Source organism: Vibrio alginolyticus NBRC 15630 = ATCC 17749 (assembly GCF_000354175.2).
Taxonomy (GTDB): Bacteria; Pseudomonadota; Gammaproteobacteria; order Enterobacterales; family Vibrionaceae; genus Vibrio; species Vibrio alginolyticus.
Window position 1 is genome coordinate 2,249,189 of sequence record NC_022349.1, and the last position, 230,686, is coordinate 2,479,874.

Annotated in this window: 198 protein-coding genes, 14 tRNA genes, 9 rRNA genes and 1 riboswitch (2 of these 222 cut by a window edge); of the genes, 105 read left to right on the top strand and 116 right to left on the bottom strand. The window is 46.4% G+C overall.

Going from position 1 to position 230,686, the window contains the following annotated elements; translation table 11 throughout:
* The 6 genes from yigB to lptM form a co-directional block, all read right to left on the bottom strand.
* Positions 1 to 238 carry the 5' end (the start) of a 5-amino-6-(5-phospho-D-ribitylamino)uracil phosphatase YigB gene (gene yigB / locus N646_RS10315; protein ID WP_020480916.1) on the bottom strand. 479 nt of this gene lie to the left of the window's left edge, so 238 of the gene's 717 nt are visible here — the first part of the coding sequence; the start codon lies at positions 236 to 238; its stop codon lies beyond the left edge, outside the window.
* Positions 239 to 246: 8 nt separating this feature from the next.
* Positions 247 to 1,179: a tyrosine recombinase XerC gene (gene xerC / locus N646_RS10320; protein ID WP_005378742.1), complete on the bottom strand. Its 933-nt coding sequence runs from the start codon at positions 1,177 to 1,179 to the stop codon at positions 247 to 249.
* Positions 1,145 to 1,876: a DUF484 family protein gene (locus N646_RS10325; protein WP_005378743.1), complete on the bottom strand. Its 732-nt coding sequence runs from the start codon at positions 1,874 to 1,876 to the stop codon at positions 1,145 to 1,147. Before N646_RS10325 ends, xerC begins: the two co-directional genes overlap by 35 nt.
* The gene (gene dapF, locus N646_RS10330) at positions 1,870 to 2,700 is read right to left on the bottom strand and encodes a diaminopimelate epimerase (RefSeq protein ID WP_005378744.1); all 831 of its coding nucleotides are present in this window, start codon (positions 2,698 to 2,700) and stop codon (positions 1,870 to 1,872) included. The genes N646_RS10325 and dapF overlap by 7 nt, the downstream gene beginning before the upstream one ends.
* 10 nt (positions 2,701 to 2,710) lie before the next feature.
* The gene (gene lysA, locus N646_RS10335) at positions 2,711 to 3,964 is read right to left on the bottom strand and encodes a diaminopimelate decarboxylase (RefSeq protein WP_005378745.1); all 1,254 of its coding nucleotides are present in this window, start codon (positions 3,962 to 3,964) and stop codon (positions 2,711 to 2,713) included.
* A gap of 61 nt (positions 3,965 to 4,025) precedes the next feature.
* On the bottom strand, positions 4,026 to 4,142 hold the full coding sequence (gene lptM / locus N646_RS25150; RefSeq protein ID WP_005378746.1) for an LPS translocon maturation chaperone LptM: 117 nt from the start codon (positions 4,140 to 4,142) through the stop codon (positions 4,026 to 4,028).
* Between the two features lie 74 nt (positions 4,143 to 4,216).
* Between lptM and cyaY the strand changes: the two genes are divergently transcribed.
* The gene (gene cyaY, locus N646_RS10345; protein ID WP_005378747.1) at positions 4,217 to 4,531 is read left to right on the top strand and encodes an iron donor protein CyaY; all 315 of its coding nucleotides are present in this window, start codon (positions 4,217 to 4,219) and stop codon (positions 4,529 to 4,531) included.
* Between the two features lie 68 nt (positions 4,532 to 4,599).
* On the opposite strand, the gene N646_RS10350 is transcribed toward cyaY, so the two are convergent.
* Positions 4,600 to 7,128 carry a class I adenylate cyclase gene (locus N646_RS10350; RefSeq protein WP_005378748.1) on the bottom strand — a complete coding sequence of 843 codons (2,529 nt, stop codon included), beginning with the start codon at positions 7,126 to 7,128 and terminating at the stop codon, positions 4,600 to 4,602.
* A gap of 346 nt (positions 7,129 to 7,474) precedes the next feature.
* On the opposite strand from N646_RS10350, the gene hemC reads away from it, so the two are divergent.
* From hemC to N646_RS10370, 4 genes are read left to right on the top strand one after another with little or no spacing between them, the layout of a single operon-like run.
* A complete protein-coding gene (hemC, locus tag N646_RS10355; RefSeq protein ID WP_005378749.1) occupies positions 7,475 to 8,413 on the top strand; it encodes a hydroxymethylbilane synthase in 939 nt (312 codons plus the stop codon).
* A gap of 2 nt (positions 8,414 to 8,415) precedes the next feature.
* Entirely contained in the window at positions 8,416 to 9,144 is a 729-nt protein-coding gene (locus tag N646_RS10360) for a uroporphyrinogen-III synthase (RefSeq protein WP_005383386.1), read from the top strand.
* Positions 9,145 to 9,161: 17 nt separating this feature from the next.
* Complete coding sequence (locus N646_RS10365) at positions 9,162 to 10,373, top strand: uroporphyrinogen-III C-methyltransferase (protein ID WP_005378751.1); 1,212 nt, start codon at positions 9,162 to 9,164, stop codon at positions 10,371 to 10,373.
* Entirely contained in the window at positions 10,373 to 11,554 is a 1,182-nt protein-coding gene (locus N646_RS10370) for a heme biosynthesis protein HemY (protein ID WP_005378752.1), read from the top strand. Before N646_RS10365 ends, N646_RS10370 begins: the two co-directional genes overlap by 1 nt.
* Positions 11,555 to 12,230: 676 nt before the next feature.
* Here N646_RS10370 and N646_RS10375 read toward each other — a convergent pair.
* The 12 genes from N646_RS10375 to trxA form a co-directional block, all read right to left on the bottom strand.
* A tRNA-Ser gene (locus tag N646_RS10375) sits at positions 12,231 to 12,321 on the bottom strand.
* Between the two features lie 99 nt (positions 12,322 to 12,420).
* Positions 12,421 to 12,537: ribosomal RNA gene (rrf, locus tag N646_RS10380) — 5S ribosomal RNA — on the bottom strand.
* Positions 12,538 to 12,630: 93 nt separating this feature from the next.
* Positions 12,631 to 15,520, bottom strand: a 23S ribosomal RNA gene (locus N646_RS10385).
* Between the two features lie 290 nt (positions 15,521 to 15,810).
* Positions 15,811 to 15,886, bottom strand: a tRNA-Ala gene (locus N646_RS10395).
* Between the two features lie 42 nt (positions 15,887 to 15,928).
* Positions 15,929 to 16,005, bottom strand: a tRNA-Ile gene (locus tag N646_RS10400).
* A 66-nt stretch (positions 16,006 to 16,071) separates the two neighbouring features.
* A 16S ribosomal RNA gene (locus N646_RS10405) occupies positions 16,072 to 17,624 on the bottom strand.
* Positions 17,625 to 18,096: 472 nt separating this feature from the next.
* Positions 18,097 to 18,810 (bottom strand): NAD(P)H-flavin reductase, encoded by a 714-nt coding sequence (gene fre / locus N646_RS10410; protein ID WP_005382872.1) that lies wholly within the window; start codon positions 18,808 to 18,810, stop codon positions 18,097 to 18,099.
* A 14-nt stretch (positions 18,811 to 18,824) separates the two neighbouring features.
* On the bottom strand, positions 18,825 to 19,094 hold the full coding sequence (locus N646_RS10415; RefSeq protein ID WP_009696789.1) for a 2Fe-2S iron-sulfur cluster-binding protein: 270 nt from the start codon (positions 19,092 to 19,094) through the stop codon (positions 18,825 to 18,827).
* Positions 19,091 to 20,944 carry a 4-hydroxy-3-polyprenylbenzoate decarboxylase gene (ubiD, locus tag N646_RS10420; protein ID WP_017821791.1) on the bottom strand — a complete coding sequence of 618 codons (1,854 nt, stop codon included), beginning with the start codon at positions 20,942 to 20,944 and terminating at the stop codon, positions 19,091 to 19,093. The genes N646_RS10415 and ubiD overlap by 4 nt, the downstream gene beginning before the upstream one ends.
* Positions 20,945 to 21,035: 91 nt before the next feature.
* Complete coding sequence (locus tag N646_RS10425) at positions 21,036 to 22,028, bottom strand: hypothetical protein (RefSeq protein WP_017821790.1); 993 nt, start codon at positions 22,026 to 22,028, stop codon at positions 21,036 to 21,038.
* Between the two features lie 106 nt (positions 22,029 to 22,134).
* A complete protein-coding gene (gene rho / locus N646_RS10430) occupies positions 22,135 to 23,394 on the bottom strand; it encodes a transcription termination factor Rho (RefSeq protein WP_005378757.1) in 1,260 nt (419 codons plus the stop codon).
* 196 nt (positions 23,395 to 23,590) lie between these two features.
* Positions 23,591 to 23,917, bottom strand: a complete 327-nt coding sequence (gene trxA, locus N646_RS10435) for a thioredoxin TrxA (protein WP_004745500.1) — start codon at positions 23,915 to 23,917, stop codon at positions 23,591 to 23,593.
* Between the two features lie 111 nt (positions 23,918 to 24,028).
* Between trxA and rhlB the strand changes: the two genes are divergently transcribed.
* The 3 genes from rhlB to N646_RS10450 all read left to right on the top strand — a co-directional run bounded on the left by rhlB (position 24,029) and on the right by N646_RS10450 (position 28,672).
* Complete coding sequence (gene rhlB, locus N646_RS10440) at positions 24,029 to 25,342, top strand: ATP-dependent RNA helicase RhlB (RefSeq protein WP_017821789.1); 1,314 nt, start codon at positions 24,029 to 24,031, stop codon at positions 25,340 to 25,342.
* Positions 25,343 to 25,362: 20 nt separating this feature from the next.
* Entirely contained in the window at positions 25,363 to 26,856 is a 1,494-nt protein-coding gene (gppA, locus tag N646_RS10445; RefSeq protein ID WP_017821788.1) for a guanosine-5'-triphosphate,3'-diphosphate diphosphatase, read from the top strand.
* Between the two features lie 172 nt (positions 26,857 to 27,028).
* Positions 27,029 to 28,672: a sugar nucleotide-binding protein gene (locus N646_RS10450; protein ID WP_017821787.1), complete on the top strand. Its 1,644-nt coding sequence runs from the start codon at positions 27,029 to 27,031 to the stop codon at positions 28,670 to 28,672.
* A 222-nt stretch (positions 28,673 to 28,894) separates the two neighbouring features.
* Here the strand turns inward: N646_RS10450 and N646_RS10455 are convergent, their stop codons facing one another.
* From N646_RS10455 to recQ, 3 genes are all read right to left on the bottom strand, one after another.
* The gene (locus N646_RS10455) at positions 28,895 to 29,569 is read right to left on the bottom strand and encodes a 7-cyano-7-deazaguanine/7-aminomethyl-7-deazaguanine transporter (RefSeq protein ID WP_005378770.1); all 675 of its coding nucleotides are present in this window, start codon (positions 29,567 to 29,569) and stop codon (positions 28,895 to 28,897) included.
* A 234-nt stretch (positions 29,570 to 29,803) separates the two neighbouring features.
* Complete coding sequence (locus tag N646_RS10460) at positions 29,804 to 30,109, bottom strand: DUF3630 family protein (protein WP_005378772.1); 306 nt, start codon at positions 30,107 to 30,109, stop codon at positions 29,804 to 29,806.
* Positions 30,110 to 30,118: 9 nt separating this feature from the next.
* Positions 30,119 to 31,954 (bottom strand): ATP-dependent DNA helicase RecQ, encoded by a 1,836-nt coding sequence (gene recQ / locus N646_RS10465; protein WP_005451195.1) that lies wholly within the window; start codon positions 31,952 to 31,954, stop codon positions 30,119 to 30,121.
* 178 nt (positions 31,955 to 32,132) lie between these two features.
* On the opposite strand from recQ, the gene rarD reads away from it, so the two are divergent.
* The 4 genes from rarD (at position 32,133) to ggt (ending at position 36,548) form a co-directional block, all read left to right on the top strand.
* On the top strand, positions 32,133 to 33,050 hold the full coding sequence (gene rarD / locus N646_RS10470; RefSeq protein ID WP_005378774.1) for an EamA family transporter RarD: 918 nt from the start codon (positions 32,133 to 32,135) through the stop codon (positions 33,048 to 33,050).
* 71 nt (positions 33,051 to 33,121) lie between these two features.
* Complete coding sequence (locus tag N646_RS10475; protein WP_031777287.1) at positions 33,122 to 33,919, top strand: AraC family transcriptional regulator; 798 nt, start codon at positions 33,122 to 33,124, stop codon at positions 33,917 to 33,919.
* Between the two features lie 91 nt (positions 33,920 to 34,010).
* Positions 34,011 to 34,670 carry a LysE family translocator gene (locus N646_RS10480; protein ID WP_017633799.1) on the top strand — a complete coding sequence of 220 codons (660 nt, stop codon included), beginning with the start codon at positions 34,011 to 34,013 and terminating at the stop codon, positions 34,668 to 34,670.
* Between the two features lie 111 nt (positions 34,671 to 34,781).
* Positions 34,782 to 36,548: a gamma-glutamyltransferase gene (gene ggt / locus N646_RS10485; RefSeq protein ID WP_017821785.1), complete on the top strand. Its 1,767-nt coding sequence runs from the start codon at positions 34,782 to 34,784 to the stop codon at positions 36,546 to 36,548.
* Positions 36,549 to 37,467: 919 nt separating this feature from the next.
* Here the strand turns inward: ggt and uvrD are convergent.
* Positions 37,468 to 39,642: a DNA helicase II gene (gene uvrD, locus N646_RS10490; protein ID WP_005378778.1), complete on the bottom strand. Its 2,175-nt coding sequence runs from the start codon at positions 39,640 to 39,642 to the stop codon at positions 37,468 to 37,470.
* Between the two features lie 281 nt (positions 39,643 to 39,923).
* Between uvrD and N646_RS10495 the strand changes: the two genes are divergently transcribed.
* From N646_RS10495 to N646_RS10510, 4 genes are all read left to right on the top strand, one after another.
* Positions 39,924 to 40,184 (top strand): BufA1 family periplasmic bufferin-type metallophore, encoded by a 261-nt coding sequence (locus N646_RS10495; RefSeq protein WP_005378779.1) that lies wholly within the window; start codon positions 39,924 to 39,926, stop codon positions 40,182 to 40,184.
* Between the two features lie 99 nt (positions 40,185 to 40,283).
* Positions 40,284 to 41,156: an MNIO family bufferin maturase gene (gene bufB, locus N646_RS10500; RefSeq protein ID WP_017821784.1), complete on the top strand. Its 873-nt coding sequence runs from the start codon at positions 40,284 to 40,286 to the stop codon at positions 41,154 to 41,156.
* Complete coding sequence (locus N646_RS10505; RefSeq protein WP_017821783.1) at positions 41,153 to 41,911, top strand: HvfC/BufC N-terminal domain-containing protein; 759 nt, start codon at positions 41,153 to 41,155, stop codon at positions 41,909 to 41,911. Before bufB ends, N646_RS10505 begins: the two co-directional genes overlap by 4 nt.
* A 10-nt stretch (positions 41,912 to 41,921) precedes the next feature.
* Positions 41,922 to 42,377, top strand: coding sequence for a DoxX family protein (locus N646_RS10510; protein WP_017821782.1), 456 nt, complete (start codon positions 41,922 to 41,924; stop codon positions 42,375 to 42,377).
* 30 nt (positions 42,378 to 42,407) lie between these two features.
* Here N646_RS10510 and tsrA read toward each other — a convergent pair whose 3' ends face one another.
* Positions 42,408 to 42,689 (bottom strand): H-NS-like global regulator TsrA, encoded by a 282-nt coding sequence (gene tsrA, locus N646_RS10515; protein ID WP_005378786.1) that lies wholly within the window; start codon positions 42,687 to 42,689, stop codon positions 42,408 to 42,410.
* Positions 42,690 to 42,780: 91 nt separating this feature from the next.
* The gene (locus N646_RS10520) at positions 42,781 to 43,974 is read right to left on the bottom strand and encodes a multidrug effflux MFS transporter (protein WP_005382927.1); all 1,194 of its coding nucleotides are present in this window, start codon (positions 43,972 to 43,974) and stop codon (positions 42,781 to 42,783) included.
* A gap of 107 nt (positions 43,975 to 44,081) precedes the next feature.
* Between N646_RS10520 and N646_RS10525 the strand changes: the two genes are divergently transcribed.
* Together N646_RS10525 and N646_RS10530 are read left to right on the top strand one after the other, a co-directional pair.
* Positions 44,082 to 45,023 (top strand): LysR family transcriptional regulator, encoded by a 942-nt coding sequence (locus N646_RS10525; protein WP_005378791.1) that lies wholly within the window; start codon positions 44,082 to 44,084, stop codon positions 45,021 to 45,023.
* Positions 45,024 to 45,226: 203 nt separating this feature from the next.
* Positions 45,227 to 47,017, top strand: a complete 1,791-nt coding sequence (locus tag N646_RS10530) for an aminopeptidase P family protein (protein ID WP_017821781.1) — start codon at positions 45,227 to 45,229, stop codon at positions 47,015 to 47,017.
* A 127-nt stretch (positions 47,018 to 47,144) separates the two neighbouring features.
* Here N646_RS10530 and thiH read toward each other — a convergent pair whose 3' ends face one another.
* The 15 genes from thiH to N646_RS10610 all read right to left on the bottom strand — a co-directional run bounded on the left by thiH (position 47,145) and on the right by N646_RS10610 (position 61,433).
* Entirely contained in the window at positions 47,145 to 48,257 is a 1,113-nt protein-coding gene (gene thiH, locus N646_RS10535) for a 2-iminoacetate synthase ThiH (protein WP_017821780.1), read from the bottom strand.
* A gap of 34 nt (positions 48,258 to 48,291) precedes the next feature.
* Positions 48,292 to 49,059 (bottom strand): thiazole synthase, encoded by a 768-nt coding sequence (locus N646_RS10540; RefSeq protein ID WP_017821779.1) that lies wholly within the window; start codon positions 49,057 to 49,059, stop codon positions 48,292 to 48,294.
* Positions 49,060 to 49,064: 5 nt separating this feature from the next.
* Complete coding sequence (gene thiS, locus N646_RS10545) at positions 49,065 to 49,319, bottom strand: sulfur carrier protein ThiS (protein ID WP_017821778.1); 255 nt, start codon at positions 49,317 to 49,319, stop codon at positions 49,065 to 49,067.
* Between the two features lie 46 nt (positions 49,320 to 49,365).
* Positions 49,366 to 50,139: a HesA/MoeB/ThiF family protein gene (locus N646_RS10550; protein WP_017821777.1), complete on the bottom strand. Its 774-nt coding sequence runs from the start codon at positions 50,137 to 50,139 to the stop codon at positions 49,366 to 49,368.
* On the bottom strand, positions 50,126 to 51,541 hold the full coding sequence (locus tag N646_RS10555) for a thiamine phosphate synthase (RefSeq protein WP_017821776.1): 1,416 nt from the start codon (positions 51,539 to 51,541) through the stop codon (positions 50,126 to 50,128). Before N646_RS10555 ends, N646_RS10550 begins: the two co-directional genes overlap by 14 nt.
* Positions 51,541 to 53,481 (bottom strand): phosphomethylpyrimidine synthase ThiC, encoded by a 1,941-nt coding sequence (thiC, locus tag N646_RS10560; RefSeq protein ID WP_017821775.1) that lies wholly within the window; start codon positions 53,479 to 53,481, stop codon positions 51,541 to 51,543. Before thiC ends, N646_RS10555 begins: the two co-directional genes overlap by 1 nt.
* A 163-nt stretch (positions 53,482 to 53,644) precedes the next feature.
* A riboswitch (TPP riboswitch) is annotated at positions 53,645 to 53,743 on the bottom strand.
* A 60-nt stretch (positions 53,744 to 53,803) separates the two neighbouring features.
* Positions 53,804 to 54,187 carry a fluoride efflux transporter CrcB gene (crcB, locus tag N646_RS10565; protein ID WP_005378811.1) on the bottom strand — a complete coding sequence of 128 codons (384 nt, stop codon included), beginning with the start codon at positions 54,185 to 54,187 and terminating at the stop codon, positions 53,804 to 53,806.
* Between the two features lie 123 nt (positions 54,188 to 54,310).
* On the bottom strand, positions 54,311 to 55,693 hold the full coding sequence (locus N646_RS10570) for a multicopper oxidase family protein (protein ID WP_017821774.1): 1,383 nt from the start codon (positions 55,691 to 55,693) through the stop codon (positions 54,311 to 54,313).
* Between the two features lie 244 nt (positions 55,694 to 55,937).
* Positions 55,938 to 56,014: transfer RNA gene (locus N646_RS10575), tRNA-Trp, on the bottom strand.
* 61 nt (positions 56,015 to 56,075) lie between these two features.
* Positions 56,076 to 56,152 (bottom strand) — tRNA-Asp (locus tag N646_RS10580).
* Positions 56,153 to 56,229: 77 nt separating this feature from the next.
* Positions 56,230 to 56,346: ribosomal RNA gene (gene rrf, locus N646_RS10585) — 5S ribosomal RNA — on the bottom strand.
* Between the two features lie 93 nt (positions 56,347 to 56,439).
* Positions 56,440 to 59,329 (bottom strand): 23S ribosomal RNA (locus N646_RS10590).
* 290 nt (positions 59,330 to 59,619) lie between these two features.
* A tRNA-Ala gene (locus tag N646_RS10600) sits at positions 59,620 to 59,695 on the bottom strand.
* Between the two features lie 42 nt (positions 59,696 to 59,737).
* A tRNA-Ile gene (locus tag N646_RS10605) sits at positions 59,738 to 59,814 on the bottom strand.
* A 66-nt stretch (positions 59,815 to 59,880) separates the two neighbouring features.
* A 16S ribosomal RNA gene (locus N646_RS10610) occupies positions 59,881 to 61,433 on the bottom strand.
* Positions 61,434 to 61,956: 523 nt separating this feature from the next.
* Here N646_RS10610 and N646_RS10615 point away from each other — a divergent pair.
* Positions 61,957 to 62,505, top strand: a complete 549-nt coding sequence (locus N646_RS10615; protein ID WP_005379096.1) for a gamma carbonic anhydrase family protein — start codon at positions 61,957 to 61,959, stop codon at positions 62,503 to 62,505.
* 7 nt (positions 62,506 to 62,512) lie between these two features.
* On the opposite strand, the gene N646_RS10620 is transcribed toward N646_RS10615, so the two are convergent.
* The 4 genes from N646_RS10620 to N646_RS10635 all read right to left on the bottom strand — a co-directional run bounded on the left by N646_RS10620 (position 62,513) and on the right by N646_RS10635 (position 65,237).
* The gene (locus N646_RS10620) at positions 62,513 to 62,776 is read right to left on the bottom strand and encodes a DUF1488 family protein (protein ID WP_005379090.1); all 264 of its coding nucleotides are present in this window, start codon (positions 62,774 to 62,776) and stop codon (positions 62,513 to 62,515) included.
* A gap of 3 nt (positions 62,777 to 62,779) precedes the next feature.
* Positions 62,780 to 63,613 carry a shikimate dehydrogenase gene (gene aroE / locus N646_RS10625; protein WP_017821584.1) on the bottom strand — a complete coding sequence of 278 codons (834 nt, stop codon included), beginning with the start codon at positions 63,611 to 63,613 and terminating at the stop codon, positions 62,780 to 62,782.
* A 101-nt stretch (positions 63,614 to 63,714) separates the two neighbouring features.
* Positions 63,715 to 64,632 (bottom strand): oxygen-dependent coproporphyrinogen oxidase, encoded by a 918-nt coding sequence (gene hemF, locus N646_RS10630; RefSeq protein WP_017821583.1) that lies wholly within the window; start codon positions 64,630 to 64,632, stop codon positions 63,715 to 63,717.
* 47 nt (positions 64,633 to 64,679) lie between these two features.
* Entirely contained in the window at positions 64,680 to 65,237 is a 558-nt protein-coding gene (locus tag N646_RS10635) for an L-threonylcarbamoyladenylate synthase (protein WP_005379084.1), read from the bottom strand.
* A gap of 199 nt (positions 65,238 to 65,436) precedes the next feature.
* Between N646_RS10635 and purE the strand changes: the two genes are divergently transcribed.
* Complete coding sequence (gene purE / locus N646_RS10640) at positions 65,437 to 65,922, top strand: 5-(carboxyamino)imidazole ribonucleotide mutase (RefSeq protein WP_017821582.1); 486 nt, start codon at positions 65,437 to 65,439, stop codon at positions 65,920 to 65,922.
* Positions 65,923 to 65,926: 4 nt separating this feature from the next.
* Positions 65,927 to 67,060 carry a 5-(carboxyamino)imidazole ribonucleotide synthase gene (locus N646_RS10645; protein WP_017821581.1) on the top strand — a complete coding sequence of 378 codons (1,134 nt, stop codon included), beginning with the start codon at positions 65,927 to 65,929 and terminating at the stop codon, positions 67,058 to 67,060.
* Between the two features lie 66 nt (positions 67,061 to 67,126).
* Here N646_RS10645 and N646_RS10650 read toward each other — a convergent pair whose 3' ends face one another.
* From N646_RS10650 to N646_RS10665, 4 genes are all read right to left on the bottom strand, one after another.
* Complete coding sequence (locus tag N646_RS10650; RefSeq protein ID WP_017821580.1) at positions 67,127 to 67,696, bottom strand: DNA topoisomerase family protein; 570 nt, start codon at positions 67,694 to 67,696, stop codon at positions 67,127 to 67,129.
* A 76-nt stretch (positions 67,697 to 67,772) separates the two neighbouring features.
* Positions 67,773 to 68,252, bottom strand: coding sequence for a DUF494 family protein (locus tag N646_RS10655; RefSeq protein WP_005379074.1), 480 nt, complete (start codon positions 68,250 to 68,252; stop codon positions 67,773 to 67,775).
* Positions 68,253 to 68,254: 2 nt separating this feature from the next.
* On the bottom strand, positions 68,255 to 69,364 hold the full coding sequence (gene dprA, locus N646_RS10660; RefSeq protein WP_017821579.1) for a DNA-processing protein DprA: 1,110 nt from the start codon (positions 69,362 to 69,364) through the stop codon (positions 68,255 to 68,257).
* Positions 69,348 to 70,442, bottom strand: coding sequence for a LysM peptidoglycan-binding domain-containing protein (locus tag N646_RS10665; protein ID WP_017821578.1), 1,095 nt, complete (start codon positions 70,440 to 70,442; stop codon positions 69,348 to 69,350). Before N646_RS10665 ends, dprA begins: the two co-directional genes overlap by 17 nt.
* A 138-nt stretch (positions 70,443 to 70,580) precedes the next feature.
* On the opposite strand from N646_RS10665, the gene def reads away from it, so the two are divergent.
* From def to N646_RS10695, 6 genes are all read left to right on the top strand, one after another.
* Positions 70,581 to 71,099, top strand: a complete 519-nt coding sequence (gene def, locus N646_RS10670; protein WP_005379068.1) for a peptide deformylase — start codon at positions 70,581 to 70,583, stop codon at positions 71,097 to 71,099.
* A gap of 33 nt (positions 71,100 to 71,132) precedes the next feature.
* A complete protein-coding gene (gene fmt, locus N646_RS10675) occupies positions 71,133 to 72,080 on the top strand; it encodes a methionyl-tRNA formyltransferase (protein ID WP_017821577.1) in 948 nt (315 codons plus the stop codon).
* Between the two features lie 80 nt (positions 72,081 to 72,160).
* The gene (rsmB, locus tag N646_RS10680) at positions 72,161 to 73,444 is read left to right on the top strand and encodes a 16S rRNA (cytosine(967)-C(5))-methyltransferase RsmB (RefSeq protein ID WP_017821576.1); all 1,284 of its coding nucleotides are present in this window, start codon (positions 72,161 to 72,163) and stop codon (positions 73,442 to 73,444) included.
* Positions 73,445 to 73,507: 63 nt separating this feature from the next.
* Positions 73,508 to 74,884: a Trk system potassium transporter TrkA gene (gene trkA / locus N646_RS10685; RefSeq protein ID WP_005379062.1), complete on the top strand. Its 1,377-nt coding sequence runs from the start codon at positions 73,508 to 73,510 to the stop codon at positions 74,882 to 74,884.
* Between the two features lie 9 nt (positions 74,885 to 74,893).
* Positions 74,894 to 76,339: a TrkH family potassium uptake protein gene (locus N646_RS10690; protein WP_017821575.1), complete on the top strand. Its 1,446-nt coding sequence runs from the start codon at positions 74,894 to 74,896 to the stop codon at positions 76,337 to 76,339.
* 26 nt (positions 76,340 to 76,365) lie between these two features.
* A complete protein-coding gene (locus N646_RS10695; RefSeq protein WP_017821574.1) occupies positions 76,366 to 76,950 on the top strand; it encodes a DUF3157 family protein in 585 nt (194 codons plus the stop codon).
* 33 nt (positions 76,951 to 76,983) lie between these two features.
* Here the strand turns inward: N646_RS10695 and trhA are convergent, their stop codons facing one another.
* Positions 76,984 to 77,637, bottom strand: a complete 654-nt coding sequence (trhA, locus tag N646_RS10700; RefSeq protein ID WP_005379047.1) for a PAQR family membrane homeostasis protein TrhA — start codon at positions 77,635 to 77,637, stop codon at positions 76,984 to 76,986.
* A 70-nt stretch (positions 77,638 to 77,707) separates the two neighbouring features.
* Positions 77,708 to 78,514, bottom strand: coding sequence for a sporulation protein (locus N646_RS10705; RefSeq protein WP_017821573.1), 807 nt, complete (start codon positions 78,512 to 78,514; stop codon positions 77,708 to 77,710).
* A gap of 296 nt (positions 78,515 to 78,810) precedes the next feature.
* On the opposite strand from N646_RS10705, the gene N646_RS24790 reads away from it, so the two are divergent.
* The 5 genes from N646_RS24790 to N646_RS10725 all read left to right on the top strand — a co-directional run bounded on the left by N646_RS24790 (position 78,811) and on the right by N646_RS10725 (position 82,818).
* A complete protein-coding gene (locus N646_RS24790) occupies positions 78,811 to 78,978 on the top strand; it encodes a hypothetical protein (RefSeq protein ID WP_005379043.1) in 168 nt (55 codons plus the stop codon).
* 166 nt (positions 78,979 to 79,144) lie between these two features.
* The gene (locus N646_RS10710) at positions 79,145 to 79,411 is read left to right on the top strand and encodes a YihD family protein (RefSeq protein WP_017821571.1); all 267 of its coding nucleotides are present in this window, start codon (positions 79,145 to 79,147) and stop codon (positions 79,409 to 79,411) included.
* A gap of 308 nt (positions 79,412 to 79,719) precedes the next feature.
* Entirely contained in the window at positions 79,720 to 81,141 is a 1,422-nt protein-coding gene (ccoG, locus tag N646_RS10715; RefSeq protein WP_017821570.1) for a cytochrome c oxidase accessory protein CcoG, read from the top strand.
* 53 nt (positions 81,142 to 81,194) lie between these two features.
* A complete protein-coding gene (locus N646_RS10720; RefSeq protein ID WP_031777274.1) occupies positions 81,195 to 82,181 on the top strand; it encodes a serine/threonine protein kinase in 987 nt (328 codons plus the stop codon).
* 34 nt (positions 82,182 to 82,215) lie between these two features.
* Positions 82,216 to 82,818 carry a thiol:disulfide interchange protein DsbA/DsbL gene (locus tag N646_RS10725; protein ID WP_005379036.1) on the top strand — a complete coding sequence of 201 codons (603 nt, stop codon included), beginning with the start codon at positions 82,216 to 82,218 and terminating at the stop codon, positions 82,816 to 82,818.
* A 46-nt stretch (positions 82,819 to 82,864) separates the two neighbouring features.
* On the opposite strand, the gene N646_RS10730 is transcribed toward N646_RS10725, so the two are convergent.
* Complete coding sequence (locus tag N646_RS10730; protein WP_017821568.1) at positions 82,865 to 83,743, bottom strand: acyltransferase; 879 nt, start codon at positions 83,741 to 83,743, stop codon at positions 82,865 to 82,867.
* A gap of 149 nt (positions 83,744 to 83,892) precedes the next feature.
* Between N646_RS10730 and N646_RS10735 the strand changes: the two genes are divergently transcribed.
* Complete coding sequence (locus N646_RS10735) at positions 83,893 to 84,849, top strand: DUF2860 domain-containing protein (RefSeq protein WP_005379034.1); 957 nt, start codon at positions 83,893 to 83,895, stop codon at positions 84,847 to 84,849.
* A gap of 58 nt (positions 84,850 to 84,907) precedes the next feature.
* On the opposite strand, the gene N646_RS10740 is transcribed toward N646_RS10735, so the two are convergent.
* The gene (locus N646_RS10740; protein ID WP_005383862.1) at positions 84,908 to 86,431 is read right to left on the bottom strand and encodes a YifB family Mg chelatase-like AAA ATPase; all 1,524 of its coding nucleotides are present in this window, start codon (positions 86,429 to 86,431) and stop codon (positions 84,908 to 84,910) included.
* Positions 86,432 to 86,897: 466 nt separating this feature from the next.
* Between N646_RS10740 and ilvG the strand changes: the two genes are divergently transcribed.
* The 5 genes from ilvG to ilvA are packed head-to-tail and all read left to right on the top strand — an operon-like array spanning position 86,898 to position 93,196.
* Positions 86,898 to 88,544, top strand: coding sequence for an acetolactate synthase 2 catalytic subunit (ilvG, locus tag N646_RS10745; protein ID WP_017821567.1), 1,647 nt, complete (start codon positions 86,898 to 86,900; stop codon positions 88,542 to 88,544).
* Positions 88,545 to 88,555: 11 nt separating this feature from the next.
* On the top strand, positions 88,556 to 88,840 hold the full coding sequence (gene ilvM, locus N646_RS10750; protein WP_005378958.1) for an acetolactate synthase 2 small subunit: 285 nt from the start codon (positions 88,556 to 88,558) through the stop codon (positions 88,838 to 88,840).
* 12 nt (positions 88,841 to 88,852) lie between these two features.
* On the top strand, positions 88,853 to 89,791 hold the full coding sequence (ilvE, locus tag N646_RS10755) for a branched-chain-amino-acid transaminase (RefSeq protein ID WP_017821566.1): 939 nt from the start codon (positions 88,853 to 88,855) through the stop codon (positions 89,789 to 89,791).
* Between the two features lie 13 nt (positions 89,792 to 89,804).
* The gene (ilvD, locus tag N646_RS10760) at positions 89,805 to 91,646 is read left to right on the top strand and encodes a dihydroxy-acid dehydratase (protein WP_005383859.1); all 1,842 of its coding nucleotides are present in this window, start codon (positions 89,805 to 89,807) and stop codon (positions 91,644 to 91,646) included.
* A gap of 2 nt (positions 91,647 to 91,648) precedes the next feature.
* On the top strand, positions 91,649 to 93,196 hold the full coding sequence (ilvA, locus tag N646_RS10765) for a threonine ammonia-lyase, biosynthetic (RefSeq protein ID WP_017635600.1): 1,548 nt from the start codon (positions 91,649 to 91,651) through the stop codon (positions 93,194 to 93,196).
* 54 nt (positions 93,197 to 93,250) lie between these two features.
* Here ilvA and punR read toward each other — a convergent pair whose 3' ends face one another.
* Positions 93,251 to 94,153, bottom strand: coding sequence for a DNA-binding transcriptional activator PunR (gene punR / locus N646_RS10770; protein WP_017821565.1), 903 nt, complete (start codon positions 94,151 to 94,153; stop codon positions 93,251 to 93,253).
* 152 nt (positions 94,154 to 94,305) lie between these two features.
* On the opposite strand from punR, the gene punC reads away from it, so the two are divergent.
* Positions 94,306 to 95,511 carry a purine nucleoside transporter PunC gene (gene punC / locus N646_RS10775; RefSeq protein WP_005378946.1) on the top strand — a complete coding sequence of 402 codons (1,206 nt, stop codon included), beginning with the start codon at positions 94,306 to 94,308 and terminating at the stop codon, positions 95,509 to 95,511.
* 44 nt (positions 95,512 to 95,555) lie between these two features.
* Here the strand turns inward: punC and N646_RS10780 are convergent, their stop codons facing one another.
* A complete protein-coding gene (locus N646_RS10780) occupies positions 95,556 to 96,332 on the bottom strand; it encodes a transporter substrate-binding domain-containing protein (RefSeq protein ID WP_017821564.1) in 777 nt (258 codons plus the stop codon).
* A gap of 115 nt (positions 96,333 to 96,447) precedes the next feature.
* On the opposite strand from N646_RS10780, the gene N646_RS10785 reads away from it, so the two are divergent.
* Positions 96,448 to 97,188 (top strand): amino acid ABC transporter permease, encoded by a 741-nt coding sequence (locus N646_RS10785; protein WP_021034076.1) that lies wholly within the window; start codon positions 96,448 to 96,450, stop codon positions 97,186 to 97,188.
* 84 nt (positions 97,189 to 97,272) lie between these two features.
* Here N646_RS10785 and glmU read toward each other — a convergent pair whose 3' ends face one another.
* From glmU to N646_RS10895, 23 genes are all read right to left on the bottom strand, one after another.
* Positions 97,273 to 98,634 (bottom strand): bifunctional UDP-N-acetylglucosamine diphosphorylase/glucosamine-1-phosphate N-acetyltransferase GlmU, encoded by a 1,362-nt coding sequence (gene glmU, locus N646_RS10790; RefSeq protein ID WP_017821563.1) that lies wholly within the window; start codon positions 98,632 to 98,634, stop codon positions 97,273 to 97,275.
* 149 nt (positions 98,635 to 98,783) lie between these two features.
* The gene (locus N646_RS10795) at positions 98,784 to 99,206 is read right to left on the bottom strand and encodes a F0F1 ATP synthase subunit epsilon (RefSeq protein ID WP_005378937.1); all 423 of its coding nucleotides are present in this window, start codon (positions 99,204 to 99,206) and stop codon (positions 98,784 to 98,786) included.
* Positions 99,207 to 99,224: 18 nt separating this feature from the next.
* Complete coding sequence (gene atpD, locus N646_RS10800; protein WP_005378933.1) at positions 99,225 to 100,628, bottom strand: F0F1 ATP synthase subunit beta; 1,404 nt, start codon at positions 100,626 to 100,628, stop codon at positions 99,225 to 99,227.
* Between the two features lie 35 nt (positions 100,629 to 100,663).
* Positions 100,664 to 101,530, bottom strand: coding sequence for a F0F1 ATP synthase subunit gamma (gene atpG / locus N646_RS10805; RefSeq protein ID WP_005378932.1), 867 nt, complete (start codon positions 101,528 to 101,530; stop codon positions 100,664 to 100,666).
* 44 nt (positions 101,531 to 101,574) lie between these two features.
* A complete protein-coding gene (gene atpA / locus N646_RS10810) occupies positions 101,575 to 103,116 on the bottom strand; it encodes a F0F1 ATP synthase subunit alpha (RefSeq protein ID WP_005378931.1) in 1,542 nt (513 codons plus the stop codon).
* A gap of 13 nt (positions 103,117 to 103,129) precedes the next feature.
* Complete coding sequence (atpH, locus tag N646_RS10815) at positions 103,130 to 103,663, bottom strand: F0F1 ATP synthase subunit delta (protein WP_017635596.1); 534 nt, start codon at positions 103,661 to 103,663, stop codon at positions 103,130 to 103,132.
* 14 nt (positions 103,664 to 103,677) lie between these two features.
* Positions 103,678 to 104,148 carry a F0F1 ATP synthase subunit B gene (gene atpF / locus N646_RS10820; RefSeq protein ID WP_005378929.1) on the bottom strand — a complete coding sequence of 157 codons (471 nt, stop codon included), beginning with the start codon at positions 104,146 to 104,148 and terminating at the stop codon, positions 103,678 to 103,680.
* A 74-nt stretch (positions 104,149 to 104,222) separates the two neighbouring features.
* Complete coding sequence (gene atpE / locus N646_RS10825) at positions 104,223 to 104,477, bottom strand: F0F1 ATP synthase subunit C (protein WP_002540812.1); 255 nt, start codon at positions 104,475 to 104,477, stop codon at positions 104,223 to 104,225.
* 57 nt (positions 104,478 to 104,534) lie between these two features.
* Positions 104,535 to 105,347: a F0F1 ATP synthase subunit A gene (atpB, locus tag N646_RS10830; protein ID WP_005378922.1), complete on the bottom strand. Its 813-nt coding sequence runs from the start codon at positions 105,345 to 105,347 to the stop codon at positions 104,535 to 104,537.
* Between the two features lie 8 nt (positions 105,348 to 105,355).
* Entirely contained in the window at positions 105,356 to 105,745 is a 390-nt protein-coding gene (locus N646_RS10835; RefSeq protein ID WP_005378921.1) for a F0F1 ATP synthase subunit I, read from the bottom strand.
* A 189-nt stretch (positions 105,746 to 105,934) separates the two neighbouring features.
* Positions 105,935 to 106,816: a ParB/RepB/Spo0J family partition protein gene (locus tag N646_RS10840; protein WP_017821562.1), complete on the bottom strand. Its 882-nt coding sequence runs from the start codon at positions 106,814 to 106,816 to the stop codon at positions 105,935 to 105,937.
* Positions 106,817 to 106,840: 24 nt separating this feature from the next.
* Positions 106,841 to 107,614, bottom strand: a complete 774-nt coding sequence (locus tag N646_RS10845) for a ParA family protein (RefSeq protein WP_005383838.1) — start codon at positions 107,612 to 107,614, stop codon at positions 106,841 to 106,843.
* A 10-nt stretch (positions 107,615 to 107,624) separates the two neighbouring features.
* A complete protein-coding gene (gene rsmG / locus N646_RS10850; RefSeq protein ID WP_017821561.1) occupies positions 107,625 to 108,260 on the bottom strand; it encodes a 16S rRNA (guanine(527)-N(7))-methyltransferase RsmG in 636 nt (211 codons plus the stop codon).
* Complete coding sequence (mnmG, locus tag N646_RS10855; protein ID WP_017821560.1) at positions 108,260 to 110,155, bottom strand: tRNA uridine-5-carboxymethylaminomethyl(34) synthesis enzyme MnmG; 1,896 nt, start codon at positions 110,153 to 110,155, stop codon at positions 108,260 to 108,262. Before mnmG ends, rsmG begins: the two co-directional genes overlap by 1 nt.
* A 479-nt stretch (positions 110,156 to 110,634) precedes the next feature.
* Entirely contained in the window at positions 110,635 to 111,069 is a 435-nt protein-coding gene (gene mioC, locus N646_RS10860) for an FMN-binding protein MioC (protein ID WP_005378900.1), read from the bottom strand.
* A 100-nt stretch (positions 111,070 to 111,169) separates the two neighbouring features.
* Positions 111,170 to 112,531, bottom strand: a complete 1,362-nt coding sequence (mnmE, locus tag N646_RS10865; RefSeq protein ID WP_005383836.1) for a tRNA uridine-5-carboxymethylaminomethyl(34) synthesis GTPase MnmE — start codon at positions 112,529 to 112,531, stop codon at positions 111,170 to 111,172.
* Positions 112,532 to 112,661: 130 nt separating this feature from the next.
* A complete protein-coding gene (yidC, locus tag N646_RS10870; protein ID WP_005383834.1) occupies positions 112,662 to 114,284 on the bottom strand; it encodes a membrane protein insertase YidC in 1,623 nt (540 codons plus the stop codon).
* 2 nt (positions 114,285 to 114,286) lie between these two features.
* Positions 114,287 to 114,544 (bottom strand): membrane protein insertion efficiency factor YidD, encoded by a 258-nt coding sequence (gene yidD, locus N646_RS23740; protein WP_005378822.1) that lies wholly within the window; start codon positions 114,542 to 114,544, stop codon positions 114,287 to 114,289.
* Positions 114,511 to 114,834, bottom strand: coding sequence for a ribonuclease P protein component (rnpA, locus tag N646_RS10875; RefSeq protein ID WP_005394102.1), 324 nt, complete (start codon positions 114,832 to 114,834; stop codon positions 114,511 to 114,513). The genes yidD and rnpA overlap by 34 nt, the downstream gene beginning before the upstream one ends.
* 46 nt (positions 114,835 to 114,880) lie before the next feature.
* The gene (gene rpmH, locus N646_RS10880) at positions 114,881 to 115,015 is read right to left on the bottom strand and encodes a 50S ribosomal protein L34 (protein WP_005378825.1); all 135 of its coding nucleotides are present in this window, start codon (positions 115,013 to 115,015) and stop codon (positions 114,881 to 114,883) included.
* 242 nt (positions 115,016 to 115,257) lie between these two features.
* Complete coding sequence (locus N646_RS10885) at positions 115,258 to 115,995, bottom strand: amino acid ABC transporter ATP-binding protein (RefSeq protein ID WP_005378827.1); 738 nt, start codon at positions 115,993 to 115,995, stop codon at positions 115,258 to 115,260.
* Entirely contained in the window at positions 115,992 to 116,663 is a 672-nt protein-coding gene (locus tag N646_RS10890) for an amino acid ABC transporter permease (RefSeq protein WP_005378829.1), read from the bottom strand. Before N646_RS10890 ends, N646_RS10885 begins: the two co-directional genes overlap by 4 nt.
* Positions 116,664 to 116,777: 114 nt before the next feature.
* Positions 116,778 to 117,524: an amino acid ABC transporter substrate-binding protein gene (locus N646_RS10895; RefSeq protein ID WP_005378831.1), complete on the bottom strand. Its 747-nt coding sequence runs from the start codon at positions 117,522 to 117,524 to the stop codon at positions 116,778 to 116,780.
* 412 nt (positions 117,525 to 117,936) lie between these two features.
* Between N646_RS10895 and dnaA the strand changes: the two genes are divergently transcribed.
* From dnaA to N646_RS10935, 8 genes are all read left to right on the top strand, one after another.
* Complete coding sequence (gene dnaA / locus N646_RS10900; RefSeq protein WP_005378835.1) at positions 117,937 to 119,343, top strand: chromosomal replication initiator protein DnaA; 1,407 nt, start codon at positions 117,937 to 117,939, stop codon at positions 119,341 to 119,343.
* Positions 119,344 to 119,406: 63 nt separating this feature from the next.
* Positions 119,407 to 120,507, top strand: a complete 1,101-nt coding sequence (gene dnaN / locus N646_RS10905) for a DNA polymerase III subunit beta (RefSeq protein WP_005378837.1) — start codon at positions 119,407 to 119,409, stop codon at positions 120,505 to 120,507.
* 9 nt (positions 120,508 to 120,516) lie between these two features.
* Positions 120,517 to 121,596 carry a DNA replication/repair protein RecF gene (gene recF / locus N646_RS10910; protein ID WP_005378839.1) on the top strand — a complete coding sequence of 360 codons (1,080 nt, stop codon included), beginning with the start codon at positions 120,517 to 120,519 and terminating at the stop codon, positions 121,594 to 121,596.
* Positions 121,597 to 121,609: 13 nt separating this feature from the next.
* Positions 121,610 to 124,027 carry a DNA topoisomerase (ATP-hydrolyzing) subunit B gene (gyrB, locus tag N646_RS10915; protein ID WP_017821558.1) on the top strand — a complete coding sequence of 806 codons (2,418 nt, stop codon included), beginning with the start codon at positions 121,610 to 121,612 and terminating at the stop codon, positions 124,025 to 124,027.
* Positions 124,028 to 124,196: 169 nt separating this feature from the next.
* Complete coding sequence (tnpA, locus tag N646_RS10920) at positions 124,197 to 124,631, top strand: IS200/IS605 family transposase (RefSeq protein WP_017633711.1); 435 nt, start codon at positions 124,197 to 124,199, stop codon at positions 124,629 to 124,631.
* A gap of 353 nt (positions 124,632 to 124,984) precedes the next feature.
* Entirely contained in the window at positions 124,985 to 125,401 is a 417-nt protein-coding gene (locus tag N646_RS10930; protein WP_017821918.1) for a GreA/GreB family elongation factor, read from the top strand.
* Between the two features lie 14 nt (positions 125,402 to 125,415).
* Positions 125,416 to 125,544: a hypothetical protein gene (locus N646_RS25065; protein WP_017821919.1), complete on the top strand. Its 129-nt coding sequence runs from the start codon at positions 125,416 to 125,418 to the stop codon at positions 125,542 to 125,544.
* A 389-nt stretch (positions 125,545 to 125,933) separates the two neighbouring features.
* Complete coding sequence (locus tag N646_RS10935) at positions 125,934 to 126,371, top strand: Hsp20 family protein (RefSeq protein ID WP_017821920.1); 438 nt, start codon at positions 125,934 to 125,936, stop codon at positions 126,369 to 126,371.
* A 126-nt stretch (positions 126,372 to 126,497) separates the two neighbouring features.
* Here the strand turns inward: N646_RS10935 and N646_RS10940 are convergent, their stop codons facing one another.
* From N646_RS10940 to glyQ, 4 genes are all read right to left on the bottom strand, one after another.
* Positions 126,498 to 127,751, bottom strand: coding sequence for a valine--pyruvate transaminase (locus N646_RS10940; protein ID WP_017635592.1), 1,254 nt, complete (start codon positions 127,749 to 127,751; stop codon positions 126,498 to 126,500).
* 229 nt (positions 127,752 to 127,980) lie between these two features.
* Positions 127,981 to 130,065, bottom strand: a complete 2,085-nt coding sequence (locus N646_RS10945; protein WP_017821921.1) for an alpha-amylase — start codon at positions 130,063 to 130,065, stop codon at positions 127,981 to 127,983.
* Positions 130,066 to 130,282: 217 nt separating this feature from the next.
* Positions 130,283 to 132,349: a glycine--tRNA ligase subunit beta gene (glyS, locus tag N646_RS10950; protein WP_005378875.1), complete on the bottom strand. Its 2,067-nt coding sequence runs from the start codon at positions 132,347 to 132,349 to the stop codon at positions 130,283 to 130,285.
* 13 nt (positions 132,350 to 132,362) lie between these two features.
* Positions 132,363 to 133,280 carry a glycine--tRNA ligase subunit alpha gene (gene glyQ / locus N646_RS10955; protein WP_005383818.1) on the bottom strand — a complete coding sequence of 306 codons (918 nt, stop codon included), beginning with the start codon at positions 133,278 to 133,280 and terminating at the stop codon, positions 132,363 to 132,365.
* A 484-nt stretch (positions 133,281 to 133,764) separates the two neighbouring features.
* On the opposite strand from glyQ, the gene N646_RS10960 reads away from it, so the two are divergent.
* Positions 133,765 to 134,319 carry a TMEM165/GDT1 family protein gene (locus tag N646_RS10960; RefSeq protein WP_017821922.1) on the top strand — a complete coding sequence of 185 codons (555 nt, stop codon included), beginning with the start codon at positions 133,765 to 133,767 and terminating at the stop codon, positions 134,317 to 134,319.
* A 160-nt stretch (positions 134,320 to 134,479) separates the two neighbouring features.
* Positions 134,480 to 134,740, top strand: coding sequence for a hypothetical protein (locus N646_RS10965; protein WP_005378878.1), 261 nt, complete (start codon positions 134,480 to 134,482; stop codon positions 134,738 to 134,740).
* 44 nt (positions 134,741 to 134,784) lie between these two features.
* On the opposite strand, the gene tusA is transcribed toward N646_RS10965, so the two are convergent.
* Entirely contained in the window at positions 134,785 to 135,033 is a 249-nt protein-coding gene (gene tusA, locus N646_RS10970) for a sulfurtransferase TusA (protein ID WP_005378879.1), read from the bottom strand.
* A 133-nt stretch (positions 135,034 to 135,166) separates the two neighbouring features.
* Between tusA and N646_RS10975 the strand changes: the two genes are divergently transcribed.
* Both N646_RS10975 and N646_RS10980 read left to right on the top strand, forming a co-directional pair.
* Positions 135,167 to 135,349 (top strand): hypothetical protein, encoded by a 183-nt coding sequence (locus N646_RS10975; RefSeq protein WP_005378880.1) that lies wholly within the window; start codon positions 135,167 to 135,169, stop codon positions 135,347 to 135,349.
* A gap of 167 nt (positions 135,350 to 135,516) precedes the next feature.
* Positions 135,517 to 136,461: a LysR family transcriptional regulator gene (locus tag N646_RS10980; protein ID WP_017821924.1), complete on the top strand. Its 945-nt coding sequence runs from the start codon at positions 135,517 to 135,519 to the stop codon at positions 136,459 to 136,461.
* A gap of 52 nt (positions 136,462 to 136,513) precedes the next feature.
* On the opposite strand, the gene acuI is transcribed toward N646_RS10980, so the two are convergent.
* The 3 genes from acuI to fadB form a co-directional block, all read right to left on the bottom strand.
* A complete protein-coding gene (gene acuI / locus N646_RS10985) occupies positions 136,514 to 137,494 on the bottom strand; it encodes an acrylyl-CoA reductase (NADPH) (RefSeq protein ID WP_017821925.1) in 981 nt (326 codons plus the stop codon).
* A 250-nt stretch (positions 137,495 to 137,744) separates the two neighbouring features.
* A complete protein-coding gene (gene fadA / locus N646_RS10990; RefSeq protein ID WP_006743176.1) occupies positions 137,745 to 138,920 on the bottom strand; it encodes an acetyl-CoA C-acyltransferase FadA in 1,176 nt (391 codons plus the stop codon).
* Between the two features lie 14 nt (positions 138,921 to 138,934).
* Positions 138,935 to 141,106, bottom strand: a complete 2,172-nt coding sequence (gene fadB / locus N646_RS10995) for a fatty acid oxidation complex subunit alpha FadB (protein WP_017821926.1) — start codon at positions 141,104 to 141,106, stop codon at positions 138,935 to 138,937.
* A 260-nt stretch (positions 141,107 to 141,366) separates the two neighbouring features.
* On the opposite strand from fadB, the gene N646_RS11000 reads away from it, so the two are divergent.
* The 8 genes from N646_RS11000 to rrf (N646_RS11035) all read left to right on the top strand — a co-directional run bounded on the left by N646_RS11000 (position 141,367) and on the right by rrf (N646_RS11035) (position 149,700).
* On the top strand, positions 141,367 to 141,990 hold the full coding sequence (locus tag N646_RS11000) for a YigZ family protein (RefSeq protein ID WP_005378891.1): 624 nt from the start codon (positions 141,367 to 141,369) through the stop codon (positions 141,988 to 141,990).
* Positions 141,991 to 142,036: 46 nt separating this feature from the next.
* The gene (locus tag N646_RS11005; RefSeq protein WP_005378893.1) at positions 142,037 to 143,494 is read left to right on the top strand and encodes a TrkH family potassium uptake protein; all 1,458 of its coding nucleotides are present in this window, start codon (positions 142,037 to 142,039) and stop codon (positions 143,492 to 143,494) included.
* 9 nt (positions 143,495 to 143,503) lie between these two features.
* Entirely contained in the window at positions 143,504 to 144,031 is a 528-nt protein-coding gene (gene hemG / locus N646_RS11010) for a menaquinone-dependent protoporphyrinogen IX dehydrogenase (RefSeq protein ID WP_005378894.1), read from the top strand.
* A gap of 465 nt (positions 144,032 to 144,496) precedes the next feature.
* Positions 144,497 to 146,049 (top strand): 16S ribosomal RNA (locus N646_RS11015).
* Positions 146,050 to 146,115: 66 nt separating this feature from the next.
* Positions 146,116 to 146,192, top strand: a tRNA-Ile gene (locus tag N646_RS11020).
* Positions 146,193 to 146,234: 42 nt separating this feature from the next.
* Positions 146,235 to 146,310: transfer RNA gene (locus tag N646_RS11025), tRNA-Ala, on the top strand.
* 290 nt (positions 146,311 to 146,600) lie between these two features.
* Positions 146,601 to 149,490 (top strand): 23S ribosomal RNA (locus N646_RS11030).
* Between the two features lie 93 nt (positions 149,491 to 149,583).
* Positions 149,584 to 149,700, top strand: a 5S ribosomal RNA gene (gene rrf / locus N646_RS11035).
* A gap of 91 nt (positions 149,701 to 149,791) precedes the next feature.
* Here the strand turns inward: rrf (N646_RS11035) and ilvY are convergent.
* Positions 149,792 to 150,682, bottom strand: coding sequence for an HTH-type transcriptional activator IlvY (ilvY, locus tag N646_RS11040; RefSeq protein ID WP_005379097.1), 891 nt, complete (start codon positions 150,680 to 150,682; stop codon positions 149,792 to 149,794).
* A 143-nt stretch (positions 150,683 to 150,825) separates the two neighbouring features.
* Between ilvY and ilvC the strand changes: the two genes are divergently transcribed.
* Positions 150,826 to 152,310, top strand: a complete 1,485-nt coding sequence (gene ilvC, locus N646_RS11045; protein ID WP_005379098.1) for a ketol-acid reductoisomerase — start codon at positions 150,826 to 150,828, stop codon at positions 152,308 to 152,310.
* A gap of 266 nt (positions 152,311 to 152,576) precedes the next feature.
* Here the strand turns inward: ilvC and ubiK are convergent, their stop codons facing one another.
* From ubiK to N646_RS11065, 4 genes are all read right to left on the bottom strand, one after another.
* A complete protein-coding gene (ubiK, locus tag N646_RS11050; protein WP_005379099.1) occupies positions 152,577 to 152,828 on the bottom strand; it encodes a ubiquinone biosynthesis accessory factor UbiK in 252 nt (83 codons plus the stop codon).
* Positions 152,829 to 152,959: 131 nt separating this feature from the next.
* Positions 152,960 to 156,082, bottom strand: a complete 3,123-nt coding sequence (vmeD, locus tag N646_RS11055; protein WP_017821137.1) for a multidrug efflux RND transporter permease subunit VmeD — start codon at positions 156,080 to 156,082, stop codon at positions 152,960 to 152,962.
* A 12-nt stretch (positions 156,083 to 156,094) separates the two neighbouring features.
* Complete coding sequence (locus N646_RS11060) at positions 156,095 to 157,198, bottom strand: efflux RND transporter periplasmic adaptor subunit (protein ID WP_017821136.1); 1,104 nt, start codon at positions 157,196 to 157,198, stop codon at positions 156,095 to 156,097.
* Between the two features lie 18 nt (positions 157,199 to 157,216).
* Positions 157,217 to 157,798, bottom strand: a complete 582-nt coding sequence (locus N646_RS11065) for a TetR/AcrR family transcriptional regulator (RefSeq protein ID WP_005384254.1) — start codon at positions 157,796 to 157,798, stop codon at positions 157,217 to 157,219.
* A gap of 170 nt (positions 157,799 to 157,968) precedes the next feature.
* Here N646_RS11065 and rep point away from each other — a divergent pair, with 170 nt between their 5' ends.
* Positions 157,969 to 159,984 (top strand): DNA helicase Rep, encoded by a 2,016-nt coding sequence (rep, locus tag N646_RS11070; protein ID WP_005379104.1) that lies wholly within the window; start codon positions 157,969 to 157,971, stop codon positions 159,982 to 159,984.
* Positions 159,985 to 160,058: 74 nt separating this feature from the next.
* On the opposite strand, the gene N646_RS11075 is transcribed toward rep, so the two are convergent.
* Positions 160,059 to 160,472 carry a c-type cytochrome gene (locus N646_RS11075; protein WP_005384252.1) on the bottom strand — a complete coding sequence of 138 codons (414 nt, stop codon included), beginning with the start codon at positions 160,470 to 160,472 and terminating at the stop codon, positions 160,059 to 160,061.
* Positions 160,473 to 160,806: 334 nt separating this feature from the next.
* Here N646_RS11075 and N646_RS11080 point away from each other — a divergent pair.
* The 5 genes from N646_RS11080 (at position 160,807) to N646_RS11100 (ending at position 161,402) form a co-directional block, all read left to right on the top strand.
* Positions 160,807 to 160,883, top strand: a tRNA-Arg gene (locus tag N646_RS11080).
* Between the two features lie 33 nt (positions 160,884 to 160,916).
* Positions 160,917 to 160,992: transfer RNA gene (locus N646_RS11085), tRNA-His, on the top strand.
* 69 nt (positions 160,993 to 161,061) lie between these two features.
* Positions 161,062 to 161,138, top strand: a tRNA-Pro gene (locus N646_RS11090).
* A 47-nt stretch (positions 161,139 to 161,185) separates the two neighbouring features.
* Positions 161,186 to 161,261, top strand: a tRNA-His gene (locus tag N646_RS11095).
* 64 nt (positions 161,262 to 161,325) lie between these two features.
* Positions 161,326 to 161,402, top strand: a tRNA-Pro gene (locus tag N646_RS11100).
* 338 nt (positions 161,403 to 161,740) lie between these two features.
* On the opposite strand, the gene N646_RS11105 is transcribed toward N646_RS11100, so the two are convergent.
* On the bottom strand, positions 161,741 to 162,466 hold the full coding sequence (locus N646_RS11105) for an HAD family hydrolase (protein ID WP_005379107.1): 726 nt from the start codon (positions 162,464 to 162,466) through the stop codon (positions 161,741 to 161,743).
* A 661-nt stretch (positions 162,467 to 163,127) separates the two neighbouring features.
* Between N646_RS11105 and N646_RS11110 the strand changes: the two genes are divergently transcribed.
* The 5 genes from N646_RS11110 to N646_RS11130 all read left to right on the top strand — a co-directional run bounded on the left by N646_RS11110 (position 163,128) and on the right by N646_RS11130 (position 169,744).
* Positions 163,128 to 164,843 carry a dipeptide ABC transporter ATP-binding protein gene (locus N646_RS11110; RefSeq protein WP_005379108.1) on the top strand — a complete coding sequence of 572 codons (1,716 nt, stop codon included), beginning with the start codon at positions 163,128 to 163,130 and terminating at the stop codon, positions 164,841 to 164,843.
* Between the two features lie 92 nt (positions 164,844 to 164,935).
* On the top strand, positions 164,936 to 166,489 hold the full coding sequence (locus tag N646_RS11115; RefSeq protein WP_017821134.1) for an ABC transporter substrate-binding protein: 1,554 nt from the start codon (positions 164,936 to 164,938) through the stop codon (positions 166,487 to 166,489).
* Between the two features lie 147 nt (positions 166,490 to 166,636).
* The gene (locus tag N646_RS11120) at positions 166,637 to 167,614 is read left to right on the top strand and encodes an ABC transporter permease (protein ID WP_005379110.1); all 978 of its coding nucleotides are present in this window, start codon (positions 166,637 to 166,639) and stop codon (positions 167,612 to 167,614) included.
* Between the two features lie 2 nt (positions 167,615 to 167,616).
* Complete coding sequence (locus N646_RS11125) at positions 167,617 to 168,567, top strand: ABC transporter permease (RefSeq protein WP_005384239.1); 951 nt, start codon at positions 167,617 to 167,619, stop codon at positions 168,565 to 168,567.
* A 157-nt stretch (positions 168,568 to 168,724) separates the two neighbouring features.
* The gene (locus tag N646_RS11130; RefSeq protein ID WP_017821133.1) at positions 168,725 to 169,744 is read left to right on the top strand and encodes an SPOR domain-containing protein; all 1,020 of its coding nucleotides are present in this window, start codon (positions 168,725 to 168,727) and stop codon (positions 169,742 to 169,744) included.
* 75 nt (positions 169,745 to 169,819) lie between these two features.
* Here the strand turns inward: N646_RS11130 and N646_RS24685 are convergent, their stop codons facing one another.
* The 6 genes from N646_RS24685 to N646_RS11155 form a co-directional block, all read right to left on the bottom strand.
* Positions 169,820 to 169,963: a hypothetical protein gene (locus tag N646_RS24685; RefSeq protein ID WP_012841245.1), complete on the bottom strand. Its 144-nt coding sequence runs from the start codon at positions 169,961 to 169,963 to the stop codon at positions 169,820 to 169,822.
* Entirely contained in the window at positions 169,953 to 172,274 is a 2,322-nt protein-coding gene (locus N646_RS11135) for a hypothetical protein (RefSeq protein WP_017821132.1), read from the bottom strand. Before N646_RS11135 ends, N646_RS24685 begins: the two co-directional genes overlap by 11 nt.
* 262 nt (positions 172,275 to 172,536) lie before the next feature.
* On the bottom strand, positions 172,537 to 174,096 hold the full coding sequence (locus tag N646_RS11140; protein ID WP_017821131.1) for a hypothetical protein: 1,560 nt from the start codon (positions 174,094 to 174,096) through the stop codon (positions 172,537 to 172,539).
* Between the two features lie 2 nt (positions 174,097 to 174,098).
* Positions 174,099 to 174,671 carry a sigma-70 family RNA polymerase sigma factor gene (locus tag N646_RS11145; RefSeq protein ID WP_005379118.1) on the bottom strand — a complete coding sequence of 191 codons (573 nt, stop codon included), beginning with the start codon at positions 174,669 to 174,671 and terminating at the stop codon, positions 174,099 to 174,101.
* Positions 174,672 to 174,673: 2 nt separating this feature from the next.
* Positions 174,674 to 176,146, bottom strand: coding sequence for a hypothetical protein (locus tag N646_RS11150; protein ID WP_017821130.1), 1,473 nt, complete (start codon positions 176,144 to 176,146; stop codon positions 174,674 to 174,676).
* Between the two features lie 13 nt (positions 176,147 to 176,159).
* Positions 176,160 to 177,512, bottom strand: a complete 1,353-nt coding sequence (locus tag N646_RS11155) for a serine/threonine-protein kinase (RefSeq protein WP_017821129.1) — start codon at positions 177,510 to 177,512, stop codon at positions 176,160 to 176,162.
* A gap of 219 nt (positions 177,513 to 177,731) precedes the next feature.
* Between N646_RS11155 and N646_RS11160 the strand changes: the two genes are divergently transcribed.
* From N646_RS11160 to N646_RS11175, 4 genes are all read left to right on the top strand, one after another.
* Entirely contained in the window at positions 177,732 to 178,739 is a 1,008-nt protein-coding gene (locus N646_RS11160) for a substrate-binding domain-containing protein (RefSeq protein ID WP_005379123.1), read from the top strand.
* Positions 178,740 to 178,794: 55 nt separating this feature from the next.
* The gene (locus N646_RS11165; protein WP_005379132.1) at positions 178,795 to 179,730 is read left to right on the top strand and encodes a LysR family transcriptional regulator; all 936 of its coding nucleotides are present in this window, start codon (positions 178,795 to 178,797) and stop codon (positions 179,728 to 179,730) included.
* Positions 179,731 to 179,999: 269 nt separating this feature from the next.
* Positions 180,000 to 180,404 (top strand): SMR family transporter, encoded by a 405-nt coding sequence (locus N646_RS11170; protein WP_017821127.1) that lies wholly within the window; start codon positions 180,000 to 180,002, stop codon positions 180,402 to 180,404.
* Entirely contained in the window at positions 180,401 to 180,730 is a 330-nt protein-coding gene (locus tag N646_RS11175; RefSeq protein WP_005478614.1) for an SMR family transporter, read from the top strand. The genes N646_RS11170 and N646_RS11175 overlap by 4 nt, the downstream gene beginning before the upstream one ends.
* 710 nt (positions 180,731 to 181,440) lie before the next feature.
* On the opposite strand, the gene edd is transcribed toward N646_RS11175, so the two are convergent.
* Together edd and N646_RS11185 are read right to left on the bottom strand one after the other, a co-directional pair.
* A complete protein-coding gene (gene edd, locus N646_RS11180; protein WP_017821126.1) occupies positions 181,441 to 183,237 on the bottom strand; it encodes a phosphogluconate dehydratase in 1,797 nt (598 codons plus the stop codon).
* On the bottom strand, positions 183,237 to 183,761 hold the full coding sequence (locus N646_RS11185; RefSeq protein WP_005379140.1) for a gluconokinase: 525 nt from the start codon (positions 183,759 to 183,761) through the stop codon (positions 183,237 to 183,239). Before N646_RS11185 ends, edd begins: the two co-directional genes overlap by 1 nt.
* 153 nt (positions 183,762 to 183,914) lie before the next feature.
* Between N646_RS11185 and N646_RS11190 the strand changes: the two genes are divergently transcribed.
* Entirely contained in the window at positions 183,915 to 185,291 is a 1,377-nt protein-coding gene (locus N646_RS11190) for a GntP family permease (protein WP_012841240.1), read from the top strand.
* Positions 185,292 to 185,300: 9 nt separating this feature from the next.
* Complete coding sequence (locus N646_RS11195) at positions 185,301 to 185,912, top strand: bifunctional 4-hydroxy-2-oxoglutarate aldolase/2-dehydro-3-deoxy-phosphogluconate aldolase (RefSeq protein WP_005394384.1); 612 nt, start codon at positions 185,301 to 185,303, stop codon at positions 185,910 to 185,912.
* 105 nt (positions 185,913 to 186,017) lie between these two features.
* Here the strand turns inward: N646_RS11195 and xapA are convergent, their stop codons facing one another.
* Positions 186,018 to 186,842, bottom strand: coding sequence for a xanthosine phosphorylase (gene xapA, locus N646_RS11200; RefSeq protein WP_017821125.1), 825 nt, complete (start codon positions 186,840 to 186,842; stop codon positions 186,018 to 186,020).
* A gap of 121 nt (positions 186,843 to 186,963) precedes the next feature.
* On the opposite strand from xapA, the gene N646_RS11205 reads away from it, so the two are divergent.
* From N646_RS11205 to N646_RS11220, 4 genes are all read left to right on the top strand, one after another.
* Entirely contained in the window at positions 186,964 to 187,869 is a 906-nt protein-coding gene (locus tag N646_RS11205) for a LysR family transcriptional regulator (protein ID WP_005379156.1), read from the top strand.
* A 385-nt stretch (positions 187,870 to 188,254) separates the two neighbouring features.
* Positions 188,255 to 189,040: a TIGR04255 family protein gene (locus tag N646_RS11210; RefSeq protein ID WP_017821124.1), complete on the top strand. Its 786-nt coding sequence runs from the start codon at positions 188,255 to 188,257 to the stop codon at positions 189,038 to 189,040.
* Positions 189,031 to 189,624 carry a helix-turn-helix domain-containing protein gene (locus tag N646_RS11215; protein ID WP_017821123.1) on the top strand — a complete coding sequence of 198 codons (594 nt, stop codon included), beginning with the start codon at positions 189,031 to 189,033 and terminating at the stop codon, positions 189,622 to 189,624. Before N646_RS11210 ends, N646_RS11215 begins: the two co-directional genes overlap by 10 nt.
* Before the next feature lie 9 nt (positions 189,625 to 189,633).
* Positions 189,634 to 190,470: a hypothetical protein gene (locus tag N646_RS11220; protein WP_017821122.1), complete on the top strand. Its 837-nt coding sequence runs from the start codon at positions 189,634 to 189,636 to the stop codon at positions 190,468 to 190,470.
* A 75-nt stretch (positions 190,471 to 190,545) separates the two neighbouring features.
* Here the strand turns inward: N646_RS11220 and N646_RS11225 are convergent, their stop codons facing one another.
* The 6 genes from N646_RS11225 to N646_RS11250 form a co-directional block, all read right to left on the bottom strand.
* Positions 190,546 to 191,004: a hypothetical protein gene (locus N646_RS11225; protein WP_017821121.1), complete on the bottom strand. Its 459-nt coding sequence runs from the start codon at positions 191,002 to 191,004 to the stop codon at positions 190,546 to 190,548.
* Positions 191,001 to 193,046 (bottom strand): site-specific integrase, encoded by a 2,046-nt coding sequence (locus N646_RS11230; RefSeq protein WP_017821120.1) that lies wholly within the window; start codon positions 193,044 to 193,046, stop codon positions 191,001 to 191,003. The genes N646_RS11225 and N646_RS11230 overlap by 4 nt, the downstream gene beginning before the upstream one ends.
* Positions 193,046 to 194,791: a hypothetical protein gene (locus N646_RS11235; RefSeq protein ID WP_017821119.1), complete on the bottom strand. Its 1,746-nt coding sequence runs from the start codon at positions 194,789 to 194,791 to the stop codon at positions 193,046 to 193,048. The genes N646_RS11230 and N646_RS11235 overlap by 1 nt, the downstream gene beginning before the upstream one ends.
* Positions 194,784 to 196,109, bottom strand: a complete 1,326-nt coding sequence (locus tag N646_RS11240; protein ID WP_017821118.1) for a tyrosine-type recombinase/integrase — start codon at positions 196,107 to 196,109, stop codon at positions 194,784 to 194,786. Before N646_RS11240 ends, N646_RS11235 begins: the two co-directional genes overlap by 8 nt.
* A 96-nt stretch (positions 196,110 to 196,205) precedes the next feature.
* Complete coding sequence (gene gorA / locus N646_RS11245) at positions 196,206 to 197,564, bottom strand: glutathione-disulfide reductase (RefSeq protein ID WP_017821117.1); 1,359 nt, start codon at positions 197,562 to 197,564, stop codon at positions 196,206 to 196,208.
* A 259-nt stretch (positions 197,565 to 197,823) separates the two neighbouring features.
* A complete protein-coding gene (locus tag N646_RS11250; RefSeq protein ID WP_005379158.1) occupies positions 197,824 to 198,663 on the bottom strand; it encodes a 23S rRNA (adenine(2030)-N(6))-methyltransferase RlmJ in 840 nt (279 codons plus the stop codon).
* A gap of 399 nt (positions 198,664 to 199,062) precedes the next feature.
* Between N646_RS11250 and prlC the strand changes: the two genes are divergently transcribed.
* Positions 199,063 to 201,105, top strand: coding sequence for an oligopeptidase A (gene prlC / locus N646_RS11255; RefSeq protein WP_017821116.1), 2,043 nt, complete (start codon positions 199,063 to 199,065; stop codon positions 201,103 to 201,105).
* A gap of 66 nt (positions 201,106 to 201,171) precedes the next feature.
* On the opposite strand, the gene asnC is transcribed toward prlC, so the two are convergent.
* Positions 201,172 to 201,636, bottom strand: coding sequence for a transcriptional regulator AsnC (asnC, locus tag N646_RS11260; protein ID WP_005389595.1), 465 nt, complete (start codon positions 201,634 to 201,636; stop codon positions 201,172 to 201,174).
* Between the two features lie 113 nt (positions 201,637 to 201,749).
* On the opposite strand from asnC, the gene N646_RS11265 reads away from it, so the two are divergent.
* The 3 genes from N646_RS11265 to N646_RS11275 all read left to right on the top strand — a co-directional run bounded on the left by N646_RS11265 (position 201,750) and on the right by N646_RS11275 (position 206,503).
* Positions 201,750 to 204,875 carry an EAL domain-containing protein gene (locus N646_RS11265; RefSeq protein WP_017821115.1) on the top strand — a complete coding sequence of 1,042 codons (3,126 nt, stop codon included), beginning with the start codon at positions 201,750 to 201,752 and terminating at the stop codon, positions 204,873 to 204,875.
* 89 nt (positions 204,876 to 204,964) lie between these two features.
* The gene (locus N646_RS11270) at positions 204,965 to 205,744 is read left to right on the top strand and encodes a class I SAM-dependent methyltransferase (protein ID WP_017821114.1); all 780 of its coding nucleotides are present in this window, start codon (positions 204,965 to 204,967) and stop codon (positions 205,742 to 205,744) included.
* A 186-nt stretch (positions 205,745 to 205,930) separates the two neighbouring features.
* A complete protein-coding gene (locus N646_RS11275; RefSeq protein WP_017821113.1) occupies positions 205,931 to 206,503 on the top strand; it encodes a hypothetical protein in 573 nt (190 codons plus the stop codon).
* Positions 206,504 to 206,573: 70 nt separating this feature from the next.
* Here N646_RS11275 and N646_RS11280 read toward each other — a convergent pair whose 3' ends face one another.
* Together N646_RS11280 and uspA are read right to left on the bottom strand one after the other, a co-directional pair.
* Entirely contained in the window at positions 206,574 to 207,452 is an 879-nt protein-coding gene (locus N646_RS11280) for a carboxylate/amino acid/amine transporter (protein WP_017821112.1), read from the bottom strand.
* Positions 207,453 to 207,516: 64 nt separating this feature from the next.
* Complete coding sequence (uspA, locus tag N646_RS11285; protein WP_005379165.1) at positions 207,517 to 207,942, bottom strand: universal stress protein UspA; 426 nt, start codon at positions 207,940 to 207,942, stop codon at positions 207,517 to 207,519.
* Positions 207,943 to 208,223: 281 nt separating this feature from the next.
* Here uspA and ftnA point away from each other — a divergent pair, with 281 nt between their 5' ends.
* The 3 genes from ftnA to N646_RS11300 all read left to right on the top strand — a co-directional run bounded on the left by ftnA (position 208,224) and on the right by N646_RS11300 (position 210,540).
* A complete protein-coding gene (ftnA, locus tag N646_RS11290) occupies positions 208,224 to 208,751 on the top strand; it encodes a non-heme ferritin (RefSeq protein ID WP_005379167.1) in 528 nt (175 codons plus the stop codon).
* A 91-nt stretch (positions 208,752 to 208,842) separates the two neighbouring features.
* Positions 208,843 to 209,166, top strand: coding sequence for a universal stress protein UspB (gene uspB / locus N646_RS11295; protein WP_005379169.1), 324 nt, complete (start codon positions 208,843 to 208,845; stop codon positions 209,164 to 209,166).
* 180 nt (positions 209,167 to 209,346) lie between these two features.
* Complete coding sequence (locus tag N646_RS11300) at positions 209,347 to 210,540, top strand: BaiN/RdsA family NAD(P)/FAD-dependent oxidoreductase (protein WP_017821111.1); 1,194 nt, start codon at positions 209,347 to 209,349, stop codon at positions 210,538 to 210,540.
* Positions 210,541 to 210,633: 93 nt separating this feature from the next.
* Here the strand turns inward: N646_RS11300 and N646_RS11305 are convergent, their stop codons facing one another.
* On the bottom strand, positions 210,634 to 211,977 hold the full coding sequence (locus N646_RS11305; RefSeq protein ID WP_017821110.1) for a sigma-54 interaction domain-containing protein: 1,344 nt from the start codon (positions 211,975 to 211,977) through the stop codon (positions 210,634 to 210,636).
* Positions 211,978 to 212,413: 436 nt separating this feature from the next.
* Here N646_RS11305 and N646_RS11310 point away from each other — a divergent pair, with 436 nt between their 5' ends.
* The 5 genes from N646_RS11310 to N646_RS11330 all read left to right on the top strand — a co-directional run bounded on the left by N646_RS11310 (position 212,414) and on the right by N646_RS11330 (position 215,750).
* A complete protein-coding gene (locus tag N646_RS11310) occupies positions 212,414 to 212,965 on the top strand; it encodes a BON domain-containing protein (protein WP_017821109.1) in 552 nt (183 codons plus the stop codon).
* 45 nt (positions 212,966 to 213,010) lie between these two features.
* On the top strand, positions 213,011 to 213,187 hold the full coding sequence (locus N646_RS23750) for a DUF1328 family protein (RefSeq protein ID WP_005379177.1): 177 nt from the start codon (positions 213,011 to 213,013) through the stop codon (positions 213,185 to 213,187).
* Positions 213,188 to 213,195: 8 nt separating this feature from the next.
* A complete protein-coding gene (locus N646_RS11320) occupies positions 213,196 to 213,393 on the top strand; it encodes a hypothetical protein (protein WP_017821108.1) in 198 nt (65 codons plus the stop codon).
* A gap of 104 nt (positions 213,394 to 213,497) precedes the next feature.
* Complete coding sequence (locus tag N646_RS11325; protein ID WP_017821107.1) at positions 213,498 to 213,929, top strand: hemerythrin domain-containing protein; 432 nt, start codon at positions 213,498 to 213,500, stop codon at positions 213,927 to 213,929.
* A 144-nt stretch (positions 213,930 to 214,073) separates the two neighbouring features.
* A complete protein-coding gene (locus N646_RS11330; RefSeq protein WP_017821106.1) occupies positions 214,074 to 215,750 on the top strand; it encodes a diacylglycerol kinase family protein in 1,677 nt (558 codons plus the stop codon).
* 203 nt (positions 215,751 to 215,953) lie between these two features.
* Here the strand turns inward: N646_RS11330 and N646_RS11335 are convergent, their stop codons facing one another.
* Together N646_RS11335 and N646_RS11340 are read right to left on the bottom strand one after the other, a co-directional pair.
* Positions 215,954 to 216,352 (bottom strand): hypothetical protein, encoded by a 399-nt coding sequence (locus tag N646_RS11335; protein ID WP_017821105.1) that lies wholly within the window; start codon positions 216,350 to 216,352, stop codon positions 215,954 to 215,956.
* A gap of 148 nt (positions 216,353 to 216,500) precedes the next feature.
* A complete protein-coding gene (locus N646_RS11340) occupies positions 216,501 to 216,938 on the bottom strand; it encodes a DUF2383 domain-containing protein (RefSeq protein ID WP_005379194.1) in 438 nt (145 codons plus the stop codon).
* 360 nt (positions 216,939 to 217,298) lie between these two features.
* On the opposite strand from N646_RS11340, the gene N646_RS11345 reads away from it, so the two are divergent.
* The 4 genes from N646_RS11345 to N646_RS11360 are packed head-to-tail and all read left to right on the top strand — an operon-like array spanning position 217,299 to position 219,540.
* The gene (locus N646_RS11345) at positions 217,299 to 217,547 is read left to right on the top strand and encodes a hypothetical protein (protein WP_005379196.1); all 249 of its coding nucleotides are present in this window, start codon (positions 217,299 to 217,301) and stop codon (positions 217,545 to 217,547) included.
* 48 nt (positions 217,548 to 217,595) lie between these two features.
* Positions 217,596 to 218,108: a phage holin family protein gene (locus tag N646_RS11350; protein WP_005379198.1), complete on the top strand. Its 513-nt coding sequence runs from the start codon at positions 217,596 to 217,598 to the stop codon at positions 218,106 to 218,108.
* Positions 218,098 to 218,424, top strand: coding sequence for a hypothetical protein (locus tag N646_RS11355; protein ID WP_017821104.1), 327 nt, complete (start codon positions 218,098 to 218,100; stop codon positions 218,422 to 218,424). The genes N646_RS11350 and N646_RS11355 overlap by 11 nt, the downstream gene beginning before the upstream one ends.
* Positions 218,425 to 218,469: 45 nt before the next feature.
* On the top strand, positions 218,470 to 219,540 hold the full coding sequence (locus tag N646_RS11360) for an AI-2E family transporter (RefSeq protein WP_005379202.1): 1,071 nt from the start codon (positions 218,470 to 218,472) through the stop codon (positions 219,538 to 219,540).
* Positions 219,541 to 219,558: 18 nt separating this feature from the next.
* Here N646_RS11360 and N646_RS11365 read toward each other — a convergent pair whose 3' ends face one another.
* Together N646_RS11365 and N646_RS11370 are read right to left on the bottom strand one after the other, a co-directional pair.
* A complete protein-coding gene (locus N646_RS11365; protein ID WP_017821103.1) occupies positions 219,559 to 222,006 on the bottom strand; it encodes an EAL domain-containing protein in 2,448 nt (815 codons plus the stop codon).
* Positions 222,007 to 222,200: 194 nt separating this feature from the next.
* Positions 222,201 to 223,106, bottom strand: a complete 906-nt coding sequence (locus N646_RS11370; RefSeq protein WP_017635023.1) for a DMT family transporter — start codon at positions 223,104 to 223,106, stop codon at positions 222,201 to 222,203.
* 168 nt (positions 223,107 to 223,274) lie between these two features.
* Here N646_RS11370 and rmuC point away from each other — a divergent pair, with 168 nt between their 5' ends.
* The 7 genes from rmuC to tatC all read left to right on the top strand — a co-directional run bounded on the left by rmuC (position 223,275) and on the right by tatC (position 229,463).
* The gene (rmuC, locus tag N646_RS11375; RefSeq protein WP_005379209.1) at positions 223,275 to 224,807 is read left to right on the top strand and encodes a DNA recombination protein RmuC; all 1,533 of its coding nucleotides are present in this window, start codon (positions 223,275 to 223,277) and stop codon (positions 224,805 to 224,807) included.
* A gap of 77 nt (positions 224,808 to 224,884) precedes the next feature.
* On the top strand, positions 224,885 to 225,664 hold the full coding sequence (gene ubiE / locus N646_RS11380; protein WP_017635022.1) for a bifunctional demethylmenaquinone methyltransferase/2-methoxy-6-polyprenyl-1,4-benzoquinol methylase UbiE: 780 nt from the start codon (positions 224,885 to 224,887) through the stop codon (positions 225,662 to 225,664).
* A gap of 11 nt (positions 225,665 to 225,675) precedes the next feature.
* Positions 225,676 to 226,311: a ubiquinone biosynthesis accessory factor UbiJ gene (locus tag N646_RS11385; RefSeq protein WP_005379213.1), complete on the top strand. Its 636-nt coding sequence runs from the start codon at positions 225,676 to 225,678 to the stop codon at positions 226,309 to 226,311.
* The gene (gene ubiB / locus N646_RS11390; RefSeq protein ID WP_005379226.1) at positions 226,308 to 227,942 is read left to right on the top strand and encodes a ubiquinone biosynthesis regulatory protein kinase UbiB; all 1,635 of its coding nucleotides are present in this window, start codon (positions 226,308 to 226,310) and stop codon (positions 227,940 to 227,942) included. Before N646_RS11385 ends, ubiB begins: the two co-directional genes overlap by 4 nt.
* A gap of 52 nt (positions 227,943 to 227,994) precedes the next feature.
* On the top strand, positions 227,995 to 228,240 hold the full coding sequence (tatA, locus tag N646_RS11395) for a Sec-independent protein translocase subunit TatA (RefSeq protein ID WP_005382958.1): 246 nt from the start codon (positions 227,995 to 227,997) through the stop codon (positions 228,238 to 228,240).
* 3 nt (positions 228,241 to 228,243) lie between these two features.
* Positions 228,244 to 228,642: a Sec-independent protein translocase protein TatB gene (tatB, locus tag N646_RS11400; RefSeq protein ID WP_005382959.1), complete on the top strand. Its 399-nt coding sequence runs from the start codon at positions 228,244 to 228,246 to the stop codon at positions 228,640 to 228,642.
* A 68-nt stretch (positions 228,643 to 228,710) separates the two neighbouring features.
* Positions 228,711 to 229,463 carry a twin-arginine translocase subunit TatC gene (tatC, locus tag N646_RS11405; RefSeq protein WP_005379234.1) on the top strand — a complete coding sequence of 251 codons (753 nt, stop codon included), beginning with the start codon at positions 228,711 to 228,713 and terminating at the stop codon, positions 229,461 to 229,463.
* A gap of 44 nt (positions 229,464 to 229,507) precedes the next feature.
* Here tatC and N646_RS11410 read toward each other — a convergent pair.
* Positions 229,508 to 230,686 (bottom strand): IS3 family transposase gene (locus N646_RS11410; RefSeq protein WP_102949714.1). Its coding sequence is split into 2 segments (ribosomal slippage): positions 229,508 to 230,361 and positions 230,361 to 230,686, totalling 1,206 coding nucleotides; it runs 26 nt beyond the window's last position; the frame shifts between segments, so codons are not numbered across the junction.

Here is a 230,686-nt window from a genome sequence, read left to right on the forward strand (position 1 = left end):
GTTGCACTAAACGCCATAAAGTGACATCGCTCTTCAGCTCGGGTTGTTGCTGCACAACTCGCTGTTTGAGAGCAAACCAATCCGCTTTGTTCATATGAGCAACCGCTGGATGATGGTGCTTGAGCCAAGATAGCAACTCACGCTCCATGCGAACGATCACAGGATAGTTGTCATAGAGGGTATCATCTAGGTCAAAGGTCATTGCCTTAATAGGCTCGATACGGCGATAAAATTTCATACTTCGGCTCACTCCCCGTTCTTTTTGCGTGCGCGTGGGTGGGCTTGGTCGTAGGCTTGCGCCAAATGTTGGAAATCCAAGTGCGTGTAGATTTGGGTCGTCGAAATGTTCTCGTGCCCTAAAAGCTCCTGCACCGCACGTAAGTTATTGCTTGATTCGAGCATATGTGTCGCAAATGAGTGACGCAATTTATGCGGACTAATATGGCTTGCGACAGACTGTTTCTGCCCCCATTCAGCCATGCGCTTTTGCACGCTACGATGCGAAATACGCGTTCCGAGCTTAGATACAAACAAGGCGGGCTCACCTGGAGCGGCTAAATCACCACGAACGCGTAACCACTTCCCGACCCACTCGGTTGCCATCCCAGAGAACGGCACTTTACGTTCTTTATCGCCTTTACCAATAACACGAAGCTCACCACTACGCAGTTGTACATCACGTACATCCACACCCACCAACTCAGCCAAACGTAAACCGGCGCCGTACATCAGCTCCATCATGGCACGATCGCGCACAGCCAACGGGTCGTCCTCGTTGACTTCAAGTAATTGGCTCACTTCGTCAACATCGAGGTTTTTGGGCAACGGGCGTTTTTTGCGAGGTGCTGAAACCCCTTTGGCTGGGTTAGCCGACATCTCGCCACGCAGAATAAGGAAATCGAAAAAGCTACGCAGCGATGAGAGTCGCGTTGCCAAACTGCTGGCTTTCATGCCTTCTCGCATGCCCTTACCTGCTAATTGGCGCACCCAACCAGCATCCACTTGAGACCAATCTTTGAGTCCCATTTCAGCTAAGTGCTGCGCCATTGTTTCTAGCTGCTGTTTGTAATTGCGCTGAGTATGTAGGCTAAGCCCCTTTTCGCTTCGTAAGAATTCATAGAAGCGCTCAAGAGGCTTTTGCAGACTATTTGGCAGAGGAGTGTTGGGAGTTGTCGTCATCGTAACTTTGCCATACCAGTGTTTGAGCGAGATGTGCCACTACTAATGATAGGTGACGCAAAAACAAGGTATCCATATCTGGCTGAAAATGGCCGCCATCTTCACTAGAAAAAGCAAGCACGCCCAGTGTTTGCTGTTTCACGAGCGGCAGTACCACATAGGACCCCATTTCCGGCACTTCCATGTTGCCAAACAAAGCTTCACGATCTACTTTGCGAAGACGTCCTAAGTACGCATCTTTGCCATTTAAGTGAGTGGTCGCAAAGCGTTGATAACTTTCCTTACTCAATTGAATCGATGCGTCGCATTGACTAAACAATCGAACAAACGCACGTAAGCCCAGCGCCTTGGCTTTCGCTTCGATAGAATGAATGACTTGTTTAAAGTCACCACACTTTAGAATCTGCCCCTGCAAATCCATAAATTCGTAAAAGGTCCGATCATTGTTCGCCGCAAGCGACATTAGTGTAGTGATCTCTTCCTCTAACTCTTCAATGCGCTGACGTTGGCGATTCATTTGGATGTGCACCAAAGATACCGCGCCTAAGTCTGAGTGTGGGAAAGATAAGCGATCCACAAGCTCCGGACGTTGCACAAAAAAGTCTGGATGATCTTTGAGGTACTCGGCCACTACTTCAGCCGTTAAGGCATCTGCTTCTACTTGAGACAAACCGTTTCCTTTTTCTTCAACTAGCAAGATAATTGACCATCAAATACATGCGTTGTAGGTCCGGTCATAAACAACGGCTTGCCAGGACCTTGCCATGCAATTCGCAATTCACCACCAGGTAGAGAAACCTTAACGTTTTCATCCAACAAGCCCTGCAGAATCCCAACCGCGACTGCCGCGCATGCACCACTACCACAAGCTTGTGTCTCTCCTGCGCCTCGCTCGTAAACTCGAAGACGAATATGGTCACGACTCATCACCTGCATAAAGCCAGCGTTGACGCGCTCTGGGAAACGCTCATGCGACTCAAGCAGCGGACCGAGAGTTTCCACTTCTGCCGTATCCACATCGTCGACCACGGTCACTACGTGCGGGTTACCCATGCTCACAGCACCACAAAACAAGGTATTGTCGCCTGCTCGCATGATGTAAGTTTTCTCTTTTTGCTTCGCTTTGAAAGGAATTTTGTTCGGTTCAAACTCTGGCACGCCCATGTTGACCGTCACTTCCCCATCATCTTCGATGTTGAGAATCATCTTTCCTTTCTTGGTGCTCACGCTGATGCTGTATTTATTGGTCAGCCCCTTCAAGCGAACAAAGCGGGCAAAACAGCGTGCACCGTTACCACACTGTTCAACTTCACTACCATCGGCATTAAAAATCCGATAATGGAAGTCGGTTTCAGGGTCGTAAGGGGCCTCTACCACAAGCAATTGGTCAAAACCAACGCCAGTATGACGATCCGCCAAGCGGCGGATCAGGTCTTGCGAGAAAAACACGTTCTGGGTAATACAGTCGACGACCATGAAGTCGTTGCCCAAACCGTGCATTTTGGAAAAGTGGAAATGCATTTGTCGTGTGTTACTCCGGTAGAATCTGTTCCAGCTGCCACAAACTGGTCAGCTCCTCACGCTGGCGAACTAAGTGGCTTTGTTTACCGTCCACCATCACTTCTGCTGCTCGGGTACGAGTATTGTAGTTCGAAGACATCACAAAACCATAGGCACCTGCTGAACGAACCGCGAGTAGATCACCTTCTTGCAAAACGAGTGCGCGATCTTTACCCAAGAAGTCGCCGGTTTCACAAATAGGACCAACCAAGTCGTAAGTCTGAGCTTCACCCTTTCGCGGTGAAACTGGCACAATATCTTGCCATGCTTGGTATAGCGCAGGACGCATCAAGTCGTTCATTGCAGCGTCGATAATCGCAAAGTTTTTATGCTCAGTATGTTTTAAAAACTCAACACGCGTTAGCAATATACCTGCGTTCGCAGCAATTGCACGGCCTGGCTCAAAGATCAGCTCCAAGTCTTGGTGATTTTCAAGACGGCCTAGTAACGCTTTGGCGTAATCAGAAGGCTGAGGTGGTAATTCATCACGATAGACCACACCCAAACCACCGCCGACGTCAAGGTGACGAATGTTAATGCCTTGCGCTTTTAAATCATCAATCAGGGCTAATAAACGGTCTGTCGCGTCGATAAATGGGTCTATATTGGTCAGCTGAGAACCAATGTGGCAGTCGATACCTTGCACATTCAAGTTCGGCAGGCTTTGCGCGAATTTATAAACATCTGGCGCACGATCAAACGCAATGCCGAATTTATTGTCGCGAAGACCAGTCGAAATGTAAGGGTGTGTTTTCGCGTCGACATCTGGATTGATACGCAGAGAAATTGGCGCAATCACACCAAGCTCACCCGCAACCTTGTTCAAACGTTCTAGCTCTGGCTCAGATTCAACGTTGAAACATTTGATACCTAGCTCAAGAGCGCGCTTCATCTCTGCCGGTGTTTTACCAACACCAGAGAAAACGACTTTTTTCGGATCACCGCCTGCGGCAATCACACGCTCAAGTTCACCACCCGACACGATGTCAAAACCCGATCCCAAACGCGCTAGCGTGTTCAATACGCCTAAGTTTGAGTTGGCTTTCACCGCGTAGCAAACCAGGTGAGGATGCTGACCCACAGCACTATCAAACGCCTTCCAATGGCGCTCTAGCGTGGCTCGAGAATATACATAAAGAGGAGTGCCATATTGCTCTGCAAGAGCTTGAAGTGGGACGTCTTCGGCCCAAAGCTGGCCATCATCCTGATAGTTGAAGTAATCCAAAATTCGCTTCCCTTATTTTATTCGACTGCTGAACCCTAATTTCACCCTAAGGTGCGGTTATTTATTGTGATTGCTCATTCTGTTGAGTGTCATCTGGAATGTATAGTGAGCCAGACTGACCACACCCCGCTAAGGTCGCGGCAACCATCACAAACAACACAGTAACTAATTTTTTCATTTCGCATATCGTGATTATTGAATCAATGCCCCCTATAATCGCACCACACTCAGGAAAAGCAATAGGATAGACGGATGAACGATACTGAATTTCATCAACTGGTGGATGCGCAGATGCAAATCATCGAAGAATCCATCGATGATTCAGGCGCAGACATTGATTACGAAGTCACTGGCAACGTAATGACATTGGAATTTGAAGACCGCAGCCAAATCATCATTAATCGCCAAGAGCCGATGCATGAGATCTGGCTAGCGTCCAAATCTGGTGGTTTCCACTTCAAGCTTATTGAAGGTAAATGGACCTGCTCAAAAACGGGTATGGAGCTATTTGAAATGGTGAAGAAAGAGTGTGAAAAGCACGCAGGCGAAGCCATTGATTGGGCATAATTCTGGTCAATCGTCACCAAAACAAAAGAGCACCGAAGTGCTCTTTTTGTTTATTGATACGGGTTTAATTACGCGTTCACAGTTTTGGTCGGGCGACTCGGTGAACAACCGTCATTACGGTAAGGAATGATATACGCATTCCCCTCTTCAGGGTGAATAATTTGATAGTACTGAGGCAGGTTAAAGTTAATAAACTTCGACGCGACGCGACTATCGTCTTTTACCGACGTGTAGAAGCTGTTTACAGACGAAATCATTTCATCTTTGGAGCCACTAAATTGGTGATACACTTCCACTTGATTTGACTCATCCAAAACATAAATATTGAAGCCATCTTCGTTATCTTCAAAGAAGAACTGCACCAGACCTTCACTGGCAAACCCATCCACCGCCTCCGGCATTTGATATTCTTGCTCACGATCGAGCATTAACAGCGGCGAGCCTTTGAGTTTGTTAGTAGAAATGCTGCGGTAGAAATCGATGGAATTTTCTAGCTTCTGCACCGACACACCACGACGTTCAAAGAACAACCCATAAGTCTGGTTACCAAGACGCATCGCTTTAAAGCGGCGGCGTTTCTCTTGCTCTACTGGTTTCAAGCGTAAGTCGATACATTCAGCTAAAAGCTGGTAAACCATATTACGCATCACACCACGCATGTTCTTCGCATAGCAGAACACATCCACTGATTCTGGTGGCAACGCATCTTGGTGCATTTTGCCCAAAATGGTTTTCAGTGCATCCAGCATCGCCGTTTCCCCTTTGAAATGCAGCGTACGCACTTCATGCCAAGAGTTACGGTAAACAAGGTCAACACTGCCGACTAAATTTTTATGTTCTGGACCAAAGCTAAAAATATCGGTGTTCTTAACATCCACTTTCAACGAACGACCAGAAAGTTCAGACGTCGGATCATTTTCGAAGTTGATGAACATCGCAAGCTGGCTTATTTCACAAGGACTCGCTAGCGCCTGCATAGATGGACGACGCTTACGCAACGCAAAAGTATTTCGTAAGTCACTCACCATTTGGTAAAACTTATCAATATCTAGCTGCGCTTCACGTACCACGGCATGTAAACGAGTCGATTCAGTGATCAAGCCATTGAAGAATGCCCAAGCAACCAACTTACTCAAGTATTCATGATGCTCTAGATATGGTTGCCCCAAAATGCGGTGCGCAATAAGCGGTTGTTTATAGAGGTACCAACCAGACTTGTTTACCCCCCCTTTTTTCACTTCGATAAAGCTCAAGTCAGGCTCGTGCAGATCAGGTGAAATCTGTGGGTTTAGTAACGTTACTTTGCCCGGCAATACTTCAAAAGCCGCGTAGAGTTTACGGGCCAAAATACTGATGTCTTGCGGACTGATAGCAGAAGTGATGTCGTTACGACGCGCAAATTGAATCAAGTTACGGTAGCTTTGCATCAACGCATCCAGCAATGCATGATGTACCACCTTTACTTGTTCAACCTTCCAATTACGGCGGTCATCGAGCTCTGCAACGACACTGGCATCCCAATTCCATTTTGCAATCATATCGCTCAGTGCTTCACGACGCCAAGCTACTGAGCCAATATTCGGCTCACGAGATAGTTTTTCATGGGTTTTGAGATAGAAACAGCGACGCACCAAATCCAAACGTGTATCGTCTTGAATTCGCTCTAGGTAACGGGTTACTTTTTCCAACATTAAGTAGTACGCATCCATGCCATAGAGGTCAGGCTCATGGGCAAAGAAACGACGCTTAGTGTCGATACTTAACAATTGAGTATGCGGGTATTCCCACGAGTAAGCTTCTAGCAAGATGGCTTTTAATACCGATTTGTAGGGAGAGTCGATGCTTTTGTATAACTGCCACAAGTTCGAGCCGAAGTATTCTTCAGCAGGAATGCAGTTCAATTTACCAAAGTCGATCCATTCACTACAGTCGATGTAACCATCACTGCACAGTTGAGAAACGTACTCGTCGTAACACTCTTCCATTTCTGGCGGCACGATTTGCCATAACAAACGCTGTCCGGCAATACGCACCGCACTACGATAGAATTCATCTAGCAAAAGTAAGTGCTGAGATGAACCACAGTTATCACCTGTCATCTCCTCAGAATGATTGCTTCTAAAGCGCTCTTTATCCATTAAGAAAAAGTTCGCTTCCACGCCTTTGCTTTGTGCCCAATCCGTGATGAGTAGGCATTTATTGGTCAATAACTCGCGTTCGTCACAATCCATCTCTGGAGAGATACACACCCAAATATCCAAATCACTGGAAGTACTTTGACCAATCGAGGAGGTACTGCCCATGGTGTACAAACCCAATATAGCGGGCTTTTCTACCGTCTTGAGCGGCTGACCAATGGCAAGTTGAATATCATCTATGAATTGTTGCTGAATACTATTTAGTTCAAGCCCATGCACACCAAACGGGACATCGGCATCATAATAGCCAGGAATTACAGGATGGTTGTAGTTCAACAAGGCAGGAATCAAATGGAAGACTTGCTGGCTTTGCGAATCCATAAGCGCCAGCGCGCGATCAACTCGCTGCTGATTCAAATTATCTAGTCGCTGGATGATTTTTTGGGTGTAAGCCTGCAAGGGGAATTCCTTGGTTGAACAATCACGAAAATCTGCTGACGTTTTAAACCAAAATGGCTTAAAAACGTGATCAATTTAACACTTTTATTGGTGCGGGTAAAGCTTCACGCCCGCGTATCACTCTGGATACAAAACCATACTTTAGTCACAAAATTAATCGCGCGGTAGTGTCGCTCTTATTACCTATTACTAATAATAGTCCTTAGTCTAATTGAGAATCCAGTCACACTATTTTCATAACGTCATGTAATTCCATTCATAGCCTTCAGAGATAACGAACTAACAGTAAGCATTTCTTGATGAGAATGGTAGGATAAACCCAAATCCAAACAGCATTGAGAAGATCATGACACAATCCACACCGATTCGCATTGCAACTCGAAAAAGCCCTCTTGCTTTATGGCAAGCTTACTTTGTTAAAGACGCCCTTCAAGCCGCTCACCCTAGCTTGGAAGTCGAGTTAGTAACCATGGTGACCAAAGGTGACGTGATTTTAGATACACCACTAGCAAAAGTTGGCGGCAAAGGCTTGTTCGTAAAAGAGCTTGAAATCGCGATGCTAGAAGGACGTGCAGACCTCGCCGTTCACTCAATGAAAGACGTACCCGTCGATTTCCCAGAAGGCCTTGGCCTCGTGACCATTTGTGAGCGTGAAGATCCTCGTGATGCCTTCGTCTCTAATACCTATAGCCACATTGATGAGCTCCCTCAAGGTGCCGTGGTTGGTACTTGCAGTTTGCGTCGTCAATGCCAACTGAAAGAATATCGTCCGGACATCATCATCAAAGAGCTTCGCGGTAATGTGGGCACTCGCCTTGGTAAGTTAGATGCGGGTGAGTATGATGCAATCATTCTTGCTGCGGCTGGCCTTAAACGATTGAAGCTTGAAGAGCGCATTCGTAGCTTTATCGAACCAGAGCAATCACTACCAGCGGTAGGCCAAGGTGCTGTCGGTATTGAGTGCCGCCTTGACGATGAAAGACTGCTTAAGCTGCTTGAGCCACTTAACCACCAAGACACCGTAGACCGCGTTTTGTGTGAGCGCGCAATGAACCTGACGCTAGAAGGCGGCTGTCAGGTACCGATCGGCAGCTATGCCCTACTAGACGGCGACAACATTTGGTTACGCGCATTAGTTGGCGAACCAGATGGCAGCGAAATTGTTCGTGGTGAAATTCGTGGCCATCGTAAAGATGGCGAAGCATTAGGAGTGCAGCTAGCCAATGAGCTGCTAGATAACGGCGCTCGTGAAATCCTAACTAAGCTGTACGCAGATCACGAATAACCATGGCAGTGTTGGTCACTCGGCCGGGAGAGCAAGGCAACGCGCTTTGCTCTCTGCTCGAAAGGCATGGCATTTCCGCATATCACCATCCCCTGATCGACATTGTCGCCGATCTCACGGACACGCACCTCTCTAAACATCTACATCAAGCTCAAATTGTTATCGCTGTTAGTCGACATGCAGTGCAATGCGCACAGCAAATCTTAGCCAGCAACGGGATGTCATGGCCGAAACAAGCTATTTACCTTGCCGTTGGTCAAAAAACAGCACACTATTTAAGCAAATGTACCCAACAGAAAGTACACTATCCCCAAGTCAGTGATAGTGAACACTTATTGCGACTGCCAGAGCTCAACAATGTGGCACAACAACAAGTTCTTATCCTTCGTGGTAACGGCGGAAGAGAGCTGATCAAAGATGCATTGGTGAGGCGTGGCGCAAAAGTTCACTATAGTGAGACTTACAAGAGAGAATTCATCCCATTCGATCCAGTAAGCTGTATCTCACTATGGAAAAACCTACAAATTAACCAGATTATTGTCACCAGTGGTGAACAACTGGATTATTTGTGCAGCCAATTGACGTCGGAGCAATTGACTTGGCTTAATCAACAAGAGTTGTATATCCCCAGTCAGCGTATCGCTGACATCGCAATTCAAAGGGGGTTCACTCGCGTGAGATGCACGGGAAGCGCATCCAACCAAGAATTACTGGCGGCTCTCCAGCCCTAGCTACACAGGATATAGGCATGACAAGTAAAAATAACGACCAAAAAAATAACGATAAAAACCTTTCCGAAGAAACCTCATCGGCACCGCTAGTCGAAAAAACCACATCGCAGCAGGATGCGGACCTTAAAAAAGAGCAACCACAAGCGGCCGAGCCCCCAAAAACAGCAGAGCCAACCAAAGTCGAGTTTGAAGAAAAACAAGGTAAACGCGGTGTCAAACTAGGCACGGTCGCTATCATCTTATCGATTATTTTTGGCGGTGGCCTCGCGTACAAGCTGCATCAACAGCAAGCCGATTACCAAGCGCAGATCGCCCAACTAAAAAGTCAGCTAGAAAGCACTCAAGCTTCCATGAAGCAAGAACTCAGCCGGGTACAAGAAGAAACCATCGAGAAAGCAACAACCGTGACACACAAAGCGGAAGTGGTACTTGGACAGCAACAGAAGAGCATTGAAAGCTTACAGCTCGCCGTTGCCGATGTGAAAGGTCGTCGACCAAACGACTGGCTATTAGCGGAAGCCGATTACCTTGTCAAATTAGCTGGTCGTAAATTGTTCTTAGAGCACGATGTAGAAAGCGCGACTCAACTGATGGAAAGTGCAGACCAACGCATTGCAGCACTGAATGACCCTAGCCTCGTCAAACTACGTAAAGCAATGGCGAACGATATCACCAAACTTCGCACTATCCCGCTAATTGACCGTGATGGATTGGTACTACGCTTAACTGCCCTACAACAGCAAGTAGACAAGCTCCCTCTCGCCAATGCACTGCTACCTGAAGCTGAAGCCGTAGAAAACACTGAAGTGTCTGAAGATATCGCAAACTGGCAAGATAACTTAATGACCTCTTTGAAGGACTTTTCAGAAAACTTCATTACCTTCCGCACGCGCGATGGTAACGTCATTCCACTGCTTTCTCCTGAGCAACACTTTTACCTGAAAGAAAACATCAAAGCCAAATTGGAAACGGCAATAAAAGCGGTGTACCAAGAACAAGGTGAAATTTACACCACATCTCTAAAAACAGCCGACAAATGGGCATTAGCTTTCTTCAACCAAGACGATAATTCTGTTAAAGAGTTCAACAAAACGGTTAACCTACTAAGTCAGCAAAATATTCAAGTGGAATACCCAACAAAACTGCAAAGTCAGTCTCAACTATCAGATGTCATCCGTGAACGCCTACGTCGTGAAGTCACAACGATGACAGGCATGGAGGATAAGTAATGTTTCGTCTTATTTTCCTATTTGTTGTACTAGGCGCAGGACTATTTGTTGGCACCCAGTTTTCTGGTCAGCAAGGCTATGTACTCATCTCCATTGCCGAGAAAACGATCGAGATGAGCGTAACGACATTAGTGGTTTTCGTTATCGCTGCACTCGCAGGTCTTTTTCTGCTTGAGTACCTGATTAAGAAGTTAGTTTATGCTAGTTCTACAACATGGAACTACTTCAGTGTTCGCAAAATGCGCCATTCCCGCCGATACACCAATGAAGGCATTATTAAACTTCTAGAAGGTGACTGGAAAGGTGCTGAGAAGAAAGTAACTCGCTGGGCAAATCATCACGATATGCCGCTGCTTTGCTACTTGGTTGCGTCTGAAGCCGCACAAGGCCAAGGTGATAAAGCAAAACGAGATCACTATCTAGAGCTAGCGAGCCAACAAGAGAACGCCCATCTCGCAGTAGAACTGACTCGAGCGAAACAATTTATCCGCGACAACGAGTTCGAGTCCGCTTTCGATACCTTGCAATCGTTAAAAAGTCAGTATGCGAGTAACTCTATTGTATTGAACTTGCTGAAAACAACGTACATGCAGCTAAAGTTGTGGCAACCTCTTATTGACCTCTTGCCACAACTAACCAAAGCAAAACTCATCACGGAAGAAGAACATGCAGAGCTGATTCAAAAGGCGCAGTGCGGCTTACTCCATGAAGTAGCGCAACAACAAGGTAGCGAAGGGCTAATCTCCCATTGGAATAGTCTCTCACGTAAAGTGAAACAAGACACAAACCTCGTTGCCTGTTTTGCTCGAGAACTCATCACACGAAAAGCTGATGCAGAAGCCTTTACCGTGCTAAAAGAAGCATTAAAAAAACAACCTGCCCCAGAGCTTTATCAACTTCTGCCAGATCTAAACCTGCCAGATACCCACCCTGTCGTGGTCTTCTTAGAGGGAGTAGTGAAGAAAGAACCGGATAACGCCGCTGCCCATAGCGCATTAGCGCACTTCTATTTCCGTCAAGAGAGGTGGCAAGAAGCCCAGGATCACTTTGAGATCGCCTTAAAGCTTCGCTCTGACGTCTCTGACTATGCATTCCTAGCAGACACACTAGAGAAGCAAAATCTAACCAAAGCTGCTCACGAAGTCTCTCGTAAAGCTCTCACGCTCGTACAGAATGACTAACTTAAGATGACCTAACCAAGCCGACAGCTTACCTGTCGGCTTTTTTATTGCCTGCTATTAACCCTTCAGTCCTTAGTCATCAATATGTTTATCCAATTCATTGGCTCCCAAGTAGTTCTCAACTTCCTAGCAACTCACTATCGTTTCACTTTCCTCTTCTCTTTTGACTACTCTGATCCTGTCATTCCAGCAGAATCCAAAACAATTTTAAAAGATGCAGGAATACGTAACTTTAGCCTGTTGATGTATGGTTTTAAGACGTAGCTAGATTTAGGCAATAGAGCACACGCGTCGCTAGACTGAGTAAAACAAAAAGATACATCAGTGAAACAGTGGCTATTTGAGTATGCTTATTTGTTCGGTCTATCCGGTAAAAGGGGCTAGAGAAGCAATGGTAGTGCTTTAAGAGAACGATAAGACAATAGATGGTTCAACACCTTAACAAAGCATCTCCAACAACCTTATCGGGACAGCATGCAGTGATGAGGATGAACAGCTTTAGAAGCAACTGCACTTCTTAGCAAAAATCAAAATGTCACAACCAATACCGATACCAATATTACTTTGTCGAAAAGTAGATCGCATATGGAATTGATTTTTGGCAAGCACAGATAGAGTAATAAAGATGTACGGAAATGAAAAAAGCCTCGCTATTTCTAGCAAGGCTTCTTAATAGTGGCGGAGAGATAGGGATTTGAACCCTAGATACGCTATTAACGTATGCCGGTTTTCAAGACCGGTGCTTTCAACCACTCAGCCATCTCTCCACAAATTGTCACTAAAACTTAGTCTTATACTATTGATGCTAATTTTTAGTTTTGCCTTCAGTTATCTCAATTAAAGAGAACTTGAAAGCGATGTTTAAAGCCTGGCGATGTCCTACTCTCACATGGGGAAGCCCCACACTACCATCGGCGCTATTTCGTTTCACTTCTGAGTTCGGCATGGAAATCAGGTGGGTCCAAAACGCTATGGTCGCCAAGCAAATTCTTTAATTCGGAAAGCTGTTTTTTAATTCTCGTTCTTACACATTCAATGTTCTTTCATTGAGTCCATCAAAACCCCTTGGGTGTTGTATGGTTAAGCCTCACGGGCAATTAGTACAGGTTAGCTCAACGCCTCACAACGCTTACACACCCTGCCTATCAACGTCGTAGTCTACGACAACCCTTTAGGATACTTAAAGTATCAGGGAGAACTCATCTCAAGGCTCGCTTCCCGCTTAGATGCTTTCAGCGGTTATCGATCCCGAACTTAGCTACCGGGCAATGCGTCTGGCGACACAACCCGAACACCAGAGGTTCGTCCACTCCGGTCCTCTCGTACTAGGAGCAGCCCCTTTCAATTCTCCAACGCCCACGGCAGATAGGGACCGAACTGTCTCACGACGTTCTAAACCCAGCTCGCGTACCACTTTAAATGGCGAACAGCCATACCCTTGGGACCGACTTCAGCCCCAGGATGTGATGAGCCGACATCGAGGTGCCAAACACCGCCGTCGATATGAACTCTTGGGCGGTATCAGCCTGTTATCCCCGGAGTACCTTTTATCCGTTGAGCGATGGCCCTTCCATTCAGAACCACCGGATCACTATGACCTGCTTTCGCACCTGCTCGAATTGTCATTCTCGCAGTCAAGCGGGCTTATGCCATTGCACTAACCTCACGATGTCCAACCGTGATTAGCCCACCTTCGTGCTCCTCCGTTACGCTTTGGGAGGAGACCGCCCCAGTCAAACTACCCACCAGGCACTGTCCGCAACCCCGATAAGGGGTCGACGTTAGAACATCAACACTACAAGGGTGGTATTTCAAGGACGGCTCCACGCAATCTAGCGACTGCGCTTCAAAGCCTCCCACCTATCCTACACATGTAGGGTCAATGTTCAGTGCCAAGCTGTAGTAAAGGTTCACGGGGTCTTTCCGTCTAGCCGCGGGTACACTGCATCTTCACAGCGATTTCAATTTCACTGAGTCTCGGGTGGAGACAGCGTGGCCATCATTACGCCATTCGTGCAGGTCGGAACTTACCCGACAAGGAATTTCGCTACCTTAGGACCGTTATAGTTACGGCCGCCGTTTACCGGGGCTTCGATCAAGAGCTTCGACCGAAGTCTAACCCCATCAATTAACCTTCCGGCACCGGGCAGGCGTCACACCGTATACGTCATCTTGCGATTTTGCACAGTGCTGTGTTTTTAATAAACAGTTGCAGCCACCTGGTATCTGCGACTCTCAATAGCTCCATCCGCGAGGGACTTCACCGTCGAGAGCGTACCTTCTCCCGAAGTTACGGTACCATTTTGCCTAGTTCCTTCACCCGAGTTCTCTCAAGCGCCTTGGTATTCTCTACCCGACCACCTGTGTCGGTTTGGGGTACGATTCCTTACAATCTGAAGCTTAGAGGCTTTTCCTGGAAGCATGGCATCAATGACTTCACTACCGTAGTAGCTCGACGTCGTGTCTCAGCCTTAGAAAGAGCCGGATTTACCTAACTCTTCAGCCTACGCACTTGAACCTGGACAACCGTCGCCAGGCCCACCTAGCCTTCTCCGTCCCCCCATCGCAATTGTAAGAAGTACGGGAATATTAACCCGTTTCCCATCGACTACGCCTTTCGGCCTCGCCTTAGGGGTCGACTTACCCTGCCCCGATTAACGTTGGACAGGAACCCTTGGTCTTCCGGCGAGGAGGTTTTTCACCCCCTTTATCGTTACTCATGTCAGCATTCGCACTTCTGATACGTCCAGCATGCGTTACCACACACCTTCAACCGCTTACAGAACGCTCCCCTACCCAATGCACTAAAGTACATTGCCGCAGCTTCGGTTTACTACTTAGCCCCGTTACATCTTCCGCGCAGGCCGACTCGACCAGTGAGCTATTACGCTTTCTTTAAATGATGGCTGCTTCTAAGCCAACATCCTGGCTGTCTGAGCCTTCCCACATCGTTTCCCACTTAGTAGTAATTTGGGACCTTAGCTGGCGGTCTGGGTTGTTTCCCTCTCCACGACGGACGTTAGCACCCGCCGTGTGTCTCCCGGATAGTACTTACTGGTATTCGGAGTTTGCAAAGGGTTGGTAAGTCGGGATGACCCCCTAGCCTTAACAGTGCTCTACCCCCAGTAGTATTCGTCCGAGGCGCTACCTAAATAGCTTTCGGGGAGAACCAGCTATCTCCAGGTTTGATTGGCCTTTCACCCCTAGCCACAAGTCATCCGCTAATTTTTCAACATTAGTCGGTTCGGTCCTCCAGTTGATGTTACTCAACCTTCAACCTGCCCATGGCTAGATCACCTGGTTTCGGGTCTATATCCAGAGACTGAACGCCCAGTTAAGACTCGGTTTCCCTACGGCTCCCCTAGATGGTTAACCTTGCCACTGAATATAAGTCGCTGACCCATTATACAAAAGGTACGCAGTCACAGGACAAGCCTGCTCCTACTGCTTGTACGTACACGGTTTCAGGTTCTATTTCACTCCCCTCACAGGGGTTCTTTTCGCCTTTCCCTCACGGTACTGGTTCACTATCGGTCAGTCAGTAGTATTTAGCCTTGGAGGATGGTCCCCCCATATTCAGACAGGATATCACGTGTCCCGCCCTACTCGATTTCACTGAACACACGTCGTCAACTACGGGACTATCACCCTGTATCGTCGGCCTTTCCAGGCTGTTCGTCTAACGCGTGTAAAGCTTAAGGGCTAGTCCAATTTCGCTCGCCGCTACTTTCGGAATCTCGGTTGATTTCTTTTCCTCGGGGTACTTAGATGTTTCAGTTCCCCCGGTTCGCCTCGTTATGCTATGTATTCACATAACGATACTTACTTATGTAAGTGGGTTTCCCCATTCGGAAATCCCAGACTCAAATGGTTTTTACTACCTAATCTGGGCTTATCGCAAGTTAATACGTCCTTCATCGCCTCTGACTGCCAAGGCATCCACCGTGTACGCTTAGTCACTTAACCATACAACCCGAAGGAGTTTCGAGTTGATGTTCAAATCACCAAAGTTGTCTCTCATTATTTGAATGAGCGAGAGACATTTCGATTTTGCCGGACTCAATTTCGAATAATCACTTAAAAGTGATATTCCCAAGAACACTTGAATGTGTTTTTTGGTGTTTGTCATAAAGACAAACATTGAGAACTTTACAAACAATCTTAAAGATTGTTTTGTCAGCTTTCCAAATTGTTAAAGAGCTAGATTTTCTGATGAAAACCATTTTTAAAGATTCTTTTTCAAGAACACTTAAAGATGGTGGAGCTATGCGGGATCGAACCGCAGACCTCCTGCGTGCAAGGCAGGCGCTCTCCCAGCTGAGCTATAGCCCCATCAAGGTGTCGATACTGTCGCCAATTCCTTGGAAAAGAAATTGGTGGGTCTGAGTGGACTCGAACCACCGACCTCTCGCTTATCAGGCGAACGCTCTAACCACCTGAGCTACAGACCCAGTATCGTCTCTTTACTTTATAAACCGTATCAATCTGTGTGAACACTCATCGCAATAATCATCGTTTAAGGAGGTGATCCAGCGCCAGGTTCCCCTAGCGCTACCTTGTTACGACTTCACCCCAGTCATGAACCACAAAGTGGTAAGCGTCCCCCCGAAGGTTAAACTACCTACTTCTTTTGCAGCCCACTCCCATGGTGTGACGGGCGGTGTGTACAAGGCCCGGGAACGTATTCACCGTGGCATTCTGATCCACGATTACTAGCGATTCCGACTTCATGGAGTCGAGTTGCAGACTCCAATCCGGACTACGACGCACTTTTTGGGATTCGCTCACTTTCGCAAGTTGGCCGCCCTCTGTATGCGCCATTGTAGCACGTGTGTAGCCCTACTCGTAAGGGCCATGATGACTTGACGTCGTCCCCACCTTCCTCCGGTTTATCACCGGCAGTCTCCCTGGAGTTCCCGACATTACTCGCTGGCAAACAAGGATAAGGGTTGCGCTCGTTGCGGGACTTAACCCAACATTTCACAACACGAGCTGACGACAGCCATGCAGCACCTGTCTCAGAGTTCCCGAAGGCACCAATCCATCTCTGGAAAGTTCTCTGGATGTCAAGAGTAGGTAAGGTTCTTCGCGTTGCATCGAATTAAACCACATGCTCCACCGCTTGTGCGGGCCCCCGTCAATTCATTTGAGTTTTAATCTTGCGACCGTACTCCCCAGGCGGTCTACTTAACGCGTTAGCTCCGAAAGCCACGGCTCAAGGCCACAACCTCCAAGTAGACATCGTTTACGGCGTGGACTACCAGGGTATCTAATCCTGTTTGCTCCCCACGCTTTCGCATCTGAGTGTCAGTATCTGTCCAGGGGGCCGCCTTCGCCACCGGTATTCCTTCAGATCTCTACGCATTTCACCGCTACACCTGAAATTCTACCCCCCTCTACAGTACTCTAGTCTGCCAGTTTCAAATGCTATTCCGAGGTTGAGCCCCGGGCTTTCACATCTGACTTAACAAACCACCTGCATGCGCTTTACGCCCAGTAATTCCGATTAACGCTCGCACCCTCCGTATTACCGCGGCTGCTGGCACGGAGTTAGCCGGTGCTTCTTCTGTCGCTAACGTCAAATAATGCAGCTATTAACTACACTACCTTCCTCACGACTGAAAGTGCTTTACAACCCGAAGGCCTTCTTCACACACGCGGCATGGCTGCATCAGGCTTGCGCCCATTGTGCAATATTCCCCACTGCTGCCTCCCGTAGGAGTCTGGACCGTGTCTCAGTTCCAGTGTGGCTGATCATCCTCTCAGACCAGCTAGGGATCGTCGCCTTGGTGAGCCCTTACCTCACCAACTAGCTAATCCCACCTAGGCATATCCTGACGCGAGAGGCCCGAAGGTCCCCCTCTTTGGCCCGTAGGCATCATGCGGTATTAGCCATCGTTTCCAATGGTTATCCCCCACATCAGGGCAATTTCCTAGGCATTACTCACCCGTCCGCCGCTCGACGCCGTTATCGTTCCCCGAAGGTTCAGATAACTCGTTTCCGCTCGACTTGCATGTGTTAGGCCTGCCGCCAGCGTTCAATCTGAGCCATGATCAAACTCTTCAATTTAAGATTTTGTTCGGCTCAATGAATACTGAACATTACATAACGTAATGTTTGAATTGACTGTGCTGAATCTTTCGATTCAATGGTCACTTCGTATCATTGAAACCTAAATTGTTTCCGAAGAAACTATTTGGATCATCATCAACGAGTGCCCACACAGATTGATAGGTCTATATTGTTAAAGAGCTTGCTTTGCGAGAAGTTTTTCTCTCAAAGCGGAGGTGCATTCTAGCGATTTAATTGACAGTGTCAAACACTTTTTCAATTTTATTTTTCGTAGAAGCTTTCACCTCTCCGACCCTGCTGAAGCCTTATCGCGTCTGCCGTGTCGGTGGATGCGCATTATAGGGAACTCAGATCCGTTCGCAACCCTTTTTTGAAAAAAAATGGAAAAAACTGACTGTTCGATGACTATTTCATCAAAAAAGCACAAAAGAGGGTAAAAAACCCTCTTTTTCTGTATCAAAAGCCGTATTTAAATGAATGCGTACGCGTCTGCGAACATACGTTCGCTCTTCGCTTTCTTGTTCTGAGTGAACTGTTCACGTGCTGCGCCAGCCATTTCAAAACGACCTGCAATATAGATATCGTAGTTTTCTAAGCTTTCGAAATCTTCGGCTACTGCTTGTAGCACGTTACCAACTTTACCTTGCCAGTCTGCAGGTGCTTCTTCTACTACTGGCACAAAGTGAACGTTAGCAAACTTATCGGCGATCTCGACCAGTTCGTCTTTAGCATAAAGCTGGCAGTTATCGCGCGCCCCCCAATATAAATAGATAGGATTGGTTTTATTCTGCGCTACGCAGTGATCCAGAATCGAGCGAACGTAACTGAAGCCTGTACCACCAGCAATTAATAATAATGGGCGTTCGCTTTCTTCTTGAACCCAAGCATCGCCATGTGGCGCATCAATTTCAATCTGACCATCAGTTTCAAGCGCCGCTTGCATTGCTTCGACAACTTCTTGTGCATAAGCGTTGTGTTCCGCCGCACCGATGTGCAGTTCAAGTTCACCTTCATGACGACAAGGGCTGCTTGCGATAGAGAAAGGACGTTTGTCTTTTTCACCCATCACCACCATTAGGTACTGACCCGCTTTAAAAGGCACTGGTGATTCTGGATGAAGAAGGATTTGGTAAGTATTACAAGCTAACGGCTGAATAGACTTTACTTTACATTGGATGGTCATGGTGTTCCTCTCGCTTACTCGTCAAAAGTAAGCACTAAATTACTTTCTGTATAGGCTTGGCAAGGGAATATCCAACCTTGCTGTTGCTCTTTTTCGGTTAGCATAGGTTCGAGGTGATAGCTCACCTCGCCCGTTAGCTTTTTACACATACACATGGCGCAAGCGCCAACTTGGCAACGGTGTGGGAAGCGAATATTGTTGTTGAGCGCAGCTTCTAACACCGTCTCCCCTTCTTTTACTTGGAATGTAACGTCCATTGGTAGAAGGTGGACTTGATGACTCATAGAATACCTAACTGGTCCCAAATCTCATCGACTTTAGCCACAAGTTTAGGATCTTTTTGGATAGGCGTACCCCACTCGCGCGTGACTTCAGATTCGAACTTGTTGGTCGCATCCAGTCCTAATTTGGATGAACTCTCAGTCTTACCAAGCACTTGAATCGTGTCTCTATCTGGGTCCATTCGAGTTGTCACCGCCCAAATGATGTCATTCCAATCTCGTGCATTAACGTCATCGTCGCACAAAATGATGAATTTGTTATCCGTGTACTGAGCAAAGAAGCCCCATAGATGTTCCATCAATTCTTGGGATTGACCAGCTTGGTCTTTCTTCATAGTCACGACAGCAAATTGGTTGTTTGCTGTAACTGGAAGATAGACGTCAACAATCTCAGGGCGTTGCTGTTTCAACTCATTTAGTTCTGCTTCGGTAATCGCTTTGCTGTCTCGCTCAGTGACCTCGGTTCGCGTCGCCAGCTCGGCATCCCATTTAATGGTCGCATCCAAGCCCATTTTGGAGCCAAGCCCAACCACTGGTGAAGCAAAGTCGAGCGAGTCGATTGGCGTGTTATCTATCATCAAGGTATCACGTACAGGATCCATATGCTCTGACATGGCTTTCACGACATCATTCCAATCTCGTGCGTTTACCGATTCATCGCACACAATAACAAACTTGGTATACATGAATTGACGTAAGAAAGACCACACGCCCATCATTACGCGCTTGGCATGTCCTGGGTACTGCTTCTTCATGGTGACGACGGCCATTCGGTACGAACAACCTTCTGGCGGAAGATAGAAGTCTTCAATCTCTGGGAATTGCTTTTGCAGAATAGGCACAAACACTTCGTTTAATGCCACACCCAATACAGCTGGTTCATCTGGCGGACGACCTGTGTAGGTGCTGTGATAAATAGGGTCTTTACGCATAGTAATGTGCGTAATAGTAAATACGTGGTGCTTTTCTTTTTCGTTATAGTAGCCAGTGTGGTCACCGTAAGGACCTTCATCAGCAAACTCGTTCGGGTCGATATAGCCTTCCATCACGATTTCCGCGCTCGCTGGCACTTCCAAATCGTTGCTGACTGACTTCACGACTTCCGTTTTGCTTCCACGTAGCAAACCTGCAAATGCGTATTCCGATAGCGTATCTGGCACTGGTGTTACTGCACCAAGAATGGTTGCTGGGTCTGCACCAAACGCGACCGAAACTGGGAAAGGTTTACCTGGGTTGGTTTCCATCCAATCGCGCAGATCAAGCGCACCACCACGATGGGCTAACCAACGCATGATGATTTTGTTCTTGGCAATTTTCTGCTGACGGTAAATGCCTAGGTTCTGACGTTTCTTATTTGGACCTTTGGTTACGGTTAAGCCCCAAGTAAGCAGCGGCGCTACATCTTCTGCCCAGCAGCTCATTACCGGAATTTTATCCAAGTCGACTTCATCACCTTGCCAAACAATGTCTTGGCATGGTGCTTTACGTAAACGCTTAGCCGGCATGTTCAATACTTGTTTGAACACAGGCAGTTTTTCTAAAGCGTCTTTGAAGCCTTTTGGTGGCTCAGGTTCTTTTAAATAAGCCAGCAGCTTACCGACTTCTCTTAATTCTTTAACATCTTCACGTCCCATACCGATTGCGACACGCTCTGGTGTACCAAACAGGTTAGTCAAAACAGGTACGTCGTAGCCGATTGGGTTCTCAAACAACAGCGCAGGTCCACCAGCACGCAAGGTGCGGTCGCTAATTTCTGTCATTTCATAAGCGGGATCGACAGGGTGAGTGATGCGTTTAAGTCGACCTTTCTGTTCTAGGTGGTCGATAAATTCGCGTAAATCCTTAAAACTCATAGGCCTTCATGCTGGCTGATTAAACTGTCCGCAGTATAACAAATAGGAGGACGCTAAGATCCTCCTATTTTGTGTGGGTATGTGAGCCAGATTACTTTAATACTTGTTCAATCTGCCGAGTCTTTATCTGATGGTTCGAAGATACTAACTCTTCCAACCAGGTTTGATGCCCTTGTTGAGCAAGCTCTCGAGCAACCATGGTTGCTTCTTCTGATAACGCCATTTTTCTAACTAGAAACTGCTTTACTTGCGGAGATAGAGGGTTAGATTTTGTAAGTAGACTAATAGCTTCTGGCTTGAGTGATGGGTTAACTGTGGCATTCATCAATTGCTGAATGGAAAAAACGTCTCCAACCGCAGCTAAACGCTCAAGTTCGGACTGGCTGTTGTAATCAGCTTTCATCCGCCAGAGTAAGTTGTACACTTCCTCATCCTGACTAACTTGTGCCAACCTGACTATCACGGCCGTCGATGGTAACCAACTGGTCACATTTGCTTTGGTTAACTGGGCCGTTAATGCAGCAAGCGCATTGGGTGATAAGCTGTCTAACTCTCGAATCAAAAGCGCTTCACGTGCTTGAGCTTGTTGAGATGGCCCTGTAAGCCATTGCTTTAAGTTAAGCTCTCTTCGTTCAGCTTGTAAGACAAAGTCCAAGGTACTTTGGTCTTGTTTCCAACGCTTAATCAAGCGACTCGCAATAACGGGAAAGTTAAAAGCGGGTACACTAAATTCATACCCATCACCTCGCTCTAACACTTGATAAGTCGGGGTCATACGGATCTGGGACTCAACAAACAGAGCCATTCGAGGCGTGAGAATCACATCTTGCTTTTCAAGCTTTTCCAACAATTGAAAGCGCACCACCTCTTGTTGAGGCAAAGCAAGTCGATCAAGGGCAAATTTAAGCGAGTCGACTTCATCTCTGACAGCGTAATCAAGCAGTTCAGAGACTTTAGCCTGTATTTGAGTATCCTGAAGCCACTGCTCTACTACAGACTCATGCATTTCCTTGGCAGATAATGTCGCAGGTAGAGTGATAAGTGACAAGCTCAGGAGTAATGACGACAACATTCCTTGTTGCATGTTAACCTCCCGATAACATTTCCTTCATTCTGATACTTCTATCGGGAGAAAGCAATAAAAAAGCCACCGATATACGGTGGCTTTTCGCAGAATCACTTATTTGAGACTATTGACGACGCATCGCATCGAAGAACTCATCGTTGGTCTTCGTCATCGCTAGCTTATCGATTAGGAATTCCATTGCGTCGATTTCACCCATTGGGTGAACGATCTTACGCAGAATCCACATCTTCTGTAGTTCGTCAGTCTTCGTCAGTAGCTCTTCACGACGTGTACCTGAGCGGTTGAAGTCAATCGCAGGGAATACACGCTTCTCAGCAATCTTACGGTTCAAGTGCAGTTCCATGTTACCTGTACCCTTGAACTCTTCGTAGATAACTTCATCCATTTTAGAACCAGTATCTACTAGTGCCGTTGCGATGATAGTTAGGCTGCCGCCTTCTTCTACGTTACGTGCAGCACCGAAGAAACGCTTAGGACGATGTAATGCGTTTGCATCCACACCACCTGTTAGTACTTTACCTGATGAAGGCACTACGGTGTTGTAAGCACGTGCTAGACGAGTGATAGAGTCAAGCAAGATAACCACGTCTTTCTTATGTTCAACAAGACGTTTTGCTTTCTCGATCACCATTTCCGCTACTTGTACGTGACGAGATGCTGGCTCATCGAAAGTCGACGCAACCACTTCACCTTTAACTAGGCGTTGCATCTCGGTTACTTCTTCTGGACGTTCGTCGATAAGAAGAACCATCAACTCACACTCAGGGTGGTTGTACGCGATGCTTTGCGCGATGTTTTGCAGAAGCATTGTTTTACCCGCTTTAGGCGGAGCAACAATCAGACCACGTTGACCTTTACCGATTGGCGATGCCAAGTCTAAAACACGTGCTGTAATGTCTTCTGTTGAACCGTTACCACGCTCCATAACCATGCGCTCATTCGCATGTAGAGGGGTAAGGTTTTCAAATAGGATCTTGTTACGGGCGTTGTCTGGTTTATCGTCGTTAACGGTATTGACTTTTAGAAGGGCAAAGTAACGTTCACCGTCTTTTGGTGGACGAATTTTGCCAGCGATAGAGTCACCAGTACGTAGGTTAAAGCGACGAATCTGACTTGGTGATACGTAGATATCGTCCGGACCCGCAAGGTATGAACTATCTGCACTGCGTAGGAAACCAAAGCCGTCTTGCAGAATTTCCAGAACCCCATCGCCAAAGATGTCTTCGCCGCCTTTAGCGTGCGCTTTTAAAATCGCGAAGATGATGTCTTGTTTTCTTAAGCGAGCTAGGTTCTCTAATCCTAAGCTTTCGCCCAGTTTTACAAGGTCAGACACAGGTCTGTTCTTCAGTTCGGTAAGGTTCATGGTGGTGGATTCTTGTTTAGTCAAAATAAGATCTGTTTTCTAGTTAAGATGGATTTGGTCTCAGGATCGACCAAGAAGAGAAATTTGTTCAATTAACGCGCGATAAGTTAGCACTAATTAGTATTCTAGTCCAGAGTTAGAAAAACAAAACCGTGCATTGTAACTTTGCACGGTTTTATCTGTAATCACTTGGTGATTATAAGTTTGCGTCTAGGAACTCTTTTAGTTGAGTTTTAGACAGAGCACCTACTTTCGTTGCCGCTACGTTACCATCTTTAAATAGTAATAGCGTTGGAATGCCGCGAATACCAAACTTAGGTGGTGTACCTGCGTTATGGTCGATGTTTAGTTTACCGATAGTGAGTTTGCCTTCGTACTCGTCTGCGATTTCGTCCAAAATAGGAGCGATCATTTTACAAGGACCACACCATTCTGCCCAAAAATCCACTAGAACCGGGCCTGCAGCGTTGATTACATCGTTTTCAAAACCGTCATCAGTTAGCTGCAAAATCTTATCACTCATCTTCCACTCCAATGTGTTTTTCGAAACTGGTTGGATGATAACCAGTAATTAGATGCCCTATTGGAATGTATTTACTTTCGTATTGCAAGCTTTAGCTGATATTCTATAGCCATGAAAAAGACGCATATCACAGAGCAAAAGTTCGCCGATTTGGGCTTAAAGCCCCAAGTTATTGAAGGATTGGACAAAAAAGGGTTCGAATTTTGTACCCCTATCCAAGCCTTGGCGTTGCCGGTCCTGCTCACCGGCCAAGACATCGCAGGCCAGGCCCAAACGGGTACTGGTAAAACGCTCGCGTTTCTTACTGCTACGTTCAACCACCTTCTGACGACTCCGGAACATGAAGGTCGTAAGCCTACACAGCCACGCGCAATTATTATGGCGCCTACACGTGAGCTCGCTATTCAAATTTACAATGATGCAGAATCATTAACTGAAAGCACAGGTCTAAAAACCGCTCTAGCTTACGGTGGTGAAAGCTACGACAAGCAACTTGCGAAACTGCAAGACGGCGTAGATATTCTGATCGGAACAACAGGCCGTATCATCGACTTCTACAAACAGCGCGTATTTAACCTCAACAACATTCAAGCTGTTGTTCTGGACGAAGCCGACCGCATGTTCGATCTTGGCTTTATTAAAGACATTCGCTTCTTGTTCCGTCGTATGCCTGAGCCAAAAGAGCGTTTGAACATGCTGTTCTCAGCAACGCTGTCTTACCGCGTTCAAGAACTGGCATTCGAACACATGAATACTCCTGAGCATGTCGTTGTCGAACCAGAACAAAAAACTGGCCACCGTATCCAGGAAGAGCTTTTCTATCCTTCTAATGAAGACAAAATGGCGCTGCTTCAAACACTAATTGAAGAAGAGTGGCCAGATCGCGCTATCATTTTTGCCAATACCAAGCATAAGTGTGAATCGGTTTGGGGTCATTTGGCTGCCGATGGACACCGTGTAGGCCTTCTTACTGGCGATGTACCGCAGAAGAAGCGTGAGAAGATTCTTGAGCAATTCACCAAAGGTGATGTCGACATCCTAGTTGCAACTGACGTTGCAGCGCGTGGCCTGCATATTCCTCAGGTAACGCACGTTTTCAACTACGACCTTCCTGACGACTGTGAAGATTATGTTCACCGTATTGGCCGTACTGGTCGCGCTGGTGCGAGCGGTCATTCGATCAGTTTTGCTTGTGAAGAGTACGCGGTTAACCTACCAGCAATCGAAGAATACATTGAGCATACAATCCCAGTTTCAGAGTACGATTCGTCGACACTAATTCAAGATCTACCGGCTCCGATTCGTATGCGTGCACCACGCAACCAACAGCGCCGCACGAATACTGGCGGTACCCGTTCTGGTAACCGTAAGCCGCAGGGACGTCGTCCACGCCAACCGCGTCAATCGGCACCAAAACAATCGTAATAGGAAACTGAGTTCGTTTTATGAGTCAAGCAGGATCATCACCGCTATATGCCGCCATCGACCTCGGGTCGAACAGTTTTCACATGCTCGTTGTGCGTCACATCGATGGCAGCGTTCAAACAATGGCTAAAATTAAGCGCAAAGTTCGTCTAGCAGCTGGCTTAGATGAACATAATTCTCTTAGTATGGAAGCTATGCAGCGAGGATGGGACTGCTTAAGTCTATTTGCGGAACGCTTGCAGGACATTCCTAAACAAAACATTCGCATCGTCGGTACAGCAACATTACGTACCGCGACCAATGTAGATGTGTTTTTAGAAAAGGCTAACCAAATTCTAGGCCAGCCTATCGAAGTGATTACTGGTGAAGAAGAAGCTGCCACTATCTATAAAGGTGTCGCTCACACCTCTGGCGGTAGTGGTCGTCGCCTTGTAGTCGATATCGGTGGAGCAAGTACCGAACTGATTATCGGGGAAGGTTTCGAAGCCAAAGCACTGACCAGCTTAAAAATGGGCTGCGTGACTTGGCTTGAAAACTTCTTTAAAGATCGCCAATTGAATGCTCGTAACTTTGACGCGGCAATTGAAGGAGCGAAACAGACCATCCAGCCGATTTTAGAACGTTATACAGAAATTGGTTGGGATGTGTGTGTTGGTGCATCAGGCACAGTTCAGGCATTGCAAGAGATAATGCTGGCGCAAGGCATGGACGAAGTAATCACTCACTCCAAACTCAAGCGTCTACAGAAGCAAGCCATGTTGGCCGACCATTTAGAAGAGCTCGATATTGAAGGCTTAACACTTGAGCGTGCATTAGTGTTCCCTAGTGGCCTCTCTATTTTGATTGCCGTTTTTGAATTGCTTGAAATCGATGCTATGACACTGGCTGGCGGCGCACTACGCGAAGGCTTAGTGTATGAGATGGTTGAAGAGCTTCGTCAAGAAGACATTCGTGCCCGCACTATCGCTAGCGTACAAAATCGTTATCAGCTCGATCACCAATACGGTGAACAAGTCGCTAGTCTGGCACACACGCTTTTACAGCAAGCTGGGGGCGATGAGTGGATTACAGAGCCTCAGGGCAAGATATTACTCGAGACCGCCGCAAAACTGCATGAAATTGGCTTAACTATCGATTTCAAAAAAGGCGGAGAGCATAGTGCTTACTTGCTGCAGAATTTGGATCTGCCTGGTTACACGCGCGCGCAGAAGTTCTTTATTGGTGAAGTGGCTCGTCGCTATCGCGAACAACTCACTTCTTTACCTGAGCAGCATGCATTATCAGGCTCGAGTGCAAAACGAGTATTGAGATTGTTGCGTCTTGCGGTTCTGCTCAGCCATCGTCGCAATCCTGATCTAGAGCCAAATGTGACTCTAACGGTTGAAGGCGACAATCTAACGTTACACATTGATGTGCAATGGCTAGAGAAAAACCCACTGACTGCAGCTGAGTTGGAAATTGAATCCAACCGTCAGACAGACATCGGCTGGCCATTAAATATCGTAGCAAAATAAGCGAATATCACTGCCTTACAATACTAAAGCCCAGGCGTTCGCTTGGGCTTTTTTGCATCTACTTCCCCTACAAAACGTGCTGCCCAGCAAAAATCTCAGCTTCTCCGCTCTACATCGAAAAACAGCCATGCTTTATTGATAAACACAATTTAGCCAACCAAGATGCACCATCATGAAAACCGTTTTAATGACTGGCTTAACTGGCACCCTCGCCCCAAAAGTCGCTCATCAGTTTCACCTACGCGGCTGGAACATATTGGAGTGGAATCACCACCAGATCTCACCAGATGATCCAGAGCAAAGTGAGCAATTTTGGCAGCAGCACCACATTGATGCGGTGTGCCATATGGCGATGGGGAGTGAAGCATGGGCAGCATGGCTCGGTGAACACTGCAAACAGCGCAACATTCCTTACCTCTTTGTCAGCACAGCAATGGTATTTGATGCCACAAAAAACGGGCCTTATGGCATCTTTGAAGAAAGAAACACCCAAGATGATTACGGCAAATACAAAGTTCGTTGTGAAGATGCAATCTGGCAAGCAAATCCAGATGCGATGATTGCTCGAATTGGTTGGCAGCTCCATCACCAAGCAGAAGGCAATAACATGTTGGCGCATCTCGACCGCCAATATGAAGAGAACGGCGTTATTACCGCTAGCACAGTTTGGTATCCCGCGACTTCTCATATGGACGATACTGCACTCGCCTTTTTGCAGCTTATTGAGCGGAACGAAGCCGGTTTATATCACCTTGATAGCAACTTAAAAGATAAGTGGAATTTCTACGAACTCGTTTGTGCACTCAAGCAGCATTACAACAAGCCATGGCAAGTGCTGCCAAGCAATGACTATCACCATGACCAACGTCTAACCGATGAACGAATTGCCTTGCCGCCATTGAGTGAACGTTTCAACAAATCAGAGCAAATCCAGCAAGCCGGCATCATAGGAATCAACTGGGGACGCACGCACATTCCCCACTATCGAAACAATGGTGTATCGGTCACAACGTTATGCGCCAACCAAATAGAACCACTTCAGCAAGCGTGCAGTGAAGAAGCAATCCCAAAGGCAGAAACGAACATCAGCGCACTCAAGCAACTTGATGTAGTGACAATCGCGACACCTGCGCATACTCATGCAGAGATAATTAAGAAGTTAGGTTCAACCAAGCTAATTTGTGAAAAGCCATTGGTGGGATTGAATTCCGACATCACTCACTGGCAGCAACCGAACTCCAACCTATTAGTTAATTACGCCTTTGCTCAGCTAGAGACCGCCAAGACGATAGAGAAGTGGCTCGCCTCGCAAACCCAACCTTGTGTGGTCAATCTAGTCACCCAAGTTAATCTACCAGGCACCTTCACGCTCAAAGAGTGGTTTCTTGAGACAGCTAGCCACCCTATTTCTTGGTTGCTGCACTGCTTCGGAGACTACTCTCAATCAACACTGGTTGAGGAAAACGGCCAACTGATCGTTGAGCTGCAATGTGACGACCACCAGCTAAGGTTTGTATTTGAACTAACAGGTGAACCGGGCATCGAGCACAATCTAACGATTCAATCCAACCAGACCTTAACCAGCAAAGGCTACTACCGTGTCGGAGAAAAATGGCGTTTCGAGCCCATTCTCGTTAATGGCAACGCGATAAATGATGGAGAGTACAGCGAGTCTGATTGCTGGCAGGACGCCAATCAACGCAGTGTCGGTTTGATGTTGGCGATGTTCAATCAAAGCATCAGCTGGGATAACGGCCTGCAACTTGGCGCCTTCGATGCGCAAAAAGCCATTTTGATTGAGAAGATGCTCTGTTAGCCATTTCACCAGCGAGCTTCCTCTACGTGCCGTACCTTCGATTAAAAGGTCTCACTCGGGACCTTTTTTACTGCTCATTTTTACCTTCGTACAGCTCAGGGAGCTTTTGGACACCCATGATCTAATTGCTCCCCACGCTGTACAAAACCCTCTAAATCCCAGTAAGCAGGTACAAAAAAGCCGCTTGATTTAAGCAAGCGGCTTTCGGGGTTCCCACTGATATTAAGACTGAACGCTTGTCGTCACCTTAAAGTCAGGGTTCACCGCAGTCAGCTTCTTAATTAGGTAATTCAGTAATACGCCGTACATCGGAACGAACAAACCAAGACTGATAATCAGTTTGAAGCCGTAATCCACCAGCGCGATTTCCGTCCAATGCTCTGCCATAAATGGATCTGGGCTTTGATAGAACGCAATGGCGAAGAAAGCGATGGTATCAAGTGCATTACCGAAAAGCGTTGAACACGTTGGTGCCACCCACCATTGCTTCATTTGACGTAGGCGGTTGAACACGTGCACATCCATGATCTGACCAAGTAGGTACGCCATGAAGCTAGCAATCGCGATACGAGCAACGAATAAGTTAAATTCCCCTAGGTGACCAAAACCTTGGAATTGACCTTCGAAGAACACCACCGATAAGAAGTAAGACACTGCCAAAGCAGGCAACATCACTAAGAAGATGATCTTACGCGCCAACTGAGCACCGAAAATACGCACAGTTAAGTCAGTCGCTAGGAATATAAATGGGAAAGTGAATGCGCCCCAAGTGGTATGGAAACCGAAAATAGTAAACGGTAGCTGAACTAGGTAATTGCTAGATGCAATAATGACTAGGTGGAATAGAACCAGATAGATAAGGGCGTTGCGCTGCTGCGCAGGGGTAAAGTTACTCATGCGATACCTTTTTAGTTTGGTTTGGGGGTGAGGGAACCCAAATCGAGTCACTGAATAAAGTGGCTCTTACCAACAATGTAAAATGAAAAATAAACTGGCTTGGCTCATTCTGAGCGAAGCGGTGGGCGATTATACATTAACCACTTTTCGCCGCAAGTCGTCTGTTTTACGCAAACGTTTAAGCATAAAAAAGGGTGTTTCATGTGAAACACCCTTTCAAGAAAAATTCTATTTTTAGAAGCCGCGCTGGAACAATCCTGCAAGATAATCCAACTCTTCCCTGCTCTCTTCAATCGCTAACGCTTCAAACCAAATCGCTTCGCTGTAATGCTCTGCTTTCATAAACAGTCGGCAACCTTCAAAGTCGATCAGCCAAGAGTGAATATCCGCATCCCATTGTTTTTCAACCACAGTAGCAGAAAGCAAGCCGACTAAACGCTCACCTAAAGCAGGAAAGCTATCAAGGTCAAAGCTCGGCGCAGTAATGATTAAGCGACCTTCTTGTGCCATGTAGTCCGCTAAGCCAAATTCCTTTTGCATCTTGGTTCCTTATCCGTGGTGAGTAATGTGTTCTTGAATCAAATCAAGGAATGGGTCGGCGTACTTCTCTAGTTTGCGCTGACCAACACCGCTGACTGCCAGCATTTCGCCGTAAGACGTTGGCAGAATTTCCGCCATATCAATCAGAGTCGCGTCACTGAAGACCACGTATGGTGGCAAACCATCTTCATCAGCAATCGACTTACGCAGCTTACGTAACTTAGCAAACAGCTTTTTGTCGTAGTTCTTACTGGTCAGTTTATCTGACTTCGCCGCACGTGCTGCGGTGTCTAAACGCGGAACCGCTAACTCTAGAGTCACATCGCCACGCAGCAGCGGACGCGCTTCTTCGGTAAGTTGCAGCGTTGAGTTACGCGTGATGTTTTGAAACAACAGCCCTTTGTGGATTAACTGACGGAAGATACTCACCCAGTAATCGTGGCTGTGATCGCGCCCTATCGCGTAGGTAGAAATCTTATCGTGCCCATTTTCACGCACACGAATGTTTTGCATGCCACGTAGCACTTCTACCACGTAGCCCATACCAAAGCTCTGATTCACTCGGTACACACAAGACAACGCCTTACGCGCTTCTTCCGTGGCATCAAAGTGTTTCGGTGGATCTAAGCAAATATCACAGTTGCCACATGGCTTCTCACGATACTCACCAAAGTAATTCAATAGCACCTGACGACGACAGGTTTGCGCCTCAGCAAAGGCACTCATCGCATTCAGTTTGTGGGTTTCCACCTGCTTCTGTGGACCATCGTCTTTCTCATCCAACATACGACGCAGCCAACTGATGTCCGCTGGGTCATACAACATCATCGCTTCCGCAGGCAAACCATCACGCCCTGCACGACCGGTTTCCTGATAGTAGGACTCGATATTACGCGGGATATCAAAGTGAACCACAAAACGCACGTTTGGTTTGTTGATGCCCATACCGAATGCCACGGTCGCCACTACAATTTGGATGTCATCACGTTGGAAAGCTTCTTGAACGTAAGCGCGCTCATCAGCGTCCATACCTGCGTGATAACCAGCAGCACGAATGTGGTTGTTGCACAGCTTCTCGGTCACCATCTCAACTTTCTTACGGCTACCACAATAGATGATGCCGCAGTTACCCTTTTGGGTTTCCAGATAACGAACGATTTGCGAAACCGGCTTGTGCTTCTCAACTAAGTTGTAGCGAATGTTAGGACGGTCGAAGCTGCCTAGGTAAACCTCTGGATTATTCAGTTGCAGACGCTCAAGAATATCTCGGCGCGTTGCATCATCCGCCGTCGCCGTCAGCGCCATAAATGGCACATGGGAAAACTGCTGCTTAAGTTGACCAAGCGCGGCATATTCTGGACGGAAATCGTGTCCCCACTGGGAAATACAATGCGCTTCATCGACAGCAATCATCGATAGCGGCAAGTTTTCCAAGCGCTCAATGAAATCACGCATCAATACGCGTTCTGGCGAGACGTACACCAACTTAAGATGACCAGTGTGCATGCGGTTATACACGCTGAGCAGCTCTTCACGAGGCATGGTCGAGTTAATGCACTCAGCCGCTACACCGTTGGCTTTAAGCTGGTCTACTTGGTCCTTCATCAGCGAGATAAGCGGAGAAATCACCAAAGTAATGCCAGAGCGAACCAAAGCAGGAATTTGATAGCACAGCGACTTACCGCCACCAGTAGGCAGGATAACTAAGCTGTCGCGACCTTCTACCGCGGCATCAATCACCAACTGCTGACCATCACGGAACTCTTGGTAACCAAACACATCCTCCAACACACGTTGAGGCGTTACAGGCGAGTCTGATTGTTCGGCTAACAAGGTCGAGGTCATGAAAAGTCTCAGATTGGGTCTTAAAAAAGAGGTGCTTATGCATACCACTGGCACACAAAGTGAGGGCACATTGTAATGGGGTTTCATGGTGAATAAAACCGCAAATTGTTAGGTGTTTCGCATCACGACTCGTATACTGATTTTCTGCTCTATAAAACACACAATTAGGTGACACTTCATGACACCAGAAGACGAACAACAACGCGCGCGGCAAGGTATCTTGCTAGCGATTGGCGCGTATACCATGTGGGGCATTGCGCCGATGTACTTTAAGTCCATCGCACAAGTATCTCCTTTGGAAATTCTAAGCCACCGAGTGATATGGTCTTTCTTTTTGCTTGCTGCACTCCTCCATTTTGGCCGTCACTGGCGCTCGGCTTACCACATCGCGAAAGACAAAACGAAAATCGCTTACCTGATCGCAAGTTCCATGCTAATTGGCGGCAATTGGTTGATTTTCATTTGGGCGGTAAACTCGAATCATATGCTCGACGCCAGCTTAGGTTATTACATTAACCCACTGATCAACGTCTTACTCGGGATGGTATTTTTGGGAGAGAGACTGCGTAAATTACAGTGGTTCGCGGTTGTATTGGCAGGTTGTGGCGTACTCGTTCAACTGATTGTATTTGGCTCCGTACCTGTTGTTGCGATGGCGTTAGCAATGAGCTTCGGCTTTTATGGCTTATTAAGAAAGAAAGTCAGTGTCGATGCAAAAACTGGCTTGTTTATCGAGACATTACTTCTACTGCCAGTGGCCGCTGTTTATTTGCTTTTTATTGCCGATACACCAACCTCAAATATGCTTACGAATCCACTTACGTTAAATAGTTTGTTGATCGCGGCTGGGGTTATAACAACCCTGCCACTGCTGTGCTTTACGGGTGCAGCAACAAGACTCAAATTATCGACTTTGGGCTTTTTCCAATATATAGGCCCAAGCTTAATGTTTTTACTTGCAGTATTGATGTATGGCGAACCCTTTACCATGGATAAAGCGATCACTTTCGTCTTTATTTGGGGAGCACTAGTCGTGTTTAGCTTTGATGGATTACGTAATAACCGTCGCTCACGCCGAATCGTTCAGCCACAGTGATCGTTTTTTACAAGACAAGTTAGAAATTGCCAGATAAGCTTGGTCATAATGTGACCAAGCTTTTTTATTTAATGGAACATATTCAGTACTACGCAACCGACCATGACAACTTGAGTCTAATAGAGGCGAAATACCAGAAATTTGCTTTTCAAAGGCATTACCATCTGGATTTTCATCTCGGCCTGATCACGCATGGCGCGCAGAAGTTCCAATACCAAGGTAACAGCCACCAAGTTGGTCACGGGCAAATAGTGATTATGCCGCCAGATGAGCTGCACGACGGGCAATCTAAGCTCGAAAGTGGCTATGAAGTGAATGTATTTGCGATCGAACCTCACCTATTGAGCGATCTGGCTGATCTTAAGCAAAACGGTCAAATAATACACTTCAACGAGCTGATCATCTCGGATCCACAGATATTTTCACAACTTAGTAACTTACATGGGCTACTTCGTCGTGAAAATCTCAGCCAACTCACCAAAGATTGCCTTCCTTTTGAAGGATTTAACCAGCTTTTTGATCGCTACGGATCGCTTGAGCGACAAAAAGTAGTACCACTTGGGAATCAATCGCTTGGGACGTTAAAAGATTATCTAATGGCAAACCTCGACCAAGCGGTGCGTTTGGATTCACTTTCAGAGCTGTGCCAACTGAGCCCAACTCAGTTCCAGCGCCACTTTAAAGCGCAAACCGGCATGACGCCTTATGCATGGTTCGCACGCCTGCGCCTTGAACAAGGCATGAAGTTACTGCAATCAGGTCAATGTGGTACCGACGTTGCCCATCAGATCGGTTTCTACGATCAAGCGCATTTCAGCAAAGCGTTTAAGCAGACCTACGGCGTTTCCCCTTCTCAAGTGGCTCGTTAATTTCATTTACCGAGAAAGCTGTCAGTTTTTTACAAGCGCCACAGGTGACTTACCACGACAATAGCCGCATTGGTTAAATTTGAGATGTGTTATGAATGAATCCACCATATTGCTGACACTCGCCAGCATTCACTTTATTGCCCTAATGAGTCCAGGTCCGGACTTTGCGCTGGTCGTACAAAATGCGACGCGTCATGGTCGTCAAACTGGCTTGTACATTGCGTTGGGATTGTCCGTCGGTATTTTGCTGCACTCTTTGTTCAGCCTGACAGGTGTGAGTTTTGTCGTCCACCAGCACCCAGTGCTGTATTCCGTGGTACAACTGCTCGGTGGTAGTTACCTGCTCTACTTAGGAATTGGCGCATTGCGTGCCGTGATCTCGATGATCCAAAACCCACAGACGGATCAACCTAAGAAGCAAAATAACCTAGTGATCAGCAATAAGCGTCAAGCGTTTGCTAAAGGGTTTGCGACCAACATTCTTAACCCAAAAGCCCTGGTGTTCTTTGTCAGTTTGATGTCGAGTTTAGTCCCAGCAGGTATGTCGATTACTGGCAAAGGTATTGCACTGGTCATCCTGTTTGGCTTGTCGCTATTCTGGTTCTCTAGCCTTGCATGGATGCTGTCGACACAGCGCTTACAGCGTAAATTGCAACAAGCGGGTATCTACATCGACGGTCTATGCGGCGTGGTATTTACTCTAGTGGGCGGCAGTATTCTATACCAAACTATCAATACTTTTATCGGATAAAGTACTGATTTAAAAGCGTAGCACAATCGACATTTCTAAGATTGCTGACTCGACGTGACTCTCCATAACTGCCAAGCTCAAAGCACAAAACTGGCAACATGGAGAGTCATCATGCATTGGACGTTCAACCGACTCGTGACCACGGGTCTTTTTCTTACTTCCCCACTCGTCTTATCTACCCCAACCTTTGCTAACCAAGCAGCAGATGCGGTTGCGCCGGAGCACAGCACTGGCTTCGAGCAAAAACAACTGGTCAAAGCGAAAGATTATATGGTTACCGCTGCTAACCCAATTGCAACCCAAACTGGTGCGGATGTTATTGCCCAAGGTGGTAATGCTATTGATGCTATGGTTGCCGTGCAGCTGATGCTGGGCTTGGTAGAACCGCAATCATCAGGTATTGGTGGTGGCGCCTTCTTAGTTTATTGGGACAGTGAGAAACAAAAACTGACTACGTATGATGGACGCGAGACCGCACCGCTCGCCGCAACGCCGAAACTCTTCCTAGATGACAAAGGACAACCACTGCAATTTTACGATGCGGTTGTCGGTGGGCGTTCCGTTGCCACTCCTGGCACAGTGAAACTACTTTGGGACACGCACCAGAAATACGGCAAGTTGGAATGGAAGAAGATAATCCAACCCGTGATTACCTTGGCTGAGCAAGGTTTCGAAGTCAGTCCTCGCCTCGCGAGTCTGATTGAGAAAGATGCCAAGCGCCTATCTCGCTTCCCTGCGACTAAGGCTTACTTCTTCAATCCAGATGGCTCACCAAAAGCCGAAGGCACGTTGTTGAAGAACCCTGAATACGCGCAAACTCTGACGGCAATTGCAGAGCAAGGGGCAAAAGCTTTCTATCAAGGCGATATCGCCACAGACATCATCAAGACAGTACAGAATGCACCGGGCAATCCTGGCGTATTGGCACAACCTGACTTTGATGCGTTCCAAATCAAGCAACGTGAGCCGGTTTGTGCGGCTTATCAAAGCTATGGTATCTGCGGCATGGGACCACCTAGCTCTGGCGCATTGACGGTTGGACAGATTCTCGCGATCACCGAGCAATACGATCTTAAAGGTTGGGGAGCCGAAAGCGCGAAATCATGGCAAGTGATCGCCGATGCATCGCGCCTTGCGTTCGCGGATCGTGGTAAATACATGGCTGACCAAGATTATGTGCCAATGCCAACCGAAGGCTTACTTGATAAAGATTATCTCAAGCAACGTGCTGAGCTCATTCAAGTCGGTAAAGCCTTGAGTAAGGCTGAAGCCGGTAATCCTCCTTGGTCGCACGCCATGAACTTAAGCATGGACCAATCGATCGAGCTGCCTTCCACCAGCCATTTCAATATCGTCGATAAGCAAGGCAATGTGGTTTCAATGACAACAACCATTGAGAACGCCTTTGGCTCACGCTTGATGGTACGCGGCTTCTTGCTCAATAACGAACTGACCGATTTCTCTTTCCGCACGCATCAAGATGGTGTGCCAATCGCGAACCGCTTAGAACCGGGAAAACGCCCACGTTCATCCATGGCACCAACCATTATGATGAAGGATGACAAACCTTACATGGCAATTGGCTCACCGGGTGGCAGCCGCATTATTGGTTACGTCGCACAAGCCATTATCGCCCACACGCAATGGGATATGGACATCCAAAGCGCGATTAATCAGCCACGATTGCTGAACCGTTTTGGCACCTTAGATATTGAGCAAGGTACCGCCGCAGAGGGCTTACAGCCTGCTCTGGAGAAGATGGGCTTTAAAACCGATGTTCGGGATTTGAACTCTGGTCTGCATGCGATACGAATAACAAAAGACGGTCTTGAAGGCGCTGCGGATCCAAGACGTGAAGGTGCCGCTATCGGGCAGTAAGAGTCTTTCGCTCGACCCCTTGTGCGAGATCTCTCACAAAGGGTTGAGCAAACCTCTCTTTTTTAATGGTAAAACCGTACAGAAAAGAGCATAAGCCATTGAATTTAATACTCATGTATCTTTTTTGAACGCTAAGAGAGTTAAAAAATGTGAGATTAGCCCGTTGTTGGAAATCGTTAAACACGTAATATTAAACCTGTCGGAAGGATGCTGACACGGAACAGGAAACACCACGGACTTGGTGAACTTCAGGAAGAAGAAACGGTTATTCAGGATGAATAGTCGGGCATGGATTGCAAAATTGGACATTGAAGGGAATCAATAGTGACTAGGATGGTTGCTACTAAGGACGGGAAATGGACACCTCTGGACGAGGCAAGGATTTGAACATCAGGATGATGTCAGGGACACCGCTCAGGGAACAAGTGATGAGAGCTAACGAGGATAGTTAGCAGACCAGGATAAGGTCATTAAGGACACCGCTAGGAAGGCGACGTAAGGATTAAGCTGACGGATTCAGCACACTATCATGGATTAGATGCATGGAGCACTCTTAGTAGCTGGATTGCTGCGAGTAAGACTATAACCCCGATGGGCGCAAGCCCTCGGGGTTTTTCTTTGCCTAAAGTTTTTCTCATCTGCACCGTTAAATCGCGCTTTCGAATTCCATTTTTTTACTGCTTTATCGACGCCAAAACCGCACAAACAAAAAGAGCCGCCGAAGCAGCTCTTAAGTTGATGATACCAATCACAGTAAATAAGTGATCAGAAATAGCGTAGGGAAAATGCTTGAGAACAAGGCGCAATTTTTCGATAAGTAGTTATTCTACAATCAAAAATTGCAACGCAGTTATCGAGTATTTTAACAAGCTAGAATGACCAGTTATTTACTACGATTGGTATGAGTTTTGGTCAAGCCTTACAGTTTCTCTAGTCGTGCGTAAGCAGTTACCAACCATTTGATGCCTTCACCGTTAAAGGCAATCTGTACACGGCTTTGTGGACCACTGCCTTCGAAGTTGATGATGGTGCCTTCACCAAACTTTGGATGCATCACACGAGAACCTAGCGTAAAGCCGGTTTCATTAAAGCTCTCTTTCACAACAGTTTGGCTAAATCGACCACTGCTTGAAGGACGGCTAACTTGCGCCTTCATTCGTACTTCATCTAAACAAGTTTCTGGCAGTTCACGGATAAAGCGAGACGGTTTATGGTATTTATCCTGACCGTACAAACGACGCATTTCAGCATAAGTGATGTACAGTTTCTGCATTGCACGGGTCATGCCTACGTAACACAGACGGCGTTCTTCTTCTAAGCGCCCTGCTTCTTCTGCCGACATTTGGCTTGGGAACATGCCTTCTTCCACACCGACCATAAACACCAATGGGAACTCTAGACCTTTCGCACTGTGTAATGTCATGAGCTGAACCGCATCTTCAAATTCGTCCGCTTGTCCTTCGCCCGCTTCTAGTGCTGCGTGGGTTAGGAATGCCGTCAGCAGTGACATGTCTTCGGCTTCTTCTGGTTTCTCGAATTGGCGAGTTGCGGTCACCAATTCCTCCAAGTTCTCAATACGTGCCTTAGACTTTTCGCCCTTCTCTTGCTCGTACATCGCGAACAAGCCCGAGTATTTAATTACATGGTCAGTTTGGTGATGCAGCGGCATCTCTAAGGTGTCGTCTTCTAGCGCGGTGACAAGCTCGATAAAACGGCTCAGAGCACCAGCAGCGCGACCAGCAAGCACCTTCTCGTCCAACATAGCTACACTCGCTTCCCACATGGTGCAACCACGGTCACGAGCCGCAAAACGGATGGTTTCAAGCGTCTTATCGCCCAAACCACGCGTTGGCGTATTCACCACACGTTCAAACGCTGCATCATCGTTACGGTTGGCAATCAGACGCATGTAGCTCAAGGCATCTTTGATTTCCTGACGTTCGAAGAATCGCATGCCGCCATAGATACGATAAGGCAGACCGGCTTGAATTAACGCTTCTTCCAGAACACGCGACTGGGCGTTGTTACGGTAAAGCATCGCAGCGTCATTCAGAGCACCGCCCTTGTCTTGCCACTCTTTGATTTTGTTCACCGCAAAACGGGCTTCATCTAATTCGTTGTAAGCGCTGTAAACCGAGATAGGCTCACCGACCACGCCATCCGTCCACAACTCTTTACCCATACGCTCGGTGTTATTCGCAATCAGGGTGTTAGATGCTTCCAGAATGGTCTTAGTGGAACGGTAGTTTTGCTCAAGACGAATGGTATTCACGCTTGGGAATTCGAGCGTAAACTTCTCAATGTTCTCGACTTTTGCACCACGCCAACCATAAATCGACTGGTCGTCATCACCTACGATCATCACGTGACACTCAGGACCCGCCATCATACGTAGCCAAGCATATTGAATGTTGTTGGTATCTTGGAACTCATCCACCAAGATATGCTTAAAGCGTGCTTGGTAGTGTTCACGGACGAACTTGTTATCACGCAGTAGCTCATGTGCGCGCAGCAAGATTTCCGCAAAATCGACTAAACCAGCACGATCACACGCTTCTTGGTAAGCGGTGTACAACTGTAGATATGTCTTGGTTACTGGATCATGGTACGCATCAATGTGCGACGGGCGCAGACCTTCGTCTTTCTTACCGTTAATCCACCATGCCACTTGGCGTGCCGGCCACTGCTTCTCATCGAGGTTTTGCGCTTTAATCAAACGCTTTAGTAGACGCTGTTGGTCGTCACTGTCAATGATTTGGAAATCTTCCGGTAGCTTCGCATCAAGATAGTGTGCACGCAGAATACGGTGACAAATGCCGTGGAAAGTACCATTCCACATACCGCCTGCACTGCCCATCATTAGCTCTTCGATACGTCCACGCATCTCTGCCGCCGCCTTATTGGTAAAGGTTACCGACATAATTGAAAACGGAGAAGCTTGCTCGACCGACATCAGCCAAGCGATACGGTGAACAAGAACGCGTGTCTTACCACTTCCTGCGCCAGCAAGAACGAGCAAGTTTTCTAGAGGTGCTGCAACGGCTTCACGTTGTTTATCGTTCAAACCGTCGAGTAATAGAGATGGATCCATCATGATGAGAGCTACTGGTTATTTATACATAAAAACCGATTATAACCTAAACAACCGGGTGCTGTTTAGACAAAACTTGATAAAAAAATCGATGTTTTTTTGCCCAACACATCAATTAGTTATACCTATTTGACCCTACAAACCTATTTACTTCAGAAATTTTTCTGAAAGTTTTTTAGCCAGTTTCCTATCTTTTAAGTTAAGCAAGTTGATAACAAAAACGCCAAAACAGGCGATTCATCTTGCCAACTTAAAGTAAAGGAAATCATTCAGAGGAATTTATTATGAAAAAGTCGAATCTAGCTGTTACTGCTGCTGTTACTGGTCTTCTAGCTCTTGGTGGCACAATGCTAACTGCAGCTCCAGCTGTCGCTGCTGAAAAAGAAAAGTGCTATGGCGTTTCTAAAGCAGGTAAAAACGACTGTGCAACAAAAAGCAGCTCATGCGCTGGTACTTCTAAAGAAGATAACCAAAAAGACGCATTCGTAGTCGTACCAAAAGGTCTTTGTGACAAACTCGCTGGCGGTAGCACTTCTTCTTCATAATCTTTTATCGCTAGCTATTGTGAGGATGCGTTGACGCTCAACCAACGCAAAGCCAAGACGCATCCTTCTCTTCCCGCACGATTTGAAAAGGAGTTTCACGTGAAACACCACACCTTCCACGACCTTGTTGGAGTTGGATTAAGAACCCCTCACCTCGATTACTTTAGCCAAAACCAACCCGAGTTGTCTTGGTTAGAAATCCACAGTGAAAACTATTTCCAACCCAATGCAACAGAGCGCCATCAGCTACAAACGCTTCGTGAGCAATATCAAATTAGCTGCCACGGTATTGGTTTGTCGCTAGGTTCGGTGGAACGTGTTAGTCAAAAGCATCTTGCGCAACTTAAAGCACTGATTAACTCAATCGACCCAATCCTTGTTTCTGACCATTTAAGTTGGAGTGAAAACGGCGGTCACTACTTTAATGACCTGCTTCCACTTCCGTATACGGAAGAAGCGCTCAACGTGTTCACTCGTAACGTGAATGAAGTGCAGGAATATTTGCAACGCGAGATCTTGATAGAGAACCCATCTAGTTATGTGAAGTTTCAACATTCGACCATCAGCGAATGGGAGTTTCTTACCGAAGTGCAAAAGCGCACTGACTGTCGTTTATTGCTCGATCTAAACAATGTTTATGTTTCGGCGTTCAACCACGGTTTTGATTGCGACACATACCTAGATGCGATTCCAGCCGACAAAGTGGATGAGATTCACTTGGCAGGTTTTACCATCAAACAACTCGACAAAGGTGAGATATGGATTGATACCCATAGCCGCCCAGTTAGTGATGAAGTTTGGCAACTGTTCGCGCAGTGGACAAAAAAACACGGTCCACGTCATACGTTGATTGAATGGGATTTGGATATCCCCGCGCCAGAAGTCTTGCTCGAAGAAGCACAGAAAGCATCGCAACTACTGTTGCAAGGCACACTTCCAAGTGAACAAAGCGAACCAAGGAAGGCATCATGAATCTAGCCACCTTACAAAGCCAGTTTGCTAAAGCCCTACACTATCAAGCACTCGGTGAAGATTGCGATATTGCCAGTGATACGTTTACCGCTGATGAACGCATGCAGATTTACCGCAATAACTTTATCGTCAGCTTAAGCGAGGTGTTATCCGCGACCTACCCGATGGTTGAAGCGCTGCTTGGTGAAGAATGCTTTGAACAGATATCTCGCCAGCATGTTCTTTCTTACCCATTAGAAGAAGGAAATGTGGTGCATTATGGCGAAGGCTTTCAAGACACCATCATGCAGTTCAGTCAGGTGATCGCACAAGCACCTTACAGCCCTGAAGTCGCACGCTTCGAGTGGCATATCGACCTAGCTCGTCAAGCACAGTATGAACAATCCAATGCAGCGGAATTAAAACCGCTTGCGTTACTTGGCGAAGTGAGTGAAGAGCAACAACCCGCTTTAGTCTTACACCTTAAAAAGGGCTGCCGCAGCTTTGACTCCAACTACGCAGTATTCGATCTATTTAGTGCGATTCAAACTGGGCAATTCGAACAACTTAATATCAACCAATTACAGCAAGGTGTCATCTCGATTCAAGCCAATGGAGAAGCCTTGTGTCACGCACTCGATGCCGATGTGTTCCAACTGCTGCAATGTTTAGAGCAGAAGCAGAGTTTGAGCGAAATACCTGAAGTTTTACTCGCTCATCTCAATCGCATCATGGCACTCGATATTGTTGACGGCTTTACATTGCAATCAATCTAAGGAGCACTCTATGAAGGATACGGTTAAAAACTTAGTGAATCGGTATGACGATTTAATCAGTACCTTACAAGCAGCCTTTGTCCCTTTACTACTTCTCTTTTGCCGCTTTTGGGTTGCTTGGGTGTTCTTCAATTCAGGACTAATCAAAATCTCGTCTTGGGATAGCACGTTGTACTTATTTGAGCTGGAATACCAAGTGCCAATCTTGCCATGGGAATTGGCGGCTTATTTAGGTACGGCTGCGGAGTTGGTTCTACCGGTGTTCTTGGCACTGGGATTGATTACCCGCCCGATGGCAGCAATGCTGTTTGTGTTCAACATCATCGCAGTGATCTCTTACCCACTGTTGTGGGAGAAAGGTTTTTATGACCACCAACTTTGGGGATTGATGATTCTTATCGTAATCGTATGGGGGCCAGGACCGCTGTCTTTGGACCACATCCTGAAAAAGAAAATGACGAGCTAAAAAACTCCCGCATCATGCGGGGATTTTTTATTATTTATTCAAGTAAGCCAGTAGCTCTTCTGCTGAGATACCTTGCTGAGCGAGGTCTTTTGCCATCTGCTCGACTTGTTCATCTTTGCGTGACTCAATCACTTGCTGAAATTGGTACACGATATCACGCAAAATTGGCAGAGGTACTTGTTTAGCCGCACTACGAATACGCTCGGAGCTTTGATTACCCAGCTCATTAAGCAACTTGCCAAACATCACCTTTTCTGGTGAATCTTCCATTTGCTCTAGAATACGAGCCATTTCATACGTGGTTAACGACATTACTTTTTGAGTTCCGTTATGGTGTCAGGAAAAGTCTGAGTGACAAATATACACGCCTTACTTACATTGGAAAATACTAAATTACACTGATTTACGCTTTCGCAAAGCTCGAGTGCCAGTTCTTCCCTGCTTTTGTAAACAGAACGACCAACGCAGGTAATAGGACCCACATATGAATTGCAATCAAGGTTTGCGGATCCAGAGATAAGCGTTGCAGCGTACCCACCAACAAACCAGAGCCACTCATTTGGAACAATCCAAGCAGTGCAGCTGCCGTGCCCGCCTTATCACCAAACGGTTCTAACGCTTTCCCTGCCGCTGCACCCAGAATGAATGCAAAACCTACAGAAGACATAAAGATAGGTAACATGAAAGAAAGCGCGGTATTCTGACCATTCATCACTAGCATGATCACACCTGCGAGACCCAGAGTTGAGATCCCGGTGACCAAGGTGTTGTGAGTTCCAACGCGCTCCATAAACTTAGGCGCCAGCATACATGCCGCAATGTTTATCACCGCATTTACACCAAACCAGAAAGTGAATTCATTCATCGACAGCCCCATCCCCGTCATCAATACCGACGGTGCTGAGGTAACGTAAGCAAGAATAACCGCCATCGCCATCAAGCATAATGACGCATGGAAAACAAAAGATGGTGTGCTAAGCACTGCCCAATACCGACTAAGCTTAAACACGGCTTGCTTTTCTGTTGACGGGTTAGTCTCTTTCATCATGAAAAACATCAATGATCCAGACACCACAGCAAAACCCGCCATAAAGCTAAAGTTAGCACGCCAGTCAAATTGTTGAGTTAACCAGCTACCTAGAATTGGAGCTAAAGCCGGAATGAAACAAATCGCACCGTTAAGGTAGCTGATCATTTTGCCGCTTTTTTCCGGGCCAAAGATATCGCGAACTGTTGCAAAGGCTGCTACCGATGTCGCACACGCACCTAAGCCTTGTAGCAGTCGGGAAACCAACATCCACTCAATATTTTGAGCACTCCACGCCAATAAAGCGCTCATCGCGTAAATGGTGATACCGCCCAATGCAACAGTTCGACGTCCGAGTTTATCTGCTAAGGGACCTGCGAATAGCTGACCAACACCCATAGCAAATAAGAACCAAGTGATCGTGTCTTGTGCTAGCGCATTATCGACCTGAAAAGTGGAAGCAATAAGAGGTAAAGCAGGTAGATAAATATCAATCGCTAAAGGACTGAAAAGAACCAAAAGGGTCAATAACGCCATCTGTTTTTTACTATTAGAAAACTGGCTAGACACACAACACTCCGAATTGGATAAAGAACTTTGGGTAAAGCTTAATCATCTGATGATATGAATGGAAATGATGTATAATCATGAGCATTATTCCTCAGAGGAAATTCACTGTGAACGTCGAAAAACTGGCTCGTATCGATTTAAATCTATTGGTCTGCTTTAAAGTGCTGATTGAAGAGTTAAATGTTACTCGTGCGGCCCACCGATTGTGCTTAAGCCAATCCGCCGTAAGTAAATCACTGGCTAAACTGCGCATTCAATTTGATGACCCGCTTTTCACTCGAAACTCACATGGATTAACACCTACGCCGCGCGCATTGTTTCTTAAACCGAAACTGGATCTGTTGATAAATCAGTTAGAAGTGCTGACTCAACCCGAAGAGTTTTCTCCGCAAAGCAGCGAATACCGTTTTCAAATAGCAGCTGTAGAGAGTGTCTACCCTCTCATTCTACCCCATTTCTTACCGGCGATTTTTCAACAAGCACCTGGCGTGACCATAAGCACACACCCGTGGTCGGATAATACATTTAAAATGCTTCAACGCGGCGAACTGGATTTAGGCTTAACTGGAAAAGATATCGATATAAACGATGCCAAGCTGACTCTCCAACCACCCGATGACATTTGCGAGTTGGAAATTTATCGTGATTACCAAATGTGCATCATTCGCAAAAACCATCCTGCGCTAAAACAACCTTGGAATCTGGAAGCCTATCTCGCCCTACGCCATGTACAAGTACGTTGTGATGGCAACGACCGTTGGTTGCTGGATTATCGCCTTGCAGATATTGGCGCCGACCGCGATATTGCCGTCACCGTGCCCGACTTTAACAGTGCCGCAAGTTTATGTTCATACACCGACTTTATCTTTACTGCGCCAAGTCATTTTGTGCAACTTGCGGCCAAACAGCTTGATTTGGTCGTGCTGCCACTACCGTTAGAATTCCCACCTATGGCTTACACTTTATTCTGGCACCGAGATAGAGAAAACGACCCTGCATTAGGCTGGCTACGTACGATGATCACACAAAAAACCGATCACCTTAGATAAAAACACCGCACTCAATTTGCGCTTAGCGGCTAAAATGAGTAGCTTAACTGTCGTAGTCCTTTTTGGCTCATCTATGGCCTAGTTGTACTCCGACTCTATTGAAGTGATTGCGAGCCTCAATGGAATCGTAAACTGCATGAAGCAGATGGAAACAGCTCCCACACCTGAGCATGAAGGAGCGGTAATTTGAAGGAATAACACAGATGCACAACGATACCCAAAGCCGCGTGAATGCAATTCGCGAATGGCTAGCACAACATAATATTGATGCCCTACTTGTCCCACATGAAGACGAGTATTTGGGCGAATACGTACCAGCGCACAACGAGCGTTTACATTGGCTAACTGGTTTTACTGGTTCTGCTGGTGCTGCGGTAATCACCAAAGACAAAGCTGCTATCTTTGTTGATGGTCGCTACACGGTACAAGTCACCAAGCAGGTTCCTGCTGATCTATTCGAATACCGTCACCTGATTGAAGAGCCTGCATTAGATTGGATTAAAGACCATCTTGCAAATGGCGCGTCTGTGGCAATCGACCCTCGCATGCATAACTCTGCTTGGTTAGACATGGCACAAGCAAAACTTGCAGGTGCACTTGAGCTTAAGATTCTCGACAGCAACCCAATTGATGAGCTGTGGCACGACCGCCCTGCTCCTGTGGTTTCTGACGTTCGCCTAATGGCAACAGAAGCGGTTGGTCAATCAAGTGAAAGTAAGCGCCAAGAAATCGCAGAGCTCGTGAAAAAAGCCGGCGCAGACAGCGCGGTGATCACAGCACTTGATTCTATCTGTTGGTTGCTCAACGTTCGTGGTCTAGATGTATCACGTCTACCAGTTCTGCTTTCTCACGCGATTCTGCATTCAGACTCAAGCGTGGAATACTTCCTAGAGCCAGCGCGCCTACCTGCTGAGTTTGACGCTCACGTTGGTTCTGGCGTAACAGTTCATCACCCAGAAGCATTACAAGCACGACTAGAAACTCTAACTGGCAAGAATGTACTGGTTGACCCTGCGACAAGTAACGCATGGTTTAAGCTGGTTCTACAAAATGCTGGTGCATCAGTGGTGAGTAAAGCTGATCCATGCCTAATGCCAAAAGCGGCGAAGAACGCAGTTGAAATCGCAGGCATGAAAGCATGTCATATCCGTGATGGCGTGGCGATGAGCAAGTTCCTATCTTGGTTAGATGCAGAAGTCGTTGCAGGTAATCTGCATGATGAAGCGACGCTGGCAGACAAACTGGAAGCGTTCCGTAGCGAAGACCCAACGCTTATGGACCTTAGCTTCGATACTATTTCGGCAGCAGGTGGCAACGCAGCGATGTGTCACTACAACCACGAGAACCAACCTGAACCTGGCAAGCTAGAGCTGAACACACTTTACCTAGTGGATTCAGGTGGTCAGTACCTAGATGGCACAACAGACATCACGCGTACCATTGCGATCGGTCAGCCTTCACAAGAGATGATTAAACAATTCACTCTCGCACTAAAAGGTCACATCGGTGTTGCTCGTGCACGTTTCCCGAAAGGCACACGTGGTTACCAAATCGATACACTAGCTCGTCAGCACCTATGGGCGGAAGGCTACGATTACGACCACGGTACTGGCCACGGTGTTGGTCACTTCCTAAGTGTTCATGAAGGTCCAGCGAGCATTTCGAAGAAGCAAATCGACGTGCCTCTAACAGAAGGCATGGTGCTATCCAACGAGCCAGGTTACTACCGTGCGGATGCGTTTGGTATCCGTATCGAGAACCTAGAGCTTGTTGTTGAAACACCAACTAACGGTGACTTCCCTGTTCTGTCATTTGAGTCACTAACACGCTGCCCAATCGACAAGCGCAATATCAACGTTGATATGCTAACTCGTCCAGAACTTGCTTGGCTGAATGATTACCATCAGAAAGTATGGGATGAGATCAGCCCGCTAGTTGAAGGCAATGTGAAAGAGTGGCTTCGTCAAGCAACACTACCAGTAGCACACAGCTAGAAGCTAGAAGCTAGAAGCTAGAAGCTAGAAGCTAGAAAAAGTAGAGGGTTGATGTTTTGCATCAACCCTCTTTTTTTGCCTATGTTTCACGTGAAACATAACGATGACCAGTGGCTTTATTTATTGCTTAACCGGAATACGCTGAGTGCCAATCTCGCCATACAGGGTCAAAACCTTTGGCTCGAATCATATTTTCCACAGAACCCGCGCTTCGTTCGTCACTGATCTCAAACTGCTCGAGTTCAGCATCATCCATCGCATAACCACCCGGCTGAGTTTTCGATGCAGCAGACATACTAGTGATGCCTAACGGTAATGCATTGTCTCTGAACTTCGGTGATTCACGAGTCGATAATGACAACTCCACTTCTGGATTCAACAAGCGATAAGCGCAAATCAACTGCACAAGCTGTTTATCCGTCATGACTGATTTTGGTTGGAGCGCACCCTCACAAGGACGTAAACGTGGGAAAGAAATTGAGTAACGAGTCTGCCAATACGTGCGCTCAAGATAGTCCAAGTGCGCTGCCACATAAAAACAGTCGGTACGCCACTCTTCCAATCCTATCAAAGCACCAATACCGATCTTATCGATGCCTGCTTTTGCAAGACGATCGGGTGTATCCAATCGGTATTCGAAATCCATTTTATTACCTCGCAAATGGTGCTCGGCGTAAGTCGAAGGATGATACGTTTCTTGATAGACCATCACCGCATCCAAACCCAATGTCTTGAGCTCTGCGTATTCGTCTTGATCTAGCGGCTGCACTTCCATCGCCAAATAGTTAAAGCGCTTCTTAATCATCGGCACCATTTCGCGGAAGTATTTCATGCCCACTTTGGTTTCGTGTTCGCCAGTCACCAGCAATACGCTATCAAACTTCATGCGTTTAATGGCCTCAACTTCTGCAGCCACTTCGTCCCTATTCAAAGTACGACGCTTGATTCTGTTGTCCATAGAGAAGCCACAATAAGTACAAGCATTGGCGCACAAGTTAGAAAGGTACAGTGGAATATAAAGCGACATGGTATTACCAAAACGCTTGCGAGTGGCCGAGTATGACAGTTGTGCCATCTGCTCTAAGTACGCTTCAGCCGCTGGTGAAATTAGCGCTTTAAAGTCTTCCAAATCACGCTTGGGTTTATTCAATGCTCGCTCAACATCTTGTGCCGTTTTCGCGTAGATCGACATCGAAATGTCATCCCAATTAAGCTGCTTAAATTGTTCAACGAAGCTCATGTTTTCCTCGCTTAATAGCTAAACCAATCTAGTACTAAAGCTCATCTAGGAATGACGTCAGTGGACTCGACGCAACCGCATGAGAAACCTTACCGGCAAGTCCGGCTTCATAAGCCATACGCCCCGACTCTACCGCCAACTTAAATGCCTTCGCCATCGCAACGGGATCGCTCGAAGCTGCAATCGCAGTATTAACGAGCACGGCATCCGCGCCCATTTCCATCGCACGCGCGGCATGTGAAGGAGCACCAATACCCGCATCAACAATGACAGGAACATTAGCTTGGTCGATGATGATCTCTAGGAAATCGTGAGAAACTATCCCTTTGTTGGAACCAATCGGAGCACCTAATGGCATGACAGCAGCGCAGCCAACCTCTTCCAATCGTTTACACAGAACCGGGTCAGCATGACAGTAAGGAAGGACAATGAAGCCTTCACGAACCAGCTGTTCAGCGGCTGCAAGTGTCTCAATTGGATCGGGCATCAAGTACTTCGGGTCTGGATGAATTTCCAGTTTTAGCCAGTTAGTACCCAACGCTTCTCGCGCCAGTTGTGCAGCAAACACAGCATCTTTAGCATTCTTTGCTCCTGATGTGTTTGGCAATAAGTTCACCCCCGCTTTTACTAGCGGCAGCAAAATATCGTCTTGTTGGTCATTCACATCCACACGCTTCAACGCCATGGTCGCAAGTTGAGAGCCCGATACTTGAATCGCTTCTGCCATTAATCGGCTGCTGGCAAATTTCCCTGTTCCCGTGAACAGTCTTGATTCGAATTGTTTATCACCAATTTTAAGCATCGACTTTAACCCCCCGCGATCGCTTGAAACAAAGAGATGCTATCTCCCTGTGAAAGAACTGTGCTAGCCCACTCACTGCGTGGCACAACATTGTTATTAATTGCAAAAACGCAGCCCTTTTCTGGTAGCGCAAATTGACTAATGATTTGCTGTAGATTCGACTCACTGGCAACTCGATGTGACTGGTCATTGATGACAATAGTGATCACATCTAAGTCAGCAGCGGTCATTTGTGTTGTTTGTTGTTCTGATAACGTCATTGCTTCCAACTCTCTTAATTCTGCCTATTACTCGTATACTCGTAAGCTAAATCTGAGCACATACTTGGCACTGTTTGTCTTTGCTTATCGCCATGGTTTGCCATTGCAGTTTCAACCCATCAAACAGATGCAACTTGGCAGTCTCGACATGAAACTTTCCCGTCGCCAGTTTTTGAATTGCCGCTATCGCTTGGTAGTTACCAAGTGTGCCCACTACCGGGCCGACAACACCGCTCTCACTGCATTTTTGACTTTGTGGTAATTCGTCAAACGGATACAAACAGCGGTAACAGGCTTTACTCTGCACTTCTTGTTCACTTGGTGTTTGGTAATCAAAGACAGCAAATTGCCCTTGCCAACCAATTGCCGCCGCTGAGATGAGTGGCGTATTTTGCTCGAAACAAACTTGGTTAATTAGCTGACGCGTTGGCATGTTATCGGTGCAGTCGAGCACCACATCCGCTAGCATCACCTCAAGCTGAAGCTGTGCTTTGTCTAATCGCTTATTGATAGCACGAATTTGAACCATAGTATTAAGTTCAGTAAGTTGCTTTACAGTCGCTTTTGTTTTCGCAACTTGGAGGTCTTGTTCACGATAAATGATCTGACGTTGTAGGTTACTGCTATCAACTTCATCGTCATCGACTACAACCAATTTACCAACGCCCGCTGACGCCAAGTACAAACTCGCTGCGCTCCCCAATCCACCACAACCGATGATCAGCACATGCGATTTGCTCAAACGCTCTTGCCCAACTTCGGCAATTTCTGGCAGAGCGACTTGACGTTGATAGCGAAGGAACTGCTTATCCGTGAGCATGCTCGCCTCTCTTACTAAGCGCCAACTCACTATTCTGATCAGTAAACGTTAGCTGTCTTTCCTTCATCAGTTGTGCAAAAAACTCGATAACGAACTGAGGTGATTCTGCCAACGTAATAGCACGCACAACTGCCAAACTAGAGACGCCTGTGCGCCAAACTTGGTCTGCATTAGATTGGTCAATGCCACCAATCGCGACCGTCGGAAAGCCAAGCACATAGTCACTATCTGCTTTGTCTTTTGAAGGATGGAAAACCGACTCCGCGTTTCCATAAGGAATGCTATCAATCAGCTTTTGATACAGAGCCAAGCGCACCAAACCTTGTGGTTTCGATGGCATCTGTTTTGTGGTGGTTGGGAAAATATGCCCTAGCGCGATGTAACTAGGATGAATTTGTACGATGCGCAGTAGCTCATAATAACCATGAGTAGAAAGACCAAGACGAATGCCGGCTTTAGTTAGCTGAGCCAAATTCGATTCTTCTATGTCTTCTTGTCCTAGGTGAACACCATAAGCGCCATGCTTGATTGCCAACTGCCAATAGTCATTGATGAACACTTGTGCTTGATACTGACGACCTAGCTCAATTGCTCGAATGATCTGTTGTTCTAAATCGGCTTGTTGTGGGTCCTTGATTCGCAGTTGAATAGTGTTGATGCCTAGTGGCAGTAAACGCTCAATCCAAGCAACGTCATCAACGACTGGGTAGAGCCCTAGACTTTGCTTGGTTAGAGTTGGAAAGCTAACACTCTCACCTTGTGCAGACCAACCAACTTGAATACCTAGTCGGTTATCCTCCAGTACAGGTGTGGGGAAATCATCAAATTGGTCAGCCCACTGAGTAGAGCGTCCCTCGTCAAGGTTGTCGTTCAACAGTGTTTCACGTGAAACATTCGCTTGTTGAGTTAGCATTCCTTGAGCAAGTGTTAACGCATCTTCGATAGGAAAATCGAGTACTGTCAGCGTTACTATCCAAGCAAGGTGATGTTCGGGATCGAACATTGCGTTGGGTTTGGACTTAACGGAAAGCGCTCTCACTTCGTCGTTAATTGGGTGACGCCAGATATCAAGCTGAAGCACTTTCTCCTTTTCACCGAAAACCTGAGTATCAGCAATACCAATATAAATCGCTTTCGACGGTTGCTTAGCACACGCTTCTACCGACAAAGCAGAACGGTAATAGAGCACAAGTGAACTCTCATGCTCAGAGTCATAATCATCAATGAGATCAGTCGTTATGTGTGTGGTCTGTTGGCCGCGAACAAGCTGAATAGATTGAGTTGGGCTCACACCCAACTCAATGTCTTCAATGCTAAAACCCTGTTCTTTCGCCAACAACAAACATTGCTGAACGAAACCTGTCAGTTCAATCAACGATGACGGAATAAGGATTTTGCTCATTAGTCACTTACCTCAGCATGTGCTGCTGGGTGGTATAGCTCGGAACCTGACTCTCTAAATTCTTGCGATTTCTGACGCATCCCTTCAAGAGGATCATCTAGCATTTTAATCGAGATAGCTTGGTCCGCAGCAACTTGCTCAGTGTCTTTCGCGTACTCTCGTACCTCTTGCGAAATCTTCATCGAGCAGAACTTTGGTCCACACATGGAACAGAAGTGAGCAACTTTGCCGGACTCTTGAGGCAAGGTTTCGTCATGAAAAGCGCGCGCGGTATCAGGGTCGAGCGACAAGTTAAATTGGTCTTCCCAGCGGAACTCGAAGCGAGCTTTAGAAAGCGCGTTATCACGAACTTGTGCACCAGGGTGTCCCTTCGCCAAATCCGCGGCGTGCGCAGCAAGCTTGTAAGTGATCATGCCTACCTTAACGTCTTCTTTGTTCGGTAAGCCAAGGTGTTCTTTAGGCGTTACATAACAAAGCATCGCACAGCCATACCAACCAATCATGGCAGCGCCAATACCTGAAGTAATATGGTCGTAACCAGGAGCAACGTCTGTCGTCAATGGGCCAAGGGTATAGAAAGGAGCTTCATGGCAGTGCTCTAACTGTTCTTCCATGTTCTCTTTGATCATGTGCATTGGAACATGACCAGGACCTTCGATAATCACCTGTACGTCGTATTCCCACGCTATCTTGGTTAACTCACCAAGGGTACGAAGCTCTGCAAATTGCGCTTCGTCGTTAGCATCGGCCACCGAGCCAGGACGCAGACCATCACCGAGAGAAAGTGCCACATCATACTTAGCACAGATTTCACAGATCTCTAGGAAGTGGGTATATAAGAAGCTTTCTTGGTGATGCGCTAAACACCATTTCGCGATGATAGAACCACCACGAGAGACGATGCCAGTAACGCGTTTTGCAGTCATTGGCACATAACGAAGTAGTAAACCGGCATGGATAGTAAAGTAGTCAACGCCCTGCTCTGCTTGCTCAATCAGGGTATCGCGCATCACTTCCCAGTTAAGGTTTTCCGCAACACCATTCACTTTCTCAAGCGCTTGATACATTGGTACGGTACCGATCGGAACCGGACTGTTACGTAGAATCCACTCGCGAGTTTCGTGGATGTTACGTCCAGTAGAGAGATCCATAACGGTATCGCCACCCCAGCGCGTTGCCCATACTAACTTCTCTACTTCTTCCTCAATCGAAGAAGTGACCGATGAGTTACCGATGTTGGCGTTCACTTTGACCAAAAAGTTACGTCCAATGATCATTGGTTCGGATTCTGGGTGGTTAATATTGGAAGGGATAATAGCGCGACCTTCGGCGACTTCTTTACGCACGAATTCGGCGGTAATATCTTTTGGTAGGTTCGCTCCGAAGCTTTGACCCGGATGCTGTTGATTCAGCACTTCATCGCGATACTTGGCACGCCCCATGTTTTCACGCAGCGCGATGTATTCCATTTCTGGGGTAATAATACCTTTGCGAGCATAGTGCAATTGGGTCACACAATGGCCATCTTTGGCACGTCGAATACGTGGTAGATTACCGTAACGAAGATCGTCTAGTGTTTCGTCTTCTAAGCGTTCTTTGGTGTACACCGAGCTTACTTCATCAAGTAGCTCAGTATCGGCACGCTCTTCAATCCACCCTTCTCTCAGCTTAGGTAAGCCGCTATAGAGGTCTATGGTGTGCTCTGGATCTGTGTATACACCCGAGGTATCGTAAACGCGTACTGGCTCATTAGGTTCGAAAATAGGCGCTTCTTTTGTGCCTCCAATAAGGCTATCAGCGAGTGATATTTCACGCATGGGTACACGAATATCTGGACGTGAGCCTTCTACGTAGACTTTGCTTGAATTGGGGTACGGTTGTACCGAGAGTGTATCAATGAACTGTTTTGCTTCCAGTCTCGCTTGTTTGCGACTCGACATAGCATTTTTCCTTGCTTTGTTATACTAGATAAAAAGTAATTGGATAAAAATGCTTGGCGGATAGATGCGACAAGAGGAGTCAAATTAAGGCTAGTTAAAGCTTACGATATTTGCCTGTAACAACATTCGACTTTTGATAGATCAACCAGAAAGAACTCCGGTGTGAATATCTTCTCTTGTTCCCTTCGCAGATTCTAATCTGATCAGGTTCAACGGATCCCGAATTAACGGTCTCAGCCTTATGGCACTCCGACAAGTGATGTCAGTATATAAAAACGGCTTGGTGAAACCAAGCCGACCTGTTCAATTTTTAACTACTTTGCTAGCTGCGCATCAATAATTGAAAGCCTATCCACGCCGCTGAAATACTTAACACTACATTCAACAATACGTTCAACCCCATCTTAAAGAAAGCGCCCTGCTGCATAAGCAACACATTATCCATCGAGAAGGTGGAAAACGTCGTTAGTGCCCCTAAAAAACCCAAGCCAATCACTTGTCGCCAAGGTTCCGTTGCCAAAAGTTCATTATCGAAAGCTGCTATCAATAAGCCCATCATAAATGAGCCAACAACGTTAACGGTTAACGTACCATATGGAAAACCACGCCCCAATAAAATGACACAAAGTTCAGAAATTAAGTAACGAGAACATGCACCAAATGCACCACCCAATGCAATAAAACCCAAAACGGATAGTTGTCCCATAATTCCCCCAGAAAAGTTAATGGCGACATTGTAATCAAATTTACGGCAATAGTGATTATACAATCTTAGAATTCAGCAAAGTATAGCGCTTAAAACTTATCAAGATTTTAAAAGTTACAGGAGTCACTTTACTTCGATGTAACCCATCAACCCCGTCTTCATGTGTTCAATTACATGACAATGGTACATCCAACGCCCTGGGTTATCTGCAACAAATGCCGCTTTCGCACTGCCGCTTTTTCCAAGTAAGACCGTATCGGTATGAAACGGTTCGTCGAGTTTTTTGCCATCTAACTCAAGAACCGTAAATGTGTGTCCATGAAGATGAATAGGATGATGATATTGGGTGACGTTCTTTAGGTTGAAGATATAGGTTTTTCCCATCTCCAATGTTGAAAGCGGCGCTGGAATATTATCTTTGCTCATTCCTTCCCAAGCCCGTTTGTTCATCAGCCAGAATTGGGGGATCGCTTTGCCCGATTTATCAGCAGGAGTGATCGCCCCCTCCCACTCAAACACATAATCGATTTGCTCTGCATTTTTCAAATCGAGAGCTGGCACAGGGTTGAGAGGTAACAAAGGCAGTTTCTGGTTGCTCGGCAAGTCAGACTCAACAACGTCAAACTCGCACAAAGGGAATGGGAAGCGTCCTTTCATTCGACGCACATAAACACGTGTTCCAGCCTTCGGAGCAATCAATCCGACATCCAACCTCATTCCTGGACCAATTTTGTGCTGAGTGAGCTTATAAGGCGCTTTAACAGGATTACCATCAATAGCAATAACCCAAGCCTCTGCACCTTCAATAGCGATCGGGTAAGTAATGGTATTATCGACATTAGCAATTCTTAATCGCGTGGTAGCATTCTGCTTCAGCGCATAAACAGGTTCATGCACACCATTGACGCTACTCCACTCTCCGGGAGTCCCCATACGAGCGCTCAAGCGCGGTACCATAAGGTTCTTCCACTGACCTTGTTTGTCTAAATGCCAATGCTTTAGAACTATTTCCTGTTCTTCATCAAATAGAACAGGCTCAGCCTCTTCAACGATAATTAACCCAACTAAGCCCATACCAAGTTGCTTAACGCTATTCATATGGGGGTGATACCAAAACGTGCCTGCATCTGGCGGTGTAAATTCATAAACGAATGTTTCACCCGGCATGATAGGCGGCTGGCTTAAGAAAGGTACACCATCCATTTCAATAGGGATTCGCAAGCCATGCCAGTGAATTGTAGTTGGCTCTGAAAGCTTGTTGGTGAATCGGATAATAACTTTCTCACCTTGGCGACAGCGAATCGTAGGCGCTGGAATCGAACCATTAAATGCGAGTACGTCTGTGTTAAACCCTGGGACCAATTCTGCAGTAGAAGGCTCTGCAGTGATATCGTATATATATTGCCCCTGCTTATTAGTGCTCCTAGATAGAGAACATGCAGGTAGAACGGTAAGCGCGGAGATTGCTAAGGATGATTGAAGAAAGCGTCGACGAGATATATCCATACATAGTTACTCATTAATCCAGATCGGTTGAGTGTAACTAAATATAAATAGTGATTCCCCTTTATTATTAAAATTTCGGGCCACTGATCATTACAGCTAACTGTAGTTTCGTTCGTTCAGTAGATTAAATGCAGCCAAAGTACAGCAGAAAGCCATACTTACGGGATAAGAGTAGAAATAAGCTATAATAATGAGAAGAAACCAGATACAAAAAAGGCTCTGACCTAAGTCAGAGCCTGATATATGGCAGGGGTGGAGAGATTCGAACTCCCAACACGCGGATTTGGAATCCGCTGCTCTGCCAATTGGAGCTACACCCCTATAGAATTTTCATATTCTAGATTTGACAAAACCTCGCATAAGCGAGGTTGTCGATATTAAGTGGCGGAGTGGACGGGACTCGAACCCGCGACCCCCGGCGTGACAGGCCGGTATTCTAACCAACTGAACTACCACTCCGCAGTGGTATCACTCGCTTTAATAAGCAAGCGTCCGCTTTTGTCTTCACTTTTCGAAAAAGTGAAAATAAAACTAAAGCCTGGCGATGTCCTACTCTCACATGGGGAAGCCCCACACTACCATCGGCGCTATTTCGTTTCACTTCTGAGTTCGGCATGGAAATCAGGTGGGTCCAAAACGCTATGGTCGCCAAGCAAATTCTTTAATCTGGAAAGCTGTTTCTTAATTCTCGTTACTACACATTCAACGTTCTTTCATTGAGTCCATCAAAACCCCTTGGGTGTTGTATGGTTAAGCCTCACGGGCAATTAGTACAGGTTAGCTCAACGCCTCACAACGCTTACACACCCTGCCTATCAACGTCGTAGTCTACGACAACCCTTTAGGATACTTAAAGTATCAGGGAGAACTCATCTCAAGGCTCGCTTCCCGCTTAGATGCTTTCAGCGGTTATCGATCCCGAACTTAGCTACCGGGCAATGCGTCTGGCGACACAACCCGAACACCAGAGGTTCGTCCACTCCGGTCCTCTCGTACTAGGAGCAGCCCCTTTCAATTCTCCAACGCCCACGGCAGATAGGGACCGAACTGTCTCACGACGTTCTAAACCCAGCTCGCGTACCACTTTAAATGGCGAACAGCCATACCCTTGGGACCGACTTCAGCCCCAGGATGTGATGAGCCGACATCGAGGTGCCAAACACCGCCGTCGATATGAACTCTTGGGCGGTATCAGCCTGTTATCCCCGGAGTACCTTTTATCCGTTGAGCGATGGCCCTTCCATTCAGAACCACCGGATCACTATGACCTGCTTTCGCACCTGCTCGAATTGTCATTCTCGCAGTCAAGCGGGCTTATGCCATTGCACTAACCTCACGATGTCCAACCGTGATTAGCCCACCTTCGTGCTCCTCCGTTACGCTTTGGGAGGAGACCGCCCCAGTCAAACTACCCACCAGGCACTGTCCGCAACCCCGATAAGGGGTCGACGTTAGAACATCAACACTACAAGGGTGGTATTTCAAGGACGGCTCCACGCAATCTAGCGACTGCGCTTCAAAGCCTCCCACCTATCCTACACATGTAGGGTCAATGTTCAGTGCCAAGCTGTAGTAAAGGTTCACGGGGTCTTTCCGTCTAGCCGCGGGTACACTGCATCTTCACAGCGATTTCAATTTCACTGAGTCTCGGGTGGAGACAGCGTGGCCATCATTACGCCATTCGTGCAGGTCGGAACTTACCCGACAAGGAATTTCGCTACCTTAGGACCGTTATAGTTACGGCCGCCGTTTACCGGGGCTTCGATCAAGAGCTTCGACCGAAGTCTAACCCCATCAATTAACCTTCCGGCACCGGGCAGGCGTCACACCGTATACGTCATCTTGCGATTTTGCACAGTGCTGTGTTTTTAATAAACAGTTGCAGCCACCTGGTATCTGCGACTCTCAATAGCTCCATCCGCGAGGGACTTCACCGTCGAGAGCGTACCTTCTCCCGAAGTTACGGTACCATTTTGCCTAGTTCCTTCACCCGAGTTCTCTCAAGCGCCTTGGTATTCTCTACCCGACCACCTGTGTCGGTTTGGGGTACGATTCCTTACAATCTGAAGCTTAGAGGCTTTTCCTGGAAGCATGGCATCAATGACTTCACTACCGTAGTAGCTCGACGTCGTGTCTCAGCCTTAGAAAGAGCCGGATTTACCTAACTCTTCAGCCTACGCACTTGAACCTGGACAACCGTCGCCAGGCCCACCTAGCCTTCTCCGTCCCCCCATCGCAATTGTAAGAAGTACGGGAATATTAACCCGTTTCCCATCGACTACGCCTTTCGGCCTCGCCTTAGGGGTCGACTTACCCTGCCCCGATTAACGTTGGACAGGAACCCTTGGTCTTCCGGCGAGGAGGTTTTTCACCCCCTTTATCGTTACTCATGTCAGCATTCGCACTTCTGATACGTCCAGCATGCGTTACCACACACCTTCAACCGCTTACAGAACGCTCCCCTACCCAATGCACTAAAGTACATTGCCGCAGCTTCGGTTTACTACTTAGCCCCGTTACATCTTCCGCGCAGGCCGACTCGACCAGTGAGCTATTACGCTTTCTTTAAATGATGGCTGCTTCTAAGCCAACATCCTGGCTGTCTGAGCCTTCCCACATCGTTTCCCACTTAGTAGTAATTTGGGACCTTAGCTGGCGGTCTGGGTTGTTTCCCTCTCCACGACGGACGTTAGCACCCGCCGTGTGTCTCCCGGATAGTACTTACTGGTATTCGGAGTTTGCAAAGGGTTGGTAAGTCGGGATGACCCCCTAGCCTTAACAGTGCTCTACCCCCAGTAGTATTCGTCCGAGGCGCTACCTAAATAGCTTTCGGGGAGAACCAGCTATCTCCAGGTTTGATTGGCCTTTCACCCCTAGCCACAAGTCATCCGCTAATTTTTCAACATTAGTCGGTTCGGTCCTCCAGTTGATGTTACTCAACCTTCAACCTGCCCATGGCTAGATCACCTGGTTTCGGGTCTATATCCAGAGACTGAACGCCCAGTTAAGACTCGGTTTCCCTACGGCTCCCCTAGATGGTTAACCTTGCCACTGAATATAAGTCGCTGACCCATTATACAAAAGGTACGCAGTCACAGGACAAGCCTGCTCCTACTGCTTGTACGTACACGGTTTCAGGTTCTATTTCACTCCCCTCACAGGGGTTCTTTTCGCCTTTCCCTCACGGTACTGGTTCACTATCGGTCAGTCAGTAGTATTTAGCCTTGGAGGATGGTCCCCCCATATTCAGACAGGATATCACGTGTCCCGCCCTACTCGATTTCACTGAACACACGTCGTCAACTACGGGACTATCACCCTGTATCGTCGGCCTTTCCAGGCTGTTCGTCTAACGCGTGTAAAGCTTAAGGGCTAGTCCAATTTCGCTCGCCGCTACTTTCGGAATCTCGGTTGATTTCTTTTCCTCGGGGTACTTAGATGTTTCAGTTCCCCCGGTTCGCCTCGTTATGCTATGTATTCACATAACGATACTTACTTATGTAAGTGGGTTTCCCCATTCGGAAATCCCAGACTCAAATGGTTTTTACTACCTAATCTGGGCTTATCGCAAGTTAATACGTCCTTCATCGCCTCTGACTGCCAAGGCATCCACCGTGTACGCTTAGTCACTTAACCATACAACCCGAAGGAGTTTCGAGTTGATGTTCAAATCACCAAAGTTGTCTCTCATTATTTGAATGAGCGAGAGACATTTCGATTTTGCCGGACTCAATTTCGAATAATCACTTAAAAGTGATATTCCCAAGAACACTTGAATGTGTTTTTTGGTGTTTGTCATAAAGACAAACATTGAGAACTTTACAAACAATCTTAAAGATTGTTTTGTCAGCTTTCCAAATTGTTAAAGAGCTAGATTTTCTGATGAAAACCATTTTTAAAGATTCTTTTTCAAGAACACTTAAAGATGGTGGAGCTATGCGGGATCGAACCGCAGACCTCCTGCGTGCAAGGCAGGCGCTCTCCCAGCTGAGCTATAGCCCCATCAAGGTGTCGATACTGTCGCCAATTCCTTGGAAAAGAAATTGGTGGGTCTGAGTGGACTCGAACCACCGACCTCTCGCTTATCAGGCGAACGCTCTAACCACCTGAGCTACAGACCCAGTATCGTCTCTTTACTTTATAAACCGTATCAATCTGTGTGAACACTCATCGCAATAATCATCGTTTAAGGAGGTGATCCAGCGCCAGGTTCCCCTAGCGCTACCTTGTTACGACTTCACCCCAGTCATGAACCACAAAGTGGTAAGCGTCCCCCCGAAGGTTAAACTACCTACTTCTTTTGCAGCCCACTCCCATGGTGTGACGGGCGGTGTGTACAAGGCCCGGGAACGTATTCACCGTGGCATTCTGATCCACGATTACTAGCGATTCCGACTTCATGGAGTCGAGTTGCAGACTCCAATCCGGACTACGACGCACTTTTTGGGATTCGCTCACTTTCGCAAGTTGGCCGCCCTCTGTATGCGCCATTGTAGCACGTGTGTAGCCCTACTCGTAAGGGCCATGATGACTTGACGTCGTCCCCACCTTCCTCCGGTTTATCACCGGCAGTCTCCCTGGAGTTCCCGACATTACTCGCTGGCAAACAAGGATAAGGGTTGCGCTCGTTGCGGGACTTAACCCAACATTTCACAACACGAGCTGACGACAGCCATGCAGCACCTGTCTCAGAGTTCCCGAAGGCACCAATCCATCTCTGGAAAGTTCTCTGGATGTCAAGAGTAGGTAAGGTTCTTCGCGTTGCATCGAATTAAACCACATGCTCCACCGCTTGTGCGGGCCCCCGTCAATTCATTTGAGTTTTAATCTTGCGACCGTACTCCCCAGGCGGTCTACTTAACGCGTTAGCTCCGAAAGCCACGGCTCAAGGCCACAACCTCCAAGTAGACATCGTTTACGGCGTGGACTACCAGGGTATCTAATCCTGTTTGCTCCCCACGCTTTCGCATCTGAGTGTCAGTATCTGTCCAGGGGGCCGCCTTCGCCACCGGTATTCCTTCAGATCTCTACGCATTTCACCGCTACACCTGAAATTCTACCCCCCTCTACAGTACTCTAGTCTGCCAGTTTCAAATGCTATTCCGAGGTTGAGCCCCGGGCTTTCACATCTGACTTAACAAACCACCTGCATGCGCTTTACGCCCAGTAATTCCGATTAACGCTCGCACCCTCCGTATTACCGCGGCTGCTGGCACGGAGTTAGCCGGTGCTTCTTCTGTCGCTAACGTCAAATGATAGTGCTATTAACACTACCACCTTCCTCACGACTGAAAGTGCTTTACAACCCGAAGGCCTTCTTCACACACGCGGCATGGCTGCATCAGGCTTGCGCCCATTGTGCAATATTCCCCACTGCTGCCTCCCGTAGGAGTCTGGACCGTGTCTCAGTTCCAGTGTGGCTGATCATCCTCTCAGACCAGCTAGGGATCGTCGCCTTGGTGAGCCCTTACCTCACCAACTAGCTAATCCCACCTAGGCATATCCTGACGCGAGAGGCCCGAAGGTCCCCCTCTTTGGCCCGTAGGCATCATGCGGTATTAGCCATCGTTTCCAATGGTTATCCCCCACATCAGGGCAATTTCCTAGGCATTACTCACCCGTCCGCCGCTCGACGCCGTTATCGTCCCCCGAAGGTTCAGATAACTCGTTTCCGCTCGACTTGCATGTGTTAGGCCTGCCGCCAGCGTTCAATCTGAGCCATGATCAAACTCTTCAATTTAAGATTTTGTTCGGCTCAATGAATACTGAACATTCCTTTCGCTAATAAATAGCAGAAGTAATGTTTGAATTGACTGTGCTGAATCCGAAGATTCAATGGTCACTTCGTTTCATTGAAACCTAAATTGTTTCCGAAGAAACTATTTGGATTATCATCAACGAGTGCCCACACAGATTGATAGGTCTATATTGTTAAAGAGCTTTCCTGTTGAGCTTTGCTCAAAACAGGACGGCCATTTTAGCGAGTTAAAGTTTAGTGTCAATCACTTTTTTCAAACTTTCTTCAAGCGTTTCCGCTTGGCTAACTTGGCTTGCTAACTTGGCTTCTTACTTTCGAAACTTAAGCTTCGAAGCGTTGCCGTGTCAGCGAGGTGGCATTATAGAGATTGCGATCACATTGGCAAGCCCTTTTTCTCGTTTTTTTTGATTTTTTTATCGTTTGGGTGTTTTTTATTCTAAAAGGCGAGTTTTCACTACTATTCTACCTCCATACACCCTGTAATCGCCCTGAATAAGGAAAAAAGATGAGCTCAATGAGAAGCTACAAAGGTATAAAGCCTGAACTTGGTGAGCGTGTTTACGTTGACCCAACCTCTGTTTTAGTCGGTGATATCCGAATTGGCGATGATTCTAGCATTTGGCCATTGGTAGCAGCGCGAGGCGATGTAAACCACATTCACATTGGTGATCGAACGAATATTCAAGATGGCAGTGTTTTGCATGTCACCCATAAGAACGCCGAAAACCCAAACGGCTACCCATTGATTATTGGTAATGACGTTACGATTGGCCACAAAGTGATGCTGCACGGTTGTGAGATCCACGATCGTGTTTTGGTTGGTATGGGAGCTATTGTTTTAGATGCTGTTGTAATTGAGTCAGAGGTGATGATCGGAGCAGGCAGTTTAGTGCCACCTGGGAAAGTATTAGAAAGTGGCTACTTATATGTTGGAAGCCCAGTAAAACAAGCTCGCCCTCTATCAGAAAAAGAACGAGCTTTCTTGCAAAAGTCTGCCAACAACTATGTGCAGAACAAAAACGACTACTTAAATGAAGTAAAAGACTTGAACTAAAACCCTGTTAACCGATGATGATATGGCCTTCTTCGTTGAAGGCTTCATCTTCTATTAGCTCTTCAGCCATTTCTTCTAGGTCGAATCTGTAATCAGTAAACACTTTAATTGCCGCTTGCTCAGTTTCAATCAGTGAACCACTGAGCTTTTCTAACTTTTGTTTCGTCACAAAGCACTCTATTAGTGCGCCTGATTGTTGCGCCGAAAAGTTTACCGATTGTGATACTTCATCCCATGATTGAATATCTGGGAATAAGATGGATTGATTCATCGCTTATTGACCTTCAAGATTCTTTCTTAGTTCTCTGAGAATTTGTTTGGCACCAGGACGTAAGCCACGCCAGAGCATAAAGCTTTCCGCAGCCTGCCCAACTAACATTCCAAGACCGTCATACGCATGAGCGGCACCATTCTCTTTTGCCCATAAGTTAAAGCTCGTCACCCCTTTGCCATAAATCATGTCATAGCTTGTACTGTTAGCGGCAAAGATGGAGGATGAAATAGTCGGCAGTTCACCACTAAGAGAAGCGGATGTGGAGTTAATGATGACATCATACTCTTCATCAATACTTGCCATCTCTTTGGCGAGGATAGGACCGTGAGAGACAAACAGCTCTGCGAGCTCTTGTGCTTTACTAAAGGTACGGTTGGTAATGGTTAAAGAGGTCGGCTTTTGATCGAGTAGTGGCTTAATAACACCACGAGCTGCACCACCAGCACCAATAATTAGGATTCGCGCACCTTCCAATACAACCTGATGCTGAAGCAGATCTTGCACTAAACCTGCACCATCAGTGTTGTCACCGATGATTTCACCATCGTCTAACTTCTTGAGGGTATTTACCGCGCCTGCTAACTGAGCCCGTTCTGTCAATCGACTAGCAAATTGATAAGCATCTTCTTTAAATGGCATAGTGATGTTGCACCCCTTGCCACCTTCAGCAAAAAACACCTTCGCCGCGTCAATAAAACCATCAACAGGTGCACTTTCTGCGGTATACACCAAAGATTGATTAGTTTGACGAGCAAACAAGGTGTGAATGAATGGCGACTTACTGTGTCCGATAGGATTACCAAACACGGCATAGCGATCGATTTGCTGGGTCATTTCCTTACCTTTGTTCCTTACTTAGATATAGAGAAAACAGGGCCACCTGATTACAGATGACCCTATCACTATCTATCTATATAGAAAAGGAGATTCCGTGCTTACCACTCTCGGGGCGTTAGGTATCGCTCGTAAAGTTCAGCTTCTGGCGATCCCGCTTCTGGCTCGTAGCAGTACTCCCAGCGAGCGAGCGGCGGCATTGACATCAGAATCGACTCAGTACGCCCACCACTTTGTAAACCAAATAAGGTGCCACGGTCATACACTAAGTTGAACTCTACGTAACGGCCGCGACGATATAGTTGGAATTCACGCTCACGCTCACCATACTTGATCTCTTTACGACGAGAAACGATCGGCAAGTAAGCCTGGCAATAGCCTTCACCCACTGCTTTGATGTAAGCAAAACACTTATCAAATTCCCACTGGTTTAGATCATCAAAGAACAAACCGCCAACACCGCGAGTTTCATTACGATGTGGTAGGAAGAAGTATTTGTCACACCATGCTTTATGCTCTTGGTAAACATCGTCACCAAATGGCGCACAAAGCAGTTTTGCAGTGTCGTGCCATGATTGGCAATCTTCTTCAAATGGATAGAACGGCGTTAGGTCAAAACCACCACCAAACCACCAAATTGGGTCTTCGCCATCTTTTTCTGCAATAAAGAAGCGGACATTGGCGTGTGAAGTCGGTACGTAAGGGTTTTTAGGGTGAATAACCAAAGAAACACCCATCGCTTCAAAACGACGACCCGCTAGCTCTGGGCGATGCGCTGTCGCAGATGCTGGCATTTCTTTCCCTTCCACATGCGAGAAGTTCACGCCTCCCTGCTCGAAAACAAGGCCATCACGCAAAACACGTGAGCGACCACCGCCCCCCAGACGCTCTCCTTTTTCACGTTGCCATGCATCTTCGACAAAGACGGCCTTTCCATCTTCTTGTTCTAACTGCTGACAAATGGAGTCCTGAAGTGACATCAAGAACTGCTTTACGGCGTGCTTATCGATCGCTGACATACGTTATTACCTATTACGTGAAACCTAATGATGGCTGGCTAGCAGGGTTAACCCTGTCTTAATATTTGTGAAGTTTTGGCGTCACGAATCTCGCTGGGTTTATCACGACCGCTGGTCTCGCCACGAAGAATGGCGACCAGCTTATCACCCAACTGCTCTTCGACTTCTTCCGTGGTCATACACGGTGGTAAGCCGGAAAGATTCGCGCTGGTAGAGGTTAACGGCTTTCCGAATGCATTACACATTTTTTGCACCAAAGGATGATCAGTCACACGAACCGCAATTGAATCAAACTGCCCTGAAACCCAGTTGGATACTTTATCGCTCGCTGGCATGATCCAAGTGTATGGGCCTGGCCAAGTGGCATGAACAGTCTGTAATTGTTCTTCAGTCAACTGAGATTCATCAATATAAGGCAAGAGCTGATCATAACTTGCCGCGATTAGAATCAGCCCTTTTTCTACCGGACGCTGCTTGAGCTCTAATAGCTTTTGAATTGCTTCTGGGTTATCTGGATCACATCCGACACCAAAAACCCCTTCTGTTGGATAGGCAATCACTTCGCCTTGCTTGAGTGCGTTGAGCACTTGTTCAAAGTTATCCACCGATTACTTCCTATTTGTTTGACTGTGTTGTTTTCACTAAGTGTACAAATATTCATTCTCAGACACTAAAGCAATTTTTTTATAAAATGTATCAATAGCGCCAACAACAAGACGCAAACGTTTGCTTGAGATAAAAATCCCCGTATAATGCGCACAAATTTATAGCTCACCTAATTTTTGCAGCTTAAAGGAGTTTGAGATGAAAGTCGGTATCATCATGGGTTCTAAATCCGATTGGCCAACCATGAAACTAGCAGCGGACATGCTAGACCAATTTGGCGTGCCTTACGAAACAAAAGTCGTGTCAGCACACCGAACTCCTCAATTACTGTCTGACTACGCTAGTGGCGCAAAAGAACGCGGCATCAAAGTTATCATCGCAGGCGCAGGTGGTGCAGCCCACCTACCAGGTATGGCGGCGGCGTTTACTAGTTTGCCAGTGCTTGGGGTTCCCGTTCAGTCTCGTGCACTGAAAGGTATGGATTCACTGCTTTCTATTGTACAGATGCCAAAGGGAATTGCGGTTGGTACATTGGCGATTGGCGAAGCGGGCGCAGCAAACGCCGGTATCCTAGCAGCGCAAATCCTAGGCACTCATGATGAAAACATCATGGCGAAGGTAGAAGCATTCCGTAATGAGCAAACGGAAACAGTTCTCGCAAATCCAAACCCTGCAGAGGATTAATCAGATGCATGTACTGGTTCTTGGTGCGGGTCAGTTGGCTCGTATGATGTCTCTGGCTGGTGCGCCACTGAATATTCAAATTTCAGCTTACGATGTCACCAACGGTGATGTCGTTCACCCTTTAACTCAACAGGTACTTGGCCATGGTTTGGAAAATGCGATTACGCAAGTTGATGTGATTACTGCCGAGTTCGAGCATATTCCACATGACGTGCTCAAGGTTTGCGAAGCGAGCGGCAAGTTCCTACCAAGTACGCAAGCCATCAAAGCAGGTGGTGATCGCCGTATTGAAAAGGCACTGCTTGATGATGCTGGCGTGCGCAACGCGAAATACTACGTCATTGAAACTCGTGAAGACTTTGAGCGCGCAATTGAACACGTTGGTATGCCAATGGTTCTGAAAAGTGCATTAGGTGGTTACGATGGTAAAGGCCAATGGCGCTTAAAAGAAGCTTCTCAAGTCGACGACATTTGGACTGAGATGGCAGAGTGCATCGCGGCAACACCAACTCAAGCGATTGTTGCTGAAGAGTTTGTTCCTTTTAACCGCGAAGTATCACTGGTTGGTGCTCGAAGCAAAGATGGCAGTGTGGAAGTGTATCCTCTGGCAGAGAACGTCCACACCAACGGTGTATTGAGTCTTTCTACTGCGATTGATGCGCCAAGGTTACAGGAACAAGCAAAGCAAATGTTCACGGCAGTCGCAGATAGCCTAGATTACGTTGGCGTATTAGCGCTTGAGTTCTTTGATGTCGATGGGGCACTTTTAGTGAATGAGATTGCTCCACGCGTGCACAACTCTGGTCACTGGACACAGCAAGGTGCAGAAACGTGTCAGTTTGAAAACCATCTGCGCGCAGTGTGCGGCTTACCATTAGGCAGTACGAAATTGGTTCGTGAAACCTCAATGATTAATATTCTTGGTGAAGACACACTACCAGAAGCATTGTTATTAATGGATGGTTGCCACCTTCATTGGTATGGCAAAGAGAAACGTGCAGGTCGCAAGATGGGACACATCAACGTGTGTGGCGACTACCCAGGAGAATTGCACCGTAGGTTGTGCGCTCTGGCAGACATCTTAGACCCAATAGCTTTCCCAGCCGTGCAAGCGTTCGCTAAACAGCCTCAACACTAACGTTTGGCAGCAAAAAAATAAAAAAAGGGTCGCACGATGCGACCCTTTTTAATTCCTTTGATGTATTTACCCTTGTTGGGTGTGCTGGCACTTACGGTTGGCACATTGCAATTTCACACCACTGGCGAGTTTCTTCTCCACCAACAAAGTAAAACCACATTCTTCGCATCGCCCCTTGACCGGAGCAAGGTTCACAGCAAATTTGCATTTAGGGTAGTTATCACACGCGTAGAATGTTTTGCCAAATCGGGTTTTACGCTCAACCAAATGTCCTTTGCCACATTCAGGGCAAGCGTGTTGCTCTTGTGACTGCGCCTCTGGCTCTGGTTGATTAATCGACTCAATATGATGACAAGCCGGGTAATGGCTACAACCAACGAACATACCGTAGCGCCCTTGGCGGAGAACCAACTCATTGCCACACTCAGGACAAGGCACACCCAACTCTTTCACGATGTGACCATCATTGCTGTGTAGCGGTTTAATGTAATCACAGCTTGGGTAATGGTTACAGCCGAGAAATGGGCCATGTTTTCCGTGCTTGAGAGTCAGCTCACCACCACATTTTGGACACGGCTCGTGCTCCAAAGCGTGTTCATGGGCAGAGAAAAGGGTGTTGTCGATTTTACTACTCATACTTACCGTTTCGTGAAAAACACACAAAAAGACAAGCTCGCGTTTATTCTGGCTAAACTCGAACTTGCCCAGATGGTTAGTGAAGAATCCCTTGTTCCTTGGTGTACAACAGCTCTTCCATTAGCGTGTAAGCGTTTTCGTTGCCAGGCACATTAAACAGCACCATCAGAATGATCCATTTGAGGTCTTCAAGCTCAAACTCACTCGTTTCTAATCCCATCACTCGGTCAATCACCATTTCGCGAGTTTCTGTGGTTAACACATTGATTTGCTCGAGAAACAATAGAAATCCTCGGCATTCCAAATCTAAACGCTGCATCTCTTTCGCTGTGTAGATACGAGTTGATGACGAAGCCATGCAAGTCGAGATTGCAGAAGAGGTGTCACTTTGCTGCAATGCGGCAAGCTCTTCTAACCAGACAAGGGCTTTGTAGATATCTTTTTGTTGGAAGCCTGCACGGAGCAATTCTTCTTCCAACTCGTCTTGTTCGACCTGTAACTCTGCATCGCTATGGATGTAGGTTTCGAATAGATACATCAGTATATCCATCATCATAGCTAGCCCCTCCCCTTTCGAATATAGCCACCTGAAACCGCAACGACATGCCCAGAGAGTTCTAACTCTAAGAGCTGCATCATGACTTCTTGGACAGGTATATTGGTCCTGTTTGCAAGAATATCAACCGGTGTAGCTTCACTTCCTACGTTAGCTAACAGCTGAGGAAATGGCAATTCTTCTTCATCATTTAACGTAGAAAATAAATCGGTACTCTGATTAATAGACCAATCAAGCAAGGACTGTATTTCATCTAAGACATCTTTCGTCTTTTCTACGAGGCAAGCGCCATGACGTATCAACTGGTTTCCACCGCAGGCATTGGGGGCATTGATTGACGCTGGCAGCGCAAATACTTCTCGACCTTGCTCAAGCGCGTAACGAGCTGTAATTAACGAGCCGCTCTTTTTCGCCGCCTCGACGACCAGTACACCAAGCGATAATCCACTAATAATACGATTACGACGCGGGAAGTTTTCTGGGCGCGGCTTGGCATTAGGCCGAAACTCAGACACCAAAGCCCCGTGTTCAATAACACGTTGCGCTAAACTACGATGACGTGCTGGATAAATATTTGCTAAACCAGATCCTAGCACCGCAATCGTCTTACCACCCGCTTGCAACGCACCATCATGCGCATGACCATCAATGCCTAAAGCGAGACCACTGGTGACAATAAAATCGTGCTGAACAAACTCTGCAGCAAACTGACGTGCATGCTGTAATCCATCAATACTCGCATTTCGACTGCCAACCATCGCGATTTGTGGCTGAGAGAGACAAGTAGGGTTTCCTTGAACAAAAAGTAGAGGTGGCGGTGCAACGATTTGTTTGAGTTGAGGTGGATAACGCGGGTCAGTCAGTGTCAGGATATGATGATTTGTAGAAGCCTCAAGCCAGCTTAAACAAGCATCGACTTCTTTATCTGTTGAAGCCCAAGCTTGAATTTGCTTAGTTGTTAACCCAAGTTGTTGTAGCTGTTCAGGAGAGAAGTTTACGATGTTACGTGGCGTGTCTCTTGCCAGTAGCTTATTCATTTTGACGCCGCCAATGCCTGGTAAACAACTCAGTTTTAACCAGGCAGCGAGATCATCGTTATTTCGTCGATTCATCGATGGTTAATTCGTCCGCCAACGGTGACACCACCGAAATATCTTGGTTAATGGGTTTCGTACTGTTAGTGATCAGTGCCAAGCTAAAGTACTCATAAGGACGAATGACCAGCAACTCACCAACTTTGCTTTGAGGCAAAGTGATTTTCTTATCAAGCACGCCAAACTCTTTCTTGAACTCATCGCCGTCTTTGTAAACTGGGTGCGCGTCTTCTTTTAAATCAAACACACTGCCTTGCTTCAGATTGTCTGACGTGCCTTTATCAATCACCACGACTTGGTTAGTTGAACTAAAGCGAATACCTTCGATATTACCTAGCAACTTTGCAGAACTGCCTTGTGGCGACGGCAGCGGATAGAACGTAGTCGTGAAGTCAGTATTCTCAACCGATTGATTTGGCAACGCGATATCGTTACGTAGGATTTCTTGCATTTGCGATGTAAGCTTCAAACCTGAATAATCACTCGAAGCTTCAACGAGCTCGCCTTTGGCAATCAAACGCAGCGCGGTAATCTCTTCGGACACATCGTCACGCGAAAAGGTAGCTACTGGTCGGTAAATAGCCCAACCTGTCGCGGTCTGATTGCCATTGATATACAGCACATCTTCTGCAGTCAGATACTTACTGCCTTTGCTGCTACCCATCACTTTTGCTGCTCTGTTCAACGAATCTTTATCTAGCAACCGATCCGATTTAAGGTAAGGCATCACCAAACCTTCCGCGACCGTTGGTACGGCTTTCTTTTCTGTGATGCGAGCTTTCGGGCTCAGCTTCTTAACCGGTTTTAGGCTCAACACGGGCTGACCGTTAATCCACACCAAAGACAGCTTGTCACCGGGATAAATTAAATGAGGGTTATCGATTTCCGGGTTTACTTGCCATAAACGAGGCCACAACCACGGGCTATCTAAGTACATGGCCGAAATATCCCATAGCGTATCGCCCTTCACAACTACATATGTTTGTGGCGCATCATCTTTAACAGTCAGTGGGTTCGCATCCACATTTGCTACAGCGTTGAAAGAGAAAAGTAACGGCAACGTAACACTGGCAACGTTGCGGAAAATTCGATTCATGACCCTCGTCCTTGGTCTATTAAGCAGGAACCAGAATGGAAATTGGTGCAAGGATGCTGTCATTTAGGCTATAAAATGTCTAGAATTGAGCCAACAAGGTTTGTGCTGTTTCGGCACAGTTCAATATTTCGAGTGAATATGTCTGTATTACAAGTATTAACATTCCCGGATGATCGCCTGCGCACAGTCGCAAAGCCTGTTGAAGCGGTGACACCTGAGATTCAAAAAATCGTCGATGACATGATTGAAACCATGTACGACGAAGAAGGTATTGGCCTTGCTGCAACGCAGGTTGATATCCACAAACGTATCGTAGTGATTGATATTTCAGAAACTCGCGATGAGCCGATGGTGCTAATCAACCCTGAGATTCTGGAAAAGCGTGGCGAAGATGGCATCGAAGAAGGCTGTCTGTCGGTACCAGGTGCGCGCGCACTTGTGCCTCGCGCTGCAGAAGTTACCGTTAAAGCACTGGATCGTGATGGCAAAGAGTTCACCTTTGAAGCCGACGACCTGCTAGCGATTTGTGTTCAACACGAGCTTGATCACCTACAAGGTAAGCTATTCGTGGATTACCTATCACCACTGAAACGCAAACGCATTCAGGACAAGCTAGCAAAAATCAAACGCTTTAACGAGAAGCAGCAAAACGCTTAATCTCGAACCATACCAATTAGAAGGAAGTCTACCTTGAGTCAGTCTTTACGAATTGTCTTTGCAGGTACTCCGGATTTCGCCGCCCGTCACTTGGCGGCGTTGTTGTCTTCGGAGCATGAAGTCATCGCGGTTTACACAAACCCAGATCGTCCAGCGGGTCGTGGCAAAAAATTGGCTGCGCCACCGGTAAAACAACTGGCGCTAGAACACAATATCCCGGTTTACCAACCTGAAAGCTTTAAGTCCGACGAAGCGAAACAAGAACTTGCCGATCTGAACGCCGACCTCATGGTTGTCGTGGCGTACGGTATGCTGCTGCCACAAGCGGTTCTTGATACCCCTAAACTGGGTTGTATCAACGTACATGGTTCTATCCTACCTCGTTGGCGTGGTGCGGCTCCAATCCAACGCTCTATTTGGGCGGGCGATGCAGAAACTGGCGTGACCATCATGCAGATGGATATCGGTCTCGACACTGGTGATATGCTGAAGATTGCAACTCTGCCAATCGAAGCGACAGATACCAGCGCTTCAATGTACGAAAAATTGGCTGAGCTTGGTCCAGAAGCTCTGATTGACTGCCTAGCAGACATTGCTGCGGGTAAAGCAGTGCTAGTGAAGCAAGACGATGAGCTCGCGAACTATGCGAAAAAACTCAGCAAAGAAGAAGCACGCATCAACTGGAACGACGATGCGGCGCACATTGAGCGCTGCGTTCGCGCATTTAACCCATGGCCAATGAGCCACTTTGAGGCGGCAGAAAACAGCATCAAAGTATGGCAAAGCCGTGTGGCAGAGCAAACCAGTGACAAGCCAGCCGGCACCATCGTGCAAGCAGATAAAACCGGTATTTATGTTGCGACAGGCAACGGCGTACTGGTGCTAGAGCAACTGCAAGTTCCTGGCAAAAAAGCCATGTCAGTTCAGGATATTCTGAATTCGCGTGCGGCTTGGTTTGAAGTTGGCACTCTGCTGGTTTAAGCCATACTAGGGGTTATTATCCCCGATTATACGAACTTTTAGAGGGCAGAGATGCCCTCCTTTACTTTAAGGTACTCATCATGAATGTTCGCGCTGCGGCTGCTAACGTCCTGTATCTTGTCGTCGACAAGGGCCACTCACTTTCAAGCGCTCTTCCAGCGGCTCAACAAACGGTACGACCTCGTGACCACGCTCTGTTACAAGAGATCTGTTACGGTGCGCTACGTTACCTACCTCGCCTAGAAATGATCGCAAACCAATTGATGGATAAGCCGCTAAAAGGCAAACAACGTGTATTCCATCACCTAATTCTGGTTGGTATTTACCAACTGAGCTTCATGCGCATTCCTGCGCACGCAGCTGTCGGTGAAACGGTTGAAGGCACTAAAGAGCTGAAAGGTCCTCGTCTGCGTGGTTTGATTAACGCGGTATTGCGTAACTACCAGCGCAACCAAGAAGAACTCGACCAAATGGCCGTCAGCAACAACGCTGGCAAGTACGGTCACCCAAGCTGGTTACTAAAACTGCTGCAAGAGGCCTACCCACAGCAATGGGAAAGCATTGTTGAAGCGAACAACCAAAAAGCACCAATGTGGCTGCGTGTGAACCATCAACACCACACTCGTGATGAATACCTTGCGCTGCTCAAAAATGAAAACATTGATAGCACGCCACACACAGAAGCAATGGACGCCATAAAATTGGCCGCACCATGTGACGTGATGAAGCTACCTGGTTTTGAAAAAGGTTGGGTTTCGGTCCAAGATGCGGCGGCGCAGCTCTCGATCAACTATCTAAAACCACAAGACGGCGAACTGATTTTAGATTGCTGTGCAGCGCCAGGTGGCAAGACGGCGCACATTCTAGAGCGCACGTCAGGCAGTGAAGTGGTCGCGATTGACTGCGACGACACACGCTTGAAACGTGTGCATGAAAACCTGAAGCGTCTCAACCTTCAGGCAAAAGTGGTTTGCGGTGATGCGCGTAATCCACAAGAATGGTGGCAAGGCGAGCAATTTGATCGCATTTTGCTGGATGCCCCATGTTCTGCGACTGGCGTGATTCGTCGTCACCCAGACATCAAATGGCTACGTCGTGCAGACGACATCACCGCATTAGCAGAGCTGCAAAGTGAAATTTTTGATGCCATGTGGACGCAACTGAAGCCCGGCGGCACCATGGTTTACGCGACTTGTTCAATCACACCGCAAGAAAACGTGGAGCAAGTAAAAGCGTTTTTAGCACGTACCGCGGATGCGCAACTGCTGGATTCTGATCCCGACCAGCCTGGTCGTCAAATTCTACCAGGCGAAGAAGATATGGATGGTTTCTACTACGCAGTACTAACTAAAACACACGCGTAACAGCATGCTAAATAGGGCGATTGAAGTGATTTCAATCGCCTTTTTCAGATACGAGAAAAGAGTATGAAGATCATTATTCTTGGTGCAGGTCAGGTTGGCGGCACACTGGCAGAAAACCTAGTGGGTGAAAACAACGACATCACCATCGTCGACAATAATGCCGACCGACTGCGTGAATTGCAGGACAAATACGACCTACGTGTGGTCAATGGCCATGCGAGCCATCCAGACGTGCTACACGAAGCTGGCGCGCAAGACGCCGATATGCTCGTCGCAGTAACCAACACTGATGAAACCAACATGGCCGCCTGTCAGGTCGCGTTCACTCTATTCAATACCCCAAACCGCGTTGCGCGTATTCGCTCTCCAGAATACTTGGCAGAAAAAGAAGCCCTGTTTAAATCTGGCGCCATTCCTGTTGATCACCTTATCGCACCAGAAGAACTCGTCACGAGCTACATCGAACGTCTGATCCAATACCCAGGCGCGCTGCAAGTGGTGAGCTTTGCTGAACAGAAAGTCAGCCTAGTGGCGGTGAAAGCCTACTATGGTGGCCCGCTGGTGGGTAATGCGTTGTCTGCTTTGCGTGAGCACATGCCGCACATTGATACCCGTGTGGCGGCGATTTTCCGTCAAGGCCGTCCGATTCGCCCACAAGGTACCACCATCATTGAAGCCGACGATGAAGTGTTCTTCGTTGCAGCAAGTAATCATATTCGCTCAGTGATGAGTGAGCTTCAGCGCCTAGAAAAACCGTACCGCCGCATCATGATTGTTGGCGGGGGTAACATCGGCGCAAGCTTGGCAAAACGCCTAGAGCAAACTTACAGCGTGAAGCTGATTGAGCGTAACTACCAGCGTGCAGAAAAGCTCTCTGAGCAACTAGAAAACACCATCGTGTTCTGCGGTGATGCGGCAGACCAAGAGCTTCTCTCGGAAGAGAACATCGACCAAGTCGACGTCTTCATCGCGCTGACCAACGAAGATGAAACCAACATCATGTCTGCAATGTTGGCAAAACGCATGGGCGCTAAAAAAGTGATGGTGCTGATCCAACGTGGCGCTTATGTAGACCTGGTACAAGGCGGCGTAATTGATGTAGCAATCTCACCTCAGCAAGCCACTATTTCAGCCTTGCTAACGCACGTTCGTCGCGCTGATATCGTAAACGTATCCTCACTTCGCCGCGGCGCTGCGGAAGCGATTGAAGCCGTCGCTCACGGTGATGAAAGTACATCTAAAGTGGTTGGACGTGCGATTGGAGATATAAAACTTCCACCTGGGACCACCATTGGTGCTATCGTTCGTGGCGAAGAAGTTCTTATTGCCCACGACCGTACGGTCATCGAACAGGATGACCATGTGGTGATGTTCCTGGTCAACAAAAAATACGTATCAGACGTCGAAGCGCTATTCCAGCCGAGTCCATTCTTCCTCTAGGATTTTCCTATGGTCAACTTACGTCCCGTACTGTTTGTTATCGGGCTAGTTTTATCCAAACTGGCCCTGTTTATGTACGTGCCGACTTTGGTCGCTTTCTTTACCGGTACGGGGGGATTCCTCGATTTCGCCCAAGCCGTTGTGATCACGCACCTTGCCGCCTTCATCTGCCTAACGATAGGTCGAACCGCCAAGTTCAAACTCAGCGTACGCGATATGTTCCTCATCACCAGTTTGGTTTGGACCATCGCGAGTGCGTTTGCCGCCTTGCCATTTGTGTTTATCAACCACATCAGCTTCACCGACGCCTACTTCGAAACGATGTCGGGTATCACCACGACGGGCTCAACGGTGCTCAGTGGCCTAGACAACATGGCGCCGAGCATATTGCTGTGGCGCTCTATTTTACAATGGCTTGGTGGCATTGGTTTTATCGTGATGGCGGTAGCAGTGTTACCTATGCTGAATGTCGGTGGTATGAAGCTATTCCAAACCGAATCATCAGATTGGTCGGATAAAAGTAGTCCAAGAGCGAAAACGGTCGCCAAAAACATCGTAGCGGTTTATTTGATGCTAACGGGCCTATGTATTTTGGGCTACTTGATCACCGGCATGAACCTGTTCGAAGCAATCAACCATGCCTTTACTACGCTATCGACGGGTGGATACTCTACATCTGATGGGTCAATGAACCACTTCTCTAATGGCGCACATTGGGTGGCCACTACCTTTATGTTCTTAGGTGGTTTGCCGTTTTTGCTCTTTATCGCCGCATTACGTAAACGCCGTATTGATGTGTTGGTTAACGACGCTCAAGTTAGAGGATTTGCGTACCTGTTCGTATTCTCAAGCTTAGTGATTTCAGCTTGGTTAGTGATTCGAGATGGGTACACCATTTTGGATGCCCTGCGAGTGTCGATGTTTAATATTGTCTCTGTCGTCACCACAACTGGCTTTGGCTTAGAAGACTTCACCGCATGGGGCGCATTACCCACCACTCTTTTCGCATTCTTAATGATGGCGGGGGCATGCTCAGGCTCAACGTCTGGCGGGATCAAAATCTTCCGCTTCCAAATTGCAATGACGCTGCTAAACAAACAAATGATGAAGTTGATTCACCCTTCAGGGGTGTTTGTACAGCGTTATAACCAGCGACCGGTGAATGATGATATTGTTCGCTCAGTGGTGGCATTTGGCTTGATGTTTTTTATCACCATTATCTTTATCGCGGGTTGTTTAAGTGCTCTTGGCCTCGACCCTGTGACCAGTATTTCTGGCTCAATCACCGCCGTTGCCAATGTTGGCCCTGGTATGGGTAGTGTGATTGGCCCGACAGGCAACTTCGCGCCTCTGCCCGATACTGCCAAATGGCTCTTAAGCTTTGGGATGTTAATGGGCCGCTTGGAAATTCTGACTATTCTTGTACTGTTCTTTCCTGCGTTTTGGCGCCGCTAAGCAGACTCTAATTAAAAGGTATAACAATGAAAACATGGATTACTCTGGCGACCCTACTTGCCGCCTCATCCACATACGCCGCCGAGGTCATCACTTTAGCCGATGGTCGAGAAGTGAAGTTGAACGATGACTTTACCTGGGAATACGTCATGAAAAAAACGGCGCAGCAAGCGACGGAGACACAAACAACAGCAAGCGTAGTTGAAACAATCGCAGCTCCTGCGATTGCGACAATCCCAGTGATAACGAAAACCGTTGGCACGACCGTGGTGGTAAACGCCAAAAAGCCAACCATGCAGCTATCAGATTCAGGTGTGGATGTATTGATTGGTTCAGCAAGCTATCAAAGCGGTGAGCTTGTTTTACCTACATCAATCACTAACCAAAGCTCTCAATCTGTCATTCAAGTGGAAGTTGAGGTGCAAGTGTTTGATATGTCTGGTCAGCAACTGGCAAAAGAAAACGTGACTGTTTGGCAATCCATCAAGCGCATGGCGGATACCTACCTGCGACCTCAGCAAGCGGAGCAAGGTAAGAGCATAAAACTGGCTGTACCGCAATCACAGCAATACCAGTTTTCTGCCAAAGTGCTAGAGGTAAAAACTCGCTAATACGTGTTTAATATTCTTTGTTGAGCCTATCGGCTAGATAGGCTCAACAAAGTAATAAATAGCAAAGAAATGGCACACGCAGCCAGCCAAAACAAAGCCGTGCCAAATCGCATGGTTAAAGGGAATGCGCTTCGCAACGTAGAAAATCACGCCCAGTGAATACACAATTCCACCAGCGGCAAGCAGTGTAAGTCCGCCGACATCCAAGTTGATCGCCAACTGATAAATCACAATCAACGATAACCATCCCATCACCAAATACGTCATCAAAGAAAGCTTTTTAAATCGATAGACGAACGCAACTTTCATGATGATGCCGATCAACGCAATGCTCCAAATAACGATCATCAACCCAAATGCTAGAGGTGTTCTTAAGCTGACTAACAAGAAAGGGGTATAGCTGCCTGCTATCAAAAGATAAATAGCACAGTGGTCGAAGGTTTTTAGCCAACGTTTCGCTTTGGGATGAGGGATCGCATGATAGAGCGTCGAGGCCAAAAATAGCACGATAATACTCGCACCATAAATCGCCATACTGGTAAGCGTTAAAGTGTCAGCTTGATGGTCTATGGCTTTAACTAACAGCAGTATCAAGCCAACAATACCAAAAATCATCCCTATACCGTGGGTGATGGTATTGGCCAGTTCTTCACGTTGACTGTATTGAGGTTTCTGCAGCTCGGACATCAATGCGCCTATACTAGAGTTTGAAATTTGCTCTAGTATGGCACATTAGGCTTACACGTGTAAGCTTAAATTAAGACTCATGAACGGCAGTAGTTTGATCGAGATAATTGAGTACCAGTTCGCCAACTTGATCTGGCTTAGTCGTGGCAGGAATGGTCAGCTCTCGCTTGAGTTTGCCACTACTCAGTAAGCTCGCGAGCATGCCACCTTGCCCCTTGCGTGTGCGGTCAACTTCAAACCACAACTTGAGCTCTTGCTCACTGCGGTGGGCAACAAATTCTAATTCGCGCCACACGCCGTGGTAAGGTCCGTCGGTTGGCACCAGTTCAAACTCTTGCACAAATGGTAGATCGAATCCTTTCACTTCCTCGCATTCCACCTGGCGAATTCGTAAACCTTGCGCTTCAAATGCAGATAGTACCGCATCCATCAGTGGATCAGGTCGAACGGTGAGGATGTCTTTATCAGTCGGATCCAAAGCAGCAGCAACGTCTAAGCCGGTTTCTAACCATACTTTGGCATCACCAATGGTGACAGGCGTGTTCCAAGGCACATCGAGCTTAACATCGAAGGTACGCTCTTCGCCGGAATGGATGGTAAATGCGTAAGGGAGACTCCACTTAGCAAGCACATGAGTTTGAGGTACTCGGCGCATGCTGTGTCCTTCTCGCGCACCACGGTCATCAGGGGCTTCGGCGATGTAGCGGCAACAGAGTTTTAAATCAATGTTGTCGATCGCTTGTTCAGTCGCACCACCATATACATGGATTGACACATCCACACTTTGACCTGGGTATAGCACGTCTTGGTTTAAGATTGAGTCGACCTTCGCGCTCCCAATCCCAAAACTGGCAAGTGTCTTCTTCAAAAATGACATAGGCACCTCCTTCATCGAGATCTCATACTACTACTGCTGATCGTGGGATCAAACAAAAATTGCCTCGAACATCGCGACAAAATGACAAAATCTAAACAATTCAATTGCTCAACTATCGACCAATTATTACAAGGATGCTAATCTTACACTTGATATGCATGCATATCGGTATTCCTGACTCATTAACTGGATTGGCGAGAGCCAGAAGAGTGATTCTTCAATCTTGTTGGAGCCTAGCTCATAATGATTCAGGCCATTACATCGGCAATGGATATGCCTGACAGTTAGGTAAATTAATGCGCCCAACAACAGTCAGGTTCGCACACACTAATACTAGTGCAATGCGCCGCCGCAGTGGCTTTACTACTGCACCAAAGGCAAAGCAAGTTGCGCCAGCAATGACATTGGTTGAGAAGACAGCAATGATGTCGAGTGTTCCGGCCAAAGTTATCAAAGCAGCTTAATCAAAAGCGCGGCGCCAGCTGCGCTTTTTTCTTTGCACGCGACTCATAAAGCTTCAAAGACTTAGAACGAACTACAGTGAAAGAGATAGTTTTTCCTATTTGGTCTTCGCAAAGCAATTTGGTACCTTTACTGCTAATTACACCTATAAATTCTGTGGAGAAAGAAATGAAGTGTCATCGCATTGAAGAGCTGCTTGAGCTACTAGAGCCTGAATGGCATAAAGATCAAGAGCTGAATCTATTGCAGTTCATCGTTAAGCTAGCAAAAGAAGCAGGCTATGAAGGAAAGCTAGAAGATCTGACCGACGATGTACTGATCTACCACCTTAAAATGCGTAATAGCAGCAAAGATGAAATGATCCCTGGACTCAAAAAAGACCAAGAGGACGATTTTAAAACGGCGATCCTACGCGCTCGTGGCATCATCAAATAACCAGCTCAACAGCCAGTATTCTTTAAGCGACTCTCTCTGTGAGTCGCTTTTTTATAACCAAAGTTTTTAGTCCCACAATTGGTTATAACTGTTCAGCCAATTATCAGGTTAACTGTACTGATTTTTGTTGTTAAACATTGACTGCGTTAAAGAAACGGAATTGTTATTGATTGTATAATCGCCGTTCATCAGTATTTACTAAAATAATTATGTTCGGTCATCTTTATGACGGAACGAGCAGCAATGTCATCGAGCGACATCAATAGAAATGACGCCGTACATTATAAAAGCCTAAGAAGGATGAGTGCATGAGTCAGGACAAGATCGATATCAAAGATGTGACTCCTAAAACCTATAATCCCAAAACCCATAAAGGAAACGGGGATCGGTTCAACCCAAGTAATCGCATCTATGTACGCGAAAGCAAAGGGACTTACCAGAAACTGCGTCGTTACGGTGGTTGGTTTTTACTGCTTCTCTTCGCTTTGATACCGTGGATCCCTTACGGTGAACGTCAAGCGATCTTGCTTGATATTGGCAACCAGCAGTTCAACTTTTTCGGTACCACGTTGTACCCACAAGATCTTACCCTACTCGCCTTGCTGTTTGTGATCGCGGCGTTTGGGTTGTTCTTTATTACCACCTTCTTAGGTCGAGTTTGGTGTGGCTACCTCTGCCCACAAACCGTCTGGACCTTCATGTATATCTGGTTTGAAGAGAAGCTCGAAGGTAGTGCCAATAAACGCCGTAAACAAGACTCCAATAAGCTGACGGCGAATTTAGCGATGCGTAAAACCGTCAAACATATAGCTTGGTTTGCCATTGCACTCGCCACTGGTTTTACTTTTGTTGGCTACTTCGTGCCAATGAAGCAATTGGTTATCGACTTTTTCACCTTTAACGCCAACTTCTGGCCCGTCTTTTGGGTAATGTTCTTTGCCATTTGTACCTATGGTAATGCTGGTTGGATGCGTTCCATCATGTGTATTCACATGTGTCCTTACGCGCGCTTCCAGTCTGCCATGTTTGATAAAGACACCTTCATCGTTGGCTACGATGCAAAACGTGGGGAAAAACGTGGCCCACGTCCGCGTAAAGCCGATCCAAAGCAACTTGGTTTGGGTGATTGTATTGATTGTGATTTGTGTGTGCAGGTGTGCCCAACAGGTATCGATATTCGTGACGGCTTGCAGTATGAATGTATCAACTGTGGCGCCTGTATTGATGCGTGTGATAACACCATGGATCGCATGGGCTACGAGAAAGGCTTAATTAGTTACACCACCGAGCATCGCTTATCGGGTAAGAGTACCAAAGTCATGCGTCCGAAGCTGTTAGGCTATGGTGCCGTACTACTCGTCATGGTCGGTCTTTTCTTTGCCCAAATTGCAGCGGTAGACCCAGCCGGCATGAGTGTTATTCGCGACCGTAACCAACTGTTCCGCGTTAATGGCTCGGGAGAAGTAGAAAACACCTACACCCTCAAGGTGATCAACAAAACTCAGCAAGTGCAAGAGTACTCGTTGGATGTTGAAGGGCTATCCGATGTAAGCTGGTATGGTAAGCAGACAATTCAGGTCCAGCCAGGTGAGGTATTGAACCTGCCAATGAGTCTTGGTGCCGATCCTGACAAGCTAAACTCTGCGATTACGACAATTCAGTTTATACTCACCGATAAGAGCAACGAATTCACTATTGAAGTAGAAAGCCGTTTTATTAAAAAACTATAGCGCTACTTCAGTGACTAACGGAAAAAGGCTCAGTAATGAGCCTTTTTGTTTATATGTCCCAAAGTATGTTTAACTTTGACGCCCTTACCCCAGACTTTATGTGGTACGCGTTAGAAAGCATCGGCGTTCGCGCAGAATCAGGCTTTCTTCCCCTCAATAGCTACGAAAACCGTGTTTATCAATTCACTGACGAAGAGCGTCGTCGTTATGTCGTCAAGTTTTACCGTCCTGAACGTTGGAGCAATGAACAGATCCAAGAGGAGCACGACTTTACTTTAGAGCTGATTGGCAATGAGATCCCCGTCGCACCACCTGTGCGCATCAACGGTGAAACCCTGCATCACTATCAAGGCTATGCTTTTGCGCTGTTTGATAGCGTGGGTGGTCGCCAATACGAGGTTGACAATTTAGATCAGCTCGAAGGTGTAGGGCGTTTCCTTGGCCGCATCCATAAAGTCGGCAGCCGCCAAGCCTTCCAACATCGCCCTACGATCGGCTTACAAGAATACCTGTATCAACCAAGAGAGATTCTGCAAAACGCCAATATGATTCCAATGCACTTGGAGAACAGCTTCTTCAATGACTTGGATATGCTGATCAAATCAATTGAAAGCCACTGGCAAGAAGGCTTCAATATCATTCGTTTGCATGGCGATTGCCACCCAGGCAATATTTTGTGGCGAGATGGCCCTATGTTTGTTGATTTGGATGACGCTCGTAACGGCCCTGCAGTACAAGACTTATGGATGCTATTGAACGGTGAACGCCAAGACAAACTGATGCAGTTGGATATTGTTTTAGAGGCTTACCAAGAGTTTTGCGACTTTAATCCTGCAGAATTGAAACTAATCGAGCCACTTCGCGGTCTACGAATGGTGCACTATATGGCATGGCTAGCAAAACGTTGGCATGACCCTGCATTTCCTCTCGCTTTTCCATGGTTTAATGAGCCAAAATACTGGGAAGGTCAGGTCCTTGCATTTAAAGAGCAGATCGCCGCTTTAGAAGAAGCACCGCTGTCTTTAATGCCTCAATGGTAAGTCAGGCCAAAAATTCAAAAATGGAGATATTTCGATGAAAAAACTGTTCGCACTGTTTTCTATGCTGATGTTAAGCCTGTCGGCACATGCAGCGCAATTCAAAGAAGGTGAACATTACAAAGTATTGGATCTTGAGGCATCAAAAAAACCTCTTGTGACGGAGTTTTTCTCTTTCTACTGCCCGCACTGCAATAGCTTTGAACCAGTTATCCAGCAACTGAAAAAGCAGTTGCCAGAAGGTACTAAGCTATTAAAAAACCACGTTTCTTTCATGGGTGGCAACATGGGCCCATCAATGAGCAAAGCCTACGCAACGATGGTTGCACTAAAAGTGGAAGACAAAATGGTGCCAGTGATGTTTAACCGCATCCACAATCTAAAGAAGGCGCCACGTAATGATGAAGAACTTCGTCAAATCTTCCTTGATGAAGGTGTAGACGCGAAGAAATTCGACTCTGCATTCAAAGGCTTTGCGGTTGATTCCATGGTTCGCCGTATGGACAAGCAATTTGAAAACAGCGGTCTAACCGGCGTTCCTGCGGTTATCGTTAACAACAAATACCTAGTTCAAGCACAAAGCATCAAAACGATGGATGAGTACTTCTCTCTGGTGAACTACTTGCTGACACTAAAATAAGCACATCGATATCAATCAAAAGGGGAGCACATCGCTCCCCTTTTGTTTACTTGTAAATCTCTTGTAGTAACCGATCTTTTTCTTGCCACACATCACTCAGCCATTGCTGAAATTGCCGCTTATAGGGCTTATCGTTGAAGTAATCACCAAGCACTCTTTCATCAACGGGTAACACATTTACACGCACAACCACCTTGCTCATGCGGCCCATCAATAAATCCTTGAACGGTTTATGCGTATTTTCTGGGTACGCCAACGTCACGTCGATAATGCTCTCGAACTGTTCCCCCATCGCCGCTAACGTGTACGCAATCCCGCCCGATTTTGGTTGCAGCAAATATTGATAGTTTGCTTTACTCTTACGCTGCTTTTCTTCGGTAAATCGGGTTCCTTCGACATAGTTAACCACTGTGGTTGGAGTGTGTTTGAACTTAGCGCACGAGCGACGTGTCGTCTCTAAATCTTGACCTCGCTTATGAGGATTGCGGATCAGATACTCTCGCGAATAGCGACGCATAAATGGCATGTCGAGCGCCCAACACGCCATCCCGATGAAAGGCACATACAGCAGTTGTTGCTTGAGGAAAAACTTCGGCATGGGAATACGGTCTTTAAACACGCAGCAAAGCACAACAATATCGGTCCAACTGAGATGGTTACTGATCAGCAGATACCACCCGTCTTTTTTAAGCGCTTCACCGCCCTGAACATCCCACTCAACACGGTTAGATACCGCCAGAATGCACGCATTAACGGTAGCCCATAACCACATCACCTTATTGGCACAAACGGTCGCTATCGCTTTTAGCTTTACGCCAGGAAGCAATATTTTAAATACAGCGATAACACAAATTGCGAGTGAACAAACCGCAGAATTGAGAATCACAAAAGAAGCGTTAAAAAAAAATAACAAATATGCCAACATGATAGTCAAACAACAGTGATAATGTGTGAAGAATAAAACAGCGTGTAATTATACTGCGCCTTTGCCACATTGGAACATGCGTGGAAATGGTCAGATTTGTTACCGCAACCAATATGTGCACCACTCATTCGACAACAAGGAGATAACGAATGAAACCAAGGCTACTTCTCTTGCCTTTGGCCTTTGTCGTCAGTTCTGCTCAGGCTCAACTCGCTGAAACCGCGGGTTTTGGCGGTGAAATTTCGCTGAATGCCGGATTCATATCATCAGAATCCAATTTCAATACAGAAAATAGTAACACCATCGATTCTCTCGATAAGCGTGCCGATAGTGACAGTTCCGTTATCGCTGCACCGCTAGGGAGTGTGACATACACCTTTGGTAGCCGACTCAACCACCAAGTTTACGCCGGTACCACACGCTCAGATGTCGCGGTAGGTACACTCGCTTTTCAGTTGGGCTATCAACACGAGCTACAATCTGGCACCGTGCTCGATGTTTCCTATCTGCCGACGGTACTCAAAGGCGAAACTTGGCGCAACCCTTATCAAGTAGGAACCGCACGTAAAGAGACGGATGTTGACGGCAATGCGTATCGCTTTCAGATCAAAGGGTTAATTGATAAGAACTTCAACCTTGATCTTGCTTATGCTGATAAAGACATCGAGCAGGAGGAAGTGACAGACCGCTCACTTGCTCGCGATGCTAACCTTTACTATGTCAAAGGCGACTATCGCATTCCACTCAACCAAACGTCTATGTTGCAACCCGCTTTCACCTACATCAATCAAGATGCCGACGGTAAGGCGGAGTCATTTGATTCGTACGGATTTGACATTAGCTGGTTTAAATTTATCAATCGCCATCGATTGGCCCTCACCGCGGGTTATGCATGGAAAGACTATCAAGCCGCTAGCCAAACTTTTGCTAAAACACGAAATGACGACACCATTAGCCTATTTGCGGCCTACGAATATCAAAACGTATTTGACTGGCAAGACTGGTCGTTCATTTCTTTAGCCGGCTATAGCCAAACTGACTCGAATATCACGTTTTATGAGGAGAAAGAGTACCTATTGTCGCTTGGTCTCAACTACACCTTCTAACGTCCTTCATCGCAACAAGGCGCTCACAACACTTGTTGCGATGACATTTTGCATGTCTCTATACCGCTTGCGCCGTAAGCTGTTTCAGCAAACGGTCCATCGCTCGATACCCAAGTGCTTCAGCCAAGTGCGTTCGTTCAATTTGCTCCGCCCCATCCAGATCGGCGATTGTTCGCGCCACTTTGATAATACGATGATACGCACGAATCGAGAGTCCTAAACGGTGCAAAGCGGTTTCAAGAAACTCAGCATCACTCTTGTGCAAGGGACAAAACGCCTCAATTTCTCGACTACCTAGCAGTGCATTGACCTTACCACTGCGGTTTAGCATATTGTTACGCGCATGGCTCACACGCGCTTTTACGATAGCAGTCGGCTCACCGCGATCACCACCTTCTGCTAATGTCCCTTTGGGCAAAGCTGGGATTTCTAAAGACATATCAAAGCGATCTAACAGTGGTCCAGATAATCGACCAAGGTAGCGCAAAATAGCTTGTGGATTGGTGCGCGCTTGATTGCCTTCGTAATATCCTGTCGGGCTTGGGTTCAAGGCTCCAACTAATTGGAAGCGAGCCGGAAAGCGTGTTTTACCTTGCGCTCGAGAGATAATGATCTCGCCAGATTCGAGCGGTTCGCGTAACGAGTCTAGAACTTTACGATCAAATTCGGGCATTTCATCGAGAAACAATAACCCGTTGTGGGCTAAAGAGATCTCCCCTGGTCTGGGTACCGAACCACCGCCGACTAATGCCGCCATTGAACTTGAATGGTGCGGAGAACGAAACGGACGCGACTTCCAGTTATGCTCATTAATTTCACTCTGAGTCAACGATGCCACCGAAGCGGTTTCCATTGCTTCTTCGTCACTCATTTCCGGTAATAAGTCACACAAACGCGAAGCCAACATCGTTTTTCCAGTACCTGGCGGGCCAAGGAAAAGTAAGTTGTGGTTTCCAGCGGCAGCAATCTCCAGTGCTCGCTTACCTTGTTGTTGGCCAATAATATCTTGTAAGTCTCGACCATGTTTTTCGATCGTTTTTCGCTTAGGCGTTTGAAAAAGATTCAGTCGATGTTGACCACAAAGCTCGGCACATACTTCCAGTAATGATTGGGCCGATTTATGTTGTTCCTTCCCCACCAGCGCCGCCTGATCGCCATTCACATGTGGGACGACCAAATGACGTTGAATCTTACTGGCTTCCAGCGCAGCAGGCAGCACACCTTTTACAGGTCTTAGACCACCAGATAGCGCTAACTCACCAACAAATTCGTAGTTTTTGAGCTTATCTGTCGCGATTTGCTCCGAAGCGGCCAAAATCCCCAATGCTATAGGAAGATCAAAACGTCCTCCCTCCTTGGGTAGATCTGCCGGAGCCAAGTTCACGGTGATCCGCTTAGCAGGAAATTGAAAGTTAGAATTAATGATCGCACTGCGTACGCGATCTTTGGACTCTTTTACCGTTGTCTCTGGCAAGCCTACTAAGGTAAACCCTGGCATGCCGTTGCTGATATGAACTTCTACACTAACCGATGGCGCTTGCACCCCGACGCTTGCTCGACTATGAATGATTGCCAGCCCCATACGTTCCTCAATTTTTTTGAACACTCTGTAAACAAATGTTTTATCTAGTTGGTTATGTTATATACCGCGTCCCAATTGAGAGTTAATGTGAAAAAAGAATGACTTTTTGCTTGTCATGCAGCGGAATTGTGTGATACCACTAATGACGCAAACAATTTCGTAGAACATTACACAACATTTTTTAACGAAAAAAGAACGACAGACAGATGAACCTTTTCGCTCATATCAACGCACTGCTAGCCCTGATTATCGTGGTCATTATTGGCACCGCGCGGGGTATTGTGGGCGAAAGGTAACCACAAATTACAAAAAACCCCCGCACTGAAAAGTCCGGGGGGTTTTTTTACAACTACAAGTTGTCATCTGTCTAACCCTCGGACAGTTTAACGGGAAGAATGGGAGTGCACATGAAGTGCAATAAATATGGCAATCGCTACGAGCCACAACGTAGCAAAGGAGGTTTACGATGACTGGTGCACAACTTGTCGTAGCCGCTTTAAGACAGCAAGGCATCGAAACCGTTTTTGGCTACCCCGGCGGGGCCATCATGCCAATCTATGATGCTTTGTATGACGGTGGGGTGGAACACATCCTATGCCGTCACGAGCAAGGGGCCGCTATGGCAGCTATCGGGATGGCTCGTTCCACTCAAAACGTTGCTGTGTGCATGGCAACTTCCGGCCCAGGAGCCACTAACCTTGTTACCGGCCTTGCCGACGCTTTCCTTGACTCCGTACCTCTAGTTGCCATCACAGGCCAGGTTGCTAGCTCTCATATCGGTACCGATGCATTCCAAGAAATGGATGTGATCGGAATGTCCCTAGCCTGTACTAAGCACAGCTATCTCGTGACCGAAATTGAAGATCTAGCTCCGACACTTGCCGAAGCCTTTGAGGTCGCAAAAACCGGTCGTCCGGGTCCAGTCATTGTCGATATCGCCAAAGACGTTCAACTCGCTCAAGCACCCACAGACCTTCTTCCTCCATACATAGCACCAGCAATCGAAGATGTCAGCGCTGAAGATATCAAACGTGCGCAAGATGTCCTGGCAGCATCTACTCGCCCAGTGTTGTATGTTGGTGGTGGCGTGCAACTTGCGAAAGCAACCGATGCAGTACGCGAATTTCTTCGCTTAAACCCAATGCCTGCAGTTAGCACATTAAAAGGTCTCGGTACCATTGAACGCCATGATCCTCACTATCTTGGTATGTTGGGTATGCACGGTACCAAAGCCGCCAACCTAGTGGTTCAAGAAGCCGATCTATTGATTGTGGTTGGCGCGCGTTTTGATGACCGTGTGACGGGTAAGCTCGACACGTTTGCACCAAATGCGAAAGTGATTCACATCGACATTGATGCTGCGGAGATTCATAAACTTCGCCACGCCAACGCACCATTGCGTGGCGACATCAACACCATTCTTCCTCAGCTAGAGCTGACTCAAGATATATCACCGTGGGTTCATCACAGTGAAAGTCTGCGCAGCGGCTTTAAGTGGCGTTACGACCACCCAGGCGAGTTAATCTACGCACCGCTATTGCTTAAACAACTGTCTGACATGATGCCAGATAGCTCAATTGTCTCGACCGACGTCGGTCAGCATCAGATGTGGGCAGCGCAACATATCCAGCCACGCGAACCACAAAATTTTATCACTTCTGCTGGCCTTGGCACCATGGGCTTTGGCTTGCCAGCAGCGATGGGTGCTGCAGTCGCACGTCCTGATGATCAGTCTATCCTTATTACAGGTGACGGTTCATTTATGATGAACGTTCAGGAATTGGGCACGCTGAAGCGTCGTCAGATTCCAGTGAAGATTGTCCTTCTTAATAACCAACGTCTTGGCATGGTTCGCCAATGGCAGTCATTATTCTTTGACGGTCGCCACAGTGAAACCATTCTTGATGACAACCCAGATTTCGTGATGTTAGCAAAAGCGTTCGATATCCCGGGCAAAACCATCACCAAGAAAGAAGAAGTCGAACCTGCTCTCAAAGAGATGCTAGCGAGTGAAACTTCTTACATGCTTCACGTTTTGATTGATGAAGAAGAAAACGTGTGGCCATTGGTGCCACCTGGCGCATCAAACAGTGATATGTTGGAAAATACATAGGAGACAATCGCATGGACAGATATTTACTCGACATCAAAGCCGATGACAAACCGGTACTGTTGGAGCGCGTTCTACGTGTGATTCGTCACCGAGGCTTCGTGATCAAACAAGTCGCTGCTACGCAAAACCACGAAAGCAAAGTAGCCAGCGTCGAGATCATCGTCGACAGCGATCGACCAATCTCGTTTTTGATCAATCAAATAGAGAAGTTGTGGGACGTTCGTAAGGTTGAGGTGCTAAAAATCCGCAACGATGAACTGCCAAATCACAACTTACAACAACACGTAAGTGCATAAGGAAGGCAACAAATGGCAACGAAAACTGCAGATTTCATTTGGTTTAATGGTGAGATGGTTCCATGGGCAGAGGCGAACGTTCACGTTCTGACTCACGCAATGCACTATGGCACATCCGTGTTTGAAGGCGTGCGCTGTTACAACACACCAAAAGGCCCAATAGTCTTCCGTCACCGTGAGCATGCACAACGTTTAAAAGATTCCGCCAAGATTTACCGCTTTCCGATCCCTTTCTCTGTAGAGGAAATCATGGAAGCGACCCGCGAAACACTGCGCCAAAACAAACTCGACAGCGCTTACATTCGTCCATTGGGTTTTGTCGGTAATGTTGGCTTAGGCGTATGTCCACCAGTTGGCACTGAGATGGATCTAATCATTGCAGCATTCCCTTGGGGCTCTTACTTAGGCGAAGAAGCGCTAGAAAAAGGTGTCGATGCGATGATTTCAAGCTGGAACCGCGCTGCGCCAAACACCATCCCAACTGCGGCTAAAGCAGGCGGTAACTACCTATCTTCACTACTGGTTGGTGGTGAAGCGCGTCGTCACGGTTACGACGAAGGTATTGCGCTCAGCGTAGATGGTTACCTATCGGAAGGGGCTGGTGAAAACATCTTTGTTATCAAAGATGGCGTAATCACCACACCACCAGCAACTAGCGCGATTCTACCGGGCATCACTCGTGACTCGATCATGACCATTGCTCGCGATAAAGGCTACGAAGTACGTGAAGCGAACATTGCTCGTGAAGCCCTTTACCTTGCGGATGAAGTATTCATGACCGGTACCGCAGCAGAAGTTGTGCCTGTGGCAACCATCGACAAGATTGAAGTGGGCACTGGTAAGCGCGGCCCTATCACTAAAGAACTACAAGCAGCCTACTTTGGCCTATTTGACGGCACCACGGAAGATAAGTGGGGCTGGTTAGACTATGTGTACCCAGAACAGAAGTAAGAAGGATTAGGAAATGCCAAAATATAGATCAGCTACCACCACACATGGTCGTAACATGGCGGGTGCACGAGCACTGTGGCGTGCAACGGGTGTGAAAGAAGAAGACTTCGGTAAACCAATCATCGCCGTTGTAAACTCGTTTACTCAATTTGTTCCGGGTCACGTACACCTGAAAGACATGGGCCAGCTTGTAGCGCGTGAAATCGAAAAAGCCGGCGGCATCGCAAAAGAATTCAACACCATCGCGGTTGATGATGGTATCGCAATGGGTCACGGCGGCATGCTGTACTCACTGCCTTCACGCGAACTGATCGCAGACTCTGTGGAGTACATGGTCAACGCGCACTGTGCCGATGCCATGGTATGTATCTCTAACTGTGACAAAATCACTCCGGGAATGTTGATGGCATCTATGCGCCTCAACATCCCGGTTATCTTTGTTTCTGGTGGTCCAATGGAAGCGGGTAAAACCAAGCTTTCTGATCAGATCATCAAACTAGACCTTGTAGATGCGATGATCCAAGGCGCGGATCCAAAAGTGTCTGATGAGCAAAGCGAGCAGATCGAACGCAGCGCATGTCCAACGTGTGGATCGTGTTCAGGCATGTTCACTGCAAACTCAATGAACTGTCTAACGGAAGCACTGGGTCTTTCTCAACCAGGTAACGGTTCTATGCTGGCAACGCACGCTGACCGTGAACAACTGTTCCTTAATGCAGGTCGTCGCATCGTTGAACTGACTCGTCGTTACTACGAGCAAGATGACGAATCAGCACTGCCACGCAACATCGCTACGTTTGATGCGTTCGAAAATGCGATGGCACTGGATATTGCAATGGGTGGCTCAACCAACACCATTTTGCACCTGTTGGCTGCAGCGCAAGAAGGTGAAGTGGATTTCGATATGGAAGATATCGATCGCCTATCACGCCAAGTACCACACCTATGTAAAGTGGCACCATCTACCCAGAAATATCACATGGAAGACGTACACCGCGCTGGTGGCGTCATGGCAATTCTTGGTGAGTTAGATCGTGCAGGTCTTCTACACAATGATGCGCGCACCGTGCTTGGCCTTTCGATGAAAGAGCAGCTGGCGAAATACGACATCATCCAAACTGAAGACGAAGAAGTACTTAAGTTCTACCGCGCAGGTCCCGCGGGTATTCGTACTACTCAAGCGTTCTCACAAGATTGCCGCTGGGATCGCCTTGATGACGACCGTGCGGAAGGTTGTATTCGTACTATCGATCATGCCTTTAGCCAAGAAGGTGGTCTAGCCGTTCTATCAGGCAACATCGCATTAGATGGTTGTATCGTTAAGACTGCTGGTGTTGATGAGAGCATCCATAAGTTCACTGGTCCAGCCGTGGTATTTGAAAGCCAAGAAGACGCCGTAGAAGGCATCTTGGGTGGCAAAGTAAAAGCAGGCGACGTGGTTGTTATCCGTTACGAAGGCCCTAAAGGTGGTCCGGGCATGCAAGAAATGCTTTACCCAACCACTTATCTAAAATCGATGGGCCTTGGCAAAGAGTGTGCACTTCTGACTGACGGCCGTTTCTCTGGCGGCACATCAGGTCTGTCAATCGGTCACGCCTCTCCTGAAGCAGCAAACGGCGGTGCAATTGGCCTGGTAAAAGAAGGCGATATGATCGCAATTGATATTCCAAACCGTTCAATTTCACTCCAAGTGTCTGAACAAGAACTTGCTGAGCGCCGTGCAAAACAAGACGAGTTAGGCTGGAAACCAGTTGACCGCCAACGTGAAGTTTCATTTGCACTCAAAGCGTACGCGAGTATGGCAACCAGTGCTGACAAGGGTGCAGTACGAGACAAGTCGAAGCTAGAGGGCTAGCAATGATGGAAGCTCAACCCGAAAAACAAGTGAACCAAACTGGCGCAGATTATCTGCGCCAAATCCTTCGCGCACCTGTTTATGAAGTAGCAACAGTGACGCCACTGCAAGAAATGCCTCGTTTATCTGCACGTATCGGGAATAACGTGCAGATCAAGCGTGAAGATCGCCAACCCGTACACTCGTTCAAATTGCGCGGTGCATACAACATGGTGGCGAGTTTATCTGAAGCACAAAAAGCCGCTGGTGTCATTGCAGCATCGGCAGGTAACCACGCTCAAGGCATGGCGCTCTCTGGTACTAAGCTAGGCATCAAGACCACCATCGTGATGCCCAAAACCACACCAGATATCAAAGTCGATGCGGTACGTGGCTTCGGTGGCAATGTAGTGCTGCACGGCAGCAACTTTGATGAGGCAAAAGCGGAAGCGGAACGCCTTTCTGATCTGCATGGGTACACATTTGTCCCTCCTTTCGATCACCCACTGGTGATTGCAGGTCAAGGCACCATAGGCATGGAAATGCTGCAGCAAAATGGTCACCTTGATTACATCTTCGTCCCTGTCGGTGGTGGCGGTTTGGCTGCCGGTGTTGCGGTACTTGTGAAGCAACTGATGCCAGAAATCAAAGTGATTGCAGTTGAACCTGAAGACTCATCTTGTCTTAAAGCCGCGCTGGATGCTGGTGAACCAGTGGTACTAGACCAAGTCAGCATGTTTGCCGATGGCGTCGCTGTAAAACGCATTGGCGAAGAGACTTTCCGTCTATGCCAAAAGTACATTGATGGCCATATTGCCGTCTCTAGCGATGAAATCTGCGCAGCCGTAAAAGACATCTTTGAAGACACTCGCGCCATTGCTGAGCCTTCGGGCGCACTTGCTCTGGCAGGTTTGAAGAAGTTTGCTGAGCAAAACAAACTGCAAGGTAAGAATTTAGGTACTGTGCTGTCTGGTGCCAACACTAACTTCCATGGCTTACGTTATGTTTCTGAGCGTTGCGAGCTTGGTGAGAAACGTGAAGGTTTGCTTGCCGTCACCATTCCTGAGCGTCAAGGTGCTTTCTTTGAGTTCTGTAACCTCATTGGCGGCCGTGCCGTGACAGAGTTTAACTACCGCTACAACGATGACGCATTGGCAAATATCTTTGTCGGTGTGCGTTTGCAAGGCGGTCAGGAAGAGCTAGAACATATCATTCACGACTTACGTGATGGTGGCTACCCAGTGGTTGATTTGTCTGATGATGAAATGGCGAAGCTGCACGTGCGCTACATGATTGGTGGTAAGCCGTCTAAGCCGCTTAAAGAGCGCCTATACAGCTTTGAATTCCCAGAATATCCGGGAGCGCTACTCAAGTTCTTAAGCACACTCGGTACTCATTGGAATATCAGCTTGTTCAACTACCGTAACCACGGCGCTGACTACGGACGTGTTTTATGTGGTTTCGAGTTAGATGAAAGCGATTTAGCTCAGTTTTCAGCACATTTACGTGAACTTGGCTATCAATGCAAAGACGAGACAGACAACCCATCGTATAAGTTTTTCTTGTCATAAAACGCCACATTTCAAATATATCAAAGACAACACCTCGCATTAGCGAGGTGTTTTTTATGACTGTAACCAATCTTTATGTAGCTGATTAGGCGACCCAAGATAGTCCACCATCCACTGGATCAATTTATGATTATCATCTTTGCGCCATACTAAGCAGCAGTGACTGAGCGGTTTATCATCCGGCATGACCTTCTCCACCAGCACACCATCATTGATTAAGGGTGTTGCAATATGACGTGGCATGTAACCCACGCCCACCCCATTTTTTAAACATTCAATCGCACTATACCAATTGGGCAATAATAATCGGCGCTGTTGCGGATAATGGCCAGTATGGCGTTTTGGCAGCACGTTCGAAGTATCATCAAGACAGATCGCCGGAAATTGACTCACAAACTCTTCAGTAAGCACTTGTTGTCTAACGCAAGGATGAGCGGGTGACATTACAAATGCCCAATCTAATACGCCCATATCTTTGACTTCAAAATCTCCCCCAACGGGAACCGCAGATGTCGCGCCAACGACAATGTCGGCTCGACCTTGTGCTATGGCTTCCCAAGAACCATTGAAGACCTCCATATTGATCTGCAATTCAGCAAATTCAAACTCGCGATAAAAATCTTCCACCAAAGGTTTGAGTTTTTCTAACTTCACCACGTTATCTAAGGTCAGCTTTAACGTGCTTTTCCATCCTTGAGCCGCTCGCCGCGTTTGTGCTTTCACCTCTTCCATTTGACGCAGCAAAGAGCGCGCCTCGGCCATAAAAAGTTCACCCGCTGGAGTTAGCTCGACTTTCCTTGGTAAACGTCGAAACAGCACCACATCTAAATCTTGCTCGACCTGCCTTACTCCATAGCTGATGGCTGAGGGGACTTTATGCAATACCTCAGCCGCAGCGGTGAAACTGCCTAAACGGGCAACCGTATCCAGCATTTCCAAAGACGCTTTAGAGAACATGATTTAACCTTTCAAAAAATTTGATTGATAACCAACAATTTTAGCGTTTTATTTTCTCAAAATCGAAAAATAGAATAATAAGGTAAATAAATCAGGGTTGGCGCCAACTGATGTTGATTAAAAAATGATTAAATAATTTGACTGGTTGAATCATGAAAATCTCAAAACTACAGCTCATTTATCTGGCAGCATTATCGATGCTTGGCTTCGTTGCTACCGATATGTATCTGCCAGCATTCAAAGCGATGGAAATCGACTTTGCAACAGGCCCTGAGCAAATTGCGCTCTCTTTAACGGTATTCCTCGTTGGTATGGCGATTGGCCAACTAATGTGGGGATTGGCATCCGATAAATTTGGCCATCGTAATACACTCGCAGCCGGGTTGGTGCTATTTACTATCGCGTCATTCGGTTTGGCTTTCTGTGATCAAGTATGGCAACTACTCACACTGCGCTTTATCCAAGCTATCGGTGTGTGTGCACCAGCCGTGATCTGGCAAGCTATGGTCATTAAGCGCTACTCAAGCAGTAGCCAACAAATTTTTGCGACGATCATGCCACTCGTCGCGCTATCACCAGCACTAGCACCTCAATTAGGGGTTGTGTTGGCAGATAACTTCGGCTGGCACAGTATCTTTATTACGCTAACACTAGTTGGCGTCTTTTTGGTCTTTGCGACCATGGCACAAAAAGACGAGAAAGCAGAAATCAAACAAACCAGTATGTCTGCCGACATCAAAGCGCTGCTGAGTTCTAAAAAATACCTTGGCAACGTGTTTATGTTTGCGACGGCTTCAGCTGCATTCTTTGCTTACCTAACTGGGATGCCAGAAATCATGGCGCAACTGGGCTACGAAGCAAAAGATATTGGTTTGAGCTTTATCCCACAAACCATCGCGTTTATGGCTGGTGGCTACTTAGGTAAAGTAGGCGTTCGAAAATTTGGTGATGAAAAGGTTCTGCGCCAACTGATTGGCCTATTTAGTGTCGCGGCATTAATGATTTTCATTGCTTCACAGTGGGAGCTGTCATCGATTTGGCCTATTCTTGCGCCATTCTGTTTGATTGCCGTTGCTAACGGCGCACTGTACCCAATCGTGGTAAACCGTGCACTGGCCAGCGCACAACAGAGCCCTGCAACAGCAGCAGGTCTGCAAAACAGCCTGCAAATCTGTGTAAGTAGCTTCTCAAGTGCATTGGTAGCCGCAATGGCAAGCCAAGCTCAGATGGTTACTGGCATCGCAATCATCATCTGTATGGGTGGGCTGTGGATGGGATACATTCTGTCGAATCGCGAATTATCCAAGCACTTTACGACTCCTGACAACGCTCGAGTCGTGAGTGAAGACGAACTTTAATCGTTCAAATAATAAAAAGAGCCGCGCAATGCGGCTCTTTCTGTTTATAAGCTTTTCAACCCCCACTTCTTGGCGGTCTGCTTAAAAAAGCCTTGAGTCTTTTTCAACTCAACCCAGTGATTGATGTAATTAATCCATACTTGATCGTCTTGCGGCAACAACATAGCAATTGGGGTTGGTTTACGCGGTGCGGTCACTGGCACTATCGCCAACTGTTTAAACTTGTCCACCAACGTCGCAGCTTCCACATTGGACGTCACCGATACATCGGCCCTGCGAGCTAGTAGTTCTTGGAAGTCGCGCGCTGGCGCTTCAATAACAATATGCTGAGCAGACGGGAAGAACTCTTTCACCATTTTTTCTTGTACCGTACCTAACGTCGCCGCGACTTTTACTTCTGGTTTATTAAAATCCGCCCAATCAGAGAATTTGGCGAGATCTTTCTTTTGCACCACAGGTACAAAGGCAAGGTAGAAATATGGCTGGCTATATCCAGCTACTTTCGCGCGCGACATGTTCAGAGATGCGCTGCCAGTAATATCGTATTTGTTGGCGGTAATGCCATTAACTAGCGTCTTCCAATCCGTGGGAACATACTCCACTTTTACACCGAGATCTTTAGCAAGTTCTGTTGTTACATCGATATCGAAGCCACGATAACTGTTTGTCGCGGGGTCTTTCATCGTCATCGGATTCCAATCTCCCGTCGTTCCAACTCGGAGTACGCCATTGTCTAAAATGGATTGAAGACGGCTTTCAGCGTGAGCGACTTGAGTCACAGCAAGCAAACACATTCCTAGCACTAGTAAAATCTTTCTCATTTTTATTCCCTTAAAAATAATGACCTTATACGGTTTAATAATTAACCTTTATTAGAGCTCTACTGATAACATAGCAGCAACAAAGGAAGTTTTTTAGTTAATTCAGGGAGTAAATGTGACGTTTCGAACTCTATGGCTATTTTCATTGCTATTACTCACTGGTTGTTCAGATTATCAATGGGGCTGGTATGTACTTGACCCTTCGACGGATCAAGGGCTCACCAATCTAAAGTTTTTAATCGCTGGGTTTAATGACACCATTCAGGTATCACTCCTCAGTATGTTATTTGCGATGAGCTTGGGCCTGATCGTTGCGTTACCCGCTCTGTCGGACTCTGCCTCTCTGAAGTGGATAAACCGTATTTATGTCGAGGTGATCCGTTCAGTGCCAGTTTTAGTCTTACTACTTTGGGTGTATTACGGCATGCCTACGCTATTGGATGTCTCACTCAATCACTTTTGGGCGGGTGTTATTGCACTGACTATCGCTGAGAGTGCGTTTATGGCGGAAGTGTTTCGCGGTGGGATACAAGCTATCAGCCGTGGCCAGCATGAAGCAGCTGAGTCTTTGGGCTTAAGCTATTGGCAAAAGATGCGCTTGGTAATTCTTCCCCAAGCGTTTCGACAAATCCTCCCTCCACTGGGCAATCAATTTGTCTACATTCTCAAGATAAGTTCTTTAGTCAGCGTGATTGGTTTAAGCGATCTCACTCGCCGTGCTAATGAGCTGGTGGTGAATGAGTACTTACCCCTAGAAATTTATACCTTCCTCGTTTTGGAGTACTTGTTGCTCATCCTATTTGTATCTCAAGCCGTTCGTTGGCTCGAAAAACGTATTGCTATTCCTAGCTACTAACGATGAAGCCTGAGCTAGAAACAACAAAGCCGCTCTTGTTGAGCGGCTTTGACAGTATAGCGATAGAGTGAGTGCAGGTAATGTTTATTTCTGTTTTACAGGACGCTGCCAGCCAGTAATTTTGCGCTCTTTGACGCGAGTAATTACTAACTCACCTTCTTCAACATCTTTTGTTAGTGTCGTGCCTGCACCGATGGTTGCGCCATCAGCGATAGTGACAGGCGCCACCAGCTGGCTATCAGAACCAACAAAAACATCATTACCGATGATGGTTTTAAACTTGTTCGCACCATCGTAGTTACAAGTGATAGTACCTGCACCGATGTTAGTACGTTGACCGATCTCTGCATCACCTAAGTAAGTTAGGTGGTTCGCTTTTGAACCTTCTCCGATGCGCGCATTTTTCACTTCAACGAAGTTACCCACATGGGAATCGTTACGCATTTCAGCACCAGGACGAAGGCGAGTAAATGGACCAACCGTACATTCTTCACCAACCGTTGCACCTTCAATCACACTGTAAGGGCGAACGATGGTGTTGTCGTCGATTTCACAATCTTTCAGTACACAACCCGCACCGATAACCACGTTATCACCCAGTGAAACTTTACCTTCGACGATAACATTCACGTCGATTTCACAGTCCATACCGCACTGTAACTCACCACGCAAATCAAAGCGTGCTGGATCGCGTAGCATGACACCTTGCTCTAGTAGCTTCTGAGCTTGCATTGACTGGAAAGCGCGCTCTAGACGAGCAAGCTGTGCGCGGTCATTGACCCCTTCCACCTCAATGGCATTGACTGGGTGTACAGCCTCAACGGCACGACCTTCATCGTGTGCAGCTGCAATAACGTCAGTTAGGTAGTATTCGCCTTGTGCGTTGTTGTTGTTTAAGCCAGACAACCAACGCTTAAGATCCCCACCAGTCGCAACCATCACGCCAGTATTGATCTCTTTAATTTGTTTTTGTTCTTCTGTTGCATCTTTTTGCTCAACGATCGCCACAACAGGACCATTCTTACGGATAATACGACCGTAGCCTGTCGGGTTATCTAGAATCACTGTTAGTAGTGCAATACCGCCTGTTGGCTGTGCATCTAATAGGTTTTCAATCGTTTCAGCTGAAATCAGTGGAACATCACCGTAAAGCACCAGTACTTTTTCATCGTCTTCAAACTTCGGAGACGCTTGATCAACCGCATGACCTGTACCTAGTTGCTCCGCTTGCAGTACCCAGTTTACAGGCTCTTCTGCTAGCGTTTGCTGCATTTGATCACCACCGTGACCATATACTAAGTGGATGTTTTGTGCGCCAAGACCTGTACATGTATCAATCACATGTTTTGCCATTGGCTTCCCTGCCAAAGTGTGTAGCACTTTAGGCATGTTTGAATACATACGGGTACCTTTACCCGCAGCAAGGATCACAGCACTGAATTTCATTAATAACCTATTGACGTTCTATTTTAATTGGGCGTTATTTTAAACACCTTGGAAGGATTAGTTAATGGTGGGATGTAAATTTCCAACTAAAATTAATCAAAAAGGCGACCAATTGGCCGCCTTTTTTCATGCAACGTTGCTAATTGAGCTTAGCGACGCTTTTTTGTCAGCTCGATAACTCGTAGCTGAGCAATGGCTTTAGCCAGTTCACTGGCCGCTTGTGCGAAGTCCATGTCACCATGCTGATTCTGGATTTGCTCCTCAGCGCGGCGTTTGGCTTCTTCTGCCTTCGCTGCGTCTAGCTCTTCACCACGGATAGCTGTATCAGCTAGTACAGTCGCTGTACCAGGCTGAATCTCTACCATACCACCAGAAACATAAATAATTTCTTCGTGGCCGTGCTGTTTCACAATACGCACCATACCAGGCTTGATAGCGGTCAGCAGCGGTGTGTGACCATGGAAAATACCAAGTTCACCTTCGCTACCGGTCACCTGAAACGTTTCAACACGACCAGAGAAGATTTTCTTCTCAGCGCTTACTACGTCTAGGTGAAAGGTTATTGCTGCCATATCGCCTCCTAGTTAGCCTTATAGCTTCTTCGCATTCTCAATAGCATCGTCGATGCTACCGCAGTACATAAATGCCTGCTCAGGAATGTCGTCGTATTCACCAGCTAGTAGGCCTTTAAAGCCACGTAGAGTCTCTTTTAGAGGTACGTAAATACCAGGGTCACCTGTAAATACTTCTGCTACGTGGTAAGGCTGAGTTAAGAAACGCTCAATCTTACGTGCACGAGATACAACTTGCTTATCTTCTTCAGATAGCTCGTCCATACCTAGGATAGCAATGATATCTTTCAGCTCTTTGTAGCGCTGAAGAGTCTGCTGAACACCACGAGCAACTTCGTAGTGATCTTGACCAACGACTAGTGGATCAAGCATACGAGATGTTGAATCTAGCGGGTCGATCGCAGGGTATAGACCCATTGCAGCGATGTTACGGTTAAGTACAACCGTTGCATCCAAGTGCGCGAACGTTGTTGCTGGAGACGGGTCAGTCAAGTCATCCGCTGGTACGTATACCGCCTGTACAGACGTGATAGAACCTGATTTCGTTGACGTGATACGCTCCTGAAGTACACCCATCTCTTCTGCAAGAGTTGGCTGGTAACCTACCGCAGAAGGCATACGACCTAGTAGTGCTGATACCTCTGTACCTGCAAGTGTGTAACGGTAGATGTTATCAATGAACAGTAGTACGTCACGACCTTCGTCACGGAAACGCTCTGCCATTGTTAGACCAGTCAGTGCAACACGTAGACGGTTACCTGGTGGCTCGTTCATCTGACCGTAAACCATCGCTACTTTTGATTCTTCAGGCTTCTCAACGTTTACAACGCCCGCTTCCTGCATCTCGTAGTAGAAATCGTTACCTTCACGAGTACGCTCACCAACACCAGCAAATACTGATAGACCTGAGTGCTGTAGTGCGATGTTGTTGATAAGTTCCATCATGTTAACGGTCTTACCTACACCTGCACCACCGAATAGACCGATTTTACCACCCTTAGCGAATGGACAAATTAGGTCGATTACTTTAACGCCCGTTTCTAGAAGTGCAATTTCGTTTGATTGCTCTTCGTAGCTTGGTGCACTACGGTGGATAGAGTAAACCTCTTCCGCACCCACTTCACCACGCTCGTCAATCGCGTCACCTAGGACGTTCATGATACGACCTAGAGTTTTAGTACCTACTGGTACTGAAATTGGAGCGCCAGTGTTAACCACTTCTACTCCACGACGTAAACCATCAGAGCTACCCATTACGATACAACGAACTACGCCACCGCCTAGCTGTTGTTGAACTTCAAGAACTAGACGCTCTTTTGAGTCCGTTACGTTTAGAGCGTCATATACACTAGGTACATCGCTCTGTGGGAACTCTACGTCGACTACCGCACCGATGATCTGTACGATCTTACCTGTAGCCATCGTTAATCCTCTAAACTATTTCGTTTTACCTAAGCTTAAACCGCAGCTGCACCACCAACGATTTCTGATAGTTCTTGTGTAATCGCAGCCTGACGGGCTTTGTTGTACACAAGTTCCAAATCGTCAATCAAACTGGTTGCGTTATCCGTTGCAGCCTTCATCGCAATCATTCGAGCCGCTTGCTCACAAGCAAGGTTCTCAACCACACCTTGGTATACCTGAGACTCTACGTAACGCACTAATAGCGTATCCAGTAGAGGTTTTGGTTCAGGCTCATAGATGTAGTCCCATGAATGCTCACGCTGCATCTCTTCGCTGTCCGATTTAGGCAAAGGTAGCAATTGATCGATCGTTGGTTGCTGAACCATAGTATTTACAAACTTGTTGAATACTACATATAGACGGTCCAGTTCACCTTCATCGTATTTCTTCAGCATTACGCCAACAGAGCCGATTAGGTCTTGTAGGCTTGGATTATCTCCAAGACCAGAAACCTGTGCCGCAACTTTTGCGCCACCATGTTTAAAGAAAGCTGTTGCTTTTGAGCCAACAACGGCTAGCTCAATCTCAGCACCTTTCTCTCTCCATGCTTGCATGTCTGTAACGGCTTTTTTGAACACGTTAATGTTCAAACCACCACACAGACCACGGTCTGTCGAAACGATGATGTAACCAACACGTTTAGCTTCACGCTCTTCTAGGTACGGATGACGGTACTCTAGGTTTGCGTTAGCCACATGACCGATCACTTTACGCATTGTTTCAGCGTATGGACGAGAAGCTTCCATTGCATCTTGAGAACGACGCATTTTTGAAGCTGCTACCATTTCCATCGCTTTCGTAATTTTCTGAGTGCTTTTAACACTACCGATTTTATTACGTATCTCTTTTGCGCCGGCCATCGTTACTCTCCGTTAGTTGGTGGCAGAAACTGCCACCGACCTAATTACCAAGTTTGGGTTGCTTTGAAGTCGTCAGTCAGTTTCTTCAACTGAGCTTCGATTTCATCGTTGTAAGCGCCAGACTTGTCGATCTCAGCTGCTAGTTCAGCGTATTGACCGCGAGCGTACGATAGTAGAGCCGCCTCGAAATCTAGAACTTTGTTAAGTTCTACATCATCAAGGTAACCGCGCTCTGCCGCGAAGATAGTTAGAGCTTGGTCAAATACAGACATTGGAGCGTACTGCTTCTGCTTCATTAGTTCTGTAACTTTTTGACCATGGTCTAGCTGTTTCTTCGTTGCGTCATCAAGGTCAGAAGAGAACTGAGCAAATGCCGCTAGTTCACGGTATGCAGCTAGTGCTGTACGGATACCACCTGATAGTTTCTTGATGATTTTCGTCTGAGCTGAACCACCTACACGAGATACTGAGATACCAGGGTCAACAGCAGGACGAACACCAGCGTTGAATAGCTCAGTTTGTAGGAAGATCTGACCATCGGTAATCGAGATTACGTTAGTCGGTACGAATGCTGAAACGTCACCTGCTTGAGTTTCGATGATAGGAAGAGCAGTCAAAGAACCAGTCTTACCTTTCACTTCACCGTTAGTGAAACGCTCTACGTACTCTTCGTTTACACGAGCTGCACGCTCTAGTAGACGCGAGTGTAAGTAGAATACGTCACCTGGGAATGCCTCACGGCCTGGTGGACGTTTAAGTAGTAGAGAGATCTGACGGTAAGCTACCGCTTGCTTAGATAGATCATCGTAAACAATCAGTGCGTCTTCACCGCGATCGCGGAAGTATTCACCCATCGCACAACCTGCGTAAGGCGCTAGGTATTGAAGCGCTGCAGATTCAGAAGCTGATGCAACTACAACGATAGTATTTTGTAGTGCGCCGTGCTCTTCTAGTTTGCGAACAACGTTAGCGATAGTCGATGCTTTCTGACCGATTGCTACGTAGATAGAGAAAATACCAGAGTCTTTCTGGTTGATGATCGCGTCGATCGCCAGTGCTGTTTTACCAATCTGACGGTCACCGATGATAAGCTCACGCTGACCACGACCGATTGGGATCATTGAGTCAACTGACTTATAACCAGTTTGCACAGGTTGGTCTACCGATTTACGGTCGATTACACCTGGTGCGATCACTTCTACAGGCGAAGTCATTTTCGCTTCGATTGGACCTTTACCATCGATAGGCTCACCCAGCGTATTTACTACGCGGCCTAGTAGTTCTGGACCAACTGGCACTTCAAGAATGCGGCCAGTACCTGTAACTTTCATGCCTTCCTTAAGGTCAGCATATGGGCCCATTACAACCGCACCAACCGAGTCACGCTCAAGGTTAAGTGCCAGTGCATAACGACCACCCGGTAATTCAATCATTTCACCTTGCATCACGTCCGCTAGGCCGTGGATGCGGATGATACCATCGCTTACCGATACGATAGTACCCTCGTTGCGAGCTTCACTAACAACTTCGAAAGATTCGATACGTTGTTTGATCAGATCGCTAATTTCCGTGGAATTAAGTTGCATGCTCCAATCCCCATTAAGACTGCAATGCATCGCTCAGGCGGTTCAAACGACCACGCGCTGAGTCATCGATGACTAGGTCTCCGGCTCGAATAATAACCCCACCAAGTAGGGTCTCATCTACACTGCAATTCAGCTTCACTTTGCGTTCAAGACGCTTTTCAAGTTTGCTGCCAATGTTTGCAAGTTGTTCATCAGAAAGCTCTGTTGCTGAAATTACTTCAACATCAATTTCTTTCTCATGTTCTTTTTTCAGAGTAAAAAACTCCGTGCAAACATCAGGAAGGGCCGCTAAACGACCATTCTCAGCCATTACCTTCAAAAGGTTTTGACCGTGCGCATCAACTTGTTCGCCGCAAACTGCAACAAAAATTTCTGCCATTTTGTCAGCAGAAACCGAACCCGTTAGTAGTTCGTTCATTTGTTCGTTTTTGGCCACTTCAGCAGCAAAAGATAACATTTGGCCCCATTGGTCCAACTGGTCTTTCTCTAAAGCAAAGTCGAAGGCTGCTTTAGCATAGGGGCGTGCGATAGTAGTCAAATCAGACATATGCGCCCCCAGACTTAAAGTTTTGCAGTAATGTTGTCGAGAATATCTTTTTGCGCATCTTTATCGATAGAACGCTCAAGGATTTTCTCAGCACCAGCTACAGCCAGAGTAGCAACTTGTTTGCGCAGCTCATCGCGTGCACGATTGCGTTCAGCTTCAAGTTCTGCTTCTGCTTGCGCTAGGATTTTCTGGCGTTCTGCCTGAGCTTCCTCGCGAGCTTCATCAAGAATTTGAGACTTACGTTTGTTCGCTTGTTCGATGATCTCAGTTGCTGTGCGCTTCGCTTCTTTCAATTGATCAGAAGCGTTGGCTTGTGCTAGATCCAAGTCTTTCGCAGCACGTTCTGCTGCTTGAAGACCATCAGCAATTTTCTTCTGACGCTCTTCGATCGCTTGCATCAATGGTGGCCATACATACTTCATGCAGAACCACACAAATAGTGCGAACGAGATTGCTTGACCTAGCAGAGTTGCGTTTATGTTCACAACAGCTACCCCTCTATTTGGACTTAGTGTTAATCAGTGACAAGCGATAATCGCCCGTCCCGAGTTAAAGGTGATTAACCTAGTTGACCAACGAATGGGTTTGCGAAAGTGAATAGTAGCGCGATTACGATACCGATCATTGGAACCGCATCAAGTAGACCCGCGATGATGAACATCTTAACTTGTAGCATAGGAGCCATTTCTGGTTGACGTGCAGCACCTTCTAGGAATTTACCACCTAGCAGTGCGAAACCAATCGCTGTACCAAGAGAAGCAAGACCGACGATAATACCTACGGCGATTGCAGAAAAGCTCAGTAAAGTTTCCATTACTATCTCCAATTTATAGTTGTTGGCTTAGTGCCCAAATAAAAAGCTTTAAAAAAATTAATGATCAGGATCTTCGTGTGCCATTGACAGGTAAACAATTGTCAACATCATGAATACGAAGGCTTGAATCGTAATAACCAAGATATGGAAGATTGCCCACGGTAGTGAACCCATCCATTGTAAGTACCATGGTAGCATTGCCGCACAAAGAATGAATACAACCTCACCCGCGAACATGTTACCGAATAGACGCATACCAAGTGATAGAGGTTTCGCTAATAGCGATACCACTTCAATTAGTAGGTTAAACGGAATCATCAGTGGGTGATTGAATGGATGTAGTGCAAGTTCTTTTGCGAATCCACCTAGACCTTTTACTTTGATGCTGTAGTAAATCATCAATGCAAAAACGCCTAGAGCCATAGCCATGGTGATATTCACATCAGCAGACGGTACAACCTTAAGGTAAGGAATACCTAGCCAATGCTCTGCTGGGTATGGTAAGAAGTCGATAGGAACTAAGTCCATCACGTTCATCAAAAATACCCAACAAAAGATAGTCAGTGCTAAAGGCGCGATCAGTGGGTTGCGTCCATGGAACGTGTCTTTGACGTTATCGGCGACAAATTCAACGATCATTTCTACAGCACACTGAAGCTTACCCGGTACACCCGCTGTTGTTCTCTTTGCTACTTTGTAAAAAATTCCGAGGAAGATTAAACCAGTAAACCAAGAAAAAAACAGGCTATCGATATGTACGTTCCAGAAACTTGTCTCCGACCCTACTAAACCCAACTTGTATAGCGATAGGTTAGAAAGGTGGTGGGCAATGTAACCGGACGATGTTAGCGCTTCACCTGGCGCAGCCATAACTCATCCTATTTTTTGTTGTTAATGAATAGCACTGGTGCACAGATATTAATACCTAGTACCAGCAAATAGGTTAGTTTGAGGGGAACAAGTTCCACCTGCATATACATGTAGGCAACATAGAACAGTGCAACCGTGATGAGAATTTTCAGTACTTCACCCGTATAGAAGGAAGCAGCGATGCGCTTGGCAGCGCGAGCTCCACTAAACATGAAAGCACACAGCGCGAATACTGCATTGGCAACAACAAAAATGCCTCCGCCAATCAGCGCTGAAAATCCCCAGTCAGGATTTATGGCTACCGCCATTCCTGCTGCCACAAAAATAACCGCGCCAGACTGGATCATTAACAATTGCCTTGCGAGCTCTCGTCCTGGTCTAGCTAACGCAGCTACCATGTATTCGTACCTCTAGTAATATCCACTTCGCACTTAACTCTCTGTGCTGGGAAATTGGCGAAAATTATACGTTCAGTTCAACGTAAAGCAATTCGATTGCATCAAAAACTTACAGTTTTGTTTACAAAACGACAACTTTCGCACAAAATTCGATTAATTAGATTAATTGACCTAAATCAATTATCTCATCTAGGCCTCAAGCTTGGCAATTAGTTGGTCCAATTTGTGAGGCTCATCAAGACTTATCGTCAATTTCGCTTTTCCGTTTGCAGAACGGGTAAGAGAAACTTTTGCATCAAGCAGCTGACTCAATTTATGCGACATTTGCTCGGCTTCGGTATCCTCTTGTTGCCCTTTTTGCTCATTTTGTGGGGCTAAGCACTTTTTTACTAACTGTTCGGTTTGGCGAACAGTCATTTGCTTCTTAGCCACTTGTTGAGCTACTTCGACTTGCTGTTCGCCTTCTAACGCTAACAGAGCTCGAGCATGACCCATTTCCAATTTTTTATCTGCAACCAGACCTTTTACATCAACTTCCAACTGATTCAGACGTAATAGGTTACTCACCGTCGTTCTTGATTTACCAATCACATCGGCCACTTGCTGATGTGTCAGCGTGAATTCATCTTGTAGACGTTCAAGCGCTTGGGCTTCCTCAATCACATTCAAGTCTTCACGTTGAATGTTTTCAATCAACGCCATGGCGATGGCGGCACGATCTTCAACTTTTTTCACCAAACACGGCACGCGTTTTAAACCCGCCTGCCTTGCAGCACGCCAGCGGCGTTCACCTGCGATGATCTCAAACTGACCACTTTCGACCTGGCGAACCACGATTGGTTGAATAATGCCTTGTGATTGAATCGAAGCCGCTAGTTCTTCTAGCGCTTCAGGCGCCATATCTTTACGCGGTTGGTATACACCCGGCTGCAATTGACCAATCGCTAAATCGGTTAACTCACCGTCTGCCGATAATTCTTGGCTATGCGATGCAATATGCTGTTTTTCACGAGCAAACGAACTGGTCGACAATAACGCATCCAGTCCTTTTCCGAGACCACGCTTAGACATGGGATTGAATTCCTTAGGTTAGAGTTAAACTGGGATTTCTTCGCGGCGGAGCATTTCGCCCGCTAGAGCAAGATACGCTTTGGCACCTGCGGAGTACTTATCGTAGTACATTGCAGGCTTACCGTGACTTGGTGCTTCAGCCAAACGAACATTACGCGGAATGACAGTACGGTAAACTTTATTCCCAAAGTGTTTTTTAAGTTGATCGGATACTTCATTCGATAAGCGGTTGCGTGGGTCGTACATGGTACGCAATAAACCTTCGATTTTGAGGTTTTCATTCACAACAGCCGCTAACTTGCTGATTGTATCCATAAGAGCAGTTAAACCTTCTAACGCAAAGTATTCACATTGCATCGGCACCAGCACTGAGTCAGCTGCCGCCATCGCATTGATTGTAAGAAGGTTTAGAGAAGGAGGACAATCAATAAAGATGAAATCATAGTTATCGCGAACTGACGACAATGCATTTTTTAGACGCACTTCACGAGCGAAAACTTCCATCAATTTGATTTCTGCCGCGGTTACGTCTCCGTTCGCCGCGATCAAATCATACTTCCCTGTTGTTTGGGTACAAACGACTTGATCGAACGGTGTATCTTCGACCAAAAGATCGTATGCGGTGGCGTCGACCATATACTTATCCACGCCACTGGCCATCGTAGCATTACCTTGCGGGTCGAGATCGATCACCAAAACCTTGCGCTTTGTTGCCGCCATCGAAGCCGCTAAGTTAATGCACGTTGTTGTTTTGCCGACCCCACCTTTCTGGTTGGCGATTGCTACAATTTTACCCACGATTACCTCGCTAATTTTCCTTGCGCGATAAGATTACTAGATGACGATCACCTTCCAACTCAGGAACAGCCAAAGATATGATCTCTGTCACACTGCACCATTCAGGAAGCTGATCCATTTCATCTTTAGGGTGCTGTCCTTTCAGCGCTAGAAACACCCCGTGCTCTTGTTTCGGCAAATGGTGGCACCATTCCACCATGTCTGTCATTGAAGCAAAAGCTCGACTCAAAACGCCATCAAATTTTTCTTCAGGCTGGAATTCTTCGACGCGACTTTGAATTGGTGTCACGTTTTTCAGCTCTAATGTGTGCACGACTTGCTTGATAAAACGGATGCGTTTGCCAAGACTGTCGAGCAAAAAGAAGGTTTTCTCAGGGTTCATGATTGCCAAAGGGATGCCCGGTAACCCCGGACCAGTACCAACATCAATGAAGCGCTCACCGGGCAGGTGTGCGCTTACAACGATACTATCAAGAATATGTTTCACTAACATATCAAGCGGATCACGTACCGATGTTAAATTGTACGCTTTGTTCCATTTGTCGAGCAGTTCGACATAGCCAACTAACCGCTCTCGTTGCTGTTCTGACACTTCCAAATCGGTTTTCGCGATCAGTGAATCCAGCTTTGTTCGCAATGCGCTCATTATTCTTCCTCACCTTTCTTCAGCAAACCATGCTTTTTCAAGTGAACAAGTAGAATAGAAATTGCAGCAGGCGTAATACCAGAAATGCGTGATGCAATACCGATGCTCTCTGGTTTGGCCTCGCTCAGTTTAGCAACGACTTCGTTTGATAAACCTTTTACATCGCGGTAATCCAAATCAGCAGGTAACTTGGTATTTTCGTGACGCAGTGATTTTTCGATCTCTTCCTGCTGACGCTTGATGTAACCATCATATTTCACTTGAATTTCAACTTGCTCAGCCGCTTGCTGATCTTCAAGCGCAGGAGCAAACGCTTCAAGTTGCGTCAGTTGCGAATAAGTGATCTCAGGACGACGCAGAAGATCCTCACCACTCGCTTCACGGGCCATTGGGGTTTTCAGCAGCTTGTTCAGCTCATCAACACCCTCTGACTTCGGATTCATCCACGTTGCTTTCAAACGCTGATGCTCCGTTTCCATATTGTTGATTTTCTCGTTAAAGCGAGCCCAACGAACATCATCAATCAAGCCTAGCTCGCGCGCTTTTTCCGTTAAACGTAAATCGGCGTTATCTTCACGAAGTAGCAGGCGGTATTCCGCACGAGAAGTGAACATTCGGTACGGCTCTTTGGTACCCATGGTCGATAAGTCATCAATCAACACGCCCATGTAAGCTTGGTCACGACGTGGGCTCCAGCCTTCTTTGTCTTGGCTAAACAAGCTTGCGTTTAGACCGGCCATCAAGCCTTGCGCTGCGGCTTCTTCGTAGCCAGTCGTACCATTAATCTGGCCAGCAAAGAACAAACCATGAATGAACTTCGTCTCGTACGTTTGCTTCAAATCACGTGGATCGAAGAAATCGTATTCAATCGCATAACCTGGGCGAACGATGTGTGCATTTTCAAACCCTTTCATTGAGCGCACGATTTGTACTTGCACATCAAATGGCAAGCTGGTCGAGATACCATTAGGGTATAACTCGTGCGTGGTTAGGCCTTCTGGCTCAATGAAGATTTGGTGGCTGTTTTTGTCAGCGAAACGCATCACTTTGTCTTCAATAGACGGACAGTAACGAGGACCAATACCTTCAATCACACCAGCGTACATTGGACTGCGATCCAAGTTACTACGGATCACATCGTGAGTTTGTTCATTGGTGTGGGTGATGAAACATGGAATCTGACGCGGATGCTGTTCACGTTTGCCCATGAACGAGAATACAGGCGTTGGGTTATCACCATGCTGAGCTTCTAGCACTGAAAAATCAACAGTACGAGCATCAATGCGCGGTGGAGTACCTGTTTTTAAACGATCCACACGGAACGGCAGTTCACGCAGTCGATCCGCTAATGCGATCGATGGTGGATCCCCGGCACGACCACCAGACGAGCTTTCCATACCTATGTGGATCTTACCACCAAGGAAGGTACCCACGGTTAGCACAACGGCTTTCGCATGGAAGCGAAGTCCCATTTGAGTTACCACACCAACTGCGCGATCTTGTTCAACAATCAGATCATCAACTGATTGCTGGAACAACGTTAAGTTAGGCGCATTTTCTAATGCATTACGAACGTACGCTTTGTACAGAGCGCGATCGGCTTGAGCTCGAGTTGCTCGTACTGCAGGACCTTTGGAGGCATTTAGTGTACGAAACTGAATACCTGCATGGTCGATGGCTTCAGCCATCAAACCGCCCATAGCATCTACTTCTTTTACTAAGTGACCTTTACCAATACCACCGATCGCCGGATTACAAGACATCTGGCCTAATGTATCGATGTTATGGGTAAGGAGAAGCGTTTTTTGTCCTGTGCGTGCAGATGCGAGCGCGGCTTCCGTTCCTGCGTGTCCGCCACCGACAACAATGACGTCAAAGTTTTCGTGATAAAGCATGAACTGACCTCAGGTATTCAAAGGGATTTAATGGACAGATAAAGGAGCCGTATTTTACCTGCTTTATGCCAGAGAGAAAAACGTTTTCTCGTTTTATCCGTTTTAAGCTTCAAGATAAATATATATAAGATCTATATATATGATCTTTTATTAGATCTACTATTAGGATCGACCGTTTCTGTGGATAACCTAAAAATGATCAACAAGATCATGGATCTTCTTTGGATCATATCTTGTGATCATGATTGGATCAGATCGAGGATTACCTGGGATCAAAAGTGGTGGTTATACACAGGGGGTGAAATTGATCAAAGTTGTTATTGGGATAACTAAAGGAAAATCACTGGATCTTATTGTAGTTATCCACAGTCTGTTTGGTTGGTTTTTGAGCGGTTAAACAAAATAATTTGGTGGGAGAGTTATTCACATGGGAGAAAACAGAGCCGAATTTCGACTCTGTTGAAGGGAAAGTCGTGAGTTTAAAAACGTTCGATATTCTCTTTTAACCACATTTCTGCGGCGTCTTCTGGCACATCATGGCTCAGTACATCGATTTTAAAGCAATCTGCGAGAGGGGTTGCACCAATATCCTCTAATAAATCATAAGCGTGTTGACCAGCGGCACAGAACGTATCGTAGCTAGAGTCACCAATCGCAATCACCGCAAATTTTACATCAGTCATTTTTGGCGGTGTATTTTGTAATGCTGCGATAAAAGGTTGGATATTATCAGGATACTCACCAGCTCCATGTGTAGAGGTGATCACCAACCACGTACCTTGATTTTCGATATCACTGAGGGAAGGCTGGTTGTGGATCGTTGTTTCAAATCCATTCTCGTTGAGTAGATCACTCAGGTGATCCCCTACGTATTCTGCGCCACCTAACGTGCTGCCTGTAATAATGTGGATCATACTTCTTCCTTATTGAATGCGACGGCTAAAGCTCATGGATGGCTTGCCGTACAAAAAGAAACGCGGTGTGAGTTAAGCTCAGCACCGCGCGTTCGATTATTTACTTCCCGATACAGAATGAAGAGAAGATTCGTCCCAGTAAGTCGTCAGAACTGAACTCACCGGTAATCTCATTGAGATGTTGTTGGGTGATGCGTAGCTCTTCAGCCAATATTTCACCTGCCATATAGCCTTCAAGCTGCTCCTGGCCTATTTGAAGGTGCTGTGCGGCACGTTCTAATGCATCGAGATGACGACGACGAGCCATAAACCCACCTTCACTGTTGCCAGAGAAGCCCATACACTCCTTGAGATGATCGCGCAGAGCTTCAACCCCTGCACCAGTCTTCGCTGACAAACGGATAAGAGTAGGGTTATTGACGTGGCAGATCCCCATATCTTCACCCGTTTGATCCGCTTTATTACGGATCACAGTTATGCCAATGTTGTCTGGTAGGCGATCCACAAAATCTGGCCAGATATCTTTCGGATCGGTGGCATCGGTTGTCGTGCCATCCACCATGAACAACACGCGGTCTGCTTGGGCTATTTCATCCCACGCACGTTCGATACCGATTTTCTCTACTTCATCGGAAGCATCACGCAAACCTGCTGTATCAATGATGTGTAGTGGCATGCCATCAATATGGATATGCTCACGCAGTACATCACGCGTGGTTCCTGCGATGTCGGTTACGATTGCAGATTCTTTACCCGATAGCGCGTTCAGTAGGCTTGATTTGCCCGCATTTGGGCGACCCGCAATCACGACTTTCATCCCTTCACGCATAATAGCGCCTTGGTTAGCTTCTTTGCGCACCGCATCTAGGTTGTCGATGATGGCTTGTAGGTCACCAGCCACTTTACCGTCGGCCAAAAAGTCGATCTCTTCTTCAGGGAAGTCGATGGCTGCTTCAACATAGATACGCAAATGAATCAGCGACTCAACTAAGGTATTAATACGGCCTGAAAATGCGCCCTGTAAGGATTGCAGCGCCGATTTTGCTGCTTCTTCAGAACTGGCATCAATGAGGTCTGCAATCGCTTCGGCTTGAGCTAGGTCGAGCTTATCGTTCAGAAATGCGCGTTCAGAGAACTCACCAGGGCGAGCAGCTCGAATACCATCTATACCTAGAATGCGTTTTATCAGCATATCCATCACGACAGGGCCGCCATGGCCTTGCAGCTCAAGTACGTCTTCACCTGTAAATGAGTGTGGGTTAGGGAAGTACAGTGCGATGCCCTGATCAAGCACAGTGCCATCTTCTGACTTAAACGGCAGGTACTCTGCGTAGCGGGGCTTTAGTGTTTTGCCAGTGACTTCTAACGCCACTTGGTTGGCTTTAGGGCCAGAAACTCGAATAATACCGACACCGCCACGACCAGGCGCGGTCGCTTGAGCGACAATCGTATCTGTAGTCATAATTTTGCCTTTTGAGCTGGGCTATAGGGAAGATACCTAGGGAGCCATCACAATTAATTAGCTGAATTGTAATCAGCCAAAAACAAAAAGGCGACCTTTTGGCCGCCTTTCTCAATCATTTCCTAAAAGGTTACTTGCTGTGTAAGCCTTTTTTCTCTAATCCTTTGTAGATCAGAGTTTGCTGGATAAGCGTTACGATGTTCGACACCAACCAGTACAGAACGAGACCTGATGGGAAGAACAAGAAGAAGAAGGTAAACATAACCGGCATAAAGGTCATGATCTTCTGCTGCATTGGATCCGTTACTGTTGTCGGGCTCATCTTCTGGATTAGGAACATTGACGCACCCATCAGTAGAGGCAGGATGTAGTAAGGGTCCTGCGCTGAAAGGTCATGAATCCAACCGAAGAATGGAGAGTGACGTAGCTCAACCGATTCCATTAGTGCCCAGTATAGTGCGATGAAAATAGGCATCTGTAGGATAAGAGGTAAACAGCCACCTAGTGGGTTCACTTTCTCTTTCTTGTACAGTTCCATCATTTCTTGGCTCATGCGCTGACGGTCATCACCGATACGCTCACGCATTGCTTGCAGCTTAGGCTGAAGCATACGCATTTTCGCCATAGACGTGTATTGCGCTTTTGTTAGTGGGTACATTGCACCACGAACGATGAAGGTCAGGCAGATGATTGCCACACCCCAGTTACCAACAAAGCTCTGGATGAATGAAAGCAACATATGAAGAGGCTTCGCAATGAACCATAACCAGCCGTAGTCCACTACTAGGTCTAGGTTAGGTGCCACTTCTGCCATTTCATCTTGCAGTTTTGGACCAACCCAAAGTGTTGCTTCAAACTTAGCCTGATCGCCTGTTGCGATAGTTTTGTTCGGCATACGAACGCCGATGTCGCCTAGGTTGCCAATTACACGAGTGTATAGGTTAGTACCTGGTTCGTTACGTGGGATCCAAGCTGCGGCAAAGTAGTGCTGAATCATTGCTGCCCAACCTTGGCCATCGGCTAGGTTAAGAGACAGGTTGCGATCCTGCATATCATCAAAGCTGTACTTCTTGTAACGCGTATCTTCTGTTGAGTATGCGCCACCACGGTAAGTAGGCATTGTGATGCTACCACCATCGTCCATTAGGTTTTGACGTAGGTGAGCGTACATACCAAATGTTGCGTTGTTGCCTGAGTTGTTCACTACATCGTATTCAACATTAAGCGCGTAGCTGCCGCGTTTAAAGATGTAAGTTTTGGTGTATTCGATGCCGTTTGCAGTGAATGTCATCGGAACGCGAAGTTCATCTTGACCGTCAGCCATTGTGAAGCTGTCTGCACTTACGTTGTAGTGAGGGCGATTTGTGCTGCTCAAGTCGATACCTTGAGGACCCACTAGACCGCTTTGAGCGATAAATTGGTGACCTTGAGCGTCTTTAAGCAGAACAAAGGAATCTGATGAATCTAACTCAGCAGAGTATTCGTTAAGGTTGGCATGTACCACATCGCCACCAACGGTGTCGATCGACAGAGTTAAAACATCAGTCGTTACTGTGATAGTTTTTGCAGAAGCTTGCTGTTGACCAGGAACTGGGTCAAGTTCATCAGCAAAAGATGGTGCAGGTAGAGTGCTGCTTGATTGAGCCTGTTCAACTGCTTGAGGTTCTGGATTCTTTGCAACTTGCCATTGTTGAAACAGCAAAAAAGAAACCAGGGCCAAACCGATGAGCAGGATATTACGTTGAGAATCCATCGTTAGTTATCTCTGTCTTGTTTTTGGACTGGTGGAACGGGGTCATACCCCCCTTCATTCAAAGGGTGGCATTTTAATAGACGTTTGCCTGATAACCAACATCCTTTTACAAAACCGTGAGCTCTCAAAGCTTCTAGCGCGTAAGTGGAACAGGTTGGTGTGAACCGGCAACGAGGACCAATCAAAGGGCTGATAAACCAGCGATACAGATAAACGAGCCCAATGGCTATCCACGTGAAGGGCGAGACAGGCGTTGCCATAGCTTATCAAACAACTTAAAAATTTCCTCATTGCTTAAATCTTGCGCGCTTTTCTTCGCAATCACAACAAAATCTTTGTTTGGAAGCTGATGTTGATTGTTACGAAAGCTTTCACGAGCCAAACGCTTAAATCGGTTACGACCGACAGCCGTTTTGATTTGCTTTTTGGGAACCGCTAAACCTAATCGTGGGTGAGAAAGTTTGTTATTGCGAGCAATGATGGTGAAATGAGGCGAGCCAGCTCGATGAGCTTGCTGGAAGACGTTTTGATAATGCTCGGGAGTTAACAAACGTAACTCCCGATTAAACGCGTACGTGTTCAAAATAAACTAGCGATTATTTTGATAGGCGCGCACGGCCTTTTGCACGACGTGCGTTGATAACTTTACGACCGTTCTTAGTTGCCATGCGAGCACGGAAGCCGTGAGTACGCTTGCGCTTTAGAACTGTAGGTTGAAAAGTGCGTTTCATGATAATTACCTTTACTGATCAGTAGTTTTAGGTTCTTGTTAAACCCGGCGTGGGTATTTGCTTTCTTATATAAAGAAGCTCTTTATATAGAGAAGGACAACCGACGCCTCTCAACAAAGAGGCGGAATTGTAATCACACTCACATAATGTGTCAATGACTCAATGAGTACGAAATTCCGGCCGGGCGATTATACGTAGTGTGAGTAAAATCTCAAGGATCAATCGATCCTGATGCTTGATCGTTACTCTATTCCTACTTGGTTAAGGAATTTTTTCAAACGAGGATCTTGTGGATTATCGAAGATATCCTGTGGAGAACCTTGCTCAACGATATTGCCTTCCGCCATGAAGATCACTCTATCAGCGACTTCTTTCGCGAATTGCATCTCGTGCGTCACCACCAGCATGGTTTGATGCTGATTAGCTAACTTCTTCATTAATGAGAGAACTTCACCGACCCATTCAGGATCCAGCGCAGAAGTTGGTTCGTCAAACAACAGCAGTTCTGGTTGCAGCGCCATCGCTCGGCCGATACCCACACGTTGTTGTTGGCCGCCAGACAATGCCGCTGGATAACTATCGCCTTTATCCCCAAGACCGATGTCATCCAGAATTTGTTGCGCTCGTTTGAGAGCATCGGCTTTTTTCCAGCCTCGAACGGTCACTAGACCTTCGGCAATGTTCTGGCGGGCATTCATGTGGGCAAACAGGGCATAGTTTTGGAACACAAAGCCAGTTCGACGACGCAGCGCTAATACTTCGGCTTTAGTGTGTTTTTGAGTATCAACGGAGATGTCATCTATCGTGATACGACCTTCATCAGCCTGCTCTAGAAAGTTCACCGTACGCAGCAAGGTTGATTTACCCGTTCCACTTGAGCCGATAATCACGATGATCTCACCTTGCTTAATATCGAGGTCGATGCCTTTCAGCACTTCAGTCTCACCAAAACGTTTGTGAATATTTTCTAGCTTAATCATCGTACGTACGCCTTATTCAGTTTTGCTTCTGCCCAGATTTGTACGCGAGTCAGAATTACCACCACGCCCCAGTAAATAAGAGCAACCGCAAGGAAAGCTTCAAAGAAACGGAAACTTGATGAGGCTTCCATCTGTGCTTTCGCCATGATTTCGGCCACACCAAGCGTGAAAGCGAGAGACGTTGACTTGATCATATCGATGAAATAGTTCATCAATGAAGGCAGTGCGACACGCGTTGCTTGAGGTAAAATCACTCGGCGCATTGCTTGGGATGTCGTCATACCGACCGATAAGCTCGCTTCCATTTGGCTGCGATCAATGCCAATAATGGCGGCACGAATACTTTCCGCCATATAAGCGGCAAAGTGCAGCGTTAAACCGATTACCGCTGCTGAAAAGGCGTCGATACCGACCATCAATGGAAAAATTTGCGGTAAGCCGTAGTAAAGCAGGAAAAGCTGAACCAACAGTGGGGTGCCACGGAAGAAGCTGATGTACAGTTGGCTTAATTGATCCAGAACTGGCAGTTTAAATACGCGAATATTGGCTAAAATGACGGATAAAATCAGCGAAAACACCAATCCCCATGTCGCCATTTCCATGGTTGTGCCAAGATATTTCAGCAATATCGGCAGCAGTTCCAACATGTAATTAAAGTCAAATCCCATACGGCTTACCTAAAGGCTAGAGAAAAGAAAAGGTGGAAAACAAGTTCCACCTTTACGTAAGTTTATTTTAGTCCGAGAGTGATACCACTTTGCGGCCTAAAGTACAAAGAGTTCTTATTTCGTGATGTCAGCGCCAAACCACTTCACGGAAATTTTCTCTACTGTACCATCTGCGCGCATCTCAGCCAGTGCTTTGTTTACTTCTTCTTGCAGCTTACGACCTTTCTCGTTGTCAACGAAAGGCCATGCGTTTTGAATGGTCTCAAACGGTTCGCCTGCCAATTCCAGAGGAAGGCCAGTTTTCTTAATCAGCTCTAACGCAGAAAGACGATCCATTACAAATGCATCTGCTCGACCGAGCGCCACGTCATGTTCGATACCTGTGTCGTACGTTTTAATGTTGATCTTGCCGTCTTTGTCGTATTGACGCAGCAGTTGTTCAAAGTTAGAGCCTAGGTTCACCGCAACGGTTTTGCCCGCAAGATCGTCAACACCTTTGATGCTGTCGTTGCCTTTACGCACGGTAATTTGTGCGCCATCTACAACGTAAGGGTCAGCAAATAGGTATTTAGCTTTACGCTCGTCAGTCATGGTGATTTGGTTGGAGATCGTATCGATACGACCAGTTTCTAAAAGACCAAATAAACCAGAGAAGTTGGCTGTTACGTATTCGATTTTGTAATCGTTACGTTTACCGATTTCATCCCACATGTCGACTTCAAAGCCTTGTAGCTTGTCTTGCTTTACAAAAGTAAACGGGAAGTAGCGACCTGACATACCAACTTTGACTTCAGTAGCGGCTTGTACGGTTGCTGCCGACAGTGCAATGGCTGCAACGGCAACCTTAATCCAGTTTTTCATAATACATCTCCATAATTTTATGGTTGGAAATACTACTGTTAGTTAGCTCAATTAAATAAATAACCAAGAGCAATAACCTAGACCTGTGAGTTATTAGATAATAGAAGAAGAATGTTAAATGTGACGAAAATGCGAACTGAACCTAGCGAAATGATCGACAAAATCAGCATTGGGAATAAAATAATACACAGACTTATCACCAATCGCTCGATCTTGTTAATTTTGCCCAATTGTGGATCGTTGTGTGGGCAAATTTGGGGCAAGGTGTGTTGATCTCATCAAGTTTGCAGAAATAATTGTGAATAACTTGGATCTTATTCACTGGATCGTCGATCAATCGCTGGCGATCTTGGTTATCAACAGGTAAAATTGCCAGTCTTTTCCGATAATTCAATTACTCAGTGGGGGCACCGTGTCATCTTCGCTTTGGCTGCAATGTTTGCAGCAGCTTCAAGAAGAGCTACCAGCTACAGAATTCAGCATGTGGGTTCGTCCGCTACAAGCGGAGCTCAATGACAATACTCTCACTCTATTCGCGCCAAACCGCTTTGTGTTGGACTGGGTGCGTGATAAGTATCTGAACAATATTACTCGCTTACTGCAGGAATACTGCGGTGGCGATATTCCTAACTTACGCTTTGAAGTGGGGAGCCGACCTGTCTCTGCTCCAAAACCAGCGCCGACACGTACGCCTGCAGATGTGGCTGCCGAGTCATCTGCACCTGCGCAATTACAGGCGCGTAAGCCAGTACACAAAACCTGGGATGACGACGCTCAAGCTATTGCGGCTATCAATCACCGCTCAAACATGAACCCAAAACACAAGTTCGACAACTTTGTTGAAGGTAAGTCGAACCAACTGGGTTTGGCTGCGGCGCGTCAGGTATCGGATAATCCTGGAGCTGCTTACAACCCGCTGTTCCTATACGGCGGCACGGGCTTGGGTAAAACGCACTTGTTGCATGCGGTGGGCAACGCGATTGTGGATAACAACCCGAACGCAAAAGTGGTCTACATGCACTCAGAACGTTTTGTGCAAGACATGGTAAAAGCGCTGCAAAACAATGCGATTGAAGAATTCAAACGCTACTACCGCAGTGTGGATGCACTCCTTATCGATGACATCCAATTCTTTGCTAATAAAGAACGTTCGCAAGAAGAATTCTTCCATACCTTCAACGCACTATTGGAAGGTAATCAGCAGATCATTCTAACGTCTGACCGTTATCCTAAAGAAATTAATGGCGTTGAAGATCGTCTTAAATCTCGCTTTGGTTGGGGTCTTACTGTTGCGATCGAGCCGCCTGAGCTTGAAACGCGTGTGGCGATCTTGATGAAAAAAGCTGAAGATCACCAAATCCACCTTGCTGATGAAGTGGCATTCTTCATTGCCAAGCGTCTGCGTTCGAACGTTCGTGAGCTAGAAGGTGCATTGAACCGTGTTATCGCGAACGCGAACTTTACTGGTCGTCCAATCACGATTGATTTTGTGCGTGAAGCGCTGCGCGATCTGCTTGCTCTACAAGAGAAGCTGGTGACGATCGATAACATTCAAAAGACCGTGGCGGAATACTACAAGATTAAAGTGGCGGACTTGCTGTCTAAGCGTCGTTCTCGTTCTGTAGCGCGTCCTCGTCAGCTGGCTATGGCGTTAGCAAAAGAACTAACCAACCATAGCTTGCCTGAAATTGGCGATGCGTTTGGGGGCCGCGATCATACGACCGTACTTCATGCTTGTCGCAAGATTGAGCAGCTGCGTGAAGAGAGCCACGACATTAAAGAAGATTACTCTAACTTGATTCGCACCCTGTCTTCGTAATCGGTTAGAATAACGGTATTCTAAGCAAATCATTTATTGAGCTGACAGCGTAAAGAGCCAAGCATGAAATTTACCATTGAACGTAGTCATTTAATCAAACCGCTACAGCAGGTTTCGGGCGCTTTAGGTGGCCGACCAACTCTGCCAATCCTGGGTAACCTACTTCTTAAAGTAGAAGAGAACGTATTGTCGATGACGGCAACCGATCTTGAAGTAGAGTTAGTAAGCAAAGTGATGCTAGAAGGTGATTTTGAAGCGGGCAGCATTACCGTTCCTTCGCGTAAGTTTCTCGATATCTGCCGTGGTTTACCGGACGATGCGATCATCACATTTGTATTAGAAGGTGATCGCGTACAAGTTCGCTCTGGTCGCAGCCGTTTCTCGTTGGCAACGCTTCCTGCGAACGATTTCCCTAATATTGAAGACTGGCAAAGCGAAGTGGAAGTATCACTGAGCCAAGCTGATTTACGTACGCTGATCGACAAAACTCAGTTCTCGATGGCGAATCAAGACGTTCGTTACTACCTCAACGGCATGTTGTTTGAAATTGACGGCACCACGCTACGCAGCGTGGCGACAGACGGCCACCGTATGGCGGTATCGCAAACTCAGCTAGGTGCGGACTTTGCGCAGAAGCAAATCATCGTGCCACGCAAAGGTGTGCAAGAATTAGTAAAGTTGATGGATGCGCCAGAGCAGCCCGTAGTACTTCAGATCGGTAGCTCCAATGTTCGTGCTGAGGTGAATAACTTTACTTTTACCTCTAAGTTGGTTGATGGTCGTTTCCCTGACTACCGCCGTGTATTGCCTCAGAGCACCAATAAGACACTAATAGCAAGTTGTGACGAGTTGCGCCAAGCCTTCTCTCGTGCTGCGATTCTTTCCAACGAAAAATTCCGTGGCGTGCGAGTGAATCTGGCTGATACTGAAATGCGCATAACCGCGAATAACCCAGAACAAGAAGAAGCGGAAGAGATGCTTGATGTAACCTTTGAAGGTGACGCCATCGAAATCGGCTTTAACGTAAGCTATGTGCTTGATGTTCTGAACACGTTGCGTTGTGAAAATGTACGTGTGTCGATGTCGGATGCTAACGCTAGCGCGTTGATTGAAAATGCCGACGATGACAGTGCCATGTACGTGGTGATGCCAATTCGTCTATAAGCCAACTGAATGCCTCTTTCTCGTCTCATCATTCAGCAGTTTCGAAACATTAAAGCCTGTGATATTGAGTTATCAGCAGGCTTTAACTTTCTTATCGGGCCGAACGGCAGCGGTAAAACCAGTGTCTTAGAAGCGGTTTATCTGCTCGGGCATGGCCGCTCATTCAAGAGCTCTCTCACCGGACGAGTGATACAAAATGAGTGTGACGAACTGTTTGTTCATGGTCGTTTTTTGAACTCGGATCAATTTGAGCTACCTATCGGCATTAATAAGCAGCGTGATGGCTCAACAGAGGTTAAAATAGGCGGTCAATCTGGACAAAAATTAGCGCAGTTGGCACAAGTTCTGCCTCTGCAGTTGATACACCCAGAAGGGTTTGATTTACTGACAGATGGCCCTAAACATCGTCGTGCGTTTATTGATTGGGGCGTGTTTCATACCGAGCCCGCTTTTTATCAAGCATGGGGAAGGTTCAAGCGCCTGAACAAGCAGCGCAACGCGTTGTTGAAAACCGCCAATAGTTATCGTGAGCTCAGTTATTGGGATCAGGAAATGGCAGGATTGGCTGAAAACATCAGCCAATGGCGAGCAAGTTACATCGAGCAGATGAAAACTGTCGCAGAAACTATCTGTCAGACATTTTTGCCAGAATTTGAGATCCAATTGAAGTATTATCGTGGCTGGGATAAAGACACTCCATACCACGAGATACTAGAAAAGAATTTTGAGCGTGATCAGGCATTGGGATACACCTTTAGTGGCCCAAACAAAGCTGATTTGCGCATTAAAGTGAACGGAACGCCCGTTGAAGATGTTCTGTCACGCGGTCAATTAAAACTCATGGTGTGTGCATTGCGTGTAGCGCAAGGGCAACACCTGACAGAGATGGCCGGTAAACAATGCATTTACCTAATTGATGACTTCGCGTCGGAATTAGATAGCCAACGTCGCAAGCGTCTTGCTGACTGCTTAAAAGAGACGGGCGCACAAGTATTTGTAAGCTCTATCACTGAAAGCCAAATCGCCGATATGTTGGACGATAACGGTAAATTGTTTCATGTGGAACATGGCAGGATAGAGTCAAACTAGAAGAGAGAAACTCATGTCTGAAAATTACGATTCATCGAGTATTAAGGTACTGAAGGGTCTGGATGCGGTACGTAAGCGTCCAGGAATGTACATCGGCGATACGGACGACGGCACCGGCCTTCACCACATGGTTTTCGAGGTGGTGGATAACTCAATTGATGAAGCGTTGGCAGGTCACTGTAAAGACATCGTTGTGACAATTCATGAGGATAACTCGGTTTCCGTTAGCGATGATGGTCGTGGCATTCCAACAGAAATCCACTCAGAGGAAAATGTCTCTGCAGCAGAAGTAATTATGACGGTTCTTCACGCGGGTGGTAAGTTCGACGATAACTCATACAAAGTATCGGGTGGTCTTCACGGGGTAGGTGTTTCAGTAGTAAACGCACTATCAGAGAAAGTTGAGCTAACGATTCATCGTGGTGGCCATATCCATACGCAAACCTACCGCCATGGTGAGCCTCAAGCGCCACTAGCCGTTGTGGGTGATACGGATAAAACCGGTACACAAATTCGTTTCTGGCCAAGTGCCGAGACGTTCTCTAACACTGAGTTCCACTATGACATTCTGGCGAAACGCCTGCGTGAACTGTCATTCCTGAACTCTGGTGTGTCGATCAAATTGGTTGATGAACGTGAAGCGGACAAACATGATCACTTCATGTATGAAGGTGGTATTCAAGCGTTCGTTGATCACCTAAACACCAACAAAACGCCAATCATCGAAAAAATCTTCCACTTTAACTCTGAGCGTGAAGACGGCATTTCAGTTGAAGTGGCGATGCAATGGAACGATGGTTTCCAAGAGAACATCTTCTGCTTTACCAACAATATCCCACAGCGTGATGGTGGTACTCACCTTGCTGGTTTCCGTGCTGCGCTAACACGTACATTGAACAGCTTTATGGATAAAGAAGGTTTCTCGAAGAAAGCGAAAACAGCGACTTCAGGCGACGATGCGCGTGAAGGTCTAACTGCGGTTGTTTCGGTGAAAGTGCCTGATCCTAAGTTCTCAAGCCAAACAAAAGACAAACTGGTTTCTTCTGAAGTGAAATCAGCTGTTGAGTCTGCAATGGGTGAAAAACTGTCTGAGTTCTTGATTGAGAACCCGACAGAAGCGAAGATGGTTTGTTCGAAAATCATCGATGCAGCACGTGCTCGTGAAGCAGCGCGTAAAGCTCGTGAAATGACGCGCCGTAAAGGTGCACTAGACCTAGCTGGCCTTCCAGGTAAACTTGCAGACTGTCAGGAAAAAGATCCGGCACTCTCTGAACTATACATAGTGGAGGGTGATTCGGCAGGCGGCTCCGCAAAACAAGGCCGTAACCGTAAGAACCAAGCGATCCTACCGCTAAAAGGTAAGATTCTTAACGTAGAAAAAGCACGTTTCGACAAGATGCTATCTTCTCAAGAAGTAGCAACACTGATCACCGCACTAGGTTGTGGTATCGGTCGTGACGAGTACAACCCGGACAAGCTTCGTTACCACAACATCATCATCATGACCGATGCCGATGTCGATGGTTCGCACATCCGTACGCTACTGTTGACCTTCTTCTACCGTCAAATGCCAGAGCTTATTGAGCGTGGCTATGTGTACATCGCTCAGCCACCACTATACAAAGTGAAAAAAGGCAAACAAGAGCAGTACATCAAAGATGAAGAAGCGATGAACCAATACCAAGTATCATTGGCTCTGGACAATGCATCGCTACACGTAAACGCAGAAGCACCAGCATTGGCTGGTGAAGCACTAGAGAAGCTTGTTCAACAGTACAATGCGGGTATTAAACTGGCGGAACGTATGAGCCGTCGTTACCCAAGTGCTTTGGTAAACGAGTTGATTTACACTCCTCGCCTAACGCCAGAGCAATGCCATGACGCATCAGTTGTGGAAGCGTGGACGAAGCAGCTTGTTGAACAGCTGAATGCGAAAGAAGTGGGTGCAAGCCAGTACAGCTACGAAGTTGAGCAGCACGAAGAGCTAGGCTTAAACTTGCCTAAGATTGTGGTTCGTACTCACGGCGTGACGCACGAACATGCAATTAGCATCGACTTCCTAAACTCGAAAGAGTACGGCAAGTTGGCTGATCTATCAGAAGCACTTGATGGACTTCTGGAAGAAGGCGCGTACATCAAACGTGGTGAGCGTACTATGCCAGTGGCAAACTTTGCAGAAGCGCTTGACTGGTTAGTGAAAGAGTCAATGCGTGGCTTAAGCCGTCAGCGCTACAAAGGTCTAGGTGAGATGAACCCAGACCAACTTTGGGAAACCACCATGGACCCAGAAACTCGTCGTATGATGCAGGTCACGATTGAAGATGCGGTAGGCGCAGATCAACTGTTCACTACGCTAATGGGTGACCAAGTAGAACCTCGTCGTAACTTCATCGAAGAGAACGCACTGAAAGTAGCGAACCTAGACGTATAACGACACTGTTCGTGATAGTAAAAAGCAGCGAGAAATCGCTGCTTTTTTTGTTTTCAGCCCTAAACCACCTACTTCAGTAGGTGGTTATCATCCGTTTCGGCTTTGCCTGTAAAACTACTCATGCTAAATGCGTCTTTGATTTTTCCAGAAGTCAAAGAGGACAAATAACATGAGTAGATACAATCAAGCTTCCCACGTATTTTGGCGTTGTCAATACCATATAGTGTGGACGCCAAAGTATCGATTTAGGATCTTGAAGAACAATATAGGTAAAGAAGTTTATCGATGTATTTATGTTTACTGTAATCAACTTGGATGTGAAGTCGTAGAGCTAAACGTACAAGTTGACCACGTACATTTAGTTGTAAAGGTCCCACCAAAGCTTTCGATATCCAAGTTGATGGGGGTATTGAAAGGCAAAATAGCCTTAAAGCTATTTAGCAAGTTTCCTCACCTTAGGAAGAACAGGCTTTGGGGTAATCACTTTTGGCAAAGAGGCTATTTTGTCGATAGTGTTGGAATCAATGAAGAAATAATACGCCGATATGTAAGACATCAAGAGAAGCAAGAGCGAGTAGAGCAGCAGCAATTGGCGCTGGACTAAACAAAGGCCCCCTTTTAGGGGGCTCACACAAAGCCACCTTCTTTAGAAGGTGGTAATTTACTTTACCACCAGCTAAAATCGCCACTTTCTGCTAAAGCGGATGTTTTTCTGGTACTAACTGCCAACAACCCGATCAAGCCTGCCATTTTATTTCTGTTTTCTTTTTTTCTCGCCATTTTGTTCGCTTGAGCGTTTTTGCTTTCTTTTTTCTGCTCGCTATAGTGCTGAAGAGCTGATGAATAAGGAGACTAAGAAAATGGTGATGACTTTCCTGAACTAAGCCGGAAGTGATGCACTTCCGGTTCAATGCACTGAATTTATTTGTAAGACAAGGCATTAAGAAGGAAATAATCATGTTTGAACGCTGGTTCTCAGCGTACTGCTTGGCGCTGCGAACTTGGTGGTTAACCAGTCGCTTTTTAACCTATCAATCACCACTAAGGTTGTTATCGCTATTTGAAACCTGCGAGCAACAAGCCCATTGCCGTAACCGAACTCGTATTGCGGTTGGGGACACGGTTCGCTTAGTGGATGTTGAACGCGCCTATCAATATCGCATGACATTGGTCAGCTCGCGCAAGGGGCAACCCATGACAGGTATGCTCGCGGTCGATTCTTATTTGGGGTCTCGACTATTAGGTCGAGCTAAAAATGATGCGCTCGAAGTGGAAATTTTTAATCAGCGACGCTGCTTTGTGATTACTGAAATTGTTCATCAATCGCAACCACCAGCTCAGAAAATGCTGTGTGGTTGTCTGTTGTGCCAATAAATAGAGGTGAAGTCATGAGTAAGAAAGAAAAGAAACAACCGCAGTTGAGTCTAAAAGAAAAGCGCAAACTAAAGCAGGAAAAGGCGGCAGAAAAGGGCGTTGTAAAAGCGCGTAAATCCTCCCGCAAGCAAAGTGTAGATTGAGCCCTCCAGAACGGCGGGCTTTTTATCACTGATCGCGAAGTGATGAGGAACTAAGCTGTTCAAGGGGATAGTGGATGCTTTAAAAATTTTTATTTTTTCCCTTGAAAGTCATTTTTGACGACCTTATATCTAGTTATGAAGAGGGTGACTGGCTTGCTAGAGACTAGAAGACCAGCCCTCTGAAATCGCTAAAACGAGATCGCTCAGAAGAGGATATGGCGTTTTAGCACACAACTTAAACCTTTAGATTCAATATCATGTCTCCGAGCCAAACCAAGGCCAGTGGAATGATAAGAATCTCTTAGTTCGGCGTTGGTTTTTGCATAAACACGCCAGTAGGATGAAACTCATCTGAACTAAGACTATTGCTTAATTAAGAGGATAGATTTATGCGTAATGTAGATTTCTCACCACTATACCGTAATGCAATTGGCTTTGATCGTCTGCTAAACCTGATGGAAGCGAATACAGCGAAAAATACTTCTGGCGGTTACCCTCCATACAACATTGAGCAAAAAGACGAGCACAACTACCGTATTACTATGGCCGTTGCTGGCTTTGCTGAAGAACAGCTCGATCTAACTCAAAATGAAAACATGTTGATCGTGAAGGGCGAGCGTAAAGCAGAAGAAGGCAAAAACTACGTTTACCAAGGTATTGCAGAACGTGATTTTGAACGTAAATTCCAGCTAGCGGATTACGTAAAAGTCGTGGGTGCATCAATGGAAAACGGTCTGCTTCATATTGATTTAGTTCGTGAAATCCCTGAAGCCATGCAACCACGTAAGATTGCTATCGGTGGTACCAACCTGATTGAGAACAACTAATCAGTTAACCACCCGGTTATAGAATGAGAAAGAGCGCCATATGGGCGCTCTTTTTAGTTTGGGGTTTTCAAATCCGCTATTTTAAAGCTGTAATTTCAAAGAGAAGAACGGCTGAGTTCAATCCGTCTATTTACCTTCGCGGTAAGCCTTTTCCACTTCTTCAGCGATAATCGCAATGCCTTTTTGCATCATCTCATCATCTTGAACGTAGTTCATACGCAGGCATTGGTGCGCGTGATCCCACTCGTCTTGCTGACCAATAAAGAAATATTCACCAGGGACAATCAATACGCCACGCGCTTTCAAGCGTTGGTACAGTTCCATTGTTGTGATTGGCAGTTCATCAAACCATAACCACAAGAAGATAGCGCCTTCCGGCTTGTGGATGCGGAATCGCTCATCGGTAATTGCTTGTTGGAGCAGTTCAACCGCACGTTGCGACTTCTGCTTGTAGAACGGCTTAATCACCTCTGAACTCAGTTTAAGCAGATCGCCTTTACCAATGATGTGGTTTGCCAACGCAGGCCCAACACTGCCTGGAGCTAGGCTGATGATGCCGTTCATATTGGTTAATGCTTGAGTGATTTCTTCACTCGCAATCACAATCCCACAACGCACACCTGGCAAGCCAAGTTTAGATAGGCTCATGCATAGGATGGTGTTTTCATTCCAGAACGGTTCGACATCTTCAAAGATGATGTTCGGGAAAGGTAGACCGTAGGCGTTATCGATGATCAGCGGGATGTTGTTCTCACGTGCTAGCTTGTCCAGCTTACGTACTTCTTCATCTGTCAGTACATTACCCGTTGGGTTAGTTGGGCGAGACGCGCAGATTGCCGCAACAGAGTCGTCGACGGCGAGTTGCTCAAAATCGACGTGGTATTTAAACAGGCCGTTATCTAACAGCTCGATTTCTGGGTGGTAAGAGATAAAGATATCTTCATCAATGCCAGCATCACCATAACCGATGTATTCAGGCGCGATAGGCAGTAGCACTTTCTTGTGCGAACCGTCTGGCTGTTTACCTGCCAACAAGTTGAACAAGTAGAAAAAGCCACTTTGGCTACCGTTAGTTAGGCTGATGTTTTTTTCGGAAATATCCCAGCCGTAAGTTTCACGGAATAACTGAGCTAGCGCTTTGACGAACGCGTCTTTACCCTGCGGGCCATCGTAGTTGGCGAGGGCGGCGACGAGCTCCCCACTGGCGAGCATTTCCTCACTGGCTTGGTGAAAGTAATCGAGCATGGCAGGAATGGCGGCAGGATTACCTCCACCGAGCATGATGGCACCTGGTGTGCGCAGGCCATCATTCAAATCGTCCATTAACTGCGTAATACCTGAATACTGATTAAATTTTTCACCAAACTTTGAGAACTGCATGCTGACTTATACCTAATTCATTGTGATTGCTTTGTGTATGTTTATGCCGATGTTTTATCGGCTTATCGAGTAATCCTTGACCTTACCTCAATGTGTAATTAACGCAAAGTGTGAATTAAGCCGAAAAAGAAAAAAGTGCGTCATCAGACCAGAGGAACGAGACAAAAGGGCAAAAAGAACAATAAAAAAGGGAAGCTTATGCTTCCCTTGCTGGTGGAAAGAGTGTGATTTACTCACCGGTGTAAACAATCAGCACCTTGTCGTCTTGGTATTGGCGTTCGAACGCGTAGTAACCTTCTTGATTGCGAGTGATGTGCTTACCTTGAGCAACCGCTGGGTGGCGTTTACGGAATTCACCCAACTTTTGCCAATGTTGCAGCAGATCTTCACGCTCGCCATGAATCTTATCCCATGGCATATCTGAGCGTGTGCCTTGGTGGGCGTCTGAACCAGTAATGCCAAAATCACGAGCTATCTCATCACCGTAATAGATCTGTACTGCACCGGGAGCCAGCATCAGTGCATTCGCTGCACGTGCTTGGTCATCAAAGCTGCGGCTGCGCGCTGACCAAAACAGCTGTGTATCGTGTGAAGACAGGTAGCTCAACACGTTGAACTCAGGATCGGTATTGATGCGTTCTGCATAACGGCGGTAATCATTATCAAGTTGAGCGAAACACTTCAGCGCTTTTGGTGCTACATCAGATTGGAACTCAAAGTTGATGATGGAATCGAAGCCGTTATCGAAATACGGACTCTTCACCACGCTGTGTGCCCACACTTCACCTGTCATCCAGAAAGGTAGGTCATCCAAGGCTTTGTTCGGGTTGTTTTGCTTCCATTGAGCAAGCGCTTGGGTGGTGCTGGCTTTCAGCTCTGCCCACGCTTCCATTTCAACGTGTTTGGCAGTGTCGACACGGAAGCCATCAATGCCGTAGTCGCGCACCCACTCGGATAACCAGGTAATCAGGTGTTCACGCGGGGTTTGCAGCTCATTTTGCGCATTGGTGTCTTTATTGTGGAAGAAGTTTGGTAATCCGGTTTTTTGAGTTGATTCGGTTTTTAGATCCGGTAGGTAGTTCAAAGACATGGTGATGTCGTTGTAGCCCGGAGCATCGTAGTCGCCAATGTCGGTGCGAATCCAGTCTTTGCCCCACCATTTATCCCACGCTTCGCTATCACCGTATTTGATATAGTCGTTGAAGCTATGCCAGCTTTGTCCTGATTTTGGCTGCCAGTCGGTCCATTTTTCACCGAGGACTTCTTTAGCTTCTTGGTCATCAAGGTAAAGCTGACCAAAGCCGAATTCCTGCATGTCTGCTAATGTGGCGTAGCCAGTATGGTTCATGACCACATCCCAGACTACACGGATGCCTTTCTTGTGGGCGGTATCGATGAAGGCTCTCAGCTCATCTTCGGTACCCATGTTGGCATCAAGCTTGGTCCAATCTTGGTGGTAGTAGCCGTGGTAGCCGTAGTGCTTAAAGTCGCCTTTATCGCCGCCGCCAACCCAGCCGTGGATTTGTTCCAGTGGTGAGGTTATCCAGATAGCATTGACACCAAGTGATTCGATGTAATCGAGTTTTTTCGTCAGACCCGCTAAGTCACCACCGTGGAAGGTACCAATCTCATATTTTCCGTCTTTGCTGCGACCGTAGCTGTTGTCGTTGTCTGGATTGCCATTGTAGAAGCGGTCGGTCATGACGAAGTACACCGTCGCATTGTCCCAACTGAACGGTTTGTCGGCTTGCTGTTCAACTTCTTCTAGCAGCAATAGACCTTGGCTCATAGGACCCGGTTGCATGGTGACGCTGCCATTGGCGACAGTGGTTTCTTGTTCGGTTAAGGCATCACGAACGACAGTGCCATCATTAAAAGTTTGAGCAACGTTGATGGTTTTTGGCGTGTCAGTTGCGACAGGGCAAGAGTAGGTGATGTCCTGACTTTGTTTTGGTTTAATTTTTACCGTCAGTTCGTTGGTGGTTGGATTGAGCGTAAATTGATAGGTATTGGCTTTGAAGATGCGCAGCGGCATTTGTGCATCAGTGGCGCAATTATCCATTTTTAATGGACGATTGAATTTGATGCGATCTTCTTCTGCTAGGGCAAAGCTACTGCCACAGCTTTGCTTGCTGTCAGCAATGGTAAAGGTATAACTGCCTTTTTCGAGTTTTTGCTCAGCGACAAGTAAGCCTTGTGAGTTTTCCTCAAAAACAGCGGTGTCATCACCAACGTTTAATACGATGGCATTTTCTGGTATCTGGCTGCAGGCGCTCAGTAGACCGATAGAGAGTGCGAGAATTGTTTTTTTCATTGTGTCCTTCCCCCGAATAAACAGTCCAGTTATAGCAAAACTGTGCCTCTACAATCCGAGCTCTACACCAACAAGTTAAACGCGTCTCACCCTACAAATTTTAGTCTTGTTCACAAAATGAATAATAAGCGTCACCTTCATCGGTTTGAAGGCAACAAAAAAGGGAAGCATCTGCTTCCCTTTTACTTATTTCTTAATCACTTCGAAGAGTAATGAATTACTTTTGAAGCAAAGAAATGTCTGCGATCTGTAGGAACAGGTTACGCAGGTTGTTCAGTAGTGTCAGACGGTTCTTCTTAAGTGCTTCGTCGTCTGCCATTACCATTACGTTATCAAAGAATGCATCAACTGGTTCACGTAGGTCAGCTAGCTTGCTTAGGGCTTCTTGGTAGTTACCTGTAGCAAATGCTGGCTCTAGCGCTTCCGTCATTACTTCAACGCTTTCTGCTAGTGCTTTCTCTGCGTCTTCTTGTAGAAGTGCTAGGTCGATGTCTGCTGCTAGTTCGCCGTCGAATTTCGCTAGGATATTACCTACACGTTTGTTCGCTGCTGCTAGAGACTCTGCTGCTTCTAGTTCACGGAAGTGAGAAACCGCTTTAACTCGTTGGTCGAAGTCTGCTGGTTTCGTCGGGCGACGCGCTAGAACTGCTTGAATGATGTCTACGCTGAAGCCTTCGTCTTGGTACCAAGCACGGAAACGACCAAGCATGAACTCGATAACGTCTTGCTCAACGTTGTCGTTGGTTAGGCGATCGCCAAACAGTGACTTCGCTTTCGCTACTAGGTCAACAAGATCTAGGTTGTAGCCGTATTCAACGATGATACGTAGTACACCTAGAGATGCGCGGCGTAGTGCGAATGGGTCGCTGCCTTTAGGCGCTTGACCAATACCGAAGATACCTACGATAGTGTCTAGCTTGTCTGCCATTGCAACTGCAGTTGAAACACCGTTAGATGGCAGTTCATCACCTGCGAAACGAGGCATGTATTGCTCGTTCAGTGCGACTGCAACTTCTTCTGCTTCACCGTCGTGGCGAGCATAGTGCATACCCATAACACCTTGAGTATCCGTGAATTCGAATACCATTGAGGTCATTAGGTCACATTTTGCTAGTAGACCAGCACGCTTTGATTTCTCAACGTCAGCACCGATTTGCTCAGCAATGTAGCCAGCAAGCTCTGTGATGCGGTCTGTTTTGTCTTTGATCGTACCCAGTTGCTTTTGGAAGATCGCTTGCTCTAGTTCAGGCAGACGGTCGATAAGCGGACGCTTACGGTCTGTGTTGAAGAAGAATTCTGCGTCAGCAAGACGAGGACGAACCACTTTCTCGTTACCTTCGATTACGTAACGAGGCTCTTTTGATTCGATGTTCGATACGAAGATGAAGTTAGGTAGTAGCTTCTTGTTTTCATCGTAAACAGGGAAGTACTTCTGGTCACCCTTCATGGTGTAAACCAACGCTTCAGAAGGCACTTTTAGGAACTCTTCTTCAAACTTCGCTGTTAGTACTACTGGCCATTCAACCAGAGACGTTACTTCTTCTACTAAGTCATCTTCTAGGTCAGCGATACCGCCAACCGCTGCTGCCGCTTTTTGTGCGTCAGCTAGGATGATTGCTTTACGCGCTTCGTAATCTGCCATTACTTTACCGCGCTCTTCTAGGATCGCAGGGTATTGCTCAGCAGAATCGATAGTAAACTCTTGCTCACCCATGAAGCGGTGACCACGGATAGTGCGGTCAGAAGCAACACCAAGGATCTCGCCTTCGATTAGGTCGCTGCCCATTAGCATGGTTAGCGTCTTAACTGGACGGATGAACTGAGTTGTTTTGTTACCCCAGCGCATTGGTTTTGCGATAGGTAGGTTTGCTAGTGCTTTCGCTGCAAGTTCAACGACGATCTCAGACGTTGGCTGACCTTTCACTTCTTGTTTGAACAGTAGCCATTCGCCTTTGTCTGTAACCATGCGTTCTGCTTGGTCAACCGTGATGCCACAACCGCGTGCCCAGCCTTGAGCTGCTTTTGTTGGGTTGCCTTCCGCGTCAAACGCTGCAGAAACTGCAGGACCACGCTTTTCAACAACTTTGTCAGACTGGCTGTCTGCTAGTGCTGCTACTTTAAGTGCAAGACGACGAGGTGCCGCGAACCATTTCACGCCTTCGTGAGCAAGCTCAGCGCCTTTTAGTTCTGCTTCGAAGTTTGCTGCGAATGCTTCAGCTAGAGTGCGAAGTTGCGTTGGTGGTAGCTCTTCTGTACCTAGCTCGATTAGAAATTCTTTTGCCATGTTACTCTACCCCTTACGCTTGTTCTTTCTTACACATTGGGAAGCCAAGAGCTTCACGCGATGCGTAGTATGCTTCTGCAACTGCTTTCGTCAGGTTGCGGATGCGTAGGATGTAACGTTGGCGTTCAGTTACTGAGATCGCTTTACGCGCATCTAGTAGGTTGAATGCGTGGCCAGCTTTTAGAATGCGTTCGTAAGCAGGCAGTGGCAGTGGCTTTTCAAGCTCAAGTAGTTCTTTACACTCTTTTTCACACTGTTCGAAGAAACCAAATAGGAATTCAACGTCTGCGTGCTCGAAGTTGTAAGTTGATTGCTCTACTTCGTTTTGGTGGAAGATATCACCGTAAGTCACTTTGCTGCCGTCTGGTGCGATGTTCCAAACTAGGTCGTAAACAGAGTCTACTTCTTGGATGTACATTGCTAGACGTTCGATACCGTAAGTGATTTCACCAGTTACTGGTTTACACTCAAGACCACCAACTTGCTGGAAGTAAGTAAACTGGGTCACTTCCATGCCGTTTAGCCAAACTTCCCAGCCCAGACCCCATGCGCCTAGTGTTGGGTTTTCCCAGTTGTCTTCTACGAAACGGATGTCGTGTACAAGAGGGTCAATACCAAGAACTTCAAGGGAGCCAAGGTACAACTCTTGAATATTGTCAGGCGATGGTTTTAGCGCTACTTGGAATTGGTAGTAGTGCTGAAGACGGTTAGGGTTTTCACCGTAACGGCCATCAGTAGGACGACGTGAAGGTTGTACGTAAGCTGTCGACATTGGCTCTGGGCCAAGCGCTCGTAGACAGGTCATTGGGTGAGAGGTACCCGCACCCACTTCCATATCTAGCGGTTGAACAATGGTACAACCATTTTGAGCCCAATAATCCTGCAGCGCGAGGATCATTCCCTGGAAGGTTTTGATATCGTATTTTTGCATAAGTCAGGTTCGCGCGATTCTCTTGTTACTCGTTAATTCGTCATCTATGCCGAGTTTTTCAACTCTAACAACGGCGATAAAGAGTAATTACGGTTGAATAAATTAACAATCTAGTATAACCAGATATTGAGCATGGGAGTAGAGCTAATCTTGATTAATTCGTGGGCGATTTTCTCCTTTAATGAATTTTTACCGCGTTATCTGCTGTATTTTTCCTAAAAGGGAGTTTTTGCCTGCTTTGGCTCTTGAGAAGCGCAACAAAGGTGGCTAGAATTGCGCCTGTCTTTGGGGAGTAGCTTACCTGATGAAGTTTCTGTTTCATCTGGTTCGTCCGTCAACATAATTGGTGCAAAATCACCATGGCGTTCGAGACTTGAAGCCTTTCAAGTTTAGCAAGACCTTAGACAAATCATCACGAACCGGGGTAGGGGCGTGAGGTTTGTCTTCGGTTAAAAATAATAATCCCTGCCCCAATGAGCATGTCGTGAGCGTTTTAGCTATTTCAATTACTACTGTAGCGTTAGCAGAAATTGGCGATAAGACCCAATTGCTATCTCTATTACTTGCAAGTCGTTACCGAAAACCAATCCCAATTATTGCAGCAATCTTTTTGGCAACTATTGCCAACCACGCTTTGGCTGCATGGTTAGGTGTGGTTGTCGCAGACTATCTATCACCTGAGATTTTAAAGTGGGTGCTGGTGGTCAGTTTTGTCGCGATGGCGGCTTGGGTTCTGATCCCGGACAAACTGGATGATGACGAGCAGATTTCTAATCGAGGCCCATTTATTGCCAGCTTTATCGCGTTCTTCGTTGCGGAGATAGGCGATAAAACTCAGATCGCCACTTCCATCTTAGGGGCGCAATACGCGAATGCGTTAAGTTTGGTGATTATCGGTACCACAATCGGTATGCTGCTGGCGAATGTACCTGTGGTCCTGATTGGTAAATTGTCGGCCGACAAGATGCCTTTAGGGCTGATCCGTAAAATCACCGCATTTTTGTTTATTGCTCTGGCAATAGGGGCTGCACTGTTCTGATTTTTTGCACGTGAAATGATGTGAGTTATCAATCATTAGTGGCGTGCTGCGCGAGTTCAAACTCTGACTCTAAATCGTTCCGTTGCGTGACGGATGACATATAAGTGTCATACTTGTCATGGTAGTTTAATGGTGTGAATGATAGCGAGAGGGCAAGTTTATGCTTACACGTTACATGGGGATGTCCCCGAAGAGTCAGAGTTATTTATTCACTTTTGGTTTAGCGCTGTGTTTACTAGCGATGGTGCTAACTGATATGTGGTTACCGATTGTAGCAGGATCGTTCGTCCTTACTGGATTGACAGTAGAAGCGTGGATTCGTGTCGCTCACATCATTCCTATGCATGAAGAGATGCGGGCAATGAAGAAACAACTTAACAAGCTCCAATCAGAAGTTCGCACACTCGAATACGACGAATAAACAAACGGCAGCCAATATTGGCTGCCGTTTTTAGTTCGACCAGATTATTCCAATCCTTTCTTGATCAGGTACTGATACGGAACTTGCTCCGTTTGTGCCGCAACTAATTGGTGGTCCATAAAGCGGCAGAAACTCGGAATGTCTCGAGTTGTGGATGGATCGTCTGCTTTGACCAGCAAAATCTCACCATCTTGCATGTTGCGAATTGTCTTCCTGACCATCATCACTGGCTCTGGGCAGCGCAGTCCTTCCGCCTCTAATGTCTTGTTTGCCAGTTCAGGATTAAAGCTCATAGTGTGATTCTCGTAACTAACTGAGCGTTGAATTTTACTTTCGTTGAAAAAATATTCAATAACCACTTGGCAAACCGAATTTTTTGTTTTACCTTAAATTAACAATTTGGTAACAACTGGCAAGGGAGAGGCAATGTTAACAGCGTTAGACAGACTTACGATTTACTCAGTGCTGTGTTTTATCTCGTTTTGTGCATTGGTACTCAGGACGCCAGCTGACACCTCTTTGACGCCTCTAGTAGGCATGGTTGCCACTATTATTGGGATTTGGATCGAGATGCGCAGATGGTCTGGCGCATCTGAGCAAGAAAATTAGCGCTTCTTGCTTGGATCAGAATGCTTTTAATAACGCTCACCTATTTTTACCGACACTTCATTCCGACACTATCCCCATTTTTCTTGGGCTTCCCCGCTGAAAGGCGGGATTTTTTTTGCCTAAAGAGTACAATTTACCCAAACACATACAAAATAAGTGGCTAATTCGTGGAACTGGAAGACATCTATCGCCGAGATTTAAATTTACTGGTTGCGTTGCGAGTACTGATAGAAGAAAACAGTGTCAGTAAGGCGGCAACACGTCTGAACCTGAGTCAATCGGCAATGAGTCGCGTGCTTGGTCGTCTGCGTGACTTATTGGGAGATCCGCTGTTTACTCGTCAGGGACAGCATTTGATCCCAACTCAGAAAGCGTTAGAGATCGATCGCTCATTGGGCGAACCATTAGAGTCTTTACGTCAGTTGTTATCTCCGGTTGAGTTTGACCCATTGCAATGCGTACAGACTTTCAACATCGTGACCACCGACTATGCCATGCAAACGATCTTACCGTTCGCTTTGCCGAGAATTTACCAAGAAGCGCCAAACGTGTCTTTCAACTTCTTACCACTGCAACACGACCGTTTATCAGATCAGCTCACTTATGAAGGTGCAGACTTAGCGATTTGTCGCCCGACAGGCCCGGTGGAGCCTCTACGCAGTGAAGTGTTGGGGCGAGTGGGGGTGCTGTGTATGCTTTCAAAACAGCATCCATTAGCGAATAAAGAAATGAGCTTGGATGATTATCTGAGTCATCCACATGCCATGATCGCCATCAGTGATGGTGTTAAGGCACTGATCGAACAAGCTTTGATGGAGAAACCTAAGCGTAAAATGGTCCTGCGGGCTTATCATTTAGAAGCCGCATTGGCGATCATGGATACCTTGCCAATTATCATCACAGTGCCAGCGGACTTGGCGTATCTGGTTGCCGAGCGTTATGACTTGGTGGTGAAACCGTTACCATTCCAATTCACGCCGTTTGAATACTCGATGATTTGGCATGCGCGTTGCGAGCATTCTCCCGCTCAAGAATGGTTAAGAACGATTGTGCGTGAAGAGTGTAGCCGTCTGATAGCTAAACGTATCGAAGATATGGGACTGAACTGCTAACAAAAAAGAGCCAGCAATGCCGGCTCTTCGTCTGTTTACACTGAGTCAGTGTTTATAGCTTGATAACCACACGACCCGTTACTTGACCGTTGGTGATGTCTTCTGCATATTTCGGTGCTTCAGCAAGAGCAACTTCAGTACACGCTTGCTCGAAGTAGCTGTCTGGTAGTAGCTCGACCAGCTTTTCCCATGCAGCGATACGTTTCTCTGTTGGGCACATTACTGAGTCCACACCTTGTAGGCGAACATTACGTAGGATGAACGGCATCACTGTGGTTGGTAGATCAAAACCACCTGCAAGACCACAAGCTGCAACTGCACTGTTGTAATCCATTTGCGCCAATACTTTAGCCAGTACTTTGCTGCCCACAGTATCAACGGCACCTGCCCATACTTGCTTTTCAAGCGGACGTGCTGCCTCTTCAAATTCAACGCGGTCGATGATGCGGCTAGCACCAAGTTTTTCTAGTAGTGGGCCGTTTTTCTCTACGCGACCTGTCACTGCAGCAACTTTGTAGCCAAGTTGTGCTAGAAGCGTTACTGCTACTGAGCCTACACCGCCACTTGCGCCAGTTACTAGGATTTCGCCGTTTTCAGGTTTGATGCCTGCATCAAGCAGTGCTTGAACACATAGCATGCCTGTGAAACCAGCAGTACCAACCATCATTGCTTTCTTGCTGTCTAGACCTTTTGGTAGTGGTACTAGCCAATCTGCTTTTAGACGAGCACGCTGAGACATACCACCCCAGTGGTTTTCACCCACGCCCCAGCCAGTAAGGACAACTTTGTCACCAGCTTGGTAGCGGTCGTCTTCTGAGCTTACTACCGTACCTGCTAAGTCAATACCTGGCACCATCGGGAAGTTACGGATGATTTTACCTTTACCTGTGATCGCAAGACCGTCTTTGTAGTTTAACGATGAGTAATCAACGTCAATCAGAACGTCGCCTTCAGGCAGTTGTGTTTCATCGATTTGCTCGATGTTAGCGATAGTACGTTTGTCTTCTTGATTTAGAACTAGAGCATTAAACATAAGGTTCTCCGATTGTGCGGTAGCATGACTCTGGGCCACATGCAGCAAGATATCAACTGGTCTAAGTGTATGTCTTCTTTGTCTATGAATAAAATGAAACTTGAGCATTTAATGTATGCTCTTCATGCATGTTTGATGTAAAACAAAGGGCGACATCAATTGTCGCCCTTAAGTGTAATACTAAAAATTTTAGTACTAGTTCATTTGCTTATGATTGTTGGCTCGATCACTACAACAACGTCTTGAACTGTTATGGTCGTTCAAATACTGTCGCAATGCCCTGACCCAAACCGATACACATGGTGGCCAGACCGTATTTCGCGTCTTTCGCTTCCATTAGGTTGATCAACGTTGTTGAGATACGTGAACCAGAACAGCCTAGTGGATGACCCAATGCTATCGCACCACCGTTAAGGTTGACCTTCTCATCCATAACATCAAGCAGGCCTAAGTCTTTAGCACACGGCAGAGACTGCGCGGCAAATGCTTCGTTTAGCTCAACCACATCCATGTCTTCAATTGAAAGACCGGCACGCTTGAGCGCTTTTTTCGTCGCAGGTACAGGACCGTAACCCATAATAGAAGGATCGCAGCCCGCAATGGCCATGCCTTTAATACGTGCACGAATCTTCAAACCAAGCTCATTGGCTTTCTCTTCACTCATGATCAACATCGCTGATGCACCATCGGACAGCGCCGATGAAGTACCGGCTGTTACTGTACCGTTTGCTGGGTCGAACACTGGGCGAAGTTGAGATAGACCTTCAACGGATGTTTCAGGGCGAATCACTTCGTCGTAATCCAGAGTGAACAGTGTGCCGTCTGCTGCGTGGCCTTCAATTGGTAGAATTTCGTTTTTAAAACGACCCTCTACGGTTGCTGCGTGCGCACGAGCGTGAGAGCGAGCGGCAAACTCGTCTTGTTGCTCACGGCTAATACCATGTAATTTACCAAGCATTTCAGCCGTTAAGCCCATCATGCCCGCAGCTTTTGCTACGTTCTTTGACATACCTGGGTGAAAGTCTACACCGTGGTTCATTGGCACATGCCCCATGTGCTCAACACCACCAATTAGGCAGATTTCAGCATCGCCAGTCATGATGGCACGTGTACCATCGTGAAGCGCTTGCATTGATGAACCACACAAGCGATTCACCGTCACGGCGCCAATTTCAATCGGCAGACCAGCAAGCAGCGCCGCATTACGTGCAACGTTAAAGCCTTGCTCTAGTGTTTGCTGTACACAGCCCCAGTAGATGTCTTCAATCTCGCTTGGGTTCACTTGTGGGTTACGCGCAAGAATGCCTTTCATTAGGCGCGCAGATAGATCTTCTGCTCGTGTATGACGGAAAGCACCACCTTTAGAGCGACCCATTGGAGTACGTAGACAATCGACTACGACAACATTTCTTGTTTGATTAGTCATTTTAGAATCCCTCCTTAGATAGAACCTTGCTGTTGTGCACCGTAAAAGCTTTCACCTTTCGCCGCCATATCAATCAGCATTTGCGGTACTTGGTACATCGCACCTAGCTCGGCGTGTTGTTTTGCCATTTCAACGTATTCAGCAATACCCACGCTGTCTAGATAGCGGAATACGCCACCGCGGAATGGAGGGAAACCAAGACCATAAACCAATGCCATATCTGCTTCCTGCGGAGTCGCGATGATGCCTTCTTGTAGGCACAGCACCACTTCGTTGATCATTGGAATCATCATACGTTGAATGATGGTCTGATCGTCAAAGTCCTGCTTATCGGCACAAACGTCAGCAAGTACCGGTAAGATCGCTTCGGAGAAGGTTTTCTTCGGCTTACCTTTTTTATCTATGGTGTAGCAGTAGAAGCCATTACCATTTTTCTGACCATATTTGTCTGCTTCGAACAGTGCATCAATCGCATCACGACCTTGTTTACCCATACGCTCAGGGAAACCGTCAGCCATCACAGCTTGTGCGTGGTGCGCGGTATCAATGCCGACTACGTCAAGCAAGTACGCCGGTCCCATCGGCCAGCCAAACTTACGCTCCATGACTTTGTCGATTTTCGTAAAGTCAGCACCATCACGAAGTAGCATGCTGAAGCCGCCAAAGTATGGGAACAATACGCGGTTAACGAAGAACCCTGGGCAGTCATTAACGACAATTGGTGATTTGCCCATTTTCGCAGCATACGCCACAACACGATTGATGGTTTCATCAGAGGTGTGCTCACCACGGATGATCTCAACAAGAGGCATACGATGCACTGGGTTGAAGAAGTGCATACCACAGAAGTTTTCTGGGCGTTTTAGTGATTTTGCCAATAGGTTGATAGGAATCGTTGAGGTGTTTGAGGTGATAACGGTGTCGTCACCGACATGGGATTCAACTTCACTTAAAACTGCTGCTTTTACTTTCGGGTTTTCAACGACAGCTTCAACAATCACATCAGAGTTTTCAATACCTGCGTAATGTAAGCTCGGTGTGATTGACGCTAAAATACCCGCCATCTTAAAGCCATCAATGCGACCGCGAGATAAGCGTTTATTCAGCAGCTTAGATGCTTCAGTCATGCCTAGGTCGAGCGACGCTTGTGCGATGTCTTTCATCAAGACTGGCACACCTTTTAGCGCTGATTGGTAAGCAATGCCGCCACCCATGATACCTGCACCTAATACGGCTGCACGTTGCGTGTCTTTACTTGCTGACTTCGCTGCTTTTTTCGCAATGCCTTTGATGTATTGATCATTAAGGAATAGGCCAACGAGTGATTTTGCTTCTTCCGATTTAGCCAATTTCACGAAGTGCTTACGTTCAATGTCTAACGCTTCATTACGTGCAAAGCGAGCACTTTCTTCAATCGTGATAACGGCTGTCATTGGGGCAGGGTAGTGAGGGCCTGCTTTTTGTGCCACCAGACCCTTCGCCATGGTGAAGCTCATCATTGATTCAAGCTTACTCAGCGTTAGCGGAGATGTTTTCTGTGCTCGGCGTGCTTGCCAGTCAAGTTTCTCGTTAATTGCAGAGTTAAGAGTTTGTAGTGCTGATTCGTATAAAGCATCAGTCTCTACAACTGCATCGAGTAAGCCAATTTTCAATGCTTCATCAGCTCGGCATGCTTTACCTTGGGTGATGATTTCCATTGCGCTGTCTGCGCCAATAACGCGAGGTAAGCGTACACAACCACCAAAGCCAGGCATGATTCCCAGTTTCGTTTCTGGTAGGCCGATGCTGGTGGTTTTGTCACCAATACGCATGTCTGTTGCTAGCACACATTCACAACCGCCACCAAGAGCGTGGCCTTTGATCACTGAGATGGTCGGAACGGGTAAGTCTTCTAATTTGTTAAAGATGCTATTAGCAAATTGCAGCCATTGGTCGAGCTCGGCATCCGTTTTAGCAAACAGACCTAAAAACTCGGTAATGTCTGCGCCTACAATGAATGCGTCTTTATCTGAAGTGAGCAACAACCCCTTGAGGCCTTGATGGGCAATGAGCGCATCAAGAGCTTTATCTAGCGATTCTAATGTCGCTAGGTCGAGTTTGTTGACGGATTTTGGAGAGCAGAAGCTTAGCTCTGCAATACCATCTTGTATTTCCTTTACCTGTAGGGTTTCGGCTTGGTAAATCATTGTCTATCTCCATGACATACAATCGTGGATTGTCTGTATACCTATTTCAACGACGCCGTGTACCTCGGCAAATAGGTATCGAGGAAGTCGTTTTATTTTGTTCTGGTTTGACCAGTAAGGTTAGTTTGGATCGTGGATTGTTTAATTTCAATACATTTTTTAAACAAGTGTTTAACATTGTGCGCTGTGGCAGATCTTATGCGACGGGTAAATCACACTCGTGATAGACTTCAGGCAAATAGACATGAATCCATAATCCTATGAATGACAAGCCTTATCTGATTCCAGCAGAGCCCGCTCAATTTGAAGAAGAAATTAAAAAGAGCGTCTTCATTACTTATTTGGCACACACGCCAAGTATCGAAGCTGCAAAAGCATTTGTTGATCAAATCAAAGCTAAACACGCTGATGCTAGACATAACTGTTGGGGCTTTGTTGCTGGTCGACCAGAAGATTCGATGAAGTGGGGCTTTAGTGATGATGGAGAACCTTCAGGGACGGCAGGCAAACCAATCCTGGCGCAGCTGTCTGGATCTGGGGTGGGGGAGATCACGGCTGTGGTCACGCGATACTCTGGTGGAATCAAGTTAGGTACAGGCGGCTTGGTTAAAGCGTATGGGGGTGGGGTTCAACAAGCGCTCAAGCTGCTTCAAACTATTGAGAAAAAAATAACCACAAAGCTCAGACTAACGTTAGACTATGGGTTTATGCCTATCGCACAATCAATCATGCCGCAATTTGGTGCGATAGAAGTCGAGGCTGAATACAGCGATCAGGTCGTATTAGTGGTGGAAATTGAGCTTCGAGAAGTGAGCGCGTTTACCCAAGCAATCATCAATAAAAGCGGGGCAAAGGCAATTGTCACTCCGCTAGACGGACAATAATGAAAAACAGGAAGCAACAGGGACAGCTTCGCTAGTCAATTTATCCATGCAATTTCGTTCAATTATTCGAATCGTCGGGCTACTGCTCGCACTCTTTAGTGTCACTATGCTTGCGCCAGCACTCGTTGCGCTGATCTATCGAGATGGTGCTGGTGTGCCTTTTGTCACGACATTTTTTGTTCTGCTGTTTTGTGGGGCCGTTTGTTGGTACCCAAACCGCAGGTATAAGCACGAGCTTAAAGCTCGAGATGGCTTTCTTATTGTCGTCTTATTCTGGACAGTACTTGGCAGTGCAGGCTCGATCCCCTTTCTCATTGCTGACAACCCGAACGTCTCAGTGACAGATGCGTTTTTTGAATCGTTTTCTGCTCTCACGACGACCGGGGCGACCGTTATTGTTGGTTTGGATGAGTTACCTAAAGCGATTCTATTCTATCGACAGTTACTGCAGTGGTTCGGCGGTATGGGAATCATCGTATTAGCGGTGGCGATTTTGCCAGTACTTGGCATTGGTGGTATGCAGCTTTACCGCGCCGAGATCCCAGGTCCAGTCAAGGACACTAAAGTGACGCCGCGCATAGCAGAAACTGCTAAGGCGCTTTGGTACATCTATCTGAGCCTGACTATCGCCTGTGCTTCGGCTTTTTGGTTAGCTGGTATGACGCCATTTGACGCCATCAGTCACAGCTTTTCCACCATTGCTATTGGCGGCTTCTCTACCCACGATGCCAGCATCGGATATTTTGATAGTTACGCGATTAACCTGATTACTGTGGTTTTTCTGCTTATATCTGCATGTAACTACACGCTGCACTTTGCTGCATTTGCATCAGGTGGCGTACATCCCAAGTATTACTGGAAAGATCCTGAGTTTCGCGCCTTCTTGTTTATTCAAGTGCTGCTATTTATCATTTGCTTTCTATTATTACTGAAACATCACTCTTACACATCGACATACGATGCTTTCGATCAGGCTCTGTTCCAAACCGTATCAATATCCACAACAGCGGGCTTTACGACAACAGGTTTTGCGGATTGGCCGCTCTTCTTACCTGTGCTGTTATTGTTCTCTTCTTTTATCGGTGGTTGTGCTGGTTCAACAGGCGGCGGCATGAAAGTGATCCGTATCCTGCTTCTTACCTTACAAGGTGCGCGTGAACTAAAACGTTTAGTCCATCCACGCGCGGTTTACACCATCAAAGTAGGTGGCAGTGCCCTACCGCAACGTGTTGTCGATGCGGTTTGGGGTTTCTTCTCCGCATACGCATTGGTATTTGTGGTTTGTATGTTGGGGTTGATTGCAACAGGAATGGATGAGCTTAGTGCGTTCTCAGCGGTGGCTGCGACTCTGAACAACCTCGGTCCTGGCTTGGGAGAAGTGGCGCTTCACTTTGGTGATGTTAACGACAAAGCAAAATGGGTATTGATAGTTTCTATGCTGTTTGGTCGTTTGGAAATCTTTACCTTACTTATTCTACTTACGCCGACGTTTTGGCGTAGCTAAGGGGAAATCGTGGCAAAAGCATTATTTCTATACTCTTCCCGCGAAGGGCAGACTAAAAAAATTCTCCACTATATAGATGAACAACTTCCAGATTTCGATTGTGAGCTGGTGGATTTACATAATGTTGAGACGATTGACTTCAGCCAATACGACAGAGTATTGATAGGCGCCTCTATTCGCTATGGCCATCTTAATAAAAAGCTATACCAGTTTATTGAGCGAAACCTCAATCAATTGGAGCAAAATAAAGTGGCATTTTTCTGCGTAAACTTAACCGCTCGTAAAGAGGACCAAGGAAAGGATACACCTGAAGGTAGTGCCTACATTCGCAAGTTCCTAATTAAGTCCCCTTGGAAACCAACGCTAATCGGTGTTTTTGCTGGTGCACTTTATTACCCACGTTATAGCTGGTTCGACAGAACTATGATTAGGTTCATTATGTCGATGACGGGTGGCGAAACCGATACGACCAAAGAGGTGGAGTACACCAATTGGGAAAAAGTGGCTCTTTTCGCAGATAAATTTAGAGAACTGTAGAAATAACGTGCTCTTTTGACCGCTTTTGATGCAAATTTATCCGAACGATAAAAAAATCAAAAAAAACGAGAAAAAGGGCTTGCCAATGTGATCGCAATCTCTATAATGCCACCTCGCTGACACGGCAACGCTTCGAAGCTTAAGTTTCGAAAGTAAGAAGCCAAGTTAGCAAGCCAAATTAGCCAAGCAGAAACGCTTGAAGAAAGTTTGAAAAAAGTGATTGACACTAAACTTTAACTCGCTAAAATGGCCGTCCTGTTTTGAGCAAAGCTCAACAGGAAAGCTCTTTAACAATATAGACCTATCAATCTGTGTGGGCACTCGTTGATGATAATCCAAATAGTTTCTTCGGAAACAATTTAGGTTTCAATGATACGAAGTGACCATTGAATCGAAAGATTCAGCACAGTCAATTCAAACATTACTTATGTAATGTTCAGTATTCATTGAGCCGAACAAAATCTTAAATTGAAGAGTTTGATCATGGCTCAGATTGAACGCTGGCGGCAGGCCTAACACATGCAAGTCGAGCGGAAACGAGTTATCTGAACCTTCGGGGAACGATAACGGCGTCGAGCGGCGGACGGGTGAGTAATGCCTAGGAAATTGCCCTGATGTGGGGGATAACCATTGGAAACGATGGCTAATACCGCATGATGCCTACGGGCCAAAGAGGGGGACCTTCGGGCCTCTCGCGTCAGGATATGCCTAGGTGGGATTAGCTAGTTGGTGAGGTAAGGGCTCACCAAGGCGACGATCCCTAGCTGGTCTGAGAGGATGATCAGCCACACTGGAACTGAGACACGGTCCAGACTCCTACGGGAGGCAGCAGTGGGGAATATTGCACAATGGGCGCAAGCCTGATGCAGCCATGCCGCGTGTGTGAAGAAGGCCTTCGGGTTGTAAAGCACTTTCAGTCGTGAGGAAGGTGGTAGTGTTAATAGCACTATCATTTGACGTTAGCGACAGAAGAAGCACCGGCTAACTCCGTGCCAGCAGCCGCGGTAATACGGAGGGTGCGAGCGTTAATCGGAATTACTGGGCGTAAAGCGCATGCAGGTGGTTTGTTAAGTCAGATGTGAAAGCCCGGGGCTCAACCTCGGAATAGCATTTGAAACTGGCAGACTAGAGTACTGTAGAGGGGGGTAGAATTTCAGGTGTAGCGGTGAAATGCGTAGAGATCTGAAGGAATACCGGTGGCGAAGGCGGCCCCCTGGACAGATACTGACACTCAGATGCGAAAGCGTGGGGAGCAAACAGGATTAGATACCCTGGTAGTCCACGCCGTAAACGATGTCTACTTGGAGGTTGTGGCCTTGAGCCGTGGCTTTCGGAGCTAACGCGTTAAGTAGACCGCCTGGGGAGTACGGTCGCAAGATTAAAACTCAAATGAATTGACGGGGGCCCGCACAAGCGGTGGAGCATGTGGTTTAATTCGATGCAACGCGAAGAACCTTACCTACTCTTGACATCCAGAGAACTTTCCAGAGATGGATTGGTGCCTTCGGGAACTCTGAGACAGGTGCTGCATGGCTGTCGTCAGCTCGTGTTGTGAAATGTTGGGTTAAGTCCCGCAACGAGCGCAACCCTTATCCTTGTTTGCCAGCGAGTAATGTCGGGAACTCCAGGGAGACTGCCGGTGATAAACCGGAGGAAGGTGGGGACGACGTCAAGTCATCATGGCCCTTACGAGTAGGGCTACACACGTGCTACAATGGCGCATACAGAGGGCGGCCAACTTGCGAAAGTGAGCGAATCCCAAAAAGTGCGTCGTAGTCCGGATTGGAGTCTGCAACTCGACTCCATGAAGTCGGAATCGCTAGTAATCGTGGATCAGAATGCCACGGTGAATACGTTCCCGGGCCTTGTACACACCGCCCGTCACACCATGGGAGTGGGCTGCAAAAGAAGTAGGTAGTTTAACCTTCGGGGGGACGCTTACCACTTTGTGGTTCATGACTGGGGTGAAGTCGTAACAAGGTAGCGCTAGGGGAACCTGGCGCTGGATCACCTCCTTAAACGATGATTATTGCGATGAGTGTTCACACAGATTGATACGGTTTATAAAGTAAAGAGACGATACTGGGTCTGTAGCTCAGGTGGTTAGAGCGTTCGCCTGATAAGCGAGAGGTCGGTGGTTCGAGTCCACTCAGACCCACCAATTTCTTTTCCAAGGAATTGGCGACAGTATCGACACCTTGATGGGGCTATAGCTCAGCTGGGAGAGCGCCTGCCTTGCACGCAGGAGGTCTGCGGTTCGATCCCGCATAGCTCCACCATCTTTAAGTGTTCTTGAAAAAGAATCTTTAAAAATGGTTTTCATCAGAAAATCTAGCTCTTTAACAATTTGGAAAGCTGACAAAACAATCTTTAAGATTGTTTGTAAAGTTCTCAATGTTTGTCTTTATGACAAACACCAAAAAACACATTCAAGTGTTCTTGGGAATATCACTTTTAAGTGATTATTCGAAATTGAGTCCGGCAAAATCGAAATGTCTCTCGCTCATTCAAATAATGAGAGACAACTTTGGTGATTTGAACATCAACTCGAAACTCCTTCGGGTTGTATGGTTAAGTGACTAAGCGTACACGGTGGATGCCTTGGCAGTCAGAGGCGATGAAGGACGTATTAACTTGCGATAAGCCCAGATTAGGTAGTAAAAACCATTTGAGTCTGGGATTTCCGAATGGGGAAACCCACTTACATAAGTAAGTATCGTTATGTGAATACATAGCATAACGAGGCGAACCGGGGGAACTGAAACATCTAAGTACCCCGAGGAAAAGAAATCAACCGAGATTCCGAAAGTAGCGGCGAGCGAAATTGGACTAGCCCTTAAGCTTTACACGCGTTAGACGAACAGCCTGGAAAGGCCGACGATACAGGGTGATAGTCCCGTAGTTGACGACGTGTGTTCAGTGAAATCGAGTAGGGCGGGACACGTGATATCCTGTCTGAATATGGGGGGACCATCCTCCAAGGCTAAATACTACTGACTGACCGATAGTGAACCAGTACCGTGAGGGAAAGGCGAAAAGAACCCCTGTGAGGGGAGTGAAATAGAACCTGAAACCGTGTACGTACAAGCAGTAGGAGCAGGCTTGTCCTGTGACTGCGTACCTTTTGTATAATGGGTCAGCGACTTATATTCAGTGGCAAGGTTAACCATCTAGGGGAGCCGTAGGGAAACCGAGTCTTAACTGGGCGTTCAGTCTCTGGATATAGACCCGAAACCAGGTGATCTAGCCATGGGCAGGTTGAAGGTTGAGTAACATCAACTGGAGGACCGAACCGACTAATGTTGAAAAATTAGCGGATGACTTGTGGCTAGGGGTGAAAGGCCAATCAAACCTGGAGATAGCTGGTTCTCCCCGAAAGCTATTTAGGTAGCGCCTCGGACGAATACTACTGGGGGTAGAGCACTGTTAAGGCTAGGGGGTCATCCCGACTTACCAACCCTTTGCAAACTCCGAATACCAGTAAGTACTATCCGGGAGACACACGGCGGGTGCTAACGTCCGTCGTGGAGAGGGAAACAACCCAGACCGCCAGCTAAGGTCCCAAATTACTACTAAGTGGGAAACGATGTGGGAAGGCTCAGACAGCCAGGATGTTGGCTTAGAAGCAGCCATCATTTAAAGAAAGCGTAATAGCTCACTGGTCGAGTCGGCCTGCGCGGAAGATGTAACGGGGCTAAGTAGTAAACCGAAGCTGCGGCAATGTACTTTAGTGCATTGGGTAGGGGAGCGTTCTGTAAGCGGTTGAAGGTGTGTGGTAACGCATGCTGGACGTATCAGAAGTGCGAATGCTGACATGAGTAACGATAAAGGGGGTGAAAAACCTCCTCGCCGGAAGACCAAGGGTTCCTGTCCAACGTTAATCGGGGCAGGGTAAGTCGACCCCTAAGGCGAGGCCGAAAGGCGTAGTCGATGGGAAACGGGTTAATATTCCCGTACTTCTTACAATTGCGATGGGGGGACGGAGAAGGCTAGGTGGGCCTGGCGACGGTTGTCCAGGTTCAAGTGCGTAGGCTGAAGAGTTAGGTAAATCCGGCTCTTTCTAAGGCTGAGACACGACGTCGAGCTACTACGGTAGTGAAGTCATTGATGCCATGCTTCCAGGAAAAGCCTCTAAGCTTCAGATTGTAAGGAATCGTACCCCAAACCGACACAGGTGGTCGGGTAGAGAATACCAAGGCGCTTGAGAGAACTCGGGTGAAGGAACTAGGCAAAATGGTACCGTAACTTCGGGAGAAGGTACGCTCTCGACGGTGAAGTCCCTCGCGGATGGAGCTATTGAGAGTCGCAGATACCAGGTGGCTGCAACTGTTTATTAAAAACACAGCACTGTGCAAAATCGCAAGATGACGTATACGGTGTGACGCCTGCCCGGTGCCGGAAGGTTAATTGATGGGGTTAGACTTCGGTCGAAGCTCTTGATCGAAGCCCCGGTAAACGGCGGCCGTAACTATAACGGTCCTAAGGTAGCGAAATTCCTTGTCGGGTAAGTTCCGACCTGCACGAATGGCGTAATGATGGCCACGCTGTCTCCACCCGAGACTCAGTGAAATTGAAATCGCTGTGAAGATGCAGTGTACCCGCGGCTAGACGGAAAGACCCCGTGAACCTTTACTACAGCTTGGCACTGAACATTGACCCTACATGTGTAGGATAGGTGGGAGGCTTTGAAGCGCAGTCGCTAGATTGCGTGGAGCCGTCCTTGAAATACCACCCTTGTAGTGTTGATGTTCTAACGTCGACCCCTTATCGGGGTTGCGGACAGTGCCTGGTGGGTAGTTTGACTGGGGCGGTCTCCTCCCAAAGCGTAACGGAGGAGCACGAAGGTGGGCTAATCACGGTTGGACATCGTGAGGTTAGTGCAATGGCATAAGCCCGCTTGACTGCGAGAATGACAATTCGAGCAGGTGCGAAAGCAGGTCATAGTGATCCGGTGGTTCTGAATGGAAGGGCCATCGCTCAACGGATAAAAGGTACTCCGGGGATAACAGGCTGATACCGCCCAAGAGTTCATATCGACGGCGGTGTTTGGCACCTCGATGTCGGCTCATCACATCCTGGGGCTGAAGTCGGTCCCAAGGGTATGGCTGTTCGCCATTTAAAGTGGTACGCGAGCTGGGTTTAGAACGTCGTGAGACAGTTCGGTCCCTATCTGCCGTGGGCGTTGGAGAATTGAAAGGGGCTGCTCCTAGTACGAGAGGACCGGAGTGGACGAACCTCTGGTGTTCGGGTTGTGTCGCCAGACGCATTGCCCGGTAGCTAAGTTCGGGATCGATAACCGCTGAAAGCATCTAAGCGGGAAGCGAGCCTTGAGATGAGTTCTCCCTGATACTTTAAGTATCCTAAAGGGTTGTCGTAGACTACGACGTTGATAGGCAGGGTGTGTAAGCGTTGTGAGGCGTTGAGCTAACCTGTACTAATTGCCCGTGAGGCTTAACCATACAACACCCAAGGGGTTTTGATGGACTCAATGAAAGAACATTGAATGTGTAAGAACGAGAATTAAAAAACAGCTTTCCAGATTAAAGAATTTGCTTGGCGACCATAGCGTTTTGGACCCACCTGATTTCCATGCCGAACTCAGAAGTGAAACGAAATAGCGCCGATGGTAGTGTGGGGCTTCCCCATGTGAGAGTAGGACATCGCCAGGCTTTAAATTTAAGAAGCCCGCTCGAAAGAGCGGGCTTTTTTGCATCTATAGAGTTTTAAAATTAGCCCACTTTATACCTAAAAAGTGTTCATCTAAGGTGCGATATACTTGCTCTCTGCAACCTTCCAAAAGGCTTTAACAAGCGGATTCTCCAGCTGAGTTTTGTTGCAGCAAACACCAAGTTTAAAAGGTTTAATTGGTAAGACTTTTAAACGATTTATCTTTTCTCTTACCGGACTGTTGTTGATTACAACATCAGGTGCGATACCTACTCCACACCCCAATGCAACCATACTTACGATGGCTTCATGTCCGGAGGTTTGTGCGTAGATCTTTGGCTTTATTTTCATTTGTTTGAGCCAAGTATTGGCCCTGTCCCTTGCCGTTCCTGCTTCTGGGAGTATGAATGGAATGACCGACCAGTCTGGTTTTTCTTTTTGTAGCTCTTCAGCAAACGCACTAACCCCAACAGGTACGATGACAGAAAGTGGGATTTCACTGATCGTTTCAAATGCGATTTTATTTGGCATCTGTTCTGACTTGGCTGATATGGCAATATCGGCTTCATCTGCTAGTATTTTGTCGATCGCTTGAGCTGGATCGCCGGTTGATAGTTTGAACTCAATGAAAGGGTTCTGAATACGAAAGTCAGAGATTAGCTCCGGAAGATGGCTGTAGCTTGCAGTAACAGAACAAAAGAGACGGATTTCTCCTTTCAATTCATCCTCGGTTCCCTTCAGGTGACTCTGATACTGCTGCCATTCGCCAAGAATCTTTAAGGCAACTGGGACTAGCTTTTTACCTTGGATAGTTAAATCAACGCTACGGTTGTCGCGTAAAAACAATTGTTGGCTGGTTTCCTCCTCTAATTTTTGTATCTGTCGGCTTAAGGCTGAAGGGCTAATATGCATTGCCGCTGCGGTCTTGGCGAAACTTTTACTCTCACAGAGATGAATGAAAAGTTGCAGGCTTTTGATATTCATTAAATTTTCATTTCCATGTTGCATAAATTGCAATAACTAATTGTGAATATATCACTTTAAGCAATCTCATGTCTGTTTTAGTATGAAGTTATTCGGTAAGGCAATTACTGACCTCAATGGAAGAATCTCAAAGGAGCACCCAGATGGCTAATTATTTCAATACCCTAAACTTGCGCGAGCAGTTGGACCAATTAGGTCGTTGTCGTTTTATGGACCGCAGTGAGTTCGCTTCAGAAGCGGATTATCTGAAAGGTAAGAAAGTAGTCATTGTAGGTTGTGGTGCTCAAGGTCTTAACCAAGGTCTGAACATGCGCGACTCTGGTCTAGACGTTGCTTATGCGCTTCGCCAAGCCGCGATTGATGAGCAACGCCAGTCATTCAAAAACGCAAAAGACAACGGTTTTGAGGTAGGTAGCTACGAAACGCTAATTCCACAAGCTGATCTAGTAGTAAACCTTACTCCAGATAAGCAGCACACAAACGTTGTTGAGACGGTAATGCCGTTAATGAAAGAAGGCGCAGCACTAGGTTACTCTCACGGTTTCAACGTTGTTGAAGAAGGCATGCAAATCCGTAAAGACCTAACGGTAGTAATGGTTGCACCTAAATGTCCAGGTACGGAAGTTCGTGAAGAATACAAGCGCGGTTTCGGTGTACCGACTCTTATCGCTGTTCACCCAGAGAACGACCCAAAAGGTGAAGGTTGGGATATCGCGAAAGCTTGGGCTGCAGCAACCGGTGGTCACCGTGCAGGCTGTCTAGAGTCTTCTTTTGTTGCTGAGGTGAAATCTGACCTAATGGGTGAGCAAACTATCCTTTGTGGCATGCTACAGGCTGGCTCTATCGTATGTTACGAGAAGATGATTGCTGATGGTATCGATCCTGGCTACGCTGGTAAGCTTCTTCAATACGGTTGGGAAACCATCACTGAAGCACTGAAGTTTGGTGGTATCACTCACATGATGGATCGCCTAACTAACCCTGCAAAAGTGAAAGCATTTGAGCTTTCTGAAGAGCTAAAAGAACTGATGCGTCCGCTATACAACAAGCACATGGATGACATTATCACCGGTCACTTCTCTAGCACTATGATGGCTGACTGGGCAAACGACGATGCAAATCTACTAGGCTGGCGTGCAGAAACAGGTGAAACTGCTTTCGAAAACTACCCAGAAACTGACGTAGAAATCTCTGAGCAAGAGTACTTCGATAACGGTATCTTGATGGTTGCTATGGTTCGTGCGGGTGTTGAGCTAGCATTCGAAGCGATGACGGCATCTGGCATCATCGATGAGTCTGCTTACTACGAGTCTCTACACGAGCTGCCACTTATCGCAAACACTATCGCACGTAAGCGTTTATACGAGATGAACGTGGTTATCTCAGACACTGCGGAATACGGTAACTACCTGTTCGCTAACGTAGCAACGCCGCTTCTACGTGAGAAGTTTATGCCAGCCGTAAATACTGACGTAATTGGTAAAGGTTTAGGTGAAACGTCTAACCAAGTGGATAACGCGACTCTTATCGCTGTGAATGAAACAATCCGTAACCACCCTGTAGAGTACATCGGTGAAGAGCTACGTGGTTACATGACTGATATGAAGCGTATCGCGGTGGGCGGCTAAATGACTCCATTTCGGTGTCGAAGGTGCTCGTTTACTATCGTAAAGTCCGCGCCTTCTCCTAGAAATGAAACCTTAATACAGCGTAATTTACTTAGTCTCAAGTAACGCAGTAGATAAACTCCAGGCAGACTGGAGTGATAAATACAAAATAAAACACAACATCTAATCAAAAGGCTTGGTCGCCGTTGACCAAGCCTTTTTGTTTTTAGCCGATTTATCTGCGCGCCGATAAGAAAAACGCTCCTTTGTGAGGAGCGCTTTGATACTTATTTTTCAGCAAGCTTTTCTTCAAGTTGCGCCAACTTCTGTTCCATTTCTGTTAGCTTTTGACGTGTACGTAGTAAAACTTGAGTTTGAACATCAAACTCTTCGCGACTTACAACATCTAGCTTGTTTAGCTGGCCTTGGATTACTTGACGAACTTTCTGATCGACATCAGAGCCCAATTCTTTTACTGGTTGAGGCATTGAGTCGTGAATCTGTTTAGCAATTTGCTCTAATTTCTTTGGGTCAAACATAGTGGCTAAAACTCCTTTTGATTTGTCCTCATTTTAAGTAAATGATACGTGAAAGTCGCCACTTAGATGGCAAAAAAGAGAGCGGCAATAAAAAAGGCCACCGAAGTGACCTTTTTGAATGCCTTAATAGCTTATCTGTTATCCGCTAATTCACGATGAGCTGCTTTCGCTTCGTCAACTCGCGCTAACTTCTCCAAGTCTTTGTCTTCAACAAATACTGGCAGAGGTTTGTGTTTTTCAGCTAGGTAGCTGTAAATCACAGGTAGTACGAATAGTGTGAACAGTGTACCGATTGCAAGGCCAGCAACGATGACGATACCGATACTGAAACGTTGCGCGGCACCTGCACCTGTTGCGTACATCAGCGGGATCAGACCTGCGATCATCGCTGCAGTGGTCATTAGGATAGGGCGAAGACGCACTTTCGCAGCTTCCATCACCGCATCAATACGAGACAGTTTATTATGTAACTGCTCTTCTTTGGCGACTTCACAGATCAAGATACCGTGCTTGGTTATTAGGCCGACCAGCGTTATCAAACCAACCTGCGAGTAGATGTTCATCGAGGCCGTACCCCAGGCCAATGCGATCAAGGCACCACATATTGCCAGAGGTACAGATACCATGATGACAATAGGATCGCGGAGTGATTCAAATTGAATCGCCAGAACGAGGAAGATGATCGCAAGTGCAAGACCGAAGGTTGCATACAAGGCACTACCTTCCGTTACAAACTGACGAGATTCGCCCATGTAATCGTGGTTATATCCTGCAGGCAGTTTGGTTTGTGCAATATTTTCAAACCAGTCGATTGCGTCACCCATAGCAACACTAGGTGATGGTACTGCACCCACAGTCGCTGAGTTTAGCTGGTTGAAGTGTGGCAAAGAGCGAGGCTCAGCCACCACATCGATAGTAATCAGACTGCCTAATGGAACCGCTTTACCATCCACAGAGCGTACATAGTAGTTCTTCATCGATTCTGGGTTTAGACGCCATTTACGCTCAACTTGAGGGATCACCTCGTACGAGCGGCCATTCAGGTCGATTCGGTTTACATAACCATCTGCCATCATGGTGCTGAGGGTGATGCCAATGTCTTGCATAGTCACACCGTAGGCACCGGCTTTGTCTTTATCGATCTTGATCTTCATCGTTGCTGAATCGTAGTTCAAATCCAGGTCGGAATAGACAAACATTGGGCTACTTGCAACATCGGTTAGAATATCGCTAGCGATAGTAAACAAGCTCTCGAAGCTATTTGGTGTTGTAATTACAAACTGAATAGGTAGACCTGAGCCTGCACCTGGAAGCTCTGGCATTTGGAATGCAGTGACAGACATACCAGGCACACTTGATACTAGGCCACCCACACGTTTCGTGATTTCAGATTGGCTTGCCTCTCGTTCACTCCAAGGCTTCAATGTTGCTAGGCCAAACGCTTGGTTTGAGTTTGGTACACCATTAAAGACCTGTGCGTATTCCACCTCCGGTTGATCTGAGAGTATTTGGTTTACGTCATCCATGGTATTTTGGATATAGTCCAAGTTCGCATTTGATGGGGCGGTACCCATCAGCATGACCACACCTTTATCTTCAGATGGTGCTAGTTCGCTAGGAATAAACTTGAACAAGACCGGTAAGCTTGCAAATACAATGATTGCAAACGCAATAACAACCGGACGATGAGCCATTACCGCTTTCAACATGCCTTCGTAACGAGTGGTCATGCCATCAAGGATATGGTGAACTTTTTGCTCAAACTTGCTTGGCTTCTCGTTCGCTTTCAGCATCTTCGAACACATCATTGGTGATAGTGTCAAAGCGATGATGCCGGATACGAATACTGAACCTGCCAGTGTCAAAGCGAACTCTTTGAACAGTGAACCGGTGATACCACCCATCAATGCGATCGGCGCGTACACTGCACCTAGCGTCAATGTCATCGCGATAACTGGAACCGCAATTTCACGCGTACCAATGATTGCAGCTCGGAATGGCGATTCCCCTTCTTTGATGTGACGGTCAACGTTTTCTAGTACAACGATCGCGTCATCCACCACCAGACCGATGGCAAGCACCATCGCCAGTAGCGTCATCAAGTTCCAAGAGAAACCCATTGCTTGCATCACCATTGCCACACCAATCAATGAAAGTGGAATGGTCACGATAGGAATGATTACCGCGCGGAATGAACCTAGGAACAGTGTGATAACCACAAGTACGATGACCGCTGCTTCAAGAATCGTTTTCACTACTTCGTGAATCGATTCGTTGATGGCGATAGTTGAGTCGTACATCACGTTCATTTTGATGTTGCTTGGTAGGTTGCGCTCAAGTTGAGGCAACAGATCAAGTACGTCTGCCGCGATGTTGATCGGGTTAGCACTTGGCGCTGCGTTGATCGCCGCAACCACGGCTTCTTGACCGTTTGCACTTGCGCGATAAACGTCGTGACTTTTCTCTAGCGTTACTTTAGCGATATCACCTAGGCGGATGACATCCCCTTCACCAGTTTTCACGACCAATGCTTCAAGTTCAGCAACGTTTGATACCTGAGTATCTGCGCTACCGTTATAAAGCACGAACTCACCCGTCGCTTGACCGGTTGCAGATTGGTAGTTGTTGGCGTTAAGAACGCTCATCACATCGGTTGCGGTCAACTTCAAAGCGCCCATTTTGGCAGGATCTAGCCATACGCGCAGTGCGTACTTCATACCACCATACAGGTCAACTTTGGACACACCGTTTACGGTGAACAACTGCGGGTTGATTACACGCTCAAGGTAGTCAGTGATCTGGCTTGAAGATAACTCGTCACTCGTAAAGCCGATGTACAGTACCGCCGTTGTCGAACCTGTCGACATGGTTACGGTTGGGTCTTCGGCTTCTTTTGGTAGCTGTGAACGTACCGAGTTGGTTTTCGCCAGAATGTCAGACAACGCCGCATTTGGATCAGTATTCAACTTCATGTTTACAGTAATGGTCGATTTACCCAGTACCGATTGCGAAGTCATGTAATCAATATTATCGGCTTGCGCTACCGCTTGCTCCAATGGCTGAGTAATAAAGCCTTGGATCAAGTTGGCACTTGCACCGTAGTAACTGGTGGTCACGGTGACCACCGTATTCGTCATTTCAGGGTATTCACGAACCTGCATTTTGAACACCGCTTGCAAACCAAGCAATGCAATCAAAAAGCTGATCGATACCGCTAAAACTGGACGTTTTATAAAAACATCTGTAAAGCGCATGATGCCTCCAACTTAAAGCATTGGTGTTTCAGCAGGTGGGGTAGTTGCATCGCTTTCGACAATGCTTACTTTCGCATGGTTACTCAAACGGACTTGACCCGACGTCACCACTACATCACCTGGCTTCACGCCTTCTAGAATGTGTGCGATATCTTTAGAGCGTTCGCCAACTTTTACCACATGCTGCTTAACGCGTTTTTCGCCATCTTCTTCTGTTACGATGTAAACATTGTCGCCATACAGCGTAAATGTGATCGCGGTTTGAGGTAGAGTGACCTGATTTTCTAATTTAGGCAGAATGATGTTTGCACGCGCGAACATACCACTACGTAGTTTGCCGTCACTGTTAGGGATATCCGCTTGAACTTGAATCAAACCACTTTGTACGTTTACAGCTGGTTCAATCGCAGAAATAGACCCTTTGAAAGGTTGGTCTGGATAAGCGTCAACAAAGATATCCACTTCTTGATCGATATTGATACGTGAAATATCGGTTTGTGGCACGGTGAAGCGCAAGCGCATCACGCTGGTATCTTCAAGGCGAACAATATCGGTGCCCGCCTGTAGGTACTGACCGAGGTACACGTTACGAATACCTACCACACCATCAAATGGCGCTTTGATTTCGCGTCGGTCGATGGTTGCTTTCAGGCTTTCAATATCCGCTTTTAAGGAGAAGTAGTTTGCTTCTGCTTCGTCATACGCTTCTTTAGAAATAGAGCCTTTTTTGAATAGCCCTTGGTAGCGTTTGTATTTCGCTTCTGCCGCTGGCAACTTAGCTTGCGAGCTCTTCAAATTTGCTTTTTCGACTTCAGAATCAAGCAACACTAATGGCTGACCCGATTTAACTTGAGTACCGGAATCAAATGCGATTTTATCGATAACACCGCTCGTTTCGTTCGCTACCGTCACGCCTTGATTTGGCTCGATAAAACCAATTGCCTCGATGACTGGTACCCAATCCACCGCTTGCACTTCAGTTACGGTTACTGGGAATGCTGGTTCAGGGCGATTGGCAAACTGCTCCATTTTGTCTTTGATATCAATTAGTCTGTATGTAACAACGCTACCAAAAAGTAATAAAACAATTGATAGCATCAAAATCCACTTTTTCATTCTATTAAGAACTCCAAGTTAGTGTTTAATAATTGCATCCCAACTGGCTTCAATAGCGGCCTCTAATGCCGTCTTATCCAGTTGATAAAATCCCAAAGCGTGTTTCCGAGCAAGTGCAACACTTGCCTCAAAACTTAATCCAGAAAGTACTTCGTTATCGAGAAGCTTGAATACTCCCTCGTCTTTACCCTGATTAAAAAGAAGATCTACTTGGGCAAACATTTGTCTCTCAAGTTCCCGAGCTTTGCTACTATTTGAACAGGGTAAAGACTCATATTGGACTCGGTTGCTGATCGCACTTAAGTTCGAGCTCGCTAAATTCCAAATATTGAGCCACATGGTTCGATAACGCTGTTTTAAAGGCATCTCTTCACTAACACCTAGTTGCACCGCAGTAGCAACACGCTTAGCAACGTTAAGGCGTAGTTCCTCTAAAAGATGTTCTTTATCTGAGAAATAACGGTAAATCGTCCCTGCTGCGACACCTGCCTCATTGGCGAGCTTTTGCATGGAAAGCCCTTGAAAACCAGATTCAGCAATGAGTTGTTCAGCAGCGACTAAGATTTGTTCTCGTTTATCTACAGCAGGGTTATCCTTCATAATGTCACCCTTTAGTGAATGAACGTTCATTCATTATAGCTTAAATACCCGCCATTTATGCAACAGAATATTGCACTTAATTGGTGTGAAAATTACAAGAAATCAGCATAGCTTTCACGAGGCCACCCCTTTATCATAGGCGCCACATTCATCACCCGCAGAGAATTTCTATGAAGCTGAACCCTAGTCAAGATGAAGCCGTGAAATACGTGTCTGGTCCATGCCTAGTGCTAGCTGGTGCTGGCTCGGGCAAAACTCGTGTTATTACCAATAAAATCGCTTATCTGGTTCAGCAATGTGGTTACAAAGCGCGTAACATTGCGGCGGTGACGTTTACCAACAAAGCGGCACGTGAAATGAAGGAGCGTGTAGGTCAAACGTTAGGGAAAGGTGAGTCTAAAGGTTTGATGGTATCAACATTCCACACTTTAGGATTGAACATCATCAAGCGTGAGTACAAGCATTTAGGGTTGAAAGCGGGCTTCTCACTGTTTGATGACCAAGACCAGCTAGCGCTGCTCAAAGAGCTTACTGAAAAGCAGCTTGATGGTGATAAAGATCTGCTACGTCAGCTTCTGAGTTGTATTTCCAACTGGAAAAACGACATGTTGACGCCAGAGCAAGCCAAAGCGCGTGCGCAAGGTGAACAGCAACAATTGTTTGCGTTCTGTTTTGATATGTACCAAAAGCAAATGAAAGCCTATAACGCGCTTGATTTTGATGACCTAATTTTGATGCCCGTTTTACTCTTACGTAATCATGAAGACGTTCGTCAGCGTTGGCAGAATCGTATCCGTTACCTACTGGTTGACGAGTATCAAGATACCAACACGAGTCAGTATGAGCTGGTCAAATTAATTGTCGGAGAACGTGGACGATTGACGGTTGTAGGGGATGACGATCAGTCTATTTATTCATGGCGTGGTGCGAAACCTCAGAACCTCGTGTTGCTGGGTGAAGATTATCCGAATTTGCGTTTGATTAAGCTAGAGCAAAACTACCGTTCAACGAGTCGAATCCTGCGTGCGGCCAACATTTTGATAGCTAACAACCCTCACGTCTATGAGAAGTCCCTGTTCTCTGAAATTCCTGACGGTGAAAAACTCAAAGTGTTGTTGGCTAAAAATGAAGAGCACGAAGCAGAGCGCGTAACGGGTGAACTAATTGCGCATAAGTTCCTAAACCGTACCGAATATAAAGATTATGCGATTCTATATCGTGGTAACCACCAATCACGTTTGATTGAAAAGTCTCTGATGCAAAACCGTGTACCGTATAAAATTTCTGGCGGCACCTCGTTTTTTGCGCGCGCAGAGATTAAAGACATCATGGCGTATTTGCGCGTTTTGGTTAATCCGGATGACGACAATGCATTTTTGCGCATTGTGAACACTCCGCGACGTGAAATTGGCCCAGTAACGTTAGAGAAATTAGGCAGTTATGCCAATATGCGAGGCAAGAGCTTGTTTGAGTCGAGCTTTGAAATGGGGCTCGAACAGCACCTAACGGGACGTGGCCTAGAAAACCTGCGTCGTTTCACCCAATGGCTAGTGGCGATTGCTGATCAAGCTGAGCGTGGTGATACCGTCGAAGCGGTTCGTTCGCTAGTTCGTGATATCCATTATGAAGATTGGCTATACGAAACTTCAGCAAGTCCGAAAGCCGCTGAAATGCGAATGAAGAACGTTTCTGATCTTTATTCATGGATAGTGGCGGACCTAGAGGGTGACAACTACGATCAAGAAGAGAAAACGTTAAAAGAAGTCGTTCAACGTTTGACCTTGCGTGACATGATGGAGCGCGGTGAAGAAGATGAAGACAGTGATGCAGTACAACTGATGACCTTGCACGCATCAAAAGGCCTTGAGTTCCCATATGTATACTTAATTGGGTCCGAAGAAGGTATTTTACCGCACCAAACCAGTATTGATGAAGATAACGTGGAAGAAGAGCGTCGCCTGATGTACGTTGGTATTACTCGAGCGCAACGTGAACTGACTTTCACTATGTGCAAAGAGCGTCGGCAGTTCGGCGAGTTGATCAAACCGACTCAAAGCCGCTTTTTGGATGAGTTGCCATTTGATGACGTTGAATGGGAAGTAAACAAAAAGCCAGTATCAGCAGAAGAGCGTATGGCGAAAGGTCAAGCACACATTGCCAATATTCGAGCAATGTTTAAGAAGTAAAGTAACCTTGTTCTCACTGACTAAAAAACAAAAAGGCTTGCCAACTGGCAAGCCTTTTTCGTTGATGTCTTTACTTATAGACCTTCAATCATGTGGTCAATTGCTGCGATGATTTCATCGTCAGAACAGTCCATACAGGTTCCTTTGGCTGGCATCGCATTGAAGCCTTCTAATGCGTGCTTCACTAACGTATCTTTGCCTTGTGCAATACGTGGTGCCCAATCATCGGCATTACCTGTTTTAGGTGCGCCGTTTACACCAGATGCGTGACAAGCAATACAAAAAGTACCATAAACTGTGGCGCCATCACGTGGACCGGTTGGTTCTTCTTTCACTGGCTCAGAACCCGCTAGATAAACATCACCGACAGGTTGGATGCGTTCTGCGATCGCATCGTATTCAGTTTGGCTGATGTCAGAAGCTAAAGCTGCCGTAGAAAACGTTAAGGCAGCGAACAAAACGCTAATCATTTGTCGAGACATATCCATTAAACCCACTTCACATTCCCGAGGTAAGTGACTTACCTATTTATATAGTTAGAGTATTAATGCCGAGCAGAGAAATCATTAAATTCCACTGAATGGCATAGAATGATTAGACAACTTGGTTGCAGCTGTTAAATCAATGTAAATAATGGGTGATTATATCCCGATAACTTGTTGCAATAAACAACAAGTTATCCATGACAGGGCGTGAATCACATCAAAAATCCACTTTAACGGAAGATAACTGTCGAAAAAGAGACCAAACGATAAAAAAGTAAAAAAAGTACTAGACGGCATAGTGTGATATCCGTATTATTCCACTCCGCCGATAGGGCATGCGCCCGTAGCTCAGTTGGATAGAGCGTTGGCCTCCGGAGCCAAAGGTCGAAGGTTCGAATCCTTTCGGGCGTACCATTGCCTCGGAGGATACATCGGTAAAAATCAGTGGTGGCTATAGCTCAGTTGGTAGAGCCCCGGATTGTGATTCCGGTTGTCGCGAGTTCAAGTCTCGTTAGCCACCCCATTCTTTCTTTTTTAGATTGAATGCGGTAGCATTGCTCCCAATCTTGATTCAATCAAGATAAAACATCGTCGGTGAATAGCGCAGCTTGGTAGCGCATCTGGTTTGGGACCAGAGGGTCGGGGGTTCGAATCCCTCTTCACCGACCACTATTTAGTTTATGGCTATATAGAGCGGTAAACAGAAAAAATTGATGGTGGCTATAGCTCAGTTGGTAGAGCCCTGGATTGTGATTCCGGTGGTCGCGAGTTCGAATCTCGTTAGCCACCCCATTAATTAAGGTGATTTCTTAGTTGAAGTGTCCTGTCTGATTTGAGAAAATCAGCAAATACAGTTCGGTGAATAGCGCAGCTTGGTAGCGCATCTGGTTTGGGACCAGAGGGTCGGGGGTTCGAATCCCTCTTCACCGACCACTATTAGAAAGCCTGCTTTTTAGCAGGCTTTCGTCGTTTTAGAGTTTATGATCTCGCTTGGACTGTATTAGTCGGTAATGTATCAATGGATTTGAACCCAAGTGGGGTTCGCCTGAAGTTAGAATTCGGCTCTTCACCGACCGCTATTTAGAGCCCCAGTCGAAAGACTGGGGCTTTTTTACATCTCTCCTGAAAAGAATCGGCATTCCATTTCAATTTTCCCCAAAAGTGTACAGCTCTAGGGGCTTTTGACCACCTATGATCCAAATGCTTTTCGAGCTGACAAAATAAACCCCAGAGCAGTGTCTGGGGTTTTGTAGTTTTCTAATCCGCTGCTTTTATTGGGCGAGTGTTTTAAGGATTTCTTTCAGTTCTACCGTTTCTTGGATTTCAAAACTTGGCGTTATATCCGTTGAGTTGCTTGCGCCTGTCGCATTCACCCATACACTCAAAATGCCCATATTGTTAGCGCCAGCAATGTCAGCAGGTAAAGAGTCGCCCACGTGTAGAGCCTCTTCTGGTTTTACTTCGACCAAGTCGAGCGCTTTTTGGAAAATACTTGTAGCAGGTTTCTCTTCTGGCTCTTCTCCTCCCACAATAATATGGTCCACCCAGTTACTCATTTGTGTCGCGTTTAATTTAGGGTGTTGAGAAAAAATCGGGCCGTTAGTGATCACGACGAGTTTGTAATGTTGACGAAGGTCGCTGAGCATTTCTTTTACACCAGGGAAGAAAGTGAACGCGCCCATACGTGCAGAGTCAAAGTAGTCTTGAGCTTGTTGAGCCTCTTTTGCAGTGATGCTGACGCCTTGCTCCGCCAAGATGTTTTGGATCAGGCCACAACGGAAGGCATTTTCATCGGGTAGCAGAGCCACAAGGTGAGGGAACTCAGCATTCAGCTTTTTGTATACACCCTGTAAGTAGCGCTGCAAAAACGCTTTTGGCTCGGTAACTTGTGGGTAGGTTTTATGAATCCAAGTTGTAAACGCTTGTCCTGCAACTTTATCGGCTTGTGACGTTGCACATAAAGTCTCGTCCATATCAAAAAAAATCGCTTTAAGCACAGGGGCTCCTTTTATTTACGGCTTGGCTTTGACACTGTTCATCTATTATCCCACTCTCAATTGTGTCGTAAAGGGTTAAAATCGGCGAGTTTTCTTATGACGTACGAATGAGGATAGCGGTACTTTCCTTTGCTTAGTCAATAAACCGCTTAAGTGGCGCATAATCTGCGTTGGAGCAGGATTTGTGTGGTTTTGCTGTTTTGTTCACGTTTTGACCTATCCTTTCTCTTCCTAAGTTTGGCTTTTTGTATTTGCCGACTATTTTATTAATAGTTTTTTATGTTGAAAAAACACTTTTTGCATATGATATTGTTTTTTAAATGTTAATAAATGCACATGAATAATATGGTTAATGATCTTGTTTAGCTCATGTTTACTTTTAGAGCATTTTTCTAGTTTTATTGGTGCATGACGCACAAAAATAGTGTGATATGAAAATGGTTAAATACTTGTTAATGCATTTTTATTCGCTAATTGTGCGTTTATTTAATGTTTTTTCGGCGGAATATACTTTAATTGTTGCTTTTTTGTGTGATTTTTGCCAAATTATTTCCGCATTAAGATTTCAGAGTATTATTCTGAATTTGAACGGATTCATTCAGGTGATGAATGGTGCCTTTGGCATGATTCGATACCACAGACAAGGCAGTAGAGGTCTGAAATGTCACTATTAGAAGTGAAAAACCTTCGTATTGAATACCCATCCCGACACGGCGTTCACGCTGCCGTGAAGTCACTTTCTTTTCATATTGAACGTGGTGAAATCGTGGGTGTTGTTGGCGAATCAGGTGCGGGTAAATCCACCGTTGGTAACGCTGTTATCGATTTGCTTAGTCCCCCAGGTCGCGTTGCTAGCGGTGATGTATTCTTGGATGGAGAAAAAATTTCTGGCCTATCACCAGAAGCGATGCGTAAGGTTCGCGGCTCGAAAATAGGTTTTATTTTCCAAGATCCGATGACCTCGCTCAATCCACTTTTTACTGTTGAGCAACAGCTGAAAGAGACGATCCACGCTAACATGAAGGTCTCTGATGAAGAGGCGTATCAGCGCGCGCTTTCTCTTATGCAGCAGGTTGGTATTCCGCAACCAGAAAACCGCTTAAAACAGTACCCGCACCAATTCTCTGGTGGTATGCGTCAGCGTGTTGTCATTGCTATTGCTTTGGCTGGTGAGCCTGATCTCATCATCGCGGACGAACCAACTACGGCGTTAGACGTTTCTATCCAAGACCAAATCCTCAACTTGATCCGCGAGCTGTGTATCAAGAACAATGTCGGCTGTATGTTGGTTACTCACGATATGGGTGTCGTCTCCAACGTCACCGATCGCGTGGCGGTAATGTATCGTGGTGACTTGGTGGAGTTTGGACCAACAGCCAAAGTATTGGGCGATCCTGATCACTCTTATACTCGCAGTCTAATTTCAGCGGTACCACGTTCAGACAGAAAGCTAGATCGTTTCCCGTTAGTAAGCTATATCGAAGAAGCGGCGGAAATGGAGCCACTCGATATCAAGAACCACTGGTTAGGACAAAGCCAAGATGAGCGTGAGTACACTGGCCCGCTTTTGGACGTGAAGAACGTCAATCTTCGCTTTGTGACCAAAGACTCTTTGTTCGAAAGCCGCCGAGAATACGTGCAAGCATCTAATAATGTGAGCTTTGAAGTGCACGAAGGCGAAACCTTTGGTTTGGTGGGCGAGTCTGGTTCAGGTAAATCGACCATTGCACGTGTGATTGCTGGTTTATACCAACCTAACTCTGGTCAGGTGAAATTCGAGGGCATTGACCTGACCGCTTTAACCTCTGAGAAAGAGCGCCGCCCGATGCGTCGTCAAATGCAGATGGTGTTCCAAAACCCATATACTTCAATGAACCCTCGTATGAAGGTATTCGATATTATTGCTGAGCCAATCCGTTTTCATAAATTGACGAAAAACGAGTCGGAAACTCGCCAAATCGTGAATGACCTATTGGATCATGTTGGTTTGGGTCGAATGGCTGGGCTTAAGTATCCTCATGAATTCTCCGGTGGTCAGCGTCAGCGTATTTCTATTGCGCGTGCGTTGGCGACTCGTCCTCGACTTTTGATTTGTGATGAACCGACCTCAGCACTGGACGTATCGGTACAGGCACAAATTCTAAACTTGCTGAAAGATCTGCAAAGTGAGCTGAACTTGACTATGTTGTTTATCAGCCACGATTTACCTGTTATTCGTCAGATGTGTGACCGAGTAGGTGTGATGCAAATGGGTACACTTTTAGAAGTGGCACCAACAGAACAGTTATTCACGGCACCTCAACACGAATACAGCAAAAAATTGATTTCTCTGATGCCGGAGTTTACTGGCTTGCGAGAAGAGATCGAAACGGCATAAACCAAGCAATTCGCTTGGCTAACCTTTAGTCATAACAAAGACGCAAACACAACAACAAGGGATCCGTATCCCCGCATGAAGGAGTTATGCAAATGAAAACCATGAAAAGCAAATTAGCAGTGGCGCTAATGGCTGCGGGCCTAAGCTTTAACGCAATGACAGCAGATATCAAAGTTGGCTATGCAGCTGACCCAGTATCGCTTGACCCACATGAGCAGCTATCAGGTGGCACACTGCAAATGTCACACATGGTATTTGATCCGTTGGTTCGCTTTACTCAAAAAATGGATTTCGAGCCTCGCCTAGCAGAAAGCTGGGAACGTATTAACGATACGACTGTTCGTTTCAAACTGCGTGAAGGTGTGAAATTCCATTCTGGCAATACTCTAACGGCTGACGACGTCGTGTGGACGTTCCAGCGTTTACAAAGCTCTCCTGACTTTAAAAACATCTTCGACCCGTACGAGAAAATCGTCAAAGTGGACGACAACACATTCGATCTTGTAACTAAAGGTCCTTACCCACTAGTGCTGCAAACCGCAACGTACATTTTCCCAATGGACAGCAAGTTCTACACGGGCAAAACTGCGGACGGCAAAGACAAGTCTGAGCTAGTGAAGCACGGTAACTCATTTGCATCGACTAACGTATCTGGCACGGGTCCATTCATTGTGACTTCACGTGAACAGGGCGTAAAAGTGGAATTTGAACGCTTTAAAGATTACTGGGACAAAGAGTCGAAAGGTAACGTTGATAAGCTAACGCTTGTGCCAATTAAAGAAGACGCAACTCGTGTAGCAGCGCTGCTTTCTGGCGGTGTTGACATGATTCACCCTGTAGCGCCAAACGACCACAAACGCGTTGAAGATGCTGATGGCATCGACCTAGTTACGCTACCTGGTACTCGTATCATCACGTTCCAACTAAACCAAAACAGCAACGAAGCATTGAAAGACGTTCGCGTTCGCCAAGCGATTGTTCACGCAATCAATAACGAAGGTATCGTGAAGAAAATCATGAAAGGCTTCGCAACGGCTGCTGGTCAGCAAAGCCCGGCAGGTTACGTGGGTCACGATGACAAACTGGTTCCTCGCTACGATTTGAAGAAAGCGAAAGAACTGATGAAAGAAGCGGGTTACGAAAACGGCCTGACGCTAACGATGATCGCACCAAACAACCGTTACGTGAACGATGCGAAAGTAGCACAAGCGGCGGCGGCAATGTTGTCTAAGATCGGTATCAAGGTTGATCTGAAGACCATGCCAAAAGCGCAGTACTGGCCTGAGTTCGACAAGTGTGCGGCAGACATGCTGATGATCGGTTGGCACTCAGATACAGAAGACTCAGCGAACTTCAACGAGTTCCTAACTATGACTCGTAACGAAGAAACCGGTCGTGGTCAGTACAACTGTGGTTACTACTCAAACCCAGAAATGGACAAAGTGGTTGAAGCTGCGAACGTAGAGACGGACCCTGCGAAACGTGCAGAAATGCTGAAGGGCGTAGAAGCGACACTATACAACGACGCAGCATTCGTACCGCTACACTGGCAAAGTGAAGCATGGGGCGCGAAGTCTAACGTGAAAGCGGCAGATATCGTTAACCCAATGGTAATGCCTTACTTCGGTGACCTAGTGGTTGAATAATCACGGTTAGTCTACTTTGAGGAGGGATGGATTTCCCTCCTCAACTTAAAGCACTCGACTCAATTTTGTTTCAGTCGGATTGAGTTGGTTATTTAGACTGAATTTTCTCTCTAATTTAGAGATCTATGGATAGTTAAGGGGCAAGGAATGTTTTCGTTTCTGGTCAAGCGCCTGTTTCAGGCACTGATAGTGATGTTTGTGATCAGTTTGGTGGCGTTTGCCATTCAGGACAACCTGGGTGATCCGCTGCGTGAGCTTGTAGGTCAGTCGGTTTCGGAATCGGAGCGTCAAGCGCTACGCGACGACTTAGGCCTGAACGATCCCTTTATCACAAAGTATACGCGCTTTGTGGGTAATGCACTGCAAGGTGATTTGGGTACCTCATATTTTTTCAAGCGACCTGCGGTTGAGGTGATTCTCGACAAGCTGGTGGCTACATTAGAGCTCGTGTTTGGCGCGACGCTTATCATCATTGTTTTCTCTATTCCGCTTGGGGTGTACTCTGCGATTCATCCTAAGAGTGTTTTTACCAAATTTGTCATGGCGATGAGCAGTGTCGGTATCTCGATTCCGGTGTTCTTAACCGCAATCATGCTGATGTATGTCTTCTCCATAGAACTCGGTTGGCTGCCTTCCTACGGGCGGGGCGAGACCGCTAATGTGCTCGGTTGGGAATCTGGCTTCTTTACCATTGATGGTATCAAGCACCTCATCCTACCTTGTATTGCGCTAGCGTCTATCATGTTGCCGTTGTTCATCCGCTTGGTGCGTTCAGAAATGCTGGAAGTTCTGAGTTCGGAATACATTAAGTTCGCCAAAGCAAAAGGTTTGAACTTACAAAAGATTTATTACCAACATGCACTTAAGAACACCATGCTGCCAGTATTGACAGTAGGTGGTGTGCAGATTGGTACCATGGTGGCCTACACCATTCTTACTGAAACCGTGTTCCAATGGCCGGGCACTGGCTTCCTTTTCCTAGAGGCAATCAACCGTGTAGATACACCGCTGATCACTGCCTACGTTATCTTTGTTGGTCTGATCTTCGTGGTAACCAATACCATCGTTGACTTGCTGTACGGCATCATCAACCCAACTGTGAACCTAACTGGAAAAGGAGCTTAATCATGAGCCAATCAAATTTAACACCAGCTCCTGCTCCATCAGCGTGGCAGCGTTTCAAAGAGTCAGATTTTCTGTATTACTTCAAACGCGACAAAGTGGCGATGGCGAGTTTTACCGTCTTTATGATGTTCTTAGTATTGGCATTGGCTGCACCGATTCTTGCGCCAACAGATCCGTACGATCTGACGTCTATCGACATCATGGATTCTGAGTTGCCACCTTCGTGGATGGAAGATGGCGATGAGCGTTTTGTTCTTGGTACTGATGAGCAAGGCCGTGATATTTTATCGACCATTCTTTACGGTTCTCGTTTGTCTTTGACGATCGGCTTTTTAGCCGTCGGTCTTCAGTTGATTCTGGGTATCATCATTGGTTTGTCGGCGGGTTACTTCGGTGGTCGTATCGATAGCTTCTTGATGCGCTTTGCCGATGTTCAACTATCGTTCTCAACCATGATGGTGGCGATCATCGTATCGGCCATTTTCAAAGCCAGCTTTGGCAGCGATTTTTACAGCCAATACGCAGTGGTGATGCTGGTGGTGATCATCGGTGTGGCTGAATGGCCGCAATACGCACGGACAATTCGTGCCTCGGTATTGGCAGAGAAGAAGAAAGAATACGTCGAAGCGGCGCGTGTGATGGGCTTTAAAGCTCCGCGAATCATGTTCCGTCACATTCTGCCAAACTGTCTATCGCCAATCTTGGTTATCTCGACGGTACAGGTAGCGAACGCGATCATGTCGGAAGCGGCACTGTCATTCCTAGGTTTGGGTCTTCCTGTTGATCAGCCGTCACTAGGTGCGCTGATCAGCATCGGCTTTAACTACATCTTCTCAGGTGCGTGGTGGATTACTGCCTTCCCAGGCATCGTGCTCGTAACATTGGTTTTGGTTATCAACCTGTTGGGCGACTGGCTACGTGATGTATTCAACCCGAAACTGTACAAAGGATAAGAATTTTCCCACCAAGCGTTGTAAATTCGCTTAATTCCTTCCTAAACTGAGAGCCGGATGCAAATTCCGGCTCTTTTTTTGCTAGTTATTCTTTGTTCACATTTTTTTGGCGCTTTGCCGCCATAATGACCTTACCCACTAATTTAGAGTGAAGTGTATGGAAATGAAGAAGGCACAACACCCATCTCGTATCTTCCAAGCAAGCCTAGCTTTCGGCTTGTTGCTGGTATGCGCCCAGTTTTCTAGCCCAGTATCGGCGGAGGAGTTCCTTTGCCAAGCCACTCAAGCCAGCGAGAAAGAATTACCGATGCTTGAGAAAACGTGCCCAATTGGTAACGGAGTATGGGGAAAGAAAGTGCCGCAGGGGGGCAACTACCTTTACTGGATTCAATGCGGATTGCTACCCAAGCCTATGTCTCTCGCGAAAGCTAAGCCTCTCTATAGTAAAATCACGACTGACGTATGGATGAAGCCTGAATCCAAAGGCTATCGCTGTTTGATTGGACCTTACAAGGCATTGTCTGATGCGAGGGATGACTTACGAGGAGTCAAAACCTTGTCGAATTACAAAGAGGCGTTCATCCGAGTGGTTGGGAAAGGGACGAAACAACCAGTAACACCACCTACACCTAAATCTACTGTATCGTCGAAATCAGCCTCATCTTCGGTTAAGCCAACACCGACGGTGACCCCGAAGCCCGCGCCAGTTCCTGCTGTGCGAGCTGATACCGACGCCTTTAAAGCGCGGGCAGAGAAGCCAGATACCAAGGCAAAAAGTTCACGTGATAGCTCTTTGTCTACGCCTGTTGCTAAGACCAAAGCGAAGCCAATTGTCACTGGAAATGATGACATTGAAGTTCGGTTGAGAACTTCAGTACAGGGCAAAACGTACGTGGTCCCATATTTACTCGATCACCATAATCAGTTTTACATGGAACATGGTAAGCCGTGGAACCGCCTCAACTACGAAAACTCGCACAAAGTATGTCAGCAACTGGGTATGAGCTTAGCTAACCCTGCAGAGTTTAAAGCGCTGAGGGCGTCTGGGGTGATGGAAAAAAATCAATGGCCACTGCAACTGCCGTATTGGGGCAAAGATAAGAAAGGTTTGTTCGCCGATCGTGAGCCCAATCAGCTCACCGGGACCTCATTATTGAACGTGGTGTGCGTGAAATAACGACTCAGATATTGTGGTCAAAATATAGAAGAAAGCCCCGAGTTCGGGGCTTTTTTGCGGTCTCAAATATTATCGCTATTTGAGTGGCGTTTCTTTGTGACAGTTAGAGCAGATATACACTTCTTTGATGCCGACCAATCGTTCCCAAAGTGTTCTGCGTCTTCTACGCAAATGTACGCTATCACAGCAAGGGTTAACGATGGTTGCTTTAGTCATCATCACCAGGCTCCAAAATCGGTAGTGAACTCGCGATGCTTGTCATGGCTTCTTTGCTGTTAGAGTACAGACCATATTCCGGTGCGGATTCATGACCGTTTTGTTCTTTACTCCAACGAATACCAATATAAAAGTCACCAAAATCGCGGTTGATGTAACGATGACGAGTTTTGTAATCTGACTCTGAGCCTGTTTCTTCTAGAATCAGCAGTTCGCGGTCTTCATCATTCTGGACTTCCCAATTACCTGGAGTTTGGAATCCTGTTGGCATGAACGAAGTGTAGTTGTAAGTATCAGTGTCGTATTCGTACGTACCTGACGAGTATTTCAGGACTGTGTCGTCGCCTGTGCCATTACTTTCTACCATCAAGTCATGCTCTACCGTGCCTTGTTTGATGTGTTCTGCAACCGAAAGTGATTCTGCAAATGGGGTATTGCTTGAGTCCATCCAGAACAGCTCATCATCTGATATTTTAACGATCATTTGAGTACCGTTATGCTCGGTTTTGTGCTGGTACAACATTTCATACTCGTCGCCGTAGCTGTTGTATAGCTTACCGTCTTTCAGCTCAACGTCGTTACAGTCTTTATTGTTGTATTCCGTGTAACCAGTTTGTTGGTCCAGATCGGCAAGAATGGCGTAAGCATCGTGTTCCCATGTGTCTTTTAGGAAGTCACTGATGTTCGCTTTGTACTCTTGATTCATCTCATCGTGGTTTGAACCCCAGCAGAATAGTAGGCCTTCAGAATCTTGCATCAACATGGCGTAGCCAATTTCACCATCTTTCTGTGCAAAGCTACCCATTTTCCATTCTTGACCGTTGAAGTGCTCGTGAGTGAAGCCCAAAGTCGGTACTACTGGTGGTGGCGTGACGCCTTCGATAACCGTTGGCATGCTGAGCGCAATTTGTACCGCGGTATGGCCATCTGTTGCGCTAATCGCAAGTACTGCTCCAGCTTCACCTGCTTTTGTTGGTGTGCCTTTAATGGTGATAATTGCATTACCATCCTCAGATACTGTTAGACCTTCAATGTCTACATAGTCCGCTGAGTAGTCGGTAATTTGACCGTCTTTATCTTGGAACAAACCAGAAATATCGAGTGTTTGTTCAAACACTTCACCTTGTTGTAGGTACCAACCATCAACGATGGACTGCAGACGCGCTTGTTCTGTTTCTACAACCATTGGTGGTAAGTTTGCCGATTCGATTTCGAACTGAAATACGGTGCTTACCGTACCCAAAACCTTACCTGACGAATCAATGTCTTGCGCCGTTAGAACAATCTCAAAATCACCAGCTTTCTCTACGATTGCAGTTGGATGTAGAACAATCAGGTTGCCAGTTTGCACAACTTCAATGCCTGTGCCTGCAAAGTTGTGCGTCAGTTTGGTTGTCACAAGGTTTTGGTCTTTGTCTGCAAATAGACCTTCAATGTCTAGCTCTAAGCCATCAAAATCCACGCCTTGTACGATTTTTGGTAGTTTTTCTAGCTTATCTTTAGCTGCCTTTTCGACGATTTTGTTTACGGTTAGCTTGTTATTAACTGCCGTTTCAGGTGCTAAGGTGTCGCTGTCTGGGGTCGCGTCAGTGATGATTGGACGTAGATTTGGGTCATTGATGTTTTCGCCAGATGCAACAAGACGTTCCACTTCTTGGTTTGCCGCTTGAGCAAACTCCGTGGCTTTTTTCTCGTAGTTCGTTGGGTTTTGTGCTTTCGAGTCGGTCAGAATCTGAGCGGTTTTATGTAGTTCGGCGTTTTTTGTCGCACCTTCAACAAAATCACTGTACAGATCAATTGGTGCTTCTTCTGAGCCTCCTAGCGCTTGGTTTACTTTCGCTTTCGCATCTTCTTCACTAATGGCTGGATCTTTTGCCATTTCAATCGCCACAAGATCCGTGATAGGTGAAATCACGTTTGACGATGTTGGTGCACGGAATACGATTTCGTGCGCCATAGCTTGGCCTGGATGATCCATATCAACCGTGTATTTGCCAGCGTACTCTTTCGCATCCAAGGCGATGAGCTGTTTCTGCTTTGAACCGTTTGGTGTGATGGTCTGTAGCGCTAGAGTGCTTTCTGGTGTTGCATCCAATTTCAGTTGACCTTTCTCATCGGTCAGACCAAGGAATGTTTCTTGAGTGTCCCATTGGCCGTTGTTGTTCGTATCTTCAAAAACAACGGCATGCTTGAAGTAGCCGTCAAAACCTGTGATCACAACGCCGTCGTTAGCACTGTTTGAACCACCATCTGAACCGCCACAGCCTGTAAGAGCGATAGCCACTGACGCTGCTAGTAAACTCACCTTATTCATTATTTATTTGTCCTTGTTTCGTTTCCGAATGAGAAAGTCGCTTTTTTTATTATTTTTTTCTTTATATCTCACTAGTGAGATATAAGAGAGTGGTGTCTTTTTAATGACTATTGAGCTTAGGTTCAAGACACGAAAATCCGCACAAAACCCGTAAAATTTATTTCTATTTTTTGTCTATGATGGAAAATTTATAATTTGATCACGGTTCCAGTTTTATTTTGGGAATGATTGTTTTGTTAATATAACCACCGGTAAAAAAGGTTTATTGGGTGTCGCTAAGGACAGGGGCGTGATAAATCATGTTGATCTTAAATTCCTCAACGCGATCAGCAAATTGAGGGTGAGGTTTAAGCACATAACTGTAGACTTCGCCTGGAATGAATATGTCGTAATCTGTGTATTCAAGGTTGTAAAACATAAATGTTCGTTGCCAGTAATTATCTGGCCATTCAGCACAATGTATTGGATTTATGCCGTCAAAATCCATTGAGCTAGAGATAATATCGGCAAACTCTCCTCGCCCCGCTACGATAGAGCTGTACCAGTAAAATAAATAATCATGACAAAATAGGTCATGTTGATTTGATTTCATATTGAGATCAGAGTCCAGCTTGTGCACTGGTTCGTTACCCTGAACACTTCTATCAAATATGTAGTTGCTAGCAGTCCCGTTTATGTAACCTCCTCCTGAAATTGGAAAGAGGTAGTCAAACGACGTTCCTTGATATTCGTACTCGCCAGTGTGGACATTGATGCGCTTTTCCATGGACTGCTTGTTCTTTTGCATGGTATAGCTTTCGAATTGTTTACCATCAAACACGGTGGTGAAGTAGTTCCGAGTATCTTCATGAACCTGAGATGGGTATTCTTTTTTGATGGTCCAAATTTGGCGTACACCTTGGACATAAACGATCAACGAGTCATCACTGATTTTGTACTTGCCCACTTTTTTCAAGTCTCCCTTTTCAGGACACTGGCGTTTGTTGTGTGAGGCGGCATAACTTACTTCGCCCCCCTCAAACTGAAAGGCCTCGCAATACACCACTTCATACGCGTACGCGATACCTGCAAGATTTTGTGTCGTCTCTAGGCGATAAACTACATCGCCAACTAACGAGTGTTCTGTGTCATTTTGATCGGGTGTGATAACGGGTAACTCAAAGCGCGTTGTGACCCATGCATGATCGCTATTACCGTGATAATCATCGCGCGCTGCTACCGCCAAATATGTGGTGGTTTTTATTTCCTCAGGCGCTCCTTGCACCATCATTTGTCCTTGGTTGAGGACTCTTAACCCATTGGCGTTTTCAAGCCAAATCTGAGTGGTGAGGAGATCGCCATCTGGGTCTTCAAAAAGCTGGTTAAGGTTGAGCGAATAACTCACCGGAGAGTTTTGTTTCAGCTCCCAAGCATAAATAATGGTTTGTAGCTGCTGTTCCACAGTGAGGTTGATGATGGGTTTATTATTCTCTGATGGGTCCTCTTGTGGTCGGCTGTTCTTATCACCCAATGCTGACTCGTAAAACGTGTTGTCTTCTGTGGTATGAAATGGATTCGTAACAGGGCCTGGTTGTCCTAAAAGGGCGGAGTTAAATGCGTCATCTCCCGCTTTTTTATGAGTGCGATCCAACGCAGAACCTGTCAACGCTTGCTTTACTTCAACTAAAGATGTGCGCTCATATTGACGATGTGCTTGCTGGGTTGACTTGTCGGCGTTGTCTGACGAGTCTTCCACAGATGCCAAATTGTGTTTGTTTGAAATGAAGTAAATACCGAACAAACCGACGCATACTGCGCCGATTATCCAAAGCTTTTTGTTCATGATTACGTGTGCGCCATTCGTGATTGTAGCCAACTGCGAGAGAATTTGAGGTCTTTCTCTATCAGGCTTGCGCTGCATTCGAGTAGCTCACTGATTTCTTGGTTTTTCATGCCCATTAAATACTTGAGTTTGAGTGCGCTCGATTGGCGTGGATAGCGGCTACTGAAACTATCCAGAGCTTTATCCATGATAATCAATTGCTCGAAACGATCTTCTTCATCTCTCATCAATGTAATGTGTTGACGCTTTTGTGCTTGGTGCGAGCGTGCGTTGTCGATCAAGATTTGACGCATCACTTTGGCGGCCATCAAAAAGAAATCGCGCTTTGTTTCAATTTCACTCATGTCGCAGTTGGACATTTTCAGGTAAGCATCATGAATTAATGCCGTGGTGCTGTTGACGCTGTCTGCCAGTACTTTGTTGTCGGTGCCGTACTTTTCTGCATTTCGTTCACGCTCGTGTTGGGCGATCTTACGCAACTGTAAATAAGCAAACTGATAGAGCTCGCTCTCAGCTCGTTTATCACCAGATTGCCATTGTTGAATGATTTGTGTCAGTGCTACTGCTGTTGCCATGGTTATACATCCTCGCTCACTTTGACAAATTCAGAAATGGTGTGGGTTTCAATGCGATCGGAACCGTCTTGGTTGCGCAGAACATTTTGTTGATAGCGATATAAAATGCCTTGCTCCCAAGTTGCACCAGCTGGCAAGTATTCCCAGGTGGTGTAATTGATTTCAGATGGGGTTGTTGACCAACGTACCATGACGTTCATTTGCGCGAGTTCGGCTTTGGGGGCGCTATTGTTGACCCACCACATGTCGGCAAATTCGCGGGTAACATCTTGGGTGTACAGGCTTGTATCGGTTGGGCAGGTGTCCGTATTTTGCGGCAGTCGCATGACTTGTTGGTGGCGCATCAATAGGCACGATTGTGTCATGGACTGTTGGTGGTATTCGGTTTGCTGCCACACACCGAGGTAGTCAATGTCGTGTTCGCTAGTATTGGGATACGTAAACCAGAGCATTTCTGTACGGTTATTGTGTTGGATGTTTTTTTTACGCCCGAGACCTTGTACTTTTTCCATCAATAACTCGGTGCTCGGATCAAAATTGAGGGCAACGGAGCGGTACTTCCAGTCGCCTTTATCATCGAAGTCTTCGAGAGAGAAGCCATTCAAGTCGTTGCGGGTGCACCCTGTGATTGAACAACCAACGATATTAAACCAATCCGCAAACTTGCTTATCGGTTCGACGACATCTTCCGTGATAGGGCGCTTCATCGAGAGGAAGCAGCCTTGAAAATGATCGCCAATGCTTGGGTGTTCAATCAATGAGTCTTTGGTGATGGTGAATCGAGTTTCACCAATAGGAGGACGATATTTGGGATGATGCTGATAGCGCAGATCGTAAGCACAAGCGCGGCCTTGCCAATCCTTCTTTTTGATGACGATGTTTTTGAACGTCATGTCGCGAGGTTCAAAAATGATCTCATCAGAGGAAAAGTTTTTTTCAATGTACTGCTGGCTTTCGTTTAGGTGCTCAATCGCCTCATTGACAGATACCCAATCGAGATTGAGGTAGCGTTTAGCGTCATCCAGGTAATTGAGATCAAGGCCTTTGAGCTGGCTTTGAAAGTGAGGATCAGAAAGCACACGGTTTGCTAGGACAATTTCCTCACGATTCTCAGGCGTGCTGTCGAGAGAAAGCAGCAGACGCGTCATATTGATGCTGCGGCTAGGTTTGGTTGTCGCCATCGTCGGCGTCAGCACTTCTTGGCTTGATAAGGTCGTCAGCAGATAACCTTTATCATCGTTACCAAGGAAGAAGCTAATTACATCACCGGGTTGGTAATGAAATGCTCCTTGCTGAGTGACGCCAGTGATATTGGAACTGGTTTTGTAATACAGGCCAGTCACTGGGGCGTCGATAAAGTAGCCTTGCTTCAAGGTCGAAGCTGGTGGTTGTGAAGTGGCAGCTGAAACGTCTGCTGCCAACGTGGACGTAGCCGTCAATGCAGACAGCCAAAATACCACTGAACGTGTATACATCTTGTTTTAAGCCTTATTGGTTGGTGCTGTCCTTAGACGCACAATTTGGCTGACAACTCATTGGTGTAGTTAGGTGCTTCTCTGGCACCGGTGTCATCATCGCCAACAACATTTTTTGTTTTATATGTTTGGGGATATCTGGGTTAGAGAGTATCCGCCTTCGTGTTAACTCCATCATGGAGTTCACTGAGAGATGTTCGACATTTTGCCCCTTCGCGTGGAAGATGAGGCGAGTCATTTCGTACATCATATCTTCTGCAATCTTCTTCTCTTGTTGCAGCTGGATATTCTTTTGCATCATGGCGCTGCCAAATAACACACCAGAGAGCACAATGATGCCTGACAATACCGAAGCAAGGGGACGTCGCTGTACCAAGCGAAAGGCGCTATACAATGGCCAGTTTTTTTTCTGCTCGATTGGACGGCGTTCGATAATTCGTTCGATATCAATGCGCAATGCTCTAACATCGGTATATCGCATTTGAGTGGCAGGACGCGTTGCGCGTCTTATCACCCAGTAAACATCAGACCAAATTGTTGGTGATGGAAACATCAAAGCGAGAATTTTGCCCAAGGAGTACACGTCGCTTTGCTCTGTTAGAACCAGTCCTGCTTGCTGCTCTGGGCTGGCAAAATTTTGGCTAAACGCAATCAGCGCTGAGGGTGAATCTTCTCGGTTGGAGTGCGCTTTTTGAGTCAAGTTGAAGTCAAGCAGCTTGGGACGCTTGCTACGATCAATCAGTATATTTTCTGGTTTTAGATCGGCATGCAAAACCTGGTGCTGGTGGGCGTGCTCCATCGCCTGGCAGATCTGCTTAAACAACAGCAGCTTCTCCGTTTTTTCTAGCTTATTTTCAGATAGGTACTCATCCAAAGTTTGACCAAACACCCGCTCCATCACGATGTAAACCGAATCTTGATGGAGACCGCCGTCAAACACTTTCGCGATGTAAGGATGGTTTAGACGCGCGAGAAGTTGAGCTTCATCGAAGAGTGCGCGTTGCCCTAACACATTGCTCAAATTGCTTTGAATAAACTTGATAGCCAGATCTTGCTCGAACGTTTCATCTGCACGTAGAGCTGCGTATACGACACCCATGCCACCACGCCCCAACTCATGAGTTAGGCGGTACTTACTGATGATTTCTCCGCTTAGATCGACGTCTTGGTTCGTTGCCTGATGAGCACCAAAATAAAGTAACTGCGTTAGTTGTTCTTCCGGTGTCTCGTTGGCTAAAAGAGGAACGAGTTGTCGATACAGCTCAGGTTGACTTTGTTGTAATGCTTGGAGGTATTGCTGCTTTTGGGAGTCGTCCAGATCAAGCAGGTGGTAGTAAATCTGGGTTTCGCTAGAGCCTAACTGCACTGTGACTAATGTCTTATTCTTTTAGGTACGGCATTTTATAAGAACTTTGATATAAATGTCATTTATTTATTCGGTTTTGATTCACAATCCATGAAACGCAATTTGATGGCTAATGGAGTAATAACGTCATGATTTTGCGAATTATTTTCACTGAGCTTGTCGGCAGAGAGTCTATTCGTCATAATGTTACTTGTAACATTACTGATAAATCACATATTTATGGCTCAACAGAATAAGAAAACTCGTACGACATTGCAGGATGTCGCAGACCAGGTTGGCGTCACGAAGATGACCGTTTCACGCTATATGCGTAACCCTGAATCGGTGGCAGAAAAGACTCGGGCCAAGATTGCGACTGCGATTGAAGAGATGGGTTACATCGAAAACCGTGCACCGGCGATGTTGTCAAAGTCCTCCAGTAAAGCCATTGGTATTTTACTGCCGTCTTTGTCCAACCAAATTTTTGCTTCCTTTGTTCAGGGCATAGAGATGGTGACCAAAGCCAATGGCTATGAGACGCTTTTAGCGCATTTTAGCTACGATGAGCTTGAAGAAGAGCGCAAGATCGCGTCATTACTCTCTTATCAAGTCGATGGACTTATTCTAACTGAAAGCCATCACACGCCGCGTACATTACAGATGATCAAAAATGCGGGCATTCCGGTGGTCGAAACCATGGAACTGCCATCGGAGCCGATTGATATGGCGGTTGGACTCGATCATGAAGATGCGTCGTACACCGTGGTTAAGCAGATGCTAGATACGGGGAAGCGTACAATCGTCTATTTTGGCGCGCGTCTGGATACGCGAACCAAATTGCGGATGCAAGGTTACGATCGCGCGATGACAGAAGCAGGGCTAGAACCCAAACATGTATTAACTGGTGATCATTCTAGTTTTTCTTTAGCGCATGATTTGCTCGAACGCGCACTGGAAATGCACCCAACGCTCGACGGGGTGTTCTGTACCAACGATGACATCGCAATTGGTACTATGCTGAGTGCGCAGCAACGTGGCATTCAAGTTCCACAGCAATTGGCAGTGGCGGGCTATAACGCGTTGGATATCGGTCAAACCATCAGCCCGAAACTGACCAGCGTTGATACGCCGCGTTTCCAAATTGGTGTAAAGAGCGCAGAGCTATTAATTGCGCGCCTGAAAGGCGAAACGCAAGAAGAAAAAGTCTTCGATATGGGGTATCAGATCACGTCGGGAGAGAGTGTTTAACTAATTGTTAACTGCTCTTTGTATTCGCTCATCAATGGTATTGGTAGGTTAGGGTATGGCACATCAGCTGGATGCATTGGATCTCAACTTAATGCGTTTATTAAAAGCCGTGGTGGAAAACCGCAGCATCAAGCTGGCCGCAATGCAGCTTGGCATTTCTCAACCGAGCGCCAGCCGCGGCGTGATGAAGTTGAAGCAAGTGTTTGATGACCCGCTTTTTGTGCGTAAAGCACATGGGGTAGAGCCATCACCCATGGCGATTCGTCTCGCCGCCGAGTTCGACAATATGGTTGCACCACTGGAAAAAGTGGTGCAAGAATTTGAAGTGTTCGACCCGCTGCAATACCAAGGGCAGATCGCGATTGTAACTGACCCTTATTTGATGGATGAACAAGGGCAGCGACTGCTCACTGGTTGTCATCGAGCCTTTCCCAAAGCGCACTTTGCCTTTTCCAGCTGGAATACTTACTCGCACGATGAAATGTTAGAAGGCGAGCACGATTACTGCATTCTTGACCAAGAGACCGAGCTGTCGAAAGACATTTACATGCGCCCGTTATTCGTTGAAAAACGAGTGATTTTGGCGCGCAAAAACCACCCAACGTTGTCGAAAGTCAGCAATGATTGGGACACGGTGTCCAAACTACCACTTGTCTCTTTGCCTGCGCCCGCGTCATATAAACCGCTTTGTACCGTGGAGTCCGAGTATCGACGCATGGGGTATGAGCCAGTAGTGTTACTGAAGTCCTATAATTTGCGTTTGGCTTGCCAAATGTTGCAAGAAACCGACGCGATTATGTATGCCAGTCAAAGCTCGGCATTGTTGATGCCAGAACTCGCCTCTTACGCAATGCCACCCGTTAATCGTGAGTTTAGCCAGTTTGTTGTCTCTGGCGGTTTCCTTCAAACCAACCGCAACCATCCTTTGCACAGACACCTACATAAAGTGGTGCGACAAACCCTCAATACGCCGCTGATTTTTACGCAGTGACGTCACCTGATGGCATCCGCTGAATGAGAGAGCAGATGCTTTAACCTTATCAATGTTGTGTGATTACATAGACAACTTATTTCTTAAGATATTCAAAAATGAATATCTCAATTACCTGTCTCTTTTTCCTACCCAGCGCTAACCTTATCTCAAATAGTCAGGAGAAGTGGCTCATTTTTATCTTTTTAACTTTTTGAATGTCGATACAGGTACGCGGCATTCACCATTCTCCGTTATGCATTTTTTTAATTTCTAATGGAGGATTAATCATGCTAGTTGCACGTCTATTTTTATTGCTCGCCATAGTTGCCGAAGTGGCTGGCACCAGCACTATGTCTCTTATCGGACAAGGGCACGGGTGGTGGGGCTACATCGTAATGTATGTGCTGATCGCAATCTCTTACTACTTCCTCGCATTTGCCGCGAAGAAAATATCTATCGGTGTGGCATACGCTGTCTGGGAAGGGTTAGGTATCTCGTTGATCACCGTGGTGTCGATCATCGCCTTTGATGCCAACTTAAACCATCAAGAGTTGTTTGGTTTGATGTTAGCCGTTGTTGGCATTGTGTGTGTGACCTTAGGGGAATCACATGGTCAACCTAACGCCAAGAAAAATGCCGATAAATCGGCAAAAGAACGTTCATTTTCTACTAGTACAAGGTGCGAATCATGAGTCAATTTTTTACGATGTCATTTGGATTTGTCGTGATGGCTGCCTTGGTCGATATCATGGCCAATATGGCGCTGACACGCTCAAAAGGTTTTAAATATAAAGGCTGGGGCATTGCGGCGATTGTGTTGGTACTGACAGCATTCACGCTGTTGGCACAAGCGGTGAAAGAGATCGACTTAGCCATTGCTTATGCCTCTTGGGGTGCGATCGGTATCTTGGGTACCGCAGTAGGTGGAGCCTTGCTGTTTAAGCAGAAACTCAAACCAATCGGCTGGTTTGGTATCTTTGTGGTGATTGCTGCCGTCGTGGTGATGAAGACCGCTTGATGTAATTTAATGAATGCTAGATATCGTCATTCTGAGTAGCAAGAGACGAGTGTGATTCAGAATCTACCAACAAAAAGTGCTGTGGAAGAGGGGTTTTCTCTGGCTTCACAGCACCTTGATATTAGATTCCTGATCTCGCCTAGGCTCGTCGGAATGACGGACTCATTCATTTTTAAAAAGAACAGAGGCCAATCCTAAAGTTCGTCATTTTGAACAGCAAGAGACGAGCGTGATTCAGAATCTACCAACAAAAAGTGCTGTGGAAGAGGGGGTTTTCTCTGGCTTCACAGCATTTTGCTATTAGATTCCTGATCTCGCCTAGGCTCGTCGGAATGACGGATTCATTCGTTTTTTGGAAAGAACTGAGGCTAATCCCAAAGCTCGTCATTCTGAACAGCGAGGGACGAGCGTGATTCAGAATCTACCAACAAAAAGTGCTGTGGAAGAGGAGTTTTCTCTAGCTTCACAACACGTTGATAGTAGATTCCTGATCTCGCCTAGGCTCGTTGGAATGACGGATTCATTCGTTTAAAAAGAACCGAGGCCAATCCTAAAGCTTGCCATTCTGAACTGCGAGGGACGGTCGTGATTCAGAATCTACCAACAAGAAGTGCTGTGGCAGAGGAGTTTTCTCTGACGTCATAGCATGTCGATATTTGATTTCTGATTTTGCTGAGGCTCGTCGGAATGACGAGGTCTTTCTTCTCGCCTTAAACAATGAAGCTTGCGCCTTCTTCTGCGCTAGAGACGTTTTGGCGGATCACGCTAAACAAGCCTCGTCCCCAGGTTTGTTGGGTAGATTCGGTGTCGAAATGAATCAACTCGCGACCAGTGGTATCGCTTAAGTTGTTCAGTTCGCCCGTTTGGCAATCAAGGCGAATCAAATCACCGTTGCGCACCAAACCAATCGCGCCACCACGAATGGCTTCTGGAGAAACATGAATCGCAGACGGAATTTTACCTGACGCGCCAGATAAACGACCGTCAGTAACCAACGCCACTTTAAAGCCCGCTTTTTGCACGTTACCTAAAATTGGCATCAGCTTGTGCAGTTCAGGCATGCCGTTTGCTGCTGGGCCGTTGTGTGTGACTACAACGATGCAATCTTTGTGCAGCTCACCACGTTTGTACGCGGCTTCCACTTCATGTTGGCATTGGAATACGATCGCTGGTGCCACAATCACGCGTTGCTCTTCTTTCACCGCAGACACTTTCACCACGGCTTTGCCTAAGTTGCCAGTCAATACGCGAGTGCCGCCAGTATTTTGGAATGTGGCGTCTGGTTTGGCGATCACGTCACCGTCTTGGCTGCCTTGGCACGATGTCCAGGTCAGTTGGCCATCGACAAGGCTCGGTAGCGTCATTTGGTCTTCAAATTCACCAAACACGGGTTTCACATCGCGATGCAAAAGCTCGGATTGGTTCAAGCGGTGCAATAACGCTGGCACGCCCCCCGCGTCTTGGAACGCGTTCATATCGGCTGGGCCGTTCGGGTAAACGCGCGCTAATAAAGGAACCACATCCGACAGATCGCTGATGTCTTGCCAGGTGAGCAAGATGCCAGCAGCACGCGCCACGGCGATCATATGAATGGTGTGATTGGTGCTGCCGCCAGATGCAAGTAGAGCGATGATGCCGTTGACCAAGCTCTTTTCTGTGACCACCTCGGCCAGCGGACGGAAGTGTGCAGAACCCGCCGTCATTGAGGCGATTTTCAGAGCCGCGTGATTGGTTAACGCTTTACGCAGTTGGGTATGGGGATGAATGAATGCCGAACCTGGCAGCATCAAGCCCATGGCTTCGAACACCAACTGGTTGGTATTGGCGGTGCCGTAAAATGTACACGTACCCGCAGAGTGGTAAGCGCGACACTCCATATCCAGCAGAGCGTCTTTGCCGACTTCTCCCGCTGCGTATTTTTGGCGCACGTCGACTTTCTCTTCGTTGCTGATGCCTGTTGCCATCAGACCCGCTGGCACAAACGCCGTTGGTAGGTGTGCGTAAGACAGCGCGCCCATCAGTTGCCCCGGTGCGATTTTGTCACAGATGCCAAGCAGTAATGTGGCATCAAAGACATTGTGACTCAAAGACAACGCCGTTGATTGCGCAATTAAGTCACGCGAAAACAGCGACATATCCATGCCTGCTTGACCTTGAGTCACCCCATCGCACATCGCTGGCACACAACCTGCGACTTGCGCCGTATGGCCGTAGTCCGCCAGCACTTTTTTGATTTGTGCTGGGTAGTCTTGGTACGGCTGGTGGGCGCTCAACATGTCGTTGTAGGCGCTGATCAGCGCGACATTGGCATGAGTAAAATCGAGAATATTTTTCTTTTCAGAAGAGCAAGAAGCGGCGACTGCATGGGCTAAGTTACCACAAGATAAACCAACACGGCCTTTGCCAGCTTCGGCTTGCACTTCGGTGCGAGCAAGAAAGGCTGCGTGCGCTTCACGGCTGCGCTCGGTCAAGCGTTGTGTGACCTCAAGAACAACAGAGTGAGTCATTACGCCACCTCGATCGCTTGCATTTTGATTAGCTCAGCGGCAGAGCGTTCCACCACGTCGCTGATGTCTCCGTCGATACTGACGATCAGAGTTTGAGGCTCGTTGTCTGGGCGCTCTAGTGTCTCGAATTGGCTCTTCACCATGTTTTCTTTCATGAAGTGGCCTTTGCGCATACGCATGCGATTAAGGATCAACTCCCTATCGCCATCAAGGAACAGGAAGGTCACGTTGTTGTTGCCTTCGCGGATCTGATCGCGGTAAATCTTTTTCAGTGCTGAACAGACAATAATGCCGTGTTCGTTTTTGCTTTCTAGGCTGTACGCCGCATCACGAATGCGTTCTAGCCATGGCTTGCGATCATCATCGTTCAGAGGCTGGCCCGATGCCATTTTCTGAATGTTCGCTCGTGGATGAAGATCATCACCATCAATGAATTTACGCCCTAGCTTTTTCGCTAGATGCTCACCAATTGTGCTTTTACCACTAGCACAAACGCCCATAACGATGACACTACTACCAGCCATAACTTATCCTCATAACCAAATTTGCGCGTGATCTCAATTTTTGAATTCACTTTAAAATATGGGTTTATCTTATTCATGTTATCGGTAACATGTTACCGGTAACTGAAATAAATGTGAACCATAACACAAACAATAATTCTTAAAGGTGAACCTATGGAGCAATTAACCCAAGCCCCAGATCCTACGTTCCTACTGACGATTGCAGGCCTTGCCATTGCAGCGTTACTCGTTCTGATCATTAAACTGAAAGTCCATGCTTTTGCTTCCCTTACTATGGTGAGTTTAGGTACGGCAATCGCCACTGGCGTTCCTTCAGAGAAAGTCGTATCGACCATGATGGGCGGCTTCGGCGGCACGCTAGCTTCCGTGGCATTGCTGGTTGGTCTCGGTGCGATGATCGGTAAAATTCTTGAAGTGACTGGCGGTGCGAAAGTGCTGGCAGACACTTTGATTGGTCGCTTTGGTAAAGAGCGCGCACCATTTGCTTTGGGCGTCGCTTCATTACTGTTTGGCTTCCCAATCTTCTTCGATGCTGGCCTTGTAGTGATGATGCCAATCATCCTAAGTGTGGCGGCTCGTTTTGGTGGCTCACCAATTAAATACGCGTTGCCTGCAGCTGGTGCTTTTGCGGTTATGCACGCGTTTGTTCCACCACACCCAGGTCCGGTTGCAGCGGCAGAATTCCTTGGCGCAAACATCGGTCTGCTATTGGTGGTGGGTATTTTGGTTGCTATTCCAACTTGGTACCTTGGCGCTTACCTATTTGGTTTGTACGCGGGCAAAAAATTCGATATCCCACTATCTAAAGCCTTCTTTAATGGCGAAGCGATGGTGGATGAGCGCAACGCACCAAAATTTGGCACGGTTATGACCATCCTTGTGCTGCCAGTCCTGCTAATCTGTTTGGATACGGTATTGAACACACTGGCGGTTGCGGGTGTGATTGATGGCAAAACGGCACTGGTTGAGTTCCTACGTATGCTAGGTAAAACCCCAGTTGCGTTGCTGATCACTTTGATTGTCTGTCTGGCTGTGTTTGCCAAAGACTACGGCATGGCAAAACTAGAAAAATTATGTGGTGAGTCATTGGCTCCTATCTGTGGTGTTATCCTAGTCACGGGTGCAGGTGGCATGTTTGGCGGCGTACTGCGTTCAAGTGGTATCGGTGATGCACTGGCTGACGTTCTTACAGACACAGGTATGCCTGTGATTGTGGCGGCGTTTGTGATTTCAACCTGTCTGCGTGTTGCTCAAGGCTCGGCAACCGTAGCGCTAACCACTACGGCGGCTCTTATCGCGCCGGTTGTGGCAGCATCAACAGGTTTGAGTGAACTCGACCTTTGCTTTATCGTAATCGCGATTGCGGGTGGTGCAACGGTACTGTCTCACTTCAATGACTCTGGTTTCTGGTTGGTATCTCGTCTGCTTGAGATGGATGAGAAAACCACATTAAAAACTTGGACGGTAATGGAAACGTTACTTGGCGGTATCGCGTTTATTATCGTCGCAACATTAAGCTTTATTCTTTAGAGGTTCCCCATGACAACACTTGAACAACGATTAAGAGAAATCAAAATCGTCCCAGTTATCGCAATCAACGACGTAGCACACGCTCTGCCACTGGCAAAAGTGTTGGTAGAAAACGGTTTACCATGTGCGGAAGTGACATTCCGCACCGAAGCGGCGGCGGAGTCGATTCGCATCATGCGTGAAGCGTACCCAGAACTGTTGATTGGCGCGGGCACCGTTCTGACCACAGAACAAGTCGACATCGCAATCGAAGCTGGCGTGGACTTTATCGTTAGCCCAGGCTTCAACCCAACCACAGTGAAATACTGTCAGCAACGTGGCGTGACTATCGTACCGGGTGTAAACAACCCAAGCTTGGTTGAGCAAGCGATGGAAATGGGTCTGCGTACGTTGAAGTTCTTCCCTGCTGAGCCATCAGGCGGCGTAAACATGCTGAAAGCACTCACGGCGGTTTACCCAGTGGAATTCATGCCAACAGGTGGCGTAAGCCCATCCAACGTGGAAGATTACCTAGCGCTGAAATCGGTTGTAGCTTGTGGCGGTACGTGGATGGTGCCAACCGCAATGATGGACAACGGCGATTGGGAAGGCATTGCTGAATTGGTTCGCGCAGTTAAGTAAAACGCACAAACGGCTCCGAAATACCCCCGAACGTTAGAAAACGTGATACGAAAAAGGGTCATCAAGTTACTTGATGACCCTTTTTCTTTTTGGAATGAAGCAGCTTTAGAAGTGATGCTTCATAAAGCGCTTAATAAAGCGAATGAAATCTGCTTCGGCTAGCTTCGCGCACTTCAATGTTTGAGCGTGAGACAATTCTACATCTCCCAAGCCTTCTGCCATGTTGGTGATCGCACACACTGCCAATACGGGTAAGCCGCAATGCGCCGCAGAAATCACTTCTGGCACGACCGACATGCCCACGACATCACCACCGATGATTTGCATCATGCGGATTTCGGCTGCGGTCTCAAAGTTGGGGCCTGTGTAAGAGACAAACACGCCTTCATTGAGGTGAATGCCATTGGCTTTGCCGACTTCAAACGCTTCTGCGCGCAGGTCTTTGTCGTAAACATTGGCGAGGCTGAAGAATCTCGGGCCGTACTCTTCATCATTCGGACCGATCATTGGCGATTCAGGCATGGTGTTGATGTGGTCATGAAATACCACCAGAGAACCGACATCAATACGCTCAGGGCGAAGGGAGCCTGCCGCGTTGGTGACGAGCAGAAACTCACAGCCCAGCTTTTTAAAGGTGCGCACGGGCGTGGTCATGACCTTCATTGAGCCGTGTTCGTAGTAGTGACCGCGACCTTTCATGCACACTACGTCTACGCCGCCCATGGTGCCAAGTACCAACTCACCAGAGTGGCCTTGCACGGTGCTAACCGGAAAGCCTTCGAGCTCTTCGTATGGAATGACCACTTTGTCTTGTAGTTCGTCTGCCAATACGCCTAAGCCAGAGCCTAAAATAAACGCCGCTTTAGGTTGGAAGTTTGGTTTGCGTTCGCGAATGGTTTGTAGTGCGCCGATTACTGGATCGTGATTCATGTTAGTCACCTTCTGGTTGTGTGTTGATTCCATTGTGTGACTTTCTGCGCTGGTTATCTTTGCTTTATTCGCTACTATCATCCTTAAAAAGAGGATGATGAAATTCGCTAGGACTCAATGCATGAAGTCAGAACCATTTGAGCGCGTGACGCTGAAGATGCTGCGTTACTTTTACGAGGTCGCACAAACCAAGCATTTCACTAAGGCGGCCGAGAACCTCAATATCACCAATTCGCCGTTGAGCAATCGCATCAAAGAGTTGGAAGAGGTGCTTAACGTCAAACTGTTTGAGCGCGATTCAAGAAATGTCATGCTGACGGAGGCCGGGCGATTGTTGGAGTCCAAATGCCAACTGATTTTTCAGACCTTGGATGTCTCGCTCAATCAAGTGCAGCAAGTGGGGTTGAACCAGAGAAATATCCTGCGAGTTGGTGTGGTAAGTAGCGCATTTTGGGGCGGATTTGATCGTCTGTTACAGCGCTTCCATGCTGAGCATGACACTTATCACGCCGACATTTTTGACCTTAACCCAGAGACGCAAAAGAAGCATCTGAGCGAGAAGAAAATCGATGTGGGCATTGTGCGTTTTGCTGATGCACTCAACATTTATCCGTATCAGTCGGTATCTTTGGGCAAAGATGTGTTTGTGGTGGCGGTGTCGGAGCAACATGAGTTAGCCAGCAAATCTTTGCTGCGGCTCCAAGATTTAAAGACGTGTGAGTTTGCGTTTATGAGTTTGGCGAATTCTGCCTCGGCAAACTTCATCATCAATGCCTGTCTGCAAGAAGGCTTTTCACCCCATATTGGCAAACAAGTGGTGGAGCCAAGCACCTTGATGGCGTATGTGGCAAACAGCAATACCGTGACGTTGGTGCCGTCGACGTTTTCTCAGCATCATTGGCATGGGATTCGTTTTATCAAGCTGAAAGAGTCACTGCGTGCAGACTTGTGTCTGATTCATGATGGTAAGCAGGAGAGTGCTATCAAAGCCGAGTTTATTCGCACGTTATTGGAGAATGCGAGTTAAGCATGGGCTAACAAAAAAGGTCACCCTAAGGTGACCTTTTCAAATGATTCGCTGAAATCAGCAATGCGATTAGAGCGTAATTAACGCATCGTTACAAACTACCAACACGGGTTGTTTCTGAAATAAATCTGGAAAGGTGCATAGGAAGAGGCTTTTGAGCCTTTTCCAGAAAAATTGGCTATTGGAACGATTTTTCCAAAAATCCGAACTCAACCTTACCATTATTCCAGAGTAAATCGTCCTACTTTCCGCCTTTTGTTTTCAATAGGTACTTTTATAAGGTTGGTGGAACTATGATCAGAATCTAATGTCAGATGAAAATACGAGCAATGTGTAATTTACTGTGTAATAATTAATTTAAAGAGTCCCAGAAAGGCGTATCAACATGTCAGATTATAAGAAGTTGAACAATCACCCGTTAGAACTTGTTCTCGTAGAGGTGAGATACTCACCAATTCTAAATGTGAAGAAATACATCCCAGAACTACACGATCAACTTCGTGGAGATTTTCCGAACTTCAACACTGTAGTTGATAAAGCGGTGAACTTTAATAATGACCAAGTAGATTTTTCAAACATAGAAAGATGGCTATTTACATCCAAAGATGGTCAACGAGTTGTTGACATTGATCAGAATAGAGTCGTTTATGCAACGACTAAATACGATCGGTTTGATGGGTTTCAGGAAGATGTTCAGCAGATAGTTGAGGTCTTGAAAAATATTGTTAACCCGTCGATTTACACTAGGGTGGGTCTACGTTATTGCGATAACATTACATCGTTAGATGGGGGGGATGCTGGATTATCAGAGTTAGTCGTTCCTCAGTTGTTGTTTGATGATACATTTAGCAATATCGGTCAAAAAGGCTTTAAGCGTCAAGAATACTTAATTGCAACAGGGACAACACATCTTGTAATAAGAACCGTTCAGACAGTTACGCCTAATGTCTTGCCTGAAGATCTCGTTTCAATAGGCTTAAAAGTCAAAGCAGATGAAACCGCTAAACTGAGGCTTCTTTTAGACTTTGACCACTTCTGGCAAGATTCAAATAACCCGAAAGACTTTGAAGTTGATAATATTCTAGAAACGTTGTCTGGTTTACATGAGGCTTCGAGAGAAGCATTTTGGAATGCGACGACTCCGTACGCAAGGAATGAAATATGGTTGTAGCAGATCACGCATACGCTGATTATGACGTAAGTAAAATCAAAAATTTAGCGGTTTCTGGTCAGCATGCCGTTCAATCAGCAGCACATAGTACGTACCAGAGCCCTAACGCTACGGAGATTTTTGATCTTATTAATTATCGTTCAGGGCAGCATAAGTATTGGACCCATACTAAGACAGATTTCCACGACGTTCTTGTTGAAGTTAGTACGACAGACGTTTTGACAGTGTCGCCTCAACAGAATCTATTAGTCAAACGATTGAACGAGTTAAAAAGTAGCCTTGGATTAGCAGATGAAGAATTAGCGAGTATATTAAAAACAACTCGTAAAACACTTCATAATTGGCAGCAGGGCAATACCAAACCAAACAAAACAAAATTGTTACGGTTGGTGGATCAGCATAATCTTTTGAGCAAGTGGTTAAGCAACGGATATCCAGATATCGCCACATTGGATATTGAAGAAAAGAACCAAATCTTGCATAAGTTGCAACAAGATGAAGTTGATACTGATGACGTCTTGTACTTCGGTTCTGGTTTAATGTTGACTAGTGACTTTGACGTGATCGACGATCCCTTTGCGTAGGTAGGTGATATGAACTTTGGAAGTACTTTAGAGACCAAAGGTTGGTTGCAAGGCTGCATTATTCCAAAGGAGCAAGCTGTTGTTTTATTGGGACATGAAAATACTACGTGCATAGATGTCAATAAGGCTGGGCTAGTAGACGATAACTTTGTGCTTGTCGTTGCCTCTCAGTCTTGTGATATAGCGAGGGATGAGGTTCCTTCGGTACAGTTGCTTGTTGCGAGGGTTATTGAAGTTAGAGACCCTCAAAAAAGTTACAACGCCCATCCTAGAATTCTTGATACTCACGTAACTCAAGTTCGTGAAGATGGACTGCAAGAGCTTTCACTCAGAGTTAGCATATTGGAGAAAGTCTTTACTCCAAAAGAAAACCTGATTGATATTGACTATCTTGATGGTATCTCTTGGGGTATTCAAGAAGAGAGAAGTTATAGGAACTGGTTGGGAGAACATTATGATAGGCCCGCGTTGCCAACGTCGTTTAATGATCTTTTAAAGCGTTCTGAGAGCAAGCTAAAGAAAGCTGCGAAGCAGTCCAATGATCACCTGTATGGGATTTACATTCGCCTCAACCCAAATCGTGAGCTTTTAGAAGGTGAACGCTATGACGTACAATTATTAGGTGCACTGACTAATGATGGTGATGCTAAAACAGCTCAGGATAGAATAGAGCGTTACAAAGATATCCTTAAAGGGGCAGGTATTAATGTCACCCATGCTCTCGTTAAAGAAAAAAAACAGATTAGCATGGCTACATTGGAGGGGATGACTAGATTCCATTTGGACTATTTGTCTTATCGGAACGATACCGAGGAATTTCCTGCCGAAGTAAGCCCCGGAATCTAGATACAAGCACCACGTGCAACCATTTCTCACGCAGGTTGTGGCCCACACATTGAAGGTGGGCTACATTTGTTAAAGTTACTTGATTGGTACTACTTTACTTCGTTTCAGCTTAGCAAGCTCCTCTCGAAGCTCCGCATTTTCATATTCAAGATCATCTATACGAGCTAATGCTTGAACCAGCTTATCGTTTAGATGGTGCTGTGCTGCCGCAAACAGAGCTAACTTCTCTCGCTCTGCCTCATACTTGGCCTTGTAGTTATCCTTGATGCGCTTTTGCTCTTTGAGCTTGGTGCGCACAGTCAGGATCTCTGGTTGGACTATTCCACCTTTGCCTGTCGCAATTTCACCTTTGGTCTGTTTAACTTTTTCCACGAAATCAGGATAGTAGTAACCGCTGCCATTGCCTAAATTTGCCTCTTCCTCGACAGCCCGTACACTGAGCTTGCGGTGAGTAGGAATGCGCTTAGGTTTACCCTGTTTAATACGCTCTAGGGCTGCCTCTAGTTTCAGTAGTGTATTTTCGCTCTTACTCATAAGTTGGCCGCCTTTAAGTCAGGTTCAAAAGGGGTAAAGGGCATATCAAAGTCAGCCATGACTTTTTCTGCAGCTCTTACTTGAGTGACATAGTGGCTATGTTCACTTACCGAAAATTCTTCGCCAGATTCCATGTAAGCAACTAGACTGCGGTGCTTTTTCTGCCACCACTTAGCCTGCTGCTCGTCAATGATGCTACTTCCAGAGCCACAATCAACACAGAACTGAGGAGTGACCACACCGTCCATATCGCAGTCATAACCAGATTTGCAATAACTGTGCATTGAGCCATGTAGTGTCAACTTACCATCCTTTACGGCTTTGTAGATAACATCCCATGAGCTATAAATAGTCGGTACATCTCCTCGCATTTTCATGATCGCTTTGCCATGAGTGCCTGATAGCGTTTCATCTGAGTGCCATTGTTTAAAGATTTTATTTGCGGTGGTTTCTGCATTGATTTCATCGAGTGTCTTTTGCACTTGCTCGTCAACTTTCAGATCCCGTAGGCTCGCCAGCCTCCCACCATTGGTGTACCACTCGGTCATCGCGAGGTATAAGTGCTTGAACTGTTGTTTGAGCGCTACTAATGTCCCTAGGCGGTTCTTAATGCAATAAAAGGCTAAAGTGCGCCTAAACTGATGAGTTGTCATGTGCCAAGGACTTCCAACCGTTACGTCTTTTTTTACACGGTTTAATGAGCGAGGGTTTGACTCAAGGCATTCTGCGAAATCCTTTTCAGTTACAATAAAATTGAATTGATTACAAAAACGTTGTAGTCGGTGATTCCATCCTGTAATCAATGTGGGGGGCTTGGAGCGGTATGATTTATTTACCCAAATCGAGTCTTTGTATTTTTTATCCGGGTAAGTGATTTCTTTGCGCCATTCTTCAGTTAATGTGGTCATTAACTCTATTGCAGTTTTGGAAGATGAAGCTGTGACCCATGTTTCTCGCTTATTGCCTAACTTAAAAGTGTGAGATTGGAGCATATGGAAATCACGTCCTTCAAAGGTATCCTTGTAATAACTTTTAGGCGTTAATTTATCGAGTTCGGAGTCTCGCATACCGCTAAAACCTCCACAAACGATATAGCAAGCATTAGTTATTTGACCCCAGTAGCGTTTAAAGTCCGTTCCATTGTTTAGTCTAATACTTGGTACTTTTGCGGCTAATGGAGCGATGAGGTCTTTAACTTTATGTGATTGGAACTCTTGAATTGCGGAAGTGTATTTTCGCTCGTCAATGCTACCGTCCTCATTCATGAATGAGTAGCGGTTCCCTTGCTTGATTTTTTCTTCAAGATTGCGCACTCCTTCATCATAGTTATGCTGTAGAGACTTCTCTGTATTCAAAATTAATTGTCTATATGGGTGGGCACCATTGACCAGTTCTATAGCTTTTCCATAAATGGCATCACATATACGTTCAGGTATAACAAGAGTTTGTTGTGCTTCATTGAAACTTATCCGTCTTGCTTCAGTGCTTGATTTTATTGGATTTAGGCCAAGCTCAAGCTTGTGCCATGACTCATCATTTATGGCGGTATTTATTGCCACAAAAGTAGACTCGATGGTTCCTTGGGCATAGTTACGATTTTGCAAGAAGTGTTCAAACTTAGTCCACACAACAGGCGAACCAAGATCTTTCAACGAGCTATAGTTACTCTCCATCAAGAAACTATAAACTACCTTTATATTATTTAGTCGAGTGCGAACGCTTGAGAACTTTACTGATTTTTTCTGTTTAGGACTTTTATTAAATAGCCAACCAAAACTCAGAAGCTTAAGTTCTCGTTGTAACTTAGGAGCACATTTGAATTCCTCTGTATTTAGATTGTTCTTATCTTTCTTTCGAGAGAAAGGTAAGCAATCCCAATTGTTTTGTCCAAAGGTGGCGGTAACGTTTCCGTCTTTATCCTTGCAGATGACGACGGCATCTAGCTCTTCATATCTTCTCTCATGGTAGAGCGTAACCACATCTACATCCTTGACCTTATGCTGTTGTGGAAAGTCAGGTAAATAGAGTTTAGATGTATCCATTATCTTACCTCGGCTGGTGATTTTGGAATTAAGCTTAAAACTGACTCGCTGTCATCCCAAGCGGGGTGCAGGCCATCATCATCGAGTTTGGTTTCTGCCTTTCTCAATATTTGTTTATTTATGTTTGGAAGTATTTTTTGATTGATAAACAGTATGATGTTTTCAAAGTTTTGTTTGTAATGGCTGACATCCAAATGAAGGAATAGTGATTCCTCAACACAGGACTTGAATGAGAGCAGGCACCAGATATCTGAGACTGACTGTACAATCACTTGGTCAGGACAGCCAAAGCACCCCAATAGGTCTGCACAGGCTAATCGTTCTCCCTCCTTAGCAAGTCCCTGTGTTTGGGCTTTCTTGGTGTACTTTTGGGACTTTTCACCGAATGGGGCAGCGCAGCTACCGCCATTAGAAGTACGGCTTAAATTGGGAAGGTTAATCTTGTTTTCTTCCTCGATAACCAGTACCTCAATACTGAGGTTTTTCTGAGCCTGCTTGGTGTTGACCCTGCTCTTGACCTGCTCCTCCCGAATTGACATCGTATCTTGCATCATGCCGTTATTTGCCAGCTTATTTCCCTCGCTATAGTGACGCTTGCGGGTGTTGGGCGTGTTGTTAAGCATAAGGTTATTAACCATTTCACCTTGATGATATGAGGTTAGTTGACAGCCTGTTTCACGAAAGCGGCTTATGCTGGGGCGTAAGCGTCTTCCCATTTGATCTGTGAAGGAAAAATGTTTTTCTACCCACTTTTTCAAAAAAGACTGAAGTCTTGAAGTCTGTAATTTTTGCACCTTTCGTGAGGCGATGGTTTGAAGAAGAGTCGCATCTTCATTTGTGCTAATTATTCTTGAAGCATTGAGTAGTTTGTCGAAAAAGGTCATGGCATACTTGGGTATTTCTAACTCGTGCTCACCTATCTCAACTTGAATAGTTTTAAATGCACGACGTTTAAAAGCGGGCATGGTATACCATGTTTCCCCTGTTGAAATTGATGCGTTATTAGGCTGCTTTAACCTAAATAAATCAGTGGTGTTAGCGTAAGTGTAATAAGCGAGTAGGTAGGTGGCTGCACACATCATCTTCGTTATGCCACCGCAAAGTTTATACTCTCTACCTTGCCATTCAAAGATCATGGTAGGCGTGCTTTTATGAGCTTGAATATGCGCTTCAGGATTTTTGATAAACTGTGAATATGTTTGATTGAAAAGACGTCTTAGAAATGGGAGTAGTTGTTTTAAATCGCTTTGAGTGTAGGATTCATAAGATTCTCTATCGCTATTATCCATGATAACCACGTTATTAAAGTAATAGTGTGGTAGATCAAGATATCGAGAAAATAGGGTGACCATATTAGCTCGTCTATTCTTATACGTGCTACTTTTGAGTTCGCCTAGCATTACTCTGGTTTGCAAGTGTACCATATACCCTTCTAATGAGCTTTGGGTAAATGCTGGCTCGCTTTCTTTATCGCACCACCTTAGGTATTGAGAGGCTTCAACATAAATGCCATAAAGTGAGTCGTGACTAACTCCTTCATCTATTTTTTCACTAAAACTGTCTTTTAACTGAAAAACGAACGCTTCACGATCTGCAAACTTGAATTGGTTGCTTTGTTGCAACTCTTTGCTTGATGGTAACTCATTGAATAAAAGGCGGTTAAAGTCTGCTAAAAGATTGTCCCTAACATCAAGCTTGATACAGAGGTCACTCCTCCATCCAGATAAATAGGTTAGCTCAGTCATCCTGACCTCGTAGCACATCGTGCATAATGGAATCGAGAATGCCAAACTTTACTTTGAACGCCTCTTTGCGTTTTAGAAAGCGTAAATACTTCCAAGTCGTACTTTCATCTTTATGCCCCATCCAGTCCATCAGAAGCTCCATACAGTCGACAAGGGGCAATCCAGCCTCTAGCAAGTCACTGAGGCGATAGGTGCCATAGGTGGCACGTAAATCATGGAAGCGATGGGTAAATGATGGCTCTGCCTGTTTTATTTCTGTCCTGAACTCAATCCACCTAGCTTCAATGGATTTCCCCGTAGCAGGGTTGCCTTGCTGGCTAACAAAAAGTGGTTCATGACGGTCACAGCGCTCCAGTATTTCAATGGTCTTCTGGGTGAAGGGGGGAGCATCGCTGTCTAATTGTTCTATTTTCTCGTTGAGCCTAGTAACACGCCTCAGACGGCGTTCTGAAATTCGATACTCATTCAATGATTGGAACAAGTCCGATGAAATCTCGACAGTCCGAGTCTTTAGGAACTTGGTTTGTACGCCTGTAGAGCGGGGGCATAACAGAATTTCAAAGCGATGTTGGCTCTCAGCAAGTGGAGTTGCAGTATCTAGCGCATCTAGTGTTAGGGTTGCTACTTCTTCAACCCGCATACCTGTATCAATCGCAAGCAAGGCTTGTAAGCGCAACTCTTCAGACGTTTGTGGAAGGTGCTGCGTTAAAATACCAAGAGCATCACGGCTTAGTGGAGATAGTGGCTTGATGTTTTTACTATCGGCATCCCTCGGTACTTTTATGCGTAAATCACTGGTCTCAACAATGAAAGTTGGAGATACGTGGGCAAGCATCCCACGATTCTGAACTGAGACGAACTCCATTTTGAATGGCGCTTCCTTCTCACTCTTTACGCTTAAGTAACCACCATGCATCAACCATTTATAGTAGTTGACGATTTGGTTCATACGAACACTGGCTGTGCTATGTGCAAGTTCGCCTTGTTTTATTTTCTTGAGTAGGTAGGAGCGGAACAGGTAAGTTGGCTTTAGCCGTTTGACTGGTGGGAATTTATCCCAATTCAACCCCTTGTCCTCAAGAAATTGATAGTAGGCACGCAATGCCTGTGCGCAGGGAGATAGGTCTTCTGCTTTCTTTACGACCTTGAGATAAAACAGGTAACTGTTGGCTTCGTGATTGAAGATGCCATCTTGCGAAAAGAGTGTTGGTAACGAACCGATATTGTCATTGGAAGGTTGGCAATGGAATGTACCATCATCCAGTTTTTGTAGTTCAGTCTCTTTGAAGACATCGCTGGAGTGTACAAGGTATGTCATAAATCATCCTGAAAGTATCACTGTCCATACATACAGCATAGACAGTGATTAATTATTTTCCAGAATTATTTACGTGTGTAAGATGCTTTTCCTACACTAACCCCTCATGGTAACGAACTCTTCAGAGCCCGTTGGGTGGATAGCCACAACAGAGTCGAAGTCTGCTTTGGTTGCGCCCATCTTCATTGCTACGCCGAAGCCTTGGATCATTTCATCTACCGTGAAACCGATGCCGTGTAGGCCAACAACCGTTTCTTCTTCGCCCGCACATACAAGCTTCATCTTACATGGTTGACGGTGCTTAGTAACAGCGGTGTACATCGCAGTAAAGCCAGATGTGTAGACTTTGATGTTGTCTTTGCCGTACTTCTCTTCTGCTTCTTGCGTTGTTAGACCGATAGTGCCGATTGGTGGGTGGCTAAATACCACAGTTGGTACCAAATCGTAGTCCATCTTCGCGTTTGGTTTGTTGTTGAAAAGACGCTCAGAAAGTTGACGACCCGCTTTCACTGCTACTGGTGTTAGTTCGATACCGCCTTCCATGATGTCACCCACACAGTAGATGCCTTTCACGTTAGTTTCTTGGTATTCGTCTACCTTGATGTAGCCTTTTTCGTTCGTTGCCACGCCGGTTGACGCTAGGTTGATTGCGTCTGTCGCAGGGTGACGACCGATTGCCCAAATCAGTTGGTCAACGTTTTGGCTTTCACCGTTTTCTAGGTGCAGAGTTAGGCTGCCATCGGCTTCTTTTACCACTTCTTTTGGTACAGAGTGGGTGTGCAGTTTTGGACCTTCTGCGTCCATCACTTCAACCAACGTATCGATGATCATTGGATCGAAGCTACGTAGTGGTGACTCTTTACGTACGAACAGGTGCGTTTCTGTACCTAGCGCGTGCAGTACGCCAGCAATTTCAACTGCGATGTAGCCTGCGCCCACAACCGCAACGCGTTTTGGTTGCTCTGCTAGGTCGAAGAAGCCGTTTGAATCGATGCCGTATTCAGCGCCTGGAATGTTCGGAATAGTAGGACGACCACCAACCGCGATCAGGATGTGATCTGCTGTGTAGTGTTCACCGTTTACTTCGACAGTTTTTTCGTCAACAAACTTAGCAAAGCCTTTAATCACGTTTACTTTGTTGTTGCCAAGAACGCGATCGTAAGATTGGTGAATACGACCAATGTACGCCTGACGGCTCTCAACTAGTTTGCTCCAGTTGAAACCTTTCACGTCGACATCAAAACCGTAATCTTCTGCGTACAGGTTCATTGCTTCTGCGATTTGCGCGCCATGCCACATCACTTTTTTCGGTACACAACCTACGTTGACACAGGTACCGCCAAGGTCTTGAGCTTCGATTAGCGCAACTTTCGCGCCGTACATCGCCGCACGGTTTGCAGATGCGATGCCGCCACTGCCGCCACCGATACAGATATAGTCAAAATGAGTCGCCATTACTTTCTCCAAGAGCTTATAAATTTTATCTGGTACATAGATAGATTGGGATGACCTTGTCCGAACTCAATGCCACCGTTATCCCACTATCATAAATCGAATTCGACTAATTCCTAAATGGGAAAAAGCGACAATACTTATGACAAATAGCGATGAGAGGCACAAAAAGAAGAATAAGCACGATTGGAGGGAGAAGGTGAGAGCATAAAAAAGCGCAACGAGAATATCGTTGCGCTTGAAGATAGCAGTACTGAAGTGCTTACTCTGGCACAATCCAGTCCACTTTCCAGTGGCCAGTTGCTGGTGCGATCGCGTCTTGCAGGAATGGCAGAATCTCTTTCATCTGGCTTTCCAGTTTCCATGGCGGGTTAATCACAATCATGCCGGATGCCGTCATGCCGCGCTCGTTGGTATCTGGTGCAACACCTAACTCGATTTGCAGAATTTTACGAATGCCCAGTGCTTCCAAGCCTTCGATCATATCTTCGATGTCGTGGCGGTTTACCACTGGGTACCAAATCGCGTAGATACCGGTTGCCCAACGTTTATGGCTCTGATGAATCGCTCGCACCACATCGCGGTACTCTTTCGCGAGTTCGTATGGTGGGTCAATCAGCACCAAACCACGACGCTCTTGTGGCGGTAAGCTTGCTTTGAGGCGTTGGAATCCGTCTTCTTTGAAGATGCTCACTTGGCGATCACGATGGAATTCTTGCTCTAACAATGGGTGATCGGCCGGGTGCAACTCGGTCAGCACCATACGATCTTGTGGGCGGATTTGCGCGCGCGCTACACGTGGTGAGCCTGGGTAGTAACGCAGCTTCTCGCCATTGTTGAGCACTTTAATGGCATCGATGTAGCTTTTGATGTCTTCAGGAATGCTTGGGTTATCCCAAATACGTGCGATGCCTTGTTTGTATTCGCCCGTTTTTTCAGACCATTCGTGAGTCAGATCGTAACGGCCCACACCCGAGTGGGTATCGTGATAAACGAATGGCTTATCTTTTTGTTTCAGCGCATCAAGAATGAGGCTTTGAACGATGTGTTTGACCACGTCGGCATGGTTGCCAGCGTGGAAGCTGTGGCGGTAACTTAACAAATTAAACTCTCGAAACACTCTTTGGCTGAGTGTGGTCTGTGATTTTCACTCTATGGCGGTATTATACTCAAGTAACTTAAAGATGTAGAACTTCCAATCAAATCTGTTCCTCTGATAAGGGGACGCTATTGAAATTTCTTTAAGTCACCCACACTTACTATTGGTAATCGAATTGAACTAGGTGAGTTTCTCGCACTCAAAAGGGTGTGAAATCTCATTTAGGTATAACAAGACTCAAGGACAGAGTAGCGCTGGTTGACTATAAGATGGTCATCGCGGCATAGAGAAAGGGAACGGAGCTCCCCCAATCCATGTTGCTGGCTCGTCTGTACATTGAGTTGGCCTATCTACACAAAATAGACAGGCAATCACAGAGTCAAAACACAAAAGGAATTATTCATGTCTAATCCTCTTCTGACGTTTACGGACCTACCTCCGTTTTCTCAAATTAAACCAGAACACATCAAGCCTGCCGTTGAGCAAGCGATTGCTGACTGCCGAGCAAAAATCGATGAAGTTCTACAAGACAACGCTCACCCAACTTGGGACAGTGTGATTGCGCCAATTGAAGAAGCGGATGATCGCTTAAGCCGCATCTGGTCGCCAGTGGGTCACATGAACTCGGTAGTGAACAGCGAAGAGCTACGTGAAGCTTACGAAAGTTGCCTACCAATTTTGTCAGAGTACGGCACTTGGGTTGGTCAGCATAAAGGGTTGTACGAAGCGTACAAAACCATCAAAGCGAGCGAAGAATTTGCAACGTTAACTCGTGCCCAGCAGAAAACCATCACTGATGCACTGCGTGATTTCGAGTTATCAGGCATTGGTTTGCCATCCGATGAGCAGCACCGTTACGGCGAGATCAGCAAACGTATGTCTGAGCTGAGCTCTAAATTCTCTAACAATGTGCTGGATGCCACCATGGGTTGGACCAAGCAAATCACAGACGAGAAAGACCTAGCAGGTATGCCAGAATCGGCGCTGGCAGCAGCGAAAGCTGCCGCAGAAGCAAAAGAGTTAGATGGTTACCTCATTACGCTAGATATCCCATCTTACCTACCTGTCATGACGTACTGCGATAACCAAGAGTTGCGTAAAGAAGTGTACGAAGCGTACGTGACGCGCGCTTCTGATCGAGGTCCAAACGCAGGCAAATGGGATAACTCAGAAATCATTACTGAGCAGCTAAAACTGCGCCATGAAATTTCACGTATGCTAGGTTTCAATACTTACAGTGAAAAGTCGTTAGCAACAAAGATGGCTGAAACGCCGGATCAAGTGCTGGGCTTCCTGAATGACCTAGCGACACGAGCGAAACCGCAAGGTGAACGTGAAGTCGAAGAGTTACGTCAGTTTGCGAAAAGTGAGTTTGGTGTTGAAGAGCTGAACGTTTGGGATATCGCTTACTACAGCGAGAAACAAAAGCAGCACCTGTTCCAAATTTCGGATGAAGAACTGCGCCCATACTTCCCAGAGTCAAAAGTCGTGAGCGGTCTGTTTGAAGTGCTAAACCGCGTGTTTGGCATGGCCGTTACTGAGCGCGAAGGCGTAGACACTTGGCATGAGTCCGTGCGCTTTTTCGATATCTTTGATGCTGAAGGCACACTCCGTGGCAGTTTCTACCTAGATCTCTACGCTCGTGAACACAAACGTGGCGGCGCGTGGATGGATGATTGTCGTGGTCGTCGCGTTACGCTATCTGGCGAGCTGCAAACGCCGGTTGCGTATCTAACGTGTAACTTCAACCGTCCAGTGGGCGACAAACCAGCACTGTTCACGCACGATGAAGTCGTGACGCTATTCCATGAGTTTGGTCATGGAATCCACCACATGTTGACGCAAGTTGATACAGGTGCTGTTTCAGGTATTAATGGCGTGCCTTGGGATGCGGTTGAGCTACCAAGTCAGTTCCTAGAAAACTGGTGTTGGGAAGAGGATGCGCTGGCGTTCATTTCTGGTCACTATGAGACAGGTGAGCCGCTACCTAAAGCGATGCTAGACAAAATGCTCGCAGCGAAAAACTTCCAATCTGCGATGGGTATTTTGCGTCAGCTAGAATTCGGCTTGTTCGACTTCACGCTTCACACCGAATATGACCCTGAAGTGGGTGCGCGTGTACTGGAAACTCTGGCGAAAGTGAAAGAGAAAGTAGCGGTAGTTCCTGCGGTTGAGTGGGCGCGTTTCTCACACAGCTTCGGCCATATTTTTGCTGGTGGCTACAGTGCGGGTTACTACAGCTACCTATGGGCTGAAGTGCTGTCGTCAGACGCGTATTCTCGCTTTGAAGAAGAAGGCATCTTCAACAAAGAGACGGGCCTAAGCTTCCTGAATAACATTCTAGAAATGGGGGGCAGTGAAGAGCCAATGGAGCTGTTCAAGCGCTTCCGTGGCCGCGAGCCACAAATCGATGCACTGTTGCGCCATTCGGGTATTGCGGCGTAAATTGAGCAAAAAACATCAAGGCCAACCGTTCAGTTGGCCTTTTTTGTACATTTTTTATAAAAAATTTTACGGATTTACGTTGCGGTTGATCGGGTTCTGCAACGATATCAATGTCTCTGTGGACTGAACCTCATCAATGGCTTGCAGCTTGTCGATCAGTACAAATTGCAGCTCTTCAATCGATTTGCACATCAATTTGACGAATATGTTATACGCGCCCGTGGTGTAGTAAGCTTCAACGACTTCGTCGAGCGCGTTGAGTTTTTCTAACGCGGAGTGGTAATCACGAGCTGCATTGAGGTTAATACCAATAAAGCAGCACACATCGTAGCCAAGCTTTTTGGTATTGATGATCACCTCCGTTCCTTCGATGATGTCCGCCGACTTCATCTTCTCGATACGCACATGGATAGTGGCAGGGCTGACATCGAACTGCTTTGCCATTTCTGCGTAGGGCGTTCTGGCGTCAGCCATCAGTGTTTTTAATATTGCGCGGTCAAGGTCGTCGAGTTTCGGCAGGCTCGCATTCATACTATGATTTCCGTTAGGGATAGAGTTTTACCTCCCTTTTATACTCATAGCGGATAGGATTCACAAGGTTTGGCAGGAGTAACTGCGGGTTAACTCCGAGCTATGGAGATAATGTGCAGCGTTTTCTGGTTATTGCCGCGCTATGTTGGAGCGCGTTTGCTACGGCCTCAGATCCGAAGGTGTTGGTCGTGCACTCCTATCATCAGGGTTTTTTCTGGACGGACTCCATACAGCGAGGCATCGAGCAACAGCTGGGCGATCGAGCGCTGGACATGCGTGTGCTCTATCTAGACTCGAAACGTAACCAGAGTGAGCAGTTTTTTGCACAACTAAAATCCTTATATCTTACGAAATTACGCAAAGAGCGATTCGATGCCATTTTAGTGAGCGATAACAATGCGCTTGAACTCATGCAGCGTTTAGCCCCAATCATCAAAGACACCCCAGTTATATTTAACGGCATTAATAACTACCATCCTTCTTTACATCGTTCTCTGAATGCAACCGGAGTCATGGAAGATGTCGATTTGGAAGCGAATCTCGCTCTTATTGAGCGCTTACATCCGAACTACACACAAGTTCTCATCGTCAGTGACCACTCGGTGACCGGTGAGGTGTTGCGTTATCAAATCGACAATTTTGTCCTCAAGTTCCCGCAATATCGAGACAAAATCGTACAAGTTGTCCCAGACAGTATCATCGATCTAAAACAACAAGTCGCAAAACTGAGTTCCGATAAAGTCGTCTTGTTCTGGACCTATTACCGAGATAAACAAGGTATGGTTGGCAGCGAGCGTGACTGGGTTGGTGTCAACAAAGTCTCAAACGCGCCGCTGTTTATGGTGCATGACATTGGTTTGGGTCATGGCGCAGTTGGAGGGGTTATTCAAAGTGGTTATCGGCATGGTATTGAGAGTGCAGAGATGCTTGAATTCGTTTTGGATAACCCTGATCAGCCTCTGCCTGCCGTGAAAAAAAGTGATTCTGAAATAAAGCTCGATTACCAAGCGGTAGCGCGTTGGGGATTGGGGGCTGAACAAGAGGTTTCTGCGGTATTTTTTAATAAGCCAATGAAGCTTTCTGAACGTTTTGCCAAGGAAATTCGCCTGTTTGGTAGTCTGTTTGTGGTGATGTCGGTGGTCATTTTGCTGATGGGTTATTATTTACAGCGGATGCGTCGCAGTGAGAGCGCTGCGCGAGAAAGCCAGGCTATTCTAGAATCGATTTTCGATCAGAGCATGCAGTATATGGGCATTTTGGATGCCAACGGTGTGCTTAAATCGGGCAACGATCACCTTCAATCCTTACTTTATCACCAAGGACTGCGCTTAGACCGACCACTTTGGTTTCACCCCAACTGGAGTGAAAAAGCACAAGCGTTGCTTGAGGAGTATTTCCACGCGCCTCACCATCAAGTGTCGACGTTTGAAGCTGAAATTTGGAGTAAAGAACACGGCGCCTTGGTATTAGAAGTTTCGCTCAAGCCTTTTTCTCAGCAAGTAGGGAATCATAAGCAATACTTGTTTGAAGCGCGCGATATTACCAGTCGTAAATTGATGGAGGACAAGCTCTACCAACGTGAGTCAACCCTACGCAACTATTATGAGCAGCAGCCCGTGATGATGGTGACGCTTGATAGTAATAACCGAATTCAAGAAGTGAATCGATTTGCTCAACTACTTCTTGGCTACAAACCGATGGACATGCTCGGACATCGCCTGAGGGAGTTCTATTTTGATGACAAAGTGCTGTTCCCTCGCCAAGTGTTATTGCAACCCAACCAGCAAGTGCATGGTGTTTGGCGACGTGAAGTCGAGTATCGTCATGCAAATGGTCATCGTGTTTGGGTGCGCGAGAATATTCGTCCGCTGAGTGAATCTGAGCAACTGCTGATTGTGGGCGAAGATATTACCGAAACCAAACTGCTCTCCGAGAAATTGGAATACCAAGCTCGCTATGACTTACTGACGGGGACTTACAACAGAAACCATTTTGAACTAGAGCTTAAGACCGCACTGTGCGAAGTGGACAGCCATCGTCGAGTCCACGCCATGTTGTACCTCGACTTAGATCAACTAAAAGTCCTCAATGATACGGTTGGGCATGATGCAGGTGATGCGGCGATTCAATTCTGCGCCAGTATGCTGGAAGGCGTTCTGCCGTACAATTCCATCTTGGCTCGAATGGGAGGCGATGAGTTTGCGGTGTTACTCAAAGACTGTGACGAATATGGCGCCATCAATATTGCCAAACTGATCATCTCGACACTAAGCGAACACCTCTTTATTTGGGAAGACACACGCCTGTTCATCAGTTGCTCAATTGGTATCCGTATCATCGATCATACCGCTGATACGCCACAAATGGTGCATGCTCAAGCAGACTCTGCTTGTCACGCCGCTAAAGAGCAAGGCCGTAACCGCTATAATCTATTCAGCTTAGATAACGAAGAGTTGCAGCGTCGTCAGATGGAAATGCAGAGCGTCAATTTGGTGCATGAGGCATTGTCGAATCAACGTTTAGAACTGTTTGCTCAACCGATAAAAAGCTTACAAAAGCACGAGACTCAAATGTATTTTGAGATTTTGGTGCGTATTCGCAATGGGTACGGTGATTATGTTTCTCCTGCGCTGTTTATCCCTGCTTCCGAGCGCTACAACATTGCCCATTGGATTGATAAGCAGGTTATTACTCAAACGCTAGAGTGGTTTGAACAGCGTCCTGAGGTGGTTGAACAGCTTGGTCGCTGTTCGATAAACCTTTCAGGTCAATCTATGGGGAATCAAGAGTTTATTGACTTCTTATTGGAGCGATTGGAAAGTTCGACTCTGCCGTGTGAAAAAATCTGCTTAGAAATCACCGAGACAGCGGCGATGAGCAATCTGGATCAAGCCATTGAGCTGTTTACCAAGCTAAAGGCTTTGGGTTGTATGATTGCATTGGATGATTTCGGATCTGGATTGTCTTCATTTGGTTACTTAAAGAAACTTCCTGTCGATATCGTGAAAATTGATGGTCTTTTCGTGCAAGATATCAACGTAAATGAAATGGACCGCGTGATGGTTCGTTCAATCAATGACTTGGCGAAGCAACTAGGTAAAGTGACGGTGGCGGAGTTTGTCGAAAATGACCAGGTTATGCAGCATTTGATAGACCTCGGTGTGGACTACGGTCAAGGCTACGGTATTGGTCATCCTAAGCCGCTTTCTGAGCTAGTGGAGCAACTGACGGTTGTATAACCTCTTCGTAGCAAGCTCAACCTAGCATTAATAGGTAACTTAGGTATACACTCAGCGCCAGTTACCTCGATTTTTATTGGAGCCTCCTTTTGCAACTGCAATTGATCTGTGAAAACCCGTCTCAACAATCTCATCTTGATGAACTCGCTGCGCGTTGGCGGCTTTCTCATACTGACGATAGCGATTTTGCTTTGGTGCTAACCACCGAGCGTTTGGAGCTACGTAAAGTGGATGAGCCAAAGCTGGGTGCAATCTTTGTGGATTTGATTGGTGGTGCGGTCGGTCATCGTCGCAAGTTCGGTGGTGGTAAAGGTCAGGCAATTGCGAAAGCGGCGGGGTTGAACAAAGGGGCAACGCCAACCGTGTTAGACGGCACGGCAGGTCTTGGTCGTGATGCGTTTGTGCTCGCCTCGCTAGGTTGTAAAGTGCAGATGGTCGAGCGTCATCCAGTCGTAGCGGCTTTGTTAGATGATGGCTTGGATCGAGCGAAACAAGACTCAGAAATCGGCACCTGGGTATCTGAGCGCATGTCGCTAATCCATGCTTCTAGCCATGATGCGCTGGAACAATTGGCGCAAGATAAAGACTTTGTCCAGCCAGATGTGGTGTATCTTGACCCGATGTATCCGCACCCAGAAAATAAAAAGAAGTCGGCGCTCGTGAAAAAAGAAATGCGCGTTTTCCAATCGTTGGTTGGCGCCGATTTGGACGCCGATGGCCTACTAGAACCAGCCATGGCGTTAGCCACAAAGCGTGTAGTAGTTAAACGCCCAGACTATGCTAACTGGCTGAACGAGAAAAAACCGACCATGGCGATTGAAACGAAAAAAAATCGCTTCGATGTCTATGTTAAAGCATCGATGGCATAACTTCCTGACGGCTCAACTTTTCTTGTCACAGTACGGTGTATCGTGCTGTGACTCGGCTTCTCTTTCCTCGTCTCTATTGATAGTTTTCTCTTGCTAATTCCCTTTCCTGACTGTATATCTAACTAAGAATTATTATTATTTCACTTGTTGTGATGCGGTCGATAACTGGGAAGCTGGAGTAGTAGAATGGCTAAACGTTTATGTAAAATGAGTCGCAAACAGATCGCGGCAGAACTTGGTGATATCCATCGTTTAGTTGTCGCACCAAAATTCGTTTGTCGTTCTTGCGCACGCTCTTCATCGGCCAAAGATACCCTTTGTAAGCCAGCCGCAATTCCTCCACAAAAATGCCAAGACAAGCCATTGAGTGAGCAACAAGCATGTGGCTTATTGGTTGAAGCTCTGCCATCACAAGCGATTCCAGTGACCACTAAACAAAGCAACGAAAAAGCCGCGATTGTGAAGCGTGTTGTTGAGCGCGTGAAAGAGAAAAAACAAGCCGAAAAATCTCCGGAGCCAGTAAGAGCCGACGCATCAGTATGGTTTGATTTAGCGGATAAAAAATCGCTCAAGAAAGCGAAAAAAGCACTGAAAAAGCACTATAAGCAGCAAAAGAAGTTGCTAAAAGTGGCGAAAAAACAACAAAAGTTACTTAAGCGTCAGCGTAAACTGGAAGCGCGTAATGCGAAACTAGAAGTGTTGCTGCCAACGCCACCTAATGCTTTGATGAACGCAATCTCACAAGCCAAAGTGCATTAATCAAATAAAAAAAACGCTCTCCAGTCGGAGAGCGTTTTTTATTGTCGAAATGTTTATAGGATTAGCTGCGTTACTTATTGGCGTAGCTCATCTCTACGCGCTTTTTCACCCAGGTTTCGTTAATCCATAGGGATAGCATGATGATCGCACCGCCAATGGCGAGTCGCATGACATCAACATCGCGGTTCCAAATCACAATGTTTACAATCAAGCCCGCCGGAACCAATGCATTGTTCATTACTGCCAGTGCACCTGCGTTCACCATAGTCGCGCCTTTGTTCCAAGCAAAGTAACCAAAACCAGAAGCAATCAACCCAAGGTATGTCAGAATGCCCCATTGTGTTGCAGTGGTAGGTAGTTTGTCGAGGTTACCCATGAGCGCGAAAGCCACGGTTGCTACACAAAGTGCACCTAAGTAGAAGTAGCCAAACACGGTGTGTTGTGGCAAATCGACGGGTTCACTCTCCATGATATATTTGTAGCCCACCTGACCGATGGCAAAGCAGAGGTTTGCTCCTTGTACGACCAAAAAGCCCAGTAGGAAATCTTCATTAATGCCTGCAAATTTAATCCAGGCGGCACCAAATACGGCTATTGCAGCGGTAACTAAGTACCAAGGTGAAAAGCGACCTTTCAAGAAGTCATAGATTAGCGTGACGTAAATGGGTGTGAATACGGTGAACAGCAATACTTCTGGCACGGAAAGGAGTAAAAAAGATTGGTAGTAGAAGCAATACATCAAACCGAGCTGGAAGCCACCGACGGTCATCAGTTTCGCGATCAGGGATTTGCTAACGCCACGGAATTTCAAAAAGGGAATGAAAACCAGGCTCGCCAGTGCCACGCGCATGAACACCGAGAACCAAGAATCAACCTGACCGGCGAGGTAAACGCCGATCAGGCTAAATGAGAATGCCCAAAGTAGGGTAACTGCGGATAGATAAGCCATGGATGAGAATCTTTATCAACAACAAATGTGCCCGCAGTCTAACCAAGTTTTATCGTTGCGCCAATCAGTCTTTTAGCGGTACGACCAGCATATCGACTGGTGAGCAGTTAATAAGCTGTCGAGTCGAAGATAGAATCTTGCTCCAGAAATCTTGGTGATGACCACAAACCACCAAATCGATACTGTAGTCTTGAATGGTATCGCACAGCTCATTACTCAAATCGCCACTACCGACCAAGGTATGGGCAATTGGGTATTGCGCATATTCTGCGAAGTTTGCCAATTGTGTGCGCGATGCTTCCATTGCTTGATGTTGCGCTTCTGCCATATTGATATCGATAAGCCCAGTGTAGAGTTCTGCGTAGTTCACGTCGATGTGAATAAAAGAGACTTTCGCATCCAGAGGTTTAGCCAGTGATACGGCTTTCTTAATCAACACTTTACTGTCGTCTGAAAGGTCGACTGCCACAAGTATGTGTTTGTAACTCATATTGCTATCTCCTTGTAAGGTCATAGTTTTAGATTAGCACCAACCCCAAAAAAAATTTGCTGAAGTGATCTCATATCGGTGCCGTAGGTACAAAGTCTTGTCTCAGTAATCATGTTATAGTGGCGTTATACCCAAGTGACTTTGATATGCTGAAATAAGCGTAGTGTTACTGACTAGAGTTGAAGTGAAACTTCGCCGTGTCTGCCGACCAAGCTATTCTCGCAGCGTCACTTATTTCGAGGTTACTTGGGTATATTGCATGCACAATAATAGGAGTTAACATGCTGTCTCAAACTATGGTCGAACAATTGAATGAGCAAATTAACCTAGAATTTTTCTCATCCAATCTATACTTACAAATGAGTGCTTGGTGTGAAGACAAAGGTTTTGAAGGTGCGGCTGAATTTTTACGCGCTCACGCCGTAGAAGAAATGGAGCACATGCAACGCCTATTCACTTACGTGAGTGAAACTGGCTCAATGCCAATCTTAGGCGCTATTGATGCGCCTAAGCATGACTTTGCGAGCCTAGGTGACGTTTTCCGCGAGACATTTGAACATGAGCAAATGATCACGGAAAAAATCAACAAACTGGCGCACGTTGCATTTACTAGCCAAGACTACTCAACGTTTAACTTCCTACAGTGGTACGTGTCAGAACAGCACGAAGAAGAGAAGTTGTTTAAAGGGATTTTAGATAAGATCGAATTGGTAGGTGAAGACGGTAAAGCGTTGTTCTTCATTGACAAAGATCTAGCACAAATGGCGAAAGAAGGTTCATCTTCAATCATGGATGCTCCAGCTGCGTAAACGCGTTTTGGGACGTTGTAAGTAGCGGGTAAAGACGAAGTGTTGATCGTCTTTTTCTCTTGAGCATTGTTGAAGATGTAGGGAGGAAAAGATGATCAGTGGAGACACAATCTTATTTGCGCTAATGGTGGTAACTGGAGTTAATATGGTCCGGTATCTCACCGCTCTTCGTTCTCTAATTTATATCATGCGTGAAGCGCACCCGCTGTTATATCAGCAAGTTGATGGTAATGGTTTTTTTACCACTCATGGAAATGTCACCAAGCAGGTGAGGTTGTATCACTACATTAAAAGTAAAGAATATCATCATCACCACGATGAAATTTTTACTGGTAAGTGTGAAAGAGTGCGTGAACTGTTTGTTCTATCGACCGCGTTGCTCGGCGTGACGCTACTTGCGGCCTTCATTCTCTAAGAGTCAATAATCTAGATAGTTGTTCTGTCTGAGATTTTGCGGACATACAGAGCGCTTAGAGTTTAAGCGCTTTTCCCTTTCGGTATTTGTCGGTAGAATGTCGCGCCTAGAAAGCAAGGATGTGCAATGTGCACATCCTTTTTTATTTTGATTCGATACCAATCAGTCTAAGAGCTACCGATGAGTAAGAAATTTGATGTTGTTGTAATTGGCGCAGGCGCAGCAGGTTTAATGTGTGCTGCAGAAGCTGGCAAGCGAGGTCGCCGTGTTTTGGTGCTCGATCATGCTAAAAAGCCAGGACGTAAAATCCTTATCTCGGGCGGTGGTCGTTGTAACTTCACTAACTACGACGTTTCAGCTAATCACTATTTGTGTCAAAACCCGCACTTTGTTAAGTCGGCGCTCTCCCAATACACTAACTGGGATTTCATCTCGATGGTGTGTAAACATGGCATTGAGTTCGAAGAGCGTGATCACGGCCAGTTGTTTTGTGTCGATGCATTTACGGCCAAAGATATCGTGAAGATGTTGTTAGCTGAGTGTGACATGCCGAACATCGAGCAGCGTTACCAATGCGATGTTCATTCGATTGAAAAAATTGATGGAGGCTTTCGTTTGCATGCTGGTACTGAGATTGTCGAATGTGAGTCTTTAGTTATCGCAACAGGTGGCTTGTCGATGCCAAAACTGGGAGCGACACCATTTGGTTATAAAGTCGCGGAACAATTTGGTCTTCGAGTTATCCCAACCACGGCAGGGCTTGTTCCATTTACTCTGCATAAAGAAGACAAAGAAGACTTTGCTGAGTTATCTGGTATCGCGGTACCTGCGGAAATTACGGCTGAAGATGGCACCATGTTCAAAGAAGCCCTGTTGTTCACACATCGTGGGTTATCTGGTCCAGCAGTGTTACAGATTTCTTCATTCTGGCGGGCCGGACAAAAGGTGTTGATCAATCTTGTGCCAAACGATGATGTTGCTGAGTTATTAGAACGCAGTTGTGAGAAGCATCCAAATCAGTCACTCAAGAATACGCTTGCCAAAGTGCTGCCTAAGCGTCTGGTTGAAGTCTTAATTGAACGTAAAGAGCTAGTCGATAAACCGCTAAAACAGTTCAATCAAAAGGAGCTTGCGGCGATTGTGGAGCGTCTAGAGCATTGGGATATCGCCCCGAATGGCACCGAAGGCTACCGAACTGCGGAAGTGACACTCGGCGGTGTCGATACTGATCACTTATCCTCGAAAACCATGGAATGCAAAGACATTAAAGGGCTTTATTTTATTGGTGAAGTGATGGATGTGACTGGTTGGCTAGGGGGCTACAATTTTCAGTGGTGCTGGTCGAGCGGCTTTGTTGCGGGGCAGTGGGTTTAATCAAACACCAAACGCAGCCTAACTGCATAAAAGATAAGATACAAAAAGAGCAGTGAATAAAAGCCAGTGCTCTTTTTGTATTCCCATAGCGAGTTACTCGTCTTGATACTTTTCGAGTTTGTTATAGAGCGTTTTCACGCTAATGCCTAACTCCTGCGCTGATTCCGTTTTATTGCCTTGATTCTCTTCAAGGGTATTGAGAATGGCGGCTTTTTCTAGCTCTTCTAGCGAAACGCCCGCCGGAACAAGGTCTTCGATGCTGGTGCCTGTTTCCAATGGTGGTGTGTCGAAGATCAGGTGTTCATCTCGGATGGTGTCATCAGCCAAAATAAATGCACGCTCGATCGTGTGTTTGAGCTCACGGACATTACCTGGCCAGTCGTGTGCAGCGATTTTTTGGATCGCAGAGTCAAGAATCGTTTTGGTTTTTGCCTCATTGGCGTTGCGGTGCGCAATAAAGTGCTTGGCCAGACCGACGATATCACCGCCTCGTTCTCGCAGTGGCGGTATCGTTAATGGGAAATGCGATAAGCGGAAAAACAGATCTTCACGCAGGAACTGCTCCTCAATGGCGATTTTAGGATCACGGTTTGTAGCAGCAATGATGCGAGTATTAGCGATATGAACTGTATTACTGCCAACTGGGCGATACTCTCCGGTTTCTAGCACCCGCAATAGCTTCACTTGATGCTCGATAGGCATCTCGGTGATTTCATCTAAAAATAGGGTGCCGCCCTCTGCCTGCTTAAATACACCTTTGTGAGTTTTATTTGCTCCGGTAAAAGCGCCTTTCTCATGGCCAAACAGTTCACTATCAACCAATTCAGGGCTAATGGCACCACAGTTAATCGCTATAAAGGGCTGTTGTTTACGCTCACTCGCTAAGTGGATGGTCTGCGCCACCAGTTCTTTGCCTGATCCACTTTCACCGACAATAAGGACGTTGGCTTCGGTTTTTGCAACGCGCCTGATCATACGATAGAGCTGATGCATCGGAGAGGAAGAGCCGACCAAAAGACCAAATTGGTCAAGATCGCTGGTGGACACTTTACGCCCTTGATCTTGTTTGTGTTGATAGTACTGGCTGACTTCGCCCAGGGTGTCCGTCAGAATGGCAATATCAACGGGCTTTCTGTAGTGAAAAATAGCACCCAAGTTCATCAGCTTATCCAAGTTCTCATTTGGAGCGCCTGAGCTAATGATGATCAAGTCCATATCGTAGATGTCTTCGATATTAGAAAGACGTTGATAATCTGCACTAGTAAAGTGGGCGACTTCAACAATCGCAACTTCCGGTTTGAGTTGTAGAAAATCTTCAATCCATTGGTCTGCGGCATCGATGTCATGCAGACGAAATTTGTTCAGTTCCTGGCAAGAAGCGATGGCATTTTTAAGTGATGGATCTTGTATTCTTAGAAACAGGCTTGGCATCGACATAGAAATGTCCTCTTTACTATGACAGAAACAATGTACGTGGATTATTCTCACTTCACAAGACAAAATATTGTCAGCATAGATTTAAGGATTTGTTCGATATTTTTATGTTGTTAGCCCCTTTTTGATATATATCGGTGAGAGCCATCAGTAGATATTTCCTTTTGTTCTGATTTTTTTATTTAAAATAATAATTTTGCTATTAATTGATTCTGGAGAAATAGCCTTTCTGTTTTATCAGGTTATTTAGGCACAAGTGACGGAGGCTTTATCACCGATTAAAAATTACATTTATTACGTGTAAATAATTCATGCTTATACTTTATTGCTCATCTCATTTTTACCTCTTTCCCTTATTAGTTGCTTAAAAACAATAAGTTATAAAGTTGGCACATGGTTTGCTTCTAGGGAAGTGCAACGTCAATAAAGGAGAATTACCATGAATAACATCGCAGCTAAAATTGTACTTACGTCAGTTCTTGCTACTTCATCTACAGCAGTCTTAGCGAGTGATAAATGGCAAAAAGAATCCATGGACGCTTGGCTAGATGGTAAAGCTGAAACCACGCTACTGCTAAACAGCAATCTCAACTCTTTTGATATCAATACCGATGTTGAGAATCAGGTCGTTACCCTTTCTGGTTCGGTAAACAATGATCTTGAAAAATCACTTGCCGAAGAGCTTGTTACTGGTCTTGATGGTGTGAAAAAAGTAAACAACGAATTGTCAGTAGTGAATGAAGGCAAGAAAGAAACTGATTCAGAAGCTTTAGCTACACTGACCGATTCTAAAATCACGACTATAGTTAAAACGCGCCTACTAATGGATACCAATGTGAGTGGTACGGATATTGATGTAACGACAGAACGCAAAACGGTAACGTTGGCAGGTAAAGTTAATTCAGATGCGGAGCATGATCTTGCAATTTCAATTGCAAATAACACCAATGACGTAAATAAGGTGATTGATAAGCTAGAAGTGGTTCAATAATAGCGAGCTGAGTGATTTAACCCACTTTTATTAGGAGGTAACACTATGGTTCGTTGGATGTTTATTTTTCTGGCACTGGCACTAATTTCTGCACTATTAGGCTTTACCGGTATTGCAGGAGCTGCTGCCTCTATCGCGCAAGTGATATTTTACCTATTCCTATTGTCATTAATTGTATCAATAGTGATTGTTCTGCTGGGAAGAAAAAACGTAAATAGATAGGAGATTCCATGCGACTTACGTCATTTGTTTACCGTATCGCCGCAGTATTCGGTTTGGTGTTTGCGTTGGCAGCTTGTAGTGAAGAAGGGCCAATGGAACAGGCCGGCAAAAAGATAGATGAAGCCGCCGAAGAAACCCAAAATGCGATTGAAGATGAATGTGAAAACATTAAAGAAAATCTAAACGCTGAAGACCAAGACTGTTAGCCGAATCAGGTTAGGTTTTTTACGCATAGCTATGTAAGAGAGGGGCGGTCAATAACCGCCCTTCCTTTTGTCCCAATTGTTTACAATCAGATAAGGAGTCAAAGATGAAAAACATATTTGATGTACTGAAAGAGAGTCATGAAAAGCAACGCCTTTTACTCGATGCTCTGATGGAAACGTCTGGAGATTCCCCCGCTCGTGAAGAGTTTTATCACAACCTTAAAGAGGAACTCGAACAGCACGCAGCGGCAGAAGAGCGGTTTTTCTACGCGCCTTTAATAGATAGCGATAAGACCATTGATCTCACTCGCCATGGCATCGCAGAGCATCATGAAATTGATAAAGTGATTGCACAGCTTGATGCAACCGATATGAGCTCGCCAGCGTGGCTCAACCTAATGAAAACCTTGCGTCACAAAGTGTTGCACCATCTTGAGGAAGAAGAGCAGCGTTTCTTCCAGTTAGCCGGTAAGGTAATGACCGATAAGCAGAAAATGAAACTAGCGGATGGTTATGTTGAAGAGATGGTAAGCTAGGTAGAGTGTTGGACCTTTTCGTGCCATTTCGGCACGGGAAGGCACTCAATCAAGGCGTTTACTCAAGTTCATGTATCCAAGCTCAATCCCCCGCGTATTCTAACTTCCACTAAAAAGTGCACTCGCTGAAGGCAAGGAGAGCGAATGTTTATCATCAAATATTATATTCTTGGCGCTCTGATCAGTTTATTGGCCGCTATCTATACGCCTCAAATTATCGTTAGTCTGCTGTTCTTGTGGATATCGCTTTCTTTAGCGTTGGTCAGCGTAGCCTACGTATTCGACATTCCCTCTATTTTTAGAAAAAACCAAGATGGCAAGATTGTCAGGTGGATTCGCTGGGCATTCATCCCATTTCTATTGGGGGCTAGAGCGTATAACGCCTGGGAAAGACGGCGTGATACAGTGCCTCCAATCCAAAAAGTCAGTGACAATTTATACCTATCTCGCCGTTTGTTTCAGAGTGACTTAGATTTTCTCGAATCCAATGAGATTTCTTGTATTGTCGATGTCACCGCAGAATTTGCAGGCCTTGAAAGCGCGATGACCGACAAGCAGTTTCATTACCTTTCGATTCCGGTACTCGACCACAAAGCCCCAACGCTAGAGCGTCTTCGCCATGCGATTAACTGGATTGATACTCAAATCTCGTGCTCGCGGGCCGTGGTTGTGCATTGTGCGTTAGGGCGTGGTCGTTCAGTGTTTGTTGTGGCGGCGTATTTACTGAGCAAAGACCCGTCACTGACGGTTGAATCCGTGATGAAAAAAATCAATGACGTACGCAGTACCGCGAGATTGAATAAATTACAGATTAGAACGTTACGAGCGATCAGTGAAAAAGGCGTGCTAGGGCTGGATCAATCCACTTGGATGGTGGTTAACCCTGTTGCAGGTGGCGGAAAATGGGAGGAAAACGAACAGCACTTGATTCGTGAACTAACCAAAAAATATCGCTTGAGTATTCATCAAACCACCACAAACCTCAGCGCCGAGCAGCTAACACAACAGGCAAAAGAAAGTGGAGCTAAGCAAATCATCGTAGCTGGTGGCGATGGCACAGTAACAGAGGTGGCGAGCCAATTGGTGGATACCGACCTAAAACTCGGTATTAAACTCGGTATTGTTCCGCTCGGAACTGCCAATGCGTTATGTCATGTGCTCTATGGCGTTGGCGCAAAATTCTCACCGGTCGAAAAAGCGTGTGAAGCGTTGCTTGGCGGACACTGCCAACGTATTGATACTGCGGAATGTAATCAGCGGCTTATTTTATTGGTCTTAGGCATTGGGCTAGAACAGAAAATGATCGAGCACGCTCAGCGAGAAGAGAAAAATGTTTTTGGACAACTCGCTTACCTCACCGGCTTTTTTAATGCTGTAGTGGCGGAAGAAACGCAAGCTTTAACCGTATCGTTAGACGCTCCAACTGAAGATGGAAACCACGACAAGAATACACAAACGCTTGAAGTCCATAGTTTTGTCGTTGCGAATATCGCTCCATTTAGTACGTTGCTTGCCCAAGGTGGTGATGCGCCGCAGCCTGATGATGGCAAGCTGCATATCACATATTTAGATAACACCGAGTCTTTAGGCGGACGTCTTATCGCATTGTCGGATCTTACATTAACGAGCGTAGGCGCACAGGAAGAATCGACACATTTTCAATACGCGACGGCTCAGAGCGTCACTATTTCTGCGAATAAACCGATTGAGTATGTGATTGATGGTGAACTGTATTCTGATGAGCAACTGGCAATCAAGCTGCGTCCAAAGTCATTGAACGTATTTGTTCCAAGCCAGAGACGTAAATCAGCTTCGCTTTAACACAGATAATCCGCGGATAACGCGCCATTTGCTTCGTATTCTACATGGCGCTTTTTCTGTGTTGTTTGATGATTTGGTGTGCGTCGTAAAAAGGCTATTAAGGTCGCTGCGTAGATGCAGCGGCTTTTTTTCTATCTGCACCTTTTACTAGGTTGATTGGGGATGTGGTTTAAACAAAGTGAAAGAAAGAAGGGCGAGTATAATTACTCACCCTGAGGTAAGTGCTTTTCAATTTCATCGTTTTCAACTTGTAAAGCAGCTAACCAATAAGAAACAAGTGCGGTTAAGTTGGTGTCGTCAATGGCTCTAAGCAGGGCTTTTAAATCATCTAACAGTAATTTATTCATAAAATGCATTTCTTTGTAATTGCCTAACTCGGCAACGCCGTATTCGGTGGCATTTTCTGCAATGAATTTTTCACCATCTTGATCGAAGAACAGCTTCGCCATCTTTTTGATCATCACTTTTTCTATTTTCACGAATCGATATGCCGCTCTTGCGAGTGTCATATGTGATTGCGGGTTAACGAGAGGCAAACACGTTTGGCGATGGTGTGTCATTTTTACGAGTAGCTCCCTTACTCGATTGTTATCCAATGTCATAGTGACCTCTTTATTTATGACTATTGTCGTGGGACATTTCTCGTGATGGTTATGTTAATGCGCCTGTGGGCTTGTCAGAAATGGCCAAAGCAAGTTGGCCATTTCTTTGATCAATACCGAGCTTTATTGCAAAGGCGACCACCAAGTTTTAGCTAATAAGGCTGATGCTGCTGAGTTTTTCTTTGCAGCTTTTTATATCGCTACGAACTTTCAGCAGAACCGAGTTATCCGCCTGCTCTGGGTGGGAAGTAATCAAATTCTCAATCTCTTTGAGTACCTTGCTTTCGACACCTTCAAGCTGTTCTAAATACATAGACTCTTTGTCAGAGGACACTTCCTTCATCACGTCGCTGTAGACCTCACGCGCCTTGATGGTGTAGGAAACTGGAGTGTCGTCGGCAGATTCTTCATTGTTACTTGCTAGAGAGTAGGGAGTGAGCTCAATGACTGCACGCTCACGTACTCTGAGCAGTTCTACCAACACATTATTCAAAGAAGTGTTGTCGATGTTCTCGATGGCCTTGTTGTAAATTTCATTTCCGCTTTCGATAAGCTCAATGATTGAGGCGATGTTTTCATTTTTCATATGCCACTCCTTATTTACTGGTGATAGGGGTGTTTGAGCGTATGGAATACAAACACGATGTTCATCTTCAATTGCAGGTTGTATGCCAATGAGTTTTAAGTCTTATTAATCAGTGACTTAATGTCTTGTTTTGCAATAAATTGCTAACAGTCGGTAAGGCGCTAAGAAAAAATTACAAGAATGGCGGGGAAAGCCTGGAAAGAATTACACGTACAGATACGGCTTTTTATCGAAATAAAAATAAAATCAATAAAAAACAACAACTTAAAATTCTGGCATGGATATGGCTTTGTAGGGAGTAAGTGAGGTCAAACATTGTTTCACTTGATTCACTATTCAACTCATTAATGGAGGCTAGTTATGGCTACTACAAAAGAAAGCACAGTAAAACCTCAAGAGCAGTTAGAAGAAGCATATCACTTAGCGGAACAAGCCACGACGGAAGCCGTTGGCGCGATGAAAGATCAAGCCAAAGAGAAGCTGGATGTCGGTGCACAGCAAGTTCAGCAGGCGACTAAGTCGGCAGAAAATGTAATCAAGGAGCGCCCATTGCTGAGCATAGGCTGTGCCTTCCTTGCTGGTTGGGCGGTTTCGAAGCTGATCAAATAATAGTGGTCACCAAGGATTAAGCCACACAACAGAAAGGCGAGGCTTCACATGAATAACTCAGGGCAAGTTACCAATCAGCAATCAGGCTCGGCGGCTTCAGACAGCGGCCGAGCCCCTGATGGGGCAGAAGAACAGGATATCCAACAAACCATTAATGGTTTGAGCAGCATTCTTGCGCAATTGGACCAACTGACGAAATCGCTAAAAGCATGGTCAGGTTCAACGTTGGATTTGTTCCTCTTGGAGATGAAAGTTAACGTGTCCGCAGTACGTCAGATTTTGCTGTGTACCGTTGTTTTTACTCTATTGTCGGTATTGTTCGTATTCAGTTTGTGCCTTGCCTCTGGGGTGGTGGCTTATCAGTTAACTGCCAACGTGTATGTTGCCGTGGGTGTATTTATCACATCATTAGGCTTGGCATTATTTGCTTTAGCCTGGTGGCAGAAGCGTTTAGTTGGATTTCTTGGATTCAAAAATACGACAGAACAATTACAGGAGGGGTGGGATGCGCTCGCTACAAAAGCTCAATCGAGCCATGCGGATCAAGCGGATGGAAGGTAAAGCGTCTCTAGAGCAATGCTGTTTGTCGATGGAAATGTTCACGTTTACCACCAAGAAGTTTGTGAGAGAAAACCCTTGGACGACATTAGGCATTAGTGCTGTCGTTGCCGTTACCGCAGCAAAAGCAGGTCGATTGTCTCGACTGACTTCTTCTATTTCGTCAATGGGGCTATTGGTTAGCAGCGTGTCTGATATTACCGATTCGCTCACAAAGCTGGTCGCGGCAGCTTCTCTGGATGAGTCAGATGCGGAGCAAAATGGAAATGCAGCAACACAAGTAAGCAACGCTGCGACGACAGAGGGCGAACCACTCTAATAGCGGATTTCACCGCAAAATTTTCTTACCGATTCTGAGCTTATTATGACAGCGAAATTGAACATTCCTGCCAACACTGCGATTGGTGCAACGCTTCTCGTCCTGTTACTCGTCCCAGGGCTGTATTTTGCCAAGCCAATATTGTTACCTATTGTGCTTAGCACCTTTATTTCTCTGCTGTGCAGCCCTTTCATTAATTATCTTGAAGACAAAGGTTTACCACGTGCTATTACCGTCGTGTTGACGCTGTCATTCCTCGTTGGCGCCTCAATTATTGGTCTTGCCGCCATGTCGGAGCCCGCCAAGCAATGGTGGTCTGAGCTGCCCAGTATCGTGAAAAATGTGTCGCAAGAAGTAAGCGAAGTTACTAAAGCTTCGGCTGATCACCTTAATACTCCATTGAATATCGCCAACGATATGAGTATGGATGAGGTCGGGAACAACACCGTATTTTCTTTGGTAAAAACGCTCGCGACCACGACGCCGACGATTTTGACACAAGCGATGATCGTGCTGTTTATGGTTTACTTTATGCTCAATCATGGACGAAGCTTATTTCGAAAGTCAGTGTCTTACTTACATGGGTTCGCCAAACAGCGCCAAGCGATTGAGTTGGTCAAAGCGCTACAGAAAGACCTATCTCGATACATTGGCACCATCACTTTAGTGAATGCTGGGCTGGGGTTGAGTGTCGGGGCCGTGTTTTTTGTTCTAGGCCTTGAAGATCCATTTCTATGGGGCGCATTTGCAGGCGTGATGAATTTTGCGCCGTACCTCGGCCCTGTCATATCCATGGTGAGCTTTGGCTTTGTTGCTTATCTTCAGTTGGAGTCGGTCAGTTTTATGCTGACGGTGGTGTCTATCTATTTACTGCTCAATTTGATTGAAAGTCAGTTTGTTACACCAACACTATTGGGGAAAAGGTTTAACTTAAACCCGTTAGTGATTTTTGTTTGGCTTGTTTTTTGGGGCTGGCTTTGGGGCGGAATGGGACTATTGATCGGCGTGCCGTTACTGGTTTGTATCAATATTTTGGTTGATCGCCTAGAGCTATGCCAATCAACCCAAAATCAAGCAAAACAAATCACCTCCGCGGACGTGGCACCGCGAGAGTGACTTGAGGAGCAAGCTGGTTCAACGAAACAGTTTTTCAGCGCTCACTGGCTGACTAAATAAATATCCCTGACCATAAATACAGCCTTTTTCGAATAAATAATCGGCTTGTTCCCGAGTTTCTATCCCTTCCGCGACGACTTTCAACGACAGCGTTTTTCCCATGGCAATAATGGCATTCACAATCGCGTTGCTGTCGCTATTACTTGGGACATCACTGACAAATGAGCGGTCAATTTTCAGTTTGTTGATTGGCAAACCTTTCAAGTAAGACAAAGACGAATAGCCAGTTCCAAAGTCATCCAGAGAAATCTCAATACCCAGCTCTCGTAATTGATTTAACGATGCAATGGCTTGTTGAGGGTCGATCAGTAAAAAGCTCTCTGTGATCTCCAAATCTAACCGTTGGGCAGGGTATCCGGTGTTATCGAGGATAGTACTTAATCGCTGAATGAAATTTGACTGCTGAAGCTGCAACGCAGAAACATTGACGGCGATTTTGCCAAACTCGATGCCCTGGTCCAGCCAAGCATTACCTTGCAAACAAGCGTGTTGTAACACCCACTCACCAATGCTTTGAATCAGCCCTGTTTTTTCTGCAATTGGAATAAAGTCTGCTGGTGGTACAAGGCCAAACTCTGGATGCTGCCAGCGCAATAAAGCTTCCACGCCGACAATCGTATTTTGTTCCAAATTGTATTGCGGTTGGAATTCTAACCGGAGTTGTTGTTTTTCTATTGCTTGATGCAAAGCGGATTGAATGCGTACATGGGATACGGATTTATCGGTCAAATCCGGTGAGTAAAACGCGTAGCCGTTGCGTCCATTTTTCTTCGCTAAGTACATCGCGGTGTCTGCGTTTTTCAGTAAGGTTTCACTGTCTTGACCGTCTCTTGGGTACAAGGCAATACCAATACTGGTCGAGACACGAAGTGAGTCGTGATTTGCTAAGTCGAATGGTTGCTGGAATACGCTTAGAATATCGCCGACGGTTTCCAGTAAGGCAACATCACTATAGATGTCTGGCAAAATAATCACAAATTCATCGCCGCCAATGCGAGCCACATGCGCATTGAGGTGAAGCACATCTTGCAGACGAATCGCTAACTTAGACAGCAATTGGTCACCACAGAAGTGGCCCATGCTATCGTTGATGTGTTTGAAATGGTCGATATCTAAGAATAGGGTGGCAAACGTCTGCTGGTTTTTGTGTCCGGTTTCGATGTGTTGTTCGAGTAAGCTGAGTAAATGGGTGCGATTAGGTAGATTGGTTAATGGATCGTAAAAAGCCATGCGCTGCAGCTTTTCTTCGTGTGCCTTACGCACAGAGATATCTTCAAACACACAAATGTAGTTAATAAGGTGGTTTTTATCGTCCATTACGGCGCTAATGGTCGCTAATTGCGGATAAATGCTGCCATCTTTCTTTCTGTTGATGAATTCGCCTTTCCATTGGCCTTTGTTTTCGAGTTGATGCCACAACTGTTGATAGAAGCCTTGATCATGATGGCCTGAGCGCAGAATTCGTGGGTTTTTTCCTATCACCTCTTCAGAGCGGTAACCTGTAATTTGGGTAAAAGCCGTGTTTACATCAATGATGTTGGCATTGCGGTCTGTAATGACCATGCCTTCTTGCGAATTGTTGAAAATTTGGGACGCTAAGGAGAGCTGCGTTTCTACCATTTTTCGGCGGGTGATGTTACGTGTCATCCCCAGAATGCCGATTAAGTTTCCCGCATGATCACGGACAGGAGACTTAATGGTTTCTAGCCAAGTGGGGTTATTGTTTTCATCAATTTGACGGCATTCTTCAACAATATTTTGCGTGCCAGTGGCTACCACCAATTTATCGGCATCAATGAATTTTTCCGCACGTTCATGGCTAAACAGGGCAAAATCGTCTTTTCCAATGATTTCACTGTTGGTTTTTTGCCACGCGTTTTCTACGCTTCGGTTGGTCATCGAATAAAGGCCATCCATGCCTTTTATCCATACGTGGTCTTCAAGGCAGTCGATAAACTCTTGTAGTGTTGGTGTTGGCTTTATTTCCGCGCTTTGATGTCGCGTTTGTTCTTGCTGACAGTGCAAGTTGATATCAAAGCTGATCCGCCCCGCGATTGCGCTTAGCCATGCCGAAACAACCGTCGATTGATCATTAGGGTGAGTCAATGTCAGTACGGCAAGCAATTCGCCATTAGGTAGCCAAATCGGTCCTATGCTCAAGGTTTGCTCTTCAAAAGGGGTATGGCTAACTGTAAAATCTGTCGGCGTAAAGTGATCGACAACTTGCGTTATCACATCGACGATAGCACGATGATTTTGGGTTGAGGTGGACACCTCAGTCGATAGCCACTGCTGAGTATCGCTCAGAGTATAAAGCTGTCCCTGAGCTTGAGTTACATCACAGCATTGTCGCAGAACGTGTTGCCAGTCTGCCATCAAAGGCGAAGGAATAGCGAAGCGAAACATAATTAATAACGAGTCCTAAATCGCCCAAAGGTAATTATATTAGAATCTAGCGTAAGCTATTGGGCTTTGTGAGTATCGTATCCAACGCGTAGCTAAATCCTAGCAGCGTAAAGTGCTTTCTATCATTAAAATGTTATCTATATCTCTTTTTTATCCAACTTATTGCATCGTTTTTTAGGGCTTTTGATAGGTGATTAAGAAGCGTTTACCGCTTTGGTTTTCTTGCCCCATGAGACTTGCTGAATGACTAAGCCACTGATGATCAACACCAGGCCAATCAAGGTTGAAGGATGAATTTCTTCGCCGATGATAGTAGCTAACAACATGAGTGAGATAAATGGAGAAGCAAAGATCAGATTACTGATACGCGCGGTGTTTTGCGTTGATTTGAGTGCGCTCAGCCACAAAACGAAAGTGATCCCCATTTCAAACAGTCCGACATACGTCACCGCTGCCCAGCCTTTAGCTGAGATCATCTGCCAGTTCGCACCTTCATAAAGACTTAAACCAATGGCGAATGGAATAGCGACCAAAAAGCCGAGCAGAACGCCAACCACAGGGTCGGCCTTATTTTTGGTATTTAAAATCCAGTAACCGGCCCACAGCAGCGTTGATAGCAGCGCAAGACCAACACCCAACGGGCTCTCAAATTCCATGCCTAAAAGATTGCCTTGTGTGGCAATCACTATCACGCCGACATAACTAAAACCGCAAGCCAGCCAGTCCTTACCACGGATCTTTTGTCCTAAGAAAACAGCGGCCATTAGCGTTAAGGTGATGGCCCAGCTGTAGTTGATCGCTTGAGCCTGAGATGCGGGCAGCAAGTCATATGCTTTGAACAGAATAACGTAATACGCCAAAGGGTTAATCAACCCAAGCAGTAGGTAATACCAAGGGTTTGAGAAAAATGTAGCGCTTAACTGGCCCAGTTTACCTTGCACACCACAGATTACTGTTAGCGCAATCGCAGAGACGATGCTGGCAATGCATAGCATTTGAATCGGCGTAAATTCTGCCAACGTGAGTTTAAATGCGGTTGCAACGGTAGACCAAAGTAATACTGCTGAGAGCCCAAATCCTAGGGCGCGACGCTCGTTCATGATGCCTCTGCGTGATGATGTGCCGCTCGGTTTGGATAATTTGAGCGGAAGAAAGAATATTATAGGAAGGCCTAGTGTATGCGAGGATTTTTCATCCAACAAACTGGACATTTATCCAGTGTCTAAATACCATTGTTATAGATACAAAACACAGGCTAACTCGCTATTATGCAATGGATTCTTGAGTACCAATCTCTCATTCTCTCTTCTCTTTGTGCTGCCACGCTTAGTGGTGTCGCTGCCGGTTGGTGGGTGAAACAGCGTTTTATCACCCAAACTCAGCTTCTCGAGCAACAACTTGTTTCAGAAAAACAGCTTCATCAACAGCAACTTGAACAGGTCAAGCAAAGCCTTGCCGATGCCCAGCAAGAGTTGGATGAATTAGATGATGAGCGCGATAAAGCCGCGTTTGAAGTGCGTCAAACGCACGGAAAGCTGATGGCAGCTATGGAAAAACTGCGTTACTTCGAGGCCGTAAAGCAAGAGCGCCAGCAATACTTCGATGAGCTTGGTCAAATGCGTGAACACAAATCACGTCTAGAAACGCAACTGCGTGAACAGCAAGCTCGCCATGAGCAAATTAACCAAGCCAATGCAGAAAAACTGCAAATTTTAGAACAAGCGGAAGCACGCTTGAAACAACAATTTGAGCACTTGGCAAATCAACTGTTTGAAGAAAAAACCGCGAAGGTCGATTTGCAAAACCGTCAGAGTTTAGAAGGCTTGTTGTCACCGCTTAGAGAACAGTTAGAAGGGTTCAAAAAGCACGTTAATGACAGCTTTAGCCAAGAAGCTAAAGAGCGCCATACCTTAGTGCATGAGCTGAAAAACCTGCAACGTTTGAACGAGCAAATGACGCGCGAAGCAGTTAATTTGACCCAAGCGTTGAAAGGGGACAACAAACAACAAGGTAACTGGGGCGAAGTGGTGCTCGCTAGGGTACTTGCCGAATCTGGCTTGCGTGAAGGGCACGAATATCAGACTCAGGTGAACTTACAAAATGAAGCAGGCAAGCGTTACCAACCTGATGTCATTGTTCATCTCCCACAAAACAAACAAGTGGTTGTGGATTCTAAAATGGCGCTGGTTGCCTATGAGCGCTACTTCAACGCCGAAACTGATGCTGAGCGCGATCAGGCTTTGAATGCGCATTTAGCCGCTCTACGTGCACATATCAAAGGGTTAAGCATGAAGGACTACCACAAACTCAAAGGTATTCAGAGTTTGGACTATGTTCTGATGTTTATCCCGGTTGAGCCGGCGTTCCAAGTCGCGATTCAAGCCGATCCAAGTTTGATCAAAGACGCGATGGAGCAAAACATCATTTTGGTGAGCCCAACAACGTTGCTGGTGGCATTGCGCACCATTGATAATCTATGGCGCAATGAACGCCAAAATGAAAACGCCAAAATGATTGCGCAGCGTGCGACAAAACTCTACGACAAATTACGATTGTTTGTAGACGACATGGAGGGGCTCGGTGGTGCGCTGGATAAGGCGAATCAAAGCTATCAAGGTGCGATGAACAAGCTTGCCACAGGGCGCGGAAATGTGATTCGCCAAGCCGAAAGCTTTAAACACTTGGGAGTTGAAATTAAACGACCGATTTCTTCCGACCTCGCGCAGTTAGCGCAGAGTGATGCATTTTCAGAAAATGACCCGTTAGTAGAAAGACATCCGGCTGAGGATAAAGTAAACTAATCGCCCGCAGTGCAGTGGGCGATTTTATTTGTCAACAAACGCCCCGTAGAGGAAAGCGCTGCCTAAGAGGAATTAGAATGACGGACACAAGTTTGCAATCCAATACAGCGTTAGAGAATGAAACCACTCACTTTGGTTTCTCTACAGTGGCAAAAGACGAAAAAGTGACTAAGGTTGCCGAAGTATTCCACTCCGTGGCAACAAAATACGACATCATGAATGACCTGATGTCAGGTGGTATTCACCGCCTTTGGAAGCGCTTCACTATCGATTGTAGTGGCGCTCGCCCTGGCCAACGTATTCTTGACCTAGGTGGTGGTACGGGGGATTTGACGGCGAAATTCTCGCGCATTGTTGGCGATGAAGGCCATGTCATCCTTGCCGATATCAATAACTCAATGCTTAACGTTGGTCGCGATAAACTGCGTGATAACGGTATTGTGGGTAACGTGCATTACGTTCAAGCCAACGCAGAAGAACTGCCGTTCCCAGATGATTATTTTGATGTCATCACCATCAGTTTTTGTTTGCGTAATGTGACTGACAAAGACAAAGCGCTTCGTTCAATGTTCCGCGTACTGAAGCCAGGCGGCCGTCTATTGGTGTTGGAATTTTCAAAACCAGTGCTAGAGCCGTTATCGAAAGTATACGACGCATATTCATTCCACTTGTTGCCGAGAATCGGTGAGCTAGTTGCGAATGACTCAGAGAGTTACCGCTACCTAGCGGAGTCAATCCGTATGCATCCAGACCAAGAAACGCTGGAAGGCATGATGCAAGAAGCAGGTTTTGAAAACACCAAATACTACAACTTAACTGGTGGTATTGTGGCTTTGCATCGCGGTTATAAATTCTAAGGGTTAACGGCATGCCATTTGAACCACTTATCACCGCTGTGATTGAAACGTCACTGAATACACTGATCAAAGACGACCCTGCATTGGGCCGTCGTTTAGCGCGTCTAAAAGGTCAAGTTATTCAAGTTCACCTGAAAGAGATCAATAAAACACTGACATTCGTTTTTAGTCAGCAAATTGATGTGCTTGGTCATTACGAAGGGCAGCCTAACTGCTATCTATCGCTCAACTTGAGTGTGTTACCAGAGCTGCGCGATCAGGCCAACATCACTCGTCTTATTAAACAAGATAAACTTGAACTCGAAGGCGATATTCAATTGGCGCAGAAATTCTCTCAGTTGATGGTGGATTGCAAACCAGATGTTGAAGAGTGGTTGTCTCGCGTGACTGGCGATGTCGCCGCACATACCTTTGTGCAAGGTTCAAAAAACATCGGCAACTTTCTTGCGTCTCAAGCAGAAAAACACCAGCGTCATCTTGCGCAAGTAGTGACTGAAGAATGGAAACTGGCTCCCGCTCCGTTAGAAGTGGCCTATTTCTGCGACCAAGTTGATGAGGTTCGCAGCCAGGCTTCTCGTATTGAAGCTCGTTTAACGGCTTTGCTGAATAAGCTGGATGCAGATAAGCCTGCATTGGAGAAACCATGACGCCAGCAGAACTAAAGCGCTTATACCACATCGCCAAAGTACAACTGGAATACGGCTTAGATGAGCTGCTTCCCGATCACCAACTGACCAAAGCGCCGCTTTTACTGCGCAAAAGCTTGTTTTGGATTAAGAACAAGCACCCAGAAAAACCACTCGGTGAACGTCTGCGTTTAGCACTGCAAGAGCTGGGGCCGGTTTGGATTAAGTTCGGTCAGATGATGTCGACGCGCCGTGACTTATTTCCTCCGCATATCGCTGATCCCCTAGCTTTACTTCAAGACCAAGTCGCGCCTTTTGATGGCGAGTTGGCAAAAAAGCAGATGGAGCAAGCATTAGGTGGTCCGTTAGAAAAATGGTTTACCGAGTTTGATATCAAACCACTGGCGTCTGCGTCGATTGCTCAGGTACATACTGCGCGCATAAAAGACACTAACCAAGAAGTGGTATTAAAGGTTATCCGCCCAGATATTCGCCCAGTCATTGATTCAGATCTAAAACTGATGCACCGAATGGCGCGTATAGTCGCCGGAGCGATGCCTGAAGCACGTCGTTTAAAACCAGTTGAAGTCGTGCGTGAGTACGAGAAAACCCTGCTTGATGAACTCGACTTGCGACGTGAGGCGGCGAATGCCATTCAGTTGCGCCGCAACTTTGAAGGCAGCGAAGAATTATATGTTCCTGAAGTTTTTCCCGACTTCAGTAATGAAACTGTCATGGTTTCTGAGCGAATATATGGCATTCAAGTCTCTGATATTGAAGGCTTGAAAGCAAATGGCACCAATATGAAATTGCTCGCGGAACGCGGTGTGAGTGTGTTCTTCACTCAGGTGTTCCGAGACAGCTTTTTCCATGCCGATATGCATCCGGGTAATGTGTTCGTCAAACCCGAACATCCAGAGAACCCAATGTGGATAGGGCTAGATTGCGGAATCGTTGGTACACTTAATAGCGAAGACAAGCGTTATCTGGCGGAAAACTTCCTGGCGTTTTTCAATCGTGACTACCGCCGAGTGGCGGAGTTACATGTGGATTCAGGGTGGGTGCCTGCGGATACCAATGTCGATGAGTTTGAGTTCGCGATTCGCATTGTGTGTGAGCCTATTTTTGCTAAGCCATTGTGCGAAATCTCCTTTGGTCATGTGTTGTTGAATTTGTTCAACACGGCACGTCGATTCAATATGGAGGTTCAGCCACAACTTGTACTGTTGCAAAAAACGCTGTTGTACGTGGAAGGGCTTGGTAGGCAGCTATATCCTCAACTTGATTTGTGGGAGACCGCAAAACCATTCCTGGAAGAATGGATGATGAATCAAGTTGGGCCGCAAGCTCTAGTGAATGCGATTAAAGACCGCGCACCATTTTGGGCAGAGAAATTACCTGAACTGCCAGAGCTACTTTACGATAGCCTGAAACAAGGTAAAGCGATGAACCAACGTATGGATCAGCTTTACCAAGGGTATCGTCAGAGCAAGCGCCAGCAGGCGACAGGAAAGTTTTTGTTTGGCGTTGGCGCGACTTTAGTCGTATGCTCGGCAATATTGGTGAACGATGCTTTTGAGCAGCTTTCGTTGGCCTGCGGTATCGCAGGTGTCACATTTTGGCTGCTTAGTTGGCGAGCTTATCGTCAATAGACGTTAAACTCTTGAAATATTTTTGTTTGTTTAAAGACCCGAGGTAAAGAGAATGGGTGGTATCAGTGTTTGGCAACTTCTAATCATTGCTGTAATTGTTGTATTGCTATTCGGAACAAAGAAACTACGCGGTATCGGTGGCGATCTGGGTGGTGCCGTTAAGGGCTTCAAAAAAGCGATGAGCGAAGATGAACCTGCGAAAAATGACAAAGACGCAGACTTCGAACCAAAAAGTCTAGAAGAGCAGCAGAAAAAAGAAGCTGCTCCTGAAACGAAAAAAGACAAAGAGCAGGCGTAAAACGTGTTTGATATCGGTTTTTGGGAACTGGTATTAATATCTGTTGTTGGTCTGGTCGTTCTTGGGCCGGAGCGTTTGCCTCATGCTATTCGCAGCGTGTCTCGCTTTATCGGTGCCGCTAAGAGTATGGCAAATAGCGTCAAAGACGAATTGTCACACGAGCTGAAAGTCCAAGAGCTGCAAGAAAACTTGCGCAAAGCAGAACAAATGGGGATGGATGATTTATCCCCTGAGTTGAAATCTTCAGTTGAAGAGTTGAAGAAGGCAGCGCAATCTGTAAATCGTCCTTACGCAAAGAACACCGATTCAGAGGCTGAGCCTGTAAAAACAGAGCCAGCAGCAGAAAAGGTAGAGAAAGCGGAAGAGAGCAAGGTTACAGCGGCAGATAAGAAAGCCGAATAGTCTCATTAGGAGGAGCTACTAGTGATTGGTAGCTCCTTTTTGATCTGGTTTTTAATAAGAGGTTTGCCATGTCTACCGTCGAGCAGACACAACCTTTAATTAGTCATTTGTTGGAGCTTCGCAACCGACTACTGCGCTCAATCCTCGCAGTGTTGGTCGTGTTTGTCGGACTAATTTATTTCTCTAACCACATTTACGAGTTTGTTTCCGCACCTTTAGTAGAACGTCTACCTGAAGGCGCGACCATGATTGCTACGGATGTAGCGTCACCTTTTTTTACGCCACTTAAGCTGACGTTAATTGCTTCGGTATTTATTGCGGTGCCGTTTATTTTGTATCAAGTTTGGGCCTTTGTAGCGCCAGGTTTGTACAAGCATGAACGTCGATTGATCATGCCACTGCTGTTCTCTAGTTCGCTATTGTTCTACTGTGGAGTGGCATTTGCCTACTTCGTGGTATTTCCATTGGTGTTTGGCTTCTTTACCGCCATCTCTCTTGGTGGAGTAGAGTTTGCAACTGATATCTCGAGTTATCTCGACTTTGTGCTGGCGCTATTTATGGCGTTTGGTATCGCATTTGAGGTGCCTGTTGCGATTATTTTGTTGTGTTGGACTGGGGCCACTACACCAGAAGATTTAAGACAGAAACGTCCTTATATTATAGTGGCTGCGTTTGTCGTAGGTATGGTGTTAACGCCACCAGACATGATCTCGCAAACCTTACTCGCTATTCCGATGTGTTTACTGTTTGAAGTCGGTTTGTTCTTCGCGCGTTTTTATACTCGTCGAAGCGAAGAAGTAGAAGCGGAAACCGAAGAATAAGGCTAATCTAGTGACCCGTCCTGATATGGGTTGACACTTTTTAACTAAAACGCTCGATGTACTTCATCGGGCGTTTTGTATTTTAAAGCCGTATGAGGCCTCATTTGATTATAGATATCTACGGACTCTGCTACCATCGTCCTTGCTTCTTTCAGATCTTTCGGTTTCTTCAGCAAGAGCTCCATTTTGAGTATCCCATTTACACGCTCAGCTAAAGCATTCTGATAACAGTCATACCCGTCAGTCATTGAGCAAGTCACTCTATGTTTCTTATGGATATCTTGATATTCCCTCGAACAGTATTGTGAGCCTCTATCTGAGTGGTGTATTAGCTTTTCTTCACTCTGCCGTTGCCTGAGAGCTGAGATAAATGCCCGCTTAACTGATTGAGTTTTCATGTTGTCATCCACATAAAAACCAACAATCTTCCTTGAATAAGCGTCTGTAACCAAGCTGAGATAACTCTCTCCATTTTGAGTTGGCAAGTAAGTAATATCAGCAACCCACAGTTGTTCTGGCTTCGTTGGTGTCAGCCCATCTTTCACTTTGTTTGGGTGACAGAAAAATCGATGACGGCTGTCAGTCGTTCGGTGATAGGCTCGTCTTGCTCTCACTAACAGCCGATGCTTTCTGAGAAGTTCAAAGAGCTTATCGCGACCTATTTGAATGCCCTTTGTTGCTGCTAAGAACTTCAGTTTACGCGTGCCAATGCGTGGCTGCTTCAGCCTGACTTCACGGACAAAGCCAATGACAGCATGCTCATGATGTTCACAACGAGATTGAGTTTGGCATTGCTTATAATAAGCTTGGCGAGAGATTTGTACTAACTGACAAAACTTCGTAACGCTCAAACCTACAATGGTTTTCTCTTGGACAACGCTTCTTTGTGCTTTTTTGTCACTCTAACACCATAGTCACGTTCCATAACGTTCACGACAGCTTCAAAGAAGTCGGCTTTGAGTTGAGCATCTTCGAGCTGCTTCTCAAGCTCTTTAATACGTTGCTCTGGTGTAGGAGGTAAATTGAACTCGGCCATAGAGTCTCCTTTGGACATAAAGTTAGGTGTCCCTTTAGACCAATCTAGTCGACCATGCTTACGAAGCCAAACCAAAACCGTAGAGCAACCTTGGATGCCATACTTCTCTTGGGCTTGTTTGTAAGTGAGGCTTCCTTTTTCAACCTCATCAACTACAGTGAGTTTAAAAGCGAGGGAGTAATCGCGC

Coding starts and splice junctions, on each gene's coding strand:
- xerC (WP_005378742.1), bottom strand. CDS start 1,179: ATGACGACAACTCCCAACACTCCTCTGCCAAATAGTCTGCAAAAGCCT.
- dapF (WP_005378744.1), bottom strand. CDS start 2,700: ATGCATTTCCACTTTTCCAAAATGCACGGTTTGGGCAACGACTTCATG.
- lptM (WP_005378746.1), bottom strand. CDS start 4,142: ATGAAAAAATTAGTTACTGTGTTGTTTGTGATGGTTGCCGCGACCTTA.
- cyaY (WP_005378747.1), top strand. CDS start 4,217: ATGAACGATACTGAATTTCATCAACTGGTGGATGCGCAGATGCAAATC.
- hemC (WP_005378749.1), top strand. CDS start 7,475: ATGACACAATCCACACCGATTCGCATTGCAACTCGAAAAAGCCCTCTT.
- N646_RS10360 (WP_005383386.1), top strand. CDS start 8,416: ATGGCAGTGTTGGTCACTCGGCCGGGAGAGCAAGGCAACGCGCTTTGC.
- N646_RS10365 (WP_005378751.1), top strand. CDS start 9,162: ATGACAAGTAAAAATAACGACCAAAAAAATAACGATAAAAACCTTTCC.
- N646_RS10370 (WP_005378752.1), top strand. CDS start 10,373: ATGTTTCGTCTTATTTTCCTATTTGTTGTACTAGGCGCAGGACTATTT.
- fre (WP_005382872.1), bottom strand. CDS start 18,810: ATGACCATCCAATGTAAAGTAAAGTCTATTCAGCCGTTAGCTTGTAAT.
- N646_RS10415 (WP_009696789.1), bottom strand. CDS start 19,094: ATGAGTCATCAAGTCCACCTTCTACCAATGGACGTTACATTCCAAGTA.
- ubiD (WP_017821791.1), bottom strand. CDS start 20,944: ATGAGTTTTAAGGATTTACGCGAATTTATCGACCACCTAGAACAGAAA.
- N646_RS10425 (WP_017821790.1), bottom strand. CDS start 22,028: ATGCAACAAGGAATGTTGTCGTCATTACTCCTGAGCTTGTCACTTATC.
- rho (WP_005378757.1), bottom strand. CDS start 23,394: ATGAACCTTACCGAACTGAAGAACAGACCTGTGTCTGACCTTGTAAAA.
- trxA (WP_004745500.1), bottom strand. CDS start 23,917: ATGAGTGATAAGATTTTGCAGCTAACTGATGACGGTTTTGAAAACGAT.
- rhlB (WP_017821789.1), top strand. CDS start 24,029: ATGAAAAAGACGCATATCACAGAGCAAAAGTTCGCCGATTTGGGCTTA.
- gppA (WP_017821788.1), top strand. CDS start 25,363: ATGAGTCAAGCAGGATCATCACCGCTATATGCCGCCATCGACCTCGGG.
- N646_RS10450 (WP_017821787.1), top strand. CDS start 27,029: ATGAAAACCGTTTTAATGACTGGCTTAACTGGCACCCTCGCCCCAAAA.
- N646_RS10455 (WP_005378770.1), bottom strand. CDS start 29,569: ATGAGTAACTTTACCCCTGCGCAGCAGCGCAACGCCCTTATCTATCTG.
- N646_RS10460 (WP_005378772.1), bottom strand. CDS start 30,109: ATGCAAAAGGAATTTGGCTTAGCGGACTACATGGCACAAGAAGGTCGC.
- recQ (WP_005451195.1), bottom strand. CDS start 31,954: ATGACCTCGACCTTGTTAGCCGAACAATCAGACTCGCCTGTAACGCCT.
- rarD (WP_005378774.1), top strand. CDS start 32,133: ATGACACCAGAAGACGAACAACAACGCGCGCGGCAAGGTATCTTGCTA.
- N646_RS10475 (WP_031777287.1), top strand. CDS start 33,122: ATGGAACATATTCAGTACTACGCAACCGACCATGACAACTTGAGTCTA.
- N646_RS10480 (WP_017633799.1), top strand. CDS start 34,011: ATGAATGAATCCACCATATTGCTGACACTCGCCAGCATTCACTTTATT.
- ggt (WP_017821785.1), top strand. CDS start 34,782: ATGCATTGGACGTTCAACCGACTCGTGACCACGGGTCTTTTTCTTACT.
- uvrD (WP_005378778.1), bottom strand. CDS start 39,642: ATGATGGATCCATCTCTATTACTCGACGGTTTGAACGATAAACAACGT.
- N646_RS10495 (WP_005378779.1), top strand. CDS start 39,924: ATGAAAAAGTCGAATCTAGCTGTTACTGCTGCTGTTACTGGTCTTCTA.
- N646_RS10505 (WP_017821783.1), top strand. CDS start 41,153: ATGAATCTAGCCACCTTACAAAGCCAGTTTGCTAAAGCCCTACACTAT.
- N646_RS10510 (WP_017821782.1), top strand. CDS start 41,922: ATGAAGGATACGGTTAAAAACTTAGTGAATCGGTATGACGATTTAATC.
- tsrA (WP_005378786.1), bottom strand. CDS start 42,689: ATGTCGTTAACCACGTATGAAATGGCTCGTATTCTAGAGCAAATGGAA.
- N646_RS10530 (WP_017821781.1), top strand. CDS start 45,227: ATGCACAACGATACCCAAAGCCGCGTGAATGCAATTCGCGAATGGCTA.
- thiH (WP_017821780.1), bottom strand. CDS start 48,257: ATGAGCTTCGTTGAACAATTTAAGCAGCTTAATTGGGATGACATTTCG.
- N646_RS10540 (WP_017821779.1), bottom strand. CDS start 49,059: ATGCTTAAAATTGGTGATAAACAATTCGAATCAAGACTGTTCACGGGA.
- thiS (WP_017821778.1), bottom strand. CDS start 49,319: ATGACGTTATCAGAACAACAAACAACACAAATGACCGCTGCTGACTTA.
- N646_RS10550 (WP_017821777.1), bottom strand. CDS start 50,139: ATGCTCACGGATAAGCAGTTCCTTCGCTATCAACGTCAAGTCGCTCTG.
- N646_RS10555 (WP_017821776.1), bottom strand. CDS start 51,541: ATGAGCAAAATCCTTATTCCGTCATCGTTGATTGAACTGACAGGTTTC.
- thiC (WP_017821775.1), bottom strand. CDS start 53,481: ATGTCGAGTCGCAAACAAGCGAGACTGGAAGCAAAACAGTTCATTGAT.
- crcB (WP_005378811.1), bottom strand. CDS start 54,187: ATGGGACAACTATCCGTTTTGGGTTTTATTGCATTGGGTGGTGCATTT.
- N646_RS10570 (WP_017821774.1), bottom strand. CDS start 55,693: ATGGATATATCTCGTCGACGCTTTCTTCAATCATCCTTAGCAATCTCC.
- N646_RS10615 (WP_005379096.1), top strand. CDS start 61,957: ATGAGCTCAATGAGAAGCTACAAAGGTATAAAGCCTGAACTTGGTGAG.
- N646_RS10620 (WP_005379090.1), bottom strand. CDS start 62,776: ATGAATCAATCCATCTTATTCCCAGATATTCAATCATGGGATGAAGTA.
- aroE (WP_017821584.1), bottom strand. CDS start 63,613: ATGACCCAGCAAATCGATCGCTATGCCGTGTTTGGTAATCCTATCGGA.
- hemF (WP_017821583.1), bottom strand. CDS start 64,632: ATGTCAGCGATCGATAAGCACGCCGTAAAGCAGTTCTTGATGTCACTT.
- purE (WP_017821582.1), top strand. CDS start 65,437: ATGAAAGTCGGTATCATCATGGGTTCTAAATCCGATTGGCCAACCATG.
- N646_RS10645 (WP_017821581.1), top strand. CDS start 65,927: ATGCATGTACTGGTTCTTGGTGCGGGTCAGTTGGCTCGTATGATGTCT.
- N646_RS10650 (WP_017821580.1), bottom strand. CDS start 67,696: ATGAGTAGTAAAATCGACAACACCCTTTTCTCTGCCCATGAACACGCT.
- N646_RS10655 (WP_005379074.1), bottom strand. CDS start 68,252: ATGATGATGGATATACTGATGTATCTATTCGAAACCTACATCCATAGC.
- dprA (WP_017821579.1), bottom strand. CDS start 69,364: ATGAATCGACGAAATAACGATGATCTCGCTGCCTGGTTAAAACTGAGT.
- N646_RS10665 (WP_017821578.1), bottom strand. CDS start 70,442: ATGAATCGAATTTTCCGCAACGTTGCCAGTGTTACGTTGCCGTTACTT.
- def (WP_005379068.1), top strand. CDS start 70,581: ATGTCTGTATTACAAGTATTAACATTCCCGGATGATCGCCTGCGCACA.
- rsmB (WP_017821576.1), top strand. CDS start 72,161: ATGAATGTTCGCGCTGCGGCTGCTAACGTCCTGTATCTTGTCGTCGAC.
- trkA (WP_005379062.1), top strand. CDS start 73,508: ATGAAGATCATTATTCTTGGTGCAGGTCAGGTTGGCGGCACACTGGCA.
- N646_RS10690 (WP_017821575.1), top strand. CDS start 74,894: ATGGTCAACTTACGTCCCGTACTGTTTGTTATCGGGCTAGTTTTATCC.
- N646_RS10695 (WP_017821574.1), top strand. CDS start 76,366: ATGAAAACATGGATTACTCTGGCGACCCTACTTGCCGCCTCATCCACA.
- trhA (WP_005379047.1), bottom strand. CDS start 77,637: ATGTCCGAGCTGCAGAAACCTCAATACAGTCAACGTGAAGAACTGGCC.
- N646_RS10705 (WP_017821573.1), bottom strand. CDS start 78,514: ATGTCATTTTTGAAGAAGACACTTGCCAGTTTTGGGATTGGGAGCGCG.
- N646_RS24790 (WP_005379043.1), top strand. CDS start 78,811: ATGCGCCCAACAACAGTCAGGTTCGCACACACTAATACTAGTGCAATG.
- N646_RS10710 (WP_017821571.1), top strand. CDS start 79,145: ATGAAGTGTCATCGCATTGAAGAGCTGCTTGAGCTACTAGAGCCTGAA.
- ccoG (WP_017821570.1), top strand. CDS start 79,720: ATGAGTCAGGACAAGATCGATATCAAAGATGTGACTCCTAAAACCTAT.
- N646_RS10720 (WP_031777274.1), top strand. CDS start 81,195: ATGTCCCAAAGTATGTTTAACTTTGACGCCCTTACCCCAGACTTTATG.
- N646_RS10725 (WP_005379036.1), top strand. CDS start 82,216: ATGAAAAAACTGTTCGCACTGTTTTCTATGCTGATGTTAAGCCTGTCG.
- N646_RS10730 (WP_017821568.1), bottom strand. CDS start 83,743: ATGTTGGCATATTTGTTATTTTTTTTTAACGCTTCTTTTGTGATTCTC.
- N646_RS10735 (WP_005379034.1), top strand. CDS start 83,893: ATGAAACCAAGGCTACTTCTCTTGCCTTTGGCCTTTGTCGTCAGTTCT.
- N646_RS10740 (WP_005383862.1), bottom strand. CDS start 86,431: ATGGGGCTGGCAATCATTCATAGTCGAGCAAGCGTCGGGGTGCAAGCG.
- ilvG (WP_017821567.1), top strand. CDS start 86,898: ATGACTGGTGCACAACTTGTCGTAGCCGCTTTAAGACAGCAAGGCATC.
- ilvM (WP_005378958.1), top strand. CDS start 88,556: ATGGACAGATATTTACTCGACATCAAAGCCGATGACAAACCGGTACTG.
- ilvE (WP_017821566.1), top strand. CDS start 88,853: ATGGCAACGAAAACTGCAGATTTCATTTGGTTTAATGGTGAGATGGTT.
- ilvD (WP_005383859.1), top strand. CDS start 89,805: ATGCCAAAATATAGATCAGCTACCACCACACATGGTCGTAACATGGCG.
- ilvA (WP_017635600.1), top strand. CDS start 91,649: ATGATGGAAGCTCAACCCGAAAAACAAGTGAACCAAACTGGCGCAGAT.
- punR (WP_017821565.1), bottom strand. CDS start 94,153: ATGTTCTCTAAAGCGTCTTTGGAAATGCTGGATACGGTTGCCCGTTTA.
- punC (WP_005378946.1), top strand. CDS start 94,306: ATGAAAATCTCAAAACTACAGCTCATTTATCTGGCAGCATTATCGATG.
- N646_RS10780 (WP_017821564.1), bottom strand. CDS start 96,332: ATGAGAAAGATTTTACTAGTGCTAGGAATGTGTTTGCTTGCTGTGACT.
- glmU (WP_017821563.1), bottom strand. CDS start 98,634: ATGAAATTCAGTGCTGTGATCCTTGCTGCGGGTAAAGGTACCCGTATG.
- N646_RS10795 (WP_005378937.1), bottom strand. CDS start 99,206: ATGGCAGCAATAACCTTTCACCTAGACGTAGTAAGCGCTGAGAAGAAA.
- atpD (WP_005378933.1), bottom strand. CDS start 100,628: ATGGCTACAGGTAAGATCGTACAGATCATCGGTGCGGTAGTCGACGTA.
- atpG (WP_005378932.1), bottom strand. CDS start 101,530: ATGGCCGGCGCAAAAGAGATACGTAATAAAATCGGTAGTGTTAAAAGC.
- atpA (WP_005378931.1), bottom strand. CDS start 103,116: ATGCAACTTAATTCCACGGAAATTAGCGATCTGATCAAACAACGTATC.
- atpH (WP_017635596.1), bottom strand. CDS start 103,663: ATGTCTGATTTGACTACTATCGCACGCCCCTATGCTAAAGCAGCCTTC.
- atpE (WP_002540812.1), bottom strand. CDS start 104,477: ATGGAAACTTTACTGAGCTTTTCTGCAATCGCCGTAGGTATTATCGTC.
- atpB (WP_005378922.1), bottom strand. CDS start 105,347: ATGGCTGCGCCAGGTGAAGCGCTAACATCGTCCGGTTACATTGCCCAC.
- N646_RS10835 (WP_005378921.1), bottom strand. CDS start 105,745: ATGGTAGCTGCGTTAGCTAGACCAGGACGAGAGCTCGCAAGGCAATTG.
- N646_RS10840 (WP_017821562.1), bottom strand. CDS start 106,816: ATGTCTAAGCGTGGTCTCGGAAAAGGACTGGATGCGTTATTGTCGACC.
- rsmG (WP_017821561.1), bottom strand. CDS start 108,260: ATGAGCGCATTGCGAACAAAGCTGGATTCACTGATCGCGAAAACCGAT.
- mnmG (WP_017821560.1), bottom strand. CDS start 110,155: ATGCTTTATCACGAAAACTTTGACGTCATTGTTGTCGGTGGCGGACAC.
- mioC (WP_005378900.1), bottom strand. CDS start 111,069: ATGATCCACATTATTACAGGCAGCACGTTAGGTGGCGCAGAATACGTA.
- mnmE (WP_005383836.1), bottom strand. CDS start 112,531: ATGACTACAGATACGATTGTCGCTCAAGCGACCGCGCCTGGTCGTGGC.
- yidC (WP_005383834.1), bottom strand. CDS start 114,284: ATGGATTCTCAACGTAATATCCTGCTCATCGGTTTGGCCCTGGTTTCT.
- yidD (WP_005378822.1), bottom strand. CDS start 114,544: ATGGCAACGCCTGTCTCGCCCTTCACGTGGATAGCCATTGGGCTCGTT.
- rpmH (WP_005378825.1), bottom strand. CDS start 115,015: ATGAAACGCACTTTTCAACCTACAGTTCTAAAGCGCAAGCGTACTCAC.
- N646_RS10885 (WP_005378827.1), bottom strand. CDS start 115,995: ATGATTAAGCTAGAAAATATTCACAAACGTTTTGGTGAGACTGAAGTG.
- N646_RS10890 (WP_005378829.1), bottom strand. CDS start 116,663: ATGGGATTTGACTTTAATTACATGTTGGAACTGCTGCCGATATTGCTG.
- N646_RS10895 (WP_005378831.1), bottom strand. CDS start 117,524: ATGAAAAACTGGATTAAGGTTGCCGTTGCAGCCATTGCACTGTCGGCA.
- dnaN (WP_005378837.1), top strand. CDS start 119,407: ATGAAATTTACCATTGAACGTAGTCATTTAATCAAACCGCTACAGCAG.
- recF (WP_005378839.1), top strand. CDS start 120,517: ATGCCTCTTTCTCGTCTCATCATTCAGCAGTTTCGAAACATTAAAGCC.
- gyrB (WP_017821558.1), top strand. CDS start 121,610: ATGTCTGAAAATTACGATTCATCGAGTATTAAGGTACTGAAGGGTCTG.
- tnpA (WP_017633711.1), top strand. CDS start 124,197: ATGAGTAGATACAATCAAGCTTCCCACGTATTTTGGCGTTGTCAATAC.
- N646_RS10930 (WP_017821918.1), top strand. CDS start 124,985: ATGTTTGAACGCTGGTTCTCAGCGTACTGCTTGGCGCTGCGAACTTGG.
- N646_RS25065 (WP_017821919.1), top strand. CDS start 125,416: ATGAGTAAGAAAGAAAAGAAACAACCGCAGTTGAGTCTAAAAGAAAAG.
- N646_RS10935 (WP_017821920.1), top strand. CDS start 125,934: ATGCGTAATGTAGATTTCTCACCACTATACCGTAATGCAATTGGCTTT.
- N646_RS10940 (WP_017635592.1), bottom strand. CDS start 127,751: ATGCAGTTCTCAAAGTTTGGTGAAAAATTTAATCAGTATTCAGGTATT.
- N646_RS10945 (WP_017821921.1), bottom strand. CDS start 130,065: ATGAAAAAAACAATTCTCGCACTCTCTATCGGTCTACTGAGCGCCTGC.
- glyS (WP_005378875.1), bottom strand. CDS start 132,349: ATGGCAAAAGAATTTCTAATCGAGCTAGGTACAGAAGAGCTACCACCA.
- glyQ (WP_005383818.1), bottom strand. CDS start 133,280: ATGCAAAAATACGATATCAAAACCTTCCAGGGAATGATCCTCGCGCTG.
- N646_RS10965 (WP_005378878.1), top strand. CDS start 134,480: ATGCTTACACGTTACATGGGGATGTCCCCGAAGAGTCAGAGTTATTTA.
- tusA (WP_005378879.1), bottom strand. CDS start 135,033: ATGAGCTTTAATCCTGAACTGGCAAACAAGACATTAGAGGCGGAAGGA.
- N646_RS10975 (WP_005378880.1), top strand. CDS start 135,167: ATGTTAACAGCGTTAGACAGACTTACGATTTACTCAGTGCTGTGTTTT.
- acuI (WP_017821925.1), bottom strand. CDS start 137,494: ATGTTTAATGCTCTAGTTCTAAATCAAGAAGACAAACGTACTATCGCT.
- fadA (WP_006743176.1), bottom strand. CDS start 138,920: ATGACTAATCAAACAAGAAATGTTGTCGTAGTCGATTGTCTACGTACT.
- fadB (WP_017821926.1), bottom strand. CDS start 141,106: ATGATTTACCAAGCCGAAACCCTACAGGTAAAGGAAATACAAGATGGT.
- N646_RS11000 (WP_005378891.1), top strand. CDS start 141,367: ATGAATGACAAGCCTTATCTGATTCCAGCAGAGCCCGCTCAATTTGAA.
- N646_RS11005 (WP_005378893.1), top strand. CDS start 142,037: ATGCAATTTCGTTCAATTATTCGAATCGTCGGGCTACTGCTCGCACTC.
- ilvY (WP_005379097.1), bottom strand. CDS start 150,682: ATGAATATCAAAAGCCTGCAACTTTTCATTCATCTCTGTGAGAGTAAA.
- ilvC (WP_005379098.1), top strand. CDS start 150,826: ATGGCTAATTATTTCAATACCCTAAACTTGCGCGAGCAGTTGGACCAA.
- ubiK (WP_005379099.1), bottom strand. CDS start 152,828: ATGTTTGACCCAAAGAAATTAGAGCAAATTGCTAAACAGATTCACGAC.
- vmeD (WP_017821137.1), bottom strand. CDS start 156,082: ATGCGCTTTACAGATGTTTTTATAAAACGTCCAGTTTTAGCGGTATCG.
- N646_RS11060 (WP_017821136.1), bottom strand. CDS start 157,198: ATGAAAAAGTGGATTTTGATGCTATCAATTGTTTTATTACTTTTTGGT.
- N646_RS11065 (WP_005384254.1), bottom strand. CDS start 157,798: ATGAAGGATAACCCTGCTGTAGATAAACGAGAACAAATCTTAGTCGCT.
- rep (WP_005379104.1), top strand. CDS start 157,969: ATGAAGCTGAACCCTAGTCAAGATGAAGCCGTGAAATACGTGTCTGGT.
- N646_RS11075 (WP_005384252.1), bottom strand. CDS start 160,472: ATGGATATGTCTCGACAAATGATTAGCGTTTTGTTCGCTGCCTTAACG.
- N646_RS11110 (WP_005379108.1), top strand. CDS start 163,128: ATGTCACTATTAGAAGTGAAAAACCTTCGTATTGAATACCCATCCCGA.
- N646_RS11115 (WP_017821134.1), top strand. CDS start 164,936: ATGAAAACCATGAAAAGCAAATTAGCAGTGGCGCTAATGGCTGCGGGC.
- N646_RS11120 (WP_005379110.1), top strand. CDS start 166,637: ATGTTTTCGTTTCTGGTCAAGCGCCTGTTTCAGGCACTGATAGTGATG.
- N646_RS11125 (WP_005384239.1), top strand. CDS start 167,617: ATGAGCCAATCAAATTTAACACCAGCTCCTGCTCCATCAGCGTGGCAG.
- N646_RS11130 (WP_017821133.1), top strand. CDS start 168,725: ATGGAAATGAAGAAGGCACAACACCCATCTCGTATCTTCCAAGCAAGC.
- N646_RS24685 (WP_012841245.1), bottom strand. CDS start 169,963: ATGATGACTAAAGCAACCATCGTTAACCCTTGCTGTGATAGCGTACAT.
- N646_RS11135 (WP_017821132.1), bottom strand. CDS start 172,274: ATGAATAAGGTGAGTTTACTAGCAGCGTCAGTGGCTATCGCTCTTACA.
- N646_RS11140 (WP_017821131.1), bottom strand. CDS start 174,096: ATGAACAAAAAGCTTTGGATAATCGGCGCAGTATGCGTCGGTTTGTTC.
- N646_RS11145 (WP_005379118.1), bottom strand. CDS start 174,671: ATGGCAACAGCAGTAGCACTGACACAAATCATTCAACAATGGCAATCT.
- N646_RS11150 (WP_017821130.1), bottom strand. CDS start 176,146: ATGTATACACGTTCAGTGGTATTTTGGCTGTCTGCATTGACGGCTACG.
- N646_RS11160 (WP_005379123.1), top strand. CDS start 177,732: ATGGCTCAACAGAATAAGAAAACTCGTACGACATTGCAGGATGTCGCA.
- N646_RS11165 (WP_005379132.1), top strand. CDS start 178,795: ATGGCACATCAGCTGGATGCATTGGATCTCAACTTAATGCGTTTATTA.
- N646_RS11170 (WP_017821127.1), top strand. CDS start 180,000: ATGCTAGTTGCACGTCTATTTTTATTGCTCGCCATAGTTGCCGAAGTG.
- N646_RS11175 (WP_005478614.1), top strand. CDS start 180,401: ATGAGTCAATTTTTTACGATGTCATTTGGATTTGTCGTGATGGCTGCC.
- edd (WP_017821126.1), bottom strand. CDS start 183,237: ATGACTCACTCTGTTGTTCTTGAGGTCACACAACGCTTGACCGAGCGC.
- N646_RS11185 (WP_005379140.1), bottom strand. CDS start 183,761: ATGGCTGGTAGTAGTGTCATCGTTATGGGCGTTTGTGCTAGTGGTAAA.
- N646_RS11190 (WP_012841240.1), top strand. CDS start 183,915: ATGGAGCAATTAACCCAAGCCCCAGATCCTACGTTCCTACTGACGATT.
- N646_RS11195 (WP_005394384.1), top strand. CDS start 185,301: ATGACAACACTTGAACAACGATTAAGAGAAATCAAAATCGTCCCAGTT.
- xapA (WP_017821125.1), bottom strand. CDS start 186,842: ATGAATCACGATCCAGTAATCGGCGCACTACAAACCATTCGCGAACGC.
- N646_RS11205 (WP_005379156.1), top strand. CDS start 186,964: ATGAAGTCAGAACCATTTGAGCGCGTGACGCTGAAGATGCTGCGTTAC.
- N646_RS11210 (WP_017821124.1), top strand. CDS start 188,255: ATGTCAGATTATAAGAAGTTGAACAATCACCCGTTAGAACTTGTTCTC.
- N646_RS11215 (WP_017821123.1), top strand. CDS start 189,031: ATGGTTGTAGCAGATCACGCATACGCTGATTATGACGTAAGTAAAATC.
- N646_RS11220 (WP_017821122.1), top strand. CDS start 189,634: ATGAACTTTGGAAGTACTTTAGAGACCAAAGGTTGGTTGCAAGGCTGC.
- N646_RS11225 (WP_017821121.1), bottom strand. CDS start 191,004: ATGAGTAAGAGCGAAAATACACTACTGAAACTAGAGGCAGCCCTAGAG.
- N646_RS11230 (WP_017821120.1), bottom strand. CDS start 193,046: ATGGATACATCTAAACTCTATTTACCTGACTTTCCACAACAGCATAAG.
- N646_RS11235 (WP_017821119.1), bottom strand. CDS start 194,791: ATGACTGAGCTAACCTATTTATCTGGATGGAGGAGTGACCTCTGTATC.
- N646_RS11240 (WP_017821118.1), bottom strand. CDS start 196,109: ATGACATACCTTGTACACTCCAGCGATGTCTTCAAAGAGACTGAACTA.
- gorA (WP_017821117.1), bottom strand. CDS start 197,564: ATGGCGACTCATTTTGACTATATCTGTATCGGTGGCGGCAGTGGCGGC.
- prlC (WP_017821116.1), top strand. CDS start 199,063: ATGTCTAATCCTCTTCTGACGTTTACGGACCTACCTCCGTTTTCTCAA.
- asnC (WP_005389595.1), bottom strand. CDS start 201,636: ATGAATGCGAGCCTGCCGAAACTCGACGACCTTGACCGCGCAATATTA.
- N646_RS11275 (WP_017821113.1), top strand. CDS start 205,931: ATGGCTAAACGTTTATGTAAAATGAGTCGCAAACAGATCGCGGCAGAA.
- N646_RS11280 (WP_017821112.1), bottom strand. CDS start 207,452: ATGGCTTATCTATCCGCAGTTACCCTACTTTGGGCATTCTCATTTAGC.
- uspA (WP_005379165.1), bottom strand. CDS start 207,942: ATGAGTTACAAACACATACTTGTGGCAGTCGACCTTTCAGACGACAGT.
- ftnA (WP_005379167.1), top strand. CDS start 208,224: ATGCTGTCTCAAACTATGGTCGAACAATTGAATGAGCAAATTAACCTA.
- uspB (WP_005379169.1), top strand. CDS start 208,843: ATGATCAGTGGAGACACAATCTTATTTGCGCTAATGGTGGTAACTGGA.
- N646_RS11300 (WP_017821111.1), top strand. CDS start 209,347: ATGAGTAAGAAATTTGATGTTGTTGTAATTGGCGCAGGCGCAGCAGGT.
- N646_RS11305 (WP_017821110.1), bottom strand. CDS start 211,977: ATGTCGATGCCAAGCCTGTTTCTAAGAATACAAGATCCATCACTTAAA.
- N646_RS11310 (WP_017821109.1), top strand. CDS start 212,414: ATGAATAACATCGCAGCTAAAATTGTACTTACGTCAGTTCTTGCTACT.
- N646_RS23750 (WP_005379177.1), top strand. CDS start 213,011: ATGGTTCGTTGGATGTTTATTTTTCTGGCACTGGCACTAATTTCTGCA.
- N646_RS11320 (WP_017821108.1), top strand. CDS start 213,196: ATGCGACTTACGTCATTTGTTTACCGTATCGCCGCAGTATTCGGTTTG.
- N646_RS11325 (WP_017821107.1), top strand. CDS start 213,498: ATGAAAAACATATTTGATGTACTGAAAGAGAGTCATGAAAAGCAACGC.
- N646_RS11330 (WP_017821106.1), top strand. CDS start 214,074: ATGTTTATCATCAAATATTATATTCTTGGCGCTCTGATCAGTTTATTG.
- N646_RS11335 (WP_017821105.1), bottom strand. CDS start 216,352: ATGACATTGGATAACAATCGAGTAAGGGAGCTACTCGTAAAAATGACA.
- N646_RS11340 (WP_005379194.1), bottom strand. CDS start 216,938: ATGAAAAATGAAAACATCGCCTCAATCATTGAGCTTATCGAAAGCGGA.
- N646_RS11345 (WP_005379196.1), top strand. CDS start 217,299: ATGGCTACTACAAAAGAAAGCACAGTAAAACCTCAAGAGCAGTTAGAA.
- N646_RS11350 (WP_005379198.1), top strand. CDS start 217,596: ATGAATAACTCAGGGCAAGTTACCAATCAGCAATCAGGCTCGGCGGCT.
- N646_RS11355 (WP_017821104.1), top strand. CDS start 218,098: ATGGAAGGTAAAGCGTCTCTAGAGCAATGCTGTTTGTCGATGGAAATG.
- N646_RS11360 (WP_005379202.1), top strand. CDS start 218,470: ATGACAGCGAAATTGAACATTCCTGCCAACACTGCGATTGGTGCAACG.
- N646_RS11365 (WP_017821103.1), bottom strand. CDS start 222,006: ATGTTTCGCTTCGCTATTCCTTCGCCTTTGATGGCAGACTGGCAACAC.
- N646_RS11370 (WP_017635023.1), bottom strand. CDS start 223,106: ATGAACGAGCGTCGCGCCCTAGGATTTGGGCTCTCAGCAGTATTACTT.
- rmuC (WP_005379209.1), top strand. CDS start 223,275: ATGCAATGGATTCTTGAGTACCAATCTCTCATTCTCTCTTCTCTTTGT.
- ubiE (WP_017635022.1), top strand. CDS start 224,885: ATGACGGACACAAGTTTGCAATCCAATACAGCGTTAGAGAATGAAACC.
- N646_RS11385 (WP_005379213.1), top strand. CDS start 225,676: ATGCCATTTGAACCACTTATCACCGCTGTGATTGAAACGTCACTGAAT.
- ubiB (WP_005379226.1), top strand. CDS start 226,308: ATGACGCCAGCAGAACTAAAGCGCTTATACCACATCGCCAAAGTACAA.
- tatA (WP_005382958.1), top strand. CDS start 227,995: ATGGGTGGTATCAGTGTTTGGCAACTTCTAATCATTGCTGTAATTGTT.
- tatC (WP_005379234.1), top strand. CDS start 228,711: ATGTCTACCGTCGAGCAGACACAACCTTTAATTAGTCATTTGTTGGAG.